This window comes from Streptomyces achromogenes subsp. achromogenes (assembly GCF_000720835.1).
In the GTDB taxonomy this organism is placed as follows: domain Bacteria; phylum Actinomycetota; class Actinomycetes; order Streptomycetales; family Streptomycetaceae; genus Streptomyces; species Streptomyces achromogenes.
Genome location: NZ_JODT01000021.1, coordinates 1 through 229,365 on the forward strand (window position 1 = coordinate 1; position 229,365 = coordinate 229,365).

A 229,365-nucleotide genomic window follows, 5' to 3' on the forward strand; every position below is an offset into this window, starting at 1 on the left:
CTCGTACCAGGAGCCGTACAGGGCCCGTTCGCGCTCCACCAGCAACGGCATCGCGTCGGAGGCGGTGACCAGCTCCCGCAACGGATACCGGGCCAGCACGTCTTCCACCTCGGGGGACAGCGCCGCCTTCAGCCGGTGGTGGACCGACAGGGTGTCGTCGCCGAGGGCACGCGCCGCGGCCAGCACCAGGTCCCGCTCGGCCCCCTTGGGCACCCCGGCGGCGGCCCGCTCGTACAGCTCCGCGCCCTCCTCCAGCACCAGGCCGGTGTCGATCCCGGCCGGCACCTTCACCGACGCGGTGTGCCGCCAGGTCGCCAGCGGATGGCTCCACGCCTCCACACGGAAGGTCCAGCGCCCCGTCACGTCCGGGGTGATCTCGGCACCCCAGCGGTCGCTGCCCGGCGCCAGCTCCCGCATCGGGGTCCAGGGGCCGCGCCGGCCCGTCGGATCGCGCAGGACCACGTTCGCGCCCACGGCGTCATGCCCTTCGCGGAACACGGTGGCCGTGACCTCGAACGTCTCCCCGGCCACCGCTTTCGCCGGGCGCCTGCCGCACTCCACGGCCGGCCGGACGTCACGTACCGGTACACGGCCGATGGCCGGGGTCCTGCGCATGTATCTCACCTCCGCCGTGCGCGGAGCCGGGCGCCCGGCCCGGCTCCGCGATCCGATAAGACGGGCCGGCGTCTCGCCGGACCCACAGGGAACGCCTTGTACGGTGCCAGGTCAGGGGCTTGGCGCCGTGGAACGCCGCTCCGACGGCGGCCCTCTTCTCGCCGTCCGGCGCGGCTGCGGCCGCCCGTCCTGCTCTCGCAGATAGGTGACCAGGTTCGTGCGCAGATAGCGCTCGGCCGCCTCCACGGCCTCGCGGGCGCAGCGCTTGCCCATCAGCACGCACAGGGTGTAACCCGAGTCCTCGAAGGTGGCCCGGACCGTGCGGTCGTGCGGCGCGGCGAGCATCACCCGCTCCCACGCCCGGTAACGCCGCAACTGCCGGGCCACTTCGGCCTTGGCGGGTAGCAGCATGGCCCTCTTCACCCTCCACGCTCTCGACTGGGCGCGTTCCCGACGGTCGGGTGGTGTCCGCGCAGGGGAGGGCACGGCACCGTTACGGCGATCGAGGCTTTCACTCATGGTGCACGCGCGACGACGCAGCGTCTTGTTGGATCTTCAACGAGTGGGGTCGCCGGCGGCTCGTGTTGCACGAATGGCGTAGTGCCCGCACCGTGGAAGTGACTCTGAAGCGATCAACGCTCACGCTGGGTGTCCGGAAATCCCTCCGGGCGGGCGAGGGGAGCGAGAGCTTCGCCGGTGAGGAGCAAGCGACGATGAAGACCGCAGTGCCCTGCTACTACCACCTCGACGTGGAGGTCGGTCCGGAACGGGTGGGACAGGTCGGCCGCATCCTGGCCGCCCATCTGCGCCACTGGGATCTCGACAACCTCGTGGAGCCCGTCCGCCGCGGCGCCGAACTGCTGCTCCGGGCGATCGACGCGCATGCGAGGAACAAGCACACCTCCATCGAGATGTGGTGGAACGGCCAGCACCTCATCACCGCCCTCGGCGGCGAGGACCCCGATCTGCGCCCGGAGGCGGACCTGCGGTCCTGCCTGGCGGACATCGCCGCCATGAGCGACGGCTGGGGCTGCTGCGCCACCCACACCGGCAGCACCATCATCTGGTTCTCGCAGCGCGCCCGGGCCGGCCAGCGCGTCCCGCTGGTCCCCCTCGCCCCCGACCCCGCGCTGCGCACCGGCCTGAAGGTGCCCCGCGACGAGCCGGTGACCGTGCTGGCCGGTCCGGCGCCCGCCCACGGCGCCACCCTGGAGGGCAGCCGGTGACCGCCCGTACCTCCCGCACAGGGGTGCCCGCCTGGATCGGGCACCCCTACCCGTTGGGGGCCTCCTTCGACGGACAGGGCACCAACTTCGCCCTGTTCAGCGAGGTCGCCGAGCGCGTGGACCTGATCCTCGTCGACGACTCCGGCGCCGAGCGGCCGGTCCGGCTGCACGAGGTCGACGGTTTCGTCTGGCACGCCTACCTGCCCGGCATCGGTCCCGGACAGCGCTACGGCTACCGGGTGCACGGGCCCTGGCAGCCCGCGTTCGGCCACCGCTGCAACCCGGCGAAGCTGCTGCTCGACCCGTACGCCCGCGCCGTGGACGGCCAGATCGACAACCACCCCTCGCTCTACGAACGCGCCCCGGACGGCCCGGCCCCGGCCGACAGCGCCGGCCACTCCATGCTGGGCGTGGTCACCGACCCGTTCTTCGACTGGGGCGACGACCGCCCGCCCCGCACCCCGTACGCGGACTCGGTCATCTACGAGACCCACGTCCGCGGGCTGACCCGCACCCACCCGGACGTCCCCGAGCGGCTGCGCGGCACCTACGCCGGGCTCGCGCACCCGGCCGTCACCGAGCACCTCACCTCGCTCGGGGTGACGGCGGTGGAGCTGATGCCGGTGCACCAGTTCGTCCAGGACGGCATCCTGCGGGACCGCGGCCTGTCCAACTACTGGGGCTACAACACCATCGGCTTCTTCGCCCCGCACAACGCCTACGCCGCCTTCGGCAGCCTCGGCCAGCAGGTCAACGAGTTCAAGGCCATGGTGAAGGCGCTGCACGCGGCCGGTCTCGAAGTCATCCTCGACGTGGTCTACAACCACACCGCCGAGGGCAACGAGCTGGGCCCCACGCTGTCCTTCCGGGGCATCGACAACGCCTCCTACTACCGTCTGGTCGACGGCGACTGGGCGCACTACTACGACACCACCGGCACCGGCAACAGCCTGCTGATGCGGCACCCCTACGTGCTCCAGCTGATCATGGACTCGCTGCGGTACTGGGTCACCGAGATGCACGTCGACGGCTTCCGCTTCGACCTCGCGGCCACCCTCGCCCGGCAGTTCCACGAGGTGGACCGGCTCTCGGCGTTCTTCGACCTGATCCAGCAGGACCCGGTGATCAGCCGGGTCAAGCTGATCGCCGAGCCGTGGGACGTGGGCGAGGGCGGCTACCAGGTGGGCAACTTCCCGCCGCTGTGGTCGGAGTGGAACGGCAAGTACCGGGACGCGGTACGGGACTTCTGGCGGGCCGAATCCGGCTCGCTCGGCGAGTTCGCCTCCCGGCTCACCGGCTCCTCCGACATCTACCAGCACAGCCGGCGCCGGCCGCGCGCGAGCGTCAACTTCGTCACCGCCCACGACGGTTTCACGCTGCGCGACCTGGTGTCGTACAACGACAAGCACAACGAGGCCAACGGCGAGGACAACCGGGACGGCGAGAGCCACAACCGGTCCTGGAACTGCGGCGCGGAGGGCGACACCGACGACCCGGCCGTCCTCGAACTGCGCGCCCGCCAGCAGCGCAACCTGCTGGCCACGCTGCTGCTGTCCCAGGGCATCCCGATGCTCTGCCACGGCGACGAGCTCGGCCGCACCCAGCGCGGCAACAACAACGCCTACTGCCAGGACAACGAGACCTCCTGGGTGGACTGGGACCTCACCGAGGAACAGCGCGCCCTGACCGCGTTCACCCGGCGCCTGATCGCCCTGCGCGCCGCGCACCCGGTGCTGCGCCGGCGCCGCTTCTTCCGCGGCGAGACCGCGACCAACGCCCGGCAGCCGCTGCCCGACCTGGTGTGGCTGCGGCCCGACGCCCGCGAGATGACCGACCGGGACTGGCAGCGCGCGGACGCGCACTCGGTCGGCGCGTTCCTCAACGGCGACGCCATCGCCGAACGCGACCCCCACGGCCGCCGCATGGCCGACGACTCCTTCCTGCTGCTGGTCAACGGCTACTGGGAGCCGGTCGTCTTCCGGCTGCCCGACGACTCCTTCGGCGAGCGCTGGACCACGCTGATCGACACCGCCGACCCCGAGGGCGTCCCCGACGAGCGCGAACACAAGGCGGGCACCCGGCTCCGCCTGGAGGCCCGCAGCCTGGTCCTGCTGTCCCGCCCGTCCCGCACCACGGGCTGAACCGGGGGCGGCCGGTGCTCAGCAGCAGACGCCGCGCGCCGTCACCGTGAACTGCGCGCCGTCGGCGTCCCGCAGGATCGCCTCCCGCTCGCCGTCCTCGCGCAGCACGCTGCCGCCGTGCTTCTCCGCGGCGCGGGCGCAGGCCGGCACGTCGGTCACCGCGAAGTGGATCTGCCAGTGCGGGCGCACCGAGGGGTCCGGGGCGGCCTCCACCGCGCCCGAGTCGATGCGCGCCACCACGTCGCCCTCGCTGCGCAGCAGCACCTCGCCGCCGTCGTACTCCACCTCGCAGCAGCCCGGCTGCCCGGTCGCCCAGTCCAGGGTCTCGCCGTAGAACATCGCGGCGTCGAAGGCGTCCCGGGTGTGCAGCCGTACGAAGGTGGGGGCCGCCTGCCGCCACGCCTCCCAGTTGGTGACCAGGTCGCCCTGCCAGATCCCGAACGTGGCGCCGTCCCGGTCGGCGAGCAGCGCCGCCCGGCCGGGCGGGAAGGACAGCGGCCCGACCGCCGCCGTACCGCCGCGCTCCCGGACCCGGGCCACGGCCACGTCCGCGTCCCGCACCGCGAAGTACGGCGTCCACGCCACCGCCATCTGCCACATGGAGGCCACGGCGGCGATCCCGGCGACCGGGACCCCGTTCGCGAGGGCGATCCGGAAGTGCTCGCCGAGCTTGGCGGTGCGCCACTGCCAGCCCAGCACGGCCGTGTAGAACTCCTGGGTGGCCTGAAGATCACGGCTGGTCAGGCTCACCCAGCAGGGCGCGCCGAAGACCGAGTGGGTGGAGACGACCTCTTTGTCGCGCGGCGCGCCGCCGGCGGGGCTGTGGTGGTTCATGGCAGTCGCGTCCTGCTCTCGGGGCCCGGGCGGCCACCGGTACGACACCAGTATCCGGCCGGACCGGGTCGACCTGCCTCCCGGGTACCCCGGGTGGCAGGGGTGCGGGCCCCTGCGCACGATGGAGGGATGGCAGAGAGCGAGCCGGACCGGATCGCCGCGTTGCAGGCGGAGGTCGACCAGTTGAAGGAGGCCATGGCCTCGCACGCGGTCGTGGACCAGGCGATCGGCATGGTGGTGGCCCTCGCCCGGGTCACCCCGGACCAGGGCTGGCAGATCCTCAAAGAAGTCTCCCAGCACACCAACATCAAGCTGCGCCACATCGCCGAGCTGCTCCTGATCTGGGGGCGGCGCGGAGACCTCCCGGACCACATCCGGACCGAGCTGGAGGACGCCCTGGACCGGTACGGGCCCACGCGGCTGCCGGGGACCGAGGGGCAGTAGGGGCGGCCGTGCGGTGCGGGGGTCAGCGGACCTCCGTGAGCAGTTCCTCGCGCAGCCGGTCGAAGCAGCCGCTCAGCAGCCGTGAGACGTGCATCTGCGAGATGCCGAGCTGCGAGGCGATGCAGCTCTGTGTCATGCCCTGGAAGAAGCGCAGGTAGAGAATGGTGCGCTCGCGTTCGGGCAGCGCCTCCAGGCACGGCCTGACCGCGGCCCGGTCCACGACGAGGTCGTAGCCGGGGTCCGGTCCGCCCAGGGAGTCCCCGAGGGCGTAGCCGTCCGTGCCGGAGACCTCGGCGTCCAGCGACAGCGCGGAGAAGCACTCCAGCGCCTCCATGCCGGTGCGCACCTCGTCCTCGCTGAGCCGGGCGTACGCGGCGATCTCCGCGACGGTGGGCGCCCGGCCCGTGGAGGTCTGCGCCAGGTCCTTCACGGCGGCGCGGACCCGGTTGCGCAGGTCCTGCACCCGGCGGGGCACGTGCAGGGTCCACATGTGGTCCCGGAAGTGCCGCTTGATCTCCCCGGTGATGGTGGGGACCGCGTACGCCTCGAAGGCGCGGCCCCGGGCCGGATCGTAGTGGTCGACGGCCTTGACCAGGCCCAGCGCGGCCACCTGGTACAGATCCTCCAGTGCCTCGCCACGGCCGCGGAACCGCACCGCGATCCGCTCGGCCATGGGCAGCCACAACCGGACCAGCTCGTCCCTGAGCGCCCGGCGCTCGGGGCCGTCGGGCAGCAGGGCGAGCCGCTCGAAAGCGGCGCCCGTGTCCGGGGCGTCGTCGTGGGGATGGGATTTCGTGCTGCCAGTGACACGCATCGCGCGCACCTCTCTCAGCAGGTGCTGGGGGGACAGACACCGTGGGAGGTGCGCTCGGACCATGGAGGGGGACACCGGGGGCGGGCCATGCCGTCTCCCACGGACGTGCCTCCTGTCCGAAGCACTTCCCTCTGCCCTTTCCCGCCGAGGGACACCTCCAAACAAATAATAATAAATGTGGCGAACCGGACTAAGGGGTGCCAAAGATCGCCGGCCCGGTCCGGGACGTGATGTGCGGCACGCCCGGCCCGGCGGCCCGCACCCGCCGCGGACGAGTTCTTCCTGGGCAGCGCTTGATCACCGCCCGACGGGGGTCAATTCCCCTGACCACGCTGCGTTCCCGTCATTTGACAGTGCGCTCGGCGCACAGATAGACAGCAGCTCTCGAAGGTCGAGAGGGGCACTGTGTACGAGCCGAACGTGGTCGGTGACTGGCAGGAGTACGACGAGCATGCCGGTCTGCGGGTCCGCGTCCACCGCCTGGAGGCGGCCGAGCCTCCGCGCGGACGGGACGACGCCGCCGCCGGGCTGACGTATTTCAGTGTCCGCGTGACCGTGGAGAACCGCGGCGCCCGGCCCTACGGCATCCACCTGGAGGACGGCCAGATCGACGTGCGCGTGGGCCCGGACGGCGAGGGCGCCTTCATCGACTGGCGCAACTCCCAGTTCGTCGAGGGCTTCGACGTCTATCCGCTGCGCCGGGCCACCGCCGTGATCTACGCCGCCGCGCCCGAGACCGCCCTCGGCCACGTGGATGTACAGGTGCAGCTGCGGGTGGACGACGACTGGACCGGCCGCCGGCTGTGGGCGGGCGGCATCGGCGTCCTGGAGCCGGCCCCGGCGGCCACCCCCGCGGCCACCGGCCAGGGCAGCCTGGCCCACCAGGTCTCCGCCTTCCTGCGGGACCAGGCGGAGCCGGGCTCCGCCTGACGCGCGACCGGCGCGGCGCGGGCCCGCCGTACGCGGCCCCGCGCGGGACGCCGTACGTGGTGCGGTGCGGGACGCCGTGCGCGGTTCAGTGCGGGATGCCGTCGATGATCTCCCGCGCGCCCTGCCGCAGCAGCGCGACCGCGACCGAGGTGCCGAGGGTGGCCGGATCGAGCCGCCCCGCCCACTCGTGGGCGTTCAGCCGCGTCTTGCCGTCGGCGGTGAACACGCAGGCGCGCAGCGAGAGTTCGCCGCCGCGGTCCACGCGGGCGTACCCGGCGATCGGGCTGTTGCAGTGCCCTTGCAGCACATGCAGGAACATCCGCTCGGCCGTCGCCTCCCGGTGGGTGTCCGGGTCGCCGAGCCCGCTGACCAGGTCGATCAGCCCGGTGTCGCCCTCCCGGCACTGCAGGGCCAGGATGCCGGCGCCGATCGGTGGCATCATCGTCTCCGTCGACAGCACCTCGCTGATGACGTCACTGCGGCCGATCCGCTCCAGACCGGACACCGCGAGCAGCAGCGCGTCCGCCTCGCCCGCCGCCAGCTTCTCCAGCCGGCGGTTGGCGTTGCCGCGGAACGGCACGCACTCCAGATGCGGGTGGGTCGCGGCCAGTTGGGCGATCCGGCGGACCGAGGAGGTGCCGATCCGGGTGCCGGCCGGCAGCTCGTCCAGGGTCAGCCCGCCCGGGTGCACCAGCGCGTCCCGGATGTCGTCCCGCTTCAGGAACGCGGCGAACACCGTGCCGGCGGGCAGCGGCCGGTCGGCGGGCACGTCCTTCACGCAGTGCACCGCGAGGTCCGCCTCCCCGGCCAGGAGGGCCGCGTCCACCTCCTTGGTGAACGCCCCCTTGCCCTCGACCTGGGAGAGATCGCCCAGCCACTTGTCGCCGGTCGTCTTCACCGGGACGACCTCCGTGCGCACCCCCGGGTGCAGTACGGCCAGCTCGGCACGGACCCGCTCGACCTGGGCCAGGGCCATGGGGGAGTCGCGGGAGACGATACGGATCAATTCCGGTGCAGACATGGGGACACGATAGACCCTGGGCCGGTGCGGCACCGGTCGCGGGAGCCGCCGCGCCACGCGGGGCAGGGCCCGCCCGCCGCGCGTCCCGCGGCTCCTACCCCGGCTCCTGCGGCAGGTCCGCCGCCGACTCCTCGGGCGTGAGGTCCGGGCGCGAGCGCAGCCAGGACGGCTGGCGCAGCATGCCGTGCCGGGTACGGGTGCTGTAACTGACCTCGCCCACCAGCCGGGGCGCCACCCAGCGTGCCCGGGGGATCCTCGGCACCGGGTCGAAGGGGCACCGGTCGCTCGCCGCCTCCCGCAGCAGCTCCGCCAGCCGGACGCGTTCCGCCTCGCTCCAGCCGGTGCCCACCCCGCCGACGTAGCGCAGCCGGCCCTCCGCGTCGCGCTGCCCGGCCAGCACCGCCCCGGGCAGTCCGGTCAGCCGGCCCTTGCCGGGCAGCCAGCCGCCGATGATCACGTCCTCGGCACGCATGTTCCGGATCTTCACCCAGGCGCGTGAGCGGACCCCGGGCTCGTACACCGAGTCCAGCCGCTTGCACACCAGACCCTCCAGCCCGTGCTCCCGGGTGGCGCGCAGCGCCTCGGCGCCGTGTCCCGTCACCGCGCGCGGGGTCGACCAGTACGGCCCGGCCAGGTCCAGCTCCTCCAGCCGGGCCCGCCGCCGCGCGTACGGCAGCCGGAGCAGCGGCTCGGTCAGGTACGGCACGTCGAACAGCACCAGGTGCACCGGCACCCGAGCGGCCCGGCGCGCCGCCAGCGCGGGGGCGTGCGCGAGCCCCATCCGGCTCTGCAGCAGCTGGAAGTCGGCCCGTCCCCGCTCGTCCAGGGCCAGCACCTCGCCGTCCAGCACGGCGGGCGTGGGGCCCAGCGCGGCGCCCAGCGGCCGGAGTTCGGGGTAGGCCGCGGTGATGTCCTCGCCGGAGCGGGCGCGCAGCAGCACACTGCCGTCGCCGGGCAGATAGACCATCACCCGCTGGCCGTCCTGCTTCGTCTCGTACGCCCACCGCCGGTCCTGGGCGGCGGGCGGCAGGCTGCCGGGGGTGGCGAGCATCGGCGCGATGAACGGCAGGGGCACGGCGGTCACGGCAGAACATCTCGACCGGCCCCGCCGCGCTCACGCGCCTTTCCTCCATGGTTCCCCTGAACGGTCCCGCGCCGCGGCTCCCGGCCGCCGGCGGAGCGGCTCGCGCCGTGGCGTCCGGGCGCGGTCGGCCGGCTCCGGGCAGGGCGGCCGCGGTGTCAGCCCACCGGCTCGGCCGATGCCTCGGGGGCCGTCGTGGCCGGCACGCCGGCCGGGCGGTGCCGGGGGAGGAGCCCGGCGAGCAGGAAGGCGAGGGCAGCCGCGCCCGCGCCGAGGGCCATGACGGCCTTCAAGCCGTTCCCGGACGGCAGCACGTGGCCGCCGAGGCTGGTCGTCATCCGGGCCGGGATCACGCCCGCCACGGCACCGGCCACAGAGGTGCCGATCGACCGCATCAGCGTGTTGAGGCTGTTCGCGGCGGCCGTCTCCGAGGGCGGGACCGCGCCCGTGATCAGCGCCGGCATGGCGCCGTAGGCCAGACGGCGAGCAGCAGCGGGACCAGCCCGACGGCCATGCCGAGCGCGCCGGCCAGGTCGAACCGGCCGCCGGTGCGCACGCCTTCCGTACCGGGCCCAGCACCGGCGGAGCGCGGGGTCAGTGGGTGTGCGGTGGTCCGGCCCAGCCCAGGGACCGCTCGACGGCCCGCTTCCAGTCGCCGTACTCCGTCTCCCGCTGCTCGGCGTCCATGCCGGGCAGCCACTGCGCGGCCCGGTGCCAGTTGCGGCGCAGTACCTCCAGATCGGGCCAGTAGCCGGCGGCGAGGCCGGCCGCGTAGGCGGCGCCGAGGGAGACCGTCTCGGCGACCATGGGCCGCACCACGGGCACGTCGAGCACATCGGCCACGAACTGCATGAGCAGGTTGTCCGAGGTCATGCCGCCGTCCACCTTGAGCTGCGGCAGGGGGACCGGGAAGTCGGCGTTCATCGCGTCGACGACCTCCCGGGTCTGCCATCCCGTGGCCTCCAGCACCGCCCGCGCCAGGTGCCCCTTGGTGATGTACGAGGTGAGGCCGACGATGACCCCCCGCGCGTCGCTGCGCCAGTGCGGCGCGAACAGGCCCGAGAAGGCCGGGACGATGTAGCAGCCGCCGTTGTCCTCCACCGTGCGCGCGAGGGTCTCTATCTCCGGGGCGCTGCTGATCAGCCCCAGGCGGTCGCGGAACCACTGCACGAGCGCGCCGGTGACCGCGATCGACCCCTCCAGGGCGTAGGCCGGGGGCTGGTCACCGATCTTGTAGGCGACGGTGGTGAGCAGCCCGTGCCGGGAGCGTACGACCTCGCCGCCGGTGTTGAGCAGCAGGAAGGCTCCGGTGCCGTAGGTGCACTTGGCCTCGCCGGGGGAGAAGCAGGTCTGGCCGAAGAGCGCGGCCTGCTGGTCGCCCAGGGCGGCGGTGAGGGGGATGCCGGGCAGCAGCGCGCGCGTCTCGCCGTACCGTTCGGCGGAGGGACGGATCTCGGGCAGCATCGGGCGGGGCACGCCGAAGAAGTCCAGCAGTTCGTCGTCCCAGGCGAGGGTGTGGATGTTCATCAGCATCGTGCGGCCGGCGTTGGTGGCGTCGGTGAGGTGCAGGCCGCCGTCGGCGCCCCCGGTGAGATTCCACAGCAGCCAGCTCTCCATCGTCCCGAACAGCACCTCGCCGTCCCGGGCGCGCTGCTCGACACCCTTGACGTGGTCGAACAGCCAGCGGATCCGCAGCGCCGAGAAATAGGTGGAGGGCGGCAGGGCGCACCGCTCGAGGAAGAACGTCTCGCCGGGATGGCGCAGGAGCTCCTCGACCAGCGGCGCGGTACGGGTGTCCTGCCAGACGATCGCCCGGCCCAGCGGGGCGCCGGTCCGCCGGTCCCAGAGCACCGTCGTCTCCCGCTGGTTGGCCAGTCCGATCGCGGCGACCTGTGCCGTGCCGACGCCGGCGAGGGACAGGGCCTCGGGCACCACCCGGCGCAGGTTCTGCCAGATCTCGACGGCGTCGTGCTCCACCCAGCCGGGCCGCGGGAAGTGCTGCCGGTGCTCCCGCTGCGCGACCGACACCAGCCGCCCCCGGTGGTCGAAGAGGATGCAGCGGGTCGAGTTGGTGCCCTGGTCGACCGACATCACATACCGTTCAGCCATGATCGGGTCTGCCTTCCGACGGATCTGGGGGCGGCCGCCCCGGCCTACCAGCGGGCGGCTCCCAGGTCTCTGGAGATCGCCCGGGCCGCCTCGCGGAGCAGGCTGATCAGCGCGGGGCGGGGCCGGCCCTGGCCGTCGCAGATCCGCTCCACCGGCCCGGACAGCCCGATGGCGCCCACGACGAGCCCGCCGTGGCCCCGGATCGGCGCGGCGATCCCGGCCTCGCCCATGGTCATCTCCTGGATCTCGGCCGCCCATCCGGCTTCCCGGACGGCGGCGAGCGCCCGGGCGAGCCGCTCGGGATCGGCCAGGGTGTGCCGGGTGTACGCCTCCAGCCCCGGCGCCCGGTCCGGTTCGGCCGTCGCCGTGCCGAAGGCCAGCAGCACCTTGCCGAGCGAGGACGCGTGCAGCGGCAGCAGCGCGCCCACGTCCAGGGTCTGGAAGCTGTCGTCCGGCCGGAAAACATGGTGGACGACGAGGACCCTGCCCTCCAGCGGGGTGCCCAGACGCACCGCCTCCCCGCTGCGGGCGGCCAGGGCGTCGGCCCAGTTCAGGGAGCGTGAGCGCAGCTCGTTGACGTCCAGGTAGCTGGTGCCCAGGTGCAACAGGGCGGCGCCGAGCTGGTACTTCCCGGTGGCCGCGTCCTGCTCCACGAAGTCGACGTGCTGAAGCGTGCGCAGGATGCCGTGGGCGGTGCCCTTCGCCAGCCCGAGCGAGGCCGCCACCTCGCCGAGTCCGAGTCGGCGGGGCCCGCCGGCGAGCAGCCGCAGAATCGCCGCCGCCCGCTCGATCGACTGGACCGGTCCGGCCATGAGGCGAGCCTATTACCGCAGGGGAGGCTTCGCCCCGCGGGGCGGCCGGACGACGGGGCCCGGCGGCTCGTGGAAGAGCGAGGCCGGGGCCGGGGTGCGACGGGGGCGTTCGGTAATGCCGACCCACGTTCATTGACCCGCCCGATTTGTCTCCCTAGCGTGCTTTGAGGCCCGGAAGACGCCGAGACGAGCGCGCGAGACCGGCAGTACATCGGGAGAGAACATGGTGGCCCAGCTCAATGCCCTGCTTCGGGTGGCACATGAACACGTGTGTCCGGTGCCTCCCGTCGCCGGAGCCGTCTCCGCCGTACGCCGGCGGGCGGCGGCGCTCCTCGCCGAGTGGAGCGTGAGTCCGGAGATCGTCGAGGACTCGCTGCTCGTGGTGTCGGAGCTGGTGACCAACGCCGTCGTGCACGCCCGGCCGCCGGCCGAACTCCGGCTGTCCTGGGTGCGCGGCGATCACCCTCCGACCCTGCGGGTCGAGGTCACCGACGCCGGACCCGACCCCGCCGTGGGGCCGTCCCGCGCCGGGATCGACCCCGACGAGCACGGCCGGGGCGAGGCGATCGTCCACGCCCTGGCGACCCGCCACGGCATACGGGTCCACCCCGAGCGGGTCACCCGCTGGGCCGAGCTCGTAGCGGCCTGAGGACGGCTCCCGGCCGCCACGGCGACCGGACGGCCTCCGACGGAGCGGCAGGACGCTGCTGCCGCGCCTCGGGCCCGCCTCGGGTCCGCCGAGCTCCGGGTCCTCCGAGTTCCGGGTCCGCCGCGCCTCGGGTCCTCTGAGCTCCGGGTCCTCTGAGCCTCGGACCCTCCGAGCCCCCGGGTCCGTCGAGCCCTCGGGTCCGCCGATCCTCCGGCCCGGCGGGCCCCCGGGCCCTCTAAGCCTCGGGCCCTCCGAGCCCTCGGGTCCGTCGAGCTTCCGGGTCCGTCGAGCCCTCGGGTCCGTCGAGCTTCCGGGTCCGCCGATCCTCCGGCCCGGCGGGCCCCGGGCCCTCCGAGCCTCGGGCCCTCCGAGCCTCGGGCCCTCCGAGCCTCGGGCCCTCCGAGCCTCGGGCCCTCCGAGCCTCGGGCCCTCCGAGCCCCCGGATCCGCCGAGCCCCCGGGCCCGCCGATCCTCCGGCCCGGCGGGCTCCCGGCCCGGCCGGTTCACCCGGCACCGGGGCCCTGAACCGGCCTACGCTCCAGTAATATCCGGCGGCAGGCCACCACAGGAGGAACCGTGCCCCGGTCCGAACGCTCACCCCTGCTGCTCGCCGGCCTGCTGGCCGCCGCGGGGGCCGCCCACTTCGCCGTACCCCGGCAGTTCGACGCGATCATCCCGCGGTCGCTGCCGGGCCCGCCCCGGGCCTGGACGTACGGCAGCGGCGCCGTCGAACTGGCCCTCGCGGCCGGGATCGCCGCCCCCCGCACCCGCGCGACGGCAGCGAAGGCGGCGGCCGCCTTCTTCGTCGGCGTGTTCCCGGCCAACGTCCGGATGGCCGTGGACTGGCGCCACCGGCCGGCCCCGCTGCGGGCGGCGGCCCTGGCCCGGCTGCCCCTCCAGGTGCCCCTGGTGCTGTGGGCGCGCGGCGTGGCCCGCGACGGAGAGGGGCGGTCGTGACCAGGCCCCTCGCGGTCGGGGACACGGCGGAGGACTTCGCCCTGCCCGACGAGACCGGGACCACCCGCCGGCTCACCGAGCTGCTGGCCGGCGGGCCCGTCGTGCTCTTCTTCTATCCCGCCGCCCTCACCCCCGGCTGCACCGCCGAGGCGTGCCACTTCCGGGACCTGGCCGCCGAGTTCGCGGCCGTCGGCGCCCGGCCGGTCGGCATCAGCGGGGACGCCGTCGACAAGCAGCGGGAGTTCACCGACCGGCACCGGCTCGGCATGCCGCTGCTCTCCGACGCCGACGGCACGGTCCGCGAGCGGTTCGGCGTCCGGCGCGGCTTCTCCCTGGCCCCGACCAAGCGCGTCACCTTCGTGATCGCCGAGGACCGTACCGTCCTGGAGGTGGTCCGCAGCGAGCTGCGCATGAGCACCCACGCCGACCGGGCCCTCGCCGTCCTCCGCGCCCGTCGGGGCTGAGCGGGGGTCACTGGAACGGGCAGCCCGGGTTCGGGGCGTCCTCGAAGAGCGGCGAGCCGTGCGGCAGCACGTACAGCAGCTCCAGGACCAGCGGGGTGTCGCCCAGATTGCGGCCGATGTGGACGTGGCCGGGGCCGGCCTGTTCCCGGAACGTCTCGCCGGGGCCGTACACGCCGTCCGACCGGCACGTGGCATCGAAGTGGCTGAGGGTGCCCTGCCGCACCACGCCGTACACCGGGCCGTCGTGGTAGTGCCAGCCGGTGGTCTGACCGGGCGGGATCCTGGCCTCCCGCAGGATGTAGTCGGTGCCGTCGACGGTGGTCTGGGCGAGGAGCCGGGACGTGATGCCGGGCCCCGGCGGGGTGGCCCCGACGGAGCCGCAGGTCATGAGGGAGGCGACGGCGACGACGCCGGTCACGGCGGTACGGAGTGCGGTGCGCATGCGAGCCTCCGGGGCGCGGGCGGATACCGCCGCAAACGTATCGCAAACCGGCATCTGGGGCGGAATTCTCGCGTCCGGATGGTCGCCGGGGTCCCCGCCGTGCTAGGGGGCTCCGTCCCCGCCGGTGCCGGCGGCCACCTGGGCCAGCGTGCGGCCGGTGCGCACCGAGCGGGCCCGCCGGGGATCGGGCGTGCCGTGCCCCGACCGGGCCGGACCCTTGCGCACCAGCAGCCAGGCCTCCTCCCCGTCCGCGCCGCCCTCGCGGAACCGGGTGAGGGCGTACTCGCCGTGCAGCTTGGCGCCGTGCAGCCGGAAGGTGGCGTGCCCCCGCTCCAGGGACTCCGCGAAGTCCACCGGGCGCCCCCGGCGGTCGTGGCTGAGCGGTTCGTACGTCCCGTGGTCCCACACGATCACGGTCCCGCCGCCGTACTCGCCCTTCGGGATGACCCCCTCGAAGTCCTCGTACTCCAGCGGATGGTCCTCGGTGGGCACCGCCAGCTGCTTGTCGGCCGGGTCGGCGGACGGGCCCTTGGGGACGGACCAGGACTTCAGCACGTCGCCGACCTGGAGGCGGAAGTCGAAGTGCATCCGGCGCGCGTCGTGGATCTGCACCACGAACCGGGGCCGGCCGCTCCCGTCCGCCGCCGTCGTCCGCCCCGACGGCTCGCCGGTCCGCCCGAAGTCGCGCCTGCCGCGGTACGTCCGCAGCCGGTCCTCCGCCGCCACCCGTGGCTCCTTCCCCGCGTCCGGCCCAGGCGCCCCGGGTACCCGGGAGTCCGGCCCGCGATGCCCGGGTCACCCGGCGGGCCGCCACCCCAGGGCCGGTCCGAGCTTCGTCGCCATGTCCGTCAGGATCTGTACGTAGTCCTCGTACTCGAAGGTGAACGGCAGCGCGAACGCCACCTCGTCGGCCTCGCGGAACGCGGCGTGCGCGTGCAGCCGCTCGGCCAGCTCCGCCGAGGTGCCGACCAGGTCCGGCGCGAACAGCTGCCGCGCCGGGCCCTGCGGGGCGGTCGTGCGGGGCAGCCGCCGGGCCGCGTACTCGGCGTACTTGGCGCGCTGCGCGGGGCTCGCGGAATCGGTCGGGATCACCACCAGCCCGTGGGAGACCCGGGCCGCCTCCCCGTCGGGGTGGTGGGCCCGGAACTCCCGTATGAGGGCCGCCTGGATCGCGGCGAAGTCGGGCGGCCCGTCCGCGCCCTCGGCGTCCGCGGTGGCCGCGGTGGTCTCCACCTTCACCACGCTGCTGGTCAGGAAGTTCATGCCGTGCTCGCCCGCCCAGCGCGCCGAGCGCAGGCTCCCGCCGCCGTACCACATCCGCCGCCCGAGCCCGGGGGAGTGCGGCTGGACGATGTCGGAGTAGACCTCGAACCCCTCCGCCCCGCTGAAGTCGGTGACGGGCTTGCCGCGCACCAGGTCCAGCAGCCGCCGCACCCGCTCGTAACCGAAGTCCTCCGCGTCGGCGGTGTCCGGGTAGAGGGCGCCCTTGACCTGGTCGAAGTGCGTCGGCGGACCCACGCTGACGCCCGGGTTCAGCCGGCCGCCGGACAGCACGTCGACCGTGGCCAGGTCCTCGGCGAGCCGCAGCGGGTTCTCCCAGCCGAGCGGCGTCACCGCGGTGCCCAGCTGGATCCGCCGGGTGCGCTGCGAGGCGGCGGCCAGGACCGCGACCGGGGACGATATGCCGTACTGCAGATGCCGGTGGCGGACCCAGGCACTGTCGAAGCCGAGCCGCTCGCCCAGCTCGATGAGGCGCAGCGTGGACTCGTGGCCCCGCCCGGGATCCGCCGCGTCGAACAGGCCGATGGTCAGGAAGCCCAGCTTGCGCAGCGGGCGAGAGGTGGACGGCACGGGTCCTCCAGCGGTCGTGTGTCTGCTCCGCCCCGATTCTGGCAGGCGAGTGTGACAACCGTGTGATCAGTCCGCCCGGGCCGCCGGCAGCGGGATCACCACCTCGTCCTCGACGGGGGGATCGAGTTCCTGCGCGAGGTTGCCCGTCGCGGCGAAGCAGCGCAGCCGCACGGCCCGAGCCGTGACGTCCAGCCGCAGGAAGCACTTGAAGAACGGCGGGCTGTAGGTGGCGGAGGACGGCGAGAACAACTGGGTGTAGAGCTTGCGCACGGGCAGCCGGAACCGGGCGGGCCGGTCGGGGCGGCGGCCGGTGCCGAGCAGGCCCGCGACCAGCCGGGTACGGCGGGTGACCCGGGTGCCGGGGCCGGGGGCGCGGGCCGGCTCGATGCCGAGGCGTTCGGCGACCACGGCCGCCGCCTCCGCCTCGGTCAGCCGGAAGAGGCGGCGCAGCCGCAGCCGGCGGCCGTACAGGCGGCTGTAGAAGGCGAGCGAGTCGCCGCGCAGCGGGTAGCAGCGGAACTCGCGTTCGGTGACGCCGCCGACCGACACCCGCGGGATGGTGTGCGTGGCGTGCGTGAACGCCCCGCCGCCGCCCGCCACGACGTACTGGATGGTGCGGCCGTCCACCCGCACCGGGTAGCGCTGGTAGTTGTGGATGTCGCCGCCGATCGCGGCCACATAGTGGTGCTCCGGGTCCCGGACGATGTCGTCCACCGTGCCGCCACCCTCGATGGGGCACGGGTGGTGCTCGCCGTCGACGTACAGCGGCGAACCGGTGACGAGGATCTTCGGCCTGGGACCCCGGGACACCTCCCGCAGCCAGGCGCCCTGTTCGGCGTCGACCGTGCCCAGCAGTCCGGTGTCGATGCCGACGATCCGCACCGGTCCCGCGTCGATCGCCCAGTACGGGCCCGGCTGTTCGGCCCGCTGTCCCGGCGCCGACCGCAACGCCCGTGCCGCGGCGAGGCGTTGTTCGTCGGCGGGCCGTGCCCGGTGCCACAGCAGCGAGCGCCACCAGGCGCGGGTGAGCGGCCGGGGCCGGGGCTCGGGGTCCGGCGGCGGGGTGTCGGCGCAGAAGACCCGCATGAAGGCGCCGAGATCCTCGTACCAGTCGTGGTTGCCCGGTATCGCGTAGATCGGCCCCGGGTAGTCCTGGTAGGGCCGGAAGAACTTGTCGCCGTAGTCGTCGGCGCTGCCGACGGGATAGACCACATCGCTGGCGAGCACCGCGAAGTCGGTGCCCCGGCTCGCCCTCAGGAAGCCGGGTACGACGGCGTACTGGGACTCGCCGCCCTCGCCGGTGTCCCCGATGACCATGAAGGAGAACGACTCCGGTACGTCCCGCCGGATCACCTTGTCGGCCGGTGCCCCGGCTGCCGCCCGCCGGGCCACCCAGCGGGCGCGGGTACGGCCGGTCGGGTCGCCGAACCAGGACGCGAGCACGCCGTTGCGGGCCGCCCACAGGATCCGGGGGTTCAGCCACGACAACTGCTCGACGTGGTCCGGCATCAGCCGCCGGTAGGTACCGGGCCGGGCCGCGCCCCAGCCGGCGCCCTGTGCGGTATCGCGTGAGGAGTCAGACACGCGGTGCACCGTAACAACGCGCCGGTCGGCGCATGGATGCCGGGGCCCCGGCCAACATCCCTACGACGGCGCCCCGTTGCGGCCCGCCGCGCCGACGGCCGTACGGCTGTGACACCGGACGGCCTTGATCTCAAGCGAGGTCGAGGTTCTACGGTGACCGGGTCAGCGACCGTCCGCAGGAGGTACCGCCATGACCGTCCAGCCCCGCACCGACGCCGAACTCGCCGCCGAGCCGGCCGCGTACTGGACCGGCGTCGCCCACGAGGCCCTGATCGCCTTCACCCGTGCCCGGCAGGCCGAACTGGGCTTCACCCAGCCCGCGTACTGGCTGCTGCGCAACCTGTCCGGGCACGACCTCTCGGCCGACGGCCACGGGATGACCCTTGCCGGACTCCGGCAGGCCATGAGCACCTACCTCAGGCCCGAGGACGATCTGGCGGCCGAGGCCGGGACCCTGCTGGAGCGCGGCTGGCTCACCCGCGACGGCGACGGGCGGCTGTGGATCACGGAGGCCGGGGAGGAGGCCCGCGCCACCCTCAAGCGGCACGCCCCCGCGATCCGCGCCCGCATCCACCGGGGCATCTCCGACGCCGACTACGTCACCACCGTGAAGGTCCTCCAGCAGATGATCCGCAACACCGGCGGCGCGACGCGCTAGGTGTGCTGTCCCGGGACGTTGGTGACTTCAAGGTCAGCCGCACCACCGCTGCCCGCGGGGCCGACCGCTACCGTGAGCCGGGCGAGGCCGGCACGCAGGACCGTTCCAGCCGCCCGCACCGCAGCCCGCGCCGGACGCCCGCCGCTGGGCCGCCTCGTGGGTGTTCCCGGCGGTCGGCAGACCGGTGCCGACGTCCAGGAACTGCCGGATGCCCGCCTCGGTGACGAGATACGCGAGGGCGCGGCGCGGGAACGCGGCTGCCGCGGGCGATGGTGACGATGCCGGGGAAGACGGCGGTGTACGCGTCGCCGGCCGCCTCGTCGACCGGGTAGGTGTCCTTCCCGCCGAGCCAGTAGTCCCGGATGCGGGCCGAGTGCGGCACCGAGGTGTCGATCGCCGGGTGCGGCGCCGGATGGGTCGTCAGCGGTGCCCTTCTCTCCTCCGGGGCCTGGTTCCGGCCACGGATTTCCCCCGGGGGCCTGGGCCGGCCCCTGCCCAACCTGCGCCCCGGCACCGGCCGTTCACCTCCCGGTTCGCCGTCGCCGGCCGATAGGGAAAACCCTCGATTGACCCGGCCAGAGGTGACATGGCTCGGTCAATGCTGTCATTCTCCCTGCGCACGCCGATCCACCCCACCGGTTCACGGATCACGGCACCGCACGGCTCAGCTCACCCGGGCGGCAGAACCCGCTGCCCGTCGATCACCTCACCGGCCGCCGACCGGCGACCGCAGCAGGAGGAGTACGAGTGAGACCCCACAGACCCCTTCCCCACAAGCGCGCCACGGCGGCAGCCGCCCTGCTGTCCACCGCGGCGTTCCTCGCCGTCGGCCTCCAGGCGGTCCCGGCGACCGCGGCCCCGGCCACTCCCCACCCCGCCCCGCTGCGCACCGGCGGACTGGAGGCCGAGCTCAGTCCGGCCCAGCACCAGGCACTCGTCAGGAGCGCCCAGGCGAAGACCGCCGACACCGCCCGCACCCTCGGCCTCGGCACCCGGGAGAAGCTGGTCGTCAAGGACGTCGTCAAGGACAACGACGGCACCCTGCACACCCGTTACGAGCGCACCTACGACGGACTGCCCGTCCTCGGCGGCGACCTGGTCGTGCACACCCCGCCCGCCTCGCTGGCCAAGGGGACCGTGAGCACCACCTTCAACACCAAGCGCACGATCAAGGTGCCCTCCACCACCGCCACCGTCACCAAGGCCGCCGCCGAGACCAAGGCGCTCAAGGCCGCGCAGGCGCTGGCCGCGGACAAGCCCACCACGGACAGCGCCCGCAAGGTGATCTGGGCCGGCGCCGGCACCCCGAGGCTCGCCTGGGAGACGGTGATCGGCGGCCTCCAGGACGACGGCACCCCGAGCCGGCTGCACGTCATCACCGACGCCACCACCGGCCAGGAGCTCTACCGCCACCAGGCGGTCAAGACCGGCACCGGCAACACCCAGTACAGCGGCACCGTCACCCTGAACACCACGCTGTCGGGCTCGACGTACCAGCTGAACGACACCACGCGCGGCGGTCACAAGACCTACAACCTCAACCGGGGCACCTCCGGCACCGGCACCCTGATGACCGACGCCGACGACGTCTGGGGCGACGGCACCGGCTCCAACACCCAGACCGCGGGCGCCGACGCCGCCTACGGCGCCCAGGAGACCTGGGACTTCTACAAGAACACCTTCGGCCGCAGCGGCATCCGCAACGACGGCGTCGCCGCCTACAGCCGCGTCCACTACAGCAGCGGCTACGTCAACGCCTTCTGGGACGACAGCTGCTTCTGCATGACCTACGGCGACGGCTCCGGCAACACCCACGCCCTGACCTCGCTGGACGTGGCCGGTCACGAGATGACCCACGGCGTCACCTCCAACACCGCCGGCCTGGAGTACAGCGGTGAATCGGGCGGCCTGAACGAGGCCACCTCCGACATCTTCGGCACCGGCGTGGAGTTCTACGCGAACAACTCCAAGGACGTCGGCGACTACCTCATCGGCGAGAAGATCGACATCAACGGCGACGGCTCGCCGCTGCGGTACATGGACAAGCCGAGCAAGGACGGCGGCTCCAAGGACAGCTGGTACTCCGGGCTCGGCGGCCTGGACGTCCACTACTCCTCGGGCCCGGCGAACCACATGTTCTACCTGCTGTCCGAGGGCAGCGGCACCAAGGTCATCAACGGCGTGACCTACAACAGCCCGACGTCCGACGGCGTCGCCGTCACCGGCATCGGCCGCGACGCCGCGCTGAAGATCTGGTACAAGGCGCTGACGACGTACATGACGTCCAGCACCAACTACGCCGGCGCCCGCACCGCCGCGCTCAACGCGGCATCGGCGCTGTACGGCACCAACTCCGCCCAGTACGCCGCGGTCGGCAACGCCTTCGCCGGCATCAACGTCGGCAGCCACATCAACCCGCCCAGCAGCGGGGTGACGGTGACCAACCCGGGCAGCCAGTCCGCCACCGTCGGTACCACCGTGAACCTGCAGATCCAGGCGAGCAGCACCAACGCCGGCGCGCTGACCTACAGCGCCTCCGGCCTGCCCGCCGGCCTGTCGGTCAACGCCTCCACCGGCCTGATCTCCGGCACGCCCACCACCGCGGGCAGCTACAACACCACCGTGACGGTCACCGACTCCACCGGCGCGACCGGCACCGCCACCTTCGCCTGGACGGTCAGCGCGACCGGCGGCGGCTGCTCCGCCAAGCAGGTGCTGGCCAACCCCGGCTTCGAGTCCGGCAGCACCGGCTGGACCTCGACCAGCGGCGTCATCACCACCGACAGCGGCCAGCCGGCCCACGGCGGCTCCTACAAGGCGTGGCTGAACGGCTACGGCTCCACGCACACCGACACCCTGTCCCAGTCGGTGACCGTCCCGGCGGGCTGCAAGGCGACCCTGACCTTCTACCTGCACATCGACACCGACGAGACCACCACCAGCACCCAGTACGACAAGCTGACGGTGACCGCCGGTTCGAAGACCCTCGCCACCTACTCGAACCTCGACGCGGCCTCCGGCTACGGCCAGAAGACCTTCGACCTGTCCTCGCTGGCGGGCTCCACGGTCACGCTGAAGTTCAACGGCGTGGAGGACTCCGGCCTCCAGACCAGCTTCGTCGTGGACGACACCGCCCTGACGACCGGCTGATCAGGTGACACCGCTCGCGGTCCCGCACCCGGCGCACCGGGTGCGGGACCGCGCCGTGTTCAGGAGAGCGGGTCCAGCGTGAGGTACGCCTGCTGCGGGCTGCCGTCGTGCACCAGCGACTCCTGGTGCCCGACGTCGTCGAAGGCGAACGCGTAGGCCTTGCCGTCGGCCATCTGCGCGTGGACGGCGCGCGCGTACTGGTTGGTCACCGCGTCCCGGTAGAAGTCGGCCGTCGTGGCATCCGGCTGACTGGGGTTGACCAGCAGGGTGGACCGGTTGAAACCGGCGCACAGCGTACGGGAGATGGGCCCGCGGACGTTGTCGTTGGGCGCGTCCAGCAGCTTGTGGCAGCCGAAGACGCTGGACGCGTCGGGCTTCTGGAAACTGGTGACGACCGCGCCGGCGGAGTTGGTGAAGTTCATGACGTTGCCCGAGACCCGGCCGTAGTACTTGGTGTTCGGCTGGTCCGCGAACGGCGTGACGGTCAGCGTCGACGTCGTGTACTTCTGCCAGACCCGGCTGATGTAGTCGTCCATCACGTTCGCCGGCAGCGCCCCGGTCTCCACCCCGTACAGCGGGGACAGCGCGCGCAGCACCGTGCCGTCGGAACGGGTCTGGACGAGGTTCCCCCAGCCGCCCGGCTGGGCGCGCAGCGCGGCGAAGAAGCCGCTGTAGCCACCGGACTTGAGGTGCCCGGTGGTGGTCACGGCGCCGTCGGCGCGCTGCACCCCGACGGCGTACGGCGCCGAGAACATGTCCACCTGGGTGCTGTTGAGCCACAGCCCGGCGTCGTTGAGCGTGTACTCGGACCAGTTGAAGAGGATGTCGCGGTTGGGGTCGGACGGGTTCTGCACGGCCGGCTGGACCAGTCCGCCGGTGGTCAGCCGGAAGTCCAGCTTGCGGCCGTAGGAGAAGTAGATCCGGCCGGAGAACTTCGGGATGCGGATGGTCTTGGACTGGCCGGCGGCCGGGCCGGGTATCGCCGCGTCCGGCGCGGGAGTCGGCGGGTTGCCGCCGGCCGGCCAGGCGTGGAAGACGCCGTCCGCGTCGGCCCAGCCCTGCCGTCCCGAGGACAGCTGGGTGCCGAGGTCGTAGACGTAGACCGGTTCGGAGCGGCCCGAGTTGTTGGTGATCTTCAGGGGGATGGTGTCGGGGACGGCGGCGTCGGCGCGGCCGGGGGAGCCGAGCGCGAGCAGTCCGCCGAGCAGCGCCGTCGCGGCGGCCAGGGGCAGCGCGCCCCGGGTGAGCGTGTGAGGCACTCTCCACCTCCGTGTGGGGTCGGGGTCGTACGGAGTTGGTCCGTACCAGTTCTGAGAGCGCTCTCAGATTCCAGGTACGGCGAGTGCATGTCAATGTCCGGGACCGGATCGGCGTGGCGCCCACCGGTCGGCGGGCGCCGGGCCGATCCGTCAGAACGCGCGCTTGAGCAGGTCGAGCAGGGCGGCCCAGTGCCGCTCGTCGGCCTCCCGGTGGTAGGCGGGGGTGTCCGCCTGGGTGTAGCCGTGGTGGGCGCCGGTGTAGACCTCGCAGGTGTGGCGCACACCGGCGGCGGTGAGCGCCTCCTCGAAGCGCGCGATCTGCGCCGGGGGCAGCGACCCGTCCTCGTCGGCGTGCCCGAAGTACACCTCCGCGGTGATCCGCGGGGCCTCCAGGTGCGGGCTGTCCGGGTCGTCGGTGGCCAGGCCCCCGCCGTGGAAACCGGCCACCGCCGTGACCCGGTCCGGGTGGGCGCCCGCCGTCCACAGCGCGAGCCGGGACCCCATGCAGTAGCCGGTCAGCGCGACCGGACCGTCCGCCACCAGCGGGCTGTCGGCCAGCCAGCGCAGATAGCCGCCCGCGTCCCGCTTGACCAGATCCGGCGTCAGGTCGGCCAGTATGGGGCCGAGCCGCTCCCAGATGGTCGGGTCGGCGCCCGGGTCGATGAACTCGGGCATGTCCACGACCGGTGCCCGGCCGAGCCGGTAGAACACGTTCGGCAGCAGCACGGTGTATCCGGCCGCGGCCAGCCGGTCGGCCATCGACTTCAGGTGCGGTCGCAGGCCGTAGGCGTCCTGGTAGAACAGCACGCCCGGATGGGGGCGGCCGTCGGCGGGGCGGACGAGGTAGGCGTCGGCGACGCCGTCCTCGGTCGGGATGTCGACATCGTCTCGCTGGACATCGGTCATGGTGGACAGGCCCTCCCTCGGGACAACGGGCGGCGGGCGAAGGTGGCTCCCGGCGCCATGGCTACGGTCATGCTGCCACGCAAGATCGGCGACGCGCCGACCGGTGCGGGACGCGGTGAGCGGTGTGCCGGGTCCGGGGCCGGCGCTCACTCGAAGCGGCTGGTGTCGCCCGCTCCCCGCCGTACGATCTCCGGCTCTCCGCCGGAGAAGTCGACCACCGTCGTCGGCACGGTCCCGCACTCACCCGAGTCGACCACCGCGTCCACCACGTGGTCCAGCCGGTCCTTGATCTCCCAGCCCTGGGTCAGCGGCTCCTCCTCGTCCGGCAGCAGCAGCGTGCTGGACAGCAGCGGCTCGCCCAGCTCGGCCAGCAGCGCCTGGGTGACCACATGGTCCGGGATGCGCACGCCCACGGTCTTCTTCCGCGGGTGCATCAGCTTGCGCGGCACCTCGCGGGTCGCCGGGAGGATGAAGGTGTAGCTGCCGGGGGTGGACGCCTTCACCGCCCGGAAGACGTCGTTGTCCACCCGGACGAACTGGCCGAGCTGCGCGAAGTCCCGGCACATCAGCGTGAAGTGGTGCCGGTCGTCCAGTCGGCGGATGGCACGGATCCGGTCCATGCCGTCCCGGCTGCCCAGCCGGCAGCCGAGCGCGTAACAGGAGTCGGTCGGATATGCGATGAGCGCTTCCGAGCGCACCGCGTCGGCGATCTGAGCGATGCTGCGCGGCTGCGGGTTGTCGGGGTGCACGTCGAAGTACTTCGCCACCCGTCGAGCTTATGCCGTCCCGGACACCGCACGCGCCCCACGGGCGGCCATCCGTCCCAGCCGCCCCGTTCCTCTCGTCCGGCCAGGGGGCCGGCGAAGACGCCTCGGAAGGTACCTATGAAGTCATACCTGTTTGACATGGGTATGCCCCCATACCTATTCTCGGGGGCATGTCCGGATCCAGCGCCCCGCAGCGGGACGTCGACAGCGTCGCTTCGGCGCTCGCCGACGCCCTGCCCGCGCTGTACCGCGCCCTGGACCGGCGCGTCGCCCGCGACTTCCCCCACCCCAAGCCGCCCGAGGGACACCTCAACCTGCTGCGGCACGTCGCCGAGCACGAGGGCGCCACGGTACGGGAGGCCGCCGAGGCCCTGCTGATGAAGCCCAACAACGTCAGCGCGCTGGTCTCCCAGCTCACCGAGCAGGGGCTGCTGGAGCGCGGGCAGGACAGCACGGACAAGCGGGTCGTACGGCTGCGCCTCACGCCGGTCGCCCGGCGGCGCCTGGCCGAGGTGCGGGCACTCCAGGCCGGTCATCTCGGCGGAGCCCTGCGCGCACTGACCGAGGGCGAGCTCGACGCGCTCGGCTCCGCCCTCGGCGCGCTCGAATCACTGACGCACGGACTGCGCGCCGCCGCGCACTGACCCGTACGTCCGTACCTGGCACACGGGAGCGCCTCCGTACCCCGTACGCGGGTGCACTTGGGCGTGCGTACTCCCGTACGCCCCGCGTCCCTCGCGCCCAGCCGTCCGGGACGCCTCTCGGCGTGCGCGTGCTCCGGCGTCTCCCCGCCCCTTTCCGTACCCCTTTTCCGTATCCCTTTTCCACCCCCGTATCAGACGAGGCCCAGCCATGCCGTCCACCTCCGTGGATCACTCCGCCGCGCCCGCGGCACCGGCCACCGCCGCCGCCCGGCGGCGTGCCAACCCCTGGCTCACCCTGTACGCCGTCGCGTTCGGCCTGTTCATGGTCCAGCTCGACGGTTCCGTGGTCGCGATCGCCAACCCCGAGATCGGCCGCGAACTGCACGCGTCCAGCGCCCAGTTGCAGTGGGTCACCAACGCCTATCTGCTGGCCCTGGCCGCCACCTTGATCCTCGGCGGCAAGCTCGGCGACCGGTTCGGCCGGCGCACCTTCTACCTCGCCGGTGTCGCCGGATTCGCCCTGTCCTCCGTCGCCATCGGCCTGTCCGGCTCCATCACGGGCGTCGTCGCCTTCCGTGCGCTCCAGGGAGTCTTCGGCGGACTGCTGATGCCCAACACCCTCGGACTGCTGCGGGCCGTGTTCCCGCCCCGCAAGTTCGGCATGGCCGTCGGCATCTGGGCGATGGTCTCGGCCGTGTCCACCGCCCTCGGCCCCATCGTCGGCGGCCTGCTGGTGGAGCACGTCGACTGGGAGTCGGTCTTCTACATCAACCTGCCCATCGGCGTACTCGCCTGCGCCTTCAGCGCGTTCGTGCTGCCGCAGTCGAAGAACGCCACCGGCCGCGACCGCTTCGACGTCACCGGTGTCGTGCTGCTCGCGCTCGGCCTGCTGAGCGTCGTCTTCGGTGTCGTCAAGGGCGAGACCTGGGACTGGACGTCCGCCGGCACCTGGGCCGCGATCGGCGTCGGCCTGCTCCTGCTGCTCCTCTTCGGCCGGCACGAGACCCGGGTACCGCACCCGCTGCTGCCGATGCGGCTCTTCCGCAGCCGCGACCTGACCATCGGCACGGTCATCACCGCGCTCAACTTCTTCGTCATGCTGGGCGTGATCTTCTTCGTCATGCTCTATCTGCAGAACGTGCGCGGGCTGACGCCCGTCCAGGCGGGCGTGCGCACGCTGCCGTTGAGCCTCGCCTCGCTCGTCGCCTCACCGCTCGGTGCCGCCCTGACCGCACGGTTCGGCGCCCGCTTCTGCATGCCGCTCGGCATGCTGCTCCAGGCCGCGGCCTGCTTCGCCCTGCTCACCTGGTCCGGCGACTCCTCGTACGCCACCATGTGGCCGCCGTTCGTGGCGCTCGGGCTCGGCGTCGGCATGGTGCTGTCCGCCTCGTCCGACGCGATCGTGGGCAACGCGCCGGTACGGGACGGCGGCGTGGCCGGCGGCCTCCAGGCCACCACGCTCCAGATCGGCGGCGCCCTCGGCACATCCGTGCTGGTCTCCGTCATCAGCGCCCGCGTCGGCTCCACCCTGCGCACCGAACTGACCGGTGCGGGCGTGCCGGACGGCCTGGCCGGGAAGCTGGCCGGGGCCAAGGACGCGGTGGCCATGGGCGTCGCCCCCGTCTCCCCGGACATGCCGGGCACGCTCCGCGCGGCCGTGGCCGAGGGCAGCGGCCGGGCGTTCATGAACGGCGTACACGCCTCCGCGGTGGTCACCGGCGTCCTCTGCCTGCTGGGCGCGGCCCTCGCGGCGGCGGGGATGCGGGGCGGCGCGCGGGCCGAGGAGGCGTGAGGCCGGCGCCGGACGCTTTCCGGATCGGCCGGAATTCGGCTGCGTACATCCCGCGATCCGGGGCATGCGAGCCCTAAGACGCCCGGGGACCCCCCACCCCGTGCGCGGCGTCTCCGCCGGCGGCCCCATCCCCCCGGGCCGCCGGCGGAGCCGTGTCCGGCGCCGCCCGCCGCCCGGGCCGCGACTCTCCTCAGCCCTCCAGCCGCACCGGGATCTCCTGCCAGCCGTGGGAGATGAACGACGGCACGTGGCGCAGTTCGCCGGCCGGGCGGTCCAGGCGCAGGGCGGGGAAGCGGGAGAACAGGGCGGGCAGCGCGGTCAGGGCCTCCAGCCGGGCCAGCGGAGCCCCGACGCAGCGGTGCACGCCGATGCCGAACGCCAGATGGTCCTCGGCCGCCCGCGCCGCGTCGAAGACGGCCGCGTCCGGGCCGTAGTGCGCCGGATCCAGCCCCGACGCGGCGTACGTGGTGATGATCGCGTCCCCGGCCGGGATCGTCACGCCCGCGACCGTCAGCTCCTGCACCGCGAACCGCAACGGAAGCGCGGCGACGGACGGATGCACCCGCAGCGTCTCCTCGATCACCGCCCCCCAGCCGATCTCCCCGGCGCGCACCGCGGCCAGTTGCTCCGGATCGGTCAGCAGGGCGACCACCGCGTTGCCGATGAGGTTCACGGTGGTCTCGAACCCGGCGCCGACCACCAGCAGCAGCGTGTGCAGCAGCTCCTCGTCCGAGAGCCGGTCGCCGTCCTCGTCCCGCACCCGGATCAGCTCCGTGGTGATGTCGTCGCCCGGGTGCGCCCGCCGGTACGCGATCAGCGCGCCGAGCACCGAGCCGACGCGTTCGTGTACGGAGGCCGCGAACTCGGGGCTCGGGTCGGAGGTCTGCATGAAGTCGGCGATGAGCCGCGCCGCGTCCGACTGTAACTTCTCCGGCACGCCGAGGAGTTCGCCGATCATCCGCATCGGCAGGGGATGCGCGAGCCCCGCGCGCAGGTCGACCACGCCGCCGTCGGCCCCCGCGGCCCCGAGCGCGTCCAGCAGCTCGGCGGTCAGCGCGGCCACCCGGGGCCGCATCGCCTCGGTGCGCCGGTGGGTGAAGCTCGGCGCCACCAGCCTGCGCAGCCGGGCGTGGTCGGCGCCATAGGTGGTCAGCATGTTGACCACGCCCAGCCAGTTGGCCATCCAGCCCCAGGACGGATGCTGGTCCAGCTCCGGCCACAGCCGCCAGTGCCGGCGGGCGTCCTTGCTGACCCGGGGGTCGAGGATGAGGGTCTTGAGGGGGTCGTAGCCGGTCGGAGCCCAGGCGGGGATGCCGCCGGGCAGCTCCACGGGCACGACGGGGCCGAGGGCGCGCAGCCGGGCGCTCTCCGCGGCGATGTCGGAGCCGAAGGGGTCGAGGGCGATGCGGTCGGTGACGGTCATGACGGTCTCCGGACTGGTCGGCCTTGCCTGGGGCGGTCCCGGTCCAGTACATCGCGTCACCGGCCGCGTGCCCACCGCTTCGGTGTCATCAGGCCGGTAATCAGGCCGGCTCCGGTCCCTCACCCGGTCCCGGCGCCGCCCTCGCGTCCGGCGTCAGCACCAGCGTCGTCGCGTCGTCGCGGACGCGGTAGCGGCGTCGTACCAGGTCCGCCCACACCGCGCCGGGCAGTTCGGCGGACGGGATGCCGGCCAGGGCGGTCAGCCGCTCGGGCAGCGGGTAGAAGGCGCCGGCGGCGTCCCGCGCCTCCCACACGCCGTCGGAGGCCAGGAACAGCCGGTCGCCCGGACGGAGCGGCACGGTGACCTCCTTCGGCGGGTCGACGCCGACCAGCCCGATGCCCAGCGGTGGTGCGGGAGCGACGCCCACCTCCCGGGCCGCTCCGGGGCGCACCAGCACGGGCGCCGGATGACCGCAGGCGATCACTCGTACGGCCGTGCCGTCGGTGAACTCCAGCAGCAGGGCCGTCGCGAACAGCTCCGCGTGCCCCACGTCCGCCGAGTCCACCGCCAGCCGGCGGTCCAGCCGCGCCGCCACCGACTCCAGGTCCGGCTGGTCCAGCGCGGCCTCCCGGAACGCCCCCAGCAGCGACACCACCGTGGCCACCGCCGTCAGCCCGTGCCCCTGGACATCACCGAGCACCGCGCGCACTCCGTACGGCCCCGCGCGTACGTCGAAGAAGTCCCCGCCCACCAGCGTCCCGTCCTGCGCCGCCCGGTAGTGGGCCGCGCACCCGATCCGCCCGACCCGGTCCGGCAGCGGCGGCAGCACGGCCCGCTGCACCGCCTCGCCGATCGCCCGCTCGGTGTCGAGCTGGGCGTCCCGGCGGCTGCGCACATAGGAGACGAACACGCTCAGCGCGGCCACGAACACGACGGTCAGCTGATCGGTGTCGCCGGGGCGGTCCAGATGCGTGGCCGGCACGGTGAGCACGGCGATCACGCCCACGCCGAGGACCCCGGTGGTCAGCGGGCCGTACGACAGGACCGCGAGCGGCGGGATCGCGCCCAGCAGGAAGCCGAGGTCGCGCGCGTGGGGCGTGATCAGCGTGGCCGAGCCGACGGCGGCGAGCAGCAGCAGGGGCAGCACACGGACCCACCACGGCGGTGGCGCGCCCCGCAGCCAGCCGCGCTTCTCACGGTTCCCGTGCGGCCACCGGCCGCGCACCGATCCCACATCCCCAAGCTACGCCGCCGCCGGGCCCCGGGCGCCCGCGCGGAAAACCGGTGGACGCCCGCCCGGCCGCCCGCCTAACCTGGGCCCGCCACGCCCGAGCCGGACGGAAGAAGGAGGCGAGTGTCATGCAGGACCGCAGCAGTCGGCGCTCCCCCCTCCCCGTGCCCCGGGCGTGTCACGTCTGATCCGAGGATCTGACCATCCGACCGGGAGCGTCGCCCATCCCACGCATCCCGGAGGAATCCATGACCGGCCTGGTCATCCGCGCGCTCGACGACAGCAGCGCGCACCTGTTCCACACCATGCCCGACCCGCTCGCGCTGGGCGACCGGCACCGCCGTACCCGCTACCGCCCCGACTGGCAGCGCGTCGCCCTGCGCGACGGACGCACCGTGGCACGCGCCGCCTGGTGGGCCCGGCCGGAGGACCCCGAGCCCCTGGTGATCAACTGGTTCGACGTCGCCGAGGGCGAGCAGGAGGCGGGCGCCGAGCTGCTGCGGACGGCGCCCTGGCAGACCCCCGAGCTCGAACTCGACCTGCCTCCCGGCTGGCGGGACGACCCGCGCCTGCGGGCGGCGGCCGACACCCGCGCCGCCGCCGCGTACCGGGCCGGCTACACCCCCTTGGTGGAACGCTTCGTCTACCGCTGGACCCCCGACCGGGGCCTGCCCGAGCGGCCCGGACGGCTCGTCTTCACCGCCGAACCGGACGACACCGTCTTCTACGACCTGCTGCGCCGCATCCACTCCGGCACCCTCGACGCCCACGCCCGCCGGGCCGTCGAGCGGGACGGCGTGGACCGGGCGGCCCAGGAGGACCTGGACGTCTTCCACTGGTTCCCCTCGCCCCGCGACTGGTGGCGGCTCGCCCGCACCCCGGCGGGCGAGCCGGTCGGCATCCACATCCCGGCCCGCAACCCCTCGGGACCCTGCGTCGGCTTCATCGGCGTGATGCCGGAACAGCGCGGCCACGGCTACGCCTACGACCTGCTCGCCGACTGCACCCACTTCCTGGCCGGACAGGGCGCGCGGTTCATCGGCGCGGCCACCGACCAGGGCAACCTGCCGATGGCCGCGCACTTCACCAAGGCCGGCTATCCCGTCGTATGGGAACGCGTCAACTACTGGGCCACGCCCGGTGCCCGGTAGCGAGCCGCCGCCTACCCCCTGGCGGAGGTGAGCCGGGCCTGAGCCGTGGCCAGGATCTCGGTGACCCGGAGACCGAACGCGGCATCGCAGGGGTGCGGGCGGCCCGTCCCGGCGGCCCGCACCAGCGCGTCGGCGGCCCGCGAGAGCGCGGCGACCGCCGACTCGGAACTCCCGGGCATCACCGACACGCCCGCCTCGCCCCGCAGTTCCACCTCGGCCCCGGCCGCCGCAGGCGGGGCCGTCAGGCTCAGCGTGAGCGAACTGGACGCGCCGGTGGCGTGGTCGAGCACCAGATGCACGGTGTCCGCGGGGCCGTGCGCCGCCGCCGCGACCTGCCGTACGTCGCCGAGGACCGGCAGCAGCACCGACAGGGCGTGCGGGCCGACGTCCCACAGCGCGCCCTTCTCCCGCCGCCACGGCGAGGCCGCGAACGGGCTGTCGCCCGTGAACACCGCGCCCAGCCAGTGCGCCCGCGCCGTGAACCAGCCCGCCACGGCGGCCTGCTCCTCGATCCAGGCATCCGGCTCCTTCTGGAAGCGCGTGGTGAAGAACACCACCGACGCCACCCCGGCCCGCTCCGCCGCCTCCACCACGGCCCGTCCCCCGGCGGCCGACAGCGCCAGCGGCTTGTCCAGCAGCAGATGACGGCCCGCCTCGGCCGCCCGCACCGCCAGCTCCGCCTGCACGGACGGCGGCAGGGCCACCGCGACCGCGTCCACGTCGGCCAGCAGCGCGTCCACGTCGGCGTACGCGGCGACCCCGTACCGCTCGGCCAGCTCCGTGGCCGCCTCCGGCCGGCGGCCCCAGACCCCGGCGAACCGCAGCCCGGGATGTCCGGCGAGGGCCGGAGCGTACGTCGCCCGCGCCCACGGGCCCGTCCCCAGCAGTCCGATGCGCATGTCTCGTTCCCCTCTCACAGCCGTTCCCCGCCTCTGCGGGATGGTGCCCCGCCTCTGGGGGATAGTGCCTGCCTCTCCAGGACGGTGCCCGCCTCTTCGGTTCAGGACGGTGTGCCGCGCTCGCCCCGCGCACCCCCGCCACCCGTGGATCCCTGCCCCGCCAGCCACTGGGCGATGGTGGCGGCGATCGGCTGACCGGTGTCCATCTCCACGAAGCCGAACTGCCCGGACTGGTTGCACTCCAGGAACCACCAGACGCCGTCCGCGTCCTCCGCGAAGTCGAAGGCTCCGTACGCCAGTTCCGCATCCGCCATGTAACGCAGCACACCCTCGGCGACGCGCGGTGGCACGTCCGCGGGCAGCCAGGGAGAGACCGACGGGGCGAAACGGACGTCCACGTCGTCCGGGTGGGCGTCCGGGTCGGCGGGTTTGCGGGCGGCCAGCAGCGTGTCGCCTACGACGGTGAGCCGGATGTCGGCCCGTTTCGCGATCCGCCGTTGCAGCAGGGTCGGGCCGTAGGCCACCGCCGTGAAGTCGGTGTCCGGCGCGACCCGGCTGGTCGGCACGGACCGGGGCGGCTCCTGCGGATGCGCCCCGGAGACCGGCTTGACCACCAGGTCCGGGAAGCGTTCCGCGAACTCCCGCGCCGCCTGCGGGAACGTCGTGATGAGGGTGGCCGGCACCGCGAGGCCGCTGCGCTGGGCCAGACCCAGCTGCCAGGGCTTGTGCCGGGCGCGCCGGGCGGCGTCCGGATGGTTCATCCAGCGGGCGTCACCGCACCGCAGCATGCCGTACAGCGCCTGCGACGACTCCTCCGTCAGCCAGGCGGAGGGCTGGGCGGCACGGGCGGCCGGGGTGCCCGGTCTGCGCACCCACACGGAGCGCAGACCGTCCATGCTCACCAGGCGCCCGCCGACGGACAGATGCCCCCGGCAAGCGCCCCGCACGTACTCGCCCGACAGTGCCACCCCGTTGGTCAGATCGGCGGGGTCGAGCCGGACGACGGGCACGCCGGCCTCGCCCAGCCGGAGGACCACCATGTCCGCCGTCACGTCTTCCTCACTGGTCAGGATGAGTACGGTCATCTGTGGGGGTCCGCGGCTCAGTCGTCGAAGTGCGTCTTGGAACCGGCGGTCGAGGTCGTGGTCCCCAGTGCGCGCAGCGTCGCGTGGTCGGTCGCGGCGATCCGCCCGTCCGGCAGGACGTTCAGTTGCAGTCCGGAGTCGTACGCGTACGGTGTGGTGACGTCCAACTGCACAGCGGGGCGCGCGTAGTTGAGCGTGAACGGTTGCATGGTCTCTCCCTGATTAGGCTTTCACGTCCTTATACGAAGCGAACGAGTGATTGGTTTCCTCACTCTCCGTGACCACGGCTCGGAGAACGCCGTGGACTCCTACCGCGCGAGGATCTCCCGCGCCGCCGTCAGGGCCTGTTCGGCGTACCCGCGCCCGAACAGCACCGCGTGCACCAGCAGCGGGAACAGCTGGTGCACGCTCACCCGGTCCCGCCAGCCGTCGGCCAGCGGAGCCGCCTCCTGGTAGCCGGCCAGCACCCGGTCCAGGTGCGGGCAGCCGAACAATCGGAGCATCGCCAGGTCCGTCTCCCGGTGTCCGCCGTGCGCGGCCGGGTCGATGAGCCGGACCTCGCCGTCGGCGCCCCACAGCACATTGCCGTTCCACAGGTCGCCGTGCAGCCGGGCGGGCGGCTCGGCCGGACCCGCCACCTCCGGCAGCCGCGCGCAGACCCGCTCGAACACGCTCGCCTCGGCCGGGCGGAGCGTGCCGCGGTCGACCGCGCCGCGCACATACGGCAGCACCCGGTGCTCGGCGTACCAGGGCGCCCAGTCGGTGCCCGGCGCGTTGCGCATGGGGGCCAGGCCGATGCGGGCGTCCTCGGGCCCGCCGGGCGGCGCCGCCCCGAAGTGCGGCGCGCCCGCCTTGTGCAGGGCGGCGAGGGCCTGGCCGAAACGCAGCGCCGCCCCGGGGCCGGGGGAGCCGGTCGGCACCCGCTCGGTCACCATCCAGTGTTCGTCGTGCCCCAGCACGGCCGGCACCCGGACCGCGCCCGCGGCACCCAGCCAGCGCAGCCCCGCCACCTCGGCGCGCACCGCCCCGGGGCCGTCGCCCCGCTTGACCATCACCGGTGTCCCGTCGTCCAGCAGCACCTCGGCGGGCGAGCCGGACGACGGCCGGGTCCCGGTGGCGGTGCGCCCGGTGAGCCGGGACGCCACCTGTCCTGGATCCTCTTCACGGTTGACCACGGCCCCAGGGTACGGCCCCCAACAAGGGTTCCTCGCCAGGCAGTTCAACCACTGATACGACTGATGCCGGGCAAACGGATGAGGTCACCGGCGACGCGTCCCGAGCCGCTGCCGACGGCCCTGGGACCTCAGCGCCCGAGGGGCTGCGTCCCCAGGGTCACCCCCACCGGATTGCCGGCCGGCAACAGCCCCGACTCCGCCACCGCGCCGGCCATCGGCTCCAGCAGCGCGGCCAGCCGCTCGGTCCGCTCGGCACCCAGCACGGTCCAGGGCCGCTCGGCCGCCGCGTCGGTCAGCGCCTCGGTCTCCGCCCGCAGGGCCGCGCCCGCGGGCGTGAGCGAGCCGTCCCCCGCCAGCCGGCCATCCGCGCGCAGCCGCGCCTCGGCCGCCGCCCACTCCTCCTTGGGCCACTTCCGCGTCTCGCGCAGGAAGTCCCCGTCGGACTCGCCGGCCGCCGCCTTGAGCACCATGGCTTCCACCGGGCCCAGCCCCAGGCCGACCAGCACCGCCACATGGGAGTCGCCCCGGTGCTCGCGCAGGGTCGTCAGGGCCTGCCACAGCCGGGCGGCGGGCCGCTTCGGACGGTCCAGCGCCTGGTTGGCGGCGCCCAGCACCCTGCCCGCGGTGTCCGCCGCCGCGGCGGCCTCCCACGCGAGGTCCGCGGCCTCCGTGAAGGCGGCGTCACCGACGACGGCCGCCCCGAACAGACGGGACATCGCCGCGTCCATCGCCTCCAGTCGGGCCGCCAGCACCTCCTCCGGAGTCGCGTACGCCCAGGCGTCCGGCAGCGCCCGGGCCACCCGCGAGGGATGGAAGACGTAGAAACAGCTCGTCACCACCGACGGGGACGCCGCGCCGAGCGGGGCGGCGCGCAGCGCGAAGTACCCCATCCAGAACCCGCGCAGCCCGAGGGCGTCCGCCGCCCGGTGCGCCTCCGGCGCGAAGTACACGAGGTCGTGCACCGGCTCGTACCGCTCCCACAGGGCGCGCGCCCTTCCGTCCGTCACCGCTTCCTCCCGCCGCGTCGGCCCGCCGTACGGTCCTCGTGCCGTACGGCCGTGCTGTCGGCACCAGCCTGCGTTATGACGCCGGTCATAACAAGGGGGCCGGCGCCGACCGGGACGCGCCGGGGATTGACCCGGACGAGGGGTCGCCAAGCGGGCGCGCTGAGGCAGACGGGTGGCATGGTGACCCGGCTGGACGGCCCGGATGGTGGGCGCCGGGGGCCTCGCTGACGGTGGTTCATGTCGGGACCGGGTCATCCAGCTGATGAGGTATCCGCTGCTCGGTCACGGCGGAAGGACATCACTATGCGCTCTGCCCGCATGCTCCTGGCGACGGCGGCCACCACGGCCGCCCTCGCCTTCGCGACGCCCGGAGCCGCGTTCGCCGTTCCGGCGGAACACGACAGCGGTCGTGACGACTCCTCGTACAGCAAGGAGCACGACAGCGACTCCGGCCGTGACAAGGGATCCGACAGCGACGACGACAACGACTACGGCAACAAGCGTGACAGCGAAGGGGAACACGACGGACCGCGCGGCGGAATGCACACGGGTGGCGGAGCGCTCGCCGCGGTGCGCAGCGGCGGCTGGGGCTCGGAGAGCGACGACAGCAGGTTCGACCCCGAGAGCTACCGCGACAAGGGCGAGGACGACGACGGCGAGGAGAAAGGCGGCGGCAAGGAGGAGAAGGGCGGCGGCAAGGGCAAGGGAGGCCGCAGCGGCAAGAGCGAGTGGGGCGAGGACGACGAGGGCGACAAGCCGCGCGGCGGCATGCACACCGGCGGCGGCGCGCTCGCCACGCCCGGTGTCACCGCGGGCGGTCTCGCCGTACTGGCCGTGGCCGCCACCGGCGCGTACACGCTGCGCCGCAAGAAGGCCGCCGGCCCGGCGTCCTGACGGGTCGCCGCCGTGCGCCAGGGGTTGCGGCCACCGCCGGCGCACCGCCCGCGCCGGCGGCCCGCGCCCCCGCACCCCACCGGACCCCGTCACCTTGGTACGTACTGCCGGCCCGCCCTGCCCGTACCGCGTCGGGACCGCCACGGCCCGCTTCCGCGCGCCGGTGGTTCGTCAGCGGCCCGCCGTGCCGGTGCGCGCGGAGCCTGCCCGCCTCCGCGTGCCGGTCGCCCGTCGGCGGCCCGGCCCTCCCGTACCGCGCCGGAACCGGGACTGCCCGCCTCCGCGCTACGGTGCTCCGCTGGCGGCCCGTACTGCCCGTACGGCGCCCGGATCGCCATCGTCCGCTTCCGCGCGTGGCGGTGGCCCCATCTGCCGCTCGGTGCGGGGACCGCCACTGTCCGCCTCCGTGCGCGGCGGTGTTCCGTCGGCAGCACGTACCCCGCCGGACCCGCCACTGCCCGCCCCCGACCGCGACGGCGCCCGTCGGCGATCCGCCGCCGTTACCGCGCCCGCACACGCCACCGCGCCGCTTCGGTGCGGGTCGAAGCGGCGCCGGTGTTCTCAGCGACCCGATACCCGTGCTGCCGTGCCCGAGTGAGGTGGTGTCCGATGGCAGCAGATCCTTCCGCGACCTCCACGGCGTCGGCGGACGACCGGCCCGCCGGCTTCGGCGGGCGGCTGACGCTGTGGGGGGTGGCGGCGGTCTTCCTCGCCGTCAGCCTGTTCGGCGGTCACCAGCCGGCCGGTGAGCCCGGGCCGCCCAGGTCCTCCGGTGCCGGCGCCGCCGCCTCGGCCGGCCCCCGGCAGCCGGACGAGGCGTCGCCCCGGTCCGCGCTGCCCCGGTCCGCGCCGACCCGGCTGCGCATCCCGGCGATCTCCGTGGACGCCCCCTTCACCACCCTGGCCCTCGGCTCCTCGGGCCAGCTGGAGCCGCCGCCCGCGGCCGACACCAACCTCGTCGGCTGGTACGCCGACGGTGTCTCGCCCGGCGAGCGGGGCACCGCGATCATCGCCGGGCACGTCGACACGGTCACCTCGGCGGCCGTCTTCGCCAACCTGGACCGGCTGGAGGCCGGCGACCGGTTCTCCGTGGAGCGGGCCGACGGCCGTACGGCGGAGTTCGTCGTCGACAGCACCGAGACCTTCGCCAAGGACGACTTCCCCAGCGAGCGGGTGTACGCGGACGCCGACCGCCCCGAGGCCCGGCTCATCACCTGCGCCGGGGACTACGACCGTACGGTGCGCGACTACACCGACAACCTGGTCGTCTTCGCCCACCTGGTCTGAACCGCCGGGGCCGGGGGTGTGCGCCGGTGCTTCCCGGCCCTTCGGCGCGGGAGCGTTCCGGTCAGGCGGCCGGGCCGGTCCCGAAGGGCCCGTCCGGGGCGAACGCCAGGGCCGCGAACCGTTCGCCGATCCGGCGGTGGCCGGCGGCGTCCGGGTGGAGGCCGTCGGGCAGCGGCAGCTCGGCGAAGTCGGCCTCGCCGTACAGCTCGCGGCCGTCCAGGTAGTGCAGCCGGGGGTCCTCGGCGGCCCGTTCGCGCACGATCCGGGCCAGCTCCTCGCGGATGGCCGCCAGGGTGAGCTTGCCGGCCGCGCGCTCGGCGGGGTCCCCGGTGGCCCGGTACCGCAGCCGCCCCTCGCCCAGGGCCGCCAGGTCCATGGCGGTGGGGCCGGGCGTGTCCTCGTGCATCGGGCACAGGACCGGCGAGACCACGAGCAGCGGCGTGTCGGGGTGGCCCTCGCGGACGGTGTCGAGGAAGCCGTGGACGGCCGGGCCGAAGGCGCGCAGCCGCATCAGGTCGGTGTTGACCACGTTGATGCCGAGCTTGACGCTGATCAGGTCGGCGGGCGTGTCGCGCAGGGCGCGGGCGGTGAACGGGTCGAGCAGCGCGCTGCCGCCCAGCCCGAGGTTGATCAGCTCGGCCCCGCCCAGGGACGCGGCGAGCGCGGGCCAGGTGGTGGTGGGGCTCGCCGCGTCGGAGCCGTGGCTGATCGAGCTGCCGTGGTGCAGCCACACCCGGCGGCCCCGGTCCGGTACGGGTTCCACGGGGGCGTCGGCGCGCAGCGCGACGAGTTCGGTGGTCTCGTTGTGCGGCAGCCAGATCTCCACGTCCTTGACGGTGTCCGGCAGACCGGCGAAGCGCACGGTGCCCACCGGGCCGGGCCGGTGCTCGGCGGAGCCGGTGGCCAGGTCGATGGTGAGGGTGTCGCCCGCGGCGAGGGAGGCGCTGCCGGCCGGGCGGCCGTCTATGAGCAGGTCGTAGACGCCGTCCGGGCGGGGCGGCGCGCCGGTGTAGACGCGCTTGGTCGGCAGGGTGTCCAGCTCGACGGCGGTGGCGCGGGTGCGGAAGGCCAGCCGTACGCCGGCGGGCTGCGACTCGGCCAGGGCCAGCTGCGGGTCGGCGCACTGGGCGCGGGCCCGGGCGGGCAGCCGGTGCGGCAGCAGCCCGCGCGCGGTGCGCTCCAGTTCGAGGGCGCCGCGGATCAGGCCGGCGGTGAGGTCAATGGTGTGCATCGTGTCTGCCAGGGGTCTCAGGGGCGGGCGGGCCAGTTGCGCAGCAGGGAGTCGAGGGCGTCCAGGATCCGGGCCCAGGACTCCTCGGAGTCGGGGGCGCTGTGGGCGAAGCCGCCGGCCGTCTCCAGGCTGACGTAGCCGTGGAAGACGCTGCCGAGGAGGCGTACGGCGTGGGTCTGGTCCGGTTCGGCGAGGTCGTAGCCGCGCAGGATGGCCCGGTTCAGCTGGGCGATGCGGACGCCCGCGCTGCCGGCCGCCGTCGCGTCGTCCAGCGGGTGGCGGGCCGCCGTGTAGCGGCCGGGGTGGGCGCGGGCGTAGTCCCGGCAGACGTTCGCGAAGGCGGTGAGGGCCTCCTTGCCGGACCGGCCGGCCAGTGCCTCGGCGGCGTGGTCGGCCATCTCCTCCAGGGCGAGCAGCGCGATCCGCGTCTTCAGGTCCTGGGAGTTGCGCAGGTGCGAGTACAGGCTCGCGACCTTCACGTCGAACCGCCGGGCCAGCGCCGAGACCGTCACCTGGTCGAAGCCAACCTCGTCGGCGAGTTCCGCCCCGGCCTGGACCAGCCGTTCCGTGGTCAGGCCCGCACGCGCCATCATCTTCTCTCCTGTCTGCCGGAGAGGAGTATGAAGCTTCCTAAAGGGTTTAGGCAAACAGGATCAATCTTTAGGAGGGGTCAGACCGTCGGCGCGCTCACTCCCGCCCGCCGTCCTCCGCGAGACGAAAGAGGGCGGCGCCGTGCGCGGGCAGGTCCACGGTGAGGCGGTAGCCGTCGTGCGGGGTGTCGGCGTGGGTCCACAGCTCGCGGATCCGGTCGGCGTGGCGGGCGCCGACCGAGCCGAGCGGCACCTCGTACCGGCGGGGTTCGCCGGCCAGGGAGAAGACGGCGGCGTAGCGGGTACGGCCGTCGGTGTCCCGGGCGGTCCACAGCACCAGGCCGTTCTCGCGGAGCACCTCGCGGTTGCCGGTGCTGTGCCACAGCACGGCCAACGCCTCGTCGTTGGTGAGCAGTTCGATGGTCTCGGGCGGACTGGTGGGCAGATCGCCGCCCATCATCAGCGGCGACCGGGAGATCAGCCACAGGGTGAGCAGGCTGATCTGCTCGGGGCGGGTCAGGGCGCACAGCCGGTCCGTGCCGCGTTCGGCGCGGATGCCGATCCGGCCGAGGGGCAGCATGTCGGCGTCCGCCCAGCCCGCCTCGCCCTGCCAGGGCGCCCACCGGGCCATCCGGGCGAACTGGGCCTCCACGTCCGCCCAGCGGTCCCACAGGTCGTCGCAGACGCGCCACATGGTGGCGTGCTCCCGCAGGTGGTCCAGGCGGGCGAGGGAGACGTCGGTGCCGGGGGAGAGGCTCAGCTCGATCGGCCGGCCGCAGCGTGCGACGGCCCGCGCGTAGGCGGCGATCTCCCGTTCGTGGTACGGGAACAGCATGTCGTCGGCCTTGACGAAGTCCACGCCCCACGCGGCGAACCGCGCCACCTGGGAGTCGTAGTACGCCTGGGCGCCCGGATGGTCGTGGTCCAGACCGTAGTTGTCGGTGTTCCACGGGCACACCGAGGTGGTGTCGGCGATCTCGTCGGCGGTGAACTCCGTGCCGTACACGGGCAGTCGGGCGGCCACGGCGCGGCGCGGGACACCCCGCATGATGTGCAGGCCGAAGCGCAGCCCGAGCTCGTGCACCCGGCGGGCCAGCGGCGCGAAGCCCGCCCCGCCGGCGGCGGACGGGAACCGGTTCGGCGCCGGGAGCTGACGGCCGTAGGCGTCCAGGACCAGCGGGGCGTCCGGGTTGTAGCCGTGCGCGCGGGCCGTCGGCTCGTACCACTGGATGTCCACGACCACGGTGTCCCAGCCGTGCGGCAGCAGCCGGCGGGCCATGAACTCCGCGTTGGCCAGCACCTCCTGCTCGGTGACGGTGGGTCCGTAGCAGTCCCAGCTGTTCCAGCCCATCGGCGGCCGCAGCCGGCGTGCGGGGAGGGGGCGGTCCACGGTGGTGTCCTCTCGGTCACGGCCGCCGGAGGGGGCCTGGACGGTGGCGAAGGAGTGCGGCGCAGGCGTCAGGACACCCACTTTTTTGTGGGTACTTGGCACTCCCGGCTGCCCGGGAGAAGCTGTTTCCCGAGGTCAGGGGCTGCCGGAGAACGAACGAGGAGGTGACAGCCGAAGACCCGTCAGGACGCCGCCTCGCTGACGCGGAGCCGGTCCAGACGGCGATGGCCCCACTCGGCCAGCGGGTCCAGTGCCTTGGCGAGGTCGCGGCCGAACGTGGTCAGCGAGTACACGGTCTTCGGCGGCAGCACATCGTGCACCTCCCGGTGCACCAGGCCGTCCTGCTCCATCTCGCGCAGCGCCTGGGTCAGCACCTTCTCGCTCAACCCGGCCAGCCGGCGGCGCAGTTCGCCGGGCCGGTGCGGGCCGGACTCCAGCAGCCACAGCAACGACGTCTTCCACTTGCCGTCGATCACGGCGATCGCGGCGGTCACTCCGCAGACGTTCGGGTCCTGGGCACGGCTGCGCGTCATCGTCGTCCTCTTCGTCTTCCCCGCGGCCCTCCGGCCGCCCTTGCCCACTGTTCACGATCACTATGTACAGGAGTCGCAACATGTCTACAGCCGTGAATCTTCCTGCCGTCACCGTGCTCGGCCTCGGCCCGATGGGCCGTTCGCTGGCGGGCGCGTTCGTCGAGGCCGGCCTGCGGACCACGGTCTGGAACCGCACGCCCGGCCGGGACCGGGAACTGACCGAGCGGGGCGCGGTCGCCGCGGCGACCGCCGAAGAGGCGGTGGCCGCCTCGGAGCTGACCGTCATCTGCGTGGTCGACTACGACGCCTCCGACGGGATCCTGCGCCGCGAGGAGGTCACCGGCGCGCTGAAGGGCCGTACCGTCGTCAGCCTGACCGCCGACACCCCGCGCCGGGCCCGGGACACCGCCGAGTGGGCGGCGGCCCACGGCATCGGCTACCTGGACGGCGCGATCATGACGCCGGCCCCCAGCATCGGCACCCCGGAGGCCGTCTTCCTGCACAGCGGACCGCGCGACCTGTACGAGCGGTACCTGCCGGTGCTGGAGGTGCTCGGCGGGACGCACACCCATCTGGGGGAGGAGATCGGGCGCGCGGCCACCTTCGACATCGCGCTGCTCGACATCTTCTGGACCGCGATGGCCGGTTACGCGCACGCCGTGGCGATCGCCCGGGCGGAAGGCGTCACCGCCGGGGAACTGGCCCCGTTCGCCCAGGGCATCGCCGCGATCCTGCCGCCCCTCTTCGAGGAGTTCGCGCGGGACGCCGACGACGGCACCTACTCCGGTCGGATCAACCCCATCACCTCGGCGGTCTCCACCATGTCCCACGTCGTCGCCGTCTCCGAGTCCCACGGCATCGACGCGGGCGTGATGCGGTCGGTGGAGGGCCTGGCCCGCCGCGTCATCGGGCTCGGACACGGCGAGGACGGGTTCATGCGGGTGGCGGAGATGCTGGGACGGCACTGACCCGGGGCGGGCGGGGCGGGCCGTCGGGGGTACGAGAACGGGGGCCGCTGGCTGTCAGGGGTGCGGGGTCGGGGCGTGTTGTTCGACGGGGTGGGAGTCGGGGCCCGCTGGCTGTCATGGTGCGGGAGCTGGGGCGTGCCGGCTGTCGGTGTGGGACTCGGTCCGTGTTGTCCGTCGGGGTGCGGCTGTCAGGGCGTGTTGTCCGTCGGGGAGAACCGGGGCGTGCTGCCCGGGCTCGGCGGGTGGCCTTGCACGGCTGTGGTCCGCGCCGCGCTCGGCGGGCTCGCCCGTCCCACCGGTTCGGCGGCGGACTCCGCGACGGCCCGGCGGCGGGTCCGGTGCGCCCATGCCCGGCTCCCGGCCCTCGCGTCCTCGCGTTCTCCCGCCCCTCGCGACCTTCCAACCCGGCCGGGGCCGGGGGCCCTGCCCCAGGCCGCCGGCGCGTCCGGTCCCGGGCCCGCCGGCCGGCTCCCGCGACCTGCCGGCCCCGGCCGGCCGCCCCGCCACCAGGCGTGCCGGGCACCCTTCCGACGACCGCCCACACCCTGGCGGACCTGCGACTTGTGCCGCGCGGTACACCATGGAACGCTTCGGTCCGCCGGCCGTCGCCGGTTCGCCGCCGGTCGCCGCCGGGCCAGGTCCCGGCGGTGCGCGGAGCACGGGCCGTGCGCGAACCTCGCACGGCCCCACGGTCCGACGGCGGCGCGCGGACCGTGCCGGCGGGCCGGAGCGCGCGGGCACCGGGCCGGGCCGGCACCGGCCCCGCCGCCAGGCCGGTCGCGGGAAGGAACGGGGGAGTGACCGATGGAGCTGGAGCTGCGGCACCTGCGGGTGCTGTGCGCGATCGCCGACGAGGGCAGCGTGGGCCGGGCCGCCGCCCAGCTGGGCTACTCGCAGCCCGCCGTGAGCACCCAGCTCCGGCGCATCGAACGGCACTTGGGCGAGCCGCTGTTCGAGCGGGGGCCGGGCGGGGTCCGGCCGACCCGGTACGGCGCCGAGGTGGTCGAACAGGCCAGGGACGTCCTCGCGCGGGCCGCCGCGATCGGGCACCGCCCGGCCGCCGCCCGCCCCCGCCGCACCCTGCGGGTGGCCGCGACCAACTCGCCGATGCTGTCCGGTACGGTCTCCCGGGTCCGCGCCCGGCTGCCCGAACTGACCTTGGCCGTCACCAGCGTCTACGCGTCCTCGCGGATCGTGGAGCTGCTGGAGGACGGCGCGGTGGACGCCGCCATCGCCGCCGACTACCCGGGCATGGAGCTGCGGCACTCGGCCGCCGTACGGCACCGCGGGATCGTCACCGAGCCCACCTTCGTCGCCCTGCCCGCCCGGCACCGGCTGCGGCAGAGCCCCCAGGTGCAGCTCGCCGACCTCGCCGAGGACGCCTGGTTCGTGACCCCGGACGACGGCGCCGGCTGGCCGGGGGTGTTCTACGACGCCTGCGCGGCGGCCGGGTTCACCCCGCGTACCGTGCACGAGTGGCTCGGCGACCAGACCCAGCTGCAGAGCATGATCGCCGACGGTCTCGGGGTGTCCCTGGTGCAGCCGACGCTGCGGCCGATCCCGCACGTCGTGGTCAAGCCGCTGGTGGGCTCCCCGCTGTGGTGCCGTTATGTGCTCGCCTGGCGGCCGGACACCGTCTTCGACGATGTCGTGGAGACCATGGTCCGGTCCGCCACGGACGCCTACCGCGATCTCGTCGCCCAGGCCCCCCACCTGCGCACCTGGGCCTCCCGCACCTGGAGTGCCGCCGGGGCGTAGCAAGCCCCCACCGGTCACCCGGCCCCCGCACCCCCGTACGCGCCTCCGTCCCGGCGACGGGAGAACCCGCGGTCCCCCGAACGGCGGGTCACATGCGCCGCGCGTGGTTCACGTCGCCCGCACCAGGTGGTAGACCGGCGGGGTCACGGTTCCTGTCCGCCAGCAGGAAGGTCACGCCGTATGTCTGCAACACGTCGTCAGGTCCTGTCCGCAGCGAGCGCCCTGGGAGCGGGCATCGCCTTCACCGGGGCCCTGTCCGAGGTCTTCGCGGGTACGGCCGCCGCACAGGGCCTGGGCCGCACCGGTTACGGCCCGCTCGTCCCCGACCCGCACGGCCTGCTCGATCTGCCGAAAGGTTTCCGCTACACCGTGCTGTCCCGCGAGGGCGACCGGCTCCGCTCCGGAGAGGGCCCGGTGCCCTCCCACCACGACGGCATGGCCGCCTTCGCCGGCGGAGCGGGCCGTACGCATCTCGTCCGCAACCACGAGAACCGGGCGACCGCACAGATCCCGGTACCGACCGTCAGAGGTCTCACCTACGACCCGGCGGGCAAGGGCGGCTGTACGGCGCTGACGCTCGACCGGCACCAGCGGGTGCTCTCCGAGCGGGTCGCCATCGCCGGTACCGCCGTCAACTGCGCGGGCGGCCGCACCCCCTGGGGCACCTGGCTGACCTGCGAGGAAACCGAGGACAGAGCCGGCACCGACGGTTACACCAAGGATCACGGCTTCGTCTTCGAGGTGCACCCCACCGACCCGCACCGCACCGGCGCCGTACCGCTGACCGCGCTGGGCCGCTTCCAGCACGAGGCGGTCGCGATCGACCCGCGCGACGGAGTCCTCTACGAGACGGAGGACGCGTTCCAGAAGCCGTTCGGCCTCTTCTACCGCTTCCTGCCGCGCCGGCCGCTGGGCGGTGTCGGCTCGCTGCGCGCGGGCGGCCGGCTCCAGGCGATGCGGGTGCCCGGTGTCGCGGACCTGTCGGCCGTACGGGAGACCGGGACGCGCTTCGACGGCATCGAGTGGGTGGACGTACCCGACCCGCTGGCCGCCGTCACACCGACCAGGTTCCAGGACTACGGCCCCGGCGGCATCACCCACGCGCAGAAGCTGGAGGGCTGCTACTGGGGCGGTGGCAGCGTGTACTTCGTGTCGTCCTTCGCGCGCGGCGCCGACGGCTCCGCGGCCGACCACTACGGCCAGGTCTGGCGCTACGACCCGGTGCACCGCCGGCTGACCCTGGCCGTCGTGTTCGGCCCGGACACCGACGTGCGACTGCCCGGCGAGTCCCCGGACAACATCTGCCTCGCGCCCGGCGGCGGCCTGATGGTCTGCGAGGACGGCAACGGCGCCCAGCACGTCTTCGGGCTGACCCGCCGGGGCGAGGTCTACGCGCTGGCCCGGGGCCGGCAGAACACCGGGACCGACCAGAAGCCGGAGTGGGGGGAGTTCGCCGGGGTCACCTTCGCCCCCGGCGGAGCGACGATGTACGTCAACTGCTACACCCCCGGCACCACGTTCGCCGTGACCGGCCCGTGGTGAGCACGGGCGGCTGACGGCCCGATCGTGCCGGGCCGGGCGGTAGGCGCACGCCCCCGGTCCCGGCACGAGGGACTTCATTGCCTCTCAACTCGCCGTCCCAGGGACGGTGTTATGAGGAGGCGGTGGCATGTGCTATGTCACACGCCATTGTTGGTCCCGGTGCGCGCTGAGACAGTTCCCCACACGCCTCGACACCCCACAGAGGCGCGCCCCTTCGTGGAGGAAACCCCGATGCGCTATCGCTTCGCGCTGCCCGCCCGCGTGCCCAGAGGCGCCGCGGGCCGCATCACCGGTGCCGTCGCCGTCGCCGTCTGCGTCGCCCTGGCCGGCCCGCCGGCCGCGCCCGCGCAGGCGGCGACACCCCGGCCGGCCGCCGCGCCCCGCACGGACCGTCCCGCACCGCCACCGGCCGCCGCGTCCACCGCCGCCACCGAGCGGCCCGCGATCCGGCCCAGCCGGCTCGACCCGGCCCAACTGCCGCCGCGGCAGCCGGTGTCCACCCCTCCGGCCCCGCGCACGGCGAAGGCCGGCTCCTGCGCCCCGGCCGACTTCGGGAGCCGGACCGGCTCCGCCCTCGTCGCCCACGTGAAGGCCGCGACACCGGACTGCGTCAACAGCCTCTTCGCCCTCTCCGGCGGTGACGCGCGCGCCGTCTTCCGGCAGGCCCAGATGCTGACCGTGGCGAACGCGTTCACCGGCACCGCCGCGCAGTACCAGGGCGACAACTCCGGCGGCCTGCTGCAACTCGTCCTCTTCCTGCGCGCCGGCTACTACGCGCAGTTCAACCACCCGCAGGACGTGGGCACGTACACCTCCCGGCTCACCACCGCCGTCACCGGCGGCCTGGACGCCTTCTTCGCCCGGCCGCACTCCCGGGACGTCACGGCGGCCAACGGCGGCATCCTCGGCGAGGCGGTGATACTCACCGACAGCGCCGACCAGCAGGGCCGCTATCTGTCCGTCTACCGGCGGCTGCTGACCGACTACGACGACTCCTACGACGCCGTCGACAGCATGGTCCGGGCCGTCAACGACGTCCACACCCCGCTGTGGCGCGGCAACTGGAACCCGGCCTATGTGCGGGCGGTGCAGGCCGACCCGCGGATCGTCGACACCCTCTACGACTTCGCGCTGGCCCACACCGACCGGCTCGGTACCGCGCTGGCCTTCCTGGACTCCAACGCCGGGATGAACCTGGCGCGTTACGTCGAGCATCCCGAACTACGGGGCATGGTCCAGCCGTTGGCCGGCGACCTGCTGGACCGTACCGCGATGACCGGGCCGACGGCCGCGCTGTGGATGGCCGTCGCCACCCAGGCCGCCGCCTACGACGGGGCGCACTGCGGCTACTACGACGTCTGCGACCTGCCGGGGAAGCTCGACAAGGCCGTCCTGCCGGTCACCCACCGCTGCGACGCGCACATCACCGTCCGCGCCCAGGCGCTGACGGCCACCGACCTCGACGCCACCTGCGCCAGCGTGCTCGGCCAGGACGCCTACTTCCGCTCGGCCGTGGGGTCCGACGGGCCGATCCCCGGCCAGTACGCCGCCACCCTCCGCCTGGTGGTGTTCGCGAGCCGGTCCGACTACCAGACCTACGCCGGCGCGATGTACGGCATCAGCACCGACAACGGCGGCATGACCCTGGGCGGCGATCCGTCGGACCCCGCCAACCAGCCCATGTCGATCATGTACCAGAAACCCTCCGACGACGGTTTCCCGGCCCGGATCTGGAACCTGAACCACGAGTACACGCACTTCCTGGACGCCCGTGACGACATGAAGGGCGACTTCGAGCAGCAGGTGTCGGTGCCGGACGTGTGGTGGATCGAGGGCATCGCCGAGTACGTCTCCTACGGCTACCGCGGCCGCACCGATGACGAGGCGGTCCAGGAGGCCGGCCGGCACACGTACCGGCTGAGCACGCTGTTCGAGAACACCTACGACAACAGCGATGTGACCCGCACCTATCCGTGGGGTCACCTCGCCGCGCGCTACATGGTCGAGCGGCACCCCGACGACGTCCGGCGCATGCTCGCCCGCTTCCGCGCCGGAGACTACGCCGGCGGGTACGCCGTCTACCACGACGGCATCGGCACCCGCTACGACGCCGACTTCGACCAGTGGCTGACGGCGTGCGCCGCGGGCGCGTGCGGCAGGCCGGCCTCGGCTTGACCGCACACCCGCCCACACGGAACGGCCGCCGACCGCGCACCCGGTCGGCGGCCGCTCACGTACGCGAGGCCGGGCGGATCAGACCGCCGTCGCCGGGTACGTCGGGTACTCCACGCCCGAGACGTGCTGGACGACGCGGACGACCTGGCAGGAGTAGCCGAACTCGTTGTCGTACCACAGGTAGAGGATCGCGTTGTCGCCGTCGACCTTGAGGGCGCCGGCGTCCACGATCGAGGCGTGGCGCGAGCCGATGAAGTCGCTGGAGACCGCGTCGGGCGCCGTGATGAAGTCGATCTGGCGCTTGAGCGGCGAGGTCAGCGACACCTCGCGCAGGTAGTCGTGGACCTCCTCGCGGGTGGTCTCGCGGGCCAGCTGGAGGTTGAGGATCGCGATCGAGACGTCCGGCACCGGGACGCGGATCGAGCTGCCGCTGATCTTCGCCTTCAGGTCGGGCAGGGCCTTGGCGACGGCGGAGGCGGCACCGGTCTCGGTGATGACCATGTTCAGCGCCGCGGAACGGCCACGGCGGTCGGACTTGTGGTAATTGTCCAGCAGGTTCTGGTCGTTGGTGAACGAGTGGACGGTCTCCACGTGGCCGCGCAGCACACCGTACTCGTCGTCCATGGCCTTCAGCGGCGGCACGATGGCGTTGGTGGTGCAGGAGGCGCAGGACAGGATCCGCTCCTCCGGCTTGACCGTGTCGTGGTTGACGCCGTGCACGATGTTCGGCACGTCGCCCTTGCCCGGCGCGGTCAGCACGACCTTCTCGATGCCGGGGCGCAGATGCCGGGACAGGCCCTCGCGGTCGCGCCACTTGCCGGTGTTGTCGATGAGGATGGCGTCCCGGATGCCGTACTCGGTGTAGTCCACGGACGCCGGGTCGTCGGCGTAGATCACCTTGATGGCGTTGCCGTTGGCGACGATCGTGCCGTTGTTCTCGTCCACGGTGATCGTGCCCTGGAACTGGCCGTGGATGGAGTCGCGGCGCAGCAGCGAGGCGCGCTTGACGATGTCCTGGGCGCCGCCGCCGCGCACGACGATGGCGCGCAGCCTGAGGCCGTTGCCCGAACCGGCCTTCTCGATCAGCAGACGGGCGACGAGGCGGCCGATGCGGCCGAAGCCGTAGAGGACGACATCGCGCGGCTCGCGGCGCTCGATCTTGTTGGCTCCGGTGGCGCCGGCCACCGCCTCGGCGGTGAACTCCTCGACGCTCAGGCCGCGTTCATCGGCCTTGTACATGGTGGCCAGCATGCCGAGGTCGATCTGGGACGGCCCGAGGTCGAGGGCGGTGAGGGCCTGGAGGAACGGCATGGTCTCGGTGACCGACAGCTCGGCGCCGGCGATCTGCCGGGCGAAGCGGTGGGTCTTCAGGATGCTGACCACCGACTTGTTCACCAGGGAGCGGCTGTGCAGCAGGACGGTCACGTCCCGCTCGCGGTGCAGCTTCCCGATGAGCGGGATCATCGACTCCGCGATCTCTTCGCGGATCTTCCAGTTGGTGAACGAGTCGTCGTTGACAGTCACAGATCCATCTTTCGAGCTAGGCAGCGCTCATATGATAACCACATGGTCGTGACGGGTTTGTAGCCCCCTCCAGGCCACCGCGCCAGGGTGCCGCGCCCCGGGTCAGACGGGCTGTTCCGGCCGTCGCGGCCGGCAGCGGGCGACCAGCCCCGCGCCGGCCACCAGCAGCGCGCTGACCCACACCGGGGAGCGGTGGCCGAGCCCGCCGTCGAGCGCGGCACCGCCGAGGACCGGGCCGAGCGCGGCGCCCACGTTCAGCGCCGATGTCGCGAACGCGCCGCCCAGGGACGGCGCGTCGGCCGCCGCCTCGTACAGCACCCGTGTCACCAGCGTGGAGCCGACGCCGAAGGCCAGCAGACCGAGGACCGGCACCAGGGCGACGGCCATGCCGGGCCGTCCGGCGGCCAGCGCCAGCGCGGTCCACCCGGCGAGCAGCGCGGCGCCGGCGAGGGGCAGCACCGGGCCCGCGCCCCGGTCCGCCAGCCGGCCCGCCGCCGTCACCCCGGCGAACGCTCCCGCGCCGAACAGCGCCAGCACCCCCGGCACCCAGCCGGCCCCGAGTCCGCACACCTCCGTGACCAGCGGTGCCAGGTAGGTGAACGTGCAGAAGGTGGCGCCGTTGACGAGCGCGGCGAGAGCGAGCACCGACAGCAGCCCGGGCCGGCGCAGCGCCCGCAGCTCCGTGCCCGCGCCCGGGACGGGTCCCCCGGCCGCCGGACCACGCGGCACCGACCGGGCGATCGCCACCAGCGCCGGGGCGGACACCAGGGCCACGGCCCAGAACGCCGAGCGCCAGCCCAGCAGTTGGCCCAGGACGGCGCCCGCGGGCACCCCCGCCACACAGGCGAGCGTGGTGCCGCCGAGCAGGACGGCGGTGGCCCGGCCCTTGGCGTCCGGCGCCACCATGCCGGTCGCCGCCGTCAGACCGACGGCGAGGAAACCGGCGTTGGCCAGGGCCGCGACCACCCGGGTCGCGAGCAGGACGGAGAAGTCGGAGGTGAGCGCCCCGACCACATGGGCGGTCAGGAACACCGCGAGGAACACCAGCAGCGACTGCCGGCTCGGCCGGCGCCGGCCGAGCAGCGCCGCGGCCGGCGCGCCCACGACCATGCCGACGGCGAACGCGGACGTGAGCGTGCCCGCCGTGGGCACCGAGACCCCCAGGTCGCGGGCGATGTCCGGCACCAGGCCGGCCAGCATGAACTCGGACGTGCCCTGGGCGAAGACCGCCAGTCCGAGCAGATAGAGAGCGAAAGGCATCAAGACTCCACACACCGTGTCGCGGACGGGTAGCGAGCACGCGAGCCCGTGACGGCCACGACCGGTCGGTGTAGTCCTGGAACGAACGAACGAACGGACAGACGAACGAACGAACGGACGGATGAAACGGCCGAGCGCGCGGGGCATCGCGTGCGGTCCCGGCCGGCACCGCCGCCCGCAGGGGGTGACGCGTCACACGGACGAGTGAGGAGGCACAAGAGAAAGAGGTGCGTGCCGGTCCGGAACCCGGAGGACGGCAGCCCGGTGGTGGCCTGCGAACGACGAAAAGCCACCGGACGGCCGGTGGCTAGTGTCTGGATGCCTCGGGGCTGGACATGCCCGCACGCTAACGCGCGGACCCGGGCGCGCGCCACCGGGTTTTCACCGGCGGCGCACATGGGGGGACGGAGTACGGGGCTGTGCGGAGGCGTACGGCCCTGGGCCGGGTGGTGCGGGTCAGCGGGGGTTGAAGATGACGCTGGCGAAGGGGGCGCTGCCGGCCGCCGACTTGCCGGGGGCGATCCGCGTCGCCTTTCCCTTGCACCGCTTCTCGGTGTAGACGACGAGCGTCTTCTTCGTCGCGTTGCGGGCCCCGCGCGCCTCCTGGGCCATGTCGAAGCACTTGTCGTCCGGCGGGTTCTGGATGCTGTACGCCTTGCCCTCGGGGCCGGTCCAGGCGAAGGTGCCGTCGACGGCGAGCGCGGAGCCCGCGGCGGTCAGGGCGAGGGCGAGACCGCCGAGCACGGCGGCGAGCGGACGACGATACAGACGCATGGGATGTCCTTCGGGTACTTCGGGATCGGGGGGACGACGGAAGACGATGACGGAAGACGATGACGGCGGACGGCGAGTGCGGACCGGGAGGCCGGGAGCGCGGACCGGACCGCCTCCGTAATCTCCCACCCCGCCCCGGGCCGCCCCCGGAGCCGACACGGGCATGTCCACCGTTCGAGTGACGGCGGGCGGCCCGCGGAGACGGTGGCCCGCGGGCCGGCCGGGCGCGTTGTCCCGCCGGGGCCGTGCGAAGCCCCGGAAACGGGGTAGACGGGGGGACGCCCGAGGAAAGGACCGTCTCATGACGACCTATGTGATCAGCGTCCCCGGCACCTTCACCGCCGGGATCGGGACCGACACCCGTACCCGGCTGGCCAGGGCGCTCCGGCCCGCCGATCCGCACGGCACCCGCATGGGCAACGCGGAGGACCTGGACGTGCTCAGCGTCAACGACGACAACACCTTCACCCTGCGCCTGACCGTCGACGCGGACACCCGCCCGCACGCCGAGGAGGCGGCCCGCCGGCTCGCCGGCGACGCGCTGCGGGACGCGGGACTCGACGAGCGCAGCGCACCGCTCGGCCCCGCGGTGGTCACCGGCATCGACTCCGAAATCCGCTGATCATCCTAAATAGGTAAAATCTAGGCGTTTGCTGAAAATTCGGGCTACCGGCCCGCCGAGAGTCACCGCCCCGCCGGAAGTGATCGATGCCCCGCAAGCGCTCCACGGACGAAGGCGACGAGTTGCTCGCCCGACTCGGTTCGCTCACCGCCCAGGCGCGTCGTCGTGCCCAGCTCCAGCGCACCCAGGTCGAGCTGGCCGTCGCCCTCCAGCGGGGCATGCTTCCCCGGGACCTGCCCGACGCCCCCGGCGTCCACGTCGCGGTGCGGTACACGCCCGCCAACCTCGGCCTCAACGTGGGCGGCGACTGGTACGACGCCTTCACCATGCCCGACGGCCGGATAGGGCTGTCCATCGGCGACGTACAGGGGCACAACATCGAGGCCGCGGCCTTCATGGGCCAGGTCAGGGCCGGGCTGCGGGCGCTCGCCTCGGTCACCGGGGAGCCGGGCGAGCTGCTGGCCCGTACCAACGACCTGCTGCTCTCCCTGGGCAGCGAACTGTTCGCCACCTGCACGTTCATGCGGCTCGACCCGGCCACCGGGGTGCTGGAGAGCGCGCGGGCCGGTCACATCCCGTTCGTGTGGGCCACGGCCGACGGGAAGTCCGGGGTGGTCGACGACGAGGGCGGACCACCGCTCGGCATCGAACGGGGCGTCGAGTTCCCGGTCACCCGGCACCGGCTCACCACCGGTGGAGTGTTCGTGCTGCTCACCGACGGTGTCGTGGAGGGGCCCTCGCTGAACATCGAGGACGGCCTGGACCAGGTCGTCCGGCTCGCGGGCATAGCCGCCGTCGCCGGTCTGGAGGCCCACGCGCTCGCGGCGGCCGTGATCAGGGGCGCGGAGAGCGTCGGACACGAGGACGACGCCGCCGTCCTGGTCGTCGGCCTCGACGGCCCCTCCACCGTGACCTGACCTGACCTGACCTGACCGGCTCCGGCTTCGGCCCGTTCCCTCGGCGGCCCGGCGGCCCGGCGGGCGGGTTCCGTGGTGGCCCGGTGTTCAGCCATAAAGCCGGACGAGACCGCGCCTCGCCTCGCCGTGCCGCGCCCGCCGGTGTGAGATGGCTGCTGTGGTGGGTATCGCGGAACCGCGCCGACCGGGCGGCCTTGCCGTCCGGGTGGTCGCCGTCGCCGCCTGCTATTACGCGGCGGCCCGGCTCGGCCTGCTGCGCGAGCTGACCGTCGAGGGCGCCGTCGTCACCCCCATCTGGCCCCCCACCGGCGTCGCCGTCGCCGCCCTGCTGATCTTCGGCCTGCGCTGCTGGCCCGGCGTCACGCTCGGTGCCTTCCTCGCGGTGCTGTCCCTGACCACGCCCGGCGTCGAGGTCCTCGGGGTCCTCTTCGGCAACACCGCGGCCCCCCTGTGCGCGGCGCTCCTGCTGCGCCGGGCCGGCTTCCGTACCGACCTGAGCCGGTTGCGCGACGGCCTCGCCCTGGTGTTCCTGGCCGCGCTGGCGGCCATGCTGATCAGCGCGACCGTCGGAGCCGGCTTCCTCGTCCTCACGGACGGGCTGCCCGCGGCCAGTTTCTGGCCCGTCTGGCTCGCCTGGTGGGTGGGGGACGCGATGGGCGTCCTCATCGTCACCCCGCTGCTGCTGTCGCTGCACCGCGCCCGCCTGCCGTTGCCGCTGGGCCGCTGGCGGGAGGCGACCGCGCTGGCCGTCGTCGCCTGTCTGCTGGTGCCGCTGGCCGCCTACAGCCCCATCAGCACGCTCTTCCTCGTCTACCCGGTCGTCATCTGGGCCGCGCTGCGCTTCCAGCTGGTGGGAAGCGTGCTCTGCGCGCTGCTGACCTCCGTGGTGGCCACCGTCGCCGCGACCGACGGCGTCGGCGCGTTCGCCGGACTCGACCGGATCGCGGTGATGCTGAAACTCCAGGCGTTCAACGGAGCCACCGCCCTGACCGCGCTGCTGCTGTCCGCCGTGATCATCGAGCAGCGCAACACCCGCGACTCGGTCGAGAAGGCCTGCCAGGAACTGGTCGAGGTCCTCGAACACCTCACCGCGGGCGAGGCCCCGCCACCCCGGCCACGCCCGCACACCGACGAATCCGGCGACTCCGACGGCTCCGGCGACCCGGGCGACACCGACGACCGCTCCAGCCCGTCCGGCATCCCCTGACCGGCCCGGCCGGACCCGGACCACGGCATCGATCGACCATCCCCGCCCATTCCCGCCCGCGCGGTGGCGTCAGCGCTCCGAGCGGTTCGTCGGTCCCTCGTCGTCGCTGCCGGGCTCGGCGGCAGGTGTTCCGCGCGAGGTGGTACGGCGCTCGGGGACCGGGGGATGGGCGGCGCCCGTCGCGCCGGCCTGACCGCCGCCCGTCGTGCCGTAGCCCCCGGGAATCCCCGGCGGGGTGTCGGCGGCGGCCTGTGCCTCGCTGATGTGGCGCCGGGCCCTAACCCCGGCCCGGCGCTCCGGGTACGGGTAGTCGAACGGCTCGGCCCCGGCCCGCTCGCGCTCCTCCTCGCGCCGGCGCCGCGCCGCCCGCCCGGCCTCCGTCGCGTCCTCGTTCCGCCGGTCGTGGTCGCGGTCGTATTCGTGCTCGTGCTCGTGCTCGCGTGCGTTCATGCGGCGCCGAGTACCCGGGCGGCGGCCACCGCCAACGTGCGTCCGGCGGGTGGGACGGTGCCGCGCGGGCGGCGGGGACGATGGGCCGGACCCGCACGGGCACAGGGCCGGACCGGGAGGGAGGGGGCGCCATGGAGCAGCGGCCGGTACCAGCACGGACAGCCGGGGACACCCCGGCAGGCGCGCCGCCGCGCCCGGTCCGGGCCGACGCGGTGTGTCGGCACCGGAGCCGTGGTGTGTCGGCCCCTGGAGAAGCCGCGGTGTGTCGGTACCCGGACCGGACAAGCTGCCCGTAGTGTCCGGTTGGTCGCGGTCCCCGAGTGAGTGACGGCAGCGATCGGACGACGGTCAGGGGCGGCGGGGCGAAGGCGGTGGCGCCGTGAGGCAGCGTCACGTCTTCGGCACGGTGTTCACGGTGGAGGCGGCCATCACCGGAGCCGTGTTCCTCGCCGTCCTCGGCCTGCTCGCCTGGACGCTCCTGCGCCACCGGGGCGTCCGCCCCCGGGCCGACGCCGCCGAGCGCCGCGATCCCGGCCGCCGTCCCCGCCCTGCGCCGCTCCCCGCTGTGGGAGCGGATCGCCGTCCCCGCCGCCGTCGCCATGCCGCTGCTGGTGCTCACGCACGCCTGGGCGGTCCTGGGTGACCTCGGTGCCCTGCGGCCACCGTGCGGGGCCCTGGTCACCCAGCCCGTGCTGCTCGCGGCGGCCGGTCCCGGCCCGCACCCGGCAGCGGCTGGACGACGCCGGCCGGTGCCTGTGTCACCGCCGCGGCGGCCACCTGGAAGCGGGTCGGCCGGGAGGAACGCGGGGCCCGGGCGGCGTCCCCGGGCCCCGGGCCCGCTCATTCCGCGAACGGCGCGTTCATCAGCAGGTCCTCCGCGGAGGGCACCGGGAAGCCGGGGAGGTGACGGCGGCCGACCTCGGCGAACGGGTGCATCACCTCTCCCATGGGCTTGGTGCGGCACAGCGACAGGATCGTCTCCAGCGCGACCTTCTTGAACTCCAGCCGGGGGAAAGCGTCGAGCACCTCCGCCAGCGCGTCGGACGGGATCTTGTCCAGCCCGTTGCCCGTGAAGTCGAGTGCGGAACCCACCGAGACCAGGGCGATCTCCGGCCTCTTGCGGGCCGCGATGCCCGCGCTGGTGTGCAGGGCGATCGCATCCCAGACCACGTCCACCCGCCCGGCGGGCACACGCAGCCGGTGCAGGAAGCGGCGCGCGGCGTCGGCGCCGTCGACCTCGAAGCGCTCGGCCGGGGTCTGGAACGCCTCCACCAGCCCGAGGTCGTGCAGCACGGCGGCGACGAACCCCAGCTCCCGGTCGTAGCGCGCCCCCTGCCGGTCGAACACCAGCGCGCCGAAGACATAGCTGCGCAGCACGTGGTTGAAGAGCGACGGCGAGCTGACACTGCGCGCGAAGGCCACGGTGTGCCGGGCCAGCCCGCTGTCGGGGATGCGGACCCCGGCCACCGCCGAGGGCAGCGCGCCGTTGGCCGGGCCCGTCCGGGCGTGGGCGGCGGCGGGCGGACCGGCGAACGCGGCCGCCGCGCCGACCGCGGCGATACCGGCCCCGCGCTGGAGCATCGTGCGCCGGGTTACGTCGCGTCGGTCGGTGTGTGCCTCGGTCATCTGCGTGTTCCTCTCACGGGCGACTGGTCACCGTGAGCCTAGGAACGGCGGCTATGGGCCGACAGCGGCGAAAGTGACAGACAGTCACGGGATTCCGCCAGCCGCTGACCGGCCCGGTCAGAGGCGTCCCCGAGCGCCTCCCGGCGTTCCCGCTGCGGCAGGACCGTGCACGCCGGGCCCTCCGCCGATGCCACCGGCGTGGAACACGCCGAGGAGCAGGGCCGCGCCGCCCGCCGTCAGCAGGCCGCTTCATCACTCGGTGCGGAACAGCGCCCCCGTGGGACACACGTCCCACGTACCAGCCGGGCTGCGAGTCGAGGGAGACACGCACGTGGGCGGGTGACCGCGGCTGGCGGAGGGTGGGGAGGCGCTGCCGGTCAGGCGGAGGCTTGCGCGGTCAGCGGTACGGTCACCGTGACCCGCTTGCCGTGGGCCAGCCAGGTCACCTCCAGACCGCGGGCGAGCATCGCCACCAGGTGCAGACCGTGGCCGCCGACCCGGCGGGGGTCCGGTGGCCGCCTGCGTGGCGGTTCCCGGGAGGTGTCCGTGACGGTGACGCGCAGGGCCCGCGCGCCCGGCAGCAGCTCCAGGCCCAGCGCGCAGGGGCCGGGCGCGTGCTTGGCCGCGTTGGTGACGAGTTCGCTGACGACCAGCTGGGCATCCTGCACCGAACGCCGTGCGGGGGCCGGCCGAGCCCGCGCGAGCAGGTCGGCGACGGCGTCTCTGGCCTCGGCGATGCTGGAGACGCCGGCGTCCCAGGTGCGGCTGTACCGCAGGACCGCCGGGCGGTCCCGGGTGGTCGTCGCGTGCGTCCTGAGCGGGATGTCCATACCTTGTCGCCCTTTTCCTCCGGGGTCAGGGGCCCTTCCTGTGCACAGGGGTGCCGTGCCGTCCCTGCTCGGCTACCCGCTGGGCGGCGGGTCAAGGGGACGTTTGCGAGGAATCCTCCGGATGCGCACGAATGACCGGGCCCGGCGCGCGTGAACGGGCCCGGGACCTCCGCTCGCGCGGGAACTCCCGGGCCCGTTCGGTGGCCGGACCGGCACACACCTCGGTGGTCGGAGCCGTCTTCTCAGTGCTTGAAGACGTCCTTCGTCTTCTCCTTGGCCTGCCGGGCGTCTCCCTTGGCGCCCTGCGCGCGGCCCTCGGCCTCCATGCGCTCGTTGCCGACGGCGCGGCCCAGGGCTTCCTTCGCCTTGCCCTTGGCCTGCTCCGCCTTGCCCTTGGCCTTCTGGTTGCCGGCCATCGTGTGTCACTTCCCAACGTACGACGCGGTCTGTGGTCACCCTCCGGATTGCCGCTGCGCGGGCGTCCAAACCCGGTGGCGGATCAGCGGGCGCGGTGCCGCCGCACGAGGTGGCGTACGACGAACCCCGTGATCACGACGGCGACGCCGAGGACGACGTACAGCTGGTAGCGCCTGATCTCGTCGTAGATCGCGGTGATGTGGTCGCCGGCCAGAGAGGCCAGGGTGGTCCACAGTCCGACCCACAGGGCCGCGCCGAGGGCGTTGAAGGCGAGGAAGCGGCGCCAGTGCATGCCGGTCGTGCCCGCGATGATGCCGTTGGCCTGGCGCAGGCCCTCCACGAACCGGGCCACGGTCACGATCTTGCCGCCGTGCCGGGTGAAGAATCCCTCGGCGGCCTCGAACCGCTTCGGGGTGAGGAAGACAAACCGGCCCCACCGGTGTACGAAGGCCCGTCCGCCGACCCGGCCGATCAGATAGCCGAGGTTGTCCCCGGCGACGGCCGCGGCGAACGCGATGAGCCCCACGGCCACCACGTTCAGCCGCCCCGCGCCCGCGTACACCCCCGCCGCGATGAGCATCGTCTCGCCGGGCGCGGGGACCCCGAAGTCCTCCACGAAGACCACGGCCCCCACGGCCCAGTAGCCGTAGTGGCCGAGCAGCGGTTCCAGATGGGCCAGCGGTCCCGGTAGGGGAGGCGACGACATGTCTCCACCGTACGTCGGTGCCGCGGCGGTGATCAGGAGCGGCTGACCGGGGTCTCCTGGTCCGGGGCGAGGGGGTCCGGGCCGCCTTCGGTCCCGGCTAGCGTCTCAGCCTCCGTCCCGGCCTCCGCCTCACGTCCGGCCCCCGTCCCGGCCGACACCTCACGCTCGGCCCCCGGCTCCGGTGCCGGGCGCGCGCCGCCCCGGCCGCCGGTCAGCCGGAGGGCGAGCGGCTCGGTGTACCGGGCGGTGAGCGGGCCGATGACGACCAGGATCAGCACATAAGCCGTGGCCAGCGGGCCGAGGTCGGAGTCGATGCCGGAGGTGACGGCGAGTCCCGCGATGACGATGGAGAACTCGCCGCGGGCCACCAGGGTGCCGCCGGCCCGCCAGCGGCCCCGGCCGGAGATGCCCGCGCGGCGGGCCGCCCACCAGCCGGTGGCGATCTTGGTGAGGGTGGTGACGGCGGCCAGGGCGAGCGCGGGCAGCAGCACCGGCGGAATGCTCGCCGGATCGGTGTGCAGGCCGAAGAAGACGAAGAACACCGCCGCGAACAGGTCCCGCAGCGGCGCCAGCAGGTTGTGCGCGCCCTCGGCGACCTCCCCGGACAGGGCGATGCCCACCAGGAACGCGCCGACCGCCGCCGAGACCTGGAGCTGCTGGGCGACCCCGGCGACCACCAGGGTCAGGCCGAGCACCACCAGCAGCAGCTTCTCGGGGTCGTCGGTGGAGACGAAGCGGGAGATGTGCCGGCCGTAGCGCACCGCCACCAGCAGCACCACGCCCGCCACACCGAGCGCGATGGCCAGCGTCACGCTGCCCGCGGCGATGCCGGTGCCGGCCAGCAGGGCGGTGACGACGGGCAGGTAGACCGCCATGGACAGGTCCTCCAGCACCAGGATGCTGAGGATCACCGGGGTCTCCCGGTTGCCGATCCGGCCCAGGTCGCCGAGGACCTTGGCGATGACGCCGGAGGAGGAGATCCAGGTGATGCCGGCCAGGACGACGGCGGCGATCGGGCCCCAGCCCAGCAGCAGGGCCATGGCGGCGCCGGGCAGGGCGTTGAGGGTGGCGTCGACGATGCCGGCCGGGTACTGCGTTTTCAGGTTGGAGACCAGGTCGCCGGCCGTGTACTCGAGGCCCAGCATCAGCAGCAGGAGGACGACACCGATCTCGGCGCCGATGGCCACGAACTCCTCGCTGGTGCCGAGCGGCAGCAGTCCGCCCTCACCGAAGGCCAGCCCGGCCAGCAGATACAGCGGGATGGGCGAGAACCGCAGGCGGGCGGCGAGCCGGCCGAGCAGCCCGAGGCCGAGGATGATCGCGCCGAACTCGATCAGGAAGACCGCGGAGGAATGCACCGGCGCTCACTCCCGGCCGAGTATGGCGGCGGCGGCGTCCACGCCCTCGCGGGTGCCGATGACGATCAGCGTGTCCCCGCCGGCCAGCCGGAAGCCGGGGCCGGGGGAGGGGATCGCCTCGGCGCGGCGCAGGACGGCCACGATCGACACGCCGGTCTCCGTGCGCATCCGGGTGTCGCCGAGGAGCCGTCCGTTCCAGTGGGAGGTCCCGGACAGCTCGATCCGTTCGGCCACCAGGCCCAGTTCCGTGGTGGACAGCAGGGTGGGGCTGTGGTGGGTCGGCTTCAGGGCGTCCACCAGGGCCTCCGCCTCCTGCCCGGTGAGCCGGACCGACAGCGCGCAGGCGTCGGGGTCGTCGCTGCGGTAGGCGCTCAGGGTGCGCGAACCGTCCCGGTGGGCGACCACCGACAGATTGCGGCGCTCGCGGGTCGTCAGGTCGTACCGGACCCCGATGCCCGGCAACGGTGTCCTGCTGGTGCGTGCGGAACTCATGGCAGCCCCCTGCCCTCGCATTTGAATATTTCTTGGTGAAACCGTTACCCGAGCCTATCCGGAAGGTGATTCTTCCAGGGCGGGGCGAGGGGGCTGGGGCTAAGGGCGGGGGCTGCCGGACTCTTCCCGGGCGGGGCCCGGCTGGCAGGCGTGGCACAGCTCGTGGTGGCCGTCGCGGGTCACGACGGTGCCCCAGCCGAGACACTGCTCGCAGTCGCGGGCGAGGGCCACGTCGGGGCGGGGCGGCAGAAGGGGGCTGCGGTGGGCTCCGTGCGCCATACGGGGAACGGCTCCTTGAGATCGCGGGTCACGCGAAGGGCGGGCTGACAACGTCGTCCGGTGAACTCCATTATGTCCTACTTTTTCCCTACGTCTGTGGCGTGCGTCATATTCCCTGCTCACAAGGCAGGAGGGAGTGGTTCCGTTTCCGGTCCGGCGAGAAGGGCAGGCGGTGATCGAAACGGCGAGCGGAAGGAGGCGCTCATGAGCGGTGAGCGGTCCGGCGGGGAGTCCATGCCCGGTGGGGAGTCCATGCCCGGCGGGGAGGGAAGTGCGCGGAGCGGGCCGCGGGTGCCGAGGGCCGTGGCCCGGCTGCCGCACCAGGTCCGCGAGGAGCTGAGCCGCAGGCTGCGCCGCAACCGGCGGGCCTTCCGCGCCGACGACGTCCAGGTGGTCGAACCGCCGCTGCTGCGGCGCGCGGTCGGCGCCTCCGCGCTCGGCAACTGCATGGAGTGGTTCGACTTCGGCGTCTACAGCTACCTCGCCGCCACCATCGGCAAGGTGTTCTTCCCCGGCGCCTCCCCGGCCGCCCAGGTCATCTCCTCGTTCGCGACCTTCGCCGCCGCCTTTGTAGTACGGCCCCTCGGCGGACTGGTCTTCGGGCCGCTCGGCGACCGGATCGGCCGGCAGAAGGTGCTCGCCACCACCATGATCATGATGGCCGCGGGCACCTTCGCCATCGGTCTCATCCCGGGCTACGCGACTCTCGGTATCGCCGCGCCCGTGCTGCTCCTGCTGGCCCGCATGGTCCAGGGCTTCTCCACCGGCGGCGAGTACGGCGGGGCCACCACCTTCGTCGCCGAGTACTCCCCGGACCGCCGGCGCGGCTTCCTCTCCAGCTGGCTCGACTTCGGCACCTTCGCCGGCTACGCCCTCGGCTCGGCCATGGTCACCGCGCTGAACCTGGTCCTGACCGACGACCAGATGCTGTCCTGGGGCTGGCGCGTGCCGTTCCTGGTCGCCGGGCCGCTCGGTGTGATCGGTCTGTACATGCGGATGAAACTGGAGGAGTCCCCGGCCTTCCAGCAGCAGCTGGACGAGCACGAGAAGGCCTTGGCGCAGGAGTCGGCCGGCAGCGAGTTCAAGGACATCGTCCGCAACCACTGGCGGGCCCTGCTCGTCTGCATGGGCCTGGTACTGCTCTACAACGTCACCAACTACATGGTCACCGGCTATCTGCCGACCTACCAGACCGAGACCCTGCACCGCTCCAGCGGCTCCGCCGACCTGCTGGTGCTCGTCGGCATGGTGTGGATCGTCATCCTGATCACCTTCCTCGGCCGGCTCAGCGACCGGGTGGGCCGACGGCCGCTCTACGCCGTCGGAGCCGCCGCGATGATCGTGCTCGCCGTGCCGGCCTTCCTGCTGATCAAGGCGGACGGCACCTGGCCCCCGATCGCCGGGGTGCTGATCCTGGCCACGCTGCTGGCCTGCTTCGCCGCGCCCAGCGCCGCCACCCTGCCCGCGCTGTTCCCGACCGCCGTGCGCTACGCGGCCATGGGTATCGGCTTCAACTTCGCGGTCGCCGCGTTCGGCGGCACCACCCCGCTGGTCACCGCCGCGCTGGTCGAGCTGAGCGGCGACGACCTCATGCCCGCCTACTACCTGATGCTGGCCGGCGCCATCGGCCTGCTCACCGTGCGGTTCCTGCCGGAGAGCGCCCAGGTGCCGCTCAAGGGCTCGCAGCCGATGGTCGGTTCGCGGGAGGAGCGGCGCGAACTCATCGCCACCTCCAAGGAGCTGTACGCCTTCGCGCGGGAGCGGGAGCGGGAGCGGGAGCAGGGGCAGGAGCGGGCGCGGCGGGGTTGAGGGCCCGCGCGGGCTATATCTCCGCTATGCGGAAGAGTAGTTCCGTCGACTTGACCTGGTCGTGCCGTGGTGGTGTTACCCGCGGTACAACATCGCGGCACGCTCAACTTCGCGCCCCGCTTCGCCTGGCTCGGCCAGATCGTGCTCAACGGCCAGCCGAGCCGAACGCGCGGCGGCCCGCGTCCGCGCCGGGAGCTGAGACGCCCGGAGCCGGGCCGGCCCCGGCCCCGCACCGGCCCGACCTTTCGAAGGTGTGTCCCGGCTGGTGGGGCGCACTCGCCCGGTACGCCCCCCACGAGGAAAGATGTGCGGTGAGCGAACGACCCACCGATGCGGAGGAACCGTACTCATGCCGCACGAACGAGCCGGCCGGCCGGCCCGTCCCGAGGACCTTGTCGACGTGGCCCGGCTGGTCACGGCGTACTACACGCTGCACCCCGACCCGGCCGACCCGGCACAGCGGGTGGCGTTCGGCACCTCGGGGCACCGGGGCTCGTCCCTGGCGAGCGCCTTCAACGAGGACCACATCGCCGCCACCAGCCAGGCCATCTGCGAATACCGTGCCGCCCAGGGCACGGACGGCCCGCTCTTCCTGGGTGCCGACACACACGCCCTGTCCGAGCCGGCGAAGGCCACCGCGCTGGAGGTCTTCGCCGCCAACGAGGTGAACGTGCTCATCGACGACGCGGACGGCTACACGCCCACCCCCGCCGTCTCGCACGCGATCCTGACGCACAACCGGGGCCGCGCCTCGGGCCTCGCCGACGGCGTGGTGGTCACCCCCTCGCACAACCCGCCCGCCGACGGCGGCTTCAAGTACAACCCGCCGAGCGGCGGCCCGGCCGCCTCCGACGCCACCGCCTGGATCCAGGACCGCGCCAACCAGATCATCGCGGGCGGCCTGAAGGACGTACGCCGGCTGCCGTACGCCCGCGCGCTCGCCGCGGACACCACCGGCCGCTACGACTTCCTCGGCACCTACGTCGGCGATCTGCCCAGCGTGCTGGACCTGGACGCCATCCGCGCGGCCGGGGTGCGCATCGGCGCCGACCCGCTCGGCGGCGCCTCCGTCGCCTACTGGGGCCGGATCGCCGAACAGCACGGCATCGACCTGACGGTGGTCAACCCGCACACCGACCCCACCTGGCGGTTCATGACCCTGGACTGGGACGGCCAGATCCGCATGGACTGCTCCTCGCCCCACGCGATGGCGTCCCTCATCGAGCAGCGCGACCGCTTCCGCATCGCCACCGGCAACGACGCCGACGCCGACCGGCACGGCATCGTCACCCCGGACGCGGGCCTGATGAACCCCAACCACTACCTCGCGGTCGCCATCTCCTACCTCTTCCGGCACCGCGAGCGGTGGCCGGACGCCGCGGGCATCGGCAAGACCCTGGTCTCCTCCACCATGATCGACCGGGTCGCCGCGGACCTCGGCCGCCGGCTGGTCGAGGTGCCGGTCGGGTTCAAGTGGTTCGTGGACGGACTCGTCGGCGGCGACCTCGGGTTCGGCGGCGAGGAGTCGGCCGGCGCCTCCTTCCTGCGCCGGGACGGCTCGGTGTGGACCACCGACAAGGACGGCATCATCCTGGCCCTGCTCGCCGCCGAGATCACGGCGGTCACCGACAAGACGCCGTCGGAGCACTACGCCGCCCTGACCGGCCGCTTCGGCGCCCCCGCCTACGCCCGCATCGACGCGCCCGCCACCCGCGAACAGAAGGCGCTGCTCGGCAAGTTGTCGCCGGCCCAGGTCACCGCGGACACGCTGGCCGGGGAGCCGGTCACGGCCGTGCTCACCGAGGCCCCTGGCAACGGCGCCGCGATCGGCGGCATCAAGGTCACGACCGAGAACGCCTGGTTCGCCGCCCGGCCCTCGGGCACCGAGGACGTCTACAAGGTGTACGCCGAGTCCTTCCTCGGCCGGGACCACCTGGCGCGGGTGCAGGAGGAGGCCCAGGCCGTGGTGCTGGGCGCGCTCGGCGGCTGACGGTTCCACGGGGCGGCTCCCGGCGGGGGCCGCCCCGGCTCAGCCGCGCCCGCGCCCCCGCTCCAGCCGGCCGAGGACGGCCTGCGCCATGGCCGCCTCGCCCCGGGCGTTGGGGTGCGCGGGCGCCGCGGGCGCGGCCGGGCGGAGCGGTTCGATCCACCGGTCCGCGGGCGCCTGGCACATGTCGTGGCCGGCCGTGGGGCCGTAGGTGTCCACGTATTCGGCCCGGTTCACCCCGGCCACCAGCCGCAGCATCCGGTTCAGCCGTTTCTCGGTGTCCCGCAGGTAGGGGAAGTCCCCCGCCGCGAACGGGACCTGGGGGAAGCAGCCGCCGCCGTCGTCGGGCAGCAGGTCGGGATAGCCGACGACGAGCACCCGGGCGTGCGGGGCGCGGGCGCGCACCGCACGCAGCACCCGGTCGACCTTCGGGGCGGTACGCAGTACGGCGAGGGCCAGTTCGTCGTGCCCAAAGGCGCGGTACGCGCGCTCGCAGGGGTTGCCCGCCGGGTCCTGGGCGGAGAGCCGGGCGCAGGTGTCGATGATGGAGCCGAAACCGACGTCGTTGCCGCCGATCTGCACGGTCACCAGGCCGGTGTGCCGGTTCAGCGCGTCGAGCTGGGGCGGGTTGCCGCCCTGGGCCCGCCACATCTGGGCGGTCGTGGCCCCGCCGCAGCTGACGTCCGTGAACGCGCTCGTGCGCCGCTCGGCGGCCACGAGCGAGGGGTAGTTGTGGTCCGAGCGGGCACAGCCGGGGTCCACCTGCGCCGGGATGCCGGGGCCGGAGGTGTAGGAGTCGCCGAGCGCCACGTAGGCGGCCGCGCGGCCGTGCCCGCCGGGGCGCGTAGCTGCGTGCCCGCCGGAGTGCGCGCCGGCCGGTGGTGCCATGCCGGACGCGGCCAGGACGCATCCGCCCAGCACCGCCGCCACGGCGGCGGCCCGCCGTCTCGCCGGTCGTCTCTCGCGCGCCATGCGCCCTCCCCCTGTGCTTGCCCTCGCGGGTCGACCGGATCTGTATACCGTCCGGTGCGTCCCGCCGACCAGAAGCGGGAAGCGACGGTTTCCGGGGGAGGGGCGACGGTGTCCGGGGAGGGGCGGGTCAGGCCCCGGACACCTGGAGCAGGGAGTCGTCCTCCGGGCGGGCCCCGGACAGGCGGTGGCGGGCGGCGATCAGGGCCATGTCGACATCCCGGGTGCCGGTGGCCACGCACAGCGTGTAGGAGACGTCCGCGAGCCGCTGCCGGGCCTCCGGGGTGCTCTCCTCGGCCCCGAGCAGGGACAGGGTCTCGTACTGGGCGATGAGGTCCTCCAGTACCGCGGGGTGTGCCATGAGCATGCGCTTCGCCTCCTGATGATCCGCCGGACGATCGAATTCGCAGGCCGGATACCCCCAAGGCACGCGTACATGCCCCGGTCGGCGCCGCGTATCACGGCCGGAATCCGTCCTGTGGCCGGAAATGGTCCGCTTTACAAGCGGTGGCCCCCGTTCCGTCGGTATCCGGGACGGCGCGTACGCGCCAACCGCGTACGGTGTGTCACCGTCCCGCGACGGCCCGCTCTCCTCCCGTGTCCACCACGCCCGGCGTGCACGGATGCGACAGGGGCCGGGGTGACACGGCTTCACCGCAACTTCTTCACACGGCGATCACTTTCGGCCGATCCGGCTCCGGATCCCTGCACGGGTGCAGACGCCACGCCGGGCCCGTGCCTAGCCTCCCGGGCCATGCGATCACCTCTGCCGAGACGCCTCGGACTCACCGCCGTCCTCGCCTTCCTCCTCGCCGTCTTCGGCCTGGCCCCCAGCGCGAGCGCCGACCCCGCGCCGACCACCCTGACCTTCGCCACCGACTCGGCCACCACCACGCCCGGCGGCACGGTGAAGCTGTCGATGACGCTCACCAACAACAAGACCTACGACGTCTGGTTCGTGTACCAGACCATCGACCCGACCTGGCTGACCACCCAGCGCCCGGACCTGAAGTACAGCTTCACCGGCTGCAGCCTGGCCACCGCGGCCGGCAGCACCCCGTGCTCCGGCACCGGCCCGAACAACCTCGGCGCGAACTACGGCGCCACCATCCCGCCCGGCCAGAGCCGGACCGTCACCCTGACCCTCCAGGTCGCCGCCGACTCCGGCTGCAACGGCAACATCGGCTTCTACTCGTACTACTACGCCGAGTTCAGCGACACCAGCAACACCAACGGCGGACCCGTCTACACCCCCGAGACCCGGGTGCTCTGCGCCTGACGGGCACAGGGGCGGCCGTCGGCCGGTGGCCGGAAACAGACCCGGCCGCGAGCCCGTCACGGGGCGCGCCGCGACACCTCGCCCGGCGGACCGCATGGTCCGCCGGTGCGTCGTACGGCGGCCGGACCAGCCAGCCGCACCCGCTCCGCGCCCTGTACCACCGCACCACCATGACGGAAAAACGGTGCACCGGGTTGCCCCGGCCGGCGACCAACACGTGCGCTTTTCCGTCATCTTTCTTAACTCGACCACAAAAGCTACACAGAGACATCACCATGTGACGCGACGGATGCGTCGACGACCGGCTTCTGAGGGGGACGCCGGCGTCGCGCGAGGGGGTGCGTCCGCTCCATGGGAGCCGTGCTCACCCCTGTCCGGGGAGGGGACTTCACCGCAATGAAGCGGACCATACGCACCACCGCCCTGACGGTGGGCGCGCTCATCGGCGCGCTCGCCCTGCCGGCCGGTCCGGCCCAGGCCGACACCACCACAGCCCGTATCGACCTCAGAGTCCTGGTGGTGAGCGACGGGGGTCCGGCCACCGACGCCATCGCCGCCGAACTCGACACCGCCGGAACGCCGTACACCAAGGTCGATCTCACCCGTACCGACCGGCCCGTCATCGACGCGGCCTTCCTCGCCGACACCGTCGACGGCCGCCCGCGCGCCAAGTACCAGGCCGTCGTCCTGCCCAACGACAACCCGTTCGCGGCCGGCAGCGCCGAGATGAGCGCGCTCGCCGCCTACGAACAGACCTACGCCATTCCCCAGGTCGACGCCTACACCTACGCCCGGCCCCAGGTCGGCCTCCAGGTGCCGACGTTCGGCGGTTACTCGGGCAGCGTCGACGGCGTCCGCGCCCAGGTCACCCCGGCCGGGCAGGCCGGCCCCTTCGGCTACCTCGACGGCGCGGTCCCGTTCGAGGACAACTCGCCCACCGTAGGCGAGAGTTACGCCTATCTGTCGGCCCCCGCCGCCGGCGCCGACTTCACCCCGTACGTGCAGGCACCCGTGCCGGGCACCACCAAGCAGGGCTCGCTGGTCGGCGAGTACCGGCACGACGGGCGGCGCGAACTGGTCGTCACCTTCGTCTACAACCAGTACCAGCAGCAGTTCCGGCTGCTGGCCCGCGGGATCGTGGAGTGGATGACCGGCGGGGTGCACCTCGGCGCCTCCCGCAACTACTTCGCCGTCCACGTGGACGACGTGTTCGCCGCCGACGACCGCTGGGACACCCAGCTGAACTGCACCCCCGGCGACGTCGACTGCGCGAACGGCGCCGGCACCCCGAACCCGATCCGGATGACCCCGGCGGACGTCGACCAGGCCATTGCCTGGCAGAACAGCCACCACTTCACCTTCGACCTGGCCTACAACGGCGCCGGCAGCGTCGACCAGCGCGAGGACAACGACGGCGTCGACCAGCTCGCCGACAAGCTGATCGCCGACCGGGACAAGTTCCGCTGGATCAACCACACCTACACGCACGCCTTCCTCGGCTGCGAGCAGAATGTCACCGTCGTGCCCTGGACCTGCGCCACCAACTTCGACGGCAGCACCAAGTGGGTCGGCCTCGCCACGATCGACTACGAGATCGCCACCAACCGGGTCTGGGGGCAGGTCGCCGGACTCCCGCTGGAGACCGACGAGTTGGTCACCGGCGAGCACTCCGGCCTGAAGATCCTGCCGCAGCAGCCGCAGGACAACCCCAATCTGGGCCTCTCGCTCACCGTCGAGGGCGTCAAGTGGCTCGCCTCCGACAACTCCCGCGACCCCGAACAGCGCAAGGTCGGCCCGGCCACCACCGTCTCCCGCTACCCGATGAACGTCTTCTACAACGCGGGCCGGGCGGCCGAACAGGTCGACGAGTACAACTGGCTCTACACCAGCCGCGCCCAGGGCGGCAGCGGCATCTGCGAGGACAACCCGGCCACCACCACCTGCCTGCCGGCCCCGCTGGACCCCGCCACCGGCTACAGCGGTCACATCGTGCCGCTGGAGACCCGGATCGCCCTCGGCCACGTACTGTCCAACGACCCCAAGCCGCACTTCATCCACCAGTCCAACCTCGCCGAGGACCGCATCGCCTACCCGGTCCTCAACGGCGTACTCGACGGCTACGACGCCCTGTTCGCCGACAACACCCCGGTCGTCAACCTGCGGATGAAGGCCATCGGCGCCGAACTCCAGCGCCGGGCCGCCTGGAAGAGCGCCGTCCAGGCCGGCCGGGTCACCGCCTACCGGATCGGCACCACCGTCACCGTGCAGGGGCCGGCCGGCACCGCCGTCCCGGCGACCCTGCCCACCGGCACCACCCTGGGCAACGCCGCCTACGGCACCGCGTACGCGGGCGCGGTCTCCGGCTGGACCGCCTCCGCCGGCACCCCGCTGTCCTTCACCCTGCCGTCCGCCGCCGCCGTGCCCGCCGCGCACCCGGCCGGCGCCACCGCCCCCACCGCGCCCGCCCCGCGCACCGCGGTCCCGGCGGGCGTCACCGAGCGGGTCTCCGCCACCCCGGACAGCTGAACGCGCACCGACCCCAGGGCCCGTCCGCTCCCGCACGGCGCGGACGGGCCCCGGTCCGGTCCGCCCACCGGCGGGCCGGACCGTCACGACCACCCCACACCTCGGCCGTGGAGCCCCATCGATGCACGTTCAGCACGGCGCGCGCCGCCCCGGCGCCGCGCACGTCACCCTGCTCACCGAAGGCACCTACCCGCACAGCCATGGCGGCGTCAGCGTCTGGTGCGACCAGCTCGTCCAAGGCATGCCCGACCTCGACTTCGACGTCATCGCCGTCACCGGCACCGGCCGCGAACCCGTCGTATGGGAACTGCCCGGACACGTCCACAGCGTGCTGTCCGTGCCCATGTGGGGTGCCCCGCCCGAGGGCCGCCCGCCCCGGGGCCGGGCCCTCGCCCGGCTCGCCGACGCCTACGAACGCTTCCTGACCGCACTGCTCGACCCGGGGGCCGAGGACCGTTTCCCGGCCGCGCTGTACGCCCTGGCCCAGGCCGCCGCCGAGGGCGCGCTGAGCGCCTTCCTGCGCGGCGACCGGGCCGTCTCCCTGCTCGCCGGGGTGTGGAACCGCCCCGGCCTCGCCGTCCGGGAGGCCCGGCCCACCCTGCACGACGCGGTCACCGCCACCACCCTGCTGGAACACGCCCTGCGCCCGCTCGCCGCGCCCCCGCCCCGGCACGGTGTGGCCCACGCGGTCAGCGGCGGGGTGGCCGTGCTGCCCGGCCTGGCCGGCCTGGAGCGGCACCAGGTGCCGCTGCTGCTCACCGAGCACGGCGTCTACCTGCGGGAACGTTACCTCGGCTACCGCACCGCCCCCTACCGCTGGCCGGTCAAGGCCGTCGTCCTCGGCTTCTTCCGGCTGCTGGCCGAGGAGAGCTACCGGCGGGCCGCCCTGATCACCCCCGGCAACCGCTACAACCGGCTGTGGGAGGAACAGGGCGGTGCCGACCCGCAGTCCATCCGCACCGTCTACAACGGCGTGGACCCGGCCGCCTTCCCGCCCGCCGGCCCCGAACCGCAGACACCCACCCTCAGCTGGGCCGGCCGCGTCGACCCCATCAAGGACCTGGAGACCCTCATCCGCGCCTTCGCCCTCGTCCGCAAGGAGATACCCGAGGCGCGGCTGCGCCTCTTCGGCGGCACCCCCCGCGGCGGGGAGGCCTACCGGGAACGCTGCGAGGCACTCGCCGCCGACCTGGGCCACGCCGACGCCGTCACCTTCGAGGGCCGGGTCGACGACATCAAGGACGCCTACGCGGCCGGGAACGTGGTGATGCTCTCCAGCATCAGCGAAGGCTTCCCGTTCACCCTGATCGAGGCCATGTCCTGCGGCCGGGCCACCGTCTCCACCGACGTCGGCGGGGTCCGCGAGGCCGTCGGCGACACCGGCCTCGTCGTCCCGCCGCGCGACCCGGACCGCATGGCCGCGGCGGCCCTGGAACTGCTCGGCGACGCCGGACGCCGCCGGGCGATGGGCGAGGCCGCCCGGCTGCGGGTGATCGAACAGTTCACGCTGCGCCAGACCATCGACACCTTCCGCTCCATCTACCTCGAACTGCCCTACCACGCCCGCCCGTTGCCCGAACCCGCCGCACGCGGGCAGCACCTCGGGGCCGTCGCGGGGAGCCTGGCCGGATGAGCGGGCCCATGGCGCTCGAACCGGGCGGCGCCGAACAGGACACCCTTGCCCTGCGGCTCGCCCAGCCCCCACCCCGCGGCGACGACCGCACCCTCGCCCTGCGGCTGCCCGGCCACATCCCCGACCCGGAGGCGGTGAGCCGGCTGGCCGCCGCCCTCGCCGACCGCATCGGCCCCGCCGTCCACCCCTACGAGGTCGCCGCCCTGCTGGAGGCCGAGGGCCTGACCGCCGAACAGATCAGACAGCGCTACGGCCACCCGAACCTCTTCTCCCTCGCCACCGCCCTGTACGAACAGGTGCCCCGCAGCTACCCGGAGCCCGCGCCCGCCGCCGACCCCTGGCGCCCGGACACCCTCCGCTGCCTGCTGCGCGGCGTGCTGTTCGCCCTGCCCGGCCTCGCCTACCTGCTCACCGCCCCGCTGTGGCACCCCGGCCGGCACACCACCGCGCCGATCGTCGCCGGCCTGGTCTCCTGGGCCTGGGGCCAGGCCCTCGGCCACCGCGCCCATCTGCGGCTGGTCACCGGCCGCCGGGAGGCCGCCCGCACCCTGCTGACCGGCGCCCCGCTCGGCGCCGCCCTCGCCACCGCCGCCGCGGCCCCGCTCGCCGGCTCCCCTGCCGTACTGCTCGCGGCGGCGGCCCAGTCGCTGTACCTCGCGGCGGCCGGCGTCCTGCTCGTCCTGGCCCGCGAGCGGCTGCTGCTCGCCGCGCTGACCCCGCTGATCGCGGGCACCGCCGTCCTGCCCTGGTGGGAACCCGGCACCGTGCCGCGCGCCGGGCTGCCGCTGCTGGCCCTCCTCGCCACCCTCGCCGCCACCGGCCACGTCCTGCGCGCCGCCCTCGCCACCCCGGCCGCCCCCGCGGGCGGCACCCGGCCCCGGCCGCTGTGGTCCCTGCCGTACGGGCTGTTCGGACTGGCCGCCGGAGTGCTGGTGCTGCTGGAGGGACGGCACGAGCCGTACGCGGTGATCGTGCTGACGGTCAGCATGGGACCCGCCGAATGGCTGCTCTACCGCTACCGGGGCCTGTCCGTGGCCGCGCTGCGCGCCACCGCCACCCCGGCCGGTTTCCTGCTGCGCTCCGCCGTCGTCCTGGCCGGCTGTCTGGGCGCCTACCTGCTGCCGCTGCTGCCCGCCGCCTGGCTGACCGGAGCGGCCCCGGCCCCCCTGCTGCTCCTCGCGGCCACCCTGTGGACCGCCCTGCTCCTCCAGGCCTTCGGCACCGCCTGGCCGCCGGCCGTCATCTGTCTGGCCGCCGCCGCGGTGGCCGGTCTCGCCCCGACGCTCCGCCCGCCGCCCGGTCCCGCCGTCCTGCCGCTGTGCTGCGCCGCCGCCGTCCTGGGCCTGGTGACATACGCGCTGCTGCTGCTCGGCCGGCCCGCCCGGCACGTCTGATCCCGTCCCCGCGCCGCCAACCCATCGGAAGGACACCTCAGTTGACCTCCGTACCGCTCGCCGCCGTCACCGGAGCCGAGGGCTTCATCGGTTCCCACCTCACCGAGGCCCTGGTCGCCTCCGGACACCGGGTCAGAGCCATGGCCCAGTACAACTCCTTCTCCTCCTACGGCTGGCTGGAGACCCTCGCCCCCGACGTGCTGGACCAGGTGGAGATCGTCCTCGGCGACGTCCGCGACCCCGGCTCGGTGCGCGCCCTGCTCGACGGCGCCGACGTCGCCTACCACCTGGCCGCCCTCATCGCGATTCCGTACTCCTACCAGGCGCCGCACAGTTACGTGGACACCAACGTCACCGGCACCCTCAACGTGCTGGAGGCCGTCCGCGCCCTCGGCACCCCCCGGCTGGTGCACACCTCCACCAGCGAGACCTACGGCACCGCGCGGACGGTCCCCATCACCGAGGACCACCCCATCAACACCCAGTCCCCGTACGCCGCCTCGAAGGCCGGCGGGGACCGGCTCGCCGACAGCTACCACGCCAGCTTCGACACCCCCGTCGTCACCCTGCGCCCGTTCAACACCTTCGGGCCCCGGCAGTCCATGCGCGCGGTCATCCCCACCGTCATCGGCCAGGTCGCGGCGGGCGAGCGCACCATCACCCTCGGCGACCTCAGACCCACCCGGGACTTCACCTTCGTCAAGGACACCGCCCGGGCGTTCCTCGCCGTCGGCACCGCCCCCGCCGAGCAGGTCGTCGGCCGCACCTTCAACGCCGGCACCGGCGGCGAGATCTCCGTCGGCGACCTGGTCGCGCTGATCGGCAAGGTGATGGACACCGCCCTCGACGTCCGCGCGGACCCCGCCCGCATCCGGCCCGCGGGCTCCGAGGTGATGCGGCTGGTCTGCGACGCCACCCGGCTCACCCGGGCCACCGGCTGGCAGCCCGCGCACACCCTGGAACAGGGCCTCGCCCACACCGTGGAGTTCTTCCGCGACCCGGCCAACCTGGCCCGCTACAAGACCGGCATCTACAACATCTGACCCCGTCCGGCACGCATCGCCCCACCAAGGAGGAGCCCCATGCACGCAGTGATCCTGGCCGGAGGCAAGGGCGTCCGGCTGCGGCCCTACACCACCGCGCTGCCCAAGCCGCTCGTCCCGATCGGCGACCAGCACGCCATCCTGGAGATCGTGCTGCGCCAGCTGTCGGCCGCGGGCTTCACCCGCTGCACCCTCGCGATCGGCCACCTCGGCGAGATCATCCGCGCCTACGTCGGCGACGGCTCCCAGTGGGGCATGACCGTCGACTACGCTACCGAGGACAGCCCGCTCGGCACCATGGGCCCGCTGCTGGGCCTCAGAGACCGGCTGCCCGAGACCTTCCTGGTGATGAACGGCGACGTCCTCACCGACCTCGACTACGCCGACGTGCTGCGCCACCACCAGGAATCCGGCGCGCCGCTCACCATCGCCACCTACGCCCGCAAGGTGCACATCGACTTCGGCGTGCTCACCACCGACGCCAGCAAGGTCGTCGCGTTCACCGAGAAGCCCAGCATGGACTACCGCGTCTCCATGGGCGTCTACGGCCTCAGCCGCGCCACCCTGGACGGCTACACGCCCGGCCTGCCGCTCGGCTTCGACGAACTCGTCCTCGACCTGCTGAAGGCCCAGAACCCGCCGCACGCCTACGAGTTCGACGGATACTGGCTGGACATCGGCCGCCCCGACGACTACGACCGGGCCAACGCCGAGTTCACCACCCGCAAGTCCCTGCTGCTCAAGGGAGCCTGAGTACCGCATGCGCATTCTCGTCCTCGGCGGCACCGGATATCTGGGCCGCCACGTGGCCGAGCGGCTGCGCGCCCTGCCGGGCGCGCAGGTCCTCGCCGCAGGCCGCCCGGCCGGCGGCGGACTCGGCGCCGACCTCGCCCGCGACCGTCCCGAACGCCTCGCCGAGACCCTGGCGGCGGCGGCCCCCGACGCCGTGGTCAACTGCGCGGGCGCCACCGGCGGCGACCCGGTGACCCTGGCCGAGGTCAACGCCCGCGGCCCCGCCGCCCTCTGCGCGGCCCTGCGCTCGGCCGCCCCCACCGCCCGCCTGGTGCACCTCGGCTCGGCCGCCGAGTACGGGCCGGGCACCCCGGGCGTCAAGGTCACCGAGTCGGCACCCGCCTGCCCGGTCACGCCGTACGGCGCGACCAAGCTGGCGGGCACCCTCGCGGTCACCTCCGCCGCCCTGGACGCGGTGGTGCTGCGGATCGGCAACCCGGTCGGTCCGGGCGCGCCCGCCGCGAGCCTGCCCGGCCGGCTGGCCGCCCTGCTCCGCCCGGCCGGCCGGGACCCGGACGCCGTGGTGCGCCTCGGGGACCTCTCCGCCCACCGCGACTTCGTCGACGTACGCGATGTGGCCCGGGCGGTCGAGCGCGCCGTCACGGCCCCCGCCCCGCTGCCCAAGGTGCTCAACATCGGCGGCGGCACGGCGGTACCGGTACGGGAACTGGCGCACGGCCTCGCCCGGCACGCCGGGTTCCGGGGCCGGCTGGAGGAGAGCGCGGACGGCTCGGCGCGCTCGGCACGCGTGTCCTGGCAGTGCTCGGACATCTCCGCCGCCGCCCGGGCCCTCGGCTGGCGGCCGGCGCACAGCCTGGACGACGCCCTCGCCGCGCTGTGGGCGGCCACCGGGGAGCGGGTGCCGTGAGCCTGCTGGTGCCGCTGTACGTGCATCCGGCCGACGACCCGGGCGCCTGGCACCGGCTGGTCGGGGCGGCCGATCGCGCCTACGCGGTCGTCCTCAACCCGGCGAGCGGGCCCGGCACCGCCCCCGACCCCGCGTTCACGGCGGCGGCCCGGGCGCTGCGCGCCGCCGGGGCCCGGCTGCTCGGCTACGTCGACACCGACTACGGCGTGCGCGAGCGCGCCCGGATCACCGAGGAGGTGCGCCGGCACCGGGAGTGGTACGCGACCGACGGCTGCTTCCTGGACCGGGTGACGGCCGGTCCCGACGGGCTGCCCGCCTGCCGTCGGCTGGTGCGCGACCTCAGGCGGTCGGGCACCGGGACCGTCGTGCTCAACCCGGGCGTCCATCCGGCGCCCGGCTATGTCCGCCTCGCCGACCTCACCGTCACCTTCGAGGGGCACTGGAGCACCTATGTGTCGTCGTTCACCCGTCCGGACTGGACCGCCCGGCAGCCGCCCGAGCGACTGTGCCACCTGGTCTACGGCGTCCCCGAGGCCCTGATCCCGCTCGCGGTCCGCACCGCGCACGAGCGGGGCGCGGCGGTGTGCGGGCCGGTGACCGGCGAACCCCCCAACCCGTGGGCGGCGTTGACCCCGGCGCTGACCGGCGGCAGCGGTGTGCAAGGCTGAGCGGACCAGCAACCGCACCCGGGAGGCAGCGACCGGCATGGCCGTCATCCACCACACCACCCTCAAGCCGACCAAGACCGAACTGCTCGCCGGCTGGCTGCCCGGCCGCCCGTGGTACCGCGGCGGCCCCGCGCCGGTGCTGGAGAAGTCCGGCGGCTTCCGGCTGGACGACCCCGAGGGCGAGGTCGGCATCGAGTTCATCGTCGCCACCGACACCGCGAGCCCCGGGCGGACGGCGTACCTGGCGCCGCTCACCTACCGCGGGGCACCGCTGGAGGGCGCCGAGCACGCCCTCGTCGGCACCATGGAGCACGGGGTGCTGGGCACGCGCTGGGTGTACGACGGCTGCCACGACCCGGTGCTGGTCACCCAGTCGCTGGCGCTGATCGAGGGCCGGGCCCGGGCGATGGCCCAGAGCGTCAGCGACACCCCCGACCGCGAGGTGACCCGCTCCTACACCGGTGCCCCGCTGTCCCTGGACGGCTTCACCCCCGAACCGGCCGACGACGCCGACGGCACGCGCCTGCCCACGCCGAACGGCACGGTGCTCGAGATCCACCGCGTCCTCGCCCCCGTCGCCGGACAGCACCCCCCGGTCCCCCGCGACGCGCTCGGCCACATCGCCACCGGCTGGCCGGGCCCGGACGACAGCCGCCTGCGGGCCCTGTTCATGACGCTGCGCCAGGCCTGAACCCGGCGTACGGCCCGCCTGGTGGCCGTCACGCTGCCCACTGGAGGAGCAGGCCGCGACCGCCACTCCCCCCATCGAGATGACCCGTAGGGACGAACAACGGCTTCGCGCGGCGCAGCCCGGGGTGCGGCGGGTGCCCGCCCCGGGTCAGATGGATGCGTGCGAACCTCCATACACCGTCTCCGCGGCCGGCCCCGCCTCTGCCTCACCGGCGCCCTGGCCGTCCTCCTCCTGTTCCTGTCCAGCTCCCCGGCCGCGCCGGCCACGCCGGTCCCACCGGATCCGACCGGGGGCCCCATCACCCGTGGCAACGCCTACATGGGCATCGGCGTCCTCGCCCACGACGGTGCCTCGGACGCCCCGCCCCCGGCCCCCCGCGCCACCCAGACCGAGGGCGTCGACGTCTCCAGCCACCAGGGGGAGGTCGACTGGCGGTCGCTGTGGGACAGCGGCGTCCGGTGGGCGTACACCAAGGCCACCGAGGGGACGTACTACACCAACCCCTACTTCACCCAGCAGTACGACGGTTCCTTCGACGCCGGCATGGTCCGCGGCGCCTACCACTTCGCCACCCCGGACACGGCCGGCGGTGCCGCGCAGGCCGACTACTTCCTGGCGCACGGCGGCGGCTGGTCGGCCGACGGCAAGACCCTTCCGGGCGTCCTCGACATCGAGTGGAACCCGTACGGCGACGCCTGCTACGGCAAGTCGGCGAGCGCCATGGTCACCTGGATCCGCGACTTCCTCGACCGCTACAAGTCCCGCACCGGCCGGGCGGCGGTCGTCTACACGGCCACCAGCTGGTGGTCCGAGTGCACCGGGAACTACGCCGGCTTCGGACCGGCCAACCCGCTGTGGATCGCGCGCTACGCCTCCACGGTGGGGACGCTGCCGGCCGGCTGGTCCTCGTACACCATGTGGCAGTACACCTCCTCGGGCCCGTCGGTCGGCGACCACGACCGCTTCAACGGCTCCCAGGACAAGCTGCGCGAGTTCGCCACCGGCTGAGCCGTCGGCACCGCGTCCCGTTCACGTCCGCGTCGTCGCGTTCAGTCCACGTCCACGTCGTCGAACAGGGCGTGCATCGCGCCGAGCACCCGCAGACAGGCGTCGACGTCGGCCATGGTCAGGTCGCCGTCGACCCGGCGCAGCAGCTCGTGCTCGCGGGCCCGTACGGCGCCGATCGCCGCCCGGCCGCGCTCGGTGAGCCGGATCAGCGAGGACCGGCGGTGCGCGGGGTTGGGCACGCTCTCCACCAGCTCCTGCCGTGCCGCGTCGTTCACCATGCGCTGCACGAACTGGCGGCTGAGCGCCTGCGCCCGGCCCATCTGCGGGACCGTCAGCGGACCCCGGGCACGCAGCAGGTCGAGGACGGCGCGGACGCCGACCGAGAGCCCCTCGACCGGTGCCGCCTGCTCCACCTTGCGGTGCACCCGACGGTAGAGCGGGCCGACCAGGTCGAAGACCTCGGTGAGGCGCTCGGCCAGTTCGTCCTGCGGGGAGCGGGTGGAGCGGGGGGACCCGGCGGGGGCGGTGCGGTCGTCGTTCATGCGTACAGGATGACACCTTGGTTGCCAACTCGCTCCAAAGATGACACCTTGGTTGTCATGACTGTCGATCCGGCACTCCTTCCCGTCCGCTACCTGCCGACCTCCGACGGCCGCCTCGCCTACCGCGAGACCGGCTCCGGTGCGCCCCTCGTCCTGCTGCACGGCGGCTTCACCGACCACCGCATGTGGGAGGCGCAGCTGAGGGCTTTCGCACCGACCCACCGGGTCATCGCCTGGGACGCCCGCGGCCACGGCGCCTCCGACAACGCCACCCGGCCGTTCCGGCAGGCCGACGACCTCGCCGCGCTGCTCCGCGGGCTCGACGCCGCCCCCGCCGTACTCGTCGGGCTGTCCATGGGCGGCGGCATCGCGACCGACTGCGCGCTGGAGCACCCCGAGCTGGTCCGCGCGCTCGTCATCAGCGGGGCCGGCACCAGCGAACCCGTCTTCCGGCACCCCTGGGTGCTCGAGGTCATCGCCGCCCAGCAGGCGAGCCTGGCGGCGGGCGACCTGGAGGGCTGGGCGGACGCGTTCGCGCTGTGGGCGGCGGGCCCGGACCGGGAACTGTCCGAAGTCGACCCCGAAGTGGTGCGCCTGGTACGGGAGATGGGGCTGGCCACCCTGCGCAAGCACACGCCCGGCGAACCCGACCACCGTGTCCCGGTCACCCGGACCTGGGAGCGCGTGCCGGACATCGAGGTGCCGCTGATCACCATCAACGGCGCCCTGGACTCCCCGGACCACCAGGCCATGGCCGCCCGGCTCGCGGACCTCGTCCCGGGCGGCCATGGCGTCACCGTCCCGGGCGCCGCCCACTACCCGAACATGGAGAACCCGGACGCCTACAACACCGAACTCTCCGCCTTCCTGCGGCGGTTGCCGTAAGCGGGAGGCGGGGGAGCGGTCGCCGAGCCCGCCACGGGGGTGCGGGCGGGTGACCCGAGGGGGCCGTACCCGGGCGGAGGGGCCGGGGTACGGCCCCCTCCGGTGGGACAGCCGGGCAAGGAGCGGCCCGACCCGCCCGGGCGGGGTACCCGGACGGGGTGCGGTCTGACCCGGGCGGGCGTACCGGCACTGCGGGGCGCGTGTCCCCGGGGCGAGACTGCTGGGAAGACGACCGTGCCTGGGTGGTGATGCAGAGGTGACCGCGGAACCGGGCGGGTCCCCGCTGGAGGAGTTCCTCGCCGACCCCGCCAGCTGCACCCTGGACATGGCCAGCGTCGTCAGCCGCTGCGCGAAGGCGCTGGGCATGCGGCACGCCGTGGTCTACCTCGCCGACATCCAGCAGCGGCACCTCGTGCCGCTCACCGACGTCACCGAGTCCCTGCCCATCGACGCCACGCTCGCCGGCTGGTGCTACCGCACCCAGTCGCTGCGGGTGGAGGAGTCCGAGCGGGACGGCATGACCGTGTGGTTCCCGCTGCTCGACGGCGCCGAACGGCTCGGCGTCCTCGCCGTCCACACCCACACGCTCACCGCCGAGTCGCTGCGCCAGGGCCGCGCGATGGCCGCCCTGCTCGCCATGATGTCCACCTCGAAACGGGCGTACAAGGAGACCTTCGTACGCCGGACCCGCACCCGGGCGATGCACCTGCCCGCCGAGATGCTGCGCGCCTTCCTGCCCCCGCGCACCATCGGCAACCCCCACGTCGTCTCCACGGCCGTCCTCGAACCCGCCTACGACCTCGGCGGCGACGCCTTCGACCACGCCCTGACCACCGACACCCTGCACGCCGTCGTGCTGGACGCCATGGGGCACAACCTGCTCTCCGGGCTGACCAGCGCGGTCGCCCTGGCCGCCTGCCGCAACGCCCGGCGCGTGGACGCCGACCTGCTCTCCCTGGTGGACGGCGTCGACGAGGCGCTCAGCCAGTGGCTGCCGGACCAGTTCTGCACCGGTATCCTCGCCCGCCTCGACTTCTGCAGCGGGGTCCTGAAATGGGTGAACTGCGGCCACCCCGCGCCGCTGCTGATCCGCGACCACCGGCTGATCGCCGACGCGCTCTCCCGCGAGGCCGACCCGCCCATGGGCCTGCGGTCCCTGCTCCACGCGCGGGACCGGCAGGTGCACGAATCCCGGCTCCAGCCCGGGGACCGGGTGCTGCTCTACACCGACGGCGTCACCGAGGCGCGGACGGCCGACGGCAGACTGCTCGGCCTGGAACGGTTCGCGGACTACGTCATCCGGGCCAGCGCCACCGGTGAGATCGCCCCGGAGACGCTGCGGCGCCTCATCCACTCGCTGCTGGACTCCCACGACAGCCGGCTCCGCGACGACGCCACGATCCTGATGTTCGAGTGGCAGCCGAGCGGACCGCTGCCGGGGGCCGGCCTCATCGGTTAGGCACGGCGGGCGGCGGCGATCACGGACCGGCGGCGCAACCCGCGGGACGGCTCCGGGGGCGTCAGCGCCCTCGGGACCGACCGAGCCGTCAAGGTTTGCGACGTCGCGTCACTGTGGCGATCAATCCCGCGATCATGCTCAGGAACGCGCTGTGAGGCCGCTCGTTGCCACGCTCGATCCGCGAAGCCGCGATGGCACCGACGAGGCCGACGATCCCGGTGGCGGCAGCGCCGAACGTCGCCAGACGATCGATCCAGCTCATGACGGCAGCTCCAACTCGCAGAGGTATGTGATCGTTCCGGTGATGAGGACGGTGCCGCCGAAAAACCACAGCGAGGTGTAGCCCAGGAGTTCTCGATCCACACCGGGGGCGTCCTTGGCGGCTGACAGGACCACGAGAAGGATGAGCAGCAGAACCGAGAAGATCGTGAGAAAGGCCACGAGATAGTGGCGATGATGGTTCTTGCGGAGCACCGCCTGGCCGATCGCCGTACCGGTCAACCCCATGCAGACCACGTACAAGTCGCCTCGCACGGCCATTTCGGCCAGCGACGGGGTTTTGTTCTGGAAGAACGCGATGAAGGAGTTGCCGATCGTCGGCAACACAGCCAGGATCACGGACAGGCAGACCCAATGGACCAGCTTCGCCCTGGCCTTTGTCTTGGCTTCGGTGATCGCCGCCTGCCGTGCCGTGATGTCGGCGGCCTCGCCGCCGCCGGTGCCTGCCTCGGACGCCGCCCGGGCTCGGGGAACCGGGCTTTCGCCTCCGGCCGCTTCCGGTTGCGCCGATGAAGATGTCACCCAAGTTCCCCCGGTTCACCGACGTCCGGTTGGACGAGTCGTCGACCGGGTCCGTTATACCCGACGGACGCGGAGTGCGTGCCCCTGATCGAGAAGCGCTGTTCGACGGGTGTGAGCAGAGCCACGGGCCCAGGGTTGCACCGAGGGCCGGGCATGCGCGACCGTTGTCATCCCACAACTATGTTCCGCCCTTAAGGCAGATTGAGGGCTTCACCCTTGGAGGGTGCCCTTCTCATGCCCGCGTCCCCGGACAGGTTCCGTGCTCGCACCGCGAGCGCGATGAACGCTGCTGCCGCTCCGTATCCGGTGGTGGTGATGGACGCGGCCGGGTACGTCGCGGAGCTGAACGGCGCCGCCCGGACTCTCCTGCCCGGCGCCCGCGTCGGGGCGGCCCTGTCGTCGCCGGACTGGCTGGCCGGCGCGCACCGCACCCCCGGCACCGGCGTGGTCGGAGGCGCGGTGGGTGAAAGGTTCTTCTCGGCGTCCTCGTCCGTGCTTCCCGGCGGGGACACGGTGTGGTGGCTGGTGGAAGAGACCTCCTACCGGTCGGCCGTCGAAGAGCTGAGAGCCGAACGCGAACGCACCCGGTTCCTCACCGAGGCGTCCAGCGCCCTGCTCGCGTCGCTGAACCTGCAGCGGTGCATGGAGGTCACCGCCCGGCTGGCCGCGGAGCACCTGGCCGACGCGGCACTGGTCATCGCGCCGACCGCGGCGAAGAAGCTGCCGGTGGTCACGTGCGACCAGCACGGACGCCTGGCCCACGGCACCGTCTCCGGTGCCGTGCAGAGCGTGCCCGGTCTGCCGGAGGCGCTGCGGGGCTTTCCGCCGGTGCCCTCGCGCTGGATAGACCCCGCCGCCGCGACCTGGATGGTGCCCGAAGGCTTCGGCGAGGTCGGCTCGCTGGCGATCACCCCGCTTCCCGGCCACGGCGTACCGGCCGGCGCGCTGGTACTGCTGCGCCGGGCGCCGCAGTCCGAGTTCAGCGCGTCCGAGGAGGCTTTCGCCGGACTGTTCGCCGCCAGGGCCGGCGCGGCGATGTCCGCCGCGCGCCTGTACGCCGAGCAGAACGCGATCACCGACACCCTCATGCGCGACCTGCTGCCGCCCACGCTGCGGCAGGTGGAAGGAGTGGAGTTCGCCGGCGGCTACCGCGCCAGCGTCGACACCGACCGCGTCGGCGGAGACTTCTACGACGTCCACCCGGCGGACGAGGACTGCCCGGAGTCCCTGGCCGTGCTCGGCGACGTGGCCGGCAAGGGCCTGGAGGCGGCGGTTCTCACCGGCAAGATCCGCAACACGCTGCAAGCGCTGCTTCCGCTGGGGCATGATCACGACCAGATACTGCGGGGGCTGAACAGTGCCCTGCGCAACGCCCACTCCACCCGCTTCGTGACCCTCGTCCTGGCGTCCGCCCGCCGCGAGGAGCGCGACGTGGTCCTGCGCCTGACCTCCGCCGGCCACCCCCCGCCGCTGGTCCTGCGCCGCGACGGCACCGTGCAGGAGGCCGACACCGGCGGCACCCTGATCGGGGTCCTGCCGGAGATCACCACCCGCACCGCCGAGGTGCGGCTCGCGCCGGGGGAGACCTGCCTGCTCTACACCGACGGCGTCACCGAGGCCAGGGGCGGCCCGCTGGGCGACACCATGTTCGGGGAGGAACGCCTGCGGCGTGCCCTGCTGGGGTGCGCCAGGATGCCCGCGCAGGCCGTCGTCGAACGCGTCCGGATGCTCGCCGACGAATGGATCGGGGACGGAGGCCACGACGACATGGCCGTCCTCGCCATCACCGCCCCCCAGGGTGCGCCCCTCGGTGCGGTGGACGGCACGGCGCCGGGCAGGTTCACGGCATGACGAACACCCCCGCCCCCGGTCTCCCCGGCGGGCCCGGCCGGCCCGGCACCGGCACCCGTTCCGCCCCCGCGCCCGGCCATGAGCGGGCCGGAGAATGGGCGCACAGGCTCTGGACGGCCGTCCGGGCGGCGGACGAGTACGCGGCACTCGACGTCGTCACCCACGCCCTGGCGGCCGGTCTGGACGCGGAGACGGTCCTGCTGGACGTGATCGGCGCCGTCCAGCACAAGGTGGGTGCCGAGTGGGCCGCCAACCGCATGAGCGTCGCCGACGAGCACGCCGCCACCGCCATCAACGACCGCGTCCTCGCCGTGCTGCCCGTCGGCCGCCCCGACACCTTCCGCGGCAAGGTGACCGTCGCCTGCGTGGACAAGGAGTGGCACGCGCTGCCCGCACGCCTGCTCGCCGAGACGCTCCGGCTGCGCGGCTGGCAGGTCGCCTACCTCGGCGCCCAGGTCCCCACCGCCCACCTGGTCGGCCGGATCCACCGTACCGGCGCGGACGCCGTGTGCCTGTCCGCGGCGCTCTCCACCCGCCTGCCCGCGGCCCACGCGGCGATCACCGCCGTCCAGGCCATCGGCACACCGGTCATGGTCGGCGGTCGCGGCTTCGGCGCCGACGGCCGCTACGCCCGCCGGCTGGGCGCCGAAGCCTGGGCGCCCGAGGCCCGCACGGCCGCCGACCGGCTCGCCGCCGGCCCGCTGCCCGGGCCCAGGCCACCCCACCAGGTGGCCGACGACCTGCCGCACCTGGCCGACCAGGAATACACCATGGTCACCCAGTCGTCCCGGCCCCTGGTGCGCGAGACCTTCCAGCGTCTTGAGCGGCGCTTCCCCGCCCTGGCACACTACGACGACGACCAGCGTGAACGCACCGCCGAGGACATCGCCCACATCGTCGACTTCCTCGCCGCCGCGCTGTACGTGGACGACCCCGACCTCTTCACCGGCTTCCTGACCTGGACCGCGGACGTCCTCACCGCCCGGGGCGTGCCCGCTCCCTCCTGCCGGGCCTGGACCTGCTGGAGGAACAACTGCGCGACTTCCCCCGCGCCCGCCGTCTCCTCGGCGCCGGCCGTGACGCGCTCACCGCCCCTGCCGGCCTCCCACGGTCACACCGGTGACGGGCGGCAGCGCATGCGGTGCCGCGGTCCCGCTCCGCCGCTAGCTCGGACGGCCGGTGCCGGCCAGGTGGGCGGGCCGGCCGCCGGGTTCGCCCATGCGGTCGGTCTCGTCCCGGACGAGCAGGGAGAGCAGCGCCGCCACGGTCAGGCCCGCTTCCGCCGGGTGGCGCAGGACCTTGTCCGGTTCGATGCGGTAGGTGTTGGCGCGTCCCTCGCGGGTGTGGGAGAGGTAACCGTCCTGCTCGAGGTCGGAGATGATCCGCTGCACGGCACGCTCGGTGAGCCGGCAGCGGGCGGCGATGTCGCGGATGCGGATGTTCGGGTTGTCGGCGATGGCCGCCAGTACACGCGCATGGTTGGTGATGAACGTCCATCCGGTGTGAGATCCAGGCACTTCAACCATGCACCGCATTCTACTGACCTGCTTTGCCTGACACCGGATGCATGACATACTTTTCGCGCAATCGCCAGCATGTTTCATACGGGGGAGACTCAGGAGGCTCCGAAGGTGTTGCTGGATGAAGGGGTCGCGGATCACCCGGACGGCGCGGGCGTGACGCCGCTTCGGACCCCGGGCCAGGTCGCGGTGGCGGAGTTCGAATGCCGCGGCGCCTGGGTCGTCAGCGCGCGCGGCTCCTGCGACATGCAGTCGATCACGCGCTTGGCGGAGGTTCTGGGCGCCGCGGCCAAGGAGCATCAAAAGGTGGTCCTGGACGCGTCCGGGATCGTCTTCGGGGACTCCTCGCTGCTGAACCTGCTGATTCTCACCCACCACGAGGCCGACCTTCGCGTGGCGGCGCCGACGCGGCAGGTGCGCCGGCTCCTGGAAATCACGGGGACGGACACGCTCTTGAAGGTGCGGGCGACGGTGGAAGAGGCCGCCGCCTGTTAGACGTCCCCCCATACAACCCGGAAGAGGTTTCCCCATGATCCTTCCCACGGAGAGGGAACTGCGCGAGGCGCTGGCCCGGTTCGCCCAGGCGCGCATCGAACACGACGTGCACCCCACCGGCTCCACCAGCAGGGCTCTCGAAGACGCCACGTACGCCCTGTGCGTGATGACCGGGGCCCGCACCATCGAGCAGGCTCTGCCGGCGGCGGACGCGCTGCTCGAGGAGCACGCCGGCCGTACGCCATCCGCCCAGGACACCGAGGCACTGGCCGCGTAGAGCCGGTGTTCCGGACAGGCGGAACCTCAGGTGCCCGAGGCGAGCAGCTGGTCGGCCAGTCGGTGGGCCTGGGCCAGCAGCACGCCGTAGGTGGCGACCTCGTCCGGATCGTCGGTCGTGGCGCGGGCCAGGTCCCGGCGCAGCACGGTGAGGGCGTCGCGCAGCTCTGACACGGCCTCGCGCAGCTCGTCCTCGTGGTCGTCGCCGAACCGGCTGTGGCTGTAGAGCCGCAGCGCGTCGGCCGTGCGGCACAGGAAGTGCCCGTACCGCCGGGCGAGGGCGGGGTCCGGCCGGGGCGCCGAGCGGTCCTCGGCGGCGGCCTCCAGCACCGTGCGGGTCACCTCGGCGGTGTGCACGGCCGCGTAGTCCAGGACCATCAGCGCGTCCTCGTACCCCTTGCCGGGCGGCGGTACGGCACCGCTGCGGCGGCGCGGGTTGACCCGCAGGCTCTCCCGGCTCCACTCCACCGCCGAGCGGGCCTGCTCCACCAGCCGGGGCAGCCGCAGGGCACGGTCGTGCCAGGCGCCGGCCTCCGCGGTGTCCCAGCGGCCCGCGGCCAGCCCGTCCGCCACGTCCCGCAGGATGCCGTGCGCCTCCGCCACCGCGTCCCGCAGCGCCGACCGGGTGTCCCGCAGATACAGCGGCGGGCGCACCAGCGCGTTGACCGCGATGCCGACCACCGCCCCGAACAGGGCCTCGGCGAGCCGGGCCGCGGAGGTGGTCACGGACACCGGTCCGCCTGTCAGCACGAACAGGGCGCCGGTGGCCGCGTACACCCCCTGGCTGCCCAGGCGCCGCCACTGCCCCAGCAGCATCGCCAGCGGCAGGACCACCGCCATCGCGGCCACCGGGCTGGGCAGCAGCAGCCCGACCGCCGTGGCCGCGATCGTGCCGGCCGCGATCGCCGCGAGCTGTTGCAGCCCGTGCGCGATCGACCGGTACACGGTCGACTCCACCAGCACCACCGCGACCCACGGCGCGACGAACGCCACCGGTGCCTTCAGCCACCAGCCCGCCACCGCCCAGGCCACCCATGCGGCCAGCGCCGCCTTCACGGCCTGCACGGCCAGGTCCCGTTCCCGTCCGGGCTCCGCACAGGCCCGCCGCGCCGCGCCCGCCGCGGCCGACAGATCGCGCCACAGGGCCTGCCAGGTCAGTCGTATCCCATGCACGCGGGCCCGGGTGCCACTTCTCGCGCCCTTCCATGCCCACGCATACGAGGAAGGTCCCGCGACGGCGTCTCCCTGTGGCCGCGCACACGACGGCGGCGCCGCCTCCCTGGGACGGGGAGACGGCGCCGCCTTCCTCACACGTCTCGCGGCGTCAGATCAGCCACCCGAGGAAGTGGGCGAGGCCGGCGAGGATGTCGGTGAGAAGGTTCATGTCGTGCTGCTCCTTGCGGTGTTTCCGAGTGGGACATGTGTGAACTCCGGTCTGCAGCCCGTCCGTTCGCACACCACGAGTCTCGTCCCGGCACACCGGCCACGGCGGTCATACGAGCGACGATCACCTGTTCCAGGGAACAACTGATCCCTTGTTCGGGTCGGCCGACGGCTCAGGGCGGCACCGCCCGCAGCGCGTTCAGCACCGCCCACACCACCGACACCAGCGGCACCGCCACCACCGCGCCGATCACCCCCGCGACGATGCTGCCCGCGATCACCGACACGGCCACGACCAGCGGATGCAGCCGCACCGCCCAGCTCATCACCAGGGGGTGCAGCACATGCCCCTCCAACTGGCCGATCACCACGATGAGCACCAGCACCCCCGCCGCCGTCAGCGGCCCCCGCCCGGCCAGGGCGACCACCGTGGCCACCCCGAGCGCCACCGGGGAGCCCACCAGCGGCACGAACGCGGCGAAGAACTCCAACAGCGTCAGCGGCAGTGCCAGCGGCACCTCCAGCACCAGCAGCACCACGCCCACCAGCACGGCGTTGGTGGCGGCCACGATGATGATGCCCCGCGTGTACCCCGCGAAGGTCCGCCAGGCCGCCCCGCCCGCCCGGTCCCACACCGGCCGGGCGCCGCTCGGCAGCAGCCGGTCCCGCGCCCAGGCCCACAGGCGCTCCCCGGAGTGCAGGAAGAACACCGACGCGAACAGCGCCAGCGCCGCGCCGGTGGCCAGCTCCACCACCCGGCCCAGCTCGCCGACCGCGCTGCCGATCAGCGCCGACCGGTGCGTGGCCACGTAATGCGTCACCTGCTGCTGCAGCCGGGACAGCGCGCCCGGCCCCAGCCGGAACGGCGGCCGGCGTAGCCACTCCTCGATGCGCTCCACCCCGCCGCGGAACTCGTCCGCCAGCCGCCCCGACTCGTCCGCCACCGCGCTGCCCACCAGCGCGAGCAGGCCCAGCAGCAGCACCAGACTGCCCACCAGCGTCACGGCCACGCACAGCGGCCGGGGCAGGAACCGGGCGAGCAGATCGGTCGGCGGGCGCAGCACGGACGTCACCACCAGCGCGACGAACAGCGCCACGGCGACCAGCTGGAAGCTGCCGAGGAGGCTGAACACGCCGTAGACGGCGATCCCGACCAGGATCAGCCGCCAGGCGTACGCCGCGGCCACCCGCAGCCAGGGCACCGTCCGCTCCGCCGCCCGCACCGGGGCCGCCGCGGGCTCCGGCCGGGGCGGGACCGGCAGCCGCACGGAGTACGCAGGCCGGCTGCCCAGGACCGTGCCCCGGGCCCTGCCGGTCCGCCCGCTCCCGGGCCGGCGCGCGTCACCCACCACTGCTGCCGCCTCCTCTCCGCCTGACGGCCGGTCACCCCCACAGCACCGTAAGCACACCGGGCGCGGGCGGCGCGCCGGGCGCGCGGGTGGCCGTACCCCGCCCGGGGCGGGGCCGTACGGGGATCAGGTCATCCGGCGGGGCGCCGGCGGGGTGGCGGAGTCGCCGGTGGTCACCGTGTCGGCTTCGCTGTGCCCCGTTCCCCGGCCGATGCCGGCCGGGCCGGACCCGGGCGATGAGCGGTGGGTGCCGGGGCACCGTTGTTTTCCCCGGCGCCATGGGCGGGCGTGGCGGCTCCCCCCGGGGCGGCGGGCGCGGGCAGGTCGTCACCCAGCGGCGCGGGCCGCCCGCCGCACCGGCGGTAGCGGACGATCGCCTTCGCCAGTTCGAGCCGCTCGGGCTCGGGAAGGGTGCCGCCCTGGACGTAGCCGAGGACGTGCTCGGCCACCGTGCGCAGCTTGACGTTCGTGCGCTGGGAGACATCCCGCAGCGCACGCCAGGCCTCCTCCGGGGCGATCTGTCCGAGGACCACGACGGCGCCGATGGCCTGGTCGATCACCGCGTGCGAGGTCACGGCGCGCCGCAGGTGCCGGTTCTCCTCCAGCAGCCGGTCGTACCCCGCTGCCAGGTCGGTCGCCGAGAGCAGGGCCAGGGGCTGGATCCGGGAGAGGGCGAAGAAGGCCATGGAGCACCTTTTCGGGGTGGGGGGCGTCACGGCCTACGCCTGCCCCCAGCGGGCGCCTGCACACGAATTGAATCAGTCTCACGCACCGCCGTCACGTGGGAGCGCGCCACGGGGGGCGGTACACCGGGGGCGTGGGGTGCGAGGGGAGTACGTGCGCTGTACCGCGCGCCGGTACGGGCCCGCCGGCCCCGCGCGCGCGTCCGCGCCACCGTCCGGTTCCGCGAGGTCGTCGGTGTCGCCGTCCGGTTCCGCGAGGGCCGACGGGGTCAGCGGAACCGCCCCATGTCCTGGGTCGCGCGGGCCACCGGCAGCAGCTCCCGGATGTCCGCGGGCAGCGCGCCCGCCATCCGCTCGGTCAGCTCGGGGGCGAGCGCGGCGTCCAGCACCTCCAGCACCGCGGCGGCGTCCCGCAGCGCCCTGTCCTCGTCGGTGCCGACCCGGACCGCGACCCGTCCGGTGAAGGTGGTCAGCCCGAACCGCTCGCCCGCGGCCCCGGAGTCCCGCCCGGCGGAGGCGTCGGCCGCCTCCCGCATGGCCGCCGCCAGATCCGGCGGCAGCTGGGCGGCCACATGCCGGGCGAGCCCGGACGGAAGCCGTTCCGCCAGCGTGCTCACGACCGCGTGCGTGGCCCGCTCGGCCGTACCCCGGTCCGGCAACTGGGCCAGCGCCTGCACCTTGCCGATCATCTCGTCGTGCCGCATGAGACCGGTCCCTTCCGCACGATGCGCTCCGTACGCCCGTCCCGCGGGCGTGACGCCCATGCGCCCGGGTACCCCGTGGCCGCCCCGGGTCACCGGCGACCGGGCCGCCGTCCCGGTTGCGTCGGCCACCCGACGCGGGGTACGTGTCGGCAGCGGGGCACACGCGACAGCAGAGGCAGGAGGTGTGCGTGACGGCTGCGGGACTGGCGGCGCCCCTGTGGGACCTGCACAGCGGACAGGGGCTGCGGCAGCTGACCGAACTGGGGCTCGCCCTGCTGCTGTCGAGCCTGATCGGCTGGGAGCGCGAGGCCCAGCAGAAGAGCGCGGGGCTGCGCACCCACACCCTGGTCGGCATCGCGAGCGCCCTGATGATGGAGGTCTCCCAGCACGGCTTCAACGCGGTGCTCGGCCTGCAGGACGTGTCCTTCGACCCCTCACGGGTCGCGGCGCAGATCGTCTCCGGGATCGGCTTCATCGGCGGCGGCCTGATCTTCGTACGACGGGACGCCGTACGGGGCCTGACCACGGCCGCCACCATCTGGCTGACCTGCGCGGTCGGCATGGCCTGCGGTGGCGGACTGCCCGTGCTCGCGCTGGCCGTGACGGCCCTGCACTTCCTGGTGGTCCGGGGTTTCCCGCTGCTGTCGTCCCGGCTGGTCCCCGGCCGGGCCGCCACCGCGTTCGAGGCGCGCCTGACCTACCGGACCGGGACGGCGCTGCTGCCCCGCCTGTTGCAGACATGCACCCGGCGCGGCTTCCGGATCGTGCAGGTCAAGGTGGAACGGCTGCCCGGCCGTACCGAGGACGCCGCGCGGGTGCTGCTGCGACTGGAGGGCACCGGGGATCCCAACGGCCTGGCGTCGGAGCTGTTCCGGGACGACGGCGTGCTGGACGGGGAGCTGTCCGCCGCGACGGAGGAGGAATGACCGCCCGCCCGGTCCTGCGCGGTGGTTCACCGCTCAGCCCTTCAGTCCCTCAGCCGTCGACCGACTGCTGGGTCGCCGTCCAGGCGTACTGGAGCCAGTCCGACACCGTCAGCGCGGCGAACCCGGCGCCGACCAGCCGGGTGAGCCGGGGCGACGCGGCGTAGGAGCACACCAGCGCGCCGGCGGCCCAGGCCGCGGTGCAGAACGGGCAGGAGACCAGGTCGCCGACGGCCCGCCGGAGCCCGTTGCCCCTCGGCTCGTCCATCACCTCGCTGGCCTCGCCCTCGTCGGCGCGGCGGGTGAACGGCACCCGGATGAAGCTGGTGATCTTGTCCCTGGTCACCACCCGGGACGCCTTGTACGCCGCCGTGCCCATCAGCAGCACGTCCCAGGGCGGCACCTCCTGCGGCAGCCGTACCCCCCGGCGCCGGGCCACCAGGGCGAAGGAGCCGATCCCCGCCGCGAAGACGGAGGCAAGGGTGGCGTACCCGCCCAGCGGCAGGTCGTCCCCGTCGTCGTAGCGTGCGGCGTCCGTCGTCATGAGACCTCCCAGATCCCCGTCGGCGTCCCGGCCCCGTACCGGGCGCGGGACGAGTGCCCCCCTCGCCGGTGGCGACACGCGGCCTTGTGACGGCGGCCGGAAGGACCTATTATTCATCACGTGATGAATAACGGCTCCTGAGAAGGGCGGCGCGGTGATGGACGACAAGACCGCATGCTGTGTCGTGGGCGGCGGCCCCGCGGGCATGGTGCTCGGACTGCTGCTGGCCCGCGCCGGGGTCCGGGTGACGGTGCTGGAGAAACACGCCGACTTCCTGCGCGACTTCCGCGGCGACACGGTCCACCCGTCGACCCTGGCCCTGCTGGACGAGCTGGGCCTGGCCGAGCGCTTCGCCCGGCTGCCGCAGCGCAGGGTCCGCACCGTCCAGCTGCCGGTGGGGCCCGGCCGCGCGCCGCTCACGGTCGCCGACCTCTCGGTCCTGCGCGGTCCCTACGACTACGTGGCGATGGTGCCCCAGTGGGACCTGCTGGACCTGCTGGCCGAGGAGGCCCGGCGCGAACCGTCCTTCGAGCTGCGGATGAACACCGAGGCGACCGGGTTCCTCGTCGAGTCCGGGCGGGTCACCGGAGTGCGCTACCGCACCGCCGACGGCGGCACCGGCACATTGCGCGCCGTCCTCACCGTCGCCTGCGACGGCCGCGGATCGCTGGCGCGTGCCCGGCCGGAACTGCGGCTGCGCCGCTTCGCCTGCCCCATGGACGCCTGGTGGTTCCGGCTGCCGCGGCGCGACGGCGACCCGTCCGGGCTCGTCGGCGGCACCGGCGACGGCCTGCTGACCGCGATGATCGACCGCGGTGACTACTGGCAGTGCGCGGCACTCATCCCCAAGGGCACCGACGCCGAGCGCCGCGCCGCCGGCCTCGACCGCTTCCGGGCCGATTGCACCGCCGCCGCCCCCTGGCTCGCCGATCGTGCCCAGGCCCTCGGATCCTGGGACGACGTCAAGCTGCTCGACGTCCACCTGGACCGGCTGCGCCGCTGGCACCGGCCCGGCCTGCTGTGCATCGGCGACGCGGCGCACGCCATGTCCCCGGTGTTCGGCATCGGCATCAACCTCGCCGTACAGGACGCCGTCGCCGCCGCCCGTCACCTGGCCGGGCCGTTGCGGCAGGGCAGGGTGCGGCCGCGCGACGTACGCGCCGTGCAGCGCCGTCGCCGCCCCACCACGGTCGCCACGCAGGCGCTCCAGCGCGCCGCCCACGCCCGCGTCATCGCACCGGTCCTGCGGGGCGACCCGCCCCTGGGCGGCGCGGAGCGGGCCCGGCGCGTCGCGGCCCTGATCACCGCGGCGCCCTGGCTGCGCCGCCTCCCCGCGTACTTCCTCGCCTACGGCGCCCGCCGCGAACGCCCCCCGGTCACGGCGACCCGCCACCGGCCACCGGCCGGAGAGCGCCCCGTCACCCCGTAGCGGCCCACCGCTCGGCCACCAGGACGCGGTGCCGTCCGGGGGGACCAGGAGTGAACTGACGCATCATCAGCACCACCGGCCCCGCGCGCACCAACCAGCCCATTTTTCACCGTAGTTGGGCCCAGAACCTCACCATCTATCTTTCGGGTAACCACCGTTGTCGGAACAGATGGCTCCGTGTTCCACTAATCTCCTTCCGCCACAACGATCACCCGCTCCCGGGCGGGAGAGCAGCCAGAGGGATTCGTGTGTGATGACCTGGGGTTCGAGAGGCTCCTCGGCGAGGAGGGCTTCTTCGCGCGCATGCTCGGGCGGTCACCCTCGGGTGCCGGCCGTGAACCGCTGTACGGTCCCGATATCCCGGTCGTGCTGCTCACCGGGGGCCCGGGCATGGGCAAGGGACGGCTGCTGCGCGCCGTACGGGACCGTTTCGCCACCAAGCTGCCGGTGATCTATCTGGACTGCGGCTCACCGGTCTACGCCGACCGGGCCGAGCCGGAGCCCGGCGCCCGCTCGGCGGCCACCGAGGTCCTGGTCGAGGCCGCCCGCCGGCTGTCCACCTGGCAGGGCACGGGCGGCTCCTTCACCTTCCCCCGGCTCTTCGCGGGCCTCGCGATGATCGCGACCGGCGTCGCGGACGGCACCCCCGAGGCGGTCGCGGCGGAGGTCGAACGGTACGCGGAGTTACCCCAGCGGCAGCGCTTCCGCGGCCTGGGCACCGGCGACTTCTGGCGCGGTGCCCTCCTCGGTGCCATCCGGAACCTGCTGACCACCTTGTCCGGACAGGCCCTCGACCCGTACTCCGCCGCGGTGAGCACCGCGCTCGTGGACGCCCTCGTCTCCGGCCTGGCACCGCGCGGCAAGGCGGAGATGGCCCGCGTCTACGGCGCCTACCCCGGCGCGGCCGGCCAGCCCGAGCACGGCCTGCGCGACCTCGCCGCCGACTTCAGGGCCGGCGGCGAGGGACGGGAGGTGGCCGAGCGCTTCCTCTTCCAGGCGCTGCGCGAGGACTTGGAGGCCGGCTACACGGGCGCGGTTGGCTGGCTGCGCCGGGTCGGCCGCCCCGCGGTGCTGCTGGACCGCGCCGAGTCACCGCTGGGCGAGCGACTGCTGCGCGCCGTGCTGACCGACCGCCGCGACGGGCAGCGCGACCGGGTGGTGATCGTCGGCACCGCGCGCCGCGCCGACGGCGGCGCCTTCCTGTACGAGGGTCTGCCGCCCCGGGGGGTACCGGCCCCGGCGGAGTTCCGGCCGGCCGACGGCGCCCCGCCCGCATGGTCCCGGCGCACCGACACCACGGCGGGCCGGGCACCGCTCGCCGACGGGGCCCTGCTGCTGCGGATGCCCCTGCTCACCGGCGACCAGCTGCGCCGGGAGACCGAGCGCAGGCAGCGGCGCGCCGAGCCGGAGGGCGGCACCAACCGCCGCCGTATCGACGCCGCCGTGGCACGGCTGAGCGGCGGACGCCCGCACACGGTGATCCGGCTGGCCGAGGCCGCCGCCGCCTTCCGCATGCCGGCGGACGCCAACGACCGGGCCATCCTGGACGCCCCGCTGAACGTCGCGGGCGACGGCCCGGCCGAGCGGCCCGTGGCCGAGGTGCTGCTGCGCGAACTGGTGCTGGACCAGCTCCCGGTGCGGCTGCCGGCCGAGCACCACGACGACTGGCTCGACCTGCTCACCCATCTGTCGGTGGCGCACGACACCGAGTGCGCGGACGTCCTGCTGCGCCACCACCAGCGCGGCCGCGTCCACCGGCTGACCGCCCATCACGTGGAACAACTGCTCACCGACACCGGATGGCCCGCCTGCGAACGGCACTTCATCGGGGACTTCGGCCTGCGCCAGCTGCTGGTGCACCGGCTGTACGCGTTACGCCCCGACGGCGCCGCCTGGTACGCCGACCACCACGTGCTGCGCGACCACTACACCGGACGCGCGGCGGACGAGGCGGCGCCGAGCGGGGCCGCCTTCCACTCGGTCACGGCGCACCGGATGAACCACCACCTGGTCTCCGGCGGGGTCGACGACGTGGTCCGCCATCTGGCCGGCACGCTGCCCGGCCGCCCCCGCCAGTGGTGCGCGGAGCTGCTGGAGATCGCCCAGGCGCCGTACCCGTCGGGCGCGGACACCCGCCGGGAGCGGGCCCAGGGGCTGGTCCCGGTGGACGGACCGGCGTTGCGCCGCACGGTCGACCAACTGCTGCACGCGGTCTGGCTGTGCGAGGAGCGGACCAGGCCCACGGGCCGGGAGACCGCCCGCACGCTGGCCAAACTGCTGGACCTGCTGTCGATCATGGAGTTCGAGGGCGCCGGGCAGCTGGGCCGGACCGCCACCGAGTGGAGCGGGCTGGCGGAGAACGACCAGCCGCTGCTGCGCTGCACCTGCACCGATCAGCTCGGCCGAAGGAGATGACGCGGATGCCCAGGTGGAAGAAGATCCTTTACGCCCTGCTGGTCACGGCGGCCCTGGTGGCAGGGGGCCTGTTCGGCTGGACCTTCCTCCACCGGCCGGACACCTGCGCCGAGGGCGTCGAACGGATCGGTGACGAGTGCGTCGGCGTCAACGGCGAGGGCTACGACTTCGGCACCCCGGAGATCAGCGGCGTCGCCCGGGCTATCGCGCAGGAGAACGACAGGATCGAGAAGGACCCCCATGTGACGGTGGCGGTGATGCTGCCGCTCCAGTCCGGCAGCGAGGCGCTGCGCCGGCAGATACGCAGCGACCTCCAAGGGGCTTACCTGGGACAGGTGCAGGCCAACGGGGACGAGGGCGAACCGCCGAAGATACGGCTGGTGCTGGCCAATCCCGGCCGGGAGTACGGGCACCAGGCGGCGGTCGTGGACACCCTGCTGCGCATGGCCCGCTCGCCCGAGGACCGGCTGCGCGCCGTCACCGGCTTCAACCTCAGCCTCCACGCCACGACCGAGGCCGTCCGCCGCCTGACCGCGCACCGGGTCCCCGTGCTCGCCTCCCGGATCACCGGCGACGGGATCGCGAACGAGGAGGGCCTGGACGCGGTGGCGAAGCCGAAGTTCCCCGGCCTCGCCCGGATCATCCCCACCAACCTGGAGGTGGCCCGGGCGCTGGCCGCCTTCACCGGGGGACAGGACCGGGAGGACCGCAGGACCGTGCTGGTCCACGACACCCGTCAGGACAGCTACAACGAGTCGCTGGCGAAGGCGTTCGACAGCATCGAGGAGAAGGGCCCGGCCGGCCCCGCCGAGATGTCCTTCACCTCCCCGGCGATCGACGAGGCGGGCTCCACCGGCAACCAGTTCACCCAGATCGCCAACAACATCTGCAGCTCCGAGGCCGACACCGTCTACTTCGCGGGACGCACCCTGCACCTGCGGCTCTTCGCGCTCAAGCTCGCCGAGGTCGGCTGCGTGAAACGGCACTACACCATCATCAGCGGCTCCGACGCCGCCTCGCTGCGGCAGTACATGAGCGCGGACGACTGGCAGAAGCTGCGCGGCACGGACGGCGAGGCCAGGGTGACGGTGCAGTACGCCGCCCCCGCGCACCCCGCGGCCTGGGAGACCGAGCTGACCGCCTGGCGGAAGCAGTGGCGCAAGAGCCACGGCCGGGAGCCCGCCAAGGAGGACCTGCCCCAGTACCTCGCGGAGCCCAGCAAGGCCCTGGACCGCCTGCAGGACCTGATCGAAACCGTCCGGCGCGACGGGACCGACCTCGGCGCCCCGCCCAGCCTGGACGACTCCCGCACGATGCTCGTGTACGACGGCATGGTCACCATCGACACCGCGCTGCACCTGGTGCAGAGCGGCCCCGCCGACAAGGTGCCCGGCCTGGAGGACGTCGGCGGGGAGTGGCGCCAGCTGAAGGCCCAGCACCGGGTGGCGGGCACCAGCGGCCTGATCTGCCTGACCGGCGGCGGCAACCCGTACGACAAGCCGGTGGCGGTGGTCGAACTGGACCCGGGCCGCGCGGGCGAGGGCACGCTCAAGTACGTCGGCCTGGGCTGGCCCACCGGCGCCCCCCAGCCGAAGAACTGCGTCATCCCCAGCCGCACCCCCTGACCCCGCGGCCCGGCGCGGGGCGTGCGTCACCTCACATATGACCTGGTTCGCACCCCCTCCCGGCCGTGCCGGGCGCCCGGCTACCGTGGCGTGGAGCCCCTGTACCCCTCACCTCGGACGGCCCGGCTGTGCTCACTGACCTGTCCCCCCTGATCGCCGCCACGGCGCGCTGGCTGACGGTCGCCTACCCGCCCAGCGGCGGCGCGCTCGCCACCGCGCTGTGCGAGGCGCAGGCCCGGCAGGCGGCGACGGTCGCCGCCCGGCTGCGCTACCCCACCGAGATCGACGCGGGCCTGGTCACCCTGGCCGGCCCCGGCGGCGCCGCCCGCCTCGACTGGATCGCCGGCGCGGAACCGGCCGGTGAGCACCCCGCCGAGGAGTGGGCCTGGCGCACCTGGGTGGACGAGGTCGTCGCCAGCTGGGCCGCCGCGCTGCTCACGGACCCCGAGCTGGCCGCCCTCGCCGTCGCCGCGCTCGCCGACGGCGAGCCCACCGCGCACGCGCCGGCCGAGTACCGCCGGCTGCTCGCCCCCGACGACCGCGACCGCCGGGCCGCCGCCCTGCTCCGCCACCCCGACCTGCTGGCCCCCGTTTCCGGACTGCACCACGCCCAGCTCCTGGACCGCCTCACCCCGGACCGCCCGCTGGCGGCCTGACCGCGGTCGCCCCCGGTCCCCGGCCGGGCAGCCGTTCCAGTGCGACCAGCGCCGCGTCGTCGTCCAGGTCGCCGTGGGCGTGCCGGAGCAGATCCCGGCGCAGCCCGGTCACCAGCGCCTCCAGGGGCCGCCCCGCGTGGGCCGCGACCCGGGCGGCCAGATCCAGGAACCCGCCCCGCCGGTCCCGGGCCTCGGTGAACCCGTCCGTGTACAGCAGCAGCCGGTCTCCCGGCCCGAACGGCACGGTCCGCACGGCCGGCCGCCGTCCAGCAGGGTGTCGACGGCGGCGATCTGCCGCCGGGCACGCTCGTCCAGCCGTTCGGCGATCCGGACCGGCGAGGGCTCCTCGTGGGCGAGTTCCCGGAACGCGCCGAGCAGCGCGGCGGACGCCCCGACGGCCGGCAGCCCCTTGCCCCGGACGTCACCGACCAGGACCCGGGTGGGCGCAAGGCAGGCGAAAGCCGGGCGGGCGGGCGGGTGCCGGAGCCGTGTCGCCGCGCGCACGCCCGCGGGCCTCCCCGCGACGTGTCGGGGGAGGCCCGCGATGTCCGGCTGGCCGGTGTCCGGCCGGGAAGCCCGCCCGAGGTGCCGGTGCGCGGGTCAGCCGCCCGCGTTGTCGACCCGCATGCGCACCTGCTCCTCCAGCCGTCGCAGGCTGCCGTCCAGCGCCTCGCCCACCGCCCGCTCACCCGGGTCGTGGCTCTCGTCGAAGAACGACAGGTGCACGGTCACCTCGCTCGCGCCGCTGCCGATGCCCGCCACCTGGAGCCAGCCGGTGTAGGCGCCCTGCTCGCGGGTGCCCCACTCCAGGCGCATCTGGTCCGGCGCGGCCCGCAGAAGGGCGGGCATGTCCTGGCCGGACTGGTCCTCGTGCACGGTCACGGCGGGCGGGTCCTCGACGCGCACGTGCAGGGCCTCCGGGAGCCACGCGTCGAGCTGGGCGACGTTGGCCGCCTGGTCGAAGACGTGCTCGGGCTGCGCGGGCATCGTGCGGGAACGTTCGTACTCGGACATCGTGATGGCGCCCTTTCCGGTCGGAAGTCGTACCCCGACCGCGTGCCCCTTCCACAGCCGCCGAAAAGCCCCGCCACCGACGCGGGCGACCCAAGGGCTCAGACCGCCGCGCGCGCCGTCCGCTCCACCAGGGACACGCCGTCGCCCATGGACGCGTTGCCGTCGGACAGCACCGCCACCAGGTACCGGTGCCCCCGCACGGAGACCTCACCCACGCTGTTGACGTCCCAGCGGCCCGTGGTGCTCCGCTGGAGCCAGCCGTTCTTCAGCACCGCCCGGGACCCCGGGCTCCCGGCCGCCGAGACGCCCCAGACCTGCCCGGACACGACCCGGCCCATCAGCGTACGGATGTAGGTCCGGGAGTCGCCGTCGAGCCCGCCGGAGCCCCGGCGCACCGTGCCGCCGGAGTCGAACACGGCCCGCAGCAGCCGTATCTGGTCGCTCGCCGTGGTCCGGGTCAGCCCCCACTTGCCGCCGGGCCCACCGGTCGTCGAGGTCAGCCCCAGCCGCTCGTTGGCCGCCGCCAGCCCGGAGGCGCGGCCGATCCGCCGCCACAGGGCGTTCGCCGCCGCGTTGTCGCTGCGCCGGATCATCGGCTCGGCGAGGGCCCGTTCGGTCTCGCTCAGCGGGCGGCCCGCGTCCTGCGCCCGGAGCAGCAGCGCCGCGAGGATGTCGACCTTGACGATGCTGGCGGTGTCGTACGTCCGGTCCGTGCCGCGCACCACGGTGGTGCGGCCGGTGCCGTCCAGGTCGAGCACCGCCGCGGTGGCGTGCGCCGGGGGTTTCCTGGACGCGGCGGGCGGGGGCGCGGCCGACGCCGGGTGCGCGAGGGCGGCGGCCGGCAGGGCGGCCGCCGCGGCGGTGAGGGCGCCGGCGGTGATCCGTGCGGTGCGGGAGGGGCGGGTCGGCATGGGTCACGAACGTAGACAACCGGCGCGTCCGGCGGCGTGGCCGCCGTCACGTTCGGGCCCTGTTCGCGCGGATTGTGACAAGAGCCACCGATGGGACGCATCGTGCCGCCCGGCTCGCCTCCCCGGCGGCGTGTACGCGCGGCCGGGCCGGCTTCCTCACCTTAGGGTCGCCTCGACACCGACATCCGGAGTGATGATGGAGAAAACGGATGATCCGGCCGGTGCGGCGCGGGGCGTGACCGCCGTACCCGCCGTACCCGCCGCTCCGCCCGTGACCGAGGGCCGGACCCGGCCGTCCGGCGTCCGGTCGTGGCCGTCCGGCGTCCGGCCGTGGTGGGTCGGCGCCGTCCTCACGGCCGCCGTCGGTGCCGCGGCCGTGCTCGGCCCGGCCGGCACCCGGTGGCTGGAGCACCCGGCCGTCGAGGCATGGCGGACCGTCTGCCTGGCCATCACCCTGCAGGCGCTGCCGTTCCTGCTCCTCGGCACCGCGCTGTCCGGCGCCATCAACGCCTTCGTACCGGCCGGCCTGTTCACCAGGGTGCTGCCCAAGCGGCCCGCCCTCGCCGTGCCGGTCGCCGGAGCCGCCGGCGCCGTACTGCCCGGCTGCGAGTGCGCCTCCGTGCCCGTCGCGAGCAGCCTGATCCGCCGGGGCGTGCCACCGGCCGCCGCCTTCGCCTTCCTGCTCTCCGCGCCCGCCGTCAACCCCGTGGTGCTCACGGCCACCGCCGTCGCCTTCCCCGGCAACCCCGCGATGGTCGCCGCCCGGCTGCTCGCCTCCCTCGGCACGGCGGCCGTGATGGGCTGGCTGTGGCTCTGGCTCGGCAAGGAGGAGTGGCTGCGCCCCCTGCTGCGTCACCGGCACACCGGGCACCGGCCCGGACACAGCCGCCGGACCGAGTTCCTGCTCGGCTTCCGGCACGACTTCCTGCACGCCGGCGGTTTCCTGGTGCTGGGCGCGATGGCCGCCGCCACCTTCAACGTCACCGTGCCGGGCGCCGTCCTCGACACCTTCTCCGGCTCACCGTGGCTGTCGGTGCTGTTCCTGGCGGGCCTCGCCGTGCTGCTGGCCGTCTGCTCGGAGGCGGACGCGTTCGTCGCCGCCTCCCTGACCGGGTTCTCGCCGACCGCCCGGCTCGCGTTCCTGGTGGTCGGCCCGATGGTCGACCTGAAGCTCATCGCGCTGCAGGCCGGCACCTTCGGCCGCGCCTTCGCCTGGCGGTTCTGCACGGCGACCACCGTCGTGGCGGTCGCCGCGAGCGTCCTGATCGGGGGAGCGCTGTGGTGAAACGAGCGTTCCAGAACCTGCTGCCGGCCCTGACCGGGGCCGGCCTGCTGCACACGGCCCTCTTCACCGATCTCTACCTGCGCTACGTCAAGGCCGGACTGCGCCCCCTGCTGATCGCATCCGGGGCGCTCCTGCTGCTGCTCGCCCTGACGTCGGCCGCCACCTCCGCCGGCCGGCGCCCCGACGACCACGGCCACGGGCACCCCGACGGTCACGGACACGACCACACCGGCACCCCCCGCGTCGCCTGGCTGCTGCTCCTGCCCGCGCTCAGCCTGCTCTGGTACGCCCCGCCCGCGCTCGGCGCGTACACCGCGGCCCGCGCCAACGACAAACCGGTGACCGTACAACGGGGGTTCGCCCCGCTGCCCGCGACCTCGCCGCTGCCGCTGACCCTCACGGAGTTCACCAAGCGGGTGCGGCAGGACCGCGGCCTGGCCATCAAGGGCCGCACCGTCCGGCTGACCGGCTTCGTCACCCCGGCCGGGCGGGACGGCGGCTGGTACCTGACCCGGATCGTCTTCTCCTGCTGCGCCGCGGACTCCCAGACGGTCCGGGTGCGCATGTACGGCACACCGGCGCCGCCCGCCGACACCTGGCTGTCGGTGACCGGTGCCTGGCACCCGAGCGGCACCCTGGGCACGGCCACCGCCCAGGCCGCCCTCGACGTCCGGGACGCCCGCCCCATCGCCCCGCCGGTCAACGCCTACACCGACGACCTCCCGCTGACCCCGTCCTCCTGAGGCGGGTCCCGGAGCAGGGCGTACGACCGGCCCGGACGGGTGCAGGATGGTGTCGTGACGCTCGCTCCGCGGCCGTCCCGGTCACCGCGTCGGTGCCGACCCGGTCGCGGGCCGCCGGTGCGCGGAAGGAGGCGGTGACGATGACACGGACACCCCCCACGGCGGTCACCCGGGTGCGGCTGTGGCGCTGGCGGCGCAACCCGCTCAAGCGGCACAGCGATGTCGTCGAGGCCTGGATCGTGCTCGCCGGCTGGCTGCTGGCCCTGCTCGTCGGGATCGTCGCGGGTGCGGCGGCGGCCCAGACCTCCGAGTCCGCGTTCGCGGCGCGGCTCGCCCGGCTGCACCCCGTCTCCGCCGTGCTCACCGACGGAGCGGCCCGCACCCCGGCCGCGGCCGGCGGCTACGACGACGGACGCGTGTGGGCGACCGTGCGCTGGACGGACGCGGCCGGATCGGTGCGCACCGACCAGGTCAAGGTCGCCCCCGGCGCCCCCGCCGGAAGCCGGGTGACGGTGTGGACGGACCCGTCCGGCCGGGTCGTGCCCGCGCCGGTCACCGGCACGGCCGCCGACGTCCAGGCGGCCCTCACCGGCGCCCTCGTCGCCCCGGCGGCCGGCGCGCTGGTCTGGGGCGGGGTACGGCTGCTGCGCGGCTCGCTCATCCGGCGGCGGATGGCCGAGTGGGACGAGGAATGGAAGCAGGTCGGGCCCCGGTGGGGGAACCTCAGCGGCGGCGTGGGCTGACCCGGGCGGGCCGGACGGACCCGGCGGGAACGCCCGCACGGGCCGGGGAGTCGTCGCCTCCGGCTCCGGCACCCGCCGCGTGCGGCGCCCCGACCGCGCACCGGCCCGTTCCTCCCGCCGGCCGGAGCGCACCGGCGCCCGACCCGGCCTTGCGTGCGTGAGGGCGGCCCGACTGGTTACCCGGCTCCCATGACCAAGCTGCACGTTCCACGGCGGCTGCACCGGCGGGCCGCCGACGAGAACCCGGAGTCCCGGACGCCGCCGACGCGGCAGGAGGCCGGATACGAGCCGGAGCCGGGCCGAGCGGTGCCGGACCGCGACGAGAACCGGGAGCCCCGGACGCCCGCGGCGGAGTCGGGGCGCGTGCCGGACCGCGACGAAGGGCGGGAGTCCCGGACGCCCGCGGCGGAGTCGGATACTGACCGGCCCACACCGCAGGAGGCCGGGCCGGCGCCGGAGACGGAGCGGGCCGCGCCGGACAGTCCGGTGCGGCTGCCCCGGCGGGCCTGGGGCGCGGTGTTCCGGGGCGCGCTGCGCGAGTTCCGGGACGACCAGCTCACCGACCGGGCCGCGGCGCTCACCTACTACGCCGTGCTGTCCCTGTTCCCCGCCCTGCTGGTGCTGGTCTCCCTGCTGTCCGTCGTCGGCCGCTCGGCCACGGACCGGGTGCTGGCCAACGTGCGCAACCTCGCGCCCGGCCCCGCCCGGGACATCATCGTCCGGGCCGTGGGACAACTCCAGGACAAGGCCGGCATCGGCTCGGTGATGGCCCTGGTCGGCATCGTGCTGGCCGTGTGGTCGGCGTCCGGCTACGTGGCCGCCTTCATCCGCGCCGCCAACGCCGTCTACGACATGCCCGAAGGACGCCCGGTGTGGAAGATCCTCCCGGTGCGGGTGGGCGTCACGGTCGTCCTGATGGTGCTCTCCGTGGCCGGCGCGCTCATCGTGGTCTTCACCGGCGGCCTCGCCAAACGCGCCGGGCAGGCGCTCGGCCTCGGCGACACGGCCCTGACGGCGTGGTCGATCGCGAAGTGGCCGGTGCTCGTCCTGCTGGTCACCCTCATGATCGCGATCCTGTACTGGGCGGCCCCCAACGCCAAGGTCAGGGGCTTCAGGTGGATCACCCCGGGCAGCGTCCTCGCCCTGCTGATCTGGCTGGTGGCGTCCGCCGGCTTCGCGTTCTACGTCGCCGGCTTCGCCTCGTACAACAAGACCTACGGCACGATGGCCGGCGTCATCGTCTTCCTGGTCTGGCTGTGGATCACCAACCTGGCCATCCTGCTGGGCCTGGAGTTCGACGCGGAGACCCTGCGGCAGCGGGCCATCGCCGGCGGCCACCCGCCCCGCGCCGAACCCTATGTGCAGCCCCGCGACACCCGGAAGTGGGACGAGGAGGACGTACGCCGCCTGGACCGGCCGTGACGCGTACGTCCTCCCCGCCCCCTCGGGCTCAGGCCGCGTAGCCGCCGTCCACCGAGAACTCCGCGCCCGTCACATAGGCCGCCTCCGGTCCGGCGAGGAACGCCACCATGGACGCCACCTCCTCGGCCGTGCCGAACCGGCCCAGCGCGGTCATGGCCGCCTGACCGGAGGCGTAGGGGCCGTCCGCCGGGTTCATGTCGGTGTCGGTCGGGCCCGGATGCACCACGTTCGCCGTGATGCCGCGCCCGGCCAGCTCCCGCGCCAGGGCCTTCGTCAGCCCGACCACGGCGGACTTGCTCATCGCGTACAGCGTGGCCCCGGGCCCCGGCACCCGCGCGGTGACACAGCTGCCGACGGTGATGATCCGCCCGCCGGATCCCATCAGCGCGGCGGCGGACCTGGCCGCGAGGAACACACCGCGCACGTTCACCGCGAGGACCCGGTCGATGTCGGCGAGGGACAGGTTCTCCAGCGGTTCCATCACCCCGACCGCCGCGTTGCCCACCAGGACGTCCAGCCCGCCCAGTTCCGCGGCGGCCCGCCGTACCGCGTCCGCCGCCTCGTCCGCGTCCGCCGCGTCGGCGCGCAGGGCCACCGCCCGTCGCCCCAGCGCCTCGATGTCCCGTACGACCGCGTCGGCCGCGTCCTTGTCGTGCACATAGGTCAGGGCCACGTCCGCGCCCCCCTCGGCCAGCCGCCGGGCCGTCGCCGCGCCGATGCCCCGGCTGCCGCCGGTGACCAGGGCCGTCCTGCCGTTCAGAAGCTCTCGTGAAGTCATGTGTCCATCCCACCGCCCGGGGCGCGGGAGCACCGGCGGGGAACGGACATCGAGGTGCCCGGGGGCGGGGGCGGTCAGCCCGCCAGGGGGCCGCGCGGGCTGATCAGGCCCGTCTCGTAGGCGAGGATGGTGGCCTGGACCCGGTCGCGCAGCCCGAGTTTGGACAGCAGCGCGTTGACATGGCTCTTGACCGTGCCCGTGGTGACACCGAGTTCGGCGCCGATCTCGGCGTTGGTCAGCCCGGACGCGATCTTCAGCAGGACCTCGCGTTCCCGCTGGGTGAGCCGGCCGAGCGGTCCGCCGGCCACGGGCGGGGGAGGGGCACCGCGGGCGAAGGCCTGGATGAGCCGGCCGGTCACGGCGGGCGCCAGGATGCCGTCGCCGGCCGCGACCACCCGGATCGCGGACAGCAGTTCGTCGGGCCGGGCGTCCTTCAGCAGGAACCCGGACGCCCCGGCCCGCAGCGCCTCGTACACGTATTCGTCCAGGTCGAACGTGGTGAGCACCAGCACCCGCGGGCCGCCGGGCGGCGCGGTGATCAGCCGGGTGGCGGTGAGCCCGTCCATGCCCGGCATCCGGATGTCCATCAGGACGACATCGGCCTCCCGCGCCGCGGCGAGGGACACGGCCGACGCCCCGTCACCGGCCTCGGCCACCACGGTCAGATCGGGTTCGGCGTCCACGATGGCCGCGAATCCGGCGCGTACCACGGCCTGGTCGTCGACGACGATCACGCGTATGGCGACGGGGACACCTCCTGGACGGGGGCCCCAGGAGCCCCGGCCGGCAACGACACCCGTAGCCTACCGGCCGGTTCGCACACGATCCGGCCCTCGCCGGCGGCGACCTGCACCCGCAGGCGTTCGGCGACCGGGCCCGCGACGGCCAGCCGCACCCCGGTCACCGTGATCCGCAGGGTGCCGCGGCGGCGCCGCAGGGTCACCCGAGCCGGGCCCGGGTCGCCCGCGCCGAGCGCGGCCTCGACGATCCGGTACACCGACACCTGCGTGGACGGCGGCAGTCCCCGGACGGCCTCCGGCAGCCCCCGCAGCCGTACCTCGCGGCCGGCCGAGCGCAGTGCCCGGCACAGCGCGTCGAGGTCGGCGGCGGACGGCGACGGGGCCAGCGGCCCGCCGGACCCGCCGTCGCCGCCGTCCGCCAGGCCGCGCAGCATCTCCCGCATCGCGGCCAGCGCCGCCCTGGCCGTGTCCGCGACCTCCGCCAGCTCGCCCCGGCGGGCCGCGCCGACCAGCGCCCGGGTGTGCGTCAGCACCGCCTCGCGCAACGTGGCCGCCAGCCGCTGCCGTTCGGCCTCGGCGGCCCGGTCCGCCTGCCACATGGAACTGGCGAACGCGAAGTCGTCGTACGCCACCGCCCGTACCCGGCGGCGGCGCACCAGCAGACCGGCCCCCCACACGGCGGTGAACACCGGGGCCAGCACCACGGACAGCAGGAACGACAGCAGCACGGCGTCGGCCGGGCCCGCCCGCTCGCCCGCCACCATGCCGTCGGCGCACGCGAGCGCCGTCACGGCACCGGCCGTCCCGAGCGTGGCCACGACCGGCGCGGGCCAGGTGTGCCCGGCTCCGGGACCGTAGGCGGCGACCGCGTACCCGGCCAGCGTCTCCACGAGCGTGCCGGCGACCAGGAACTGCGCGATACGGGACGGCAGCGGCACCGCGAGGACGGCCACCGGTCCCGCCCAGGCCGTCGCCAGCACCGCGCCGAACACCGCCCACGGGGCCCGCCTGCGCCACAGCAGCGGCAGCGCGTGCAGCGCCAGCAGCCCGCACACCAGCAGCAGCTCCGGCAGCACGGCCCGGCGCGCGGCGCCCGCCCAGTCCTCCGTGAGCGCCGCCACGCACGCCACCGGCAGCAGCATCGCGGCCAGCATCAGCGCGGGATCGGCGAACCGCTGCTCGCGCAGGACGTCACGCCGCCAGCCGGTCTCCTCCGGCCGCCGCGCCGCGGCGGCGTCGGGCAGCGTCGCGCGCACCCGCCAGCCGCCCTCCGGCGTGGGCCCGGCGGCCAGTTCGCCGCCGACGGTGGCGGCCCGCTCGCGCATCCCGGCCACGCCGCGCCCCGCGCCGAGCCCCCCGGCGCCCTGCGCGGGGACGCGCGGCGGCGCGTTCTCCACCGTCAGCTCCAGCAGCCCGTCCGCCCGCCGGACGTCCACCCGGGCGGCGGCGCCGGGCGCGTACCGCAGCGCGTTGGTCAGGGCCTCGCGGACGATGCCGTGCACCGCCTCGGCCGCCGGGCCCGCGAGGCCGTCCGGGATCCGGGCGGTGACCGGACGGCCCAGCCGGCCGAAACCGGCGACGAGTTCCTCGATCCGCCCGCTCATCGGCCGGTGGTCCGGGCCGCCGGTGTCCCGCAGCAGCCCTACGAGCCGTTGCAGCGCGGTGAGGGTCTCGGTGCCGGTGCGCTCCGCGAACGCCAGTGCCTCGGCGGACAGCTCGGGCCGGTCGTCCCGCAGCCGCAGTGCCGCGTCCGCGGTCACCACGACGGAGGTGAGGTGATGGGCGCTCACATCGTGCAGTTCCCGGGCCAGCCGCCGGCGCTCCTGGTCACCCGCCAGGAGGCGGGCCCGCTCCGCCCCGGCCAGCCGCCGGGCGGCGGTCAGCCGGCCGGCGAGCCACTGGCGCCGGGCCTCACCGAGCCCCGCGCACAGCACATAGGTGCCCAGCGAGAGGGCCATCGTGGACAGCAGCGGGGGCCGCAGGCCCTCCGTCACCGCGGCCCCCACCCAGTCGACGCCCACCACGGCGGCCAGCGCCCGCACCGTCACCGGCACCGGGCAGCGCACGGCGACGGAGTACAGGGCGATCAGCGGGCCGAGGCCCACATAGCCGTCCGGCCAGGCGAAGCCGCCGAGCACCCCGGCGGCCAGGGTGCCGGCCAGCGACCGCACCGGCGCGGTACGGCGCCACCCCAGCGCGGCGGTCTCCACGGCCAGCGCGCACACCACGGCGGCCAGGGCGAGCGGACCGGGGGTGCCGTCCGGGTACACCCCGGGCCACAGCAGGACGCCCTGCCCGGCCGCGAGCAGCAGGGGCAGCAGCCAGTTGCGTATCGTCTCCATCTCGCCGACGAGCGTAAGGGCCGCTCCGTGCGGCGGGCACCGGCCCCGGGGTGGAGGTCCGTCCCCAACCAGGGGTAGAGACACCGCTCCTGCCGTGGGCCGATGGCACACCCGCGGGACTTTGGCAGGCTGACGGCATGACACAGCCACCGCTCGCCGAGCAGCTCCCGTACCACCGCCTGGCCCGCCTCTCGCCGCGTCACCAGTGGTGGCGCCCGCTGGCCGGAACCCTGGTCGTGGCCGTGGGCTATGTGCTCGCCGTGCTCGTCCTCATGCTCAGCGCCCTGGTCGCGGGCCTGGCCCTCGGATACCCCGAGGACGCCGACGGCTGGCCCGAGTTCGGCCCGGTGTCGGGCACCGCGCTGGACCTGCTGTCGATCGCGGTGGGCATACCCGTGCTGCTGCTGACCGTGCGCTGGATCGCCCGGCGCCCGGCCGGCACGGTCTCCTCGGTCACCGGGCGACTGCGCCGGCGCTGGCTCGGGGTGTGCGTGCTGACGGCCGTGCCGGTCCTCGCCCTGTCGATGGGCGGTATGTTCCTGCTGCCCTCGGACGGCGGCGAGGCGGAGAGCCAGTGGGTGGGCTGGCCGGCCTTCGCGCGGGCCCTGGTCATGCTGCTGGTCCTGGTGCCGTTGCAGGCGGCGGCCGAGGAGTACGTCTTCCGTGGCTGGCTGACGCAGACGGCGGGGGCGTTCCTGCGTTCGCCGTGGGCCGCGCTGGTGCCCCAGTCCGTGCTGTTCGCCGCCGCCCACGGGTGGGGGACCGCGTGGGGCTTCGCCGACCTGCTGGTGTTCGGGATGTGCGCGGGGTGGCTGACCTGGCGGACGGGGGGACTGGAGGCGTCCATCGCCCTGCACACCGTCAACAACCTCTTCGCCTTCGGTGTGTCGGCCGCCGTGGTGGGCGGGCTCGCCAGTGACGAGACCGCGGCCGACGCGGGCTGGCAGACGGTCGTGCTCGATGTCGCGGGCATCGTGCTGTACACGGCGGCCGTGACGTGGTGGCTGCGCCGCCGCCCACTGCAACGCACCGCCCCCGCGCCGCTGCCCCCGGCCCACCCGTACGGCGCGGCGCCCGGGCAGTGGCCGGTTCACCCGTACGGACCGGTGCCCGGGCCATGGCCGGTTCACCCGTACGGTTCGGTGCCCGGGCAGTCGCCGGTTTACCCGTACGGTGCGATGCCCGGGCAGGGTGTGATGCCCGGGCAGTGGCCCGGTCACCCTGCGACCGGCGCCCCCGTGCCACCGTCCGGGACCGCCCATCCGGGGGCCGCCGCGCCCTGGCCGGGCACGGACAGTCCGGCCGGGTCGGCGGGCACCGGGGAGGACACCTCGGACACCAGGTGAGTGGCGCACCGGTGGGTCCCCCCGTCAGCCCATGGAGGCGGTGACGGCCCGCACTTCGGGGACTCGGCGCGGGTGGTCACGGGCCACCGTGCGCGGCCTTTGGCAGACATGACGCCGTGCGGTGCGGGTGATGTGCGAGGGTGTGCGGTCGGCTGGTGGAAGATCGGTCCCGTGGGCGGAGCCGTGTCCTCTCCCGGGAGGTAAGCCCGCCGACCCGTAAAACGCTTATCGGCAAAGGGAGTTGACGCCATGACAGACACCCGCACCGTGACCGTCTTGGGGACCGGCATCATGGGGGCCGCGATGGCCCGCAACCTGGCGCGCGCCGGACACACCGTGCGCGCCTGGAACCGGACCCGCGCCAAGGCCGAACCGCTCACCGCCGACGGGGTGCTGGTCGCCGGCACGCCCGCCGAGGCCGTCGAGGGCGCCGACGTCGTGCTCACCATGCTCTACGACGGCCCGGCCGCCCTGGACGTCATGCGGGAGGCCGTCCCCGCACTGCGCCCCGGCACCGCCTGGGCGCAGTGCACCACCGCCGGCACCGAGGCCCTCGGCGACCTGGCGGCCTTCGCCGGCGAACACGGCCTGGTGTTCTTCGACGCGCCGGTGCTGGGCACCCGGCAGCCGGCCGAGGCCGGACAGCTTCTCGTCCTCGCCGCGGGCCCGGCCGGGCACCGGTACCTGGTCGACCCGGTGTTCGACGCGGTCGGCAGCCGTACCGTGTGGACCGGCGAGGACGGCACCGCCGGCACCGCGACCCGGCTGAAGCTGGTCGCCAACAGCTGGGTCGTCGCGGCCACCGCCGCCACCGGCGAGACGCTGGCCCTGGCCAAGGCGCTCGGCGTGGACCCGCAGGACTTCTTCGACGCCATCGACGGCGGCCCGCTCGACATGGGCTACCTGCGCGCCAAGGCCCGGCTCATCCTGGACGGCGAGCTGACGCCCGCACAGTTCGCGGTGGCCACCGCCGTCAAGGACGCCCGGCTCATCGTCCGGGCGGGCGAGGAACACGGTGTGCGCCTGGACGTGGCCGCCGCGAGCGCCGCGCGCCTGGAGCGCGCCGCCGCGCAGGGCCACGCCGACGAGGACATGGCCGCCGCCTACTTCGCCAGCTTCGGCGAAGCCGAGGCGCCGTCCGCCTGAGTGAGGGGCCCTGCGGGAGGCGGCCGGCTTCACTCGGCGGGGTCGGCGCCTTCCGCCTTCTCGGCCGTCTCCGGCGCCGGTTCGGCGGCCACGGTGTAGAAGACGGACGAGCCCTGCTTGCTGCGGTGCGCGCCGTTGCGGGCGACGAGGTTCTCCAGAGTGGTCCGCACGACCTTCGTCTGCACCGCCCGCTCGGGGTACGTCCGGCCCAGCGCCTCGGCGACCTCCGCGGCGGAACGCGGCTCGTTCTGCTCGGCCAGATACCGGCGGACCAGCTCGACGAGCGTCGGCTGCGAGGGCTGCGTCGGCTGCGAGGACTGTGCGGGCCGAGCGGGCTGCGCGGGCTCGGCGGGGGCCTTCTTGGCCGCCGCCTTCCCGGCCGCCGGCTTTCCGGTCGCCGGCTTTCCGGTCCCCGCCTTCCCGGCCGCCGACTTCTTGGCGGCCGGCTTCTTCGGCGCCGGCTTCTTGGTGTCGGTGCGCCGGGCGCCGCCGCTCTTCCCGCGCGGGGCGGGCACGACCGCGCCCGCGGCCGGGGCGGCGATGCCGAGCGCCTGCTGCATGTTCAGCAGAATGCCGTGGTCGTGCTGGAGCGCGGCCAACCGCTCCTGCAACGCGGCGATTTCCGCGGTGACGCGTTCCTGTTCCCTGACGTTCTCTTCTAGGTCCTTGGTCACCTGGCTGACGTACTGAGAAGCCAATTCGGTGACGGGCCCAGCGGTTTCCGGCATATCTACCTCCGCTTGTGGTGCGACACCTGGATGATACGGGTGAGTTAACCCGTTCTCACCTTTCGTGACACACGGACATGGCGGTCAGCGCTGGGCCAGGGCCGCGACTTAGGGTCGGGGTACCGGGAGCGGCCGAGGTAGCCGGAGCGTATGTGGTTGCCGAAGTCGCGGGGCTCGACCGTGATGTCGGTGTTCCGGCCCGCCTCCCGGCCGTCGACGTACGGCACGGCGGTGCCGGAGCCGTAGGTGACGAACACATGGACCCACCGGTCCGTCGGCAGCGGGCCGGCGTCGACCTCGGTGCCGATGTCGAGACACGGCTCCACACGGCCGGTTGACCGGACAGCCGTACCCAGGCCGCCACCGAGTAGGCGGACGCGCCCGCGATGTCAATGGCGCCGGGGGCGAGGGCCGCGCGCCCCAACCGCCTTGCGTCGCAGGAGCCCTGGCTAGGATGCCTCCTCATGGCGACGCGCGGACACGGCGGCACTCCCCGGCCGGGGCGTCGTACCCGCGCGGCCGTGGTCCTGGCCGGCCTGCTGCTGTGCGCCGGGTGCGAGGACTCCCTGGGGCAGCCCCCGCCGCGCCCGGCCGGTCCCCCCGCCGTCGCCGCGTGTCTGACCGGCTCCGGGGACCTGATCGCCGACGTGGACAACGACGGCCGCCCGGACCGGATCACCGACCCCTCCCGCCACGGTGCCCGGCTGACCGTCACCTTCGGCACCGGCTCGCCCCGCGAACGAACCGTCACCGCGCGAGAATTGGCCGACCGGCCGGGGAAACGGCAGCGGTATGTGCGCGCGGTTGTCGCGGACTTCGACCAGGACGGCTGGAGCGACCTGGCCGTGGTCGCCGGGGGTGCCCAGGCCGGTGACGATCCGGTCCCGCCCCGCGTGGCCGAACTGCGACTCGGTCCCTTCTCCGGCACCGGCCGCAGCCGGCGCACCGTACGGCTCGACCTCGGCGCCACGCGGGACATCGCGGTGGCCGACTACAACCACGACCGGTATCCCGACCTGGCGGCCTACACCTACGCGGGTGACGGGGTGTATGTGTCCGAGGCCAGGCTCGGCGACCCGCGCACCGGGCTCGGGGCGGACACCCGCGCGTACACCAGGGACGCCGGGGCCGCAGGCTACGATCCGCCGGCCCGCCTTCCGCACACCGGCCTGACGCCGTTCTATCCGGGGTGCGGGACGAAGTGACTCATGTCGCGGGCACCCGGGCGCCGGACCGGTGAACTCACCCGAGGACGAGCGGAAGTCTCCCGTCCCACCGGCCGTCGAGTCCGGCCCGTTCGGCGTCGGTCGGAGCCCGGCGGCCCGTGCCGATCCGCAGCGCGTCCTCGTCGGCCCAGGACGCGGGGAAGGGCGCCCCGGCGATCTCCTCCAGCATCGCGCGCGCCCGGGCGAGGCTCTCGGCGGGCGGCCGCTCGGCGCCCGGGAGGTGCGCGATGAGATCCAGGTGGTGCAGGGTCCACTCCAGGACGTACGCCGAGAGGTAGTCGCCGGCGGTGAGGACCATGTCCTGGGTGCTCACCCGCAGTGCGGGATCGGCCAGCTCCGCCGCGCGTCCGGCGGCCGAACCGACGTCGTCCAGATGGAACGTGAGCAGTCCGGGGTCCTCGTAGGCGGCGGCCAGCCGGACCGTCAGCGCGTCCAGCGGGTCGTCACCGGCGGGCGGTGTGTCCGTGACGTGCCAGTAGGTCACCGCGTCGTGCGTCGGTTCCTCCGCCGAGGGTGTCACCAGGGTGATGAGCACGTCCTGGGCGTCGATGACCAGGTGGCACACCAGGTCCCGGACGAGCCAGCCGGTGCAGCCGGACGGCCGCGCGAAGTCCTCGTCGGCGAGACCGGCCACGGCCGTGCGCAAGGCGGTCCAGGAGAGCTGGAAGAGGTCCACCCCCGCAAGCTAGCAGCGCGCCGCGGGGCGCTTCGACCGATTTACCAGGACCCCCTCGGTACCGGTTCGGCCGATCGCCGACGCGCGCCGGACGCCGGGTTTCTCGCGCGTACCCTGCCGGACCCGTTCGCCGCCCGGCGGAGGTGGCGCCCGGCGGCGGTGGCGGCCCGGCTCAGAACGTCGCGTCCACGAAGCCCAGTTTGCGGTTCATGGCGATCACGCCGGTGTTGGCTGGGTGGTGGAACGTCCGGACCGTGGTCGCCGCCCGCTCCCTGGCGAAGGCCAGCCCGAGGGTCTTCATGGCGATCGCGATGCCCCGGCCCCGGTAGGCGGCCCGTACCCCGGTCATCTCGTTGAAGACGAAGTCCGGGTGGACCGATGTGACCGCCATGCCGACCCACGCCCCACCGTCCAGGGCGAGCACCACACCGTGGGGGTCGTAGCCGGCGGAGTCGAAACGGCGTTCGGCGTACTCCTCGTAGGAGTAGAACTCCCCGCGCTCCGGGATGTCCGCCGAGCACTCCTTGTTCAACTCGTACAGGGCGCACCGGTGTTCCGGTGTGTCGCCCAGTTCGGCGAGGGTGGTGAAGCGGATGCCCGCCGCGCGGCAGCGCTCCACGTACGGCCGGAAGCGGGGCGCGTCGAACGAGGCGATGTCCAGTTCGAGTTTCACCCAGTGATCGGCCATGTGGTCTCCTCCGTCGGTAAACTGCCCGCCCGATTCTGTCACTTGACCGAGTGCGCACCGGTAACGTTCACATGAATGAACCTCACTCACGTGGGTGTACATGTCATGTGAGGGTGTGTCAAGCTCGGCCGACTTCCTTCGAACACCTGCGGAGTGGGAGGACGAGCATGAGCGTTTCCCGGCGTGCGCTGCTGGTCACGGCGGCGGGTGCGGCGGCCGTGGGGCCGGTCACGGAGGCGTCGGCGGCCCCCGCGTCGGCAGGACGGGCCCCCGCGTCGGCGGCCGGACAGGTGGGGACGGGCGCGACCCTGCGGACGCTGAGCGAGGCGGCGGAGTACGCCGTGGCGAAGGTCCGCGCCGTGGCGCCCCGTGTCACCGGCTTCCCGGTCGGCACCAAGTTCGAGAAGTGGACGTACTCGCGCGGCGGGGACTGGGTGGGCGGCTTCTGGCCCGGGACGCTGTGGATGGCGTACCTGTACAGCGGGGACGACACCTTCCGCGCCCGGGCGGTCGAGTCGGCCCGGAACCTGGCCCCCCGCCAGACCGACACGACCACCCACGACCTCGGTTTCCTGTTCTACCCCTCCTGGGTCACCGCCTGGCGCCTGACCGGCGACGACGAGTGGCGCACGGGCGCGATACGCGCGGCCGACTCCCTGATACGGCGGTACAACCCGCGCGGCGGGTTCATCCGGGCGTGGGGCGCGCTGAACGACACCGCCAACGCCGGTCGCGTCATCATCGACACGATGATGAACCTGGACCTGCTGGCGTTCGCGAGCCGGCAGACCGGTGACGCCAGGTACCTGGACATCGCGGTGGCGCACGCGAAGACCGCCCAGCGCGTCTTCCCCCGCCCGGACGGTTCGACCCCGCACGTGTTCGACTTCGACCCGGACACCGGCGCACCCCTCGGCCCCGCCACGGTGCAGGGCTACGACGCCTCCTCCTGCTGGTCGCGCGGACAGGCGTGGGGCATCTACGGGTTCACCACCATGTACCGCAGGACCGGCGACACCGGGTTCCGGGACACCGCGCGCCGACTCGCCGACTACGCCATCGGGGCGCTGACCCCGGACCACGTCCCCGTCTGGGACTACCGCGCGCCGCAGCAGCCGTACGACATCAAGGACGCCTCCGCCGGGGCGATCATGGCGTGCGGGCTGCTGGACCTGCACGCGGCGACCGGCCGGCGCGCCTACCGGGACGTGGCGCTGCGGATCCTCACCGCGCTCGCGGAGACCTGTCTGACCAGGGACTCGGCCCGCGCGGAGGCGGTCGTGGCCCGCTGCACCCGCAACCGTCCGGGCGAGGACGGCATCGAGATCTCGCTGCCCTACGCCGACTACTACCTCCTCGAAGGCATCCTGCGGGTGCTCCGTCCGGCGGACGTGGACCGCGCGGTCGACCTGTCACAGCCGTCCTAGCGGTCCTGGACCGAGAATCAGTTCCTCGGGCTCAGCAGGCCGACGTGTTCCGTGCCGCCTCGCGCGCCTCGGTGAGAGCGCGCTGCCTCAGGTCGCCGAACAACTGGATCGTGGTGGCGGCCAGGACGTCGTCCCCGCCGATGGTCCGCCGGTCCCCCCTGCGGGTGGACAGGGACAGGAGGGGATCCTTGAGTAACGGAGGCGGGGCCGGTTCGCCCGGTGTCACCAGGTGGACCGTACCGAAACGTTTGACCCCGCCCTCGCGGAGGACCATGGCCGCGTCCCGGGCGAGGTCCGTCAGGAACACGCTCGCGATGCCGTCCAGGTCGCGGACCATCGCCGGGACGGCCCTCGCCCCCCGGCTTCGCAGCAGCTTCCTCACCCCGGCCTCGAACCGGTGGGCGCCGGCCACGGCACTCGGTCTGCGCGGCCCGCGGCGCACACGGGAAGGCACGACGACACCCTCGGCGTCGTACAGGACACCGGTCAGTCCCCGGAACGTCGGGCTGTGGTCGTACCACTTGCACCCCACCTCGACTTCGACGTTCCGGTCGATCGCCGAGAGGAGGTCCCCGGGGACCAGCTTCGTCCGGGCCTCCTCCGCCGCCGCCCTCCTCGCACCGTCGATGATCTCCCTCAGCACGGTGCGCGTCACCGACGCGGCGGCCCACGCGGCCGACCGGGAGACGTGCAGCGGGGTCACGTCCCTGAACACCGCTTTGACGAGAGAAGGCCTGAACGGCGGTACGTCCACGACCGAGACGGTCCCGGGACCACTGCGTTCAGGGCGTGTGTGGTGTGCGGTCATCGTGGGGAGTCGCTCCTTGCCGCGTGAGTGTCGGAGGCCCACACTCCACCACGCGGTGTCCGGCATTCAACCGTTGGATCATCCCCCGACACCTCGTGCTCGAGGACGGCCCGGCCGTTCCAGCCGGGCCGGGCTGTCGGGGCGCCCGGGCCGGGGCCGGGTGGCTCAGCGGCGTATGGAGGGCTCGTCGGCGCGTTCGTCCGTGCCCTTCGTGTGGCCCGCGCGTCCGGTGACGGCCCGGGAGCGCGGGGGCGGGCCGGAGCGGCGGTTGATCAGGACGACACCGGCCACGACGACGGCACCGCCGAGCAGTTCGACCGGGTGCGGGATCTCGCCGAGCCAGACGAAGGACACCAGCAGGGCCACGGGCGGGACCAGGTACAGCGCGGCCGTGGACACGGCGAGCGGCAGGCGGGCGACGGCGTAGCCCCAGATCACGAAGCCCAGGGCGGACGGCAGCAGGCCGAGGAAGACAACGGCCATCAGCGCGTCCAGGGGGGCGTGGGTCATGGCCCGGGCCGTCGCGGGCACGAGCGGCAGCGCGAACACCGTGCCGGCGATCATGGCGTACGTGGCCACCTCCAGCCCGGTGTAGTGCCGCAGCAGCGGTTTGCTGGCGAAGTGGTAGACGCCCTGGACGACGGCCGCGGCCAGGACCACCAGGGAGGCGGCGGTGAACCCGGACACGCCGTTGCTCAGGGTGACGACGGCGGTGCCCGCGAGGGCGATGACGCTGCCGACGGCCACATTGCGGCTGATGTGTTCGGCCAGGAAGGCGCCGCCCAGCAGGACGCTGAAGACGGGGGCGACGGCGATCAGCAGGCTCGCGGTGCCCGCCTCGACATGGATCTCACCCCAGTTCAGCAGCACCTGGTAGGCGGTCATGCCGGTGAGCCCGCACAGCGCGATCTGCGGCAGATCCCTGCGCCGGGGCACCCGGACCCCGGCGAACGGGGCGATGGCGGCCAGGACGACGGCGGCGATGGCCAGCCGCAGCAGCGACAGCGCCGCCAGGCCGAGCCCGCTCACCCCCACGCGGATCGCCGGGAACGCGGACGCCCACAGCACCACGGTGCCGGCCAGGGCGAGAAAGCGGGGGGAGGCGAACCGTGTGCGCATTCCTCTACGATGCCGAGACCGAATCAAGAAGGTCCAGTTAGCTTTCTTTACGTAAAGCGTAAGATGTGATGATGCTTGATGTTCGTCGGCTCAGGATCCTGCACCACCTGGCCATCCACGGCACCGTCGCGGCGGCGGCCGAGGCCCTGCATCTGACCGCGCCGGCGGTCTCCCAGCAGCTGGCCGTCCTCGAACGGGAGGCCGGTCTGCCCGTCGTGGAGAAGCACGGACGCACGCTGCGGCTGACCACCGCCGGCGAGCTGCTGGTCGCGCACGCTGAGGTGGTCCTCGGCGACCTCGCCGCCGCGGAGTCCGACCTCGCGGCGCTGCGCGGCGGCCGGCGCGGACAGGTCCGGGTGGCCGCGTTCGCCTCGGCCGCCCGCACCCTGTTCCCGGCCGTGTACCGGGCGCTCGCCGAGGAGGACGACGCGTGGTCGCGCCGGCTCGCCCTGCACCTCACCGTCCTGGAACCCGGGGAAGCGCTCCAGTCCCTGCACAAGCGGGAGATCGACGTGGCCGTCGTCCACGGCTACACCGTACTGCCCCGCGACTTCCCCTCGGGCAGTGAGCAGGAGGCCCTGATGGAGGACCCCGTGGTGGCCGTGCTGCGCCTCGATCACGCGGACCGGCTGGGGCTGGCCCCCGGAGCGCCCGCGGACCTCTCGGCGCTCGCCCAGGCGCCCTGGCTGACGCCCGCGCCGGACACCTCCTGCTACGAGATGATCCAGCGCACCTGCGGCGCCGCCGGGTTCGTCCCGGACATCCGGGTCCGCAGCAGCGACTTCGCCGTCCTGACCTCCCTGGTCGCCGCCGGCGCGGGCGTCGCGCTGGCCCCCCGGCTCGCCGTCCCGGACGACGCCGCCGGGGTCAGCCTGCACCCGCTGACCCGGCCGGTCAGCCGGACGGTCTTCACCGTGAGCCGCTCGGGCACCGCCCGCCGGCCCGACATACACCTGCTGAACTCCCTGCTGAAGCGGGCGGCGGCCGCCCACACCGACGCCTCCTGACCGCCCCACCGGTTCCGGCGGAGCGCCACCTGACCGCCCCGCCGGTTGCGTCGGTTCCGTGGGCGGGGGCCCGGCGTCTTTGCACCTCCCGGCCGTCCCGTGCGCCTCCCGGCCCTCCCGTCGGCCGTGTCAGCGCAGCCCGGGCAGGCCTCGCAGTTCCGTGACCCGCAGCAGGCGGGCCGTCGCGAGGTAGGCCGTGACTAGCGTCACCGTGCCCGCGGCCAGGGCGAGGGCCGTGGGCCAGGTTCCGGTGCCGAGGCAGGCGGTGCAGGCGTGTGCGGCCGCCCAGCCCAGGGCCGCGCCGAGGCCCGCGGCGATCAGCAGCTTGGCGTAGGTGCGGCGCAGGGTCCCGTCGTCGAGGCGTCCGCCGACCCGGCGCCGCAGCAGCCGCGCGGTCACCAGGAGCCCGATCACGTACGACAGCGTGTACGCCCCGGCCATCGCCGTCACCGCCCAGCGCGCGGGCAGCAGCACATGGCAGGCGGTGGCGAGGGCGATGTTCACCACGGCGACCCACGCGGCCATGAAGAACGGCGTACGGGTGTCCTCGAAGGCGTAGAAGCCGCGCAGCAGCAGGTACTGGGCGGAGAACGGGATCAGCCCGGGGCCGAACGCCTGGAGCATGTGGCCGAGCGGCCGGGCCGTGGCCGCGTCGGCGGCACCGTGGGCGAACAGCAGCACCGCCAGCAGCGGTCCCAGGGCGAGGAAGAAGAACGCGGCGGGCACGATGACGGCGCCGCTGACCCGCAGGGCGCGGGACAGATCCGCCCGCAGGTCGGCCACCCGCCCCTGCGCGGCGGCCCGGCTCATGCGCGGCAGCAGCGCGGTCACCAGGGACACGGTGACGATGGACTGCGGCAGCATCCAGATGGTCTGCGCGTAGGTGTACGCCGAGTAGCCCGCGCCCGCGTCCGGGAGCTCCTGGTCGGCGGCGTTGGCGTAGTTGGTGACCACCGCCAGGGCCACCTGGTTGGCCAGCACGAACAGCAGGGTCCACTTGGCCGCGTGGACGCTGGAGCCCAGCCCCGTGCCGCGCCAGTCGAAGCGCGGCCGGAAGCGGAAGCCGGCGGCGCGGGCGAACGGGATCAGGGCGAGGGCCTGCACGGCGATGCCCGCGGTCGTGCCGATGCCCAGCAGCCGGACCTGGCCGGCCGTGATGTCCGCCACCCGGCCGGGGACCGTCATCAGGCCCAGGTAGGCGGCGAACATGGCGACCAGGACGACGTTGTTCAGCACCGGCGTCCACATCGCCGCCCCGAACTTCTCGCGGGCGTTGAGGACCTGGCCGTAGATGCCGGTCAGCCCGTAGAAGAAGATCTGCGGCAGCAGGTAACGGGCGAAGGTGACCGTCAGTTCGTACGCCTCGTGGTTGGCCGCGGTGTCCCGCATGTAGACGCCGACGATCTGCGGTGCCGCCCACACCGCCAGCGCCGTACCGACGCCGAGGACGCACACCACGAGGGTCACCAGCCGCTGCTCGTAGGCCCGGCCCTGGTCGGGGTGTGTGGCGCGGGCGCGCACCAGCTGCGGCACGAGGACGGCGTTGAGAGCGCCGCCGATCAGGAGCGTGTACAGACTGGTCGGCACCGTGTTGGCCGTGTTGTAGGTGCTCGCCAGCAGGCCCGTGCCCAGTGCGGCGGCCTGGAGCACCGTGCGTATGAGTCCGGTCGCCCGGGACACCACGGTGCCGGCCGCCATCAGCATCGAGGCCCGGGCCGGCCCGGCGGGCGCCGGTCTCTTCCGGCGGCGGCCTCGCCCGCGGCGGTCCGCCCGGCCCGCCGGGGCGGCGTGCCGGCCCCCCGGCCGGCGCTGTGCGGGCACACCCTGTGGCCTCGTCTTCGCGTCCTCGATCATGCGCACAACCTATGTGAGCCGGGCGAGCGGGCCGCGCGGCCGGGGCGGGCGCCGGGCCCCGGACACCGTGAGGGAAAATAGTTGCCTTGAGAAACTAGAAGTGTGATGAAAGGTCCCGCATGCCGCACCTCACCATCGACTACTCCGCCCGTCTGGCCGGAGTCCTCGACGCGAGCGTCCTCGTGAAGGAGCTGCATCCGCTGGTCCTGGAGGAATCCGGGTCGACGGGCGTGTGCAAGACCCTGGTCCGGCCGGTGGACACCTATGTCGGGGACATGTCTAGCGGGGAGACCGCCTTCCTGCACATCGAGGTGGGCCTCCTGCCCGGCCGCCCCGCACACAGGCGGGCCCGCCTGTCCGAGCGCGTACTGGCCCTGGCCGACGGACACCTGCGCGCGGCCGGAGTGCCCGAGCCGGTCGTCTCGGTGGAGGTCAGGGAACTGGCCGCCAGCTACCGGCTGTCCACCGCGACCCCGGCCGGCGGGTGACCGCCCCACGGCCCCGCGCCGGCCGTCGCCACCAGGGGACCCCTTAGCCGTCGCGGGGGCCCCTGGGGGCCCTAGGGGTGTCGTGCGTCACCACCCCCTGCCTAGCCTCCGAAATCGAAAGGGGAAGCGGACCGGCAACCGTCCGGAGGCGATCCGCACGGCCCAGGCCCTCACTTCGATCCCGATCGGATGGCGCGCTGGTGAACAACGAAGAGCAACTGCTCGACTATCTCAGGCGGACGACGGCGGACCTGCGGGAGGCGCGGCGTCGGCTGCGCGAGAACGAGCGCCGCGCACACGGCCCGGTCGCCGTCGTCGGCATCGGCTGCCGCTACCCCGGCGGCGTCACCACCCCCGAGGACCTGTGGGACCTCGTCGCGACCGGCACCGACGCGGTGACCGGCTTCCCCGCCGACCGCGGCTGGGACGTGGACGCCCTCTACGACCCCGACCCGGCCCGGCCCGGCAAGACCTACGCCCGCACCGGCGGATTCCTGCACGACGCCGCCGACTTCGACCCCGGCTTCTTCGGCATCAGCCCCCGCGAGGCCCTCGCCATGGACCCGCAGCAACGACTGCTGCTGGAGACCTCCCACGAGGCCTTCGAACGGGCCGGCATCGTCCCCGCCTCCCTGCGCGGCAGCCGCACCGGCGTGTTCGCCGGCGTCATGTACAACGACTACGCCACCCGCCTCGGCTCCGTACCCGACGACCTCGACGGCTACCTGGCCAACGGCAGCGCCGCCAGCATCGCCTCCGGCCGCGTCGCCTACACCTTCGGACTCGAAGGGCCCGTCGTCACCGTCGACACCGCCTGCTCCTCCTCCCTGGTCGCCCTGCACTGGGCGGTCCGGGCGCTGCAGTCCGACGAGTGCTCCCTCGCCCTGGCCGGCGGGGTCACCGTGATGTCCACCCCGGAGACCTTCGTCGACTTCAGCCGGCAGCGCGGGCTCGCCCCCGACGGCCGCTGCAAGGCGTTCGCCGCCGCGGCCGACGGCACCGGCTGGGGCGAGGGCGCGGGCATGCTGCTGCTGGAGCGGCTCGCCGACGCCCGCCGCAACGGCCACCCGGTGCTCGCCGTCATCCGGGGCAGCGCGGTCAACTCCGACGGCGCCAGCAGCCGGCTGACCGCGCCCAACGGCCCCTCCCAGCAGCGGGTCATCCGGCAGGCCCTGGCCGGCGCCGGGCTCACCCCCGCCGACATCGACGTGGTCGAGGCACACGGCACCGGCACCGCCCTCGGCGACCCCATCGAGGCCCAGGCACTGCTCGCCACCTACGGCCAGGACCGCGACCGGCCGCTGCTGCTCGGCTCGGTCAAGTCCAACCTCGGGCACACCCAGGCCGCCGCGGGCGTCGCGGGCGTCATCAAGATGGTGCTGGCCATGCGGCACGGCGAGGTCCCGCCCACCCTCCACGTCGACGCGCCCACCGACCAGGTGGACTGGAGCGCCGGAGCCGTCGAACTCGCCCTGGAGCGGCGCCCCTGGCCCGCCACCGGACGGCCGCGCCGCGCCGCCGTCTCCTCCTTCGGCATCAGCGGCACCAACGCCCACGTCGTCCTGGAGCAGGCGCCCGCCGACGAACCGGCCGAGGACACACCCGACTCGCCCGCGCGGGAGGGCGGCTGCGTTCCCTGGATCGTCTCCGGCCGCACCCCCCAGGCCCTCACCGCGCAGATCGCCCGGCTGCGCGACCACCTCGGCACCCACCCCGGCGCCCGCCCGGCCGACCTCGGCCTGTCGCTCGCCACCACCCGCGCCCGCCACGAACACCGCGCCGTCGCCGTCGGCCGGGACACCGCCGGACTGCTCGCCGCGCTCACCACCGCCACCCCGCTCACCCGCACCGGCGGCCGGACCGCGTTCCTGTTCACCGGGCAGGGAGCCCAGCGCACCGGCATGGGCCGCGCCCTGTACCGGGCCTTCCCGGTGTACGCCGACACCTTCGACGCGGTGTGCGCCCTCGCCGACCCGGGCCTGGAACGGCCGCTCGCCGACGTGCTCGACGAAGACAACGGCCCGCTGCACCGCACCGACTACGCGCAACTCGCCCTCTTCGCCACCGAAGTGGCCCTCTACCGCCTCCTGGAGTCCTGGGGCGTCACCCCCGACTACGTGGCCGGCCACTCCGTCGGCGAGATCGCCGCCGCCCACGCCGCCGGGGTGCTGTCCCTGCCCGACGCCGTGCGGCTCGTGCTCGCCCGCGGCACCCTGATGGCGGCCCTGCCCGAAGGCGGCGCCATGGCCGCGCTGCGCGCCAGCGAGGAGGAGATCGCACCCCACCTGGACGCGACGGTCGGCCTCGCCGCCGTCAACGGACCGCGCTCGGTGGTGATCTCCGGCGCCGAGGACGCCGTGGCCGCCCTCGCCGCCCGCTTCGGCGGCGGAAAGCGGCTGACCGTCTCGCACGCCTTCCACTCGCCGCTGATGGAGCCGATGCTCGCCGCGTTCGCCGAGGCCGCCGCCCGCTGCGCCTACGCCGAGCCCCGCATCCCCCTCGTGTCCACGCTCACCGGCGCCCTCGCCGACCCCGCGCACCTGACCACCCCCGGCTACTGGGTCGACCACGTCCGCCGCACCGTCCGCTTCGCCCCCGCCCTGACCACCCTGCACGAGCTGGGCGTCCGGACGTTCCTCGAAGTCGGCCCGGACGCCGCCCTCACCGCGCTCGCCGCCGACTGCGTCCCCGACGACAGCGTGACCATCGCCGCGCTGCGCCGCGCCGGCGACGAGGAACACGACCTGGTCACCGCCGTGGCCCGGCTGGACGCGGCCGGCACCGACGTCGACTGGGCGGCCTTCTTCGCCCCGCACCACGCCCGGCCCACCACCCTGCCCACCTACGCCTTCCAGCACAGCCGCCTCTGGCTGGACGCCGGCCCCGCCGGCAGCGGCGACGCGGGCGGCCTTGGGCAGAGCGCCACCGGCCACCCCCTGCTGACCGCCGCGACCGACCTGCCCGACAGCGGGGGAGCGGTCCTCACCGGACGGCTCTCCCGCGCCTCGCACCCCTGGCTCGCCGACCACGCCGTGCACGGCACCGTGCTGCTGCCCGGCACCGCCTTCGTGGAACTGGCACTCCAGGCCGCGGAGCGCACCGGCTGCGACACCGTCGGCGAACTCACCCTGCACGCCCCGCTGATCCTGCCCGAGCAGGGCGCCCTCGCCGTCCAGGCCGCCGTAGGCCCCGACCGGGACGGACAGCGGGAGCTGACCATCTGGTCCCGCCGCGCCGACACCCCCGACGCTGCCTGGACCCGCCACGCCGCCGGCGTCCTCACCCCCGCCGACGCCGACGCCGACGCCACCGGCCCGGCCGGGCTCACCGACTGGCCGCCCCCGGACGCCGAACCCGTCGACCTGGCCGGCCTCTACCCCGCGCTGGCCCGCACCGGCTACGGCTACGGCGAGGTCTTCCAGGGCCTGCGCGCCATGTGGCGGCGCGGGGACGAGCTGTTCGCCGAGGCGGCCCTCCCCGACAGCGCCCGCGCCACCGCCGCCGCCTACGGGGTCCACCCGGCCCTGCTGGACGCCGTCCTGCACGTCAACCTGCTGGACCTGCCCGACGGCCAGGCGGTCCTGCCGTTCGCCTGGGGCGGGGTCACCCTCCACGCGCCGGGCACCGACACCCTGCGCCTGCGCCTGACCCCGTCCGGCCCCGACTCCGTCGCCCTCACCCTGGCCGACGCCGCCGGAGCACCCGTCGCCACCGTACGCGGCCTCGTGGCCCGCCCCGTCACCGCCGACCAGCTCGCCGGGGACGGCGACGACCCGCTGTACCGGGTGGACCTCGTCCCGGCACCCGCCGCGACGGCCCCCGCCCTGCCCGCGACGGCCGTGTGCGGCCTCGGCGACGACAACACCGTTCCCGGGAGCGCCGGTCAGGACCATGTCCAAGAGGTCCTGGGCGCCGACGTCCCCCGCCACCCCGGTCTCGCCGCCCTCACCGCCGCCGGCCCCGTCCCCGACCTGGTCCTGCTGGCCGTACCGCCCGCCCCCGACGCCGTACCCGACCTGCCCGCCCTGGTGCGCGCGCGGGTGCACGCGGTCCTGGACGTCCTGCGCTCCTGGCCCGCCGACGAGCGGTACGCCGGGCGCCGGCTCGCCGTGCTGCTGCGCACCGGCGACCTCGCACACGCCGCCCTGTACGGGCTGGTCCGCGCGGCCCAGGCCGAGCATCCCGGGCGGTTCCTGCTGGTCGACAGCGACGGCAGCGCCGACCCCGGACCGGCCCTCGCCGGCGCGCTCGCCGCCGGGGAACCGGAGGTCGCGGTGCGCGACGGCGAGGTGCGGCTGCCCCGGCTGGCCCGCGCCAAGCCCGCCGGCCCGCCCGCCTGGGACCCGGACGGCACCGTCCTGATCACCGGCGGCACCGGCGGCCTCGGCGCGCTGATCGCCCGTCATCTGGTCACCGCACACGGCGTACGGCACCTGCTGCTGGCCGGGCGGCGCGGCGTGGACGCCCCCGGGGCCGCCGAACTCGCCGACGCGCTGCACGAGGCGGGCGCCGAGGTGACCGTCGCCCGGTGCGACGCCGCCGACCGGGACCAGCTGGCCGCCCTGCTCGCCGAGCACGACGTACGGGCCGTGGTGCACGCCGCCGGCGTCGTCGACAACGGCGTCCTGGCCGGCCTCGACGCGGACCGGGTCGACCGGGTGCTGCGGCCCAAGGTGGACGCCGCCTGGAACCTGCACGAACTGACCCGCGACAAGGATCTGACGGCGTTCGTGCTGCTGTCCTCCACCGCCGGACTGCTGGTCGGCGGCGGCCAGGCCAACTACGCCGCCGCCAACACCTTCCTCGACGGCCTCGCCGCCCACCGCCGCTCGCTCGGCCTGCCCGCCGTCTCCCTCGCCTACGGCCTGTGGTCCAACGCCGGCGGCCTGGGCGCCGGCATCGACGCCGCCGACCTGGAACGGCTGCGCCGGCTCGGCCTGCCGCCCCTGACCCCCGCCCAGGGCCTGCGCGCCCTCGACACCGGCCCCGGCGGCGAGGACGCCGTGCTGGTGCCCGTACGACTCGACCCCGCCGCGCTGCGCGCCCGGACCGACGGCGTGCCCGCGCTGCTGCGCGGCCTGGTCCGGCCCGCCCGGCGGCGCGACACCGACGGCGGCACCCCGGCGGGTTCCTGGCGCGACCGGCTGGCCCCGCTGGCCGACCCCGAACGCGACCGCGCCCTGCTGGAACTCGTACGCACCCACGTCGCCGCCGTGCTCGGGCACCCCTCGCCGGAGTCGGTGGAGCCGGGGCGCGCCTTCCAGGAGATGGGCTTCGACTCGCTCGCCGCCGTGGAACTGCGCAACCTCCTCGCGGGCGCCACCGGGCTGACCCTGCCCGCCACGCTCGTCTTCGACCAGCCCACGCCCACCACCCTCGCCGCCCACCTCAAGACCGCGCTGGTGCCCGGCCCCGCCGACCGGGCCCGGTCCGCGCTGGCCGAACTGGACCGCCTGGAAGCCGCGCTGCACGCCCTGCCCGACGAGGACGGCAGCCACGCCCGCGTCACCGCCCGCCTCGAAGCGCTGCTGCGCGACTGGCAGGACACCCACGGCCGGCATGCCGCGCCCGGGGCGCCCGCCGACTTCGGCGACGCCAGCGACGAGGAACTCTTCGCCAGGATCGACAACGAACTGGGAGCCCTGTGATGGAAGACTCGGCCACGGCCGGCAAGCTCCGCGACTACCTCAAGCGGGCCACGACCGAGCTGGAGCGCAGCCGCCGCCGCGTGAGGGAGCTGGAGGACCGCGAGCGCGAGCCCGTCGCCATCATCGGCATGGGCTGCCGCTACCCGGGCGGTGTGCGCACCCCCGAGGACCTGTGGCGGATCGTCGACGAGGGCATCGACGTCGTCACCGACTTCCCCACCGACCGCGGCTGGGACACCGAGGCGATCTACGACCCCGAGCCCGGCGCCCCCGGCAAGACCTACGTCCGCCACGGCGGCTTCCTGCACGACGCCGCCGAGTGCGACCCCGCCTTCTTCGGCATCAGCCCCAAGGACGCGCCCGGCACCGACCCGCAGCAGCGGCTGCTGCTGGAGGTCACCTGGGAGGCGTTCGAACGGGCCGGCATCGACCCCACCACCGTCAAGGGCACCCCGACCGGCGTCTTCGTCGGCCTGATGCACCACGACTACCTCGGCGGCACCATCTCCGGCAGCATCGTCTCCGGCCGCATCGCCTACACCCTGGGCCTGGAGGGCCCCGCGGTCACCATGGACACCGCCTGCTCCTCCTCCCTGGTCGCGCTGCACCAGGCCATCCAGTCGCTGCGCAAGGGCGAGTGCTCCCTGGCGCTCGCGGGCGGCGCCGCCGTCATGGCGAGCCCCGAGATGTTCATCGAGTTCAGCGAGCGCCGCGCGCTGTCCCCCGACGGCCGCTGCCACTCCTTCTCCGACGACGCCGCCGGCGCCGCCTGGGCCGAGGGCGCCGGCATGCTGCTGGTGGAGCGGCTGTCCGACGCGCTGCGCAACGGCCACGAGGTGCTCGCCGTGGTCCGCGGCTCGGCCGTCAACCAGGACGGCGCCTCCAACGGCCTGACCGCGCCCAGCGGCCCCGCCCAGATCCGCGTCATCCGGCAGGCCCTCGCCGACGCCCGGCTCGCCCCGCACCACATCGACGCGGTCGAGGCGCACGGCACCGGCACCACCCTCGGCGACCCCATCGAGGCCCAGGCCGTCATCGCCGCCTACGGGCAGGACCGGCCGGAGAACCGGCCGGTGTGGCTCGGCTCCCTGAAGTCCAACATGGGCCACCCGCAGGCCGCGGCCGGAGTCGGCGCCGTCATCAAGATGGTCATGGCGATGCGCCACGGCACCCTGCCCCGCACCCTGCACGTCGAGAAGCCCTCCACCGCCGTCGACTGGAGCGCCGGAGACGTCCGGCTGCTCACCGAGGCCCGCCCCTGGGACACCCCCGACGGCCGCCCGCGCCGGGCCGGCGTGTCCTCCTTCGGCATCTCCGGCACCAACGCCCACACCATCCTCGAAGAGGCGCCCCCCGCCGCCACGGAACAGGACGCCCCCGAGCGGGCCGCGCTGCCCGTGATCCCCTGGGTGCTGTCCGGCAAGGGCCCCGACGCCGTGCGCCGGCAGGCGGAGCGGCTGCTCGCCACGGCCGGCGGCCTCGACCCGTACGACGTCGGCTACTCGCTGGCCACCACCCGTACCGTCTTCCCCCACCGGGCCGCCGTCACCGGGCGCGACCGGGACGAACTGCTGGCCGGCCTGCGCGCCGTCGCCGACGGCAGCCGGCCCGCCGAAGCGGCCCCCGAACCCGGCCGGCTCGCCGTGCTGTTCTCCGGGCAGGGCTCCCAGCGACCCGGCATGGGCCGCACCCTGCACGCCGCGTTCCCGGTGTTCGCCGCCGCCTTCGACGAGATCTGCGCCGCGTTCGACACCCACCTGGACCGGCCGCTGCGCGAGGTGATGTGGGACCAGGACGGCGACCCCGCGCCCGTGCACCAGACGGTCTACACCCAGGCCGCCCTGTTCACCTTCGAAACCGCCCTGTACCGGCTGCTGGAGCACTGGGGCATCCGCCCGGACCTGCTCGCCGGCCACTCCGTCGGCGAGGTCGTCGCCGCGCACGTCGCCGGCGTGCTGGACCTGAAGGACGCCGTCGCCCTGGTCGCCGCCCGCGGCCGGCTCATGCAGGACCTGCCCGCCGGCGGCGCGATGGTCTCGCTGCTCGCCACCGAGACCGAGGTCGCCGGGCTGCTCACCGACGGCGTCGGCATCGCGGCCGTCAACGGTCCGCGCGCGGTGGTGGTCTCCGGCGACGAGGACGCCGTACTCGCCGTCGCCGCCCGGGTGGAGAAGTCCACCCGGCTGAAGGTGTCGCACGCCTTCCACTCCCACCGCATGGAACCCATGCTGGAGGCGTTCCGCGAGGTGCTCGCGGGGCTGACCTTCCGCGAGCCCGCCCTGCCGGTCGTCTCCAACCTCACCGGCCGCCTCGCCGACCGGCTCACCTCGCCCGAGTACTGGGTCCGGCACGTCCGCGAGGCCGTCCGCTTCCACGACGGGGTCACCACCCTGGCGGCCGAGGGCGCCACCCGTTTCCTGGAGGTCGGCCCCGACGCCGTCCTCAGCAACCTGGCCCAGGACGCGGCGCCCGTCGTCATCGCCGCCCAGCGCCGCGACCGGGCCGAGGACGCCGCTCTTGTCGACGCCGTCTGCCGGCTGCACGTGACCGGCACCGGCCCCGACTGGACGGCGCTGTTCGCCGGGGGCCGGAAGGTCGACCTGCCCACCTACCCCTTCCGCCGCGACCGGCACTGGGAGGACGCCCCCATCCTCCAGGCCGAACGCTCGGCGGCGGCCCGCGCGGGCGACGCCGCCGACCCGTTCTGGGACCTGGTCCGCGAGCAGGACGTCACCGCCGTGGCCGCCACGCTCGGCGTCGCCGACGAGACCTCCGTCGCCGCCGTCGTACCGGCCCTCGCCGCCTGGCACGAGCGGCGGCGGGCCGACGCCGCGGCCGACGGCTGGCGCTACCGCGTCGCCTGGGAACCGCTGGCCCCCGCCGCCACCCCGGCGCGCGGCGGCCACTGGCTCGCCGTCGTCCCCGCCACCGACGACCCGTGGACCACCACCGTCCTGACCGGGCTCACCGCACGCGGCCTCACCCTCGACACCCTCACCGTGCCCGCCACGGCCGGCCGCACCGAACTCGCCGCGCTGCTCGCCGGGCGGGACGGCGCCGACGGGGTGCTGTCCCTGCTGGCGCCCGCCACCGCGCCGGCCGCCACCGCCGCCCTCGTCCAGGCCCTCGGGGACGCGGACGTCACCGCCCCGCTGTGGTGCCTCACCCGCGACGCCGTCGCCCACGGCCCGGCCGCCGCCGTCACCGGTCTCGACCAGGCCCCCGTGTGGGGCCTCGGCCGGGTCGCCGCCCTGGAACACCCCGACCGCTGGGGCGGACTGGCCGACCTGCCCGCCGACCCCGGCCCGGACACCCTCGCCCGGCTGGCCGCGCTGCTCGGCGAACCGGGCGGCGAGGACCAGGTCGTCCTGCGCGACACCGGCGCCTACGGCCGGCGCCTGGAGCCCGCCCCCGCCCGTACCGGCGCCCCCTGGACGCCGTCCGGAACCGTGCTGGTCACCGGGGCCACCGGCGCCGTCGGCAGCGCCGTCGCCCGCGCGCTCGCCGCCGAGGGCGCCGACCACCTGCTGCTGACCTCCCGCCGCGGCATGGACGCCCCCGGCGCCGCCGACCTGGTCCGCGAACTCACCGACGCCGGCACCCGGGTCACCCTCACCGCCTGCGACCTCACCGACCGCCGGGCCGTGGCCGCCCTGCTGGACTCCGTACCGGCCGAACACCCCCTCACCGCCGTGCTGCACCTGGCCGGCGTCCTCGACGACGGCGTCCTGGACGCCCTCACCCCCGACCGCTTCGACCGCGTCCTCGCCCCGAAGGCCGACGCCGCCCGCCACCTGCACGAACTCACCGCGGACCGGAACCTGTCGGCATTCGTGCTGTTCTCCTCCCTGACCGCCACCGTCGGCGGCGCCGGCCAGGCCAACTACGCCGCCGCCAACGCCTACCTCGACGCGCTCGCCGAACACCGCCGCGCCGCCGGACTGCCCGCCACCTCGATCGCCTGGGGCCCCTGGGGCGGCGACGGCATGGCCGCCCACGGCACCGTCCGCTCCGCCACCCGCGCCATGGGCATGTCGCTCCTCGACCCCGGCCGCGCGCTCACCGCGCTGCGCCGCGCCCTGGCCGGCGGCGACACCACCGTCACCGTCGCCGACGTCGACTGGTCGGTGTTCGCGCCCGCCTTCACCGCCACCCGGCCCAGCCCCCTGCTGTCCACGCTGCCCGGAGCCCGCCCCGGCACCGGCGGAGGCGAACGGGCGGGCGCCGCCGACGGCTTCGCCGAGAAACTCGCCGGCCTCACCGGCGGCGAACGCGACCGCGCCCTGCGGGAGCTGGTGTGCGAGCAGGCCGCCGCCGTCCTCGGCTACGGCAGCGCCGACGCGGTCGAGCCGACCACCGCCTTCCGCGACCTCGGCTTCGACTCCCTCACCTCCGTCGACCTGCGCAACCGGATCAGCACCGCCGCCGGGGTGCCGCTGCCCGCCACGCTCATCTTCGACTACGCCACCCCCGCCGCCCTCGCCCAGCACCTGGGCACCGAACTCGCCGGCGCCGACACCGCCTCCGTCGACTCGGTCCTCGCCGACCTCGACCGGCTCGCCGCCCGGCTCGGCGGCCTGAGCGCCGAGGACATCGAACAGGGCCGGATCGCCGGCCGCCTGCGGTCGCTGCTCGGCGACCTGGACCAGGCCCTCGGCCAGGAGGAGGCCGTCGCCGTCGCCGGACGGCTCGAGGACGCCACCGCCGACGACGTCTTCGCGTTCATCGACAACGAACTCGGCTCGGCCTGAGGCGACCCTCCCACGACACCCCGGCCGCACCGCGGTCCCCCTCTTCGCACAGGAGTGGCGACACCCGATGACCAACGACGAAAAGCTGCTCTCCTACCTCAAGCGGGTCTCCGCCGACCTGGCCCAGACCCGCCGGCGGCTGCGCGAGGTGGAGACCCAGGACCGGGAACCCATCGCCATCGTCGGAATGGGCTGCCGCTTCCCCGGCGGCGTGACCACCCCCGAGGAGTTCTGGCGGCTCGTCCACGACGGCACCGACGCCATCGGCGACTTCCCCGACGACCGGGGCTGGGACCTCGACACGCTGTACGACCCCGACCCGGACGCCACCGGCAAGAGCTACGTCACCCGGGGCGGGTTCCTCGCCGACGCGGCCGGGTTCGAGCCGGACTTCTTCGGCATCAGCCCCCGCGAGGCGCTCGCGATGGACCCCCAGCAGCGGCTGCTGCTGGAGGTGTCCTGGGAGGCCCTGGAACGCGCCCGGATCGCCCCCGACGCGGTGCACGGCGCCCGCGTCGGGGTGTTCGCCGGCACCAACGGCCAGGACTACAAGGACCTGCTCGCCCGGATGCCCGACGACAGCGAGGCCGCGCTCGGCACCGGCGTGCTGGCCGCCGTCATCTCCGGCCGCATCTCCTACACCCTCGGCCTGGAGGGCCCGGCCGTCACCATCGACACCGCCTGCTCCTCGGCGCTCGTCGCGGTGCACCTCGCCGTGCAGGCGCTGCGCAACAAGGAGTGCACCCTCGCCCTGGCCGGCGGCGCCACCGTGATGTCCACCCCGGGCAACTTCATCGCCTTCAGCCGGCAGCGCGGCCTCGCCGCCGACGGCCGCTGCAAGTCCTTCGCGGACGCCGCCGACGGCACCGGCTGGAGCGAGGGCGCCGGCATGCTGGTGCTGGAACGGCTCTCCGACGCCCGCCGCAACGGTCACGAGGTCCTGGCCGTGGTCCGCGGCTCCGCCGTCAACCAGGACGGCGCCTCCAACGGCCTGACCGCCCCCAACGGCCCGTCCCAGCAGCGCGTCATCCGTGCCGCGCTGGCCTCCGCCGACCTCGGCCCGGCCGACGTGGACCTGCTGGAGGCGCACGGCACCGGCACCACCCTCGGCGACCCCATCGAGGCCCAGGCGCTGCTCGCCACCTACGGACAGGGCCGCGAACAGCCGCTGTGGCTCGGCTCGGTGAAGTCCAACATCGGACACACCCAGGCCGCGGCCGGCGTCGCCGGCATCATCAAGGCGGTCATGGCGATGCGCCACCGGGTCCTGCCCCGGACGCTGCACGCCGAGCAGCCCTCCACCAAGGTCGACTGGGCACAGGGCGACATCCGGCTGCTGACCGAGAACCGGCCCTGGACCGACCCCGGCCGCCCCCGCCGGGCCGCCGTGTCCTCCTTCGGCGCCAGCGGCACCAACGCGCACACCATCCTGGAGGAGGCCCCCGCCGAAGAAGCAGGGGAGGCCGGGGGAGCCGGAGGACCGGGGGAGGCGGAGCCGCGCACGGCGCCGCCGCTGGTGCCCTGGGTGGTCTCCGGCCGCACCGAACGCGCCCTGCGCGAGCAGGCCGCCCGGCTCGCCGCCACCGTCGGTGAACTGGACCCGGTGGACGTGGCGCACTCCCTGGCCGCCACCCGCACCGCCCACCCGTACCGGGCCGTGGTCCTCGGCGCCGGCCGCGACGCACTGCTGGCCGGCCTGACCGGCGTGGCCGAGGGCGGCCCGGGCGCCGCCTCGGGCCGGGTCCGCAAGGGGCAGACCGCCTTCCTGTTCACCGGCCAGGGCGCCCAGCGCGCCGGCATGGGCCGCGACCTGCACGCGCGGTTCCCGGTCTTCGCCCGCGCCTTCGACGAGATCTGCGCGCTGACCGGCGACGACGACCTGCGCGACCTCGTCCTCGGCGACGACCCCGGGCCGCTGCACCGCACCGCCCGCACCCAGACCGCGCTGTTCGCCTTCGAAGTCGCCCTGTACCGGCTGTTGGAGTCCTGGGGGATCACCCCCGACTACCTGGCCGGCCACTCCGTCGGCGAGATCGCCGCCGCCCACGTGGCGGGCGTGCTGGACCTGAGGGACGCGACCACGCTGGTGGCCGCGCGCGGCCGGCTCATGCAGGCGCTGCCCGAGGGCGGCGCGATGATCGCCGTACGCGCCACCGAGGAGGAGGTCCGCCCGCTGCTCACCGGCCGGGTCGGCATCGCCGCCGTCAACGGCCCCCGCTCCGTGGTGATCTCCGGGGACGCCGCCGAGGCCGAGGCGGTGGCCGCCCGCTTCGGCAAGAGCCGCCGGCTGACGGTCTCGCACGCCTTCCACTCGCCCCTGATGGAACCGATGCTGGACGGCTTCCGGACGGTCGCCGAGTCCCTGACCTACCACCGGGCCACCCTGCCCGTCGTCTCCAACGTCACCGGCGCGCTCGCCACCCAGGACATCGCCTCCCCCGACTACTGGGTGCGGCATGTGCGCGAGGCGGTCCGCTTCCACGACGGCATCCGCGCCCTCGCCGCCGAGGGCGTCACCCGCTACCTCGAGGTCGGCCCGGACGCCGTGCTGACCGCCATGGCCCGCGACTGCCTGACCGCCGACGACACCGAAGCCGACGCCGGTACCCAGTCCGGCACCGGCACCGGTAACGACGCCGTCCTGGCCGCCGCCTCCCGCCGCGACCGCGACGAGACCGAGACCCTGCTCACCGCCGTCGCCCGGCTGTACACCGGCGGCGCCGCCGTGGACTGGACCGCGCTGTTCACCGGCGCCCGCACCGTCGACCTGCCCACCACCGCCTTCCAGCGCGAACGGTTCTGGCCCGAGACGACCGCGATCGCCGGTGACGTCGGCTCGGTGGGACTCGACTCCGCCGACCACCCGCTGCTCGGCGCCGCCACCGTCCTCGCCGACACCGACGGCGCCGTGCTCACCGGCCGGCTGTCGGCGCGCACCCACCCCTGGCTCGCCGACCACGTCGTCGCCGGCCGGATCGTCGTCCCCGGCACCGCCATGGTCGAACTCGCCGTCCGCGCCGGCGACCAGGTCGGCTGCGCCCACCTGGACGAACTCGCCCTGGAGACACCCCTGGTGCTGCCCCCGGACGCCGGCGTACGGGTCCAGGTGGCCGTCGGCGCGCCCGACGCCTCCGGCGCCCGTACGGTGCACGTGTACGCCCGCGCCGAGAGCCTGCCCGCCGACGCCCCGTGGACCGCGCACGCCTCCGGCCTGCTCACCGCCGGCCCCGCCACGCCGGGTACCCGCCTGGACGACTGGCCCCCCGAGGACGCCGAGGCGCTCGACACCGGCGGCCTGTACGAGCGGCACGCCGCCGCCGGACTGGAGTACGGGCCCGTCTTCCGGGCGCTGACGGCCGCCTGGCGGCGCGACGGGGAACTGTTCGCCGAGGTACGGCTGCCCGAGCGGCCCGCCGCCGACGCGCCCCGCTTCGGCCTGCACCCGGCCGCGTTCGACGCCGCCCTGCACTCCCTCGCCCTGCTCGGCGACGGTTCCGCCGACGACACCGCCCGGCTGCCGTTCGCGTTCGCGGGCGTCACCCTGCACGCCACCGGTGCCTCGGTGCTGCGCGCCCGGCTGACGCCCGCCGGCGACCACGCCTTCGCCGTCGACCTGGCCGACGCCGACGGCGCCCCCGTCGCCACGGTCGCCTCGCTGACCTCCCGCCCGCTCACCCGCCTCGCCGACCAGGACCCCGCCGCCGACGCGCTGTTCACCCTCGACTGGCAGCCGCTGCCCCTGGACGGCGACGCCCCCGACCCCGGCCACCGGGTGCTGCACAGCGCCCCCGGGTCCACCCCCGACGCCGTACGCCAGGCCCTGCGCACCGCGCTCGCCGCCCTTCAGGACGACGACCCCCGCCCGCTCGCCGTGGTCACCCGGGGCGCGGTGAGCACCGCCGGCGAGGACGTGCCCGACCTGGCCGGCGCCGCCGTATGGGGCCTGGTGCGGTCCGCGCAGTCCGAGCACCCCGACCGGTTCACCCTGCTCGACCTCGAACCCGGCGCGGACGCCGCGACCGTCCTGCCCGGTGCCCTCGCCACCGGCGAACCCCAGCTCGCCGTGCGCGCGGGCACCGCCCGCGCCGCCCGCCTGATACGCGCCGAACTCACCGACGGGGCACCCGACTTCGCCTTCGACCCCGAGGGCACCGTCCTGCTGACCGGCGCCACCGGCGGCCTCGGCCGGATCCTCGCCCGCCATCTGGTCACCGCGCACGGCGTACGGCACCTCGCGCTGCTCAGCCGCTCCGGCACCGCCGACGACCTGATCGCCGAACTGGCCGCCCTCGGCGCCACCGCGACCGCCCACGCCTGCGACATCGCCGACCGGGACCGCCTCGCCACCGTCCTGGCCGCCCTCCCCGCCGACCGCCCCCTCACCGCGGTCGTGCACGCCGCCGGCGTCCTGGACGACGGCGTGGTCTCCTCCCTCACCCCCGAACGCCTCGACACCGTCCTCGCGCCGAAGGCTCTCGGCGCCCTCCACCTCCACGAACTGACCGGCGAGCACGTCCCCTTGGTGCTGTTCTCCTCCGTCGCCGGCACCGTCGGCGCCCCCGGCCAGGGCAACTACGCCGCCGCCAACGCCCTCCTGGACGCCCTCGCCGCGCACCGCCACGCCCACGGCGCCCCCGCCCTGTCGCTGGCCTGGGGCCCCTGGGCGCCGGCCGGCGGCATGACCGGCACCCTCGACGAGGCCGACCGGGCCCGGATGACCCGCGGCGGCATGACCGCCCTGTCCGCGGCGGAAGGCACCGCGCTGTTCGACCGGGCCCTGCGCGCGGGCCGTCCCGCCCTGGCGCCGGTACGGCTCTCGCTGCCCGCGCTGCGCGCCCAGGGCCCCGGACTCGCGCCCGTCCTCCGCGCCCTCGTGGGCCGCCCGGTGCGTCGGGAGGCCGCCGCCGAGGGCACCGGCGCCGGCGGCCTCGCCGAGCGGCTGGCCGCCCTGGGCGCCGAGGAGCGCGCCGAGGCGCTGCTGCACACGGTCCGCACCCATGTCGCCGCCGTCCTCGGGCACGCCGACCCGGGCGGCGTGGACACCGAGCGGGCCTTCAAGGACCTCGGCTTCGACTCGCTCGCCGCCATCGAACTGCGCAACTCCCTCTCCGCCGAACTGGGCCGGCGGCTGAGCGCCACCCTGGTCTTCGACCACCCCTCGCCCGACGCGCTCGCCGCCCACCTCGGCACGCTGATCGGCGACGCCCCGGCCGCGTCCCGCGGCGCCCGGGGCGCCCGCGCGGCCCGCGCCGGGGAGCCGCTGGCGATCGTCGGCCTGGCCTGCCGCTACCCGGGCGACGTCCGCACCCCGGAGGACCTGTGGCGGCTGGTCGCCGACGGCACCGACGCCATCTCCGCCTTCCCCGCCGACCGCGGCTGGGACGTGGACCGGATCGTCGACCCCACCCGCAGCCGCCCCGACACCTCCTACGTCGGCGAGGGCGGCTTCCTGCACGACGCGGGCGACTTCGACGCCGCCTTCTTCGGCATCAGCCCCAAGGAGGCCCTCGTCATGGACCCCCAGCAGCGGCTGCTGCTGGAGACGTCCTGGGAGGCACTGGAGAGCGCCGGCATCGACCCGCACACCCTCAAGGGCAGCCGCACCGGCGTGTTCGCCGGCGTCCAGTACCACGACTACTTCGGCAGCTTCGGCTCCGGCAGCATCATCTCCGGCCGCGTCGCCTACACCCTCGGCCTGGAGGGCCCCTCCCTGTCCGTCGACACCGCGTGCTCCTCGTCCCTGGTGGCGCTGCACCTGGCCGCCCAGTCGCTCCGGCAGGGGGAGTCCAGCCTGGCGCTGGTCGGCGGTGTCGCCGTGATGGCCACCCCGGAGACGTTCATCGAGTTCAGCCGGCAGGGCGCGCTCGCCCCCGACGCCCGCACCCGCGCCTTCGCCGACGCGGCGGGCGGCACGGTGTGGGGCGAGGGCGTCGGCGTCCTCGTCGTGGAACGCCTCTCCGACGCCCGCCGCAACGGCCACGAGGTACTGGCCCTGGTCCGCGGCACCGCCGTCAACCAGGACGGCGCCTCCAACGGCCTGACCGCCCCCAACGGCCCCGCCCAGGAACGCGTCATCCGCGAGGCCCTGGACAACGCCCGCCTGACCACCGCCGATGTGGACGTGGTGGAGGCGCACGGTACGGGGACGACGCTGGGCGACCCGATCGAGGCGCAGGCCCTGCTGGCCACCTACGGCCAGGACCGGGAGCAGCCGTTGTGGTTGGGCTCGGTGAAGTCGAACATCGGGCACACCCAGGCCGCCGCCGGGGTCGCCGGTGTCATCAAGATGGTGATGGCGATGCGGCACGGCGTGCTGCCCAGGACCCTGCACGTGGACCAGCCGTCCACGAAGGTCGACTGGGACGCGGGCAACGTACGGCTGCTCACCGAGGACCAGCAGTGGCCCGCCGCCGACCGGCCGCGCCGGGCCGGCGTTTCCTCCTTCGGCATCAGCGGCACCAACGCCCACGTCATCCTCGAACAGGCCCCGCCCGCCCCCGCCGAGCCCGAGCACCCCGCACCCGAGGGCCTCGCCGTGCCCTGGCTGCTCACCGCCAGGACACCCGCCGCGCTCGCCGGACAGGCCGCCGCCCTCCTCGGCCACCTCGACACCCACCCCGGCCTCGACCCGTCCGACATCGGCTGGTCGCTCGCCACCACCCGCGCCCGCTTCCCCCACCGCGCCTCGATCACCGGCGCCGACCCGGCCGCACTGCGCGGCGCCCTGGCCGCGCTGGCCGACGGCACCACCGCCCGCACCCTCGTCCAGGGCACCGCCCCCGGCCGCGCCCGCCCCGTGTTCGTCTTCCCCGGCCAGGGCTCCCAGTGGTCCGGCATGGCCACCGAACTCCTCGAACAGTCACCGGTGTTCGCCGCCCGCATGGCCGAGTGCGCCGCCGCCCTCGCCCCCTACACGGACTGGGACTTCGCCACCGAGCTGCGCGGCACCCTGGACCGGGTGGACGTCGTCCAGCCGCTGCTGTGGGCCGTGATGGTGTCCCTCGCGCACACCTGGAGCGCCTACGGCGTCACCCCGGCCGCCGTCATCGGCCACTCCCAGGGCGAGATCGCCGCCGCCTGCGCGACCGGCGCGCTGTCCCTCGCCGACGGCGCCCGCGTCGTCGCCCTGCGCTCCCAGGCCATCGCCGAGCTGCTGTCCGGCTCCGGCGGCATGATGTCGGTCGGCGAGGGCGCCGACGCCGTCCGCGCCCGGCTCGCCGCCTTCGACGGCCGGCTGTCGGTCGCCGCCGTCAACGGCGCCGCCTCCACCGTGGTCTCCGGCGACCCCGGAGCCCTCGACGAACTCCACGCCCTGCTGCGCGCCGAGAAGGTCCGCGCCAAGCGCCTGCCCGTGGACTACGCCTCGCACAGCGCCCACGTCGAGACCCTGCGCGCCCGCCTCGCCGACGACCTCGCCGGCATCGAGCCGCGCGCCACCCGGGTGCCGTTCTACTCCACCGTCACCGGCGGCCCCCTCGACACCACCACGCTCGGCGCCGAGTACTGGTACACCAACCTGCGCGGAACCGTGCTGTTCGAACAGGCGGTACGGGCCGCCGTCGCCGCCGGGCACCAGCTGTTCATCGAGGCCAGCCCGCACCCGGTGCTCACCGTCGGCATCCAGGAGACCGACGACGCCGTGGCCGCCGTCGGCTCCCTGCGCCGCGACGAGGGCGGCCGGGAGCGGCTGCTGACCGCGCTGGGCGAGGCGTTCACCCACGGCGCCGCCGTCGACTGGACCGCTGTCACCGAGGGCCGCCGGCCCCGCCGGGTGCCGCTGCCCGGCTACGCCTTCCAGCGCGAACGGTACTGGCTCGACAGCACCGCGGGCGGCGCCGACGTCACCTCCGCCGGCCTCGCCCCCACCGACCACGCCCTGCTCGGCGCCGCCATGGTCCGCGCCGACACCGAGGGCGCCGTGCTCACCGGCCGGCTGTCCGCGGCGACCCAGCCCTGGCTGGCGGACCACCGGGTGGGCGGCCGGCTGCTCTTCCCCGGCACCGGACACCTGGAACTCGCCCTGCGCGCCGGCGACCAGGTCGGCTGCGGGGACATCGCCGAACTCACCCTGCACGCGCCGCTCGTCCTGCCCGACCGCGGCGCCGTCCAGCTCCAGGTCACCGTCGGCGCGCCCGAGGGCGACACCCGTCCGGTCACCATCTGGTCGCGCCCGGAGAGCCCGGACGAGGAACTGCCGTGGACCCGGCACGCCGACGGCCTGCTCGCCCCCACCGGCACCCTGCCCGTCCCCACCGACCCGCTCACCGACTGGCCGCCACGGGACGCCGAACCCGTCCCGCTCGACGGCCTGTACGACGACCTGGCCGGCCTCGGCCTCGGCTACGGACCGCTGTTCCAGGGCCTGCGCGCCGCCTGGCGCACCGCCGACGGCCTGTACGCGGAGGTCGCCACCGACGCCGTACCCGACGGGTTCGCCCTGCACCCGGCGCTCTCGGACGCCGCGCTGCACACCGTCGGCCTCACCGACGCGGCCGGCGAGGAGGCCCTGCTGCCGTTCGCCTGGTCCGGGGTACGGCTGCACGCCACCGGGGCGACCGCGCTGCGCGTCCGCGTCCGGCCCACCGGGGAAGGCACCGTCGCCCTGACGCTCGCCGATCCCACGGGCGCCCCCGTCGCCACCGTCGACGCCCTCACCCTGCGGCCCCTGCGCACCGAGGCGCTGGCCGCCGCGGCCCGCACGCCCCGCGCGGGCGCGCTGTACCGGGTCGAGTGGGTCCCCGCCCCGCCGGTCACGGCGGCCGCGGGACCGGTGGAGGTGGTGCGGGCCCCGGCCGGGGCGAGCGCCGCCGAGACCCGGGCGGCCGTCGGCGCGGTCCTGGACGCGCTGCGCGCCGGGCTGGCCGACGACCGCCTCGCCGACACCCCGCTCGTCGTCGTCACCGGCACCGACCCGGCGGGCGCCGCCGCCGGCGGCCTGGTCCGCTCCGCCCAGTCGGAGAACCCCGGCCGGATCGTCCTGGTCGAGTCCGACACACCCCCGGCCCCCGAACGCCTCTCCGAGGCGGCGGCCCTGGGCGAACCCCACGTCGCGTTCCACGAGGACACCTGGAAGCTGCCGCGCCTGACCCGCGTCACCGCGGATACCCCGGCCGCCGACGGGTCGCCCGAAGGAGAGACCACCGCCCCGGACGGCGGCTTCGGCACCGGCACCGTCCTGCTCACCGGAGCCACCGGCGCCCTCGGGCGGATCGTGGCCCGGCACCTGGTCACCGAGCGGGGGGTGCGGAGCCTGCTGCTGGTGAGCCGCAGCGGCGGCGCCGGGGACCTGGTGGAGGAACTCACCGCGCTGGGCGCCGAGGTGACGAGCGTCGCCTGCGACGCCGCCGACCGCGCCGCGCTCGCCGCCGTACTGGACGCCGTACCCGCCGGCCGGCCGCTGACCGCGGTGATCCACGCGGCCGGTGTCCTCGCCGACGGGGTGCTCTCCTCGCTCACCCCGGAGCGGCTCGACACCGTGTTCCGGCCCAAGGTCGACGCCGCCTGGAACCTGCACGAACTCACCGCCGGCCTGGACCTGTCGGCGTTCGTGCTGTTCTCCTCCTCCGCCGCCACGCTCGGCTCGCCCGGTCAGGCCAACTACGCCGCCGCCAATGCCTATCTCGACGCCCTCGCCGTACACCGCAGGGCCCTCGGACTGCCCGCGCACTCCCTGGCCTGGGGGCTGTGGGCGCGGGCCGGCGGCATGACCGGCACCCTCGGCGACACCGACCTCGGCCGGATCGCCCGCGGCGGCGTCGCCCCGCTGGAGACCGAGGAGGGCGTCGCCCTGTTCGACACCGCCGTGCGCGGCGCCGACCCCGCCGTGCTGCCGGTGCGGCTGGACCTGGCCGCGCTGCGCGCCCAGGGCGCCGAGGCGGCCCCGCTGTTCCGCGCCCTGGTGCCCGTACGCCGGGCCGGAGCGGCCGGTGCGCGCGGCGCGGCCGGCGGCGCCGACGCGCTGCGCGAGAGGCTCGCCGGACTGCCGGCGGGCGAACGCGAGCCGTTCCTCACCGACCTCGTGCGCGGCCACGTCGCCACCATCCTCGGCTACCGCTCCGCCGAGGACGTCGGCCGCACCCTGGCCTTCCGGGAGCTCGGCTTCGACTCCCTGGCCGCCGTCGAGCTGCGCAACCGGCTCACCACGGCGACCGGCCTGAAGCTGCCCGCCACCCTCGTCTTCGACCACCCCACCCCCGCCGTCCTCGCCGGCCACCTGCTCGGCGAGCTCACCGGCACCCTCGCCCCGGCCCCCGCCCGCACCGCCCCGCGCGCCGCCGCCGACGACGAACCGATCGCCGTCGTCGGCATGGCCTGCCGCTTCCCCGGCGGCATCGCCTCCCCGGAGGACCTGTGGCGGCTGGTCGCCGAAGGCCGGGACGCCATCGGCGAGTTCCCCACCGACCGCGGCTGGGACCTCGACCGCCTCTACGACCCCACCCTGGACCGCCCCGGCACCAGCTACACCCGGCACGGCGCCTTCCTGTACGACGCGGCCGGCTTCGACCCCGCGTTCTTCGCCATGGACGACGAGGAGGCCCTGGTCACCGACCCCCAGCAGCGGCTGCTGCTGGAGACCTCCTGGGAGGCGCTGGAGCGCGCCTCCATCGACCCCGCGACCCTGCGCGGCTCCGACACCGGCGTGTTCGCGGGCGTCATGTACCACGACTACTTCGGCAGCTACGGCTCCGGCAGCGTGGTCTCCGGCCGGGTCGCCTACACCCTCGGCCTGGAGGGACCCACGCTCAGCGTCGACACCGCCTGCTCCTCCTCGCTGGTCGCGCTGCACCTGGCCGCGCAGGCGCTGCGGCAGGGCGACTGCTCGCTGGCGCTGGCCGGGGGAGTGACCGTCATGGCCACCCCGGGCACCTTCGTGGAGTTCAGCCGGCACCGGGGCCTGTCCCGGGACGGCCGCTGCAAGCCGTTCGCGGACGCCGCCGACGGCACCGGCTTCGGCGAGGGCGCCGGCGTGCTGCTGCTGGAGCGGCTCTCCGACGCCCGCCGCAACGGCCGCCGCATCCTCGCCGTGCTGCGCGGCACCGCCGTCAACCAGGACGGCGCCTCCAACGGCATCAGCGCCCCCAACGGGCCCGCCCAGCAGCGCGTCATCCGCCGCGCCCTGGAAGCGGCCGGTGTCGCCGCGGCCGACGTCGACGTGGTCGAGGCGCACGGCACCGGCACCACCCTCGGCGACCCCATCGAGGCCCAGGCGCTGATCGCCACCTACGGCAGCGAACACACCGACGACCGCCCGCTGTGGCTCGGCTCGGTCAAGTCCAACCTGGGCCACACCCAGGCCGCCGCCGGGGTCGCCGGCGTCATCAAGATGATCGAGGCGCTGCGCCACGAGACCCTGCCCGCCAGCCTCGGCGTGGACCGGCCCACCCGGCACGTGGAGTGGGAGGGCGGCAACGTCCGGCTGCTCACCGAGAACCGCCCCTGGCCGGACCCGGGCCGTCCGCGCCGCGCGGGCGTCTCCTCCTTCGGCATCTCCGGCACCAACGCCCACGTCATCATCGAGGCCGCACCCGCCGCGGCACCCGCCGAGGAGCCCGCCGGAGAGCCCGCCGTCCCGGCCGGCGGCACCGTGCCGTGGCTGCTGTCCGGGCACACCCCCGACGCCCTGCGCGCCCAGGCCGCCCGGCTGCTGGACCACCTGTCCGCCGCCCCGGACACCGACCCGCACCGGCTGGCCGGAGCCCTCGCCCACGCCCGGACCCGGCTCGGCCACCGGGCCGCCGTCCTCGGCCGCACCCGGGACGAACTGACCGCCGGACTGCGGGCCGTGGCCGAGGGCCGCACACCCCCGGCCGGAGTGCTCGGCACCGCCACCGACGGCCGGCTCGCCTTCCTCTTCTCCGGCCAGGGCGCGCAACTGCCCGGCATGGGCACCCGCCTCGCCGCGGACTTCCCCGCCTTCGCCTCCGCCTTCGACGAGGTCCGTGCCCACCTCGACCCGCTGCTGGACCGGCCGCTCGCCGAGGTGCTGGATTCCGCCGAACTGCTGGAGCGCACCGAGTACACCCAGCCCGCGCTGTTCGCCGTCGAAGTGGCCCTGTACCGGCTGCTGGAGTCCTTCGGCGTGCGGCCCGACCTGCTCGCCGGGCACTCCGTCGGCGAGTTCGCCGCCGCCCACGCCGCGGGCGTGCTCGGCCTGGCGGACGCCTGCGCGCTCGTCGCCGCCCGGGGCCGCCTGATGCAGGCCCTGCCCGGAGGCGGCGCGATGATCGCCGTACGCGCCACCGAGGAGGAGGTGCTGCCGCTGCTCGCCGACGGCGTCGGCATCGCCGCCGTCAACGGGCCCGCCTCCCTCGTCGTCTCCGGGCCCGCCGGACCGGCCCGCGCCCTGGCCGCCCGCTTCGCCCGCAGCAAGGAGCTCGCCGTCAGCCACGCCTTCCACTCGGCCCTGATGGAGCCGATGCTGGAGGAGTTCCGCGAGATCGCCGCCGCCGTGTCGTACGGGACCGCGCGCATCCCGCTGGTGTCCACCCTCACCGGCGCCCCGGCCGCCCCCGACGAGCTGTCCGGACCCGAGTACTGGGTACGGCACGCCCGCGAGGCCGTCCGTTTCGCCGACGCCGTCACCGCCCTGCACACCGCCGGGGCACGGCACTTCGCCGAGGTCGGCCCCGGCGGCGCGCTGACCGCCGCGGCCGGCGAGTGCCTGCCCGAGGGGACGCCCGTCGTACCGCTGCTGCGCAAGGACCGCGAGGAGACCGACGCGCTGCTCACCGGGCTCGCCGCGCTGCACGCGCACGGCACGGACGTCGACTGGACGGGCCTGCTGCCCCACCGCGACGGCTCGGACCTGCCCACCTACGCCTTCCAGCGCACCCGCTACTGGATGACCGGCGACCCGGCCCCGGCACGCCCGGCCGACGCGCACCCGCTGCTCGGCACCGCCGTGGAACTCGCCGGCGCCGACGGCCTCCTGTACACCGGGCACCTCTCCCTGGCCGAACAGCCGTGGCTGGCCGGCCACCGCGTGGGCGGGGCGGCGCTGCTGCCGGGCACCGCCTTCGTGGAGATGGCCCTGGCCGCCGGGGCCCGCGCCGGCTGCCCCGCGGTGGAGGAGCTGACCGTCACCGAACCGCTGCTGCTGCCCGAGGACGGCGCCGTCCGCCTCCAGTGCACGGTCGGCGAACCCGACGCCACCGGCGCCCGCGCCTTGCGGGTGTACGCCGCCCACGGCGACGGCGACCCCTGGACCACCCACGCCACCGGTGTGCTGCGGCCCGCCGGGCAGCGGCCCGCACCCGGCCCGGCCGCCTGGCCGCCGCCCGGCGCCGAACCGGTCGCCCTGGACGGCGTCTACGAGCGGCTGGCCGAGCTGGGCGCCGAGTACGGGCCCGGCTTCCAGGGCCTCAAGGCGGCCTGGCGGCGCGGCGAGGAGGTCTGCGCCGAGGTCGCCGTGACCGGCGGCACCGCGGGGTTCGGCCTGCACCCGGCGCTGTCCGACGCCGCCCTGCACGCCATCGGGCTGCGCGCGGGGACCGAGGAGCGCATGACGCTGCCGTTCGCCTGGAGCGGCGTGGAGCTGTACGCCCCGGGTGCGACCGCCCTGCGGGTGCGGATCGCCCCGGCCGGCCCCGGCGCGGTACGCGTCGAGGCCGCCGACGACGCCGGGCGGCCGGTGCTGCGGGTGGCGTCGCTGACACTGCGGGCGGTGGACCCGGAACGGATCGCAGCGGCCGCCGCGGGCGGCCACGACGACCTGTTCGCCCCGGACTGGGTGCCCGTCGCCGTGCCCGCGGCCCCACAGGCCGGGCGCTGGACCGTCTGCGGTCCCGGCCGCGAGGAACTGGCCGCCGCCCTGGCGGGCGAGGTCGCCGAGGTCACCGTCGCCGCCGGCCCGGCCGAGGCCGCCGCCGACGCCCCCGAGACCCTGGTCCTCGTCCACCCCGGCGGCGCGGACCCGGACACGGTCCGGGCCGGTCTGCGGAGCCTGCTCACCCAGGTGCGCGACTGGCTGGCCGACCCCCGGTCCGCCGACGCCACCCTGGTGGTGGCGACATCCGGGGCGACGGGCCCCGGGGACGTCACCGACCCCGGTGCCGGCGGTGCGTGGGGCCTGATCCGCTCCGCCCAGAACGAGCACCCCGGCCGCCTCGTCCTCGCCGACCTGGACGGCACCGACGCCTCCCGCCGGCTGCTGCCCGCCGCCGTCGCCTCCGGCGAACCCCAGCTCGCGCTGCGTGACGGCGCGGTGCACGTCCCCCGGCTGGTGCGCGCCCCGCGCCTGCCGGAATCCGCCCCGGTCGACTACTCCGGCGGTGTCCTGGTCACCGGCGGCACCGGCGCCCTGGGCCGGCTGGTCGCCCGGCACCTGGTCACCGCGCACGGCGCCGACCGGCTGGTGCTGCTCAGCCGGGGCGGGCCCGAGGCGCCCGGCGCGGTCGGGCTGCACGAGGAACTGACCGCGCTCGGCGCCCGGGTGACGCTCGTCGCCTGCGACGCGGCCGACCGCGCCGCCCTCGCCCGGGTCCTGGACGAGCACCCGGTCAGCGCGGTCGTGCACACCGCGGGCGTCCTCGCCGACGCCGTACTCACCTCGCTCACCCCGGAACGGCTGGACACGGTGCTGCGGCCCAAGCTGGACGCCGCCTGGCACCTGCACGAACTGACCCGCGAACGGCCCCTGACGGCGTTCGTGCTGTTCTCCTCCGCCGCCGGCCTGCTCGGCAGCCCCGGCCAGTCCGGCTACGCCGCCGGCAACGCCTTCCTCGACGCCCTCGCCGCCCACCGCAGGGCGCTCGGCCTGCCCGCCGTCTCGCTCGCCTGGGGCGCCTGGGCGGGCAGCGGCGGCATGGCCGACCGGCTCACCGGCACCGACGCCCGGCGCGTGGCCGCCGGCGGGGTGCTCGCCCTGGACGCGCAGACCGGGCTCGCCCTCTTCGACACGGCGACGGGCCGCCCGGAACCGGTGCTGCTCCCGGCCCGCCTGGACCTCGCCCCGCGCGAGCCCGAACGCGTCGCCCCGCTGCTGCGCTCCCTGGTGCGGGCACCGCGCACGGCCGGCCCGGCCGCGCCGGCCGCCGCGACGGCACTGCGCCGCGAACTGGCCGCCCTCCCGCCCGAGGACCGCGCCGAACGGCTGCTGCGGCTGGTCCGGGACGAGGCCCGTACGGTCCTCGGCACCGAGGAGTTCGAGGACCGACTGCCCTTCAAGGACCTCGGGTTCGACTCGCTGACCGCCGTGGAGTTCCGCAACCGGCTCAACGAGGCCACCGGCCTGCGGCTGACCGCCACCCTCGTCTTCGACCACCCCACCCCGGCCGCGCTCGCCGACCACCTGGACGCCGAACTGGCCCCGGCCGCCCAGCACGGGCCCCTGGGCGGGCCGCGCGCCGAGGAGGACTCGGTACGGGCCGCGCTCGCCGCCATCCCGGTGGCCCGGCTGCGGGAGGCCGGACTGCTGGACGGCCTGCTGGAACTGGCCGGACTGCGGCCCGCGCCGCACCCGGCCGGCGACGGCGAGGCCGGCCCCGCCGCGCTCGACGCCATGGACGCCGAGAGCCTGATCAGCATGGCGCTCGACGGCCTCGGCGGGGACGACGACGCCCTGTGACGACGCCCGCGACAAGGAAGAGGACCATGGCCGAGTCCGAGATGCCGGACACCAGGATGGTCGAGGCGCTGCGCGCCTCGCTGAAGGAGATCGAGCGGCTGCGGGAACGCAACCGCGCGCTGACCGCGTCCGCCCGGGAACCGGTCGCGATCGTCGGCATGGCCTGCCGCTACCCGGGCGGCGTCCGCTCCCCGCAGGACCTGTGGCGGCTGGTCGTGGACGGCGGTGAGGGCATCACCGACTTCCCCGCCGACCGGGGCTGGGACCCCGGCCTGTACGACCCGGCCCCGGGCACACCGGGCCGCTCCTACACCCGGCAGGGCGGATTCCTGCACGACGCGGGCGACTTCGACGCCGCGTTCTTCGGCATCGCCCCGAACGAGGCCCTCGTGATGGACCCGCAGCAGCGGCTGCTGCTCGAAGGTTCCTGGGAGGCCCTGGAGAACGCGGGAATCGATCCCGCGACCCTGCGCGGCTCCCGCACCGGCGTGTTCGCGGGCGTCATGTACCACGACTACTTCGGCAGCTTCGGCTCCGGCAGCATCGTCTCCGGCCGCGTCGCCTACACCCTCGGCTTGGAGGGGCCCACCCTCAGCGTCGACACCGCCTGCTCCTCCTCCCTGGTCACGCTGCACCTGGCCGCACAGGCGCTGCGGCAGGGGGAGTGCACGCTCGCGCTGGCCGGGGGAGTGACGGTGATGGCCTCGCCGGGCACCTATGTGGAGTTCAGCCGGCAGGGCGCGCTCTCCCCGGACGGGCGGTGCCGCTCCTTCGCCGACGACGCGGCCGGCACCGGGTTCTCCGAAGGTTTGGGCGTCCTGGTGCTGGAGCGGCTGAGCGACGCCCGGCGCAACGGGCACGAGGTGCTGGCCGTCCTGCGGGGTTCCGCCGTGAACCAGGACGGTGCCTCCAACGGGCTGACCGCGCCGAACGGGCCTTCCCAGCAGCGGGTGATCCGGCAGGCGCTGGCCGCCGCCCGCCTCACCACCCTGCACGCGGACCAGCCGTCCACGAAGGTCGACTGGGACGCGGGCAACGTACGGCTGCTCACCGAGGAACAGCAGTGGCCGGCCACCGACCGGCCGCGCCGGGCCGGCGTTTCCTCCTTCGGCATCAGCGGCACCAACGCCCACGCCATCATCGAGGAGGCACCCGCCGAGGATCCGGCGGACGGCGAACCGGACGCCCCCGTGGTGATCTGGCCGCTGTCCGCCCGCTCCGCACCGGCCCTGCCCGACCAGGCCGAACGGCTGCACGCCTTCCTCGCCGACCGGCCCGGCCTCCACCCGGCGGCCGTCGCCCGCGCCCTCGGCACCCGGCGCACCGCCTTCGGCCACCGGGCGGCCGTCACCGGCACCGACCGGGAGGAACTGCTGGCCGGGCTGCGCGCCCTCGCCACCGGGACACCCGCACCCGGCGCCGTCACCGGCCGGGCCCGCTCCGGCACCCGGACCGCGTTCCTGTTCACCGGGCAGGGCGCCCAGCGCCCCGGCATGGGCCTGGAACTACGCGCCCACTACCCGGTGTTCGCCGACGCCTTCGACGCGATCGAGGCCCGGCTCGGCCTGGACCTGACCGCAGTCCTCGCGGGCGACGACCCCGACGCCGTCCACCGCACCGAGTACGCGCAGCCCGCGCTGTTCGCCTTCGAGGTCGCCCTGTTCCGGCTGCTGGAGTCCCTCGGTGTGCGGCCCGACCTGCTCGCCGGGCACTCCGTCGGGGAGATCGCCGCCGCCCATGTGGCCGGCGTCCTCGACCTGGACGACGCCTGCGCCCTGGTCGCCGCACGCGGCCGGCTGATGCAGGCGCTGCCGGAGGGCGGGGCGATGGTCGCCGTACGGGCCACCGAGGAGGAGGTGCGGCCGCTGCTGGACGACCGGGTCGCCCTCGCCGCGGTCAACGGCCCCGACTCCGTGGTCCTTTCAGGCGAGGAGGAGGCGGTGCTCGCCGCCGCCGGGGGTTTCCCCAAGGCCAGGCGGCTCACCGTCTCGCACGCCTTCCACTCGCCCCTGATGGACGGCATGCTCGACGAGTTCCGGGCCGTGGCCGGGAAACTGGCCTTCCACCCGGCGCGGATCCCGCTGATCTCCACCCTCACCGGCCGCCTGGCCGAGGACGAGGAACTACGCGACCCCGGCTACTGGGTACGGCACGCGCGGGAGACCGTCCGGTTCGCCGACGCCGTCACCGCCCTCGCCGCCGCGGGCGCCGGCCGCTTCGTGGAACTCGGCCCCGACGCCCACCTCACCGGCCTCGCCCGCGCCTGCCCGGCGGCCGACGGCGCCGTCCTCGTCGCGCTCGGCCGCCGCCACGGCGGTGAACCCGCCGCGCTGGCGTCCGGCCTGGCCCGCCTGCACACCGACGGCCTCGCACCCGACTGGGCCGCCCTCTTCCCCGGCACCGCCCGCGCCGAACTGCCCACCTACGCCTTCCGGCACGCACGCTACTGGCTGAACGCCGACGTACCCCTCACCGCCGGCCCCCTGGCCGAACCCGGCCCGCCCGCCGAGGCCACCGCCGGCGGGGACACCGGGCCGTTGCGGCGACGGCTGGCCGATGCCGGGCCCGCCGAACAGGAGGCCCTGCTCACGGACCTGGTCCGGGCCCAGACCGCCGCCGTCCTCGGCCACCCCGGGCCGGAGGCCGTCGAGCCCGATGCCGTCTTCCTGGAGATCGGGCTGGACTCCGTCACCGCCGCCGAACTCCGCGCCGCCCTCGGCACCGCCCTGGGCACCACCGTGCCCGCCGGTGCCGTCTTCGACCACCGCACCCCCGCCGCCCTCGCCACCGCCCTGCGCGCCCACCTGGCCGGACCACCCGCGGCCCCGGACGGCGCCGACGACCTCGAATCGGTCGGCGGCCTGGTGCGGCGCGCGGCGGCCGACGGACACATGGACCAGGCCATCGAGCTGCTGCGCACCGTCGCCGGAATCCTCCCCGGCTTCTCCCGCCTGGCCGAACTCGGCGACGTCACCGACCCGGTGCGGCTGGCCACCGGCCCCGGCACCCTCCGGCTGGTCTGCCTGCCCTCGCCGATGGCCCTGGGCGGCGCCCACCAGTACGCCCGTCTCGCCCGGCACTTCGAGGGCCGCCGTGACCTGCTGGTGCCCGCGATGCCCGGCTTCGGCCCCGGCGAACCGCTGCCGTGCTCGGTGGACGCGGTGCTGGAGGCGGTCGTCGAGGGCATCCGCCGGGCCTGCCCGGACGAGCGGCCGTACGTGCTCGTCGGCTACTCCTCCGGCGGCCAGTTCGCCCACGCGGCGGCCGAGATCATGGAGAAGGCCGGCCGGCCGGCCGCGGGCGTGGTGCTGCTGGACACCTATCTGCCCGGGGACGACGGCAAGGACGAGCTGTGGCGGCAGATGTTCGACGGCATGCTGGCCCGCGAGTCCGCCCTCGGCGGTTTCGGCACCGCCCGCCTCGCCGCGATGAGCCGCTACAGCGACCTCATCCAGCACTGCCTGCCGGGCGTGCTGACGGCGCCGGTGCTGTTCGTGCGGCCCACCGAGTCCTTCGCCACCGGGCCCGGCACCGGGGACTGGCGGGCGCTCTGGCCCGCCGAACACCGGCCGGCCGACGTGCCCGGCACCCACTTCACGATCCTGGAGGACCACGCGGAGACCACCGCCGAGGCGGTCGAGGCATGGCTCACCGACGGACCCGCCGCCGGCACCCGCTGAGCGGGCACCACGGAAAAGGCGGTGGACAGCGGACATGGTCCCGCGCGGGCGGCCGAAAGGCCGCCCGCGCCCGCATATCTCCCTTATTCGGCGGTCTCGCGGAAATGCGACACCCACGCATCGATATCACATCGGATACTGTCCGGGTCGACTCCTAATCTCGCGGCGATTTCCTCCGCCGCCGATTCCGGCTGCCAGTCGCTGCGCTGGAGCGCCAGCCACATCGTCGTGCCGCGCGGACCGCACCGGTGGCGCTTCCCGGTGCGCCGGGAGAACAGCTCCAGATAACCATCGGGCCGGACGCTCGCGGTCAGCTCGTGATCAGGCCTCCTGGCCATGGGACGTCCCATCTATCGTGGATTTATCCGGTCGGTTCCGACCGTACCCGCAGTGACGCCCCGGAACACGGGTGGCAATCGGCCCTTTCCCGCTACACCCAGATATGCGGTCACGGTGGTGACACCTCTGCACAAAAATGGCGTCACCCCTGCACAAAGATGGAGACATCGTCGTACACATGTCGACGGAATCTGCCGAAACCTGCACCGGGAAGGTAGAGAAACCTCTACCTCGAACCGGGCGGACAATGCCAATGTGCCGCGAGCGCGCCGTTCCTAATCTGATCCCCAGACATCGCGTGAGAGACGCGTCATCCCCGAGGGAGCCCCAGTGCACACTTCACACGACCTCCGCCGGACGGAGGCGGTACGGCTGGACGCCGTGTCGAAGATCTACGGCCGGGGAGACGGCGAGGTGGCCGCGTTGCGCGAGCTCACCATGAGCTTCGCCGACGGCACCTTCACCGCCGTGATGGGCCCCTCCGGATCCGGCAAGTCCACCTTCCTGCACTGCGCCGCGGGACTGGTCCAGCCCAGCTCCGGCACGGTCACCGTCGGCGGCACCGACCTCGCCGGACTCGACGACACCCACCTGACCAAGCTGCGCCGCGACCGGATCGGCTTCATCTTCCAGTCCTTCAACCTGCTGCCCGCGCTGACCGTGATGCAGAACATCACGCTGCCGCTGCAACTGGCCGGGCAGCGGCCCGACAAGGCCCTGATCCGCACCGTCGTCCAGCGCGTCGGCCTCGCCGAGCGGCTCGGCCACCTGCCCGCCCAGCTGTCCGGCGGCCAGCAGCAGCGCGTCGCCATCGCCCGCGCCCTGGTGACCCGCCCCGCCGTCGTCTTCGCCGACGAGCCCACCGGGGCCCTGGACACCCGCACCGCCGCCGCCGTGCTCGGCCTGCTGCGCGAATCCGTCGACACCGCCCGCCAGACCCTGGTCATGGTCACCCACGACCCGGTCGCCGCCTCCTACGCCGACCGCGTGGTCTTCCTCGCCGACGGCGCCTTCGCCGGCGAACTGCACCGGCCCACGGCCGACGCGGTCGCCGCCCGGATGACCAGGCTCGGCGCCTGGGAGGACGAAGCCCACCGGCAGAGCGCCCCGCAGCACTCGGGGGGCCGGTACTGATGTGGCGCCTGGCACTGCGCACCCTGAAGTTCCGCCGGACGAGCTTCGTCGCGACCTTCCTCGCCATGTTCCTCGGCGCCGCCATCGTCATCGGCTGCGGCGGCCTGATGGAGACCGGAGTCCGCATGGCCGCCGCGCCCCAGCGCCTGCGCGAGGCCCCGGTCGTCGTCACCGGTGAACAGACCTACGACTCCAGCGCGCTGACCGAACGGCACCGCATCGACGCCCGCCTGGCCGGCGAGGTCGCCCGGGTCCACGGCGTGCGCGCGGCCGTACCCGACGTGTCGTTCCCGGCCACCGTCCTCAAGGACGGCAAGCCGCTGACGGAGAAGTCCGCGTCGTACGGCCACGGCTGGGCGAGCGCCCGCCTCACCCCCTATACCCTCGCCGCCGGGAAAACCCCCGTCACCGGCGGCGAGGCCGTGCTCGACGCCGGCCTGGCCCGGCGGGCCGGTGCCCGCCCCGGCTCCTCGGTCGACATCGTCGTCCAGGGCACCGTCCACCGGTTCCGGGTCAGCGGCATCGCCGAACAGCGCGGCGACCACAACCCCGACGCGGCCGTGTTCCTCAGCGACGACCGGGCCCGCGAGCTCGCGGGCGGCCGGATCGACTCCGTCGCCGTGCTGCCCGCGCCCGGCACGAGCGCCGCCGCCGTCGCGGACGCGGTGCGCGCCGAGGTCGGCGACCGCGCCGAGGTGCTCACCGGCGAGCGCCGCGGACTGGCCGAGCTGCCCGGCACCCTCTCCAGCCGGCGCACTGTCGTCATCCTCGCGGCGGTCTTCGGCTCCTCGGTCGTCCTGATCGTCATGTTCGGCGTCGCCTCCACCCTCGGCCTGTCCCTCCAGCAGCGCGCCCGCGAGATGGCCCTGCTGCGCGCCGTCGGCTCCACCCCGAAGCAACTGCGCCGCATGATCCTCACCGAGACGGCCGTGCTGTCGGTGGCCTCCGTGCTGCTCGCCCTGGCGCCCGGATACGCCATCGGACGGCTGCTGTTCAAGGTGCTGACCTCCAGCGGCGTGGTGGCACCCGCCATCGTCTACCACGCCGGACCGCTGCCGATGGCCGTCGGCGCCGCCGTCACCGTGCTCGCCGCGGCCGGCGCCACCCGGTTCGCCGGACGGCGCGCCGCGCGCACCGAACCGGTCGCCGCCCTGGCCGAATCCACCGCCGGCACCCGCTGGTTCAGCCTGCCCCGGCTGCTGCTCGCGCTGTTCTTCCTCGCCAACGGCATCGGCCTGGCCATCGCCACGGCCACCGTGATGGAGGACGGCCCCACCCTCGCCAGCACCGCCGGACCCGCCTCCGTACTGTTCGGTGTCGGCCTCGCCCTGCTCGCACCCGGCCTCACCAAGGCCCTCGTGGCGCTGCTGCGACCGCCCGTACGGGCCCTGTCCGGGCTCTCCGGACAGCTGGCGCTGCGCAACGCGGCCACCGCCCACGTCCGCATGGCGGGCGCCGTCGCACCGATCGTCCTGCTCATCGGCATCGCCACGGGCACCCTGTACATGCAGTCCACCGAGGACCACGTCTCGCGGACCTCCTACGACGAGAACATCCTCGCCGACTACGTCCTCGACTCCACCACGGGCGGCTTCGCGCCCGGCGTCGTCGCCACCGTACGGGCCACGCCCGGGGTGGCCGCGGCCTCCGAGTTCGTCACCAGCCGCGGCTTCGTGGACCGCCCGGGCGGCCCCGCCGACGCCGATCTGCGCGGAGTCTCCGCGGAAGGGGTGCGCCAGAGCCTCGACCTGCCCGTGGTCGCCGGCTCCCTGGAGGACCTGCGCGGCGACACCGTGGCCCTGTCCGACAAGAAGGCCCGGGAGTACGGGGTGCGGGTCGGCGACCGGCTGCCGCTGCACCTCGGCGACGGCACCGCGCTACGGCCCACCGTCGTGGCCCTCTACACCGACAACCCCAAGCAGCAGTACCTGACACTGCCCGCGGCCACCCTCGCCCCGCACACCGGCGACGGGCTGCCGCACCAGATCCTGGTCCGTACCGCGCCCGGCACCGGCACCGAGGTCCACGACCGGCTGGCCGCCCTGGCCGCCCGGGTGCCCGGCACCGAACTGGACGACAGCTCCTCCCTGGCCGGCCGGAACAACCAGATCCAGCAGATCCTGGTGTCCGCCAACTACACCATCGTCGCCATGATCGTCGGCTACGCGGCCATCACCGTCGTCAACACCCTGGTGTCCGTCACCCGCAAACGGCGCGCGGAGTTCGGCCTCCAGCGGCTCACCGGCGCCACCCGCGCCCAGGTGATCGGCATGCTGACCGTGGAGGGCGTCCTGATCGGCGTCGTCGCCACCGTCCTCGGCACCCTCGCCTCCGCGACGACCATCGTCCCCTACAGCCTCGTCAAGAGCGGCTCGTACCTGCCCTCCGGATCCCTCGGCATCTACCTCGCCATCGTCGGCGGGTCCCTGCTGCTGGTGTTCGGCGCCACGCTGCTGCCCTCCTGGCGCGGTATGCGCAGCCCCGCCGTGGAGACGGTGAAGGCCGCGTGAGCCGCGTCGCCCCCGCCGGGCCGTCCCCGCTCCCCCCGGGCGGGGGCGGCCCCGGCACAACCCGCGGCGGCGGATGGGAACATGAACGCATGAAGACTGTGCCGGTCGCGTGGCGCGGCCGACTCCGGCGCGCCGCCCTGGACACCCTGGTCGGCGCGGCCACCGCCACCGGAGCCCTGCTGTCGGTCGTCCTCTTCGTCACCACCACCTACTTCGTCGTCCTGTGCCTGATCGGCATCGGCTTCCTCGCCCTGCCCTACCTCACCCGGGCCGTGCGGTGGCTGTGCGACCTCAACCGGCGCGCCGCCGCCCGCTCCGGCGTCCCGGTGGAGCGGCCCTACCGGCCCGAACCGCAGGAGATCGAGCGGGACATCGTCGGCTGGACGCGCCGCTGCAAGTGGATCCTCGCCGACCCCGCGACCTGGCGGGACCTGCTGTGGCTGCTGCTCAACACCGTCGTCGGACTCGTCGGGTTCGTCCCGGCCGCCCTGCTCTACTACGCGGGCGAGGGGCTGTTCCTCGCCTGCGGGCTGTGGCGGCCGGTCGCGGACGGGGGAGCGGGCCGCTGGTACGCCTTCGTCACCGTCGGCAGCTGGCCGGCCGCGTTCGCCGCCGGCCTGCTCGCGCTCGTCGTGCTCACCGGCTGGCTGCTGCTGTCCCCGTGGGTGCTCAAGGGGTACGCCTACTTCGTCCGCTACCTGCTCGGCCCGACCCGCGGCTCCCAACTCGCCTCGCGTGTCCAGCACTTGTCCGAGACCCGGTCCGGCGCGCTGGACATCCAGGCCGCCGAACTGCGCCGTATCGAACGCGACCTGCACGACGGCGCCCAGGCCCGGCTCGTCAGCCTCGGCCTCCAACTCGGCGCCGTCGACCGGAAACTGGGCCAGGACCCGGAGGAGGCCCGCCGGCTGCTGCGGCAGGCCCGCAGCTCCTCCGTGCAGGCCCTGCGCGAACTGCGCGACCTCGTCCACGGCATCCACCCGCCGGTCCTCGCCGAACGCGGCCTGGCCGACGCCCTGCGCGCCCTCGGCCTGGCCAGCCCGCTGGAGGTCACCGTGGTGGCGGACCTGCCCGGCCGGCTGCCCGACCCGGTCGAGTCCGCCGTCTACTTCGCCGTGTCCGAACTGCTCACCAACGCCCTCAAACACGCCGACGCCCAGCGGGTGGAGGTCGTCGCCTGGCGCGCGGACGACACCCTGCACGCCCGGGTCACCGACGACGGCCGGGGCGGCGCCGACGCCTCGGCCGGGAGCGGTCTGGAGGGCATCCGCAGACGGCTGGCATCCTTTGACGGCGTCCTGGAGATCAACAGCCCTCCGGGCGGACCGACCGTGATCAAGCTGGAGCTGCCGTGCGCGTTGTCCTCGCCGAAGACCTCTTCCTCCTGAGGCAGGGAATCATCCAATTACTGGAGGCGTACGGCTTCGAGGTCGCCGCCGCCGTCGACAACGGCACGGACCTCGCCGCCGCGATCGCCGACCACCGGCCCGACGTGGCCATCGTGGACGTACGGCTGCCGCCCACCTTCACCACCGAGGGCCTCCAGGCCGCCCTGCGGGCCCGGCGCGAACGCCCCGGCCTGCCGATCCTCGTGCTGTCCCAGCACGTGGAGCAGATGTACGCCCGCGAACTGCTGGCCGACGGCACCGGCGGCATCGGCTATCTGCTCAAGGACAGCGTCCTGGACGACGAGCAGTTCATCGACGCCGTCCGCCGGGTCGCGGCCGGCGGCACGGCCATGGACCCGGCCGTCGTCGCCCAGTTGATGACCAGCCACTCCCGGGACGAACCGCTGGCCGCCCTCACCGCCCGCGAACGCGAGGTGCTGGAACTCATGGCCGAGGGCTGCTCCAACACCGCGATCGCCCAGCGGCTGACCATCACCGAGGGCGCGGCGGCGAAACACATCTCCAACATCTTCACCAAGCTGATGCTCCCGCCGTCCAGCGACAGCAACCGCCGGGTCCTCGCGGTCCTCGCCTACCTCAACGCCTGAGCGGGATCCGGGAGGTGGGGCGGGTAGGGGTGGCCGGAAGCCCGCGCGCGCGTGAGACTGCTGGGGCCCGTCCGCGCCCCCGCGCGGCGCAGCCGCCCCGAGGAAGGGAACGCCCGCCCCATGACCACGCTCGCCGAGCACGACCGTCTCTGGATACGCCGCTACCATCCCCGCCCGGACGCGGCGGCCCGGCTGGTGTGCCTGCCGCACGCGGGCGGCTCGGCGACCTTCTACCACCCCGTTTCGGCGAACATGCCGGAATCCGTGGACGTGCTGGCCGTGCAGTACCCCGGCCGCCAGGACCGCCGCCAGGAGCCCTGTGCCGAGACCATCCAGGAACTGGCCGACCGCCTCACCCCCGTGCTGCTGCCGTGGACCGACCGCCCCCTGGTCCTGTTCGGCCACAGCATGGGCGCCACCCTCGGCTTCGAGGTGGCCCGCCGGCTGGAACGCGACCACGGCGTGGTGGCGCGGGCGCTGGTCGTCTCCGCCCGCCGCGCCCCCTCCTGCCCGCGCGACGAGTCCGTCCACCTGCGCGACGACGACGGGCTCATCGAGGAGATGCGGCTGCTCAGCGGCACGGACTCGGCCATCCTGGACGACATCGAACTGATCCGCATGGCCCTGCCCGCCATCCGCGCCGACTACCGGGCCGCCGAGACCTATGTCTACGAGCCCGGACCGAACCTGCGCTGCCCCGTCGTCGCCCTGGTCGGTGACGACGACCCCAAGGTCACCGTGGAGGAGGCGCGCGCCTGGTCCCGGCACACCGACGCGCCCTTCGAGTGCCGGGTGTTTTCCGGCGGCCACTTCTACCTGACGGCCCATCAGAAGCAGGTGCTCGGTCTGCTGGCGGAGCAGGCGGCGGGAGCATGAGGTCGGTCCTCGTCACCGGATGCGGCAGCGGCATAGGGCTGGAGACGGCCCTGGCGTTCGCCCGGCGCGGCGACCGGGTCCACGCCTGCGTGCGCGACCCCGCCACCGCCGGGGAACTGCTGCGGCGTGCCCGCGCGGAGCACCTCACCCTGGACGTACCCGAGCTGGACGTCACCGACGACGCCTCCGTCACCGCCGCCGTCACCGCGGTGCGGGACCGGCACGGACCCGTGGACGTGCTGGTGAACAACGCCGGTGCCGACCGCACCGGGCCGGCCGAGACCATGCCCCTGGAACAGGCGCGCACCGTGCTGGAGACCAACTTCTGGGGGCCGCTGCGGCTGGCCCGCGCCGTGCTGCCGGGAATGCGCGCCCGGGGCTCCGGCGTCATCGTCAACGTCTCCTCGCTCGCCGCCCGCACCTTCGCCGTGCCGCACGGCGGGTTCTACGCCGCGAGCAAGGCCGCCCTGGGCGCGCTCAGCGAGGCCCTGTACGCGGAGGTCCAGCCGTTCGGCATCCGTGTGGTGTGCCTGGAGCCGGGCAGCTTCGCCACCGCCATCCAGCGCGCCTCCCGGGCCGGCGCGGCCGACGGGCAGCCGCCCGGGACCGGCCCGTACGCGGCGGACCACGCCTGGCTGGACCGGTTCCTCGCCCGGGTCGCGGAGGGCGCCGCCGACGCCGCCGAGGCGGCCCGTGCGGTGCTCGCCGCCGCCGACGAGCCCACGACCCCCCTGCACACCGTGGTCGGCGACGACGCGCGGGCGGCACTGGAGTTCCTCGACGGTATCCCCTACGAGCAGTGGCTGCCCCGCTTCCTGGAACAGGCCCAGTCCCTGGCGGGCCCCCGCCCCGCCGTTCCCCGCTAGAACGACGACGGCGGCGGCGGGACCGGGGCACCCGGTCCCGCCGCCGCCGCGCGGGTTTCAGTCGTGCACGCGGATCGAGCGGGACGGGCACAGGTCCGCGGCCTGAGCGACCTGCTCGCGCAGCTCCTCGGCCGGCTCCTCGCTCAGCAGGGTGACCAGGCCGTCGGCGTCCTGGTCGAACACCTCGGGGCTCAGCAGCGCGCACTGGCCGGAGCCCACGCACCGGTCGCGTTCGGCGGAGACACGCATCAGGGGCAGTCCGTTCGCGTCGGCCGTCACCAGGTGACGGGGAGTTCGTAGACGCCGTAGACCATGGCGTCGTCCTTGAACCGCAGGTCCTCCGGCTCGGCGGCCAGCCGCAGGCCGGGGACGCGGCGCAGCAGCGTGCCGTAGACCGCCTCCAGCTCCGCCCGGGCGAGGTTGGCGCCGATGCACTGGTGGACGCCGTAGCCGAAGGCCAGGTGGGAGCGGGCCTCCTTGCGGTGGATGTCGAGGGTGTCCGGGTCCGGGAAGACCGACTCGTCGTGGTCGGCCGCGTTGTTCAGGGCGAGGATGCCCTCACCCGCGCGGATGGTGACGTCACCGACCTCGATGTCCGCCACCGCGACCCGGGCGGTGCCGGAGTCGGAGATGGAGAAGACGCGCAGCAACTCCTCCACGGCGTTCGGCAGCAGGGCCGGATCGGCCCGCAACTCGGCCATCTGCTCCGGGTGCCGCAGCAGGGCCAGCACCCCGAGGGCGATCATGTTGGCGGTGGTCTCGTGGCCGCCGACCAGCATCAGCCGGGCCATCGTCACCACATCGGTGTGGTCGGCGACCCGCTCGGTGCGGTTCTTCTCCAGGAAGCGGCTGATGAGGTCGTCGCCCGGCTCGTTCTCCTTCAGGGTGACGAGCTGGTCGAGGTACGTGTCCAGGGCCTGCACGGCCGCCCCGTACTCCTGCGGGCTCAGATCGTGGTTCATCAGCGCCGCCGACCACTCCTCGAACCGCGCGTGGTCCTCGTAGGGCACGCCGAGCAGTTCGCAGATCACCAGCGAGGGCACCGGCAGCGCGAGGGCGGTGACCAGGTCCACCGGGCCGCCCGCGGCCAGCATCGCGTCCACGTGCTCGTCCACGATCTGCTGGATCCGCGGGCGCAACTCCCGCACCCGGCGGGCCGTGAACTCCGGTATCAGCATGCGCCGGTGGGCGGTGTGTTCCGGCGGGTCCATGTTCAGCATCATCAGCCGGACCTGCGCCAGCAGTTCCTCGGGGATGTGGAACTGGTGGGGATAGCCCGGCAGTTTGAGGTTGGAGCTGACCCGGCTGTCGCCCAGCACCTGCCGGACGTGCTCGTGCCGGGTGACCAGCCAGGCCGGCTTGCCGTTCACTTTCAGGGCGGCGCGGGCGACGGGTGTGTCGGCGCGCAGCCCGGCGTACTCGGGCGGCTCGGCGAACGGACAGGTGCGCCGCAGGGGGAACTGCACCGGCGGTGCTTCCGCCTCGGGTACGGCGTCGGCGGACTGGGTCATGGCTGCCTTTCGGACGTCGGCGACGGGGGAGGGGGCGGGGTGGTGGAGCGTCACCAGGTGACGGGCAGCTCGTACAGGCCGTAGACGATCGCGTCGTCCTTGAACCGCAGTTCCTCCACCGGGGTGGCCAGGCGCAGCGTCGGGATCCGGTCGAACAGCGTCGAGTAGACGACGTCCAGCTCCATGCGGGCCAGGTTCTGGCCGATGCACTGGTGGACGCCGTAGCCGAACGCCAGCTGGCTGCGGGCCTCGCGGCGCACGTCGAGGCGGTCGGGGTCGGGGAAGACGCGGGGGTCGTGGTTGGCCGCGTTGTTCAGCGGCAGGATGCCCTCGCCGGCCCGGATGGTGACGTCGCCCAGCTCGATGTCCTCCCGGGCAACCCGCGCGGTGCCGGCGTCGGAGATGGAGAAGAAGCGCAGCAGTTCCTCCACCGCGCGGGGCATCAGCTCCGGCTCCGCGCGGACGGCGGCCAGCTGGTCCGGGTGCTCCAGCAGGGCCAGTACACCGAGCGCGATCATGTTGGCGGTCGTCTCGTGCCCGGTGACCAGCATCAGCTTGGACATGCTGACGATGTCGGAGTGTTCCACGGCGGGCGTCTGCCGGTTGAACTCGATCAGCCGGCTGATCATGTCGTCACCCGGCTCGCTCTCCTTGGCGGTGACCAGCCCGTCCACGTACCGGTCCAGCTCGTAGTGGGCGCGGCCGCGGTCCTCCTCGCTGATGTCGTGGTTCATGATGGCCCACGCCCACTCCTCGAACCGGCCGTGGTCCTCGTAGGGCACACCGAGCAGTTCGCAGATCACCAGCGAGGGCACCGGCAGGGCGAGGGCGGTGACCAGGTCGACCGGACCGCCCGCGCCCTTCTCCAGCATCCGGTCGATCTGCTCGTCCACGATCTGCTGCACCCGGCCGCGCAGCTCGCGCATCCGCCGCACACTGAACTCCGGCGCCAGCATGCGCCGTTGGACGGTGTGGTCCGGCGGGTCCATGGACAGGAAGGTCAGCGGCACGGACTGGAGGATCTCGTCCGGCACCGGCACCTGGAGGGGGTAACCGGGCAGCTTCAGGTTCGCGGTGACCCGGTCGTCGCCCAGCAGCTTCTTGTACAGGTCGTGCCGGGTGACCAGCCAGGCGGGCTTGCCGTTGACCTTTAGCCGGGCCCGGGAGACGGGAGCGGTCTCGCGCAGCTCGGCGTAGGCGGCCGGCGGGCTGAAGGGACACGCCCGCCGCATCGGGAAGTCCGGCGGCGCGGCCTGGTCGGCCGGTTCGGCAGGTGCAGTCATCAGGTCCTCTTCGCACGGGAGGGAGCGGGACGCGCCGGCGACGGATGCTCCGGGCTCGGCGCCGTGCGGCGCTGTCGGCCGTCCCTCCGCACGCTAGGCAGCCACCGGGGCGGGGCCCAACCCCTAGGGGCCCCTAGGAGGCGGGCCCGTCCCCGGTGCCGCCGGTGTCCTTGGCGGCGCTTGCCGAGCGCGGCCTCTGCCGTGGCGGTCGCCGCCGTATCCGGCTGCTGGTGGCCGGCTCCCGGTCGGGGCATCCGGCTGTGCGTCGATCTGTGGAGTGGCCCGGTCGAGCTCCCGGCCGGCTCAACTGCGGCCGAGAATCTCGGCGGTGAGGATGGTTCCGCCGAAACTCCAGCCGCCGTCGGCGACTTCTTCGAGGATGACGAGTGTGTTCGGGCGGGCCCGTTCTCCGTAGACCTCGGCGAACGCGTCGGTGACCGCGTCCTGGAGCTTCTTCTTGGACGCGTCCGTGAGCGTGCCGGCGGGAACCTTGAGGTGGGCGTAGGGCATGAGGTGGTCCTTTCCGATGGTGAAGGGGTGGTAGGAGGGTGGGGCGGGCGAACGGCGTCCGGCGTGCCCGGGCGCTCCAGCGGCGGGGCCTTCGCCGGCGCCTCGATCTGCTCCTCCGTCTTGCCGTCCAGGAACGGGTCGGTCGCCGTGGGCCCGGGAGCGACGGTGTCGACGGTGATGTCCCGGCCCCGCAGCTCACGCGCGAGGATCAGGGTGATCGCCTCGACTCCCCCCTGCTCGCGGCGTAGGCACCGTAGGCGGGGAAGCGAGTGGCCACCACGGAGGTCGAGAAGGCGACGAAGGAGCCGCCCGCGCGCAGCCGGCGGGCGGCCTGCCGCGCGACGACGAAGGTGACGCGGAGGTTGGTGGGCGGCACGGCGTCGAGCACGTCCGGATCGAGGTCGGCGATCGGGGACGGCGCCAGCCGTCCGGCGCAGTGCACCCCGACGTCCACACCGCCGAACTCGTCCCGTACCCGGTCGAACGCGGCGGTGACGGCGTGTTCGTCGGTGACGTCGGCCCGGAGCGCGACCGCCCGGCCGCCGGCCGCGGTGACCGCCTCCACCGTGTCTCGTGGCACGTGAACTACGCGAGCGACTCCGCCTTCGCCCGGGGCCGCTTCGGCGGCGATGTCGGTGCGGTTCATGTGTCCCACGATGCGGCGCTCGCGGCGGGCGTACCAGGGGATGTCATCACCAGTGTCAGCGGCACGCCGGCCGCCGCCGTCGCGGCACACTGGGTGTGTGGCTTCCCTGAGATACACCGAGCTCGGCGCTTTCCTGCGCTCGCGCCGTGAGCGCATCCGCCCCGAGGACGTCGGCCTCGTCGCGGGCCCGCGCCGCCGGGTGCCGGGGCTGCGCCGCGACGAGGTGGCGCAGCTCGCGGGTGCCTCGGTCGACTACTACAACGAGATCGAGCGAGGCGCGGGATCACAGCCCTCGGAGCAGATGCTCGCCGCCCTGGCACGCGCGCTGCGGCTGACGTCGGACGAGCGCGACTACCTCTACCGCCTGGCCGGCCGCCCCCTGCCCGAGCCGGGCGGACCCCTGCCGCATGTGCACCCCGGGATGATGGACCTGCTCACCCGGCTCACCTCGACCCCGGCGCAGGTGATCACCGATCTGCACGTCACGCTCGTGCAGAACCCCCTCGCCCTCGCCCTGCTCGGTGACCACTCGGGGTTCCGCGGCAAGGAGAAGAGCTTCATCCACCGCTGGTTCACGGACGCCGGCGCCCGGCGCCTGTATCCCGAAGCCGATCACGACGCCCAGTCCCGCGCGTTCGTCGCCGATCTGCGGGCCGCCGCGGCACGCCGGGACGCGAAGGATCCCGAGGCCCGCACCCTGATCGCCGACCTGAAAGCAGCCTCACCCGAATTCGTCGCCCTGTGGGCCCGGCACGAGGTCAGGGTCCGCCGGGACGACCGCAAGCGCATCAACCACCCGGCCCTCGGCACGGTGGAGGTCAACTGCCTCAGCCTGTTCAGCGAGGACGGCCGGCAGCGGCTGCTGTGGCTGACTCCGGCGCTGGGCACGGACAGCGCCGGCAAACTGGACCTGCTCGCTGTCGTGGGGACCCAGCTCACGGTCACCCCACGCTGACGTCGTGTCCGTGCGCGTCGGGCCGGTGCGGCAAGGCGCCGGCGAGCACCGTGGTCACGAGCTTGTGGACGGTGGCCGTCGTCGGCGGTCCCGGGTCGCGGTCCGCGAACAGCAGGTGCCCGCCTCCGACCAGGGAGAGGGTGAGCGAGTCGATGTCCGCGCCGGCCGCGATACGGCCCCTGTCGCGCTCGTCGGCCAGGTAGGCGCAGACCGCGGCCGTGACCTCGGTGAGGATCGCCAGGCCGCCTCCGGGCCTGGCCCGCCGCAGCCGGGCGCGCAGCTCGTCCCGGAAGGTGACGAGCGGGATGATCGCCACCGGAACCGGTCCGAACAAGGTGGTCAGCGCGTCGGTGAGGTTGCCGGCCACCGTGCCGGTGCCGGCTGCCGCGCGCAGGGCGGCGGCCTGCCGTTCGAGCTGTGCGGCCCGGTCGAGCACCAGCTCGGCCATGAAGTCGTCGAAGTCGGTGAAGTGCCGGTGCAGGACACCTTTGGCACAGCCCGCCTCGTCGGTGACGGCCCGGCTGGTCAGCCCGTTCGGGCCGGTGCGCAGCAGCACGCGTTCGGCGGCGTCGAACAGCTGCCGGCGCGCGTCGCGAAGGTGGACTCCGGTCGGCACTCGCCCATCCTCTCGTCGGCCCGGTCCTGGGCGTCCATTGCTGGGTGGGCGCTTGCCCACTAAAGTGAACGCATGCCCACTTTACCGCGAGAGCGATCAGAAGGAGAGCGACCGGAGCCGGTGCGGCCGCACCAAGTACGGCAGGTGGCCGAGTCGTTCGGGGCCGACGCGCAACGCTACGACCAGGCCCGCCCCGGCTACCCCGATGACCTGGTGACACGGATCGTCGCCGGCAGCCCGGGGCCCGACGTGCTCGACGTCGGCTGCGGCACCGGTATCGCGGCCCGTCAGTTCCGGGCCGCGGGGTGCGCCGTGCTCGGCGTCGAGCCGGACGCGCGGATGGCCGGATTCGCGCGGGCGGGTGGCCTGGAGGTCGAGGTGGCGACCTTCGAAGCGTGGGAACCGGTCGGCCGGACGTTCGACGCGGTGATCGCCGCCCAGTCGTGGCACTGGGTGGATCCGGTCGCCGGGGCCGCGAAGGCAGCCGAGGTGCTGCGTCCGCACGGGCGCCTGGCGATCTTCGGGCACGTCTTCGAGCCGCCCGCCGAGGTGGCCGAGCCGTTCGCGGCCGCCTACCGCCGGATGGCGCCCGACTCGCCGTTCGCCGGCCAGCCGGCGCGACGCCCACTGGAGACGTACCGAGCGGGGTACGCGAAGATCGCCGACACGATCCGCGCGACCGGGCGGTTCGGCGAACCGGAACAGTGGCGATTCGACTGGGAACGGTCCTACACCCGCGACCAATGGCTGAACCTGCTGCCCACCACCGGCGGACTCACCCGCCTCCACTCCGACCAGCTGGCCGGGATACTGGGCGCGGTCGGGGACGCCATCGACGCCCTGGGCGGCCGCTTCACCATGCACTACACCACCCTGGCGACCAGCGCCGTCCGCACCGGCACACCTTGATCCGCCGCCTGCCGCGCGATACGCGGGCAGGCGCAGGCCCGGTCGGCACAGCGGGCGCGGGCCACGGGACGTCTTCGGCGGCGGGAGAAGCCCGGCCACCGCCCGGCAGGCCCGGCCGGCAGCGTGACCGCCGGCCGGGCCGACGTCGTCACCCCGGGCAGCGGCACCCACCGCCCGGCATGGCATGCAGCCGCCACATCGAACACGGCTGCCGGAAAGGTTCGCTCTCCGCCCGCGCACGTCATCCCACTGCCGTGTCGAACGGGGCGCCTGAGAGGCTCCGTTCGGCTTGGACGTGGTTGCCGGAAGGGTCCGTCCCCGCTCGTTCCGTCATCTCGTCGCCGCGCCGGACACCCCTGCCCAAAGGCCCCACCCCACGCTCACCCACGTCGCCCCACCGACGTGCCGAACGCGACCGCCGCGAGCCCCACCCCCGCTCGGCCACGACACCCCGCCCGCCGGCCCCACATAACCCACCCCCCGCATAACCCGCCCCCCAGGTAACCGGCCCCCACCCCCGTACACCCCCACCCCCCCCCGCACACCGCCTAGGGGCGGTTAGGGGTCTGGTGGCGGGGCGGGGGCCGTTAGCGTCGGCTGCGGAACACGGTGGAGACGGTGAAGGCACCGCGCCCCGGCTCTCCCGGTCCCGGTCGGTGTCCGCGCCCGGCCGCCGTCCCGTCCCGCAGCGAGCAGAGGTGATCAGTGTGTCCCCGGAAGCCAGCGCGAAGGGCACCGTCCCCTTCGGGGAGTACCGCACCTGGTACCGGGTGACCGGTGAGCTCGGCGCGGGTCGGCCGGCGGTCGTCGCCGTGCACGGCGGGCCCGGCAGCACCCACGACTACCTGCTGCCGCTCGCCCGGCTCGCCGAGGACGGCTGGCCCGTCGTCCACTACGACCAGCTCGGCAACGGCGGCTCGACCCATCTCCCGGACAAGGGACCGGAGTTCTGGACCGTCGAGCTGTTCGAGGCCGAACTGGCCAACCTGATCGAGCGGTTGGGCATCGCCGACGACTACGTGCTGTTCGGCCAGAGCTGGGGCGGTCCGCTGTGTGCCCGGCACGCCATGACCGCCCCGCCCGGCCTGCGCGGACTGGTCGTCGCCAACGCGCCCGCCTCGTACCCGCTGTGGCTGGAGGAGATGGCCCGGCTGCGCGCCGCGCTCCCGCCGGAGGTGGAGGCCACCCTGCGGCGGCACGAGGCGGCCGGCACCTACGACAGCGAGGAGTACCTCGCCGCGATGCGGGTCTTCTACGACCGCCATGTGTGCCGGGTGACGCCCTGGCCCCGGGACTTCCTGTCCTCCTTCATGGAGATCTACAACGACCCCACGGTCTACTACGCGATGAACGGCCCCAACGAGTTCCATGTCATCGGCTCCCTGAAGGACTGGTCGATCGTCGGCGACCTGCACCGCATCCGCACCCCGACCCTGCTGATCAGCGGACGCCACGACGAGGCCACACCGGCCGTCGTCCAGCCGTACCACGACGAGATCCCCGGAGCCCGCTGGGAGATCTTCGAGGAGTCCAGCCACCTTCCGCACCTGGAGGAGCCCGAGCGGTTCCGCGCGGTGCTGACCGACTTCCTCAAGAGCCTGTGAACCGAGAATCCGTGAAAGGGAACCCGGCCGTGGCACACGACACCGCCCTCGTCTTCCCCGGCATGGGACCCGTACCGTTCGCCGAGGTGGGCAGGTTCATGGTGGCCAACCCCATCGCCCGGGACCTGGTCGCCGTGGCCGACGACGCCCTCGGCTACTCCCTCGTGGACGCCTTCCGCACCTCCCCGGGCGACTACTCCGAGGCCGCCCAGGTCGCGTTCTTCGTCAACTGCCTGGCCTGCGCCTACTGGGCCGAGGAACACCTCGGGGTAGAGCCCGGCATCGTCGCCGGGCCCAGCTTCGGCGAGAAGGCGGCCCTCGCCTACACCGGCGCGCTGGAACTGCCCGACGCCGTCCGCCTCACCGCCGAGATCGCCCGCTGCCTGGAGGAGTACTTCGCCACCGAGCACCGGGACATCGTCACCCTGTCCTTCGTCCGCGCCCCGCGCGACGGCCTCGACGCGATCCTCGCCGAACTGGACGAGGCGGGGGAGTGGCACGAGATCTCCTGCCGCATCGACGACGGCTTCTTCATGCTGTCCCTCTCCGAACACCGGGTGGGCTGGATGGAGGAGCGGCTGCGCGCCATCGGCAGCCTCCCGCTGTACACCATGCGGCCCCCCATGCACGCCTCGGCGTTCCGGCCGCTGCGCGACAAGGCCGCCCGCGAGGTGGTGTCCCGCTACACCTTCGCCGACCCCTCACTCCCCGTCGTCGCCGACCAGGACGGCCGGCTGCTGCGCACCGGCGAGGAACTGCGCACCATGCTCCTCGACGGCTTCGACCACCCGATGGACTGGCCGAGCGTCACCACGGCCCTGAAGGACGCCGGCGTCCGCCGGCTGTGCGTCGCCGGACCCGACAGCCTGTTCGGCCGGGTGCCCCGTACCGTCCGCCAGTTCGACGTCGTCGCGGCCCAGCCACGGCTGGCGATGACCCCCCGGCGCCGTACCCGCGCCGCCTGAACCCCCGCCCGACTCGTTGGAGGCCCCCATGTGGGACGACCGGTTCGAACAGATACTCCGCCCCTTCCTGCCGTTCCTGCCGCCGCAGGAGGAGCTGACGCCGGAGTCCGACCTGAAGGACCTCGGCCTGGACTCGCTCGGCACCGTCCAGCTCCTCGGCACCCTGGAGGAGGACTACCAGGTCCGCTTCCGCGACAGCGCGCTCACCATGGACACCTTCCGCACCGCGGGCGTGCTGTGGGACACGCTGCGGGGCATGCTGCAGAGCACCGCGGGCTGACGGGGCGGTCACCGTGGACCCCACCGTGGACGGCACGCTGTCCGGCCGGTTCGCGCGCGGCCTGGCCCTCGCCCCCGACCGGCCCGCGCTGCACGCCGACGGCGTCGACCTCACCTACCGCGAACTGCACGAACTCGCCCTCGTCCGGGCCGGCTCACTGCTCGCCGGGCTCCCCGGCCGCCCGCCCGCCGTGGGGGTGCTGGCCGGCAAGGGACCCACGGCGTACGCCACCCTGCTGGCCGGCCTGTACAGCGGCGTCACCGTCGTCCCCCTCCAGCCCGCCTTCCCCGCCGCCCGCACCCGGCGCATGATCGAGGCCGCCGGGGTCGGCGCGCTGCTCGCCGACGACGACGCCCTGCCCGCCCTGACCGCCCTGCACGAGGACGGGGTACGGCTGCCCACGCTGTTCGCGCCCGGCGGTCAGCCCCTGCCGGCGCTCGCCCTCGACCCGGACAGCGCCCTGAAGGCACCCCAGCCCACCCGGCCCGGTGACATCGCCTATGTGCTGTTCACCTCCGGCTCCACCGGCCGGCCCAAGGGCGTGCCGGTCACCCACGCCAATACCGCCCACTACTTCCGACTGCTGGACGAGCGCTACGACTTCGGGCCGCACGACGTCTTCTCGCAGACCTTCGACCTCAACTTCGACTGCGCGATGTTCGACCTGTTCTGCGCCTGGGGCGCCGGGGCCGCCGTCGTCCCCGTCCCCGCCCGGGCGTACGCGCGCCTGCCGGAGTTCGTGGCCGAACGGGGCATGACCGTGTGGTTCTCCACGCCCAGCGCGATCAGCCTGGTGCGCCGCACCGGCGGGCTCGCCCCGGGCGCCCTGGGCCCGCTGCGCTGGAGCTTCTTCGCGGGGGAGGCGCTCGGCTGCAAGGACGCCGAGGACTGGGCCGCCGCCGCGCCGGGCGCCGCGCTGGAGAACCTCTACGGCCCCACCGAGCTGACCATCACCATCACCGCGCACCGCTGGACGCCGGGACGCCACCCGAACGACATGGTGCCCATCGGCGCCGTCCACCCCGGCCACGACACCCTGCTGCTCGACCCCTCCGGCGCGCCCAGCACCGGCGACGAGGGTGAACTGTGCGTCGCCGGGCCCCAGTTGACGCCCGGCTATCTCGACCCGGCCGACGACGCCGGACGGTTCCTGGAACACGACGGCCGGCGCTACTACCGCACCGGCGACCGGGTCCGGCGCGCCGCCGACGGCGGCTGGCACTACCTGGGCCGCAAGGACGCACAGGTCCAGGTGCACGGCATCCGGGTGGAACTGGCCGAGGTGGACGCCGCCGCCCGCACCTGCCCCGGCGTCGAGGACGCCGTGACCGTGGCCGTGCCCGTGGACGGCACCGTGGAACTCGCCGTCTTCCACACCGGCGCGCCCGTGCCGCCCGCCCGGTTCGCCCGCCATCTGCGTGCGCTGCTGCCGGCCGCCGTCGTCCCGCGCGCCTACCACCACCTGGACACCCTCCCGCTCAACGCCAACCGCAAGACCGACCGCAGGAAGCTCGCCTCCCGGGCCGCGGCCATGCGGCAGCCGGCCGGAGGCACACACGAAAGGCGGCAGGAGTCGCAGTGAACGGTCAACCGACAGTGCCGGCCCGCACCGACGCCCGGGTGCACGACCTGCTCGACGAGGCCACCGCCGAGCGTCCCGACGCCTGGGCGGTGAGCGACGGCACGGGCCGCTGGACGTACCGGGAACTGGCCGCCCACAGCCACGCCGTCGACGCCTGGCTGCGGGCCGCCGGCGTCGGCCACGGCGACCGGGTCCTGGTCCAGCTGCCCAGCACCCGGGAACTGGTGGCGCTGCTGTACGGCACCGCGCGCCGGGGCGCGGTCCTCGTCCCCGTCAACACCGGCATGAAGGACTACCACCTGCGGGCGGTCGTGGAGAACGCCGAGCCCGCGCTGATCGTCGTCACCGATCCGGCCGTGGAGCGGATCGGCGCCCTGGCCGGCGAGGTGCCGGTCCGCGGACTCGGCCCGGCCTGGGAGGAGATCACCGCACTGGGCGGGCGCGAGGTCCGCCCGCCCGAGGCCCAGGTCGACGCCGACGACATCGCCGTCCTCGTCTACACCTCCGGCTCCACCGCCGCGCCCAAGGCGGTCATCTGCCCGCACGGCCGGATGGTCTTCGCCACCGAGGCCATCGGCCTGGAACTCGGCTACCGCCCCGACGACGTGGTGTTCTGCCGCTTCCCGATCTCCTGGGACTACGGCCTGTACAAGGTGCTGCTCACCGCCGCCGGCCGCAGCGAACTCGTCCTCGCCGACGGCGAGTCCGACCTGGTGCTGCTGCGCCGCATCCGGGAGACCGGCGCCACCATCGTCCCGATCGTGCCGTCCCTGGCCACCATGATCTGCGCCCTCGCCGCCCGCGAACCGGCCCGCGAGTCCCGGGTGCGGCTGTTCACCAACACCGGTGCCGCGCTGCCGAAGTCCACCGCCGACGCGCTGCGCGCGGCGTTCCCCGGCGCCGAGGTGGTCGTCCAGTTCGGGCAGACCGAGTGCAAACGCGTCTCCGTGCTGCCGCCCGCCTTCCAGGACGCCAAGCCCCATTCGGTCGGCCGTCCGCTGCCCGGCACCCGCGCCTTCGCCGTGGACGACGAGGGCCGGCCGCTGCCGCCCTGGCAGACCGGCGAGATCGTGGTCGAGGGACCGCACGTCATGCCCGGCTACTGGCGGGCCCCCGAGCAGACCGCCCGCGCCTTCCGGCCCGCCCCCGGCGGCGGACTGCGGCTGCACACCGGTGACTTCGGCCATGTGGACGAGGACGGCTTCCTGTACTACGAGGGCCGCCGCGACGACATGTTCAAACACAAGGGCGTCCGCATGAGCACCACCGAGATCGAGGCCGCCGCCACCGACGTCCCCGGTGTCCGCGCCGCCGCCGTCCTGCCGCCCGCCGAGGACCGCCCCCTCGCGGTGTTCGCCGAGGGCGACATCGACCCGCACACCCTGCTCAAGGAACTGTCGCTGCGGCTGGAACCCGCCAAGGTGCCCGCCGTGAGCCGGGTCGTGGACGAACTGCCGCTCACCCCGCACGGCAAGCACGACCGCAAGGCACTCGCCCGCCTCCTGGAAGGAGCCACCGCGTGACCGCCACGGAGCCGGCCGGACGCGACCACCGGACGACCGCCGGCGACCCCGCCGCACGTGAGCAGCGCGTGAGCGCCGCCGAGCTCGCCGGCCGTTTCGGCACCCCCGCCTACGTCTACGACCTGGACCGGGTGGCGGCGGCCCGCGACGACCTGTTCGCCGCGCTGCCCGACGAGGTCGAGGTGTTCTACGCCGCCAAGGCCAACCCCCACCCCGAGCTGCTGCGCGAGCTGCGCACCGGCGGCTGCCGCGCAGAGATCAGCTCCGTCGGCGAACTCGACGCCGCCTTGCGGGCCGGTTTCCCCGGCGACCGGATCCTGTACACCGGACCCGGCAAGACCACCGCCGAACTGGCCGAGGCGCTGACCCGGGGCGTCCGGCTGTTCTCCACCGAGTCCCCCGGCGACCTGCGCCGCGTCGGCGAGACCGCGCTGCGGCTCGGCCTCACCGCCGACTGCCTGCTCCGCGTCAACAACGCCACCGGCGCGGCGGCCACCGGCATCCGCATGACCGGCGTGCCCTCGCAGTTCGGCTTCGACAGCGAGACCCTGCCCGGCCTCGCCGCCGAACTGCGCGAGGTCCCCGGCACCCGCATCGCCGGACTGCACTTCTTCCCGCTCAGCAACGCCAAGGACGAGGCGAGCCTGATCGCCGAGTTCCGGCACACCGTCGCCACCGCCGCCGCCCTCCAGCAGGCCCTCGGCGTCACCTTCCGCTTCCTCGACATCGGCGGCGGTTTCGCCGCGCCCTACGCCGTGCAGGGCGCCCGGCCCGTCTACCGGGAACTGCGCGACGCCCTCGCCCGCACGCTGGACGAGCACTTCCCCGGCTGGCGCACGGGCGCCCCCCAGGTCGCCTGCGAGTCCGGCCGCTACCTGGTCGCCGACAGCGGCACCCTGCTCACCTCCGTCGTCAACGTCAAGGACAGCCGCGACCACCGCTACCTCGTCCTCGACGCCGGCATCAACACCTTCGGCGGCATGTCCGGGCTCGGCCGCATCCTGCCCGTGTCCGTCGAACCCCACGAGTCCGTGGGCGCCGACGGCACCCCGGCGAGCCTGGCCGGGCCGCTGTGCACCCCGGGCGACCTGCTCGGCCGGGGCGTCCCGCTGCCCGCGCTCGACCCGGGCGACCTGCTCACCGTCCCCAACGCCGGCGCCTACGGCCCCACCGCCAGCCTGCTGATGTTCCTCGGCCGGCCCGCGCCCGCCGAGATCGTCGTACGCGGCGACGACCTCGTGTCCGTCTCCCGCATCGAGCACACCCGCACCTACGACCACGGACAGGCCCTGTGATGAGACCCCTCCCCAACGCCCCAGGCCCCGGCGACCGGCCCGTGCTGGTGGCCGGCGGCATCTCCGACTCCCACACCTGGAACCTCGTCTACCTCCAGCTCCTGCTGGAGGAGCACGGGCACCGCGTGGTCAACCTCGGCCCCTGCGTCCCCGAGGACCTGCTCATCGCCGAGGCCCTCGCGCACCGCCCCGCGCTCATCGTGGTCAGCAGCGTCAACGGCCACGGCTACCACGACGGCATGCGGACCGTCACCCGGCTGCGCGAACACCCGGACCTCGCCGCGGTGCCCGCCGTCATCGGCGGCAAGCTCGGCATCGCCGGGCCCTGCGGTGGCGAGGAGACGGCCGCGCTGCGCGCCGCCGGGTACGACGCGGTGTTCGACGACAGCGCCGAGGGCATCGCCGCCTTCCGGCGGATGCTCGGCGCGCTGCCGCAGCGGGCCCTGGTGTGACCGGCGGCGGGTTCGGCGCGTTCGTGCGCCGGGCTCACGACGCCGGCCGGCTGGTGGTGCAGCCCCGGATGGGGATGAGCAGCCCGCGGCGGATGCGGGCCGGGCTGCTCGCCACCCGGGACGCCAGGGCGACCACCGTCGGCACGATCACCCTGGACAGCTACACCCGGGTCGGCGACCTGGAGTCGGCACGCCTGGCCGTCCTGGAGGACGTGCCCCTCAACGGCTACCCGATCGTGAGCCACGACGCGGCCACCACCGCGGCCGTCCTCGACGGGGTCCACGGCCCCGGCTTCCCGGTCCAGGTCCGGCACGGCTCCGCCGCGCCCGAGGACATCTTCCGGGCGCTGACCGCCGTGGGGCTCGACGCCTCCGAGGGCGGCCCGGTCTCCTACTGCCTGCCCTACGGCCGGGTCCCGCTGCGCGAATCCGTCGCCCACTGGGCCACCGCCTGCGAACTGCTCGCCGCCCGCCGCGCGTCGGGCGCCGAACCGCACCTGGAGACCTTCGGGGGCTGTGTCCTCGGCCAGCTGTGCCCGCCGAGCCTGCTCGTCGCCGTGAGCGTGCTGGAGGCGCTGTTCTTCCACCGGCACGGCATCAACAGCATTTCCGTCAGTTACGCCCAGCAGACCCATCCCGGCCAGGACGCCGAAGCGGTGGCCGCGTTGCGCCGCCTGTGCGCCCACCATCTGCCGGACGCCGAATGGCATGTCGTCGTCTACGCCTACATGGGGCTGTATCCGGAAACGGAACAGGGCGCCTACCGGCTGCTCGGGAAAGCGGCCGAACTCGCCGCCGCCAGCGGCTCGGAACGGCTCATCGTGAAAACCGTCGCGGAATCCCGCCGCATTCCCACGGTGGCCGAGAACGTCGCCGCCCTGGAATACGCGGCCGAGGTCGCCGCCCGCACCCCGCGGGCCCCGCTGGACGCCACCGGCACCCAGACCTACGCCGAGGCGTCCGCCCTGGTCGACGCCGTACTGGAGCTGGACGACGACCCCGGTACGGCCCTGCTGACGGCGTTCGCCGAGGGACGTCTCGACGTGCCCTACTGTCTGCATCCGGACAACGCCGGATTCAGCCGGAGTTATATCGCCGCGGACGGCAGGCTGGCCTGGGCCGACATCGGCAGGATGCCGCTGCACGGCATCGCCGACGTACGCCCGGCCCGCGCCGTCACCGCGACGGAACTGCTCGATTCCCTGTCCTACATACGCCGTTCGTTCGACGGAGACGCCCCCCGGAACACCCGGGACGTCGAATCCGCCCACCCCTAGGGGTGGTTAAGGGTGTGGCCTTTCCCGGGCCGTCACTACGGTGTGGAAAAAGGTGAGGAAAACCGGTGTCGGCCGAAAGTGGAGATGCGTGGATGAACGGGCCCGGATCCGACTCAGCTCTGGCACGACGGCTCGCCACGGCCGTACCGTCCCGGCACCGCGCGCTGGTGACCGACCTGGTGCGCACGGCCGTGGCCGAGGCGATCGAGGCGGCCCGGCCGGGCACGGCGGCCCCGCTCGATGCGGCCGCCCCCCTCGCCGCGCAGGGACTCGACTCGCTCGCCGCGGTCGACCTGCACCGGCGGCTGACCGCGCTGACCGGCCTGGACCTGCCGGTCGGCCTCGCCTACGACTGCCCGACCGTCCAGGACCTCGCGGCCCGGCTGCTCGCCGAGGTCCACGGCACAGCCGACACCCCGGACGAGCCGGCCGGTGGCCCGGACCCCGGCGAACCGGTCGCCGTGGTCGGCATGGGCTGCCGCTTCCCCGGCGGCATCACCTCGCCCGCCGACCTGTGGCGGCTGCTCACCGACGGCGGCGAGGTGCTGACCGGCTTCCCCCGGGACCGCGGCTGGGACCTGGACGCCCTCTACCACGAGGACCCCGAGGTGCCCGGCAGCACCTACGTGCGCAGCGGCGGATTCCTCGACACCGCCACCGAGTTCGACGCCGACTTCTTCGGCATCAGCCCGCGTGAGGCACTCGGCACGGACCCCCAGCAGCGGCTCGTCCTGGAGACCTCCTGGCAGGCCCTGGAGGACGCCGGCATCGACCCCACCTCGCTGCGCGGCACCCCGGCCGGGATGTTCCTCGGCGCCGAGATCCAGGAGTACGGCCCACGCCTGCACGACGCCCCGGAGGGCCTGGACGCCTATCTGCTCGCCGGGAACGCCAACAGCGTCATCTCCGGTCGTGTCGCCTATGTGCTCGGCACCGAGGGCCCGGCGGTCACCGTGGACACCGCCTGCTCCGCCGCCCTGGTCGCGGTGCACCTGGCGTGCCGCTCGCTGAGGCAGGGCGAGTCCTCGCTCGCGCTCGCCGGGGGCGTGGCCGTCATGGGCGGCCCCGGGGTGTTCACCGCCTTCAGCCGGCAGCGGGGCCTCGCCCCCGACGGGCGCTGCAAGGCGTTCTCCGCCGCCGCGGACGGCACCGGGTTCGCCGAGGGCGTCGGCGTGCTCGTCCTGGAACGGCTGTCCGACGCCCGCCGCAACGGGCACCGGGTGCTGGCCCTGATACGCGGCTCGGCCGTGAACCAGGACGGCGCCTCCAACGGCCTGACCGCGCCCAGCGGTACCGCCCAGCAGCGGCTGATCCGCCGGGCGCTCGCCGACGCCGGCCTCACCGCCGCCGACGTCGACGTGGTCGAGGCACACGGCACCGGCACCCGGCTCGGCGACCCCATCGAGGCCACCGCGCTGCTCGCCACCTACGGCCAGGACCGCCCCGCCGGCGCGCCGCTGCTGCTCGGCTCCGTCAAGTCCAACCTCGGGCACACCCAGGCCGCCGCCGGCGCCGCCGGACTGATCAAGACCGTCCTCGCCATGCGGCACGGACAGGTACCGGCCACCCTCCACGTCGACGCGCCCACCCCGCACGTCGACTGGTCCTCGGGGGCCGTGGAACTCGTCACCGCGCAGCGCCCCTGGCCCGAGACCGGCCGGGCCCGGCGGGCCGGGGTGTCCTCGTTCGGCGTCAGCGGCACCAACGCGCACGTCATCCTCGAACACCCCGAGCCCGCAACCGAGTCCGAGCCCGAGTCCCCTTCCAGGCCCGAGGGGTCTGGCCCGCCCGCCGGGACCCCCCTGCCGTTCGCCCTGTCCGCCCGGGGCGAGGCCGCCCTGCGCGCCCGCGCCGCCGACCTGCTGCCCCTCGCCGACGAGGCGGACCTCCTCGACCTCGCCCACTCGCTGGCCACCACCCGGGCCGCGCTGCCCGACCGGGCCGTCCTCGTCGCCGCCGACCGCGCCGAACTGCGCGCCGCCCTGCACGACCTGGCCTCCGGCACCACCCCGCCCACCGCCCGCGCCGACGGCGAACTCGCCTTCCTGTTCACCGGGCAGGGCAGCCAGCGCCCCGGCATGGGCCGCGAACTCGCCGCCGCCCACCCGGTGTTCGCCGACGCCCTGGACGACATCTGCGCCCACTTCGACCTCCAGCTCGCCCGGCCGCTGAAGGAGATCCTGTTCGCCGCGCCCGGCACCCCCGAGGCCGCACTGCTGCACCGTACCGAGTACGCGCAGCCCGCCCTGTTCGCCCTGGAAGTCGCCCTGTACCGGCTGCTGGAGAGCTGGGGCCTCGCCCCCGACCAGCTCGCCGGGCACTCCGTCGGCGAGATCGCCGCCGCCCATGTCGCGGGCGTCCTCACCCTCCAGGACGCCACGATCCTGGTCGCCGCCCGCGGCCGGCTCATGCAGGCCCTGCCCGAGGGCGGCGCCATGCTCGCCGTACGGGCCGCCGAGGACCAGGTGACCCCCCTGCTCACCGCGCGCACCGGCATCGCCGCCGTCAACGGGCCCGGCGCCGTCGTCGTCTCCGGAGACGCGGCCGACGTGGAGCTGATCGCCGCCGAACTCGCCGCGCGCGGCCACGACAGCAAGCGGCTGCGGGTCGGCCACGCCTTTCACTCGCCGCTGATGGAACCGATGCTGGCCGAGTTCCGCCGGATCGCGCACGTCCTGGACTACGCCGAACCGCGGCTGCCGATCGTCTCCACCGTCACCGGCGGCCCCGTCACCGCCGAACTGCGCGACCCCGAGTACTGGGTGGAGCACGTCCGCGCCAAGGTCCGCTTCCACGACGCCGTCCGCTCCCTCGCCGACGCCGGGACCCGCACCTTCCTGGAGGTCGGCCCGGACGCCGTGCTCTGCGCCCTCGGCCCGGACTGCACCGACGTACCCGGCACCGCGTTCCTGCCGGTGCTGCGGCGCGAGCGGCCCGAGCCGCGCGAGGCCCTCACCGCGCTCGCCGCCGCCCACGCCCGGGGCGTACCCGTCGACTGGCGGCGGCACTTCACCGGCCTCGGCGGACGCCGCATCGACCTGCCCGGCTACCCCTTCCAGCGGCGCCGCTTCTGGCTGGAACAGCGCACCGGCACCGACGCCACCGGCCTCGGCCAGCTCCCCGCCGGGCATCCGCTGCTGGCGGCCGTGGTCGCCGTCGGCGCCGAGGGCGTCGTCCTCACCGGCCGCGTCTCCACCCGCGCCCAGCCCTGGCTCGCCGACCACGTCATCGCCGGCCGGATCCTCTTCCCCGGCACCGCCTTCGTGGAACTCGCCCTGCGCGCGGGCGACCACGCGGGCGCGAGCACCCTGGAGGAACTGACCCTCGGCGCCCCGCTGGTGCTGCGCCCCGAGGAGGACGTCGCCGTACAGGTCGCCGTCGGCGAGCCCGACGCCACCGGCCGGCGCACCGTCACCGTGCACAGCCGCGCGGACCGGGACGCACCCTGGACCCAGCACGCCACCGGCGTCCTCACCACCACCGCCCCGCCCGCCCCGGCCGCCCCCACCGAGTGGCCGCCGCCGGGCGCCCGGCCGCTGGACACCACCGGCGTCTACACCGAACTCGCCGGCCAGGGCTACGCCTACGGGCCCGCCTTCCAGGGGCTGCGCGCCGCCTGGCGGCACGGCGACGACGTCTACGCCGAGGTCGCCCTGCCCGAGGACGCCACCGCCGACGCCGGCGCGTTCGGCCTGCACCCGGCGCTGCTCGACGCCGCCCTGCACGCCGCCGACCTCGGCGCCCCGCGGCGGCCCGAGGTGCTGGTGCCGTTCGCCTGGACCGGCGTCACCCTGCACGCCACCGGCGCCACCGCCCTGCGCGTACGCATCACCCACCGGGGCGGCGACACCATCGCCGTGCACCTCGCCGACCCCACCGGCGCCCCGGTCGCCGCCGTCGACGCCCTGACCTCCCGGCCCGTACCGGACCAGGACGTGCTGTACGCCGTGGACTGGCAGCCGTACCCCCGGCCCGAAACCACCGAACCGCTGCGCACCGCCGTCCTCACGGACGTCACCGAACCGCTGGGGGAGGGGCCCGCGCCGGACGCCGTCGTGTACCGCGTCCCCGGCCCGGCGGACGCCGACGCCACCCGGGCCCGCGCCCATGTCCGCGACGTCCTCGGGCTGTTGCGCACCTGGCAGACCGACGAGCGCCTCGCCGCCACCCGGCTGGTCGTCGTCACCCCGCCCGGAAGCCCCGCCCACGCCGCCGTCCGCGGCCTGGTCCGCTCCGCCCAGGCCGAGAACCCCGGCCGCTACGTCCTGATCGAGCACGAGGCGCTGCCCTCCGAGACCGGCCTGCGCCGCGCCCTCGCCACCGGCGAACCCGAACTCTCCCTGGCCGACGGCGCGTTCAGCGTGCCCCGGCTGACCGCGCGGCCGGCCGGCGACGCGCCCGCCGCCGACTGGGGCACCGTGCTCGTCACCGGCGGCACCGGCGGCCTCGGCGCCCTCCTCGCCCGCCACCTGGTGACCGCCCACGGGGTACGCCGCCTGGTCCTCGCCGGCCGCCGCGGCACCGCCCCCGGCCTGCACGCCGAACTGACCGAACTGGGCGCCGAGGTGACCGTCGCCGCCTGCGACACCGGCGACCGCGAGGCCCTGCGCCGCCTGCTGGAGCGGCACCCGGTGGACTCCGTCGTCCACGCGGCGGGCACCGTCCACGACGGCACCGTGGACACCCTCACCGACGCGATGGTGGACGAGGTCTTCCACGCCAAGGCCCTCGGCGCCTGGCACCTGCACGAACTGACCCGCGACCGCGAACTCTCCCGCTTCGTGCTGTTCTCCTCCCTCGCCGCCGTCCTCGACGGAGCCGGCCAGGGCAACTACGCCGCCGCCAACGCCTACCTGGACGCCCTCGCCGCCCACCGCGCCGCCCTCGGCCTGCCCGCTACCTCCCTCGGCTGGAGCCTGTGGGACACCGACCGCGGCATGGGCGCCGCCCTGGACGAGACCGCCCGGGACCGCATCGCCGCCTACGGCGTGCCCGGACTGAGCGCCGCCCGCTCCCTGGAACTGTTCGACGCCGCCGTGCGCTCCCGCGCCCCGCACCTGCTGCCCGTGGAGATCGACGCCGCCGCCGTCCGCCGCCGCCCCGACGGCGTCCCGCCGCTGCTGACCGGCCTGGTCCGCCCGGTCACCCGCCGGGCCACGGCGCGCACCGCCCCCACGCCGGCCACCGACGGACGGCTCGCCGCGCTGCCCGCCGCCGACCGCGACCGCGCCCTGCTGGACCTCGTACGCACCGAGGTCGCCGCCGTCCTGCGGCACGACGGGCCGGCCGCCGTCGACCCCGGACGGGCCTTCACCGACCTCGGCTTCGACTCGCTCGCCGCCGTCGAACTGCGCAACCGGCTGAACACCGCCACCGGGCTGCGGCTGCCCGCCACCCTCGTCTTCGACCACCCCACCTCCCGCGCCCTGGCCGGCCACATCCACGACCGCCTCTTCGGCACCGGCCCCGAGGAGACCGCCACCGCTCCCGCCCGCACCGCCCCGGAGGACGATCCGGTCGTCATCGTCGGCATGAGCTGCCGCTACCCCGGCGAGGTCCGCTCCCCGGAGGACCTGTGGCGGCTCGTCGCCGACGGCACCGACGCGGTCGGCGGCTTCCCCGACGACCGCGGCTGGGACACCGAGGCGCTCTACGACCCCGAGCCCGGCACCCCCGGCCGCACCTACACCCGCGAGGGCGCCTTCCTGTACGACGCCGCGCAGTTCGACGCCGCGTTCTTCGGCATCGGCCCGCGCGAGGCCACCGCCATGGACCCCCAGCAGCGGCTCCTGCTGGAGGTGTCCTGGGAGGCCCTGGAGCGCTCCGCCATCGACCCGCACCGGCTGCGCGGCTCCCGCACCGGCGTGTTCGCGGGCGTCATGTACCACGACTACGGCACCTGGCTCGCCGAGGTCCCCGAGGATCTCGCCGCCTATCTCGGCAACGGCAGCCTCGGCAGCGTCGTCTCGGGCCGGGTCGCCTACGCCCTCGGCCTGGAGGGACCGGCCGTCACCGTCGACACCGCCTGCTCCTCCTCACTGGTCACCCTGCACCTGGCGGCGCAGGCGCTGCGCCAGGGCGAATGCGACCTCGCCCTCGTCGGCGGCGTCACCGTCATGTCGACACCGGACACCTTCGTGGACTTCGCCCGGCAGCGCGGACTGGCCGCCGACGGCCGCTGCAAGTCCTTCGCCGACGGCGCCGACGGCACCGGCTGGGGCGAGGGCGCCGGCGTCCTCGTCGTGGAACGCCTCTCCGACGCCCGCCGCCACGGGCACCGGGTCCTCGCCCTGGTGCGCGGCTCCGCCGTCAACTCCGACGGCGCCTCCAACGGACTGACCGCCCCCAACGGCCCCTCCCAGCAACGCGTCATCCGCGCCGCGCTCGCCGCCGCCGGGCTCACCCCGGCCGACGTGGACGCCGTGGAGGCGCACGGCACGGGGACGACCCTCGGCGACCCGATCGAGGCGCAGGCCCTGCTCGCCACCTACGGCCGGGACCGCGAGCGGCCGCTGTGGCTGGGCTCCGTCAAGTCGAACATGGGCCACACCCAGGCCGCCGCCGGGGTCGCCGGAGTCATCAAGATGGTGATGGCGATGCGGCACGGCGTCCTGCCGAAGACCCTGCACGTGGACAAGCCCTCGACCCAGGTCGACTGGAGTGCCGGCGCCGTGGAGCTGCTCACCGAGCCGCGCCCGTGGCCCGAGACCGGCCGGGCCCGCCGGGCGGGCGTGTCCTCCTTCGGGATCAGCGGCACCAACGCCCATGTGATCCTGGAGGAGTTCACCGAACCCGAGCCGGCCGAGCCGGACCCCGCCACCGCCCCGCCGGTGCTCGCTCTGCCGGTCTCCGCCCGCTCACCCGAGGCCCTGCGCGGCCAGGCCCGGCGGCTGCTGGAACGCGCCGGCACCGCCCCCGCCGACCTCGGCCGGGCGCTGGCCACCACCCGCGCCACCCATTCCCACCGCGCCGTCGTCCTCGCCACCGGCGACGACCAGGCCGCCACCGCGCTGCGCGCCCTCGCCCACGGCACCGAGGCCCCCGGACTGCTCGTCACCGGCTCCGCCACCGACGGCGACCTGGCCTACCTGTTCTCCGGCCAGGGCGCCCAGCGCCCCGGCATGGGCCGCGACTGGTACGACGCCTTCCCCGTCTACGCCGAGCACTTCGACCGGATCGCCGCGCTCTTCGACAAGCACCTCGAACGGCCCCTCGCCGAGGTCGTCCTCGGCGACGACCCCGGCACCCTGGAACAGACCGCCTACACCCAGGCCGCCCTGTTCACCACCCAGGTCGCCCTCTACCGGCTGCTGGAGTCCTTCGGGCTGCGCCCCGGCCGGCTGGCCGGGCACTCGGTCGGCGAGTTCGCCGCCGCGCACGTCGCGGGCGTGTGGTCGCTGCCGGACGCCGTCACCGCCGTCGCCGCCCGCGGCCGGCTCATGCAGGCACTGCCCGCGGGCGGCGCGATGGCCGCCGTCCAGGCGTCCGAGGCGGAGGTGTCCGCGCTGGTGGACGGCGAGCGGTGCGCGATCGCCGCCGTCAACGGCCCCCGGGCCGTGGTCGTCTCCGGTGACGAGGACGCCGTCGCCGAGGTCGCCGCGCACTTCCCCGGCGCCCGCCGGCTGCGCGTCTCGCACGCCTTCCACTCGCCCCGCATGGCCCCCATGCTGGCGGAGTTCCGGGAGGTCATGGCCGGGCTGCGGGCCGCCGAACCGGCCCTGCCGATCGTCTCCACCCTCACCGGCGCCCCGGCCACCGCCGCCGACCTCGGCTCCGCCGACTACTGGGTACGGCACGTGCGGGAGACCGTACGGTTCGCCGACGCGGTCGCCACGCTGGCCGCGCAGGGCACCGGCACCTTCCTCGAACTCGGTGCCGCGCCCGTGCTCAGCGCCCTGGGCCCCGACTGCCTGCCGGACGCCGAGGACACCGCCTTCGTCCCCGCCGCCCGCAAGGACACCGCTCCGCTGCCCGGACTGCTCGCCGCCCTGGCCGCCGTCCACACCCGGGGCTTCGACGTCGACTGGGGCGTGCTGTACGAGGGGTACGCGGGCCGACCGGTCGACCTGCCCACGTACGCCTTCGAGCACCGCCGGTACTGGCTGCCCACCCCCGCCGTCACCGCCGGCGACGCCGCCGGGCACGGGCTCGCCGCCGCCGGACACCCGCTGGTCAGCGCCCGCCTGGACCTGCCCGGCGACGCCGGGGTGCTGCTCACCGGCCGGATCTCCACCGCCACCCACCCGGCCCTCGCCGACCACGCCGTCCTCGGCACCGTCCTGGTGCCCGGCGCCGCCCTGGTCGACCTCGCCCTGCACGCCGGACGCCTGACCGGCCGTCCCGTCCTGGAGGAGCTCACCCTGCACGCCCCGCTGGCGCTGCCCGGGGACACCGCCGTACGCCTCCAGGTCGCCGCCCGCGCCGACGGCACCGTGGACATCCACTCCCGCGCCGAACAGGCCCCCGCCGACGAGGGCTGGACCCACCACGCCACCGGCACCCTCACCGACGCCGGTGCCGCACCCGCACCCGGGTACGCGTCCGGCGCCTGGCCGCCGCCCGGGGTCACCCCGCTCGACGTCGACGGCCTCTACCCGCGCCTGCACAGCGAGGGCTACGACTACGGCCCCGTCTTCCAGGGCGTCCGGGCCGCCTGGCGGGACGGGGACACCCTGCTCGCCGACCTCGAACTGCCCGCCCAGGCGGCCCAGGACGCCGCCCGGCACGTCCTGCACCCCGCGCTGCTGGACTCCGCCCTGCACGTCACCTCCCTGCTCGACGGCGATCCGGCGCCCGACGGGCCGTCCGACGGCATCGCCCTGCCCTTCGCCTGGACCTCGGTCACCGCGCACGCCCAGGCGTCCCTCACCGCCCGGGTCCGGGTCACCCCCGGCCCCGACGGCACCCGCATCGAGCTGGCCGACACCGACGGCCGGCCCCTGGCCACCGTCGCCTCCTACGTCACCCGGCCCTACGCCGCCGACCGGCTCACCCGGCGCCGCCGCCACCTCTACACCGTCACCGACACCCCCCTGCCCGAGACCGCCGGACGCCCCGACCGCCGTAGCTGGGCGGTCCTCGGCGACGACGACCTCGGCCTCGGCGCCCCGGTCCACCCCGGCCTGGACGCCCTCGGCGCCACCCCGCCCGACGTGGTGATCTGGCCCACTACCGCACCCGGCACCGCGGACCTGCCCGGCACCGTGCGCGGCACGCTCGGCCGCACCCTGGCAATCCTCCAGGCCTGGACCGGCGACGACCGGTACGCCGGTTCGGTACTCGTGGTCCTCACCGGCGGCTCACTCGCCGACGCGGCGGTGCACGGACTGGTGCGGGCCGCGCAGGCCGAGGACCCCGGCCGGATCCTGCTCGTCACCCGGACCGCGCCCGACGGACCCGTACCCGACCGGGCCGCGCTCGCCGCCCTCCTCGACTCCGGGGAACCCGAGGTCCACTGGCGCGACGGCACCGCGCACGCGCCCCGGCTGGTCCGCGCCGACGACACCGAGGACACCGCCCGCCCGTGGGGCACCGTCCTCGTCACCGGCGGCACCGGCGGTCTCGGCGCCCTGGTCGCCCGCCACCTGGCCGCCCGGCACGGCGTCACCCGCCTGGTGCTGACCAGCCGCCGCGGACCCGAGGCGCCCGGCGCCGCCGCACTGCGCGCCGACCTCGCGGGCCTCGGCGCCGAAGCCGACATCGTCGCCTGCGACGCGGCCGACCGCAGCGCGCTCGCCGCCCTGCTCACCGCGCACCCCGTCGACAGCGTCGTGCACACCGCCGGCGTCCTGGACGACGCCCTCATCGGCTCGCTGACCCCGGCCCGGCTGGACACCGTCCTGCGGCCCAAGGCGGACGCCGCCTGGCACCTGCACGAACTGACCCGGGACCGGGAACTCGCCCACTTCGTGCTGTTCTCCTCGGCCGCCGGCACCCTCGACGCCTCCGGCCAGGGCAACTACGCCGCCGCCAACGCCTTCCTGGACGCCCTCGCCGCCCACCGCGCCGCCCTCGGCCTGCCCGCCACCTCCCTCGCCTGGGGCCTGTGGTCCGGCGGCGGCATGGGCGCCGCCCTCGACCGGGCCGACGTCCAGCGCATCGAACGCACCGGCATCGGCGCGCTCGACCCGGACGAGGCACTGGAGCTGTTCGACGCCGCCGTGGCCGCGGGCGCCCCCGCCCTGGTCCCGGTACGGCTGGACACCGCCGCCCTGCGCCGCCGCGCCGGTGACGTGCCCGCCGTGCTGCGCACCCTGGCCGGCGTCACCGCCCGCCCGGACCGCGCCGGCCACGCCCGCACCCTGGGCGAACGCCTGGCCGAACTGCCCGCCGCCGACCACGAACACACCGTGCTGGAAGCGGTCCGCACCGAGGTCGCCGCCGTCCTCGGCCACCCCGGGCCCGCCGCCGTCGAACCCCGCCGCGCCTTCACCGAACTGGGCTTCGACTCGCTCGCCGCCGTGGAACTGCGCAACCGCCTGGGCACGGCCAGCGGACTGCGGCTGCCCTCCACCCTCATCTTCGACTACGCCACCCCGGCCGCCCTGGCCGGCCATCTCCTTCAGCGGCTGCGGCCGGAGCCCGAGCCGGCCGCGTCCGGCGACGACGACGAGGTGCGCGCCCTGATCTCCCGCATCCCCGTCGCACGCCTCCGCGCCGCCGGTCTGCTCGACAGCCTGCTGAAGCTGTCCGAGCCCGCCGCGGCACCCGCGCCCGCACCCGCCGAACCGGCCGCGGACATCAGGACCATGGCCGTCGCCGACCTGGTGCGCGCCGCCCTCGACCGCACCAGCCCCCAGTGACCGCCCCCGGTGCCGGACGACGCGCCGCGTCCGGCACCGGGCCACCCGTACCGGGCACCCGTACCGGCGCACCCGCACCGCGTCACCAGCGCCGCCGAGCCATCAGGGAGCGACACCGACCGTGGACACATCCGTCGAGCAGATCGTCGAGGCGCTGCGCGAGTCGCTGCTGGAGAACGAGCGGCTGCGCCGGCAGAACGACCAGATCACCGAGGCCGCGCACGAGCCCGTGGCGATCGTCGCCATGAGCTGCCGCTACCCCGGCGGCGTCCAGACCCCCGAGCAGCTGTGGCAGCTGGTCGACGCGGGCACGGACGCCGTCGGCGACTTCCCCGACGACCGGGGCTGGGACGTCGAGGCGATCTACGACCCCGACCCGGACGCCCCCGGCCGCACCCACGTCCGCGAAGGCGGATTCCTGTACGACGCGGCCCGGTTCGACCCCGGATTCTTCGGCATCAGCCCGCGCGAGGCCCTCGCCATGGACCCCCAGCAGCGGCTGCTGCTGGAGACCGCCTGGGAGGCCTTCGAACGCGCCGGCATCGACCCGCACAGCCTCAAGGGCAGCCGCACCGGCATCTACGCCGGCGTCATGTACCACGACTACGGCAGCTGGCTCACCGAGGTCCCGGAGGGCGTCGAGGGCTACCTCGGCAACGGCAACCTCGGCAGCGTCGCCTCCGGCCGCGTCTCCTACCTCCTCGGCCTGGAAGGGCCCGCCGTCACCGTCGACACCGCCTGCTCCTCCTCCCTGGTCGCCCTCCACCTCGCCGTACAGGCCCTGCGCACCGGCGAGTGCACCCTCGCCCTGGCCGGCGGCGTGACCGTGATGTCCACCCCGGACACCTTCATCGACTTCTCCCGCCAGCGCGGCCTCGCCCTCGACGGCCGCTGCAAGTCCTTCGCCGACGGCGCCGACGGCACCGGCTGGGGCGAGGGCGCCGGACTGCTCCTGCTGGAACGGCTCTCCGACGCCCGCCGCAACGGCCACCGCGTGCTGGCCGTCGTACGCGGCTCCGCCGTCAACCAGGACGGCGCCTCCAACGGCCTCACCGCCCCCAACGGCCCCTCCCAGCAGCGCGTCATCCGCGCCGCCCTCGCCAACGCCCGCCTGGAACCCCACCAGGTGCACGCCGTCGAGGCGCACGGCACCGGCACCCCGCTCGGCGACCCCATCGAGGCCCAGGCCCTGCTCGCCACCTACGGCCAGGACCGCGCCGAACCGCTCTGGCTGGGCTCCGTCAAGTCCAACATCGGGCACACCCAGGCCGCCGCCGGGGTCGCCGGCGTCATCAAGATGGTGATGGCCATGCGGCACGGCCGGCTGCCCAGGACCCTGCACGCCGACCACCCCACCACCCAGGTCGACTGGGAGGCCGGCGCCGTCGAACTGCTCCGCGAGGCCCGGGACTGGCCCGCCGACGGCGAGCCCCGCCGCGCCGCCGTCTCCTCCTTCGGCATCAGCGGCACCAACGCCCACGTCATCGTCGAGGCCGCCCCCGCGACCGAGCCCCGCGCCGCGGACCCCGCCTGGACCGGCCCGCTCCCGCTGGTGCTCTCCGGCAACGGCCCCCAGGGCCTGGCCGCCCAGGCCCGCCGTCTCCTCGACCACCTCGCCACCGCCACCGACCCCGTCCCCGACATCGCGCACACCCTCGCCACCGGGCGCGCCGCACTGGACGAACGGGCCGTCGTCACCGCCACCGGCCCCGCCGCCCTCACCGCCGCGCTGACCGCCCTCGCCGAGGGCGACGACACCGCGCCGAACGTGGTGCGCGGCCGGCCGGCGGGGGAGTCCCGCATCGCCTTCGTCTTCCCCGGCCAGGGCTCCCAGTGGGCCGGCATGGCCGCCGACCTCCTCGACACCTCACCGGTGTTCGCCGCGCGCATGGCCGACTGCGCCACGGCCCTCGCCCCCGTCACCGACTGGGACCTGATCGAGACCGTACGGTCCCGGGAGCCCCTGGAGCGCGTGGACGTCGTCCAGCCCGTGCTGTGGGCCGTCATGGTGTCCCTGGCCGAGGTGTGGCGCGCCCACGGGGTCCGGCCCGCCGCCGTCGTCGGCCACTCCCAGGGCGAGATCGCCGCCGCCTGCGTGGCCGGCGCCCTCTCCCTCGCCGACGGCGCCCGCGTCGTGGCCCTGCGCAGCCAGGCCATCGCCCGGGAACTCTCCGGCCGCGGCGGCATGATGTCGGTGGCCCTGCCCGAGGCCCGCGTACGCGACCTCCTCGCCCCCTACGACGGCCGGGTCTCGGTGGCCGCCGTCAACGGCGCCTCCTCCGTGGTGCTGTCCGGCGACGCCGACGCCCTGGACGCACTCCGTGAGACCATCGTGGCCGACGGCCACCGCGCCAAACGGCTCCCCGTGGACTACGCCTCCCACTCCGCGCACGTCGAATCGATCCGACAGCGGCTGCTCAGCGACCTCGCGGACATCCGGCCCCGGCCCGCCGAGGTGCCGTTCTACTCCACCGTCACCGGCGCCCGCCTCGACACCACCGGCCTGGACGCCGGCTACTGGTACACCAACCTGCGGCAGACCGTGCTGTTCGAGCCCGCCACCCGGACCCTGCTCGACGCCGGGTACGGGGTGTTCGTGGAGTGCAGCCCGCACCCGGTGCTGCTGCACAGCGTCGAGGAGACCGCCGACACCGCCGACGCCCACATCACCGCCCTCGGCTCCCTGCACCGCGACGACGGCGGCGCCGAGCGCCTGCTGACCGCCCTCGGCGAGGCCTTCGTCGCCGGCATCCCGGTGGACTGGACGCCCGTCTTCGACGGCCTGCCGGTCCGCCCCGCCGACCTGCCGACCTACGCCTTCCAGCGCGAGCGGTACTGGCTCGGCCGGTCCGCCGGCGGCGGCGACGTCACCGCCGCCGGACTCCAGAGCACCGGCCACCCCCTGCTCGGCGCCGCCGTGCCCGTCGCCGGGGGCGGCACCGTGTTCACCGGCCGGCTCGCCACCGCGACCACCCCCTGGCTCGCCGACCACGCCGTCTCCGGCACCCCCCTGCTGCCCGGCACCGCCCTGGTCGAACTCGCCCTCGGCGCGGGCCACCAGCTCGGCTGCGCGCACCTGGCCGACCTCACCCTCCAGGCACCGCTGACCCTGCCCGAGCGGGGCGCCGTCCAGCTCCAGCTGCACGTGGCCCCCGCCGACGACACCGGGCACCGCGCGCTGACCGTCCACTCCCGCCCCGAGGGCGCCGACGACACCGCCTGGACCCGGCACGCCACCGGCCTGCTCGCCCCCCAGGCCGCGGCGCCCGCCTTCGACCTCACGGCCTGGCCGCCCCCGGGCGCGCAGCCCGTACCGGCCGAGGACGCCTACGACCGCCTCGCCGCCCTCGGCTACGACTACGGGCCCGCCTTCCAGGGACTGCGCGCCCTGTGGCGGCGCGGCGACGAGACCTTCGCCGAGGTCGAACTCCCCGTCGACGCCGACGCGTTCGCCCTGCACCCGGCCCTCTTCGACGCCGCGCTGCACGCCGGCGGACTCACCGCCGACGGCCGGGACACCACCCTGCTGCCGTTCTCCTGGACCGGCGTCTCGCTGTACGCGGCGGGCGCCACCGCCCTGCGGGTCCGGCTGCACGGCGACGAGACGCTGTCCGTGCGGCTGGCCGACCCCACGGGCGCCCCGGTCGCCGAGGTCGAGGCCCTGGTCTCCCGGCCCGTCGACCCGGCCGCGCTCACCTCCGCCGCCCGCACCGACGCCCTGTACCGGCTGGACTGGCCGGCCCTGCCCGCCCCCGAGGCGCCCGCGCCCGAGTACGCCGTCCTGGACGAACGGGGCCCGGCCGCGCTGGAGACCGTACCCGCCTGGGTGGTGCTGCCCGCCGGCGGCGACGGCCCGGGCACCGGCGTGCACCGGGCGGCCGAGCGCGCGCTGAGGGCCGTACAGGACTGGCTGGCCGACGAGCGCACCGCCTCCGCCCGGCTGCTGGTCCTCACCCGGGGCGCCGTGGCCACGGGGGAGGAGGACGTCACCGACCTGGCGGGCGCCGCCGTGTGGGGGCTGGTCCGGGCGGCCCAGGGAGAGCATCCGGGGCGGTTCGTCCTCGTGGACGGCGAGGACCCGGACACCGCCGTGGCCGTGGCCGCGGCCACCGGAGAACCCCAACTCGCCCTGCGTGACGGCACCGTGCGGGTGCCCCGGCTCGCCCGCGCCACCCCGAGCGGACCGGCACCGGCCCTCGACCCGGAGGGCACCGTGCTGATCACCGGCGGCACCGGTGTGCTCGGCGCCCTGGTCGCCCGGCACCTGGTCGCCGAGCACGGCGTCCGCCACCTGGTGCTGGCCGGCCGCGGCGGCACCGCCGCCGACGACTTCGCCGGCCTGGACGCGGAGATCACCGTGGCCCGCTGCGACGCCGCCGACCGCGAGCAACTGGCGCGGCTCCTCGACGGGATACCGCAGCACCGCCCGCTGACCGCCGTCGTCCACCTCGCCGGCGTTCTGGACGACGGCCTGCTGACCGACCAGACCGGCGAGCGCCTGGCCGCCGTACTGCGGCCCAAGGCGGACGCCGCCTGGCACCTGCACGAGCTGACCCGCGACCTCGGCCTCGCCGCGTTCGTGCTGTTCTCCTCCGCCGCCGGCACCGTCGACGGCGCCGGCCAGTCCGGCTACGCCGCCGCCAACGCCTTCCTCGACGCGCTGGCCGCCCACCGCCGCCACCAGGGACTGCCCGCGCACTCGCTGGCCTGGGGCTTCTGGGCGCAGCGCACCGGCCTGACCGCCCACCTCACCGACGCCGACGTGGCCCGCATGGCCCGGGCCGGCGTCCGCCCGCTGACCACCGAGGAGGGCCTCGGCCTGCTCGACGCCGCCCTGGGCGCCACCGAGCCGCTGCTGCTCCCGGTCGGCCTGGACCTGGCCGTGCTGCGCCGGGCCACGGAGCTCCCGGCCGTGCTGCGCGGCCTGGTGCCCGCCCGCGCCCGCCGCACCGCCGCCACCCGCGCGGACTCCGCCCCGCTCGCCGGCCGGCTCGCCGCCCTCGGCCCCGCCGAACGCGACGCGGCCCTCATGGAGCTGGTCCGCACCCATGTCGCCGCCGTACTCGGCCACGGCAGCGACATGACGCTGGACCCGCGCCGCTCCTTCCGCGAGTCCGGCTTCGACTCGCTGACCGCGGTGGAACTGCGCAACCGTTTGGGCGCCGCGGTCGGCCTGCGCCTGCCCGCCACCCTGGTCTTCGACTACCCGGACGCCGGCGCGCTCGTCGCCCACCTCAGGACGGAACTGTTCGGCGCGCAGGACGAGGCCACCGCCGACATCGCCGTGCGCGAGCCTGACGGCGCGGACGAGCCGGTCGCGATCGTCGCCATGGCCTGCCGCTACCCCGGCGGTGTCGCCACCCCCGAGGAGCTGTGGCGGCTGCTGGCCGACGGCGGCGACGGCATCGGCGCCTTCCCCGCCGACCGCGGCTGGGACCTGGACGGCCTGTACGACCCGGAGCCCGGCAAGGCCGGTCACTCCTCCACCCGGTTCGGCGGATTCCTGTACGACGCCGCCGACTTCGACCCCGACTTCTTCGGCATCGGCCCGCGCGAGGCGCTGGCCATGGACCCGCAGCAGCGGCTGCTGCTGGAGACGTCCTGGGAGGCGCTGGAACGGGCCGGCATCGACCCGCACTCCGTGCGCGGCAGCCGCACCGGCGTGTTCGCGGGCGTCATGTACCACGACTACGGCAGCCGGCTGCGCCGCGTCCCCGAAGCCGTGCGCGACCACCTCGGCAACGGCAGCCTGGGCAGCGTCGCCTCCGGCCGGGTCGCCTACGCCCTCGGCCTGGAGGGCCCGACGCTCACCGTCGACACGGCGTGCTCGTCGTCCCTGGTGGCGCTGCACCTGGCCGCGCAGGCGCTGCGGCAGGGCGAGTGCGCGCTGGCGCTGGCCGGCGGGGTGTCGGTGATGTCGACCGTCGACACGTTCGTGGACTTCAGCAGGCAGCGCAACCTCGCCGCCGACGGTCACGCCAAGTCCTTCGCCGACGCGGCGGACGGCACGGCCCTGTCCGAGGGCGCCGGCATGCTGGTCCTGGAGCGGCTGAGCGACGCCCGGCGCAACGGGCATCCGGTGCTGGCCGTCCTGCGCGGCTCGGCCGTGAACCAGGACGGTGCCTCCAACGGGCTGACCGCGCCGAACGGGCCTTCCCAGCAGCGGGTGATCCGGCAGGCGCTGGCCGCCGCCCGCCTCACCTGTCATCAAGATGGTGATGGCGATGCGGCACGGCGTGCTGCCCAGGACCCTGCACGTGGACCAGCCGTCGACCCAGGTCGACTGGGAGGCGGGGAACGTACGGCTGCTGACCGAGGAACGGGACTGGCCGGCCACGGACCGGCCGCGCCGGGCCGGCGTTTCCTCCTTCGGCATCAGCGGCACCAACGTCCACGCCATCATCGAGGAGGCCCCCGCCGAGCAGCCCGCACCGGAAGCGGCCTCGGCCCCGCTGCTGCCGCTCGTCGTCTCCGGCGCCACCCCCGAGGCGCTGGCCGCCCAGGCCGCCCGCCTGCGCGCGGTCGCCGGCCGGCCGCTGCCCGACCTCGCCCGCTCCCTGGCCACGGACCGCGCCGCCCTCACCCACCGGGCCGCCGTCGTCGCCCGCGACGAGGACGAACTCCTCGCCGCGCTCACCGCGCTGGCCGACGGCACCGCCTCCGAGGCCGTGGTCCGCGGCCGGCCCGCCGCCGGCCGGACGGCCGTCCTCTTCACCGGCCAGGGCGCCCAGCGCCCGGGCATGGGCCGCGGCCTGTACGCCGCCCACCCCGCCTTCCGGGACGCGCTCGACGAGGTCTGCCAAGCGCTCGACGCCCACCTCGACCGCCCGCTGCGGGACGTGATGTGGGCCGAGCCCGGCACCGACGACGCCGGCCTGCTCGACCACACGCTCTACACCCAGAGCGCCCTGTTCGCCGTGGAGACCGCGCTGTACCGGCTGCTGGAGTCCCACGGCGTCCGCCCGGACCTGCTGGCCGGACACTCCATCGGCGAACTGACGGCCGCGCACGTTGCCGGGGTCTGGGACCTGGCGGACGCCGCGCGGCTGGTCGCCGCGCGCGGCCGGCTGATGCAGGCGCTGCCCGCCGGAGGCGCGATGCTCGCCGTCGACGCCACCGAGGAGGAGGTGCTGCCCCACCTCGGCCCGGAGGTGTCCGTCGCCGCCGTCAACGGACCCCGCGCCGTCGTCGTCTCCGGCACCGAGGCCGCCGTGGCCGCGGTCGCCGCCGCCTTCCCCGGCCGCCGCACCAAGCGGCTGCGCGTCAGCCACGCCTTCCACTCCCCACTGATGGACCCGATGCTCGCGGAGTTCGAGAAGACGGCCCGGGAACTGCGGTACGCGCCGCCCGCGATCCCCCTCGTCTCCAACCTGACCGGAGCCCGCGCGGGCGAGGACGAGGTGTGCGACCCCGGCTACTGGGTGCGGCACGTCCGCGAGACGGTCCGCTTCGGCGACGCCGTCCGCGCGCTGGCGGCCGACGGGGTGCGCACCTTCCTCGAACTCGGCCCGGACGCCGTGCTGTCCGCCCTGGGCGAGCCCGCCCTCGCCGATGCCGAGGGGACGGCGTTCGTCCCGGCGCTGCGCCGCGACCGGGACGAGGAGCGGACCTACGCCGCCCTGCTCGGCACCGCCCATGTCCGCGGGGTCCCCGTCGACTGGCCGAGCGTGTTCGCCGGCACCGGCGCCCGCCGCACCGACCTGCCCACCTACGCCTTCCAGCGGCGGCGGCTGTGGCTGGACGACGAGCCCGGCGCGGTCACCGACGCGGGCGGCCTCGGCCAGGCCCCGGCCGGGCACCCGATGCTCGGCGCGGCCCTGGAGCTGGCCGACGACGACCGCGTGACGCTGACCGGCCGCCTCTCCCTGGACACCCACCCCTGGCTCGCCGACCACGCCGTGGCGGGCGTGGTCCTCGTCCCGGGCAGCGCCTTCGTCGAACTGGCCGTCCAGGCCGGCGACCGTACCGGCTGCCCGCACCTGGCGGAGCTCACCCTGGAACGCCCGCTGGTCCTGCCCGGGCACGGCGCCGTCCACCTCCAGGTGTCCGCGGCGGCCCCCGACGCCGACGGGCGCCGACGGCTCACCGTGCACGCCCGCCCGGAGGGCGCCGACGGCGCCTGGACCCGGCACGCCGCCGGCGTCCTCGCCCCGCGCACGGCGCCGGAGCCGGCCGCCGCCACCGACTGGCCGCCCGCGGGCGCCGTACCCGTGGACGTCACCGGCACTTACGACCACCTGGCCGCGCAGGGCTACGCCTACGGCCCGCTGTTCCGCTGCCTGCGCGGCGCGTGGCGGCTCGGCGAGGAGGTCTGGGCCGAACTCGCCCTGCCCGAGCCCGCCGCGGCCGACGGCTTCGCCCTGCACCCGGCGCTGCTCGACTCCACCCTGCACGCCATCGACCTGCTCGACGGCCAGGACCCGACCGTGCTCACCCTGCCCTTCTCCTGGGAGGGCGTCACCCTGTACGCGACCGGTGCCACGGCCGTCCGGCTGCGGCTGACCCCGCACGGCACCGACCACATGACCCTCGCCCTGTACGACGGCACGGGCGCGCCGGTGGCCGAGGTGGCCTCCTTGCGCATCCGTGAGGTGACCGCCGGCCGGCTGCACGCGGCCGCGCCCGAGCCCGGCGACCTGTTCCGCGTCCGGTGGACCGAACTGCCCGTCCCCGGCGCAGACGTGGCGCCCGAGCCCCGCACCCTCACCGTCTCCGCGGACCCCGGCCCGGGTGCCGAGCCGCCCGTCGTGGCCCGCGAGAGTGCCGTACGCACCCTCGCCGCGCTGCGCCGGCACCTCGCCGAGACAGCGGAGGACGCGCCGCTGGTGGTGCTGACCCGGTCGGCCGTCGCCGTCCACGCCGACGACACGCCCGATCCGGCGCAGGCCGTGATCTGGGGCATGGTGCGGTCGGCGGCGGTCGAGCACCCCGGCCGGTTCGTGCTGGCCGACACCGACGGCGACCCCGCCTCGGCCACCGCCCTCGCGGCCGCCGTCGCCACCGGCGCCCCCGAACTCGCCCTGCGCGCCGGCACGGTGTACGCCCCGGAGCTGACCCGCGTCACGGACCCGGAGCCGGAGGAAACCGCTCGCCCGTCCGCTCCGGCCCCGGCGGGACCCGCCCGGGAGAGCGCCCTGGACCCGGCCGGAACCGTCCTGATCACCGGCGGTACCGGCAGCCTCGGACGGCTGCTGGCCCGGCACCTGGTCACCCGGCACGGGGTGCGGCACCTGCTGCTGGCCGGCCGCGGCGGGCGGCTGCCCGAGCCCGGTGCCCTGGACGACCTGGCCGCCCTGGGCGCGACCGTGACCGTGGCCGCCTGCGACGTGACCGACCGCGGCGCGCTCGCCGGTCTGCTGGCGTCCGTGCCGAATGAGCACCCGCTGACCGCCGTGGTGCACGCCGCGGGCGTCCTGGACGACGGCCTGGTCACCGACCTCACCCCCGAGCGGGTGGAGGAGGTCATGCGGCCCAAGGCGGACGCCGCCTGGCACCTGCACGAGCTGACCCGCGGCCTCGGCCTCGCCGCGTTCGTGCTGTTCTCCTCCGCCGCCGGCACCCTGGGCGCGGCGGGCCAGGCCAACTACGCCGCCGCGAACGCCTTCCTGGACGCCCTGGCCGCGCGGCGGCGCGCCGAGGGGCTGCCCGCCCTCTCGCTGGGCTGGGGGCTGTGGGACACGGGGGAGGGCATGGCGGCCGGGCTCGGCGAGACCGAGCTGCGCCGCCTGGCCCGCGACGGCATCCTCCCGCTGCCCGCCGACCGGGCACTGGCCCTGTTCGACCGCGCGCTGACCACCGACGGCACGCCGACGGCAGGGGACGCGCCGGCCACCGAGGGAATCCCCGCCGCCGACCGGGCCCTGCTGCTGCCGGTTCGCGTGCAGGTCACCGAGGACGCCCCCGCCCTGGTACGGGGCCTCGCCCCCGCGGCCGTACGGCGCACCGCCCGCCCGGCGGCCGTCCCCGCGCCCGCCACCACCGAGGCGCTGCCGGACCGGCTGGCCCGCCTCGGCGCCGCCGACGCCCTGAACCTGCTGGTGGAGACGGTGTGCGGACACGTCGCCGACGTCCTCGGACACGGCTCCGCCGGCGCCGTCGACCCCCAGCGCCCCCTGGGCGACCTGGGCGTGGACTCGCTGGCCGCGCTGGAACTGCGCAACCGGCTCGGCGCGGACACCGGTCTGCGGCTGTCCACCACCCTCACCTTCGACTACCCGACCTCCGACGCCCTCGCCCGGCACCTGTCGGCGGAGCTGGGCGTCGGCAGCACCGCCGGTCCGGCCGACCTCGAGGCCGAAGTGGTACGCCTGGAGGAGCTGTTGGGGAGCGCGCTGGAGTCGCCCGCGCTGGACGAGGAGCAGCGCGCCCGGGTGGCCGCCCGGCTGCGCAGCCTCAGCGCCCGCTGGGACGGCACCGGGGAGTGGCGGGACGACGGCACCGGGCAGACCGGCGGGACGGGGCTGGAGACGGCCACGGCCGACGAGCTGTTCGGCATCCTGGACGACGAACTGGGCAGCTTCAGCTGACCGCAGGGCGGGTGGCACGCGGCCCCACCGGTGTCCTTCCGGCGGGGCCGCGTGCCGGTCTCCGCTCCGGCGCAGGCGGGGCGGAGCCGTACCGCTCAGCCCGCCGACGAGTGGGTCTCGGCCCAGCGGTCCGACAGTTTGGGGATGCGATGCTCCAGCATTTTCGACGGCAGCTCCGCCCGGCTGGCCACCTGCAACTTGCGGTAGACCCGGGTGAGGTGCTGCTCCACCGTGCTGATCGTGACATGCAGCCGGGTGCTGATCTCGCGGTTGGTGTAGCCGAGCGCGGCGAGCCCGGCGACCCGGCACTCGGCGTCGCTGAGGAGGGCCTGGCCGTCCTCGGGCTCGGCGGCGTCGGGCCGTACCGGATCCTCCAGCAGGTGCGCGTCGACCGGCGACTCGATCCGGCAGGCCTCGGCCTCCCGGGCCGCCTGCCGGGCCACCAGCCGGGCCCGGGCGTACTCGCCGAGTTCGTAGTGCGCGGCGGACAGGTCGGCGTACGCCTGGGCCAGCGCGTAGCGGTCGCCGCACGCCTTGAGCAGGTCGATGGCCTCCCGCAGCAGCGAGGCCCGGCGGTGCGGCTTGCAGGTCGCGGCCAGCAGCCGCAGGGCCATGGCCCGGGCCCGGGAACTGTGCCCGCCGGGCAGCCGCAGCTGCTCCTCGGCCCACTCGCGGGCGGTGCGGGCCTTGCCGATCCGCAGATTGGCCAGGGCCAGGTCGGACCGCCAGGGGATGCCCTTCTGGAGGTTCGGGTTGCCCTCGCGCAACAGACGTCCGCAGGTCTCGAAGTCGCCCAGCGCCGCGAACGGCCGGTCGGTGGCGAGGTGGTGGTGGCCGCGGGCACGCAGGTACTGGATGCCGAACACGGTACGGAACATGGGCTCGGGCACATCGTGCTTGAGCAGTTCCTCGGCCTCGGCGCAGGAACCCAGGGCGGTGTACGCGGAGATGGCCGTCGACAGCGGCAGGCCGATGAGCACCCCCCAGCTCTGGGCGCTCAGGGTGCCGAGCGCGTCGAGCGCGCCCCGCGACGCGGTGGTCACATCCCCCTGGAGCAGGGCTATCTCGGCCCGGATGGAGCCGAGCAGGGCCCGCCAGGTGGTCGCCCGGCGCTCCACGGCGCACTCCAGCAGCCCGTCGCAGGCGTCGGCGGCCAGCGCGGGCCGGTCGGCGTGGGCGATGGCCAGCAGGGACATCGCGACCAGTTCGAGGTTGAGATGGTCCAGCCGGTGTCCTTGCAGGGCCTGGGCGACGGCCGCCGCGGACTCGTCGGTGGCCTCGCCGCCGACCAGGGCCGCCACCCGCGCGGCCAGTCCGCCGGTGTCGGCGCGCACCGGGCGGGGGCGCGCGTCGAGACCGGCGGCCGGGACACTCTTGCCGGGCAGCGCCACGCCGTAGAACCACTGCCGTACGAACTCCACCTCGGCGACGATCTGCGCGTCGGCGGGCGACTGGACGCGCACCAGCGTGGCCACGGCCTTGGCCGCCAGCTCGGTGTCGCCCCGCCACAGCAGATAGCGCAGGACGGTGGCGGTGTCCCGCATGCTCAGCTCGCCGTCCAGCGAGGCCTCGCGCAGCGGTTCCAGATGGGGGCCGGCCGCCGCCGGGTTGGTACGCCACTGGGCGCGGGCCAGGGCCACCGACAGGGCGTGGCTCTCGCGCTGGTCGGCGCAGACCCGCAGGACCATGCCGAGATAGGCGGTGCAGCGCTCCACGTCGTCGGCGGCCAGTGCCTGTTCGGCGGCGGCGCGCAGCACGCCCGCGCCCCAGGGCGCCGGCACGAGGTCCGCGGCGTGCAGCTGCCGTGCCACCTCGACGGCGGGGGCGCCGGAACGATACAGCAGATGGGCGATCCGGCCGTGCAGGTCGGTGCGGGCGGCGGTGTCCATGTCCTCCAGGACGGCCGCGGCGGCGGTGGGGTGCCGGAAGGCGTAACCGTCCAGCAGGCCGGAGTAGTTGAGGACGGCGACGGCTTCCTGGGCGCCGGCGGGCGTGGTGCCGGCCAGCTCCGCGACGGCGGCGGCCGGCGTCGGGGTGCCGAGCGCGGCCAGGGTCCGGGCCACCCGGATCTGACCGGCCTCGCCGCGGTGCAGCAGGGACAGTACGGCCTGGCGGTAGGCGGCGCCGGGGACGGGCGGGCCGATCTCGGGGCCGAGGCCGGCGCTGTCGTCCAGCAGGGCGTGCACGAGCAGCGGGCTGCCGGCGGTGGCCCGGTGGTAGGCGTCGGACACGGCTCCCGGCAGGGTGCGGCCGGCCTGGGCGGCGAGCAGTTCGCCGACGCCGGCCTCCGACAGCGGGGCGAGCCGTACCCGCCGGTGCGGCTGGCGCAGCAGCTCGGTGTGCGCGGCCGAGTGGCGGGCGCCGAGGTGCCCGGAGGTGGCGCACACCACGAGCACCCGCCGGGAGCGGCTGCGGCGCAGCAGGTGGACGACCGTCGTCAGGGAGTCCGGGTCCATGGCGTGGGCGTCGTCGAGGGCGATGACCAGGGGCCGTGTCTCGGGGATCAGGTGCAGCAACGCCTCGGCCGCCTCGGCCGCCCGGGACCCGGGATCCCGGGGGTGGGGGGCTCGCGCCGGGGGGCTCACGGCGGAGGACTCGTGGTGTGACGGCGCGTTCTCCGCCTCGGCGTTGCCGAGCAATTGCCCGACCAGGCTCATCGGCCGGGTCCGTTCCGTCGTACTGGCCGTACCGGTCAGTATCCGGGCGTCGGCGCTGTGCAGTGTGGTGAGGAATTCGTGCATCAACTGGGTCTTGCCGGATCCGGGACCCCCCGTGATGATCACGAGTCGGCCGTTCCCCCGTGCGCTGTCGGTTAATGCCTCGGCCAGGGACTGGAGTTCTCTCGAACGGCCGAAGATGTGCATCGTGCCTCTCCCCATGGGCTCTCAATTCCGAACCGGATCATGCTCCGCTTTTCGCGTGATGAGTGATGGCGGGGTGTCACGCGACGGTGCGTGGAGAGTTCACAAGGGCGGCGACGGCGTCGCAAAGGCGGCGCGCCGGAGCGGTTCGGGCCCTGGCGGACGGCTGCTGACCGGCGGCGCGGGGTGCGCGCGTCCGCCGGTGTGTTCCCTGCCTGCATCGCGAGAGGCGTTGCATCCTCTGGTCTCCCGTTTGTGCCGCGTACTGTGGACACCCCGCATGGATTTCGGCCAATTATTGGCCGAAATCCATGCGGGGTGTCTGCGGCTATGCTGGTCGATCCCCGAATTCAAAAGTTCAGAAACACATAGCAGACTGAAACGTTATCTGTCTAGGTCAACGTTGTCAACTGTCGTCATGTATCGGTCACTTATGGTCTCGTTATACCTCCTCCCTACGGGTCGGGCGGTCCGCCGAGACATCGTTTTACAGACCGTTTATTTACCGGATGGTTAATAAAAGGAACCGGGCACAGGTCGTCGTGAGATCGGTCACGTAAAAGCCTTTCCGCTGCCCGTTCGGGCACCGTGCCCGGCCCCGGGGGCGGTCAGGGGAGGATCGAGTCGATGTACCCGCCGTCGACGCGCAGCGCGCCGCCGGTCGTCGCCGACGCCTGCTCGGAGGCGAGATACACGACCATGTGGGCGATCTCCTCCGGCTCGATCAGCCGCTGGAGCAGGGACTGCGGACGGTGCCGGCGCATGAACGCGCGCTGCGCCTCGTCCCAGGGCAGCTCCCGGTCGACCAGCTCGTATACGAAGTCCTCGACCCCGCCGGTGTGGGTGGGCCCCGCGATGACCGAGTTCACCGTCACGCCCGTGCCCGCGGCCTTCTTGGCGAAGCCCCGGCTCACCGCCAGCAGGGCGGTCTTCGACATCCCGTAGTGGATCATCTCCGCGGGGACGACCACCGCCGAGTCGCTCGCCACGTACTGGACGCGGCCCCAGCCGCGCTCGGTCATGCCCGGCAGATACAGCCGGGTCAGCCGTACGGCGGCGAGGACGTTCACCTCGAAGTAACGCCGCCACTCCGCGTCGGTGATCTCCAGCGGGTCCGCGGCGCCGAAGACGCCGAGGTTGTTGACGAGGATGTCCACCCGCGGCAGCAGCTCCGCGACCCGGGCCGCGCCCTCGTCGGTGGCGACATCGGCGGCCACCGGCACCGGCTCGGCGCCCGGCACCTCCCGCGCCAGCGCCGCCACGCTCTCGGCCACCCGCCGCTCGTCCCGGCCGTTCACGCCCACCCGGGCCCCGGCCCGGGCCAGCGCGAGGGCGACGGCGGCTCCGATGCCCTGCGTCGAGCCGGTGACCAGTGCGGTCCGTCCTGTCAGATCGATACGCATGACGACACGGGTTCCCCCCGGCCCGCCGGCCTACCGCGGCCCGCGCCCGGCCACCACCGGCCCGGCAGGCGCACATGAGGAGACCGGCCGGCCACCGGCGCGACCTGCCCGGCGCGGTCCCGCGCGCCGGCGTCAAGATCCCGTCAGGGCGGGGGAGGAGGGCGCCAACGTCCCGTAAGGGAACGGTCGCAGGCGGCCGGTACCGGACACACCCTGGGGGCACCGCGCACACGCTCCCCCTGTGTGCCGGGAGAACGAAGGAGCACGCACCCATGTCCGTCCTGACCACCGAACCCGGCGCCGCCCCCGCCGGCGAGGAGCCGCCCGACGCCGGGGAACGGCACCGCCTGACCGCCGTCACCGGCCTGGCCGCGCTGTCCCTGGACGCGATGGCCTCCGTGGCGTACGGGCCGGAGGCCATCGCCCTGGTGCTGGCCGCCGCGGGCGCCCGGGGGCTGGGGTTCACCCTGCCCGTCACCCTGGCCATCGCCGCGCTGCTCGCCGTACTCGTCGCCTCCTACCGGCAGGTCATCGCGGCCTTCCCCGACGGCGGCGGCTCCTACGCCGTGGCCAAGGCACACCTGGGGACCCGCACCAGCCTGGTGGCCGCCGCCTCGCTGGTCCTGGACTACGTGCTGAACGCGGCCGTCGCCGTCACGGCGGGCGTGGCCGCGCTGACCTCCGCCTTCCCCGCCCTGTACGGCGCCCGGCTGTGGCTGTGCCTCGCCGTGCTCGCCCTGGTCACGGGCGTCAACCTGCGGGGCATCGCGGAGTCGGCGAAGGCGTTCATCGTGCCGACCGTCGTCTTCGTGGGCGCCGTCTTCGTGCTGATCGCCGTGGGGCTGCTGCGGTCCGCCCCGGTCAGCACCGCGGCCGCGGCCGGTCACGCCTCGGTGGTCGCGGACAACGCCGGCGGTGTCGGGGCGCTGCTCCTGCTGAAGGCCTTCGCCTCCGGGTGCAGCGCCCTGACCGGTGTCGAGGCCCTCGCCAACGCCGTGCCCTCCTTCCGCGTCCCCCGGGTGCGGCGGGCACAGCGCGCGGAGACCGCCCTCGGCGCCGTCCTCGGGCTGATGCTGATCGGCCTCGCCGTGCTGATCGGCCGCTTCCACCTCCAGCCGGTCGCGGGCGTGACGGTCCTCGCCCAGCTCGCGGACGCCTCCCTCGGCCACAACGCGGCTTTCTACGTCATCCAGTTCGCCACCATGATCCTGCTGGCGCTGTCCGCGAACACGTCCTTCGGCGGCCTGCCGGTCCTGCTGAAGCTGCTCGCCCGGGACAACTACCTGCCGCACGTCTTCGCGCTCAAGGCCGACCGGCAGGTGCACCGGCACGGCGTCCTGGCCCTCGCCGCGGTCTCGGCCGGCCTGCTGGTCTTCTCGGGCGGTGACACCAACACGCTGGTGCCGCTGTTCGCGATCGGTGTCTTCGTCGGCTTCACCCTCGCCCAGGTGGGCATGGTCCGGCACTGGCGCCTGGAGCGGGGACCCGGATGGCGCGGGAAGGCCCTGCTCAACGGCCTCGGCGCGCTGCTCACCGGCGTCTCGGCCGGCGTGGTCACGGCGAGCAGGTTCACCGAGGGCGCCTGGCTGGTGGCCGTGGCGCTGCCCCTGCTGGTCGCCGCCTTCGTCGCCGTCCACCGGGCCTACGACCGCATCGGGGAGCGGCTCGGCCTCGGCCGCGTCCCGGAGCCCCCGCACCGCGAGCGCTCGCTGGTGATCGTCCCGGTGTCCGCGCTGTCCCGGCTGACCTCCGAGGCGCTGACGGCCGCCGCCTCGCTGGGCGACGAGGTCCGGGCCGTGACCGTCTGCCACCCGGACCCGGAGGACCGCGCCGCACTGCACGCCCTGGAGCGGTCCTGGGCCGTGTGGGACCCCGGGGTGCCGCTGGTACGGCTGAGCTGCGCCCGGCGCGGCCTCGGCCGGCCGATCGCCGCCTACGTCCGTGCGGCGGCCGCCGCCGAGCCCGGCACCCGGGTCACCGTGCTGATCCCGGAGACCGAGCCGGAGCGGCTGTGGCAGCGGTTGCTGCTGAACCAGCGGGGCGCGGTCGTCGCGCACGCCGTGCGCCGGGAGACGGACGCGGTGATCTGCCGCCTCCGGTTCCGGCCGGCCTGAAAGCACCCCCGCCCGCCCGGGGAAGCACACGGCGGACCGCCGGTGACGACCGCTAGCCGTAAGAGAACCGTCAAAGACGGAGGCGAGGCCGTAAGAGAGGCGTCAACAAGGGTCGGATCCGGCCAGAGAGGCGCTTTCCTCGTACTCGTCCGTTTCCACCGAACCTCACTCCAGGAGTTCACGATGGCCGATCTGGCCTTCGTCGTCACCGTGCTCGCCGGTTTCGCGCTGGTGGCCCTCGTCGCCAAGGGGGTGACGAAGCTGTGACCGCCGAGAACATCGCCGGCCTGGTCGTGGCCGTCGCCCTGCTGGGCTATCTCGTCCTCGCCCTGATCTTCCCGGAGAGGTTCTGAGCACGCACATGGGTCCCGTACCGGCAGGCGTGCTGCAACTGCTCGCCCTGGTGGGCGCGCTGGCGCTCGTCCACATCCCCTTCGGCACCTACATGGCCCGGGTCTACTCCTCCAAGAAGCACCTGCGGGTGGAGAGGTGGATCTACCGGGGCATCGGTGCCGACCCCGACGCCGGGATGACCTGGCCCGCGTATCTGCGCGGTGTGCTGGCCTTCTCGCTCGCCGGTGTCCTCTTCCTCTATCTGCTCCAGCGGCTCCAGGGCGTCCTGCCCGGCTCGCTCGGCTTCTCCGCGGTCACTCCCGCGCAGTCGTTCAACACGGCCGTGTCGTTCGTGACCAACACCAACTGGCAGTCGTACGCGGGCGAACAGACCATGGGCCACGTCGTGCAGACCGCCGGCCTGGCCGTGCAGAACTTCGTGTCGGCCGCCGTGGGCATGGCGGTGGCGGTCGCGCTCGTGCGCGGCTTCGCCCGCTCGCGCTCCGGCGAACTGGGCAACTTCTGGGCCGACCTGGTGCGCGGCACGCTGCGCATCCTGGTGCCCGTCGCGGCGCTGGCCGCCGTGGTGCTGGTGGCGTGCGGAGCGCTGCAGAACTTCTCCGGCGTCCACGAGGTCGGGCAGTTCATGGGCGGCCGGCAGCAGTGGGGTGGCGGCGCCTACGCCTCCCAGGAGGCCATCAAGGAACTGGGCACCAACGGCGGCGGCGTCGCCAACGCCAACAGCGCCCACCCGTTCGAGAACCCGAGCCCGTTCACCAACCTGCTGGAGATCTTCCTCATCCTGGTGATCCCCTTCTCGCTGACCCGCACCTTCGGCGTACTGGTCGGCAACGTGAAGCAGGGATACGCGATCCTCGGCACCATGGCCGGCATCTGGCTGGGCTTCACCGCGCTGATGATGTGGACCGAGTTCGCCCACCACGGCCCGGCGCTTCAGGCCGCGGGCGGCGCGATGGAGGGCAAGGAGGTCCGCTTCGGCATCGGCGGCTCCTCTCTCTTCGCGGTGACGACCACGCTCACGTCGACCGGTGCGGTGGACTCCTTCCACTCCTCCTTCACGGGCCTGGGCGGCGGCATCACGATGCTCGGCATGATGCTGGGCGAGATCGCGCCCGGCGGTGTCGGCTCCGGCCTGTACGGCATGCTGATCATGGCGGTGATCGCGGTGTTCATCGCCGGCCTGATGGTCGGCCGCACCCCCGAGTACCTGGGCAAGAAGATCGGCGCCCGCGAGATGAAGCTGGCCGCCTGCTACATCCTCGTCACCCCGGCGCTGGTACTGGTCTTCACCGCGGCCTCCCTCGCCCTGCCGACCCCGTCGCACTCGATGCTCAACCCGGGCGCGCACGGCTTCTCCGAGATCCTGTACGCGTTCACCTCGGCGTCGAACAACAACGGCTCGGCCTTCGCCGGCCTGAACGCCGACACCGACTGGTTCAACACCACGACCGGACTCGCCATGCTCCTCGGCCGCTTCCTGCCGATGGTGTTCGTGCTGGCACTCGCCGGCTCGCTGGCCGGGCAGCGGCCCGTCCCGGTGACCGCGGGCACCCTGCGCACCGAGAAGCCGCTGTTCACCGGCCTGCTGGTGGGCGCCATCCTGATCATCACCGGTCTCACCTACTTCCCGGCCCTGGCGCTGGGCCCGCTCGCGGAGGGCCTGGCGTGACGAGCACCGACGTACCCGAGCAAGAGGACTCGATGTCCACTCCCACCCTCGCGCCCCACCACGACACACCGACGGCGCACCCGACGCCCGAGGGCCGTGTCCAAGCGGGCCTGTTCGACCCACGGCAGCTCGTCAAGTCGCTGCCGGACGCCTTCCGCAAGCTCGACCCGCGGGTGATGGTCAAGTCCCCCGTGATGTTCGTGGTGTGGATCGGCTCGGTGCTGACCACGGTCTTCTCCCTGAAGGACCCCGGCGACTGGTTCGGCTGGACCATCAGCGCCTGGCTGTGGCTGACCGTGCTCTTCGCCAATCTGGCGGAGGCGGTCGCCGAGGGCCGGGGCAAGGCCCAGGCCGACACCCTGCGCAAGGCCAAGACCGACACCGTCGCCCGCCGGCTGCGCGCGGACGGCTCCGAGGAGCGGGTCCCCGGCACCGGGCTGACCATCGGCGACCTGGTGGTCTGCGAGGCCGGGGACGTGATCCCCGGTGACGGGGACGTGGTGGAGGGCGTCGCGTCCGTGGACGAGTCGGCCATCACCGGAGAGTCCGCGCCGGTCATCCGCGAGTCCGGCGGCGACCGCAGCGCCGTCACGGGCGGTACGAAGGTGCTGTCCGACCGGATCGTCGTCAGGATCACCACCCGGCCCGGGGAGACCTTCATCGACCGGATGATCGGCCTCGTGGAGGGCGCGGCCCGGCAGAAGACGCCGAACGAGATCGCGCTGAACATCCTGCTGGCGTCGCTGACCATCGTGTTCCTGCTGGCCTGCGCCACCCTGCCGCCGTTCGCCGACCACGCCGGCACCCATCTGACGATGGTGGTCCTGGTCGCCCTGCTGGTCTGCCTGATCCCGACCACGATCGGCGCCCTGCTCTCCGCGATCGGCATCGCGGGCATGGACCGCCTGGTGCAGCGCAATGTGCTGGCCATGTCGGGGCGCGCGGTCGAGGCGGCCGGCGATGTCTCGACGCTGCTGCTCGACAAGACCGGCACCATCACCCTCGGCAACCGGCAGGCCGCGGAGTTCGTGCCGGTGCGCGGTACGACCGAGGCGGAGGTCGCCGACGCCGCCCAGCTGTCGTCGCTGGCCGACGAGACCCCCGAGGGCCGCTCCATCGTCGTCCTGGCGAAGGAGAGGTACGGGCTGAGGGAACGGCACCAGGGCGAACTCGTCGGCGCCGAATGGGTCGCCTTCACCGCCCAGACCCGCATGTCCGGCGTGGACGTCGACGGCCGCAGCGTCCGCAAGGGCGCCACCGCCTCGGTCATCGCCTGGGTGGAGGAGCGGGGCGGCGCGGTCGCGGAGGACGCGGACCGGATCGCCGACCGGATCTCCGCGGCCGGCGGCACCCCGCTGCTGGTCGCGGTGGAGGACGCGGGCGGCGCCCGGGTGCTCGGCGTCATCCACCTCAAGGACGTCGTCAAGGAGGGCATGCGGGAGCGGTTCGAGGAGCTGCGCCGCATGGGCATCAGAACGGTGATGATCACGGGTGACAACCCGCTGACGGCCAAGGCCATCGCCGAGGAGGCGGGCGTGGACGACTTCCTCGCCGAGGCCACCCCCGAGGACAAGATGGCCCTCATCAAACGGGAGCAGTCCGGCGGCAGGCTGGTCGCGATGACCGGCGACGGCACCAACGACGCGCCGGCCCTCGCCCAGGCGGACGTCGGCGTGGCCATGAACACCGGTACGTCGGCCGCCAAGGAGGCCGGCAACATGGTCGACCTCGACTCCAACCCGACCAAGCTGATCGAGATCGTGGAGATCGGCAAGCAACTCCTCATCACCCGGGGCGCGTTGACGACTTTCTCCATCGCCAACGACGTGGCGAAGTACTTCGCGATCATCCCGGCGCTGTTCGCGGCGGTCTACCCGGGCCTGGACAAGCTGAACATCATGCACCTGTCCTCGCCCGACTCCGCGATCCTGTCGGCGGTCGTCTTCAACGCGCTGATCATCGTCGCGTTGGTGCCGCTGTCCCTGAAGGGGGTGCGGTACCGGCCGATGAGCGCGGACCGGATGCTGCGCCGCAACCTCGGGATCTACGGCATCGGCGGCCTGATCGCGCCGTTCGCCGGTATCAAGCTCATCGACCTGCTCGTCTCTTCGATCCCCGGGATCGGGTGAAGGACATGAAGAACTCCGTTGTGAACACCGGCCGTCTGCTGGGCGCCGGTCTGCGCGCACTGCTGGTGTTGACCGTGCTCACAGGCGTCCTCTATCCGCTGGCCGTCACAGGTGTGGCCCAGGCGCTCTTCCCCGGCGCGGCGAACGGTTCGGAGATCAAGGCGGACGGCAAGGTCGTCGGCTCGTCCCTGATCGGACAACAGGGCTACAGCCTCCGGTACTTCCAGCCCCGCCCGGCACACGGACTGGCCGAGAACTCGGTCAACACCCGGTACCGGCTGCTCGTGTCCGGGGCGACCAACCTCGCCGCCGACAACAAGGAGCTGCTCAGGCAGGTCGAGGACGCCAAGGCCAAGGTCGTCCGGGACAACTCGGTGCCCGGTCACCCGGTCAGCCCGGCGGACGTCCCCGCCGACGCCGTCACCTCCTCCGGCTCCGGCCTGGACCCGGACATCTCCCCGGCCTACGCCGCGCTCCAGGTCCGCCGGGTCGCCGCACGGAACCACCTGCCCGTCGCGGCGGTACGCGAACTGGTCGCGGACCACACCGACGGACGCACGCTGGGCTTCATCGGCGAACCACGCGTGAACGTCCTGAAGCTGAACATCGCGCTCAAGGACCTCACAGCCGACCGGTAACGACCTCACGCGCCCGCACGGGGCCGGTGGTGCCGGCGGGGCGGGGTCACGGGGCGGTGAGGAGGACCAGTTGGCCGGTGGTCCGGGTCATGGCGACGTAGCGGTCCACCGCTCCCTGGACGCCGGTGCCGAAGCGGTCCGGGTCGACCAGGACGACCAGGTCGAATTCGAGCCCCTTCGTCAGCTCCGGGGGCAGTGAGCGGACGCGGGGTGTCGCCGGGAAGGCGGGGTCGCCGATGACACAGGCGGTCCCGTCGGCGTGTGCGGCGAGCCAGGAGTCCAGGACCCGGCGCAGGTCCGCGACCGGTCCGTGGACGACGGGGACACCGCTGCGGCGCACGGAGGTGGGCACGTTGGCGTCGGGCAGCGCGGCCCGGATGACCGGCTCGGCCTCCGCCATGACCTCCTCCGGCGTCCGGTAGTTCACGCTCAGGGAGGCCAGCCGGATCCGGTCGAACCCGACCCGCTCGAGCCGCTCCTGCCACGACTCCGTGAACCCGTGCCTGGCCTGCGCCCGGTCCCCGACGATGGTGAAGCTCCTGGACGGGCACCGCTGGAGCAGCATCTGCCACTCGGCGTTGGTCAGTTCCTGCGCCTCGTCCACGACGATGTGCGCGAACGGCCCGGCGAGCAGATCGGGGTCGGCGACCGGCAGTTCGGCCTCGTCCACCAGGCTGACCTTCGCGTCCTCGCCGCGCAGCATCCGCACCAGGCCCTCACCGTCGTCCCCGTCGGCCCCGGAGTCCGCCACGGCCGCTACCAGGTTGTCGACGACCCGCGTCATGCGCTCCCGCTGCGCCGCGAGGACCGCCACCCGCCGGCGTTCGCGCCGCGCCGCCTCCGGGTCGCCGAGCCGCTGCCGTGCCGCGTCCAGCAGCGGCAGGTCCGACACCGTCCAGGCCTGGGCGTCCGCGCGCTGCAACCGCCGGACCTCGTCGCGGTCCAGCCAGGGCGCGCACAGCCGCAGATAGGCGGGCACCGTCCACAGGTCCCCGACCAGATCGGCCGCCTCCAGCAGCGGCCACGCCCGGTCGAGGGCCGCCAGCAGTTCCCGGTTCGCCCGCAGCGACCTGCGCAGCAACTCGGGCGGGGCCTCACCGTCGTGCTTGTCCTGAAGGATCGTCAGCAGCTCCTCCAGTACCTGCTCGCGTGCCTCGTTGTGCGGGGTGCCGGGTTCCGCCGCGTCGAACGCCGCCGCCCAGTCGTCGGCGCTCAGCCGGATGTCGGACCAAGGGGTGGTGACCGTCATCCCCTCGGTGGGCGGCTCCTCGTAGAACCTGACGGCCGTCTCGATGGCCCGCACCATCCGCGCGGACGACTTCAGCCGGGCCACCTCCGGGTCGGCCTCCGCCACCGCTTCCGCTCCCTCGGTGACGAGGTCCCGCAGCGTGCAGGTCTGCACACCCTCCTCACCGAGGCTGGGCAGCACGTCGGAGACGTAGGAGAGATAGGGCCGGTGCGGGCCGACGAACAGCACCCCGCCCCGGCGGTGGCCGAGCCGGGGATCGGCGTACAGCAGGTACGCGGAACGGTGCAGGGCGACGACGGTCTTGCCGGTGCCCGGGCCGCCGTCCACGACGAGCGCGCCCCGGGAGCCCGCCCGGATGATGGCGTCCTGGTCGGCCTGGATGGTGCCGAGCACATCCCGCATCCGGGCCGAGCGGCTGCCGCCGAGACCGGCGATGAACGCGGACTGGTCGTCCAGCGCGGCGTGTCCCACCAGGCCCTCGGCGGTGAACACCTCGTCCCAGTAGTCGCCGATCCGGCCGTTGGTCCAGCGGTACCGGCGACGGCTCGCCAGGCCCATCGGGTGGGCGTGGGTGGCCCCGAAGAACGGCTCGGCCGCGGGGGAGCGCCAGTCGACCAGCAGCCGCCGGCCCGTGCTGTCGGTGAGGCCGAGGCGTCCGACGTACACCGGCTCGGGGTCGTCCGCGGTGACCATGCGCCCCAGGCACAGGTCCAGACCGAAGCGGCGCAGCGTGCGCAGCCGGGCGGTCAGCCGGTGGATCTCCGCGTCCCGGTCCATCGCCTGCCGGCCGGTGCCGCCGGGCGCCCTGCGTTCGGCGTCGAGACGGCCCGACAGTTCGGCGATCGACTGGGCGAGACACTCCGCGATCGCCGCGAAGTGCCGTTCGTCGTCGGCGATCAACGCCGGATCGGCCTTGGCGGACAGCCGGTCGGGAAGGTCGAAGGCGCTGGTGGTCAGGTGGGGTGTCACGTGGTCGTCTCCGATGTGGCCGCTGGTTCGGCCGGGTAGTGATCGCGTCGGGGCGTCGGGGCGTCGGGGCGTCGGGGCGGGCAGGCGTCGGAGTCGGCGGTCGAGCCGGCCCGGACCGGCCGGACCGGTCGGCCAAGACGGGGGGCCCGGTCGGCGGGGGAGCGGCGGTCCGGTCGGCAGGGAGTGGCGGGCCGTCCAGGTGCGGGCCGGCACGATCGGCCGGAGGTGCCGACCGGGAGCCGGGTCCGGGCCCAGGACGGTGAGGGGTCGTGCCGCCCGGGGCGAGAAGAAGCAGTTTAAGGGAGGGGCGGGCCGGCCAGGACCGGCGGGCCGGTCAGCGGGGAGCGGTGGTCCTGCCGGCGGGCAGCGGCGATACGGCCGGCCGGGACCGACGGTCCTGTCCGCCGCGCTCGGCGGCGTCGAGCAGCAGCCGCGCCGCCACCGACGCCCCGTCGGCGCGCACCCGGCCCGCCGCGGAGGCCGCCCGCGCGCGGGTTTCGGGAGCGAGCGCCGTGCCGAGCGCCGCCGACAGCGAGGCGACGGTGGGGGCGGGGCCGTCGTGGGCCGCGCCGATGCCCAGTGCGGCGACCCGGCCCGCCCAGTACGGCTGGTCCGCCACCTGGGGCACCACCACCTGCGCCGCTCCGGCCCGGGCGGCCGTCGTCGTGGTGCCCGCGCCGCCGTGGTGCACGACGGCGGCCACCCGGGCGAACAGCGCCTGCTGGTTGACCTCCCCGACCTCGAAGCAGTCGTCCCGGTCGCCGCCGGGGGACAGCTCCGCCCAGCCGCGCGCCAGGACCAGGCGGCGGCCCTGCGCGCGGACCGCCTCGACGGCGACCCGGGCCATGTCCGCCGCCGCGTGCAGGGGCATGCTGCCGAAGCCCACGTAGACCGGCGGAGCCCCGGCGTCGAGGAACGCCGTCAGGTCGGCGGGCAGCGGACGCGTGTCGGGCAGGATCCACGCGCCGGTCTGTACGACGTCGAGGTCCGGCGTCTCGTGCCACGGGTCCAGGAACGGATCGCTCGCCAGCCAGGGCCGGTCGCCGACGACGTAGGCGCGCACGTCGTCCACCGGCGGCAGGCCGAGGGACGCCCGGTGGGTGTCGAGCGCCTCACCGAACAGTGTCTTGACGCTCTGGGCGTCCAGCTCCCACAGCGTCTTGGGGTCGGTCACCTCCGGCGGGAACGGGCGGCCCGGGTACGCCAGCGGCCGGCGGTGCGGCGCGGGCAGGGTGAGCTGCTGGAAGGTGACGGACACCGAGGGGATGCCCAGTTTCTCGGCCACCGACAGCGCGCCCGCGGCGGCGGGCAGCGCACCGGTCGCCACCAGCAGATCGCAGCCCTCGGCCGCCTCGGTGACCGGCCCGAGCTGCCCGGCGATCAGCCGGGCCGCGCGCTCGGGCAGGGACGCGGGGGCCGGCGCCGCCCTCGTCAGCGCGCGGGCCGAGGGGCCGACCGGCACCAGCGGCACGCCGACGTCGGCCAGCCGCCGCGCGAAGTCCTCGTCCGGCGGCGCGCACACCCGCACCCCGGCGCCCTGCTCGCGCAACCGGACGGCGAGCCCCGCCAGCGGTTCCACGTCTCCACGTGACCCATAGGTCGACAACAGCACACGCACTTCGCAGAACTCCCGTTTCGGCGGCTTCCCGGCTCAGGCCGACGATTCTGCGGTACGACGGGGGCCTTGCCGCAAGGCCCCCCGTGCGCTATAAGTTGAGAGTGGCAAGGAGTGGGTGACCTCCTTGCCTTTGTTCTTTCTCCCCCGCCAGCCCCTTCGGTCTCCCTTTCAGCGGCCCTGCTCTTCGGCCTGTCAGACCGCGCGGTCCCGTTCCGTCCTTGCCCAGGCGACATGGCCGTCCGGGCGGATCAGCGCGGCGCGCACCGCGGCCCAGGCCGACGGCGGCCGCAGGAGGGCGCCGGTGTGCCGGATGGTGCCGGGTGCCGGGGAGCCGGCGGGCAGGTCGCCGGCGAGGTCCAGCAGGAGCGGGCGGCCCGGGCGCAGCAGGGAGAACAGCCCCTCGGAGCCCTCGACGGCCAGGTCGGGGGCGCGGGTGCCGGTGAGCGGATGGGCGGCCGGGTCCGCGGGCGGGTAACCGACGGCGAGCCCGGAGACCCGCTCGGCCAGCGTCGCGTTCAGGGCCGGCTGGGCGGCCAGCAGCGCGCTCAGCTCCGCGCGCAGCGCGAGCCCTTCCGGCGAGAAGGCCGTCATCAGGGCGGTCTGGGCGCGGCTGCTCTCCAGCAGGCTCGCGCCCACCGGATGGCGCTCGTCGTGGTAGGAGTCCAGCAGTGTCCCGCCCGCCCGGCCGGCGAGGACGGCCGCGAGTTTCCAGCCGAGGTTGTGCGCGTCCTGGACGCCCACGTTCATGCCCACCCCGCCGGTGGGGAAGTGCTGGTGGGCGGCGTCCCCGGCGAGCAGCACCCGCCCTTCGCGGTAGCGGTCGGCCTGCCGGGTCGCGTTGCCGAAGCGGGAGAGCCAGACGGGGTCGCGCAGCCCGAAGTCCCGCCCGGCGATCGCCCGTACCTTCGTCCGCAGCTCGTCCAGGGTCAGCTCGCCCGGCCAGGTGGCGGTCAGGTCGTCCGGGGTGATGCCGACCAGCCGGACCGTCCCGCCGGGCAGCGGGACGGCCATCAGCCCGCCGGACGGGCCGCAGACGCTGAACCCGGGCGGCGGGGGGCTGTCCAGCCGTACGTCGGCGAGGAAGCCCAGGACGGTGGCGGGCGTGCCGGGGAAGCCGATGCCGGCCGCCGCGCGGACGGTGCTGCGCACGCCGTCGCAGCCGACGGCGTACGCGGCCCGCAGCGCGTACGGCCCCTCGGGGCCCTGTATGTGCACGGTCACCGCGTCCGGCGCCTGCGTCAGGCCGGTGACGCGGTGTCCGCGCAGGATGCGCGCGCCGAGCGCGAGCGCACGCTCCTGGAGGAGCTCCTCCGTCCTGGCCTGCGGAAGCGCCAGGGTGTACCGGAACGGGGTGTCCAGCACCCGGAAGTCCAGCCGGGTGTCCAGTCCGCCGAAATGGCCGCCGGGGAGGGGGGTTCCCGCCTCCAGGAAAGGGCCGTGGGCACCCCGTGACGCCAGGATCTCCAGGGTGCGTGGATGCACGGTGAGCGCCTTGGACCGCAGGTCGCGCTCCCGGCGTTCCTCCACGACGGTGACCGTGGCCCCGCCCAGCCGCAGTTCGGCGGCGAGCCAGAGCCCGACGGGGCCTCCTCCGGCGATGACGACCTGCTGTTCCACGCCTGCCTCCTTCTTGGTCAGTGACCAATAGTCGTGGGCGCAGTAAACTAGGTCAGTGACCAAGAAGCAAGCGGATGCGGAGCGCGGCCCCCGGCTGGACGCCGGCGCGGTGGTGCGGGCGGCCCTGGAACTCCTGGACGAAAGCGGGCTCGACGCCCTGTCCACCCGAGCGGTCGCCGACCGGCTCGGGGTCCGGATGAACACCGTGCTGTGGCATGTGAAGACCAAGGCCCGGCTGCTGGAGCTGATGGCGGACGCCGTCGTCGGACAGGCCCCGCTCGACCGCCTGCCCGACGCCTGGGACGACCGGGCACGCGAACTCGTCCGCCGGTACCGCCGTGCCCTGCTCGCCCGCCGCGACGGCGCCGCCCTGGTGACCGGCACCTACCCCGCCGAGCCGCACACCCTGCGCTTCGCCGAGACACTCGTCGGCGCCCTGCTCGACGGCGGCATGGCCGAACGCGAGGCGGCCTGGACCATGTGGGCCCTGGTCTACTTCACCCTCGGCCTGGCCCAGGAGGAGCAGTCGGCCGCCGCCCGGCCCCGGGACGGGGGCCTGGACCGGGCAGTCTCCGCGGACACCCACCCCGCCCTGCACCGCACCCTGGCCCACCTGGGCGCGGAATCCTTCGACGCCCGCTTCGAGTTCGGCCTCGACGCGATCCTCACCCGGGGCTGAGGCCGGGCGGCTGCCCGCGGAACGCCGGCCGCGCCCGGATCAGGCGGCGGACGGCCCGCTTGCCCCCGCCGAGGCATCAGCTCCGCAGGGCGATGAGGCCCGCCGCCGTCGCCTCGAACCCGCAGGCATCCCGGTAGAACGGGCGCAGGTGCTCCTCGAAGTCGACGTGGAGCCAGGCGCAGCCGGCGGCACGGGCCCCGTCGGCCGCGCGGGCGACCAGCGACCTGCCCACGCCCCGGGACCGGTACGCCGGGGCGACCACCGTGTCCAGGAGGAAGGCGTGGGCCCCGCCGTCCCAGGCGACGTTCACGAAGCCGGCCAGAGCGCCGTCCTGCCGGGCGCAGACCCAGCCCAGACTGTGGCGCCCGACCCGCGCCCGCCAGTCGGTCGCGGCGACCGGATACCCGAATCCGTCGGCATGCAGCGCGTTGAGAGCGGCGTTGTCGAAGTCGCCCCGCCACTCGTACGTGATCATCACGCGGCCGAATGGTACCGGCGGCCCGCCACGACCCCGCCGGCCCCGGTCGCCGCGTACGGTCCGCCGGATCGCTGTCCCTTCGGGGCCGGTGCGGGTTAGCGTGCTGCCCATGTCCGGAAGAGCACCGCGGCGCACCGCCCGCCCCCAACGTCCCCCGCTCCAGCGTGATTACGACCTGCCGCGCTGGCGGGACCTGGGCAGTCTCAGCCGCAGGAAGTCCTTCGTGCGCAAGGCGGCCGAGGTGCACGGTGACCGGGAGGCCGTCGTCAAGCACAGCGCCGACCTGCCGGGTCCGCACCTCAAGCCGTTCCAGCGGGTCCGTCTCCAGCGGTTCCACCAGGAGGCGCGGTACATGCACCGGATGACCGGCACACCCGGCATCCTGCCGGTCTGGGACATCGACGAGGAACACGGCGACCGGCCCCGCTGGTACGCCATGCCGCAGGCCCGCCCGCTGGCCGACGCCCTCGACGGGAACTCCACCCTCCTCGATGTCGTCGCCCACGTCACCGAGCTGGCCGGAACCCTGGCCGCCCTCGCCGAACAGGGCACCTACCACCGCGACATCAAGCCCGACAACCTCTTCTGGTACGACGGCGCGCCGGTCCTCGGGGACTTCGGGATCGCGGCCATCGCCCAGATGCCCGCCGGACTGACCCGGCAGGGAGAGGGCCTCGGCCCCGCCAACTTCCTCGCCCCCGAGATGCGCCGGGCCGCCGGCCCCGGAGCCGGCGAGCGGGCCGACGTCTACTCCCTCGCCAAGACGCTCTTCGTCCTCGCCCACCCCCGCCGCGGGCCCTACCCGCCGTTCGGCACGCACCGGGTCGACGCCGAGGAGTTCAGCCTGTGGTCGCTCGGCGGCGGGAACGCCACCCTGGCCCTGGGACACGTGCTGGAGGCGGCCACCCAGCACACCGTCGGCGACCGGCTGACCATGGCCGACTTCCACGCCGAACTGCGCGCCTGGCTCGGCCGGCACCGCGAGGACACCGCCCGGTTCACCCCGCTCGGCGGCGGCTCCTTCCGCAGGGGCTGGGGCGACCCGGCACTGTGGGACCGCCACCACCGGGACGAGGAGGCCACCCGGGCGATGCTGCTGCCCTGCGTCCGCCGCATCGCCGAGGCCCTGACCGGCGACCCGGGCGCGTGGACCGAGGGCATCGACCACGACAACGGCGACAGCACCCTCGGCACGTACGACTGGCAGCCCAACAGCGAGGAGGGCTTCGTACCGGAGGGCTTCCTCTGGATGGCCACCCACGCGCACGACGGCCGGCGCATCGTCCTGGAGGCCGTCCTCGACCACGAGGTCTGCTTCCTCGCCGAGGCCCAGCGCGTTGGCCCCCCGTGGACCCTGGAACGGCAGTGGGGCCACACCCCCTGGCACCGGGCCCGCATGCCCCGCACCCACGACCGGCTGCGCGAACTGACCGACGAGGTCGTCGAGTGGATCGCACGCTCCACACCGGACACGTCCCTCGCGCCGGACACCCGCCCCGCGCCGGACCGGCCGGTCACCGCGCCCCCGGCACCGGTCACAGGCCCATGACGTCGAACAGCAGGGACGGATCCGGCTCCGCCGCCCGGTGGTCCAGGGCCTGCTCGGCCCAGATGACCTTCCCGCGCGCCGCGTACCGGGTCCCCCACAGGTCCGCGAACTGGGAGACGAGGAACAGCCCCCGGCCCCCTTCGTCCGTGCTGGCCGCGCGCCGCAGCCGGGGCGAGGTGTTGCTGCCGTCCGACACCTCGCAGACCAGGGTGCGGCCCAGCAGCAGCCTGACCCGCACGGGCGGGGCGCCGTAGCGGATCGCGTTGGTGAGCAGTTCGCTGAGGATGAGTTCGGTGGTGAACGCCGTCTCCTGAAGCCCCCAGTCGGCCAGCCGCCGGCTCACCTCGCCCCGCACCCGGGGCACGGCCGTGACGTCGAACGGCACGTCCCAGGCCGCCACGCAGGAGGGGCTCAGCCGCCGGGTCCGGGCCACCAGCAGGGCCACGTCGTCGCTGGGGCGCTCGGGCAGCAGCCGCTCCACCAGGGCGCGGCAGGTCTCCTCCGGTGTCCGGTCCGCGTGCGCGACGGCCGAGGAGAGCAGCGCCAGGCCCTCGTCGACGTCCCGGCCCCGGCTCTCGATCAGACCGTCGGTGAACAGCACGAGCCGGCTGCCCTCGGGCAGCTCCAGCTCACCGGTCTCGAAGGGGTGCCCGCCCACCCCCAGGGGCGGCGACAGGGGAAGGTCCGGGAAGGTGACCCGGCCCTGCGGATCCACCACGGCGGGCGCCAGATGCCCGGCGCGGGCGACGGCGCAGCGCCCGCACACCGGGTCGTAGACGGCGTAGAGACAGGTGGCGCCGGTGAGCGGCACATGGTCGTCGTCGGCGGTCGCGGTCTGCGAGTCCAGCCGGGTCACCATCTCGTCCAGGTGTCCGAGCAGCTCGTCCGGGGCGAGGTCCAGCGACGAGAAGTTCAGCACGGCCGTGCGCAGCCGTCCCATGGTCACCGCGGCCTGCATCCCGTGCCCCACGATGTCCCCGACCACGAGCGCCACCCGGAACCCGGGCAGGGGGATGACGTCGAACCAGTCGCCGCCCACGCCCGCGCGGGCCGGCAGATACCGCGACGCGATCTCCAGCACATCCTGCTCCGGCAGCCCCACCGGCAGCAGACTGCGTTGCAGCGTCACCGCCATCTCGTGCTCACGGGCGTAGCGGCGGGCGTTGTCGATGGCCACGGCGGCCCGGGCGACCAGCTCCTCGGCCACCGCGACGTCCTCCTCCTCGAACCGGGGTGAGCCCGCCCCCCGCCAGAAGTCGGCCATGCCGAGGACCACCCCGCGGGCCCGCAGCGGCACCGTGATCAGCGAGTGGATGCCGTACTCCAGCACCCGCTCGGCCCCGCCGGCGTCCCGCGCCCGCCAGTCCCGGGCGGTGCGCAGGTCCCGCACCAGGACGGCCTTGCCCCGGCGCAGCGCCGCCGCCATCGGGGTGTCCGCCATCACGAAACGGATCACCTCGCCCACCGGCTGCAACGGGTGCCCGGTGTGCGTGGTGCGCAGCGCGGTACGGCGCATCTCGCGCACCGCGCTCGTGGGCTCCTCGCCGCGCAGCACCGAGTCCAGCAGCTCCACGGTGACGAAGTCGGCCATGCGCGGCACCGCCACCTCCGACAGCTCCTCGGCCGTGCGCCGCACATCCAGCGTGGTGCCGATCCGCATGCCCGCCTCGTACAGGAACGACAGCCGGCCCCGCGCCAGCTCGGCCTGCCCGGACAGGGCCAGCAGCTCCGTGGTGTCACGGAAGGTGGCCACGAGTCCCGGAGCGCCGCCGTAGGGGGCGGTGGGCCGGATGTTCACGGCCAGCAGCCGGTCCCCGGACTGGACGACCTCGTCGGACGCGGCCTCGCCCGCCTCCAGCAGCCGGGTCGGCCCCGGCCCCAGCCCCAGCTCGCTCACCCGCCGCCGGTCGGCGTCCCGGGGGAGGTCCAGCAGCCGGCGCGCCTCGTCGTTGGCGAGCAGCACCCGCCCGTCGCCGCCGAGGATCAGCACCCCCTCGCGCACGGCGTGCAGTACGGCGTCGTGGTGCTCGTACATCCGGGTCATCTCGGCCGGGCCGAGCCCATGGGTCTGCCGCAGCAGCCGGCGGCTGACCAGGGCGGCGCCACCGGTCGCCAGGACCAGCGCCCCGGCCGCCGTGCCGAGCAGCACCGGCAGCTGGCGGACGAGGACGTCGCCCACGTTCGCGTACTCGATCCCCGCGGTGACGACGCCGACCACGCGCCGGCTCGGGTCCGTCACCGGGACGAGGGCGCGTACCGCGTCGGTCGGCCGGCCGTGGAAGGTCTCGGTGAACGCCTCGCCCAGCAGGGCCCGGCCGACCCCCTGGGCCTTGGTGCCGATCAGGGCGGGGTCCCGGTCGGTCAGCCGGACCCCGTGCTCGTCCAGCACGGCGACGAAGTCGACACCCGACCCCTTGCGTACCTGTTCCGCTTCCGGCTGGAGCCGGGCCGTCGGATCCGGTGAGCGCAGTGCCTCGGCCGTGCCGGGGGCGTGGGCGAAGGCCTCGGCCACCGCCAGCGAGCGCTCCATGGCGCTGCGCTCGGCGTCGTACAGCCCCTGCACCACCAGGGCGGCGGCCCCCACCGCGACCAGCAGCAGCATGATCAGGGCCTGGAACAGGAAGACCTGCGCGGCGAGGGTGCGGACGCTCAGGGACGGCGGGATCCGGCGCCCGCGAAACGGCCACGGCACTCGTCGACGGGGCGGATCGGAAGCCCACCGGGTGCCGGGCGGCGCCGCCGCTTTCGCCCGTGGACGGCGGAAACGTCCGCTCATCTCCCTTTTCTAGCACTGCGGCTCGGTGACCGGCGACCGGTGCGCGCCCTCCGCGCGGGATGTCGCGGTACCGGCGTCGGCCGGGCGGGTGAGGGGGCCGCGGGGCCGGGGCTGCTCCGGACGGATGGCGCCCGGCGCCCGCCCGCCGTGGGAAGGCCCGTCCCGGGCATGCTGGGTTTCGTACCGGCCGGGGCGGAAACATGCCGCTGAGCGGAGCAATCGCCGGTGTGCCGCGCACGGGCGCACCAGGCTGGGGACCTTGTCGTGCGCTGCTGTGACAGGAGTCCGTGTGCGAAGACCACGTATGCCGAAGCCTGGACATACCGGTCGGGAGCCGGAGGACGGCGCCGGTGCGCGGACGCGGTTGCCGGAGCGTCCCGGATGGCTGCGGTGGCTGCCGGTCCTGTACGTCGCCGCCGTCCTGCTGCTGGAGCCCGCGACCCCCGTCGAGTGGCCGGTGAGCTTCGTGCTGATCGCCCTGCCCCTGGTGACCGCGTTCGCCTACGGTCCGCTGGTCGTCGCCGCTGCCACCCTGTTCGCCGTCCTTCTGGAGGGCGTCCTGGCCGGCACCCCGTGCTGCGCCGGCCGGCCCGTCGGCTACCTGTGGGACCGCTACTACGTGGCCTCGTACGTCTGCACGGCCCTGGTCGGCGTCCTCGGCGCCATCCTGGCCGCGCACCGCACCCACCGCGAGCGCACCCTCGCCGACGTGCGCTTCGTGGCCGACATCGCCCAGCGGGTACTGCTCCGGCCGGTGCCGCACCGGATCGGCGACCTCCTCCTGGACAGCCTCTACCTGTCCGCCGCGGCGGAGGCGCGCATCGGCGGGGACCTCTACGAGGCCGTCCCCACCCGGTACGGCACCCGGCTGCTCATCGGTGACGTACGGGGCAAGGGCCTGCTCGCGGTGGAGACCGCCGCGGCCCTGCTCGGCGCGTTCCGCGAGGCGGCGCACGACGAACCCGCGCTGCCCGCCCTGGCCGACCGGGTGGAGATCAGCATGGACCGCAGGGCGGCCCTGCTGGGCGGCAGCGAGGTGGGCGAACGGTTCGTGACCGCCGTCTTCGTGGAGATCCCCGCCGGGGAGCCGGTGCTGCGCGTGGTCAACTGCGGCCATCCGCCGCCCGTCCTCATCCGCTCCGGCAAGGTCCGCGAACTGGACAGCGGACGGTCGGCCCCGCCGCTCAACCTCGGGGTGCTGGCCGGGGAGCCATACCACGTCGAGGAGTACTCCTTCCACCCCGGCGACCAGCTGCTGCTGTACACGGACGGCATCACCGAGACCCGCGACCGGCACGGCGCCTTCTACCCGCTGCTGCAGCGCCTGCGCTCCTGGGGCACCCGCCCGCCGCACGGGCTGCTGGAGCGGCTCCACCACGACCTGCTGGACTACAGCGGCGACCGCCTCCAGGACGACATCGCGGCGCTCGCCGTCTGCCTCCCCGCCGACGGCCCGGCCGGGCCCCGATGCCAGGACCCTTAAGCTGGGCGGGCCCGCCACGCGGCGCGACGCCCACACGACCAGAGGTCCCACCTTGCGTGCCCTGCAGTTCGACCGCTTCGGCGGACCGGAAGTGCTGTCCCTGGTGCACCTGCCCGAGCCGGAACCCGGTCCCGGCCAGGTGCTGATCGCCGTGGAGGCCGCGGGTGTCAACTTCGCGGACACCCACCAGGTCGACGGCTCGTACGCGAGCGCGGACCAGCTCCCCCTCGTGCCGGGCAGCGAGGTCGTCGGACGCACACCGGAGGGACGGCGCGTCCTCGCCAGGACCAGGCGCGGCTATGCCGAGTTCGCCGTGGCCGACCGGGCGGCGGTGTTCGGCATCCCCGAAGACCTCCCCGCCGCCCATGCCCTGTCCGCGCTGACGCAGGGCCTGACCGCCTGGCATCTGCTGCGCGGTGCCGCCCGGATGCGGCCGGGCGAGCGGGTCGTGGTGCACTCCGCCGCCGGCGGCGTGGGCAGCCTCGCCCTGCAACTGGCCCGTCTGTGGGGAGCGGGCGAGGTGTGGGCGACGGCCTCCACGAAGGCCAAGGCGGAACTGGTGATGCGCCTGGGGGCCGCCGGGGTGGCCGGCTACCCCCTGGCCCAGCCGGCCGACGTGATCCTCGACGGCGTCGGCGGCCCGCTGTTCGACCAGGCACTGGGCTCGCTCGCGGACTTCGGCCGCATCGTCGCCTACGGCAACGCCTCGCGCCGGGCGTTCACCCCGCTGGACGACGCCCGCCTGCGTGCCCTGAACGCCGCGGTCGTGGGTTTCCGGCTGCGCCCCACCCTGGCCCGCCCCGGGGCCTTCGCCGAACCGGTACGGGAGCTGCTGGACATGATGGCGCGGGGGACCCTGCGCCCCGTGGCCGGCGCGGAGTACCCGCTGGCCGACGCGGCCCGCGCCCACACCGATCTGCTCGCGCGCCGCACCGTGGGGAAGATCCTGCTGCGGCCCTGACGCCCTCCGCCGCGCCGGGTGCGGGCCGGTGTCCCGGGCAACGGCCCCCGCGCGGACCGTCACCTCCCTGCCGGACACCTCCCCGTCAGGGCCGGGGGCGGGTTGTCACCGTGCCGGAGAAGACGAGCCGGTCACCCTGGTGAGCGTCGACCGCGACCCGGCCGTCGTCGCCGGGGCCGGTGAGTTCTCGCGCCGTGACGTGGCAGGACCGGTCGAATTCGACGTAGCGGGTGAAGGTGGTGTCGAGGGCGACCGGCATCACCGGCCGGGGAGCCGTCACCGCCTGCGCGGCCTGGCAGGCCGCCTCCAGCAGGACCATCCCGGGTATGTGATCGTGCGGGTGGTCGAAGAGGACCCGGTGCGCGGTGTCGACGCGCAGTCGCCAGCGGTGCGGCTCGGCCGTGGGGGAGAGCACCACGTCCCGTTCCCGGCCGCGGCCCACGAGGGAGGCGGGTACGGGCGCGGTGAGGGGCAGTGCCCGGGCGAAGGCGGCCTGGGCGTCGGCGTACGGGCCGCGCAACCGGTCGTAGATGACCGGCGGGTGGGTGCTGTAGCGCACGGTGGCCGTGCCCAGGAGCACACCGGAGCGTGTCGCCTCGATCCGGGAGGCCAGGTGGACACTGCCCAGCCGGCGCCGCGTCACCTCGGTGTGCCGGACGGTTAATTCGACCTCGGCGGGCTCCGGGCCCACCTCCAGGGCCCCCGGACTGACGGCGGTGCGCAGGTGTTCCCACCCGAGTCTGTGACTCAGCGGTATGCCGTGCGCGGTATGGGTCAGCAACGCCAGGGCCTGGCGCAGACTTTCCGTGACGATCAGGGGTGTGTACCGGCCCCTTTCGACGTAGAACCGGTGCCGCGTCGGCCAACGCGCCGCCACCATCTGGCAGTTGTCCGTGAGCGGACGCCAACCGGTGACCAGTGCCTCGTCGTGGAGGGACTTGCGGACGAGGGTGCTGTGCGCCCCGGCCGGATCGTCCTGTGTGGCTGTCGTGGACGTCATGTGAGTGTTCCCCCCTGAGATTTCCACGTGCCCGAACCTGAGTGGTGAGGCGTGGTCTCTCTTATAAGCTAAAGAATAGTATTCACTTTTTTCTAGCGGTGGATGGCGATTGCACATGACAGGTCGAGTGGTGAAACAGGAGAGGGCGGCGCGCACACGTGCCGCCCTCATCCGCGCGGCGGCCGAGACGTTCGCGGAGTACGGCTTCGCCGGCACGACCGTCTCGCGGATCGCCGAGCGGGCCGGGCTGACGCTCGGCGCGATGTACTTCCACTTCAAGTCCAAGGAAGAGCTGGCCCGTCTGATCGTCACCAGCCAACCGGAGCTGGTGGTCCCGCCGCTGGACTCGCAAGGCCTGCAGCACGCCGTCGACCTGACGCTGATCTGGGCCCGCGAACTGCTCGACAACCCCGTGCTCCAGGCCGGGGCGCGCCTGGTGATGGACCAGCGGCTCTTCATCGAGCCGCACGTGAACTCCTACCGGCAATGGACGGCCATCCTGCTGGACGACTTCGAGCAGGCACGGCGCCGCCGCGAGCTGCGGGCCGACGTGGACACCGAGGCCTACGCCCGGCTGATCGTCAGCACCTGCACCGGCGCCCAGATCCACACCCAGCTGGAGACCTCGCACCGGGATCTGCCCGGGCGCGTCGAGGAGATGTGGCGATGTCTGCTGCCCGCCCTCGCGGTGCCCAGCGTGGCCAAGAAGCTGGTGTTCGGCGTGGAGCGGGTCAGGGTGGCGTCCTCCTGAGGAGCGGAGGCAGGCCGCGGGTGCCGTCGGCACGTGACGCCTCCTTTTCGTCGCCCGGCTACGGTTTGGGAACCGGAACGACCGGCAACGTACGGAAGGGGGCGGTGGGGTGGACTCCGGGCTCGGCCTGTTCGCGGGCAGAACCGTCATGATCACAGGAGCGTCCAGCGGCATAGGCAGGAGCGCCGCGCGACTGTTCGCCGAGCAGGGAGCGGAGGTGGTGCTCATGGCCCGGCGCGCGGACAGGCTGCACGACCTGGCCGAGGAGATCGGGGCCGCCGGCGGCCGGGCCCTGGTGACGCCGGGGGACGTGACCCGGCCCGCGGACGTGGAACGCTCCGTGACCGCCGCGCTCGACACGTTCGGACGCCTCGACGCGGCCTTCAACAACGCCGGCTGGGGCAGCGTGGGCACCCCGTTGCACGAGACGGACGACGCCGTCTACGAGCGGGTCATGGACGTGAACGTACGCGGCGTGTGGAACTGCCTGAAACGTCAACTCCCGGTGATGGCGCGCCAGGGCGCTGGGGCGATCGTCAACACCTCCAGTACGGCGGGGCTGTTCGCGACCGGAGCCATCGCCCCCTACGTGGCGGCCAAGCACGCGGTGCTCGGACTGACCAGGGCCGCTGCCGCCGAATACGGCGGGCGCGGTGTCCGCGTCAACGCCCTCGTGGTGGGCAGCACCCGCACGGAGCTGATGGAGGAGGCCATCGAGCGTGTCCCCGGGCTCGAACGGGCCGCCGCCGCACGGGCCGTCCAGCACCGCCTCGCCGATCCGGTGGAAGTGGCCCGGGCGGCGGTCTGGCTCTGCGGCGACCAGGCGTCCTTCGTCACCGGGGCCGCGGTGCCCGTCGACGGGGGATGGAGTGCCGTCTGAAAAAGAAAAAGAATACTATTATTGTGGGAGGGGGAGTGCCCGCCTACAGGTGAGGGATGCCCCGCTCAAGCGCTGCGAACGGCACCGGAAGTGACCTGAGTCGAAGGGGAACGACATGGAGCTGAGGATGCTCGGGGAAGTGGCGGTACGAGAGGGGACGTTACCCGTCTACTCGGCCGAGGTGCCGACCAGACAGGTGCTCGCCCTCCTCATGGCGGCGGCCGACCGTGCCGTACCGGCGTACGCCCTCGCCGACGAACTGTGGCCGCAGGGCCTGCCGGACCGCGCCCAGGACGTGCTGGAACACCACATCGGCCGGCTGCGCGCGGTCATCAACGCGGTCTCGCAGGCGGCGGGCAGCGAACGGCCGGGCGAGCAGGTCCTGGCCTCGGTGCCCGGCGGCTACCGGCTGGACACCGGCGGCGGCTCCAGCGACCTGAGGACGTTCGAGCGGCTGACCGGCGCCGGGTACCGGGCCATGGAGGCGGGCGATCTGCACCTGGCCGGCCGGCGGCTGCGCGAGGCCCTCGCCCTGTGGACCGGCGCCCCGCTCTCCGGCGTCCCCCACGGACCCCAGCTCCAGGCCCACGCGGCCCGGCTCACCCGCTCCTGGCAGCGTGCCGTGGACCGGTGGATCGACGCGGAACTCCGGCTCGGGCGCTGGCGGGAACTCTGCGTCGACCTGACCCAGGTGCTCACCCGCTACTGCCCCGACACCCTGCCGTACGCCCGGCTGAAGGCGGACCTGGACCACCGGGGCCAGAACCGCGACGTCATCCGGGACTACCTGCGCGGGCGGCGCGAGACGCGCACCGCGCCCGCCCGGCCCCTGCCGAGCCTCGTTCCCGACCGGCGGGAACCCGGCCGGCGGGCCGGCCGCGCGGACCTCGACGCCGGCGCGCTGCCGCGCGTTCCGCTCGGGGACCTGCAAAGCGTCTGACGCGCGGCGCTCCGGTTGCGGGGGAGGGGCAGGACACGTACCGCCGGCGAGACCGGGCCGGCAACCCGCGGCAGGAGAGGACCGGAGGCGGGCGGGGGTGACCGACCCCGCCTCGTACCGGCCGAAGGCGGCCCGCCACGGCGTCGCGGCCGGCCCGCTCCGGATCAACCGGGCCGCGAAAGCGGGGACTTGACGGACTTCCCGGTGACCTGACGGAGCAGCCGGGGCAGCATTGGCGGTGATCGCGGAGTCCACCAGGATGGCGCTCCGGTGGGTGCCGTACCGCCCGGCCGGAGCGACGACGGGGACCGTGTGCGACCCCGCTCCTCCCGGTGCACGGCGCTTCCTCCACCGGTTACCCGAACAAGGAGTCGCGAGCCCTCGTGAAGCACCAGGACACCAGCGCCTCGTCCGCCGCCGGCCTCCGGTGGGACGAACTCGACCGCCGTGCCGTGAACGTCGCCCGCGCTCTCGCCGTGGACGCCGTCGAAACCGCCGGCCACGGCCACCCCGGCACCGCCATGAGCCTCGCCCCCGCCGCGTACCTCCTCTTCCAGCGGCTGCTGCGGCACGACCCCGCCGACCCGCGATGGGCGGGCCGCGACCGCTTCGTGCTCTCCTGCGGCCACTCCAGCCTCACCCTCTACACCCAGCTCTACCTCTCCGGCTACGGCCTCGGACTCGACGACATCAAGGCGCTGCGCACGGACGGCAGCCTGACGCCCGCCCACCCCGAGTACGGCCACACCCCCGGCGTGGAGACCACCACCGGGCCGCTCGGCCAGGGACTGGCGAACGCGGTGGGCATGGCCATGGCCGCCCGGCGCGAGCGCGGCCTCTTCGACCCGGAGGCCGAGGCCGGCCAGTCGCCCTTCGACCACACCGTCTGGGTCGTCGCCTCCGACGGCGACCTGGAGGAAGGCATCAGCCACGAGGCCGGCTCCCTCGCGGGACACCAGAGACTGGGCAACCTCGTCGTGCTCTACGACGACAACCACATCTCCATCGAGGACGACACCCGGATCGCCCAGTCCGAGGACGTCCTGGCCCGCTTCCGGGCCTACGGCTGGCACGCGGAGCGGGTCGACTGGACCACCCCCGACGGCTACCGCGAGGACGTTCCCGCCCTGTACGACGCGCTGGCCCGGGCCCGTGACACCACCGACCGGCCCTCGCTGATCGCCCTGCGCACCGTCATCGGCTGGCCGGCGCCCCGCAAGCAGAACACCGGCAAGATCCACGGCGCGGCCCTGGGCGCCGAGGAGGCCGCCGCCGCCAAGCGCGCGATGGGCCTCGACCCCGACGCCGCCTTCCAGGTGCCGGCCGAGGTGCTGACCCACGCCCGCACGGTCGCCGACCGGGCCCGCGACCTGCGCGCCACCTGGGACAAGCGCTACGCGGACTGGCGCGCCGCCCACCCCGGCAAGGCCGCCCTGTACGACCGGATCAGCGCCCGCCGGCTGCCCGAGGGCTGGACCGCGCACCTGCCGGCCTTCGCCCCCGGACAGCGGATCGCCACCCGCAAGGCCTCCGGGGAGGTGCTCACCGCGCTGGCCGCGGCGCTGCCGGAGCTGTGGGGCGGCTCCGCGGACCTGGCCGAGAGCAACAACACCACGATGCGCGGCGAACCCTCCTTCGTCCCCGAGGAGTTCGCCACCACCGCCTTCCCGGGCCACCGCTACGGCCGCACCCTGCACTTCGGCGTCCGCGAGCACGCGATGGGTGCCATCCTCAACGGCATCGCGCTGCACGGCGGCACCCGGCCCTACGGCGGTACGTTCCTGGTCTTCTCCGACTACATGCGGCCGGCGGTACGGCTCGCGGCGATGATGCGGCTGCCCGTCACCTACGTGTGGACCCACGACTCCATCGGCCTGGGCGAGGACGGCCCCACCCACCAGCCCGTCGAACACCTCTGGGCGCTGCGCGGCATCCCCGGGCTGGACGTCGTACGCCCCGCGGATGCGGGCGAGACGGTCGCCGTCTGGCGCGGTGTCCTGGAACGCCCCGACCGCCCGGCCGGGCTGTGCCTGAGCCGGCAGGGCCTGCCGGTGCTCGACCGCGCGGAGGGCAGCGGGCTCGCCCCGGCCGACGAGGCGGTCCGCGGCGGCTACGTCCTCGCCGACGCCGAGGGCGGCACCCCGGACGCGGTCATCATCGCCACCGGCAGCGAGGTGCACCTCGCGCTCGCGGCCCGGGACCTGCTGCGCGCGGAGGGAACTGACACGCGCGTGGTGTCCATGCCGTGCCTGGAATGGTTCCTGGAGCAGGACCAGGACTACCGGGACGCGGTCCTGCCGCCCGAGGTCACGGCCCGGGTCTCCGTGGAGGCGGGCACCGCGCTCGGCTGGTACGCCCTGCTCGGCTCCGCCGGCCAGGCCGTCTCCCTCGACCAGTTCGGTGCCTCGGCCGCCCCCGAGGCGCTGTACCGCCGGTTCGGCTTCACCCCGCACAAGGTCGCCGCCGCGGTGCGCGCCAGCCTGGAGCGGGCCCGGCGGACCGAACGCGCCTGACCCGCCCTGCCCCCGCAGCACAGGAAGGAACCAGCTGATGCCGACCCGGCGACGCGCCGCGGTTCTGGGCTCCCCCATCGCCCACTCGCTCTCGCCCGTACTGCACCGCACCGCCTACCGCGAACTCGGCCTGCACCCGTGGACGTACGACCGGTACGACGTCGACGAACGCGCCCTGGAACCCTTCCTCGGCGGCCTGGACGACAGCTGGGCGGGGCTCTCACTGACCATGCCGCTCAAGCGGGCCGTGCTCCCGCTGCTGGACTCCGTGACCGACACCGCGCGATCCGTACAGGCGGTCAACACCGTGCTGTTCACGGCGGACGGCCGGAAGGAGGGGCACAACACGGATGTCCCCGGCATGACCTCGGCGCTGCGCGAACGGGGCGTCACCGGCGCCGGGCACGCCGCCGTCCTGGGGGCGGGGGCCACCGCGGCCTCCGCCCTGGCGGCCCTGGCCCGCATGGGGGTGCCCGAGGTCACGGCCTATGTGCGCGGCGAGGGCCGGGCGGCCGAGATGGTCCGGTGGGGCGAGCGGCTCGGGCTGGCCGTGCGCACGGCCTCCTGGGACCGGGCGGCCCACGCCCTGCACGCGCCCCTCGTCATCTCCACCACCCCCGCCCAGGCCACCGACGCCCTGGCCGAATCCGTACCCTCCGCCCCGGGAGTGCTCTTCGACGTACTGTATGATCCCTGGCCCACTCGGCTCGCGCATCACTGGCAGTCCCGGGGCGGAACCGTTGTCGGCGGCCTCGACCTGCTGGTGCACCAGGCGGTGCGTCAGGTGGAGCTGATGACGGGCCGATGTCCGGCACCGGTGCACGCCATGCGCGCCGCCGGCCTGCGGGCCCTCGACGGCCGTAAACAGCCAATCTGACCAGGGCGTTCCGCCCTCGCCCGGCACCGCCCCGGTGACCGGCCTCCCCGACAGGCCGTGGTTGACTCCTCGATCACGGTCTGTCTAAGTTCTGTTCGCATACGCGAAAGGCCAGGCCGGCGGGGGAAAAAGGCGATGACCGACGCAGCAGACAGAGACCGTCCGGACCCGCTCACCGTGCTCCGGCTGCTGGCCGAAGAGGTACCGTCCCACCGTTTCGAGGAACTGCTGCTACGGGCGGAGCGCACCTGCCCACCCGAGGAGCGGGACCGGCTGGAACAGGCGGTCCGGCTGGCCCACGTCGTCCACGCCTCGCAGCACCGGCGCCGGCAGCGCGAGGACGGGCTCGCCGAACTCGTGGACACCGCCCGCGACATGACCCAGCCGCGCGACCTGGGCGAGCTGATGCGGGTCATCAGCCGCCGGGTCAAGCGGATCACCAAGGCGGACATGGCGTGCATCGGGCTGTACGAGGACGACGGCACCCTCAGCCTGCACGCCGCCGAAGGGGCCACCACCGGCATGTGGGCGGAGGTGCGCCCGTCCACGGGAGCCGGTGAGCAGGCCATGACGACCGGGGCCCCGTTCTGGACGGCCGACTATCTGCGCGACGACCGCTTCGAGCACTGCCCGCAGGCCGACGAGATGGTCCGCGCGGAGGGCATCACCTCGCTGCTCGCCGTGCCGCTCGTGCACGGAGACAGCACCCTGGGCGTCCTGTACTGCGCGAACCGCACCGTACGCCACCTCACTCCGGACGAGATCGGCCTGGCCTGCTCACTGGCCGCGCTGGGCGCGGTGTCGCTGGAGCGCGCCGAGCGCCTGCAGGACGCCAGCGACGAGGTCAGCGAACTGGAGACCGACGGCTTCCGCACCCGGACCACCCTGGCCAGACTGCAACAACTGGCCGACGTCCACTCCCACTTGATGGGGCTGCTGCTGTCCGGCGCGGACCTGGAGACCCTGGCCCAGGCCACCGCCGACGCGCTCGACGGCACCGTTCAACTGCGCAATCCGGCGGGCCGCATCGTCACCGCCACCGGGCCCCTGCCCGACCTGGACGACAACGCGGTGACCGAGGTGTCCTGGGACGCCCACGCGCAGCGCACCCCGATACCGTACGGCGAGGACACCTGGATCGCCCCCGTGGTGGCGGGCGCGGAGAACCTGGGGTTCGCCGTACTGCGCCCCGCCACCCCGCTGATCGGCGAGGACGAACGGCTGCTGTACCTCATCACCCAGGTCTTCGCCCTCCAGCTGCTCCTCCGGCACGGCCCGGCCGCGGCGGAAAGTCCCCTGCCCGACGAGCTGCTGGACGAACTGATCGCCCTGCCCTCCGGCGGTTCACGCCGGGCCCACCGCCTGGAGCAGCGCCTGAGCAGGGCGGGCCTGGACCCGGCGGCGCCCCATGTGCTGCTCGTCGCCCGCATCGAGGGCGGGCCGCACGGGCGCGCCATGATGTGGGCCTCCTCCTACGCCTACCGGCACGGCGGCCTCAAGACCGCCCGGGACGGCAACATCGTGCTGCTGCTGCCGGGCACCGAAGCCTCGGACACCGCCCACTCGGTCGCCGGCGTACTGTCCGCGGTACTGGGCCACCCCGTGACGGTGGGCGCCTCCGGGCCCGGCCGCGGGCCCACCGAGGCGGGCCGGCTCCACCAGGAGGCGGTGCGCTGCCTGAAGGCGCTGACCACGCTCGACGCCGTCGGCAGCGCCGCGGCGCTCGACGACCTCGGCTTCGTCGGACTCCTGCTGTCCGACGGCCGTGACGTGAGCGGCTTCATCGACAACTCCATCGGGCCGGTCCTCGCCTACGACCGCCACAACGACACCGAGCTGGTGAAGACGCTGGAGGCGTACTTCGCCGTGGGCGCGAGCCCCAGCAAGGCCGCCGACAGGCTCCACATCCACGCCAACACCGTCTCGCGGCGACTGGAGCGGGTCGCCACGCTGCTGGGCCCGCGGTGGCAGCAACCCGACCGGGCCCTGGACATCCAGCTCGCCCTGCGGATCCACCGGATGAGGGCCCTGCTGCGCCCCGACGCCGCCGGCCCGCCGCAAGCCTGAGACAGCAGTGTGCCGCCACCGGTCCGCCGGGTCCACGACGGGCCACCGGATGTGTCAGGTCCGACCGCACCGCCGCCCGGAGGTGACGTATTCACCGGCACGGACCAGGGCACGGCCGCGCCGGTCACTAGCGTGCCGTGAATGGACACACACATACACGTGGGTACCGGCCCTGGTGCGTACGACGTGCGGGTGGGCCGCGGCCTGCTGGGCGAACTCGCCGGCAGCGTCGCCGTGGCGGGGGCCGGGGCGGCCTCACGCGTGGCCGTGGTGCACGCGCCCCGGCTGCGCGAGACGGCCGCCGCGGCGGCGGGGCTGCTCACCGAGCGGGGCCTTCGGCCGACGGTGATCGAACTGCCGGACGGCGAACAGGCCAAGACCGCCGACACCGCCGCCCGCTGCTGGCGGACCCTCGGAGAGAACGGCTTCACCCGCACCGACGTGATCGTGGGCATCGGTGGCGGGGCCACCACCGACCTGGCCGGCTTCGTGGCGGCCACCTGGCTGCGCGGAGTGCCCTGGATCGCCGTACCGACCACCCTGCTGGGCATGGTGGACGCGGCGGTCGGCGGCAAGACCGGCATCAACACCGGCGAGGGCAAGAACCTCGTGGGCGCCTTCCACCCGCCGGGCGCCGTCCTGTGCGACCTCGACGCGCTCGGCACGCTGCCGGCCGCCGACTACACGGCGGGCCTCGCCGAGGTCGTCAAGGCCGGGTTCATCCGGGACACCACGATCCTGGACCTGATCGAGGCGGACCCGGAGGGCGCGCGCACCCCGCACGGGCCGCACACCCGGGAACTCGTCGAACGCGCGATCCGGGTGAAGGCCGAGGTCGTCACTCGGGACCTGCGCGAACAGGGCCCGCGCGAAGCCCTCAACTACGGCCACACGCTGGGCCACGCGATAGAGAAGTGCGAGGGTTTCACCTGGCGGCACGGCGAGGCGGTCTCCGTGGGCATGGTGTTCGCCGCCGAACTCGCCCGCCTGGCGGGCCTGTCGGACGACACCGTGGTACAGCGCCACCGCACCGTGCTCGACGCGGTCGGCCTGCCGCTGCGCCACCGCGGCGGACGGTGGCCCGAACTGCTGGACGCCATGCGGGTGGACAAGAAGGCCCGCGGCAACACACTGCGCTTCATCGTCCTCGACGGCATCGGCCGCACCCGGATCCTCGCCGACCCCGGCCCGGAACGGCTCGCCGCCGCCTGGGCCCGGGTGTCCGGCTGACCGGGCCGGTCCGGGCGGGACATCCGGCGGGGCATCCCCCTGAAACGGACGTCGACGGGAAGGGGAGGTTCCGCGCGCCGTTGCGCGGATCCACCTCAACCCGTCGGCTGCGGTGCGGAGTTGCTCCTTCCGTACGGTATGGCTTCCCAACGGCGGCTCCCGTGCCGCCCGGCCGGGACCATGGTGGCGGCCGGCCCGGTCAGGCGCCGATCAGCCGGCCGGCCTGCCGCGGCCCGTACTCCGCGGCGTGCAGGGCGATCGCCGCGTGCGCCACGGAGGCCAGCGTCATATGGCGGTGCCAGCCGCGGAACGAACGGCCCGCGAAGTCGCGCAGCCCGGCCCGCTCACCGATGTCGTCGCAGTCCCGCTCCACCCGGTCGGCCAGCTTCGCGGTGCGCACCAGCGACGCGGCCGGCACCCGTGGCAGGGAGGTGAGCCAGAGGGCGGACGGGGGCCGGCCCGGGTCGGTCCACTCGCCCAGCAGGAACAGCCGCCGGGGCGTCCCGCCGAGCGGGCCGGGCAGGGCGACGGGCACCTTCGCCGCCCAGGAGGCGCGGGGCAGATGCGGCTGGGCCGGGTCGTACCAGGCGGCGGGCACCCGCATCCCCTTGAGCAGTTCCAGGATCCGGCGGGCGGGCAGCGGCCCGGCCCGGTGCCCGGGCAGCGCCGGGTCGGCCACGGACAGCGGGCTCGAGGGGCTGATCCGGGCGAGGAAGGGCACCCCGCCCGAGGCCAGGCTGCGGGCCGCGGCGCCCACGTCGCAGCGGCGCAGGTCCAGCACGGCGGGCCGCCGCGGGATGTTCCACAGCCGCGCCATCTGCAGGGCCACGGACACGGCGCACTCCTCGGCGCTCTCCGGCGCCGTCCGCTCGGGCACCTCCGCCCGCGCCCGCCGCTCGGGGTCGTTGACCCAGCTCTCGGGCAGCACCATGCGCCAGTTGACGGGGGCGCTCACCGTCGGGGAGGCCAGCCAGGCGCCGATCACCTGCTGGCCCCGGACGACCTGCCCCAGATGCGGGGCGAACTGCTCGTCCACACCCACCGAGTACTTGCCCGCCTTCGGTATGTGCATCGGCTGGATGACCCAGGCCTGCGGCGCGATGGTGTGTTCCAGATAGCCGGCCAGCGCACCGCGCAGGGGCTGCCAGTCCCAGGTCGAGCTGGCCACGAAGTGGTGCAGGCTCTGCTCCAGGCCGGGCCGGCCCAGATGGGCGGCGATGTTGCGGATGGACTTGCGGCCCCGGGTGGTCAGCAGCCCGCGCAGGTACTGCTCCGCCTGGCGCCGCTGGTCCTTCCGGCCGAGTAAGGAGAACAAGGCGGCGCACAGCTCCGCGACGATGTCGTCGTCGGGCACCTCGCCGTCGGGGGATACGGAGCGCTGGTGGGGCACGGACGGTGCGTGGGTGGCGTCGACTTTCCTGAGGACAGACGTGTTCACGATGCTCCAGCCGTGTTCGGGCAGCTCTCTTCGGTTACCTGAGCACCATGGCCGGTGCGACCTCGGCGGGACGAGGTGTGCCTGCCACCCGAATATGCCGGATCCTGCGTGGAGCACCACTTGTGGGCGGTCCGTGGGCACAGGACACAGCGGCCTGGTTGACGCGTCGTTGACGGAGTATTGCGGCGACTACCCAGGGTGTGTGGCCGGACCACCGCCGACCCGGGTGGGTGTGGGGGCCGCGCCCCCACACCCACCCGCCCACCTCAACGAATCGCCAGGTGGTCGAGGTAGGAGCGGACGTTGCGGCGGGTCTCGGTGACGCTGTCGCCGCCGAACTTCTCCGCCACCGCGTCCGCCAGGACGAGGGCG

The 229,365-nt window shown here is 74.5% G+C and carries 167 protein-coding genes and 7 pseudogenes; 94 read left to right on the forward strand and 80 right to left on the reverse strand.

What is annotated here, in order from left to right; genetic code table 11:
- Together IH25_RS0121840 and IH25_RS0121845 are read right to left on the reverse strand one after the other, a co-directional pair.
- A partial coding sequence (locus IH25_RS0121840; protein ID WP_030613034.1) for a maltotransferase domain-containing protein occupies nt 1-615 on the reverse strand: 615 nt, incomplete at its 3' end.
- 111 nt (nt 616-726) lie between these two features.
- Nucleotides 727-1,026 (reverse strand): DUF5133 domain-containing protein, encoded by a 300-nt coding sequence (locus IH25_RS0121845; RefSeq protein WP_030613036.1) that lies wholly within the window; start codon nt 1,024-1,026, stop codon nt 727-729.
- A 302-nt stretch (nt 1,027-1,328) separates the two neighbouring features.
- Between IH25_RS0121845 and IH25_RS0121850 the strand changes: the two genes are divergently transcribed.
- Entirely contained in the window at nt 1,329-1,841 is a 513-nt protein-coding gene (locus tag IH25_RS0121850) for a hypothetical protein (protein ID WP_030613039.1), read from the forward strand.
- Entirely contained in the window at nt 1,838-3,982 is a 2,145-nt protein-coding gene (gene glgX, locus IH25_RS0121855; protein ID WP_107058433.1) for a glycogen debranching protein GlgX, read from the forward strand. The genes IH25_RS0121850 and glgX overlap by 4 nt, the downstream gene beginning before the upstream one ends.
- An 18-nt stretch (nt 3,983-4,000) precedes the next feature.
- Here glgX and IH25_RS0121860 read toward each other — a convergent pair whose 3' ends face one another.
- Nucleotides 4,001-4,816, reverse strand: coding sequence for a VOC family protein (locus IH25_RS0121860; protein WP_030613044.1), 816 nt, complete (start codon nt 4,814-4,816; stop codon nt 4,001-4,003).
- A 129-nt stretch (nt 4,817-4,945) separates the two neighbouring features.
- Here IH25_RS0121860 and IH25_RS0121865 point away from each other — a divergent pair, with 129 nt between their 5' ends.
- Entirely contained in the window at nt 4,946-5,260 is a 315-nt protein-coding gene (locus IH25_RS0121865) for an ANTAR domain-containing protein (RefSeq protein ID WP_030613047.1), read from the forward strand.
- A 22-nt stretch (nt 5,261-5,282) separates the two neighbouring features.
- On the opposite strand, the gene IH25_RS0121870 is transcribed toward IH25_RS0121865, so the two are convergent.
- Complete coding sequence (locus tag IH25_RS0121870; RefSeq protein ID WP_030613051.1) at nt 5,283-6,074, reverse strand: RNA polymerase sigma factor SigF; 792 nt, start codon at nt 6,072-6,074, stop codon at nt 5,283-5,285.
- Nucleotides 6,075-6,479: 405 nt separating this feature from the next.
- On the opposite strand from IH25_RS0121870, the gene IH25_RS0121875 reads away from it, so the two are divergent.
- Nucleotides 6,480-7,004 carry a hypothetical protein gene (locus IH25_RS0121875; RefSeq protein ID WP_030613054.1) on the forward strand — a complete coding sequence of 175 codons (525 nt, stop codon included), beginning with the start codon at nt 6,480-6,482 and terminating at the stop codon, nt 7,002-7,004.
- A gap of 85 nt (nt 7,005-7,089) precedes the next feature.
- On the opposite strand, the gene hemC is transcribed toward IH25_RS0121875, so the two are convergent.
- The 5 genes and pseudogenes from hemC to IH25_RS0121905 all read right to left on the reverse strand — a co-directional run bounded on the left by hemC (nt 7,090) and on the right by IH25_RS0121905 (nt 12,027).
- Nucleotides 7,090-8,025, reverse strand: a complete 936-nt coding sequence (hemC, locus tag IH25_RS0121880; protein ID WP_030613057.1) for a hydroxymethylbilane synthase — start codon at nt 8,023-8,025, stop codon at nt 7,090-7,092.
- Nucleotides 8,026-8,119: 94 nt separating this feature from the next.
- Nucleotides 8,120-9,100, reverse strand: coding sequence for an ATP-dependent DNA ligase (locus IH25_RS0121885; protein ID WP_030613060.1), 981 nt, complete (start codon nt 9,098-9,100; stop codon nt 8,120-8,122).
- A 164-nt stretch (nt 9,101-9,264) separates the two neighbouring features.
- Nucleotides 9,265-9,579, reverse strand: a pseudogene (locus tag IH25_RS0121890) (MFS transporter); the annotation flags it as partial.
- A 121-nt stretch (nt 9,580-9,700) separates the two neighbouring features.
- Nucleotides 9,701-11,215 (reverse strand): glycerol kinase GlpK, encoded by a 1,515-nt coding sequence (glpK, locus tag IH25_RS0121900; protein WP_030613066.1) that lies wholly within the window; start codon nt 11,213-11,215, stop codon nt 9,701-9,703.
- A 44-nt stretch (nt 11,216-11,259) separates the two neighbouring features.
- Entirely contained in the window at nt 11,260-12,027 is a 768-nt protein-coding gene (locus tag IH25_RS0121905) for an IclR family transcriptional regulator (RefSeq protein WP_030613069.1), read from the reverse strand.
- Between the two features lie 277 nt (nt 12,028-12,304).
- Here IH25_RS0121905 and IH25_RS0121910 point away from each other — a divergent pair, with 277 nt between their 5' ends.
- The 3 genes from IH25_RS0121910 to IH25_RS0121920 all read left to right on the forward strand — a co-directional run bounded on the left by IH25_RS0121910 (nt 12,305) and on the right by IH25_RS0121920 (nt 14,097).
- Complete coding sequence (locus tag IH25_RS0121910; protein WP_342447372.1) at nt 12,305-12,676, forward strand: ATP-binding protein; 372 nt, start codon at nt 12,305-12,307, stop codon at nt 12,674-12,676.
- A gap of 576 nt (nt 12,677-13,252) precedes the next feature.
- Nucleotides 13,253-13,633 (forward strand): DoxX family protein, encoded by a 381-nt coding sequence (locus IH25_RS0121915; protein ID WP_030613075.1) that lies wholly within the window; start codon nt 13,253-13,255, stop codon nt 13,631-13,633.
- Nucleotides 13,630-14,097, forward strand: a complete 468-nt coding sequence (locus IH25_RS0121920) for a peroxiredoxin (RefSeq protein ID WP_030613077.1) — start codon at nt 13,630-13,632, stop codon at nt 14,095-14,097. The genes IH25_RS0121915 and IH25_RS0121920 overlap by 4 nt, the downstream gene beginning before the upstream one ends.
- Before the next feature lie 7 nt (nt 14,098-14,104).
- On the opposite strand, the gene IH25_RS0121925 is transcribed toward IH25_RS0121920, so the two are convergent.
- From IH25_RS0121925 to IH25_RS0121940, 4 genes are all read right to left on the reverse strand, one after another.
- Entirely contained in the window at nt 14,105-14,539 is a 435-nt protein-coding gene (locus IH25_RS0121925; protein ID WP_030613080.1) for a cupin domain-containing protein, read from the reverse strand.
- A 102-nt stretch (nt 14,540-14,641) separates the two neighbouring features.
- Nucleotides 14,642-15,265 carry a DNA polymerase ligase N-terminal domain-containing protein gene (locus IH25_RS0121930; RefSeq protein ID WP_030613082.1) on the reverse strand — a complete coding sequence of 208 codons (624 nt, stop codon included), beginning with the start codon at nt 15,263-15,265 and terminating at the stop codon, nt 14,642-14,644.
- Between the two features lie 69 nt (nt 15,266-15,334).
- The gene (locus IH25_RS0121935; protein ID WP_030613085.1) at nt 15,335-16,390 is read right to left on the reverse strand and encodes an LLM class flavin-dependent oxidoreductase; all 1,056 of its coding nucleotides are present in this window, start codon (nt 16,388-16,390) and stop codon (nt 15,335-15,337) included.
- A gap of 66 nt (nt 16,391-16,456) precedes the next feature.
- The gene (locus IH25_RS0121940; protein ID WP_030613088.1) at nt 16,457-17,974 is read right to left on the reverse strand and encodes a metallophosphoesterase family protein; all 1,518 of its coding nucleotides are present in this window, start codon (nt 17,972-17,974) and stop codon (nt 16,457-16,459) included.
- A 190-nt stretch (nt 17,975-18,164) separates the two neighbouring features.
- Between IH25_RS0121940 and IH25_RS0121945 the strand changes: the two genes are divergently transcribed.
- Both IH25_RS0121945 and IH25_RS39665 read left to right on the forward strand, forming a co-directional pair.
- Nucleotides 18,165-18,632, forward strand: a complete 468-nt coding sequence (locus IH25_RS0121945; protein WP_030613090.1) for a hypothetical protein — start codon at nt 18,165-18,167, stop codon at nt 18,630-18,632.
- Nucleotides 18,633-18,664: 32 nt separating this feature from the next.
- Nucleotides 18,665-18,772, forward strand: a pseudogene (locus tag IH25_RS39665) (leucine zipper domain-containing protein); the annotation flags it as partial.
- On the opposite strand, the pseudogene IH25_RS39670 reads toward IH25_RS39665, so the two are convergent.
- Nucleotides 18,768-19,056: pseudogene (locus tag IH25_RS39670) on the reverse strand (SAM-dependent methyltransferase); the annotation flags it as partial. The pseudogenes IH25_RS39665 and IH25_RS39670 overlap by 5 nt on opposite strands.
- Before the next feature lie 323 nt (nt 19,057-19,379).
- Between IH25_RS39670 and IH25_RS0121950 the strand changes: the two are divergent.
- Nucleotides 19,380-21,782: a M4 family metallopeptidase gene (locus tag IH25_RS0121950; protein ID WP_030613094.1), complete on the forward strand. Its 2,403-nt coding sequence runs from the start codon at nt 19,380-19,382 to the stop codon at nt 21,780-21,782.
- Nucleotides 21,783-21,841: 59 nt separating this feature from the next.
- Here the strand turns inward: IH25_RS0121950 and IH25_RS0121955 are convergent, their stop codons facing one another.
- The 3 genes from IH25_RS0121955 to IH25_RS0121965 form a co-directional block, all read right to left on the reverse strand.
- Nucleotides 21,842-23,041, reverse strand: a complete 1,200-nt coding sequence (locus IH25_RS0121955) for a glycoside hydrolase family 64 protein (protein ID WP_030613097.1) — start codon at nt 23,039-23,041, stop codon at nt 21,842-21,844.
- Between the two features lie 150 nt (nt 23,042-23,191).
- Nucleotides 23,192-23,947, reverse strand: coding sequence for a dienelactone hydrolase family protein (locus IH25_RS0121960; protein ID WP_030613100.1), 756 nt, complete (start codon nt 23,945-23,947; stop codon nt 23,192-23,194).
- Between the two features lie 146 nt (nt 23,948-24,093).
- A complete protein-coding gene (locus tag IH25_RS0121965) occupies nt 24,094-24,714 on the reverse strand; it encodes an L-threonylcarbamoyladenylate synthase (protein ID WP_030613103.1) in 621 nt (206 codons plus the stop codon).
- Nucleotides 24,715-24,884: 170 nt separating this feature from the next.
- On the opposite strand from IH25_RS0121965, the gene IH25_RS0121970 reads away from it, so the two are divergent.
- Together IH25_RS0121970 and IH25_RS0121975 are read left to right on the forward strand one after the other, a co-directional pair.
- Nucleotides 24,885-25,358 (forward strand): MarR family winged helix-turn-helix transcriptional regulator, encoded by a 474-nt coding sequence (locus tag IH25_RS0121970; protein WP_030613106.1) that lies wholly within the window; start codon nt 24,885-24,887, stop codon nt 25,356-25,358.
- A gap of 208 nt (nt 25,359-25,566) precedes the next feature.
- Nucleotides 25,567-27,150: an MFS transporter gene (locus IH25_RS0121975; RefSeq protein WP_030613109.1), complete on the forward strand. Its 1,584-nt coding sequence runs from the start codon at nt 25,567-25,569 to the stop codon at nt 27,148-27,150.
- 190 nt (nt 27,151-27,340) lie between these two features.
- On the opposite strand, the gene IH25_RS0121980 is transcribed toward IH25_RS0121975, so the two are convergent.
- Together IH25_RS0121980 and IH25_RS0121985 are read right to left on the reverse strand one after the other, a co-directional pair.
- Nucleotides 27,341-28,573 (reverse strand): cytochrome P450 family protein, encoded by a 1,233-nt coding sequence (locus tag IH25_RS0121980; protein ID WP_030613112.1) that lies wholly within the window; start codon nt 28,571-28,573, stop codon nt 27,341-27,343.
- A gap of 100 nt (nt 28,574-28,673) precedes the next feature.
- On the reverse strand, nt 28,674-29,807 hold the full coding sequence (locus IH25_RS0121985; protein WP_037655400.1) for a PP2C family protein-serine/threonine phosphatase: 1,134 nt from the start codon (nt 29,805-29,807) through the stop codon (nt 28,674-28,676).
- Between the two features lie 245 nt (nt 29,808-30,052).
- Here IH25_RS0121985 and IH25_RS0121990 point away from each other — a divergent pair, with 245 nt between their 5' ends.
- The gene (locus IH25_RS0121990) at nt 30,053-30,955 is read left to right on the forward strand and encodes a GNAT family N-acetyltransferase (RefSeq protein ID WP_030613118.1); all 903 of its coding nucleotides are present in this window, start codon (nt 30,053-30,055) and stop codon (nt 30,953-30,955) included.
- Between the two features lie 11 nt (nt 30,956-30,966).
- Here IH25_RS0121990 and IH25_RS0121995 read toward each other — a convergent pair whose 3' ends face one another.
- The 5 genes from IH25_RS0121995 to IH25_RS0122015 all read right to left on the reverse strand — a co-directional run bounded on the left by IH25_RS0121995 (nt 30,967) and on the right by IH25_RS0122015 (nt 35,121).
- Nucleotides 30,967-31,854, reverse strand: a complete 888-nt coding sequence (locus tag IH25_RS0121995; RefSeq protein WP_030613121.1) for a Gfo/Idh/MocA family protein — start codon at nt 31,852-31,854, stop codon at nt 30,967-30,969.
- Between the two features lie 101 nt (nt 31,855-31,955).
- Nucleotides 31,956-32,939, reverse strand: a complete 984-nt coding sequence (gene tgmB, locus IH25_RS0122000; RefSeq protein ID WP_030613124.1) for an ATP-grasp ribosomal peptide maturase — start codon at nt 32,937-32,939, stop codon at nt 31,956-31,958.
- 17 nt (nt 32,940-32,956) lie between these two features.
- A complete protein-coding gene (tgmA, locus tag IH25_RS0122005) occupies nt 32,957-33,148 on the reverse strand; it encodes a putative ATP-grasp-modified RiPP (protein ID WP_020938095.1) in 192 nt (63 codons plus the stop codon).
- Nucleotides 33,149-33,247: 99 nt separating this feature from the next.
- Nucleotides 33,248-34,084, reverse strand: coding sequence for a fructosamine kinase family protein (locus IH25_RS0122010; protein WP_037655403.1), 837 nt, complete (start codon nt 34,082-34,084; stop codon nt 33,248-33,250).
- 158 nt (nt 34,085-34,242) lie between these two features.
- Entirely contained in the window at nt 34,243-35,121 is an 879-nt protein-coding gene (locus IH25_RS0122015) for an SCO6745 family protein (protein WP_030613132.1), read from the reverse strand.
- A gap of 303 nt (nt 35,122-35,424) precedes the next feature.
- Here IH25_RS0122015 and IH25_RS0122020 point away from each other — a divergent pair, with 303 nt between their 5' ends.
- The gene (locus tag IH25_RS0122020; RefSeq protein ID WP_030613135.1) at nt 35,425-36,015 is read left to right on the forward strand and encodes a hypothetical protein; all 591 of its coding nucleotides are present in this window, start codon (nt 35,425-35,427) and stop codon (nt 36,013-36,015) included.
- A gap of 609 nt (nt 36,016-36,624) precedes the next feature.
- Nucleotides 36,625-37,302: a class F sortase gene (locus tag IH25_RS0122025; RefSeq protein ID WP_030613138.1), complete on the forward strand. Its 678-nt coding sequence runs from the start codon at nt 36,625-36,627 to the stop codon at nt 37,300-37,302.
- 61 nt (nt 37,303-37,363) lie between these two features.
- Here the strand turns inward: IH25_RS0122025 and IH25_RS0122030 are convergent, their stop codons facing one another.
- The 4 genes from IH25_RS0122030 to IH25_RS0122045 form a co-directional block, all read right to left on the reverse strand.
- Complete coding sequence (locus tag IH25_RS0122030; RefSeq protein WP_030613141.1) at nt 37,364-38,533, reverse strand: GDSL-type esterase/lipase family protein; 1,170 nt, start codon at nt 38,531-38,533, stop codon at nt 37,364-37,366.
- A 17-nt stretch (nt 38,534-38,550) separates the two neighbouring features.
- Entirely contained in the window at nt 38,551-39,123 is a 573-nt protein-coding gene (locus IH25_RS0122035; RefSeq protein ID WP_030613144.1) for a TetR/AcrR family transcriptional regulator, read from the reverse strand.
- Nucleotides 39,124-39,220: 97 nt separating this feature from the next.
- On the reverse strand, nt 39,221-40,594 hold the full coding sequence (locus IH25_RS0122040) for a glycoside hydrolase family 27 protein (RefSeq protein ID WP_245172850.1): 1,374 nt from the start codon (nt 40,592-40,594) through the stop codon (nt 39,221-39,223).
- Between the two features lie 101 nt (nt 40,595-40,695).
- Nucleotides 40,696-41,046 (reverse strand): winged helix-turn-helix transcriptional regulator, encoded by a 351-nt coding sequence (locus IH25_RS0122045; RefSeq protein ID WP_030613149.1) that lies wholly within the window; start codon nt 41,044-41,046, stop codon nt 40,696-40,698.
- An 80-nt stretch (nt 41,047-41,126) separates the two neighbouring features.
- Between IH25_RS0122045 and IH25_RS0122050 the strand changes: the two genes are divergently transcribed.
- The 4 genes from IH25_RS0122050 to IH25_RS0122065 all read left to right on the forward strand — a co-directional run bounded on the left by IH25_RS0122050 (nt 41,127) and on the right by IH25_RS0122065 (nt 47,489).
- Nucleotides 41,127-42,014 (forward strand): NAD(P)-dependent oxidoreductase, encoded by an 888-nt coding sequence (locus IH25_RS0122050; protein WP_030613153.1) that lies wholly within the window; start codon nt 41,127-41,129, stop codon nt 42,012-42,014.
- Nucleotides 42,015-42,818: 804 nt separating this feature from the next.
- On the forward strand, nt 42,819-43,772 hold the full coding sequence (locus IH25_RS0122055) for a LysR family transcriptional regulator (RefSeq protein WP_030613156.1): 954 nt from the start codon (nt 42,819-42,821) through the stop codon (nt 43,770-43,772).
- A gap of 180 nt (nt 43,773-43,952) precedes the next feature.
- On the forward strand, nt 43,953-45,314 hold the full coding sequence (locus IH25_RS0122060; RefSeq protein WP_030613159.1) for an alkaline phosphatase PhoX: 1,362 nt from the start codon (nt 43,953-43,955) through the stop codon (nt 45,312-45,314).
- Between the two features lie 231 nt (nt 45,315-45,545).
- The gene (locus IH25_RS0122065) at nt 45,546-47,489 is read left to right on the forward strand and encodes a collagenase (protein WP_030613162.1); all 1,944 of its coding nucleotides are present in this window, start codon (nt 45,546-45,548) and stop codon (nt 47,487-47,489) included.
- 78 nt (nt 47,490-47,567) lie between these two features.
- Here the strand turns inward: IH25_RS0122065 and IH25_RS0122070 are convergent, their stop codons facing one another.
- The 3 genes from IH25_RS0122070 to IH25_RS0122080 form a co-directional block, all read right to left on the reverse strand.
- Nucleotides 47,568-49,013 (reverse strand): glyceraldehyde-3-phosphate dehydrogenase, encoded by a 1,446-nt coding sequence (locus IH25_RS0122070; protein WP_030613165.1) that lies wholly within the window; start codon nt 49,011-49,013, stop codon nt 47,568-47,570.
- Between the two features lie 102 nt (nt 49,014-49,115).
- Nucleotides 49,116-50,273: a Cmx/CmrA family chloramphenicol efflux MFS transporter gene (locus IH25_RS0122075; protein WP_051754072.1), complete on the reverse strand. Its 1,158-nt coding sequence runs from the start codon at nt 50,271-50,273 to the stop codon at nt 49,116-49,118.
- 456 nt (nt 50,274-50,729) lie between these two features.
- Nucleotides 50,730-51,047: a hypothetical protein gene (locus IH25_RS0122080; RefSeq protein WP_030613170.1), complete on the reverse strand. Its 318-nt coding sequence runs from the start codon at nt 51,045-51,047 to the stop codon at nt 50,730-50,732.
- A gap of 301 nt (nt 51,048-51,348) precedes the next feature.
- Here IH25_RS0122080 and IH25_RS0122085 point away from each other — a divergent pair, with 301 nt between their 5' ends.
- From IH25_RS0122085 to IH25_RS0122095, 3 genes are all read left to right on the forward strand, one after another.
- Nucleotides 51,349-51,669: a hypothetical protein gene (locus IH25_RS0122085; protein ID WP_030613173.1), complete on the forward strand. Its 321-nt coding sequence runs from the start codon at nt 51,349-51,351 to the stop codon at nt 51,667-51,669.
- Between the two features lie 86 nt (nt 51,670-51,755).
- The gene (locus IH25_RS0122090) at nt 51,756-52,586 is read left to right on the forward strand and encodes a PP2C family protein-serine/threonine phosphatase (RefSeq protein WP_030613175.1); all 831 of its coding nucleotides are present in this window, start codon (nt 51,756-51,758) and stop codon (nt 52,584-52,586) included.
- A gap of 148 nt (nt 52,587-52,734) precedes the next feature.
- Nucleotides 52,735-53,793, forward strand: a complete 1,059-nt coding sequence (locus IH25_RS0122095) for an MASE1 domain-containing protein (RefSeq protein WP_051754073.1) — start codon at nt 52,735-52,737, stop codon at nt 53,791-53,793.
- Between the two features lie 69 nt (nt 53,794-53,862).
- Here IH25_RS0122095 and IH25_RS0122100 read toward each other — a convergent pair whose 3' ends face one another.
- The 8 genes from IH25_RS0122100 to IH25_RS0122135 form a co-directional block, all read right to left on the reverse strand.
- Nucleotides 53,863-54,243: a hypothetical protein gene (locus IH25_RS0122100; RefSeq protein ID WP_051754074.1), complete on the reverse strand. Its 381-nt coding sequence runs from the start codon at nt 54,241-54,243 to the stop codon at nt 53,863-53,865.
- An 840-nt stretch (nt 54,244-55,083) separates the two neighbouring features.
- On the reverse strand, nt 55,084-55,869 hold the full coding sequence (locus IH25_RS0122105) for an HD domain-containing protein (RefSeq protein WP_030613183.1): 786 nt from the start codon (nt 55,867-55,869) through the stop codon (nt 55,084-55,086).
- A gap of 377 nt (nt 55,870-56,246) precedes the next feature.
- Entirely contained in the window at nt 56,247-56,699 is a 453-nt protein-coding gene (locus IH25_RS0122110; RefSeq protein WP_030613186.1) for an ATP-binding protein, read from the reverse strand.
- Between the two features lie 242 nt (nt 56,700-56,941).
- Nucleotides 56,942-57,115, reverse strand: coding sequence for a CsbD family protein (locus IH25_RS39675; RefSeq protein ID WP_078844359.1), 174 nt, complete (start codon nt 57,113-57,115; stop codon nt 56,942-56,944).
- 83 nt (nt 57,116-57,198) lie between these two features.
- Nucleotides 57,199-57,822, reverse strand: coding sequence for a DedA family protein (locus IH25_RS0122120; protein ID WP_030613189.1), 624 nt, complete (start codon nt 57,820-57,822; stop codon nt 57,199-57,201).
- A gap of 32 nt (nt 57,823-57,854) precedes the next feature.
- Nucleotides 57,855-59,180 carry a cation:proton antiporter gene (locus tag IH25_RS0122125; protein ID WP_078844360.1) on the reverse strand — a complete coding sequence of 442 codons (1,326 nt, stop codon included), beginning with the start codon at nt 59,178-59,180 and terminating at the stop codon, nt 57,855-57,857.
- A 6-nt stretch (nt 59,181-59,186) separates the two neighbouring features.
- Nucleotides 59,187-59,672 carry a cation:proton antiporter regulatory subunit gene (locus tag IH25_RS0122130; RefSeq protein WP_030613195.1) on the reverse strand — a complete coding sequence of 162 codons (486 nt, stop codon included), beginning with the start codon at nt 59,670-59,672 and terminating at the stop codon, nt 59,187-59,189.
- Nucleotides 59,673-59,771: 99 nt separating this feature from the next.
- Complete coding sequence (locus IH25_RS0122135) at nt 59,772-59,951, reverse strand: hypothetical protein (protein ID WP_030613200.1); 180 nt, start codon at nt 59,949-59,951, stop codon at nt 59,772-59,774.
- A gap of 252 nt (nt 59,952-60,203) precedes the next feature.
- Here IH25_RS0122135 and proP point away from each other — a divergent pair, with 252 nt between their 5' ends.
- On the forward strand, nt 60,204-61,760 hold the full coding sequence (proP, locus tag IH25_RS0122140; protein WP_107058437.1) for a glycine betaine/L-proline transporter ProP: 1,557 nt from the start codon (nt 60,204-60,206) through the stop codon (nt 61,758-61,760).
- 349 nt (nt 61,761-62,109) lie between these two features.
- On the forward strand, nt 62,110-63,750 hold the full coding sequence (gene pgm, locus IH25_RS0122145; RefSeq protein ID WP_030613205.1) for a phosphoglucomutase (alpha-D-glucose-1,6-bisphosphate-dependent): 1,641 nt from the start codon (nt 62,110-62,112) through the stop codon (nt 63,748-63,750).
- Nucleotides 63,751-63,789: 39 nt separating this feature from the next.
- On the opposite strand, the gene IH25_RS0122150 is transcribed toward pgm, so the two are convergent.
- Together IH25_RS0122150 and IH25_RS0122155 are read right to left on the reverse strand one after the other, a co-directional pair.
- Complete coding sequence (locus IH25_RS0122150) at nt 63,790-64,719, reverse strand: SGNH/GDSL hydrolase family protein (protein WP_030613209.1); 930 nt, start codon at nt 64,717-64,719, stop codon at nt 63,790-63,792.
- Nucleotides 64,720-64,846: 127 nt separating this feature from the next.
- Nucleotides 64,847-65,083, reverse strand: coding sequence for a DUF5133 domain-containing protein (locus IH25_RS0122155; protein ID WP_030613210.1), 237 nt, complete (start codon nt 65,081-65,083; stop codon nt 64,847-64,849).
- Nucleotides 65,084-65,470: 387 nt separating this feature from the next.
- Here IH25_RS0122155 and IH25_RS0122160 point away from each other — a divergent pair, with 387 nt between their 5' ends.
- From IH25_RS0122160 to IH25_RS0122205, 10 genes are all read left to right on the forward strand, one after another.
- Nucleotides 65,471-65,995, forward strand: coding sequence for a hypothetical protein (locus IH25_RS0122160; RefSeq protein WP_030613212.1), 525 nt, complete (start codon nt 65,471-65,473; stop codon nt 65,993-65,995).
- Between the two features lie 396 nt (nt 65,996-66,391).
- On the forward strand, nt 66,392-68,521 hold the full coding sequence (locus IH25_RS0122165) for a hypothetical protein (protein WP_030613214.1): 2,130 nt from the start codon (nt 66,392-66,394) through the stop codon (nt 68,519-68,521).
- Nucleotides 68,522-68,642: 121 nt separating this feature from the next.
- On the forward strand, nt 68,643-70,154 hold the full coding sequence (pelF, locus tag IH25_RS0122170) for a GT4 family glycosyltransferase PelF (protein WP_051754075.1): 1,512 nt from the start codon (nt 68,643-68,645) through the stop codon (nt 70,152-70,154).
- Nucleotides 70,151-71,548, forward strand: a complete 1,398-nt coding sequence (locus IH25_RS0122175; protein ID WP_030613218.1) for a hypothetical protein — start codon at nt 70,151-70,153, stop codon at nt 71,546-71,548. Before pelF ends, IH25_RS0122175 begins: the two co-directional genes overlap by 4 nt.
- 41 nt (nt 71,549-71,589) lie before the next feature.
- Entirely contained in the window at nt 71,590-72,591 is a 1,002-nt protein-coding gene (locus IH25_RS0122180; protein WP_030613220.1) for a GDP-mannose 4,6-dehydratase, read from the forward strand.
- A 39-nt stretch (nt 72,592-72,630) separates the two neighbouring features.
- Complete coding sequence (locus tag IH25_RS0122185; protein WP_030613221.1) at nt 72,631-73,344, forward strand: nucleotidyltransferase family protein; 714 nt, start codon at nt 72,631-72,633, stop codon at nt 73,342-73,344.
- A 7-nt stretch (nt 73,345-73,351) separates the two neighbouring features.
- Nucleotides 73,352-74,251: an NAD-dependent epimerase/dehydratase family protein gene (locus IH25_RS0122190; protein WP_030613224.1), complete on the forward strand. Its 900-nt coding sequence runs from the start codon at nt 73,352-73,354 to the stop codon at nt 74,249-74,251.
- Nucleotides 74,248-74,919 (forward strand): spherulation-specific family 4 protein, encoded by a 672-nt coding sequence (locus IH25_RS0122195; protein WP_030613227.1) that lies wholly within the window; start codon nt 74,248-74,250, stop codon nt 74,917-74,919. The genes IH25_RS0122190 and IH25_RS0122195 overlap by 4 nt, the downstream gene beginning before the upstream one ends.
- A 37-nt stretch (nt 74,920-74,956) precedes the next feature.
- Nucleotides 74,957-75,610, forward strand: a complete 654-nt coding sequence (locus tag IH25_RS0122200; RefSeq protein WP_030613230.1) for a maltokinase N-terminal cap-like domain-containing protein — start codon at nt 74,957-74,959, stop codon at nt 75,608-75,610.
- Nucleotides 75,611-75,769: 159 nt separating this feature from the next.
- Nucleotides 75,770-76,618: a lysozyme gene (locus IH25_RS0122205; RefSeq protein WP_030613232.1), complete on the forward strand. Its 849-nt coding sequence runs from the start codon at nt 75,770-75,772 to the stop codon at nt 76,616-76,618.
- A 41-nt stretch (nt 76,619-76,659) separates the two neighbouring features.
- On the opposite strand, the gene IH25_RS0122210 is transcribed toward IH25_RS0122205, so the two are convergent.
- On the reverse strand, nt 76,660-77,160 hold the full coding sequence (locus IH25_RS0122210; protein WP_030613235.1) for a MarR family winged helix-turn-helix transcriptional regulator: 501 nt from the start codon (nt 77,158-77,160) through the stop codon (nt 76,660-76,662).
- A gap of 57 nt (nt 77,161-77,217) precedes the next feature.
- On the opposite strand from IH25_RS0122210, the gene IH25_RS0122215 reads away from it, so the two are divergent.
- Nucleotides 77,218-78,045 carry an alpha/beta fold hydrolase gene (locus IH25_RS0122215; protein ID WP_030613237.1) on the forward strand — a complete coding sequence of 276 codons (828 nt, stop codon included), beginning with the start codon at nt 77,218-77,220 and terminating at the stop codon, nt 78,043-78,045.
- Between the two features lie 256 nt (nt 78,046-78,301).
- Nucleotides 78,302-79,504, forward strand: a complete 1,203-nt coding sequence (locus tag IH25_RS0122220) for a PP2C family protein-serine/threonine phosphatase (protein WP_037655406.1) — start codon at nt 78,302-78,304, stop codon at nt 79,502-79,504.
- Nucleotides 79,505-79,592: 88 nt separating this feature from the next.
- On the opposite strand, the gene IH25_RS41265 is transcribed toward IH25_RS0122220, so the two are convergent.
- Nucleotides 79,593-79,766 (reverse strand): hypothetical protein, encoded by a 174-nt coding sequence (locus IH25_RS41265; RefSeq protein ID WP_157846998.1) that lies wholly within the window; start codon nt 79,764-79,766, stop codon nt 79,593-79,595.
- On the reverse strand, nt 79,763-80,305 hold the full coding sequence (locus IH25_RS0122230) for a hypothetical protein (RefSeq protein ID WP_030613244.1): 543 nt from the start codon (nt 80,303-80,305) through the stop codon (nt 79,763-79,765). The genes IH25_RS41265 and IH25_RS0122230 overlap by 4 nt, the downstream gene beginning before the upstream one ends.
- A 279-nt stretch (nt 80,306-80,584) precedes the next feature.
- Here IH25_RS0122230 and IH25_RS0122235 point away from each other — a divergent pair, with 279 nt between their 5' ends.
- Nucleotides 80,585-82,156, forward strand: coding sequence for a PP2C family protein-serine/threonine phosphatase (locus tag IH25_RS0122235; RefSeq protein ID WP_245172851.1), 1,572 nt, complete (start codon nt 80,585-80,587; stop codon nt 82,154-82,156).
- Nucleotides 82,153-83,279, forward strand: a pseudogene (locus IH25_RS37675) (cobalamin B12-binding domain-containing protein). Before IH25_RS0122235 ends, IH25_RS37675 begins: the two are co-directional and overlap by 4 nt.
- A gap of 40 nt (nt 83,280-83,319) precedes the next feature.
- On the opposite strand, the gene IH25_RS0122245 reads toward IH25_RS37675, so the two are convergent.
- Nucleotides 83,320-83,682: a helix-turn-helix transcriptional regulator gene (locus IH25_RS0122245; protein ID WP_078844366.1), complete on the reverse strand. Its 363-nt coding sequence runs from the start codon at nt 83,680-83,682 to the stop codon at nt 83,320-83,322.
- Between the two features lie 105 nt (nt 83,683-83,787).
- On the opposite strand from IH25_RS0122245, the gene IH25_RS0122250 reads away from it, so the two are divergent.
- Together IH25_RS0122250 and IH25_RS0122255 are read left to right on the forward strand one after the other, a co-directional pair.
- Complete coding sequence (locus IH25_RS0122250; protein ID WP_387873142.1) at nt 83,788-84,171, forward strand: STAS domain-containing protein; 384 nt, start codon at nt 83,788-83,790, stop codon at nt 84,169-84,171.
- 34 nt (nt 84,172-84,205) lie between these two features.
- Nucleotides 84,206-84,448, forward strand: a complete 243-nt coding sequence (locus IH25_RS0122255; protein ID WP_030613255.1) for a DUF5133 domain-containing protein — start codon at nt 84,206-84,208, stop codon at nt 84,446-84,448.
- A 26-nt stretch (nt 84,449-84,474) separates the two neighbouring features.
- On the opposite strand, the gene IH25_RS0122260 is transcribed toward IH25_RS0122255, so the two are convergent.
- The 4 genes from IH25_RS0122260 to IH25_RS0122280 all read right to left on the reverse strand — a co-directional run bounded on the left by IH25_RS0122260 (nt 84,475) and on the right by IH25_RS0122280 (nt 88,566).
- Complete coding sequence (locus IH25_RS0122260; protein WP_394298442.1) at nt 84,475-85,620, reverse strand: FUSC family protein; 1,146 nt, start codon at nt 85,618-85,620, stop codon at nt 84,475-84,477.
- A 383-nt stretch (nt 85,621-86,003) separates the two neighbouring features.
- Nucleotides 86,004-87,182, reverse strand: coding sequence for an AI-2E family transporter (locus IH25_RS0122270; RefSeq protein ID WP_030613259.1), 1,179 nt, complete (start codon nt 87,180-87,182; stop codon nt 86,004-86,006).
- A 170-nt stretch (nt 87,183-87,352) separates the two neighbouring features.
- A complete protein-coding gene (locus IH25_RS0122275) occupies nt 87,353-87,865 on the reverse strand; it encodes an ANTAR domain-containing protein (RefSeq protein ID WP_051754078.1) in 513 nt (170 codons plus the stop codon).
- 266 nt (nt 87,866-88,131) lie between these two features.
- Nucleotides 88,132-88,566 (reverse strand): DUF2267 domain-containing protein, encoded by a 435-nt coding sequence (locus IH25_RS0122280; RefSeq protein WP_030613263.1) that lies wholly within the window; start codon nt 88,564-88,566, stop codon nt 88,132-88,134.
- Between the two features lie 182 nt (nt 88,567-88,748).
- Between IH25_RS0122280 and IH25_RS0122285 the strand changes: the two genes are divergently transcribed.
- Nucleotides 88,749-89,492 carry an MgtC/SapB family protein gene (locus tag IH25_RS0122285; RefSeq protein ID WP_394298443.1) on the forward strand — a complete coding sequence of 248 codons (744 nt, stop codon included), beginning with the start codon at nt 88,749-88,751 and terminating at the stop codon, nt 89,490-89,492.
- Between the two features lie 49 nt (nt 89,493-89,541).
- Here the strand turns inward: IH25_RS0122285 and IH25_RS0122290 are convergent, their stop codons facing one another.
- Entirely contained in the window at nt 89,542-90,033 is a 492-nt protein-coding gene (locus tag IH25_RS0122290; RefSeq protein ID WP_030613269.1) for a DUF1360 domain-containing protein, read from the reverse strand.
- Nucleotides 90,034-90,190: 157 nt separating this feature from the next.
- Here IH25_RS0122290 and IH25_RS0122295 point away from each other — a divergent pair, with 157 nt between their 5' ends.
- The 4 genes from IH25_RS0122295 to IH25_RS0122310 all read left to right on the forward strand — a co-directional run bounded on the left by IH25_RS0122295 (nt 90,191) and on the right by IH25_RS0122310 (nt 96,158).
- Entirely contained in the window at nt 90,191-91,462 is a 1,272-nt protein-coding gene (locus IH25_RS0122295; protein WP_030613272.1) for an FAD-dependent oxidoreductase, read from the forward strand.
- A 246-nt stretch (nt 91,463-91,708) separates the two neighbouring features.
- Nucleotides 91,709-93,877, forward strand: coding sequence for a hypothetical protein (locus tag IH25_RS0122300; protein WP_030613276.1), 2,169 nt, complete (start codon nt 91,709-91,711; stop codon nt 93,875-93,877).
- 5 nt (nt 93,878-93,882) lie between these two features.
- Complete coding sequence (locus IH25_RS0122305; protein WP_245172852.1) at nt 93,883-95,502, forward strand: amino acid ABC transporter substrate-binding protein; 1,620 nt, start codon at nt 93,883-93,885, stop codon at nt 95,500-95,502.
- A 128-nt stretch (nt 95,503-95,630) separates the two neighbouring features.
- Nucleotides 95,631-96,158 carry a hypothetical protein gene (locus IH25_RS0122310; RefSeq protein ID WP_030613280.1) on the forward strand — a complete coding sequence of 176 codons (528 nt, stop codon included), beginning with the start codon at nt 95,631-95,633 and terminating at the stop codon, nt 96,156-96,158.
- Here the strand turns inward: IH25_RS0122310 and IH25_RS42395 are convergent.
- The 4 genes and pseudogenes from IH25_RS42395 to IH25_RS0122325 all read right to left on the reverse strand — a co-directional run bounded on the left by IH25_RS42395 (nt 96,130) and on the right by IH25_RS0122325 (nt 98,083).
- A complete protein-coding gene (locus tag IH25_RS42395) occupies nt 96,130-96,411 on the reverse strand; it encodes a SpoIIE family protein phosphatase (protein ID WP_030613283.1) in 282 nt (93 codons plus the stop codon). The genes IH25_RS0122310 and IH25_RS42395 overlap by 29 nt on opposite strands.
- A 47-nt stretch (nt 96,412-96,458) precedes the next feature.
- Nucleotides 96,459-96,662: pseudogene (locus IH25_RS43110) on the reverse strand (SpoIIE family protein phosphatase); the annotation flags it as partial.
- Between the two features lie 96 nt (nt 96,663-96,758).
- Entirely contained in the window at nt 96,759-97,172 is a 414-nt protein-coding gene (locus IH25_RS0122320; RefSeq protein WP_030613286.1) for an SRPBCC family protein, read from the reverse strand.
- 98 nt (nt 97,173-97,270) lie between these two features.
- Nucleotides 97,271-98,083: a serine hydrolase gene (locus tag IH25_RS0122325; protein ID WP_030613289.1), complete on the reverse strand. Its 813-nt coding sequence runs from the start codon at nt 98,081-98,083 to the stop codon at nt 97,271-97,273.
- Nucleotides 98,084-98,279: 196 nt separating this feature from the next.
- Between IH25_RS0122325 and IH25_RS0122330 the strand changes: the two genes are divergently transcribed.
- The 4 genes from IH25_RS0122330 to IH25_RS0122345 all read left to right on the forward strand — a co-directional run bounded on the left by IH25_RS0122330 (nt 98,280) and on the right by IH25_RS0122345 (nt 102,276).
- Complete coding sequence (locus IH25_RS0122330; protein WP_394298444.1) at nt 98,280-99,368, forward strand: permease; 1,089 nt, start codon at nt 98,280-98,282, stop codon at nt 99,366-99,368.
- On the forward strand, nt 99,365-100,111 hold the full coding sequence (locus tag IH25_RS0122335; RefSeq protein WP_030613296.1) for a TIGR03943 family putative permease subunit: 747 nt from the start codon (nt 99,365-99,367) through the stop codon (nt 100,109-100,111). The genes IH25_RS0122330 and IH25_RS0122335 overlap by 4 nt, the downstream gene beginning before the upstream one ends.
- Nucleotides 100,112-100,251: 140 nt before the next feature.
- Nucleotides 100,252-100,854, forward strand: coding sequence for an Rv1733c family protein (locus IH25_RS0122340; protein ID WP_030613299.1), 603 nt, complete (start codon nt 100,252-100,254; stop codon nt 100,852-100,854).
- A gap of 189 nt (nt 100,855-101,043) precedes the next feature.
- Nucleotides 101,044-102,276 (forward strand): YhjD/YihY/BrkB family envelope integrity protein, encoded by a 1,233-nt coding sequence (locus tag IH25_RS0122345; protein WP_030613301.1) that lies wholly within the window; start codon nt 101,044-101,046, stop codon nt 102,274-102,276.
- 28 nt (nt 102,277-102,304) lie between these two features.
- Here the strand turns inward: IH25_RS0122345 and IH25_RS0122350 are convergent, their stop codons facing one another.
- The 3 genes from IH25_RS0122350 to IH25_RS42850 all read right to left on the reverse strand — a co-directional run bounded on the left by IH25_RS0122350 (nt 102,305) and on the right by IH25_RS42850 (nt 106,136).
- Nucleotides 102,305-103,054, reverse strand: coding sequence for an SDR family oxidoreductase (locus IH25_RS0122350; RefSeq protein ID WP_030613304.1), 750 nt, complete (start codon nt 103,052-103,054; stop codon nt 102,305-102,307).
- Between the two features lie 74 nt (nt 103,055-103,128).
- Complete coding sequence (locus IH25_RS0122355) at nt 103,129-103,788, reverse strand: response regulator (protein ID WP_030613307.1); 660 nt, start codon at nt 103,786-103,788, stop codon at nt 103,129-103,131.
- Nucleotides 103,785-106,136: an ATP-binding protein gene (locus tag IH25_RS42850; protein ID WP_051754079.1), complete on the reverse strand. Its 2,352-nt coding sequence runs from the start codon at nt 106,134-106,136 to the stop codon at nt 103,785-103,787. Before IH25_RS42850 ends, IH25_RS0122355 begins: the two co-directional genes overlap by 4 nt.
- A 137-nt stretch (nt 106,137-106,273) precedes the next feature.
- Here IH25_RS42850 and IH25_RS0122365 point away from each other — a divergent pair, with 137 nt between their 5' ends.
- Together IH25_RS0122365 and IH25_RS0122370 are read left to right on the forward strand one after the other, a co-directional pair.
- Nucleotides 106,274-107,482 (forward strand): CPBP family intramembrane glutamic endopeptidase, encoded by a 1,209-nt coding sequence (locus IH25_RS0122365; protein ID WP_030613312.1) that lies wholly within the window; start codon nt 106,274-106,276, stop codon nt 107,480-107,482.
- 249 nt (nt 107,483-107,731) lie between these two features.
- Complete coding sequence (locus IH25_RS0122370; RefSeq protein WP_030613315.1) at nt 107,732-108,628, forward strand: NAD(P)-dependent oxidoreductase; 897 nt, start codon at nt 107,732-107,734, stop codon at nt 108,626-108,628.
- A gap of 29 nt (nt 108,629-108,657) precedes the next feature.
- Here the strand turns inward: IH25_RS0122370 and IH25_RS0122375 are convergent, their stop codons facing one another.
- Both IH25_RS0122375 and IH25_RS0122380 read right to left on the reverse strand, forming a co-directional pair.
- Nucleotides 108,658-109,356, reverse strand: a complete 699-nt coding sequence (locus IH25_RS0122375) for a hypothetical protein (protein WP_030613318.1) — start codon at nt 109,354-109,356, stop codon at nt 108,658-108,660.
- Nucleotides 109,357-109,400: 44 nt separating this feature from the next.
- Nucleotides 109,401-109,682 carry a LamG-like jellyroll fold domain-containing protein gene (locus IH25_RS0122380; RefSeq protein WP_030613321.1) on the reverse strand — a complete coding sequence of 94 codons (282 nt, stop codon included), beginning with the start codon at nt 109,680-109,682 and terminating at the stop codon, nt 109,401-109,403.
- Nucleotides 109,683-109,820: 138 nt separating this feature from the next.
- Between IH25_RS0122380 and IH25_RS0122385 the strand changes: the two genes are divergently transcribed.
- Nucleotides 109,821-110,561 (forward strand): FG-GAP repeat domain-containing protein, encoded by a 741-nt coding sequence (locus tag IH25_RS0122385; protein ID WP_030613324.1) that lies wholly within the window; start codon nt 109,821-109,823, stop codon nt 110,559-110,561.
- Nucleotides 110,562-110,598: 37 nt separating this feature from the next.
- Here the strand turns inward: IH25_RS0122385 and IH25_RS0122390 are convergent, their stop codons facing one another.
- Nucleotides 110,599-111,258: a maleylpyruvate isomerase N-terminal domain-containing protein gene (locus IH25_RS0122390; protein WP_030613326.1), complete on the reverse strand. Its 660-nt coding sequence runs from the start codon at nt 111,256-111,258 to the stop codon at nt 110,599-110,601.
- A 172-nt stretch (nt 111,259-111,430) separates the two neighbouring features.
- Nucleotides 111,431-111,946, reverse strand: a complete 516-nt coding sequence (locus IH25_RS39685) for a GNAT family N-acetyltransferase (protein ID WP_030613329.1) — start codon at nt 111,944-111,946, stop codon at nt 111,431-111,433.
- 167 nt (nt 111,947-112,113) lie between these two features.
- Between IH25_RS39685 and IH25_RS0122400 the strand changes: the two genes are divergently transcribed.
- Nucleotides 112,114-113,373 carry a glycoside hydrolase family 88 protein gene (locus tag IH25_RS0122400; RefSeq protein ID WP_030613332.1) on the forward strand — a complete coding sequence of 420 codons (1,260 nt, stop codon included), beginning with the start codon at nt 112,114-112,116 and terminating at the stop codon, nt 113,371-113,373.
- Nucleotides 113,374-113,404: 31 nt separating this feature from the next.
- Here IH25_RS0122400 and IH25_RS0122405 read toward each other — a convergent pair whose 3' ends face one another.
- Both IH25_RS0122405 and IH25_RS0122410 read right to left on the reverse strand, forming a co-directional pair.
- Complete coding sequence (locus tag IH25_RS0122405) at nt 113,405-114,181, reverse strand: hypothetical protein (RefSeq protein WP_030613335.1); 777 nt, start codon at nt 114,179-114,181, stop codon at nt 113,405-113,407.
- A 165-nt stretch (nt 114,182-114,346) separates the two neighbouring features.
- Nucleotides 114,347-115,300 carry a DMT family transporter gene (locus tag IH25_RS0122410; protein ID WP_078844363.1) on the reverse strand — a complete coding sequence of 318 codons (954 nt, stop codon included), beginning with the start codon at nt 115,298-115,300 and terminating at the stop codon, nt 114,347-114,349.
- 71 nt (nt 115,301-115,371) lie between these two features.
- On the opposite strand from IH25_RS0122410, the gene IH25_RS0122415 reads away from it, so the two are divergent.
- Nucleotides 115,372-116,307, forward strand: a complete 936-nt coding sequence (locus IH25_RS0122415) for a LysR family transcriptional regulator (protein WP_030613342.1) — start codon at nt 115,372-115,374, stop codon at nt 116,305-116,307.
- A 129-nt stretch (nt 116,308-116,436) separates the two neighbouring features.
- Here the strand turns inward: IH25_RS0122415 and murJ are convergent, their stop codons facing one another.
- On the reverse strand, nt 116,437-118,161 hold the full coding sequence (gene murJ / locus IH25_RS0122420; RefSeq protein WP_030613345.1) for a murein biosynthesis integral membrane protein MurJ: 1,725 nt from the start codon (nt 118,159-118,161) through the stop codon (nt 116,437-116,439).
- A gap of 119 nt (nt 118,162-118,280) precedes the next feature.
- Here murJ and IH25_RS0122425 point away from each other — a divergent pair, with 119 nt between their 5' ends.
- The 5 genes from IH25_RS0122425 (at nt 118,281) to IH25_RS0122445 (ending at nt 148,293) form a co-directional block, all read left to right on the forward strand.
- A complete protein-coding gene (locus IH25_RS0122425) occupies nt 118,281-118,649 on the forward strand; it encodes a 5-carboxymethyl-2-hydroxymuconate Delta-isomerase (RefSeq protein ID WP_030613347.1) in 369 nt (122 codons plus the stop codon).
- A 200-nt stretch (nt 118,650-118,849) separates the two neighbouring features.
- Entirely contained in the window at nt 118,850-124,297 is a 5,448-nt protein-coding gene (locus tag IH25_RS0122430; protein WP_030613350.1) for a type I polyketide synthase, read from the forward strand.
- Entirely contained in the window at nt 124,297-129,048 is a 4,752-nt protein-coding gene (locus IH25_RS42855; protein WP_030613353.1) for a type I polyketide synthase, read from the forward strand. Before IH25_RS0122430 ends, IH25_RS42855 begins: the two co-directional genes overlap by 1 nt.
- Nucleotides 129,049-129,115: 67 nt before the next feature.
- Entirely contained in the window at nt 129,116-144,613 is a 15,498-nt protein-coding gene (locus tag IH25_RS0122440; protein ID WP_051754080.1) for a type I polyketide synthase, read from the forward strand.
- A complete protein-coding gene (locus IH25_RS0122445) occupies nt 144,610-148,293 on the forward strand; it encodes a type I polyketide synthase (RefSeq protein ID WP_457852777.1) in 3,684 nt (1,227 codons plus the stop codon). Before IH25_RS0122440 ends, IH25_RS0122445 begins: the two co-directional genes overlap by 4 nt.
- 83 nt (nt 148,294-148,376) lie before the next feature.
- On the opposite strand, the gene IH25_RS0122450 is transcribed toward IH25_RS0122445, so the two are convergent.
- Nucleotides 148,377-148,631, reverse strand: a complete 255-nt coding sequence (locus IH25_RS0122450) for a hypothetical protein (RefSeq protein WP_037655411.1) — start codon at nt 148,629-148,631, stop codon at nt 148,377-148,379.
- Between the two features lie 331 nt (nt 148,632-148,962).
- Here IH25_RS0122450 and IH25_RS0122455 point away from each other — a divergent pair, with 331 nt between their 5' ends.
- From IH25_RS0122455 to IH25_RS0122480, 6 genes are all read left to right on the forward strand, one after another.
- Nucleotides 148,963-149,766 (forward strand): ABC transporter ATP-binding protein, encoded by an 804-nt coding sequence (locus tag IH25_RS0122455; protein WP_030613364.1) that lies wholly within the window; start codon nt 148,963-148,965, stop codon nt 149,764-149,766.
- The gene (locus IH25_RS0122460; protein WP_030613366.1) at nt 149,766-152,276 is read left to right on the forward strand and encodes an FtsX-like permease family protein; all 2,511 of its coding nucleotides are present in this window, start codon (nt 149,766-149,768) and stop codon (nt 152,274-152,276) included. The genes IH25_RS0122455 and IH25_RS0122460 overlap by 1 nt, the downstream gene beginning before the upstream one ends.
- 89 nt (nt 152,277-152,365) lie before the next feature.
- On the forward strand, nt 152,366-153,664 hold the full coding sequence (locus tag IH25_RS0122465) for a sensor histidine kinase (protein WP_030613368.1): 1,299 nt from the start codon (nt 152,366-152,368) through the stop codon (nt 153,662-153,664).
- A complete protein-coding gene (locus IH25_RS0122470; RefSeq protein ID WP_030613371.1) occupies nt 153,628-154,272 on the forward strand; it encodes a response regulator in 645 nt (214 codons plus the stop codon). Before IH25_RS0122465 ends, IH25_RS0122470 begins: the two co-directional genes overlap by 37 nt.
- Nucleotides 154,273-154,392: 120 nt before the next feature.
- Entirely contained in the window at nt 154,393-155,148 is a 756-nt protein-coding gene (locus IH25_RS0122475) for a thioesterase II family protein (RefSeq protein ID WP_030613374.1), read from the forward strand.
- Nucleotides 155,145-156,014, forward strand: a complete 870-nt coding sequence (locus tag IH25_RS0122480; RefSeq protein ID WP_030613377.1) for an SDR family oxidoreductase — start codon at nt 155,145-155,147, stop codon at nt 156,012-156,014. The genes IH25_RS0122475 and IH25_RS0122480 overlap by 4 nt, the downstream gene beginning before the upstream one ends.
- 57 nt (nt 156,015-156,071) lie before the next feature.
- On the opposite strand, the gene IH25_RS0122485 is transcribed toward IH25_RS0122480, so the two are convergent.
- From IH25_RS0122485 to IH25_RS37690, 5 genes and pseudogenes are all read right to left on the reverse strand, one after another.
- Nucleotides 156,072-156,293: a ferredoxin gene (locus tag IH25_RS0122485; RefSeq protein ID WP_387511755.1), complete on the reverse strand. Its 222-nt coding sequence runs from the start codon at nt 156,291-156,293 to the stop codon at nt 156,072-156,074.
- Nucleotides 156,290-157,525 carry a cytochrome P450 gene (locus IH25_RS0122490; RefSeq protein WP_030613387.1) on the reverse strand — a complete coding sequence of 412 codons (1,236 nt, stop codon included), beginning with the start codon at nt 157,523-157,525 and terminating at the stop codon, nt 156,290-156,292. Before IH25_RS0122490 ends, IH25_RS0122485 begins: the two co-directional genes overlap by 4 nt.
- Nucleotides 157,526-157,575: 50 nt before the next feature.
- On the reverse strand, nt 157,576-158,808 hold the full coding sequence (locus tag IH25_RS0122495) for a cytochrome P450 (RefSeq protein ID WP_030613390.1): 1,233 nt from the start codon (nt 158,806-158,808) through the stop codon (nt 157,576-157,578).
- Nucleotides 158,809-159,111: 303 nt separating this feature from the next.
- Complete coding sequence (locus IH25_RS0122500) at nt 159,112-159,318, reverse strand: tautomerase family protein (RefSeq protein ID WP_030613393.1); 207 nt, start codon at nt 159,316-159,318, stop codon at nt 159,112-159,114.
- 50 nt (nt 159,319-159,368) lie between these two features.
- Nucleotides 159,369-159,919: pseudogene (locus tag IH25_RS37690) on the reverse strand (SDR family oxidoreductase); the annotation flags it as partial.
- A gap of 151 nt (nt 159,920-160,070) precedes the next feature.
- Here IH25_RS37690 and IH25_RS0122510 point away from each other — a divergent pair.
- Nucleotides 160,071-160,919: a helix-turn-helix transcriptional regulator gene (locus IH25_RS0122510; protein WP_030613397.1), complete on the forward strand. Its 849-nt coding sequence runs from the start codon at nt 160,071-160,073 to the stop codon at nt 160,917-160,919.
- On the opposite strand, the gene IH25_RS0122515 is transcribed toward IH25_RS0122510, so the two are convergent.
- Nucleotides 160,906-161,535, reverse strand: coding sequence for a TetR/AcrR family transcriptional regulator (locus tag IH25_RS0122515; protein WP_030613399.1), 630 nt, complete (start codon nt 161,533-161,535; stop codon nt 160,906-160,908). The two genes, IH25_RS0122510 and IH25_RS0122515, sit on opposite strands and share 14 nt — an antisense overlap.
- A 72-nt stretch (nt 161,536-161,607) precedes the next feature.
- On the opposite strand from IH25_RS0122515, the gene IH25_RS0122520 reads away from it, so the two are divergent.
- The 11 genes and pseudogenes from IH25_RS0122520 to IH25_RS42860 all read left to right on the forward strand — a co-directional run bounded on the left by IH25_RS0122520 (nt 161,608) and on the right by IH25_RS42860 (nt 192,750).
- Complete coding sequence (locus IH25_RS0122520) at nt 161,608-162,444, forward strand: class I SAM-dependent methyltransferase (protein WP_030613401.1); 837 nt, start codon at nt 161,608-161,610, stop codon at nt 162,442-162,444.
- Between the two features lie 707 nt (nt 162,445-163,151).
- Nucleotides 163,152-164,048, forward strand: a complete 897-nt coding sequence (locus IH25_RS0122525; protein ID WP_030613403.1) for a proline iminopeptidase-family hydrolase — start codon at nt 163,152-163,154, stop codon at nt 164,046-164,048.
- A 29-nt stretch (nt 164,049-164,077) separates the two neighbouring features.
- Nucleotides 164,078-165,013: an ACP S-malonyltransferase gene (locus IH25_RS0122530; protein WP_030613405.1), complete on the forward strand. Its 936-nt coding sequence runs from the start codon at nt 164,078-164,080 to the stop codon at nt 165,011-165,013.
- 28 nt (nt 165,014-165,041) lie between these two features.
- Complete coding sequence (locus tag IH25_RS0122535; protein WP_030613407.1) at nt 165,042-165,293, forward strand: phosphopantetheine-binding protein; 252 nt, start codon at nt 165,042-165,044, stop codon at nt 165,291-165,293.
- Between the two features lie 13 nt (nt 165,294-165,306).
- Nucleotides 165,307-166,875 (forward strand): AMP-binding protein, encoded by a 1,569-nt coding sequence (locus IH25_RS0122540; protein ID WP_037655412.1) that lies wholly within the window; start codon nt 165,307-165,309, stop codon nt 166,873-166,875.
- Complete coding sequence (locus tag IH25_RS0122545; RefSeq protein ID WP_030613411.1) at nt 166,872-168,398, forward strand: class I adenylate-forming enzyme family protein; 1,527 nt, start codon at nt 166,872-166,874, stop codon at nt 168,396-168,398. The genes IH25_RS0122540 and IH25_RS0122545 overlap by 4 nt, the downstream gene beginning before the upstream one ends.
- Before the next feature lie 68 nt (nt 168,399-168,466).
- Nucleotides 168,467-169,693, forward strand: a complete 1,227-nt coding sequence (locus IH25_RS0122550) for a type III PLP-dependent enzyme domain-containing protein (RefSeq protein ID WP_030613413.1) — start codon at nt 168,467-168,469, stop codon at nt 169,691-169,693.
- Entirely contained in the window at nt 169,693-170,145 is a 453-nt protein-coding gene (locus tag IH25_RS0122555; RefSeq protein ID WP_030613415.1) for a cobalamin B12-binding domain-containing protein, read from the forward strand. The genes IH25_RS0122550 and IH25_RS0122555 overlap by 1 nt, the downstream gene beginning before the upstream one ends.
- The gene (locus IH25_RS0122560) at nt 170,142-171,422 is read left to right on the forward strand and encodes a methylaspartate mutase (protein ID WP_030613417.1); all 1,281 of its coding nucleotides are present in this window, start codon (nt 170,142-170,144) and stop codon (nt 171,420-171,422) included. The genes IH25_RS0122555 and IH25_RS0122560 overlap by 4 nt, the downstream gene beginning before the upstream one ends.
- 92 nt (nt 171,423-171,514) lie before the next feature.
- Nucleotides 171,515-182,224, forward strand: coding sequence for a type I polyketide synthase (locus tag IH25_RS0122565; RefSeq protein WP_030613419.1), 10,710 nt, complete (start codon nt 171,515-171,517; stop codon nt 182,222-182,224).
- Between the two features lie 121 nt (nt 182,225-182,345).
- Nucleotides 182,346-192,750: pseudogene (locus tag IH25_RS42860) on the forward strand (SDR family NAD(P)-dependent oxidoreductase).
- A gap of 95 nt (nt 192,751-192,845) precedes the next feature.
- Here IH25_RS42860 and IH25_RS0122575 read toward each other — a convergent pair.
- The gene (locus IH25_RS0122575) at nt 192,846-195,614 is read right to left on the reverse strand and encodes a helix-turn-helix transcriptional regulator (protein WP_030613421.1); all 2,769 of its coding nucleotides are present in this window, start codon (nt 195,612-195,614) and stop codon (nt 192,846-192,848) included.
- Between the two features lie 605 nt (nt 195,615-196,219).
- Nucleotides 196,220-197,014 (reverse strand): SDR family NAD(P)-dependent oxidoreductase, encoded by a 795-nt coding sequence (locus tag IH25_RS0122580; RefSeq protein WP_030613424.1) that lies wholly within the window; start codon nt 197,012-197,014, stop codon nt 196,220-196,222.
- A gap of 272 nt (nt 197,015-197,286) precedes the next feature.
- On the opposite strand from IH25_RS0122580, the gene IH25_RS0122585 reads away from it, so the two are divergent.
- The 6 genes from IH25_RS0122585 to IH25_RS0122610 are packed head-to-tail and all read left to right on the forward strand — an operon-like array spanning nt 197,287 to nt 203,918.
- The gene (locus tag IH25_RS0122585) at nt 197,287-199,128 is read left to right on the forward strand and encodes an APC family permease (RefSeq protein ID WP_030613427.1); all 1,842 of its coding nucleotides are present in this window, start codon (nt 197,287-197,289) and stop codon (nt 199,126-199,128) included.
- A 42-nt stretch (nt 199,129-199,170) separates the two neighbouring features.
- Complete coding sequence (locus IH25_RS41275; RefSeq protein ID WP_157846999.1) at nt 199,171-199,395, forward strand: hypothetical protein; 225 nt, start codon at nt 199,171-199,173, stop codon at nt 199,393-199,395.
- A complete protein-coding gene (gene kdpF, locus IH25_RS38845) occupies nt 199,392-199,481 on the forward strand; it encodes a K(+)-transporting ATPase subunit F (RefSeq protein ID WP_037655415.1) in 90 nt (29 codons plus the stop codon). Before IH25_RS41275 ends, kdpF begins: the two co-directional genes overlap by 4 nt.
- A gap of 8 nt (nt 199,482-199,489) precedes the next feature.
- A complete protein-coding gene (gene kdpA / locus IH25_RS0122600) occupies nt 199,490-201,151 on the forward strand; it encodes a potassium-transporting ATPase subunit KdpA (RefSeq protein WP_030613429.1) in 1,662 nt (553 codons plus the stop codon).
- A 32-nt stretch (nt 201,152-201,183) separates the two neighbouring features.
- Nucleotides 201,184-203,280 carry a potassium-transporting ATPase subunit KdpB gene (gene kdpB, locus IH25_RS0122605; RefSeq protein WP_030613433.1) on the forward strand — a complete coding sequence of 699 codons (2,097 nt, stop codon included), beginning with the start codon at nt 201,184-201,186 and terminating at the stop codon, nt 203,278-203,280.
- Nucleotides 203,281-203,285: 5 nt separating this feature from the next.
- Nucleotides 203,286-203,918: a potassium-transporting ATPase subunit C gene (locus IH25_RS0122610; protein ID WP_030613436.1), complete on the forward strand. Its 633-nt coding sequence runs from the start codon at nt 203,286-203,288 to the stop codon at nt 203,916-203,918.
- Nucleotides 203,919-203,964: 46 nt separating this feature from the next.
- On the opposite strand, the gene helR is transcribed toward IH25_RS0122610, so the two are convergent.
- From helR to IH25_RS0122625, 3 genes are all read right to left on the reverse strand, one after another.
- Nucleotides 203,965-206,136, reverse strand: a complete 2,172-nt coding sequence (gene helR / locus IH25_RS0122615) for an RNA polymerase recycling motor ATPase HelR (protein ID WP_030613439.1) — start codon at nt 206,134-206,136, stop codon at nt 203,965-203,967.
- A 334-nt stretch (nt 206,137-206,470) separates the two neighbouring features.
- Nucleotides 206,471-207,754: a glycosyltransferase gene (locus IH25_RS0122620; protein WP_078844364.1), complete on the reverse strand. Its 1,284-nt coding sequence runs from the start codon at nt 207,752-207,754 to the stop codon at nt 206,471-206,473.
- 192 nt (nt 207,755-207,946) lie between these two features.
- Complete coding sequence (locus IH25_RS0122625) at nt 207,947-209,371, reverse strand: FAD-dependent monooxygenase (RefSeq protein WP_030613443.1); 1,425 nt, start codon at nt 209,369-209,371, stop codon at nt 207,947-207,949.
- Nucleotides 209,372-209,426: 55 nt separating this feature from the next.
- Here IH25_RS0122625 and IH25_RS0122630 point away from each other — a divergent pair, with 55 nt between their 5' ends.
- Nucleotides 209,427-210,050, forward strand: coding sequence for a TetR/AcrR family transcriptional regulator C-terminal domain-containing protein (locus IH25_RS0122630; protein ID WP_030613446.1), 624 nt, complete (start codon nt 209,427-209,429; stop codon nt 210,048-210,050).
- A 76-nt stretch (nt 210,051-210,126) separates the two neighbouring features.
- Here IH25_RS0122630 and IH25_RS0122635 read toward each other — a convergent pair whose 3' ends face one another.
- Nucleotides 210,127-210,528, reverse strand: a complete 402-nt coding sequence (locus IH25_RS0122635) for a GNAT family N-acetyltransferase (RefSeq protein WP_030613448.1) — start codon at nt 210,526-210,528, stop codon at nt 210,127-210,129.
- A 109-nt stretch (nt 210,529-210,637) separates the two neighbouring features.
- On the opposite strand from IH25_RS0122635, the gene IH25_RS0122640 reads away from it, so the two are divergent.
- Nucleotides 210,638-212,077, forward strand: coding sequence for a serine/threonine-protein kinase (locus IH25_RS0122640; protein ID WP_157847000.1), 1,440 nt, complete (start codon nt 210,638-210,640; stop codon nt 212,075-212,077).
- On the opposite strand, the gene IH25_RS0122645 is transcribed toward IH25_RS0122640, so the two are convergent.
- Nucleotides 212,064-214,853 (reverse strand): SpoIIE family protein phosphatase, encoded by a 2,790-nt coding sequence (locus tag IH25_RS0122645; protein ID WP_167346041.1) that lies wholly within the window; start codon nt 214,851-214,853, stop codon nt 212,064-212,066. The two genes, IH25_RS0122640 and IH25_RS0122645, sit on opposite strands and share 14 nt — an antisense overlap.
- 385 nt (nt 214,854-215,238) lie before the next feature.
- Between IH25_RS0122645 and IH25_RS0122650 the strand changes: the two genes are divergently transcribed.
- Together IH25_RS0122650 and IH25_RS0122655 are read left to right on the forward strand one after the other, a co-directional pair.
- Entirely contained in the window at nt 215,239-216,336 is a 1,098-nt protein-coding gene (locus IH25_RS0122650) for a PP2C family protein-serine/threonine phosphatase (protein WP_030613453.1), read from the forward strand.
- Nucleotides 216,337-216,388: 52 nt separating this feature from the next.
- Entirely contained in the window at nt 216,389-217,297 is a 909-nt protein-coding gene (locus tag IH25_RS0122655; RefSeq protein WP_030613457.1) for a quinone oxidoreductase family protein, read from the forward strand.
- 85 nt (nt 217,298-217,382) lie between these two features.
- On the opposite strand, the gene IH25_RS37705 is transcribed toward IH25_RS0122655, so the two are convergent.
- Complete coding sequence (locus tag IH25_RS37705; protein WP_037655417.1) at nt 217,383-218,297, reverse strand: ScbA/BarX family gamma-butyrolactone biosynthesis protein; 915 nt, start codon at nt 218,295-218,297, stop codon at nt 217,383-217,385.
- 115 nt (nt 218,298-218,412) lie between these two features.
- Between IH25_RS37705 and IH25_RS0122665 the strand changes: the two genes are divergently transcribed.
- From IH25_RS0122665 to aroB, 7 genes are all read left to right on the forward strand, one after another.
- Nucleotides 218,413-219,048, forward strand: a complete 636-nt coding sequence (locus IH25_RS0122665) for a ScbR family autoregulator-binding transcription factor (protein WP_030613463.1) — start codon at nt 218,413-218,415, stop codon at nt 219,046-219,048.
- 127 nt (nt 219,049-219,175) lie between these two features.
- Entirely contained in the window at nt 219,176-219,928 is a 753-nt protein-coding gene (locus IH25_RS0122670) for an SDR family NAD(P)-dependent oxidoreductase (RefSeq protein WP_078844367.1), read from the forward strand.
- 115 nt (nt 219,929-220,043) lie between these two features.
- The gene (locus IH25_RS0122675) at nt 220,044-220,868 is read left to right on the forward strand and encodes an AfsR/SARP family transcriptional regulator (RefSeq protein WP_051754081.1); all 825 of its coding nucleotides are present in this window, start codon (nt 220,044-220,046) and stop codon (nt 220,866-220,868) included.
- Nucleotides 220,869-221,251: 383 nt separating this feature from the next.
- Nucleotides 221,252-223,381 carry a transketolase gene (tkt, locus tag IH25_RS0122685; protein WP_030613472.1) on the forward strand — a complete coding sequence of 710 codons (2,130 nt, stop codon included), beginning with the start codon at nt 221,252-221,254 and terminating at the stop codon, nt 223,379-223,381.
- 37 nt (nt 223,382-223,418) lie between these two features.
- Nucleotides 223,419-224,258 carry a shikimate dehydrogenase gene (locus IH25_RS0122690; RefSeq protein ID WP_030613475.1) on the forward strand — a complete coding sequence of 280 codons (840 nt, stop codon included), beginning with the start codon at nt 223,419-223,421 and terminating at the stop codon, nt 224,256-224,258.
- A 135-nt stretch (nt 224,259-224,393) separates the two neighbouring features.
- Nucleotides 224,394-226,325, forward strand: coding sequence for a helix-turn-helix domain-containing protein (locus IH25_RS0122695; RefSeq protein WP_030613478.1), 1,932 nt, complete (start codon nt 224,394-224,396; stop codon nt 226,323-226,325).
- Nucleotides 226,326-226,466: 141 nt separating this feature from the next.
- Nucleotides 226,467-227,555, forward strand: a complete 1,089-nt coding sequence (gene aroB, locus IH25_RS0122700; RefSeq protein ID WP_051754082.1) for a 3-dehydroquinate synthase — start codon at nt 226,467-226,469, stop codon at nt 227,553-227,555.
- Between the two features lie 199 nt (nt 227,556-227,754).
- Here the strand turns inward: aroB and IH25_RS0122705 are convergent, their stop codons facing one another.
- A complete protein-coding gene (locus IH25_RS0122705) occupies nt 227,755-228,993 on the reverse strand; it encodes an IS701 family transposase (RefSeq protein WP_051754083.1) in 1,239 nt (412 codons plus the stop codon).
- Nucleotides 228,994-229,365: the final 372 nt, after the last annotated feature.

Bases quoted from the DNA above. Each gene is read 5' to 3' on its own strand.
- IH25_RS0122215 (WP_030613237.1), top strand. From the start codon at position 77,218: ATGACTGTCGATCCGGCACTCCTTCCCGTCCGCTACCTGCCGACCTCC.
- IH25_RS0122075 (WP_051754072.1), bottom strand. From the start codon at position 50,273: ATGCCTTTCGCTCTCTATCTGCTCGGACTGGCGGTCTTCGCCCAGGGC.
- IH25_RS0122175 (WP_030613218.1), top strand. From the start codon at position 70,151: ATGAGCGGGCCCATGGCGCTCGAACCGGGCGGCGCCGAACAGGACACC.
- IH25_RS0122405 (WP_030613335.1), bottom strand. From the start codon at position 114,181: ATGACCGCACACCACACACGCCCTGAACGCAGTGGTCCCGGGACCGTC.
- hemC (WP_030613057.1), bottom strand. From the start codon at position 8,025: ATGTCTGCACCGGAATTGATCCGTATCGTCTCCCGCGACTCCCCCATG.
- IH25_RS0121865 (WP_030613047.1), top strand. From the start codon at position 4,946: ATGGCAGAGAGCGAGCCGGACCGGATCGCCGCGTTGCAGGCGGAGGTC.
- IH25_RS42855 (WP_030613353.1), top strand. From the start codon at position 124,297: ATGGAAGACTCGGCCACGGCCGGCAAGCTCCGCGACTACCTCAAGCGG.
- IH25_RS0122695 (WP_030613478.1), top strand. From the start codon at position 224,394: ATGACCGACGCAGCAGACAGAGACCGTCCGGACCCGCTCACCGTGCTC.
- IH25_RS0121870 (WP_030613051.1), bottom strand. From the start codon at position 6,074: ATGCGTGTCACTGGCAGCACGAAATCCCATCCCCACGACGACGCCCCG.
- IH25_RS0122555 (WP_030613415.1), top strand. From the start codon at position 169,693: ATGAGACCCCTCCCCAACGCCCCAGGCCCCGGCGACCGGCCCGTGCTG.
- IH25_RS0122500 (WP_030613393.1), bottom strand. From the start codon at position 159,318: ATGCCCTACGCCCACCTCAAGGTTCCCGCCGGCACGCTCACGGACGCG.
- IH25_RS0122610 (WP_030613436.1), top strand. From the start codon at position 203,286: ATGAAGAACTCCGTTGTGAACACCGGCCGTCTGCTGGGCGCCGGTCTG.
- IH25_RS0122440 (WP_051754080.1), top strand. From the start codon at position 129,116: ATGACCAACGACGAAAAGCTGCTCTCCTACCTCAAGCGGGTCTCCGCC.
- IH25_RS0122185 (WP_030613221.1), top strand. From the start codon at position 72,631: ATGCACGCAGTGATCCTGGCCGGAGGCAAGGGCGTCCGGCTGCGGCCC.
- IH25_RS0122640 (WP_157847000.1), top strand. From the start codon at position 210,638: ATGTCCGGAAGAGCACCGCGGCGCACCGCCCGCCCCCAACGTCCCCCG.
- IH25_RS0122475 (WP_030613374.1), top strand. From the start codon at position 154,393: ATGACCACGCTCGCCGAGCACGACCGTCTCTGGATACGCCGCTACCAT.
- pelF (WP_051754075.1), top strand. From the start codon at position 68,643: ATGCACGTTCAGCACGGCGCGCGCCGCCCCGGCGCCGCGCACGTCACC.
- IH25_RS39685 (WP_030613329.1), bottom strand. From the start codon at position 111,946: ATGGCCGATCACTGGGTGAAACTCGAACTGGACATCGCCTCGTTCGAC.
- IH25_RS0122100 (WP_051754074.1), bottom strand. From the start codon at position 54,243: ATGAACGCACGCGAGCACGAGCACGAGCACGAATACGACCGCGACCAC.
- IH25_RS0121905 (WP_030613069.1), bottom strand. From the start codon at position 12,027: ATGGCCGGACCGGTCCAGTCGATCGAGCGGGCGGCGGCGATTCTGCGG.
- IH25_RS0122065 (WP_030613162.1), top strand. From the start codon at position 45,546: ATGCGCTATCGCTTCGCGCTGCCCGCCCGCGTGCCCAGAGGCGCCGCG.
- IH25_RS0122305 (WP_245172852.1), top strand. From the start codon at position 93,883: ATGCCCAGGTGGAAGAAGATCCTTTACGCCCTGCTGGTCACGGCGGCC.
- IH25_RS0122425 (WP_030613347.1), top strand. From the start codon at position 118,281: ATGCCGCACCTCACCATCGACTACTCCGCCCGTCTGGCCGGAGTCCTC.
- IH25_RS0122575 (WP_030613421.1), bottom strand. From the start codon at position 195,614: ATGCACATCTTCGGCCGTTCGAGAGAACTCCAGTCCCTGGCCGAGGCA.
- IH25_RS0122520 (WP_030613401.1), top strand. From the start codon at position 161,608: ATGCCCACTTTACCGCGAGAGCGATCAGAAGGAGAGCGACCGGAGCCG.
- IH25_RS0122375 (WP_030613318.1), bottom strand. From the start codon at position 109,356: ATGCCGGAAACCGCTGGGCCCGTCACCGAATTGGCTTCTCAGTACGTC.
- murJ (WP_030613345.1), bottom strand. From the start codon at position 118,161: ATGATCGAGGACGCGAAGACGAGGCCACAGGGTGTGCCCGCACAGCGC.
- IH25_RS0122045 (WP_030613149.1), bottom strand. From the start codon at position 41,046: ATGACGCGCAGCCGTGCCCAGGACCCGAACGTCTGCGGAGTGACCGCC.
- IH25_RS0122450 (WP_037655411.1), bottom strand. From the start codon at position 148,631: ATGGCCAGGAGGCCTGATCACGAGCTGACCGCGAGCGTCCGGCCCGAT.
- IH25_RS39675 (WP_078844359.1), bottom strand. From the start codon at position 57,115: ATGGCCGGCAACCAGAAGGCCAAGGGCAAGGCGGAGCAGGCCAAGGGC.
- IH25_RS0122565 (WP_030613419.1), top strand. From the start codon at position 171,515: ATGAACGGGCCCGGATCCGACTCAGCTCTGGCACGACGGCTCGCCACG.
- IH25_RS0122200 (WP_030613230.1), top strand. From the start codon at position 74,957: ATGGCCGTCATCCACCACACCACCCTCAAGCCGACCAAGACCGAACTG.
- IH25_RS0122580 (WP_030613424.1), bottom strand. From the start codon at position 197,014: ATGCGTATCGATCTGACAGGACGGACCGCACTGGTCACCGGCTCGACG.
- IH25_RS0122385 (WP_030613324.1), top strand. From the start codon at position 109,821: ATGGCGACGCGCGGACACGGCGGCACTCCCCGGCCGGGGCGTCGTACC.
- IH25_RS0122160 (WP_030613212.1), top strand. From the start codon at position 65,471: ATGCGATCACCTCTGCCGAGACGCCTCGGACTCACCGCCGTCCTCGCC.
- IH25_RS0121980 (WP_030613112.1), bottom strand. From the start codon at position 28,573: ATGACCGTCACCGACCGCATCGCCCTCGACCCCTTCGGCTCCGACATC.
- aroB (WP_051754082.1), top strand. From the start codon at position 226,467: ATGGACACACACATACACGTGGGTACCGGCCCTGGTGCGTACGACGTG.
- IH25_RS0122055 (WP_030613156.1), top strand. From the start codon at position 42,819: ATGGAGCTGGAGCTGCGGCACCTGCGGGTGCTGTGCGCGATCGCCGAC.
- IH25_RS0122090 (WP_030613175.1), top strand. From the start codon at position 51,756: ATGCCCCGCAAGCGCTCCACGGACGAAGGCGACGAGTTGCTCGCCCGA.
- IH25_RS0122035 (WP_030613144.1), bottom strand. From the start codon at position 39,123: ATGGCGCGTGCGGGCCTGACCACGGAACGGCTGGTCCAGGCCGGGGCG.
- IH25_RS0122495 (WP_030613390.1), bottom strand. From the start codon at position 158,808: ATGACTGCACCTGCCGAACCGGCCGACCAGGCCGCGCCGCCGGACTTC.
- IH25_RS0121995 (WP_030613121.1), bottom strand. From the start codon at position 31,854: ATGCGCATCGGACTGCTGGGGACGGGCCCGTGGGCGCGGGCGACGTAC.
- IH25_RS0122165 (WP_030613214.1), top strand. From the start codon at position 66,392: ATGAAGCGGACCATACGCACCACCGCCCTGACGGTGGGCGCGCTCATC.
- IH25_RS0122290 (WP_030613269.1), bottom strand. From the start codon at position 90,033: ATGACGACGGACGCCGCACGCTACGACGACGGGGACGACCTGCCGCTG.
- IH25_RS0122150 (WP_030613209.1), bottom strand. From the start codon at position 64,719: ATGGCGCGCGAGAGACGACCGGCGAGACGGCGGGCCGCCGCCGTGGCG.
- IH25_RS0121845 (WP_030613036.1), bottom strand. From the start codon at position 1,026: ATGCTGCTACCCGCCAAGGCCGAAGTGGCCCGGCAGTTGCGGCGTTAC.
- IH25_RS0122060 (WP_030613159.1), top strand. From the start codon at position 43,953: ATGTCTGCAACACGTCGTCAGGTCCTGTCCGCAGCGAGCGCCCTGGGA.
- IH25_RS0122255 (WP_030613255.1), top strand. From the start codon at position 84,206: ATGATCCTTCCCACGGAGAGGGAACTGCGCGAGGCGCTGGCCCGGTTC.
- IH25_RS0121970 (WP_030613106.1), top strand. From the start codon at position 24,885: ATGTCCGGATCCAGCGCCCCGCAGCGGGACGTCGACAGCGTCGCTTCG.
- IH25_RS0122275 (WP_051754078.1), bottom strand. From the start codon at position 87,865: ATGGCCTTCTTCGCCCTCTCCCGGATCCAGCCCCTGGCCCTGCTCTCG.
- IH25_RS0121945 (WP_030613090.1), top strand. From the start codon at position 18,165: ATGACCGTCCAGCCCCGCACCGACGCCGAACTCGCCGCCGAGCCGGCC.
- IH25_RS0122350 (WP_030613304.1), bottom strand. From the start codon at position 103,054: ATGACTTCACGAGAGCTTCTGAACGGCAGGACGGCCCTGGTCACCGGC.
- IH25_RS0122235 (WP_245172851.1), top strand. From the start codon at position 80,585: ATGAACGCTGCTGCCGCTCCGTATCCGGTGGTGGTGATGGACGCGGCC.
- IH25_RS0122325 (WP_030613289.1), bottom strand. From the start codon at position 98,083: ATGCCGACCCGCCCCTCCCGCACCGCACGGATCACCGCCGGCGCCCTC.
- IH25_RS0122190 (WP_030613224.1), top strand. From the start codon at position 73,352: ATGCGCATTCTCGTCCTCGGCGGCACCGGATATCTGGGCCGCCACGTG.
- IH25_RS0122025 (WP_030613138.1), top strand. From the start codon at position 36,625: ATGGCAGCAGATCCTTCCGCGACCTCCACGGCGTCGGCGGACGACCGG.
- IH25_RS0122295 (WP_030613272.1), top strand. From the start codon at position 90,191: ATGGACGACAAGACCGCATGCTGTGTCGTGGGCGGCGGCCCCGCGGGC.
- IH25_RS0122130 (WP_030613195.1), bottom strand. From the start codon at position 59,672: ATGAGTTCCGCACGCACCAGCAGGACACCGTTGCCGGGCATCGGGGTC.
- IH25_RS0121975 (WP_030613109.1), top strand. From the start codon at position 25,567: ATGCCGTCCACCTCCGTGGATCACTCCGCCGCGCCCGCGGCACCGGCC.
- IH25_RS0122210 (WP_030613235.1), bottom strand. From the start codon at position 77,160: ATGAACGACGACCGCACCGCCCCCGCCGGGTCCCCCCGCTCCACCCGC.
- IH25_RS41265 (WP_157846998.1), bottom strand. From the start codon at position 79,766: ATGAGCTGGATCGATCGTCTGGCGACGTTCGGCGCTGCCGCCACCGGG.
- IH25_RS0121860 (WP_030613044.1), bottom strand. From the start codon at position 4,816: ATGAACCACCACAGCCCCGCCGGCGGCGCGCCGCGCGACAAAGAGGTC.
- IH25_RS0121925 (WP_030613080.1), bottom strand. From the start codon at position 14,539: ATGCGCACCGCACTCCGTACCGCCGTGACCGGCGTCGTCGCCGTCGCC.
- IH25_RS0122665 (WP_030613463.1), top strand. From the start codon at position 218,413: ATGACAGGTCGAGTGGTGAAACAGGAGAGGGCGGCGCGCACACGTGCC.
- IH25_RS0122645 (WP_167346041.1), bottom strand. From the start codon at position 214,853: ATGAGCGGACGTTTCCGCCGTCCACGGGCGAAAGCGGCGGCGCCGCCC.
- IH25_RS0122050 (WP_030613153.1), top strand. From the start codon at position 41,127: ATGTCTACAGCCGTGAATCTTCCTGCCGTCACCGTGCTCGGCCTCGGC.
- IH25_RS37705 (WP_037655417.1), bottom strand. From the start codon at position 218,297: ATGACGTCCACGACAGCCACACAGGACGATCCGGCCGGGGCGCACAGC.
- IH25_RS0122245 (WP_078844366.1), bottom strand. From the start codon at position 83,682: ATGGTTGAAGTGCCTGGATCTCACACCGGATGGACGTTCATCACCAAC.
- IH25_RS0122400 (WP_030613332.1), top strand. From the start codon at position 112,114: ATGAGCGTTTCCCGGCGTGCGCTGCTGGTCACGGCGGCGGGTGCGGCG.
- tgmB (WP_030613124.1), bottom strand. From the start codon at position 32,939: ATGACCGTACTCATCCTGACCAGTGAGGAAGACGTGACGGCGGACATG.
- IH25_RS0122465 (WP_030613368.1), top strand. From the start codon at position 152,366: ATGAAGACTGTGCCGGTCGCGTGGCGCGGCCGACTCCGGCGCGCCGCC.
- kdpA (WP_030613429.1), top strand. From the start codon at position 199,490: ATGGGTCCCGTACCGGCAGGCGTGCTGCAACTGCTCGCCCTGGTGGGC.
- IH25_RS0122095 (WP_051754073.1), top strand. From the start codon at position 52,735: ATGGCTGCTGTGGTGGGTATCGCGGAACCGCGCCGACCGGGCGGCCTT.
- IH25_RS0122460 (WP_030613366.1), top strand. From the start codon at position 149,766: ATGTGGCGCCTGGCACTGCGCACCCTGAAGTTCCGCCGGACGAGCTTC.
- IH25_RS0122340 (WP_030613299.1), top strand. From the start codon at position 100,252: ATGACACGGACACCCCCCACGGCGGTCACCCGGGTGCGGCTGTGGCGC.
- IH25_RS0122280 (WP_030613263.1), bottom strand. From the start codon at position 88,566: ATGCGGCACGACGAGATGATCGGCAAGGTGCAGGCGCTGGCCCAGTTG.
- IH25_RS0122345 (WP_030613301.1), top strand. From the start codon at position 101,044: ATGACCAAGCTGCACGTTCCACGGCGGCTGCACCGGCGGGCCGCCGAC.
- glpK (WP_030613066.1), bottom strand. From the start codon at position 11,215: ATGGCTGAACGGTATGTGATGTCGGTCGACCAGGGCACCAACTCGACC.
- IH25_RS0122320 (WP_030613286.1), bottom strand. From the start codon at position 97,172: ATGTCCGAGTACGAACGTTCCCGCACGATGCCCGCGCAGCCCGAGCAC.
- IH25_RS0122155 (WP_030613210.1), bottom strand. From the start codon at position 65,083: ATGCTCATGGCACACCCCGCGGTACTGGAGGACCTCATCGCCCAGTAC.
- IH25_RS0122080 (WP_030613170.1), bottom strand. From the start codon at position 51,047: ATGCGTCTGTATCGTCGTCCGCTCGCCGCCGTGCTCGGCGGTCTCGCC.
- IH25_RS0121990 (WP_030613118.1), top strand. From the start codon at position 30,053: ATGACCGGCCTGGTCATCCGCGCGCTCGACGACAGCAGCGCGCACCTG.
- IH25_RS0122135 (WP_030613200.1), bottom strand. From the start codon at position 59,951: ATGGCGCACGGAGCCCACCGCAGCCCCCTTCTGCCGCCCCGCCCCGAC.
- IH25_RS0122030 (WP_030613141.1), bottom strand. From the start codon at position 38,533: ATGCACACCATTGACCTCACCGCCGGCCTGATCCGCGGCGCCCTCGAA.
- IH25_RS0122535 (WP_030613407.1), top strand. From the start codon at position 165,042: ATGTGGGACGACCGGTTCGAACAGATACTCCGCCCCTTCCTGCCGTTC.
- pgm (WP_030613205.1), top strand. From the start codon at position 62,110: ATGCCGCACGAACGAGCCGGCCGGCCGGCCCGTCCCGAGGACCTTGTC.
- IH25_RS42850 (WP_051754079.1), bottom strand. From the start codon at position 106,136: ATGGAGACGATACGCAACTGGCTGCTGCCCCTGCTGCTCGCGGCCGGG.
- IH25_RS0122585 (WP_030613427.1), top strand. From the start codon at position 197,287: ATGTCCGTCCTGACCACCGAACCCGGCGCCGCCCCCGCCGGCGAGGAG.
- IH25_RS0122020 (WP_030613135.1), top strand. From the start codon at position 35,425: ATGCGCTCTGCCCGCATGCTCCTGGCGACGGCGGCCACCACGGCCGCC.
- IH25_RS0122410 (WP_078844363.1), bottom strand. From the start codon at position 115,300: ATGCGCACACGGTTCGCCTCCCCCCGCTTTCTCGCCCTGGCCGGCACC.
- IH25_RS0122415 (WP_030613342.1), top strand. From the start codon at position 115,372: ATGCTTGATGTTCGTCGGCTCAGGATCCTGCACCACCTGGCCATCCAC.
- IH25_RS0122480 (WP_030613377.1), top strand. From the start codon at position 155,145: ATGAGGTCGGTCCTCGTCACCGGATGCGGCAGCGGCATAGGGCTGGAG.
- tgmA (WP_020938095.1), bottom strand. From the start codon at position 33,148: ATGCAACCGTTCACGCTCAACTACGCGCGCCCCGCTGTGCAGTTGGAC.
- IH25_RS0122690 (WP_030613475.1), top strand. From the start codon at position 223,419: ATGCCGACCCGGCGACGCGCCGCGGTTCTGGGCTCCCCCATCGCCCAC.
- IH25_RS0122330 (WP_394298444.1), top strand. From the start codon at position 98,280: ATGGAGAAAACGGATGATCCGGCCGGTGCGGCGCGGGGCGTGACCGCC.
- IH25_RS0122370 (WP_030613315.1), top strand. From the start codon at position 107,732: ATGACAGACACCCGCACCGTGACCGTCTTGGGGACCGGCATCATGGGG.
- IH25_RS0121850 (WP_030613039.1), top strand. From the start codon at position 1,329: ATGAAGACCGCAGTGCCCTGCTACTACCACCTCGACGTGGAGGTCGGT.
- IH25_RS0122105 (WP_030613183.1), bottom strand. From the start codon at position 55,869: ATGACCGAGGCACACACCGACCGACGCGACGTAACCCGGCGCACGATG.
- kdpB (WP_030613433.1), top strand. From the start codon at position 201,184: ATGTCCACTCCCACCCTCGCGCCCCACCACGACACACCGACGGCGCAC.
- IH25_RS0122365 (WP_030613312.1), top strand. From the start codon at position 106,274: ATGACACAGCCACCGCTCGCCGAGCAGCTCCCGTACCACCGCCTGGCC.
- IH25_RS0122110 (WP_030613186.1), bottom strand. From the start codon at position 56,699: ATGGACATCCCGCTCAGGACGCACGCGACGACCACCCGGGACCGCCCG.
- IH25_RS0121960 (WP_030613100.1), bottom strand. From the start codon at position 23,947: ATGACCGATGTCCAGCGAGACGATGTCGACATCCCGACCGAGGACGGC.
- IH25_RS0122675 (WP_051754081.1), top strand. From the start codon at position 220,044: ATGGAGCTGAGGATGCTCGGGGAAGTGGCGGTACGAGAGGGGACGTTA.
- proP (WP_107058437.1), top strand. From the start codon at position 60,204: ATGCCCGGCGGGGAGGGAAGTGCGCGGAGCGGGCCGCGGGTGCCGAGG.
- IH25_RS0122120 (WP_030613189.1), bottom strand. From the start codon at position 57,822: ATGTCGTCGCCTCCCCTACCGGGACCGCTGGCCCATCTGGAACCGCTG.
- IH25_RS0122085 (WP_030613173.1), top strand. From the start codon at position 51,349: ATGACGACCTATGTGATCAGCGTCCCCGGCACCTTCACCGCCGGGATC.
- IH25_RS0122490 (WP_030613387.1), bottom strand. From the start codon at position 157,525: ATGACCCAGTCCGCCGACGCCGTACCCGAGGCGGAAGCACCGCCGGTG.